This is a genomic window from Prauserella sediminis, from assembly GCF_014195435.1.
Lineage (GTDB): Bacteria > Actinomycetota > Actinomycetes > Mycobacteriales > Pseudonocardiaceae > Prauserella > Prauserella salsuginis.
Genome location: NZ_JACIBS010000001.1, coordinates 115,343 through 346,028, shown reverse-complemented (window position 1 = coordinate 346,028; position 230,686 = coordinate 115,343). Strand labels below are relative to the sequence as shown.

Annotated in this window: 217 protein-coding genes, 2 tRNA genes and 3 pseudogenes (1 of these 222 only partly in view); 126 read left to right on the top strand and 96 right to left on the bottom strand. The window is 70.7% G+C overall.

Annotated elements, in window-relative coordinates; all coding sequences use genetic code 11:
• The first annotated feature begins 40 nt into the window (after positions 1-40).
• Positions 41-1,402, top strand: coding sequence for an allantoinase AllB (allB, locus tag FB384_RS01580; RefSeq protein WP_183778475.1), 1,362 nt, complete (start codon positions 41-43; stop codon positions 1,400-1,402).
• A gap of 265 nt (positions 1,403-1,667) precedes the next feature.
• Here the strand turns inward: allB and FB384_RS01575 are convergent, their stop codons facing one another.
• Together FB384_RS01575 and FB384_RS01570 are read right to left on the bottom strand one after the other, a co-directional pair.
• On the bottom strand, positions 1,668-2,312 hold the full coding sequence (locus FB384_RS01575) for a (2Fe-2S)-binding protein (protein ID WP_183778474.1): 645 nt from the start codon (positions 2,310-2,312) through the stop codon (positions 1,668-1,670).
• A gap of 85 nt (positions 2,313-2,397) precedes the next feature.
• Positions 2,398-3,234: a putative RNA methyltransferase gene (locus tag FB384_RS01570; protein ID WP_221212851.1), complete on the bottom strand. Its 837-nt coding sequence runs from the start codon at positions 3,232-3,234 to the stop codon at positions 2,398-2,400.
• Positions 3,235-3,449: 215 nt separating this feature from the next.
• Between FB384_RS01570 and FB384_RS01565 the strand changes: the two genes are divergently transcribed.
• From FB384_RS01565 to FB384_RS01540, 6 genes are all read left to right on the top strand, one after another.
• Entirely contained in the window at positions 3,450-4,748 is a 1,299-nt protein-coding gene (locus FB384_RS01565) for an ammonium transporter (RefSeq protein WP_183778470.1), read from the top strand.
• Entirely contained in the window at positions 4,745-5,083 is a 339-nt protein-coding gene (locus FB384_RS01560; RefSeq protein ID WP_183778469.1) for a P-II family nitrogen regulator, read from the top strand. Before FB384_RS01565 ends, FB384_RS01560 begins: the two co-directional genes overlap by 4 nt.
• A gap of 9 nt (positions 5,084-5,092) precedes the next feature.
• Positions 5,093-7,465 (top strand): [protein-PII] uridylyltransferase, encoded by a 2,373-nt coding sequence (locus FB384_RS01555; RefSeq protein WP_183778467.1) that lies wholly within the window; start codon positions 5,093-5,095, stop codon positions 7,463-7,465.
• A gap of 554 nt (positions 7,466-8,019) precedes the next feature.
• Positions 8,020-9,561: a signal recognition particle protein gene (ffh, locus tag FB384_RS01550; protein ID WP_183778465.1), complete on the top strand. Its 1,542-nt coding sequence runs from the start codon at positions 8,020-8,022 to the stop codon at positions 9,559-9,561.
• A 6-nt stretch (positions 9,562-9,567) separates the two neighbouring features.
• Entirely contained in the window at positions 9,568-10,632 is a 1,065-nt protein-coding gene (locus FB384_RS01545) for an amidohydrolase family protein (protein WP_183778463.1), read from the top strand.
• Between the two features lie 82 nt (positions 10,633-10,714).
• Entirely contained in the window at positions 10,715-11,479 is a 765-nt protein-coding gene (locus FB384_RS01540; protein ID WP_183778456.1) for a CPBP family intramembrane glutamic endopeptidase, read from the top strand.
• 4 nt (positions 11,480-11,483) lie between these two features.
• Here the strand turns inward: FB384_RS01540 and FB384_RS01535 are convergent, their stop codons facing one another.
• Positions 11,484-12,251: a sulfite exporter TauE/SafE family protein gene (locus tag FB384_RS01535; RefSeq protein WP_183778454.1), complete on the bottom strand. Its 768-nt coding sequence runs from the start codon at positions 12,249-12,251 to the stop codon at positions 11,484-11,486.
• A gap of 279 nt (positions 12,252-12,530) precedes the next feature.
• On the opposite strand from FB384_RS01535, the gene rpsP reads away from it, so the two are divergent.
• From rpsP to FB384_RS26655, 13 genes are all read left to right on the top strand, one after another.
• A complete protein-coding gene (gene rpsP, locus FB384_RS01530) occupies positions 12,531-13,016 on the top strand; it encodes a 30S ribosomal protein S16 (protein WP_183778452.1) in 486 nt (161 codons plus the stop codon).
• Positions 13,013-13,252: an RNA-binding protein gene (locus FB384_RS01525; protein WP_183778450.1), complete on the top strand. Its 240-nt coding sequence runs from the start codon at positions 13,013-13,015 to the stop codon at positions 13,250-13,252. Before rpsP ends, FB384_RS01525 begins: the two co-directional genes overlap by 4 nt.
• An 11-nt stretch (positions 13,253-13,263) precedes the next feature.
• Complete coding sequence (rimM, locus tag FB384_RS01520; protein ID WP_183778448.1) at positions 13,264-13,833, top strand: ribosome maturation factor RimM; 570 nt, start codon at positions 13,264-13,266, stop codon at positions 13,831-13,833.
• A gap of 64 nt (positions 13,834-13,897) precedes the next feature.
• A complete protein-coding gene (trmD, locus tag FB384_RS01515; protein ID WP_183778446.1) occupies positions 13,898-14,674 on the top strand; it encodes a tRNA (guanosine(37)-N1)-methyltransferase TrmD in 777 nt (258 codons plus the stop codon).
• A 174-nt stretch (positions 14,675-14,848) separates the two neighbouring features.
• The gene (gene rplS / locus FB384_RS01510) at positions 14,849-15,205 is read left to right on the top strand and encodes a 50S ribosomal protein L19 (RefSeq protein ID WP_183778444.1); all 357 of its coding nucleotides are present in this window, start codon (positions 14,849-14,851) and stop codon (positions 15,203-15,205) included.
• Positions 15,206-15,247: 42 nt separating this feature from the next.
• Positions 15,248-16,225 (top strand): signal peptidase I, encoded by a 978-nt coding sequence (gene lepB / locus FB384_RS01505; RefSeq protein WP_183778442.1) that lies wholly within the window; start codon positions 15,248-15,250, stop codon positions 16,223-16,225.
• Between the two features lie 146 nt (positions 16,226-16,371).
• The gene (locus FB384_RS01500) at positions 16,372-17,091 is read left to right on the top strand and encodes a ribonuclease HII (protein WP_183778440.1); all 720 of its coding nucleotides are present in this window, start codon (positions 16,372-16,374) and stop codon (positions 17,089-17,091) included.
• Between the two features lie 97 nt (positions 17,092-17,188).
• Positions 17,189-17,515 (top strand): DUF2469 domain-containing protein, encoded by a 327-nt coding sequence (locus FB384_RS01495; protein WP_183778438.1) that lies wholly within the window; start codon positions 17,189-17,191, stop codon positions 17,513-17,515.
• A gap of 217 nt (positions 17,516-17,732) precedes the next feature.
• Positions 17,733-18,134: a YraN family protein gene (locus FB384_RS01490; RefSeq protein ID WP_183784787.1), complete on the top strand. Its 402-nt coding sequence runs from the start codon at positions 17,733-17,735 to the stop codon at positions 18,132-18,134.
• Entirely contained in the window at positions 18,134-19,645 is a 1,512-nt protein-coding gene (locus FB384_RS01485) for a YifB family Mg chelatase-like AAA ATPase (RefSeq protein ID WP_183778436.1), read from the top strand. The genes FB384_RS01490 and FB384_RS01485 overlap by 1 nt, the downstream gene beginning before the upstream one ends.
• Complete coding sequence (gene dprA / locus FB384_RS01480) at positions 19,642-20,886, top strand: DNA-processing protein DprA (protein ID WP_183778434.1); 1,245 nt, start codon at positions 19,642-19,644, stop codon at positions 20,884-20,886. Before FB384_RS01485 ends, dprA begins: the two co-directional genes overlap by 4 nt.
• A gap of 127 nt (positions 20,887-21,013) precedes the next feature.
• On the top strand, positions 21,014-22,072 hold the full coding sequence (locus FB384_RS01475) for a tyrosine recombinase XerC (RefSeq protein ID WP_407676086.1): 1,059 nt from the start codon (positions 21,014-21,016) through the stop codon (positions 22,070-22,072).
• Between the two features lie 268 nt (positions 22,073-22,340).
• A complete protein-coding gene (locus tag FB384_RS26655; protein ID WP_456319893.1) occupies positions 22,341-23,213 on the top strand; it encodes a FliA/WhiG family RNA polymerase sigma factor in 873 nt (290 codons plus the stop codon).
• Positions 23,214-23,218: 5 nt separating this feature from the next.
• Here FB384_RS26655 and FB384_RS01465 read toward each other — a convergent pair whose 3' ends face one another.
• On the bottom strand, positions 23,219-23,836 hold the full coding sequence (locus tag FB384_RS01465) for a M23 family metallopeptidase (RefSeq protein WP_323985088.1): 618 nt from the start codon (positions 23,834-23,836) through the stop codon (positions 23,219-23,221).
• 553 nt (positions 23,837-24,389) lie between these two features.
• On the opposite strand from FB384_RS01465, the gene rpsB reads away from it, so the two are divergent.
• The 5 genes from rpsB (at position 24,390) to FB384_RS01440 (ending at position 28,495) form a co-directional block, all read left to right on the top strand.
• Positions 24,390-25,199 (top strand): 30S ribosomal protein S2, encoded by an 810-nt coding sequence (rpsB, locus tag FB384_RS01460; protein ID WP_183778421.1) that lies wholly within the window; start codon positions 24,390-24,392, stop codon positions 25,197-25,199.
• A gap of 51 nt (positions 25,200-25,250) precedes the next feature.
• The gene (tsf, locus tag FB384_RS01455; protein ID WP_183778419.1) at positions 25,251-26,075 is read left to right on the top strand and encodes a translation elongation factor Ts; all 825 of its coding nucleotides are present in this window, start codon (positions 25,251-25,253) and stop codon (positions 26,073-26,075) included.
• A gap of 115 nt (positions 26,076-26,190) precedes the next feature.
• Complete coding sequence (pyrH, locus tag FB384_RS01450) at positions 26,191-26,946, top strand: UMP kinase (protein WP_183778417.1); 756 nt, start codon at positions 26,191-26,193, stop codon at positions 26,944-26,946.
• Positions 26,943-27,500, top strand: a complete 558-nt coding sequence (frr, locus tag FB384_RS01445) for a ribosome recycling factor (RefSeq protein WP_183778415.1) — start codon at positions 26,943-26,945, stop codon at positions 27,498-27,500. Before pyrH ends, frr begins: the two co-directional genes overlap by 4 nt.
• Complete coding sequence (locus FB384_RS01440) at positions 27,500-28,495, top strand: phosphatidate cytidylyltransferase (RefSeq protein WP_183778413.1); 996 nt, start codon at positions 27,500-27,502, stop codon at positions 28,493-28,495. Before frr ends, FB384_RS01440 begins: the two co-directional genes overlap by 1 nt.
• A gap of 55 nt (positions 28,496-28,550) precedes the next feature.
• Here the strand turns inward: FB384_RS01440 and FB384_RS01435 are convergent, their stop codons facing one another.
• A complete protein-coding gene (locus tag FB384_RS01435; RefSeq protein WP_183778411.1) occupies positions 28,551-29,390 on the bottom strand; it encodes a VOC family protein in 840 nt (279 codons plus the stop codon).
• A gap of 87 nt (positions 29,391-29,477) precedes the next feature.
• Here FB384_RS01435 and FB384_RS01430 point away from each other — a divergent pair, with 87 nt between their 5' ends.
• Positions 29,478-30,260, top strand: a complete 783-nt coding sequence (locus FB384_RS01430) for a class I SAM-dependent methyltransferase (RefSeq protein ID WP_183778409.1) — start codon at positions 29,478-29,480, stop codon at positions 30,258-30,260.
• Here the strand turns inward: FB384_RS01430 and FB384_RS01425 are convergent.
• Positions 30,221-30,826 (bottom strand): PadR family transcriptional regulator, encoded by a 606-nt coding sequence (locus FB384_RS01425; protein ID WP_183778407.1) that lies wholly within the window; start codon positions 30,824-30,826, stop codon positions 30,221-30,223. The genes FB384_RS01430 and FB384_RS01425 overlap by 40 nt on opposite strands.
• A 97-nt stretch (positions 30,827-30,923) precedes the next feature.
• Here FB384_RS01425 and rlmN point away from each other — a divergent pair, with 97 nt between their 5' ends.
• A complete protein-coding gene (gene rlmN, locus FB384_RS01420) occupies positions 30,924-32,030 on the top strand; it encodes a 23S rRNA (adenine(2503)-C(2))-methyltransferase RlmN (protein ID WP_183778405.1) in 1,107 nt (368 codons plus the stop codon).
• 16 nt (positions 32,031-32,046) lie between these two features.
• Here rlmN and FB384_RS01415 read toward each other — a convergent pair whose 3' ends face one another.
• Together FB384_RS01415 and FB384_RS01410 are read right to left on the bottom strand one after the other, a co-directional pair.
• Complete coding sequence (locus FB384_RS01415) at positions 32,047-32,745, bottom strand: FadR/GntR family transcriptional regulator (RefSeq protein WP_183778403.1); 699 nt, start codon at positions 32,743-32,745, stop codon at positions 32,047-32,049.
• A 100-nt stretch (positions 32,746-32,845) separates the two neighbouring features.
• Positions 32,846-33,880 (bottom strand): enoyl-CoA hydratase/isomerase family protein, encoded by a 1,035-nt coding sequence (locus tag FB384_RS01410; RefSeq protein ID WP_183778401.1) that lies wholly within the window; start codon positions 33,878-33,880, stop codon positions 32,846-32,848.
• Between the two features lie 117 nt (positions 33,881-33,997).
• Here FB384_RS01410 and FB384_RS01405 point away from each other — a divergent pair, with 117 nt between their 5' ends.
• The 7 genes from FB384_RS01405 (at position 33,998) to FB384_RS01375 (ending at position 41,590) form a co-directional block, all read left to right on the top strand.
• On the top strand, positions 33,998-34,417 hold the full coding sequence (locus FB384_RS01405; RefSeq protein WP_183778399.1) for a cobalamin B12-binding domain-containing protein: 420 nt from the start codon (positions 33,998-34,000) through the stop codon (positions 34,415-34,417).
• Positions 34,417-35,820 carry a phenylacetate--CoA ligase family protein gene (locus FB384_RS01400; RefSeq protein ID WP_183778396.1) on the top strand — a complete coding sequence of 468 codons (1,404 nt, stop codon included), beginning with the start codon at positions 34,417-34,419 and terminating at the stop codon, positions 35,818-35,820. Before FB384_RS01405 ends, FB384_RS01400 begins: the two co-directional genes overlap by 1 nt.
• Entirely contained in the window at positions 35,817-36,752 is a 936-nt protein-coding gene (gene meaB, locus FB384_RS01395; RefSeq protein ID WP_183778394.1) for a methylmalonyl Co-A mutase-associated GTPase MeaB, read from the top strand. The genes FB384_RS01400 and meaB overlap by 4 nt, the downstream gene beginning before the upstream one ends.
• A gap of 35 nt (positions 36,753-36,787) precedes the next feature.
• Positions 36,788-38,491: a methylmalonyl-CoA mutase family protein gene (locus FB384_RS01390; RefSeq protein ID WP_183778392.1), complete on the top strand. Its 1,704-nt coding sequence runs from the start codon at positions 36,788-36,790 to the stop codon at positions 38,489-38,491.
• A gap of 53 nt (positions 38,492-38,544) precedes the next feature.
• Positions 38,545-40,215: an L-lactate permease gene (locus FB384_RS01385; protein WP_183778390.1), complete on the top strand. Its 1,671-nt coding sequence runs from the start codon at positions 38,545-38,547 to the stop codon at positions 40,213-40,215.
• Positions 40,212-40,658: a hypothetical protein gene (locus tag FB384_RS01380; RefSeq protein ID WP_183778388.1), complete on the top strand. Its 447-nt coding sequence runs from the start codon at positions 40,212-40,214 to the stop codon at positions 40,656-40,658. The genes FB384_RS01385 and FB384_RS01380 overlap by 4 nt, the downstream gene beginning before the upstream one ends.
• 203 nt (positions 40,659-40,861) lie before the next feature.
• Positions 40,862-41,590 carry a FadR/GntR family transcriptional regulator gene (locus FB384_RS01375; protein WP_183778386.1) on the top strand — a complete coding sequence of 243 codons (729 nt, stop codon included), beginning with the start codon at positions 40,862-40,864 and terminating at the stop codon, positions 41,588-41,590.
• Between the two features lie 118 nt (positions 41,591-41,708).
• Here FB384_RS01375 and catA read toward each other — a convergent pair whose 3' ends face one another.
• Genes catA through FB384_RS01360 form a run of 3 tightly spaced genes read right to left on the bottom strand, consistent with a single transcriptional unit; the run spans position 41,709 to position 44,659 of the window.
• A complete protein-coding gene (gene catA / locus FB384_RS01370; RefSeq protein ID WP_183778384.1) occupies positions 41,709-42,575 on the bottom strand; it encodes a catechol 1,2-dioxygenase in 867 nt (288 codons plus the stop codon).
• 45 nt (positions 42,576-42,620) lie between these two features.
• A complete protein-coding gene (locus tag FB384_RS01365; protein WP_183778382.1) occupies positions 42,621-43,724 on the bottom strand; it encodes a mandelate racemase/muconate lactonizing enzyme family protein in 1,104 nt (367 codons plus the stop codon).
• A complete protein-coding gene (locus FB384_RS01360; protein WP_183778380.1) occupies positions 43,721-44,659 on the bottom strand; it encodes a LysR family transcriptional regulator in 939 nt (312 codons plus the stop codon). The genes FB384_RS01365 and FB384_RS01360 overlap by 4 nt, the downstream gene beginning before the upstream one ends.
• A gap of 234 nt (positions 44,660-44,893) precedes the next feature.
• On the opposite strand from FB384_RS01360, the gene benA reads away from it, so the two are divergent.
• From benA to FB384_RS01335, 5 genes are all read left to right on the top strand, one after another.
• On the top strand, positions 44,894-46,261 hold the full coding sequence (gene benA / locus FB384_RS01355) for a benzoate 1,2-dioxygenase large subunit (protein WP_183778378.1): 1,368 nt from the start codon (positions 44,894-44,896) through the stop codon (positions 46,259-46,261).
• 41 nt (positions 46,262-46,302) lie between these two features.
• The gene (gene benB, locus FB384_RS01350; RefSeq protein ID WP_183778376.1) at positions 46,303-46,848 is read left to right on the top strand and encodes a benzoate 1,2-dioxygenase small subunit; all 546 of its coding nucleotides are present in this window, start codon (positions 46,303-46,305) and stop codon (positions 46,846-46,848) included.
• Positions 46,849-47,182: 334 nt separating this feature from the next.
• The gene (benC, locus tag FB384_RS01345) at positions 47,183-49,957 is read left to right on the top strand and encodes a benzoate 1,2-dioxygenase electron transfer component BenC (RefSeq protein WP_183778374.1); all 2,775 of its coding nucleotides are present in this window, start codon (positions 47,183-47,185) and stop codon (positions 49,955-49,957) included.
• 195 nt (positions 49,958-50,152) lie between these two features.
• Positions 50,153-51,475, top strand: a complete 1,323-nt coding sequence (locus FB384_RS01340) for an MFS transporter (protein ID WP_183778372.1) — start codon at positions 50,153-50,155, stop codon at positions 51,473-51,475.
• A 298-nt stretch (positions 51,476-51,773) separates the two neighbouring features.
• A complete protein-coding gene (locus FB384_RS01335; protein ID WP_183778370.1) occupies positions 51,774-54,542 on the top strand; it encodes a helix-turn-helix transcriptional regulator in 2,769 nt (922 codons plus the stop codon).
• 273 nt (positions 54,543-54,815) lie between these two features.
• Here FB384_RS01335 and FB384_RS01330 read toward each other — a convergent pair whose 3' ends face one another.
• Both FB384_RS01330 and FB384_RS01325 read right to left on the bottom strand, forming a co-directional pair.
• On the bottom strand, positions 54,816-55,151 hold the full coding sequence (locus FB384_RS01330; RefSeq protein ID WP_183778368.1) for a cupin domain-containing protein: 336 nt from the start codon (positions 55,149-55,151) through the stop codon (positions 54,816-54,818).
• A 452-nt stretch (positions 55,152-55,603) separates the two neighbouring features.
• Positions 55,604-55,885: a DUF2631 domain-containing protein gene (locus FB384_RS01325; RefSeq protein ID WP_183778366.1), complete on the bottom strand. Its 282-nt coding sequence runs from the start codon at positions 55,883-55,885 to the stop codon at positions 55,604-55,606.
• Between the two features lie 93 nt (positions 55,886-55,978).
• Between FB384_RS01325 and dxr the strand changes: the two genes are divergently transcribed.
• From dxr to FB384_RS01270, 11 genes are all read left to right on the top strand, one after another.
• The gene (gene dxr, locus FB384_RS01320) at positions 55,979-57,199 is read left to right on the top strand and encodes a 1-deoxy-D-xylulose-5-phosphate reductoisomerase (protein WP_258937420.1); all 1,221 of its coding nucleotides are present in this window, start codon (positions 55,979-55,981) and stop codon (positions 57,197-57,199) included.
• 3 nt (positions 57,200-57,202) lie between these two features.
• Complete coding sequence (locus FB384_RS01315; RefSeq protein ID WP_183778362.1) at positions 57,203-58,426, top strand: M50 family metallopeptidase; 1,224 nt, start codon at positions 57,203-57,205, stop codon at positions 58,424-58,426.
• A 404-nt stretch (positions 58,427-58,830) separates the two neighbouring features.
• Complete coding sequence (gene ispG / locus FB384_RS01310) at positions 58,831-59,982, top strand: flavodoxin-dependent (E)-4-hydroxy-3-methylbut-2-enyl-diphosphate synthase (protein WP_183778360.1); 1,152 nt, start codon at positions 58,831-58,833, stop codon at positions 59,980-59,982.
• 213 nt (positions 59,983-60,195) lie between these two features.
• Complete coding sequence (locus tag FB384_RS01305; protein ID WP_323985087.1) at positions 60,196-60,969, top strand: helix-turn-helix domain-containing protein; 774 nt, start codon at positions 60,196-60,198, stop codon at positions 60,967-60,969.
• Positions 60,966-61,412: a VOC family protein gene (locus tag FB384_RS01300; RefSeq protein WP_183778355.1), complete on the top strand. Its 447-nt coding sequence runs from the start codon at positions 60,966-60,968 to the stop codon at positions 61,410-61,412. The genes FB384_RS01305 and FB384_RS01300 overlap by 4 nt, the downstream gene beginning before the upstream one ends.
• Positions 61,413-61,492: 80 nt before the next feature.
• Positions 61,493-62,344: a GNAT family N-acetyltransferase gene (locus FB384_RS01295; RefSeq protein WP_183778348.1), complete on the top strand. Its 852-nt coding sequence runs from the start codon at positions 61,493-61,495 to the stop codon at positions 62,342-62,344.
• A gap of 3 nt (positions 62,345-62,347) precedes the next feature.
• Positions 62,348-64,162: a penicillin-binding transpeptidase domain-containing protein gene (locus FB384_RS01290; RefSeq protein WP_183778346.1), complete on the top strand. Its 1,815-nt coding sequence runs from the start codon at positions 62,348-62,350 to the stop codon at positions 64,160-64,162.
• A 145-nt stretch (positions 64,163-64,307) separates the two neighbouring features.
• Positions 64,308-65,165 (top strand): type I methionyl aminopeptidase, encoded by an 858-nt coding sequence (gene map / locus FB384_RS01285; protein WP_183778344.1) that lies wholly within the window; start codon positions 64,308-64,310, stop codon positions 65,163-65,165.
• Between the two features lie 331 nt (positions 65,166-65,496).
• Positions 65,497-66,291, top strand: coding sequence for a 3-hydroxybutyrate dehydrogenase (locus FB384_RS01280; RefSeq protein ID WP_183778342.1), 795 nt, complete (start codon positions 65,497-65,499; stop codon positions 66,289-66,291).
• Between the two features lie 55 nt (positions 66,292-66,346).
• Positions 66,347-67,750 (top strand): MFS transporter, encoded by a 1,404-nt coding sequence (locus FB384_RS01275; RefSeq protein ID WP_183778340.1) that lies wholly within the window; start codon positions 66,347-66,349, stop codon positions 67,748-67,750.
• The gene (locus tag FB384_RS01270; protein ID WP_183778338.1) at positions 67,747-69,573 is read left to right on the top strand and encodes a helix-turn-helix domain-containing protein; all 1,827 of its coding nucleotides are present in this window, start codon (positions 67,747-67,749) and stop codon (positions 69,571-69,573) included. Before FB384_RS01275 ends, FB384_RS01270 begins: the two co-directional genes overlap by 4 nt.
• 140 nt (positions 69,574-69,713) lie before the next feature.
• On the opposite strand, the gene FB384_RS01265 is transcribed toward FB384_RS01270, so the two are convergent.
• Positions 69,714-70,391: a FadR/GntR family transcriptional regulator gene (locus tag FB384_RS01265; protein ID WP_183778336.1), complete on the bottom strand. Its 678-nt coding sequence runs from the start codon at positions 70,389-70,391 to the stop codon at positions 69,714-69,716.
• A gap of 100 nt (positions 70,392-70,491) precedes the next feature.
• Here FB384_RS01265 and FB384_RS01260 point away from each other — a divergent pair, with 100 nt between their 5' ends.
• A complete protein-coding gene (locus FB384_RS01260; RefSeq protein WP_372497688.1) occupies positions 70,492-71,778 on the top strand; it encodes an MFS transporter in 1,287 nt (428 codons plus the stop codon).
• Positions 71,779-71,949: 171 nt separating this feature from the next.
• Here FB384_RS01260 and FB384_RS01255 read toward each other — a convergent pair whose 3' ends face one another.
• Positions 71,950-73,350 (bottom strand): mycothione reductase, encoded by a 1,401-nt coding sequence (locus FB384_RS01255; RefSeq protein WP_183778335.1) that lies wholly within the window; start codon positions 73,348-73,350, stop codon positions 71,950-71,952.
• Between the two features lie 105 nt (positions 73,351-73,455).
• On the opposite strand from FB384_RS01255, the gene FB384_RS01250 reads away from it, so the two are divergent.
• Positions 73,456-74,859 (top strand): CobW family GTP-binding protein, encoded by a 1,404-nt coding sequence (locus tag FB384_RS01250; protein ID WP_183778334.1) that lies wholly within the window; start codon positions 73,456-73,458, stop codon positions 74,857-74,859.
• A gap of 433 nt (positions 74,860-75,292) precedes the next feature.
• Here FB384_RS01250 and FB384_RS01245 read toward each other — a convergent pair whose 3' ends face one another.
• Positions 75,293-76,786 (bottom strand): cobyric acid synthase, encoded by a 1,494-nt coding sequence (locus FB384_RS01245; protein ID WP_183778333.1) that lies wholly within the window; start codon positions 76,784-76,786, stop codon positions 75,293-75,295.
• A 107-nt stretch (positions 76,787-76,893) separates the two neighbouring features.
• Between FB384_RS01245 and FB384_RS01240 the strand changes: the two genes are divergently transcribed.
• The 4 genes from FB384_RS01240 to FB384_RS01225 all read left to right on the top strand — a co-directional run bounded on the left by FB384_RS01240 (position 76,894) and on the right by FB384_RS01225 (position 79,778).
• Positions 76,894-77,706, top strand: a complete 813-nt coding sequence (locus FB384_RS01240) for a serine protease (protein WP_183784781.1) — start codon at positions 76,894-76,896, stop codon at positions 77,704-77,706.
• Between the two features lie 74 nt (positions 77,707-77,780).
• Positions 77,781-78,215: a GNAT family N-acetyltransferase gene (locus FB384_RS01235; protein ID WP_183778332.1), complete on the top strand. Its 435-nt coding sequence runs from the start codon at positions 77,781-77,783 to the stop codon at positions 78,213-78,215.
• 314 nt (positions 78,216-78,529) lie between these two features.
• Positions 78,530-78,817: a hypothetical protein gene (locus tag FB384_RS01230; RefSeq protein ID WP_183778331.1), complete on the top strand. Its 288-nt coding sequence runs from the start codon at positions 78,530-78,532 to the stop codon at positions 78,815-78,817.
• Between the two features lie 115 nt (positions 78,818-78,932).
• Complete coding sequence (locus FB384_RS01225) at positions 78,933-79,778, top strand: alpha/beta fold hydrolase (protein ID WP_183778329.1); 846 nt, start codon at positions 78,933-78,935, stop codon at positions 79,776-79,778.
• On the opposite strand, the gene FB384_RS01220 is transcribed toward FB384_RS01225, so the two are convergent.
• Positions 79,753-80,631 (bottom strand): phosphotransferase, encoded by an 879-nt coding sequence (locus FB384_RS01220; RefSeq protein ID WP_183778327.1) that lies wholly within the window; start codon positions 80,629-80,631, stop codon positions 79,753-79,755. The genes FB384_RS01225 and FB384_RS01220 overlap by 26 nt on opposite strands.
• Positions 80,632-80,752: 121 nt before the next feature.
• On the opposite strand from FB384_RS01220, the gene ctaD reads away from it, so the two are divergent.
• The 4 genes from ctaD to FB384_RS01200 all read left to right on the top strand — a co-directional run bounded on the left by ctaD (position 80,753) and on the right by FB384_RS01200 (position 85,343).
• Positions 80,753-82,537 carry an aa3-type cytochrome oxidase subunit I gene (gene ctaD / locus FB384_RS01215; protein WP_183778326.1) on the top strand — a complete coding sequence of 595 codons (1,785 nt, stop codon included), beginning with the start codon at positions 80,753-80,755 and terminating at the stop codon, positions 82,535-82,537.
• A 2-nt stretch (positions 82,538-82,539) separates the two neighbouring features.
• Complete coding sequence (serB, locus tag FB384_RS01210; protein WP_183784779.1) at positions 82,540-83,769, top strand: phosphoserine phosphatase SerB; 1,230 nt, start codon at positions 82,540-82,542, stop codon at positions 83,767-83,769.
• Positions 83,766-84,527, top strand: coding sequence for an aminoacyl-tRNA hydrolase (locus tag FB384_RS01205; RefSeq protein ID WP_183778324.1), 762 nt, complete (start codon positions 83,766-83,768; stop codon positions 84,525-84,527). The genes serB and FB384_RS01205 overlap by 4 nt, the downstream gene beginning before the upstream one ends.
• 186 nt (positions 84,528-84,713) lie before the next feature.
• Positions 84,714-85,343 carry a class I SAM-dependent methyltransferase gene (locus FB384_RS01200; protein WP_183778322.1) on the top strand — a complete coding sequence of 210 codons (630 nt, stop codon included), beginning with the start codon at positions 84,714-84,716 and terminating at the stop codon, positions 85,341-85,343.
• A gap of 9 nt (positions 85,344-85,352) precedes the next feature.
• Here the strand turns inward: FB384_RS01200 and FB384_RS01195 are convergent, their stop codons facing one another.
• Both FB384_RS01195 and FB384_RS01190 read right to left on the bottom strand, forming a co-directional pair.
• Positions 85,353-85,700: a hypothetical protein gene (locus tag FB384_RS01195; protein WP_258937428.1), complete on the bottom strand. Its 348-nt coding sequence runs from the start codon at positions 85,698-85,700 to the stop codon at positions 85,353-85,355.
• 29 nt (positions 85,701-85,729) lie between these two features.
• Positions 85,730-87,832 (bottom strand): ATP-dependent DNA helicase, encoded by a 2,103-nt coding sequence (locus FB384_RS01190; protein WP_407676055.1) that lies wholly within the window; start codon positions 87,830-87,832, stop codon positions 85,730-85,732.
• A gap of 179 nt (positions 87,833-88,011) precedes the next feature.
• Between FB384_RS01190 and FB384_RS01185 the strand changes: the two genes are divergently transcribed.
• A complete protein-coding gene (locus FB384_RS01185; protein WP_183778317.1) occupies positions 88,012-88,830 on the top strand; it encodes a hypothetical protein in 819 nt (272 codons plus the stop codon).
• Here the strand turns inward: FB384_RS01185 and FB384_RS01180 are convergent.
• From FB384_RS01180 to FB384_RS01170, 3 genes are read right to left on the bottom strand one after another with little or no spacing between them, the layout of a single operon-like run.
• Entirely contained in the window at positions 88,818-89,771 is a 954-nt protein-coding gene (locus FB384_RS01180; protein ID WP_183778315.1) for a sugar kinase, read from the bottom strand. The two genes, FB384_RS01185 and FB384_RS01180, sit on opposite strands and share 13 nt — an antisense overlap.
• A complete protein-coding gene (locus FB384_RS01175) occupies positions 89,768-90,340 on the bottom strand; it encodes a nicotinamidase (protein WP_183778313.1) in 573 nt (190 codons plus the stop codon). Before FB384_RS01175 ends, FB384_RS01180 begins: the two co-directional genes overlap by 4 nt.
• Positions 90,341-90,357: 17 nt before the next feature.
• The gene (locus FB384_RS01170; RefSeq protein WP_183778311.1) at positions 90,358-91,647 is read right to left on the bottom strand and encodes a nicotinate phosphoribosyltransferase; all 1,290 of its coding nucleotides are present in this window, start codon (positions 91,645-91,647) and stop codon (positions 90,358-90,360) included.
• Between the two features lie 237 nt (positions 91,648-91,884).
• On the opposite strand from FB384_RS01170, the gene clpS reads away from it, so the two are divergent.
• From clpS to FB384_RS01140, 6 genes are all read left to right on the top strand, one after another.
• A complete protein-coding gene (gene clpS / locus FB384_RS01165) occupies positions 91,885-92,169 on the top strand; it encodes an ATP-dependent Clp protease adapter ClpS (RefSeq protein ID WP_183655273.1) in 285 nt (94 codons plus the stop codon).
• Positions 92,166-92,723, top strand: coding sequence for a DUF2017 domain-containing protein (locus FB384_RS01160; RefSeq protein WP_183778309.1), 558 nt, complete (start codon positions 92,166-92,168; stop codon positions 92,721-92,723). The genes clpS and FB384_RS01160 overlap by 4 nt, the downstream gene beginning before the upstream one ends.
• 25 nt (positions 92,724-92,748) lie before the next feature.
• Positions 92,749-93,780, top strand: coding sequence for a P1 family peptidase (locus FB384_RS01155; RefSeq protein WP_183778307.1), 1,032 nt, complete (start codon positions 92,749-92,751; stop codon positions 93,778-93,780).
• A 176-nt stretch (positions 93,781-93,956) separates the two neighbouring features.
• A complete protein-coding gene (locus FB384_RS01150) occupies positions 93,957-94,469 on the top strand; it encodes a M67 family metallopeptidase (protein WP_308216672.1) in 513 nt (170 codons plus the stop codon).
• 92 nt (positions 94,470-94,561) lie between these two features.
• Positions 94,562-94,840: a MoaD/ThiS family protein gene (locus FB384_RS01145; RefSeq protein WP_183778305.1), complete on the top strand. Its 279-nt coding sequence runs from the start codon at positions 94,562-94,564 to the stop codon at positions 94,838-94,840.
• 2 nt (positions 94,841-94,842) lie between these two features.
• Positions 94,843-95,793, top strand: coding sequence for a PLP-dependent cysteine synthase family protein (locus FB384_RS01140; protein ID WP_183778303.1), 951 nt, complete (start codon positions 94,843-94,845; stop codon positions 95,791-95,793).
• A gap of 105 nt (positions 95,794-95,898) precedes the next feature.
• On the opposite strand, the gene FB384_RS01135 is transcribed toward FB384_RS01140, so the two are convergent.
• Positions 95,899-96,525 (bottom strand): nucleoside/nucleotide kinase family protein, encoded by a 627-nt coding sequence (locus FB384_RS01135; RefSeq protein ID WP_323985086.1) that lies wholly within the window; start codon positions 96,523-96,525, stop codon positions 95,899-95,901.
• Positions 96,526-96,771: 246 nt separating this feature from the next.
• On the opposite strand from FB384_RS01135, the gene FB384_RS01130 reads away from it, so the two are divergent.
• The 5 genes from FB384_RS01130 to rdgB all read left to right on the top strand — a co-directional run bounded on the left by FB384_RS01130 (position 96,772) and on the right by rdgB (position 100,566).
• Positions 96,772-97,437 carry a rhomboid family intramembrane serine protease gene (locus tag FB384_RS01130; protein WP_183784773.1) on the top strand — a complete coding sequence of 222 codons (666 nt, stop codon included), beginning with the start codon at positions 96,772-96,774 and terminating at the stop codon, positions 97,435-97,437.
• Positions 97,438-97,447: 10 nt separating this feature from the next.
• Positions 97,448-98,230, top strand: coding sequence for a glutamate racemase (gene murI / locus FB384_RS01125; protein ID WP_183778299.1), 783 nt, complete (start codon positions 97,448-97,450; stop codon positions 98,228-98,230).
• A 97-nt stretch (positions 98,231-98,327) separates the two neighbouring features.
• Positions 98,328-99,098, top strand: a complete 771-nt coding sequence (locus FB384_RS01120; protein ID WP_183778297.1) for an MBL fold metallo-hydrolase — start codon at positions 98,328-98,330, stop codon at positions 99,096-99,098.
• A 74-nt stretch (positions 99,099-99,172) separates the two neighbouring features.
• On the top strand, positions 99,173-99,955 hold the full coding sequence (gene rph, locus FB384_RS01115; RefSeq protein WP_183778296.1) for a ribonuclease PH: 783 nt from the start codon (positions 99,173-99,175) through the stop codon (positions 99,953-99,955).
• Entirely contained in the window at positions 99,952-100,566 is a 615-nt protein-coding gene (rdgB, locus tag FB384_RS01110; RefSeq protein ID WP_183778295.1) for an RdgB/HAM1 family non-canonical purine NTP pyrophosphatase, read from the top strand. Before rph ends, rdgB begins: the two co-directional genes overlap by 4 nt.
• Positions 100,567-100,716: 150 nt before the next feature.
• On the opposite strand, the gene bcp is transcribed toward rdgB, so the two are convergent.
• The 7 genes from bcp to FB384_RS01075 all read right to left on the bottom strand — a co-directional run bounded on the left by bcp (position 100,717) and on the right by FB384_RS01075 (position 104,376).
• Positions 100,717-101,196 (bottom strand): thioredoxin-dependent thiol peroxidase, encoded by a 480-nt coding sequence (gene bcp, locus FB384_RS01105; RefSeq protein ID WP_183778294.1) that lies wholly within the window; start codon positions 101,194-101,196, stop codon positions 100,717-100,719.
• 41 nt (positions 101,197-101,237) lie between these two features.
• The gene (locus FB384_RS01100; RefSeq protein WP_183778293.1) at positions 101,238-101,792 is read right to left on the bottom strand and encodes a hypothetical protein; all 555 of its coding nucleotides are present in this window, start codon (positions 101,790-101,792) and stop codon (positions 101,238-101,240) included.
• 316 nt (positions 101,793-102,108) lie between these two features.
• Positions 102,109-102,285, bottom strand: coding sequence for a hypothetical protein (locus tag FB384_RS01095; protein ID WP_183655237.1), 177 nt, complete (start codon positions 102,283-102,285; stop codon positions 102,109-102,111).
• Between the two features lie 169 nt (positions 102,286-102,454).
• Complete coding sequence (locus tag FB384_RS01090) at positions 102,455-102,880, bottom strand: DMT family transporter (protein ID WP_183778292.1); 426 nt, start codon at positions 102,878-102,880, stop codon at positions 102,455-102,457.
• 75 nt (positions 102,881-102,955) lie between these two features.
• Positions 102,956-103,276 (bottom strand): DMT family transporter, encoded by a 321-nt coding sequence (locus FB384_RS01085; RefSeq protein WP_183778291.1) that lies wholly within the window; start codon positions 103,274-103,276, stop codon positions 102,956-102,958.
• 24 nt (positions 103,277-103,300) lie between these two features.
• A complete protein-coding gene (locus tag FB384_RS01080) occupies positions 103,301-103,783 on the bottom strand; it encodes a deaminase (protein WP_221212602.1) in 483 nt (160 codons plus the stop codon).
• The gene (locus FB384_RS01075) at positions 103,780-104,376 is read right to left on the bottom strand and encodes a DsbA family oxidoreductase (RefSeq protein WP_183778290.1); all 597 of its coding nucleotides are present in this window, start codon (positions 104,374-104,376) and stop codon (positions 103,780-103,782) included. The genes FB384_RS01080 and FB384_RS01075 overlap by 4 nt, the downstream gene beginning before the upstream one ends.
• Before the next feature lie 122 nt (positions 104,377-104,498).
• Between FB384_RS01075 and FB384_RS01070 the strand changes: the two genes are divergently transcribed.
• The gene (locus tag FB384_RS01070) at positions 104,499-104,861 is read left to right on the top strand and encodes a MerR family transcriptional regulator (RefSeq protein ID WP_183778288.1); all 363 of its coding nucleotides are present in this window, start codon (positions 104,499-104,501) and stop codon (positions 104,859-104,861) included.
• A gap of 30 nt (positions 104,862-104,891) precedes the next feature.
• Here FB384_RS01070 and FB384_RS01065 read toward each other — a convergent pair whose 3' ends face one another.
• From FB384_RS01065 to FB384_RS01045, 5 genes are all read right to left on the bottom strand, one after another.
• The gene (locus FB384_RS01065; RefSeq protein ID WP_183778286.1) at positions 104,892-105,371 is read right to left on the bottom strand and encodes a nucleoside deaminase; all 480 of its coding nucleotides are present in this window, start codon (positions 105,369-105,371) and stop codon (positions 104,892-104,894) included.
• A 38-nt stretch (positions 105,372-105,409) separates the two neighbouring features.
• Positions 105,410-106,171: an SDR family NAD(P)-dependent oxidoreductase gene (locus FB384_RS01060; RefSeq protein WP_183778284.1), complete on the bottom strand. Its 762-nt coding sequence runs from the start codon at positions 106,169-106,171 to the stop codon at positions 105,410-105,412.
• Positions 106,164-106,583: a nuclear transport factor 2 family protein gene (locus FB384_RS01055; RefSeq protein WP_183778282.1), complete on the bottom strand. Its 420-nt coding sequence runs from the start codon at positions 106,581-106,583 to the stop codon at positions 106,164-106,166. Before FB384_RS01055 ends, FB384_RS01060 begins: the two co-directional genes overlap by 8 nt.
• On the bottom strand, positions 106,580-107,908 hold the full coding sequence (locus FB384_RS01050; protein WP_183778280.1) for an MFS transporter: 1,329 nt from the start codon (positions 107,906-107,908) through the stop codon (positions 106,580-106,582). The genes FB384_RS01055 and FB384_RS01050 overlap by 4 nt, the downstream gene beginning before the upstream one ends.
• Before the next feature lie 147 nt (positions 107,909-108,055).
• Positions 108,056-108,970 (bottom strand): LysR family transcriptional regulator, encoded by a 915-nt coding sequence (locus FB384_RS01045; protein WP_323985085.1) that lies wholly within the window; start codon positions 108,968-108,970, stop codon positions 108,056-108,058.
• Positions 108,971-109,097: 127 nt separating this feature from the next.
• Here FB384_RS01045 and FB384_RS01040 point away from each other — a divergent pair, with 127 nt between their 5' ends.
• Positions 109,098-110,150, top strand: a complete 1,053-nt coding sequence (locus FB384_RS01040) for a DMT family transporter (protein ID WP_183778278.1) — start codon at positions 109,098-109,100, stop codon at positions 110,148-110,150.
• Here FB384_RS01040 and FB384_RS01035 read toward each other — a convergent pair.
• The 5 genes from FB384_RS01035 to FB384_RS01015 form a co-directional block, all read right to left on the bottom strand.
• On the bottom strand, positions 110,125-110,301 hold the full coding sequence (locus tag FB384_RS01035; RefSeq protein ID WP_183778276.1) for a helix-turn-helix transcriptional regulator: 177 nt from the start codon (positions 110,299-110,301) through the stop codon (positions 110,125-110,127). The genes FB384_RS01040 and FB384_RS01035 overlap by 26 nt on opposite strands.
• Before the next feature lie 26 nt (positions 110,302-110,327).
• Positions 110,328-110,738 (bottom strand): hypothetical protein, encoded by a 411-nt coding sequence (locus FB384_RS01030; protein WP_183778274.1) that lies wholly within the window; start codon positions 110,736-110,738, stop codon positions 110,328-110,330.
• A gap of 168 nt (positions 110,739-110,906) precedes the next feature.
• Positions 110,907-112,115, bottom strand: coding sequence for an NlpC/P60 family protein (locus FB384_RS01025; RefSeq protein ID WP_183778272.1), 1,209 nt, complete (start codon positions 112,113-112,115; stop codon positions 110,907-110,909).
• A 34-nt stretch (positions 112,116-112,149) separates the two neighbouring features.
• A complete protein-coding gene (locus tag FB384_RS01020) occupies positions 112,150-112,464 on the bottom strand; it encodes a hypothetical protein (protein WP_183778270.1) in 315 nt (104 codons plus the stop codon).
• 333 nt (positions 112,465-112,797) lie between these two features.
• Complete coding sequence (locus FB384_RS01015; RefSeq protein WP_183778268.1) at positions 112,798-113,505, bottom strand: TetR/AcrR family transcriptional regulator; 708 nt, start codon at positions 113,503-113,505, stop codon at positions 112,798-112,800.
• A 94-nt stretch (positions 113,506-113,599) separates the two neighbouring features.
• Between FB384_RS01015 and FB384_RS01010 the strand changes: the two genes are divergently transcribed.
• Complete coding sequence (locus FB384_RS01010; protein ID WP_183778266.1) at positions 113,600-115,207, top strand: FAD-dependent oxidoreductase; 1,608 nt, start codon at positions 113,600-113,602, stop codon at positions 115,205-115,207.
• On the opposite strand, the gene FB384_RS27415 is transcribed toward FB384_RS01010, so the two are convergent.
• From FB384_RS27415 to FB384_RS00990, 5 genes are all read right to left on the bottom strand, one after another.
• Positions 115,140-115,373: an Imm1 family immunity protein gene (locus FB384_RS27415; RefSeq protein ID WP_407676085.1), complete on the bottom strand. Its 234-nt coding sequence runs from the start codon at positions 115,371-115,373 to the stop codon at positions 115,140-115,142. The two genes, FB384_RS01010 and FB384_RS27415, sit on opposite strands and share 68 nt — an antisense overlap.
• A 116-nt stretch (positions 115,374-115,489) precedes the next feature.
• Entirely contained in the window at positions 115,490-115,654 is a 165-nt protein-coding gene (locus tag FB384_RS01005) for a hypothetical protein (protein WP_183778264.1), read from the bottom strand.
• Between the two features lie 392 nt (positions 115,655-116,046).
• Positions 116,047-117,468, bottom strand: a complete 1,422-nt coding sequence (locus tag FB384_RS01000; protein WP_183778262.1) for an FAD-binding oxidoreductase — start codon at positions 117,466-117,468, stop codon at positions 116,047-116,049.
• A 70-nt stretch (positions 117,469-117,538) separates the two neighbouring features.
• Positions 117,539-120,622 (bottom strand): ATP-binding protein, encoded by a 3,084-nt coding sequence (locus FB384_RS00995; RefSeq protein ID WP_183778259.1) that lies wholly within the window; start codon positions 120,620-120,622, stop codon positions 117,539-117,541.
• Between the two features lie 474 nt (positions 120,623-121,096).
• A tRNA-Leu gene (locus FB384_RS00990) sits at positions 121,097-121,170 on the bottom strand.
• A gap of 118 nt (positions 121,171-121,288) precedes the next feature.
• Here FB384_RS00990 and FB384_RS00985 point away from each other — a divergent pair.
• Positions 121,289-121,510 (top strand): DUF3618 domain-containing protein, encoded by a 222-nt coding sequence (locus FB384_RS00985; RefSeq protein ID WP_183778257.1) that lies wholly within the window; start codon positions 121,289-121,291, stop codon positions 121,508-121,510.
• A gap of 210 nt (positions 121,511-121,720) precedes the next feature.
• Here FB384_RS00985 and FB384_RS26645 read toward each other — a convergent pair whose 3' ends face one another.
• The gene (locus FB384_RS26645; protein WP_228725939.1) at positions 121,721-122,446 is read right to left on the bottom strand and encodes a hypothetical protein; all 726 of its coding nucleotides are present in this window, start codon (positions 122,444-122,446) and stop codon (positions 121,721-121,723) included.
• Positions 122,447-122,691: 245 nt separating this feature from the next.
• Entirely contained in the window at positions 122,692-123,285 is a 594-nt protein-coding gene (locus FB384_RS00975; protein WP_183784767.1) for a TetR/AcrR family transcriptional regulator, read from the bottom strand.
• 162 nt (positions 123,286-123,447) lie between these two features.
• Here FB384_RS00975 and FB384_RS00970 point away from each other — a divergent pair, with 162 nt between their 5' ends.
• Positions 123,448-124,917, top strand: a complete 1,470-nt coding sequence (locus tag FB384_RS00970) for a flavin-containing monooxygenase (RefSeq protein ID WP_183778255.1) — start codon at positions 123,448-123,450, stop codon at positions 124,915-124,917.
• Positions 124,918-125,077: 160 nt separating this feature from the next.
• On the opposite strand, the gene FB384_RS00965 is transcribed toward FB384_RS00970, so the two are convergent.
• From FB384_RS00965 to FB384_RS00950, 4 genes are all read right to left on the bottom strand, one after another.
• Positions 125,078-125,581 carry a helix-turn-helix domain-containing protein gene (locus FB384_RS00965; protein ID WP_183784766.1) on the bottom strand — a complete coding sequence of 168 codons (504 nt, stop codon included), beginning with the start codon at positions 125,579-125,581 and terminating at the stop codon, positions 125,078-125,080.
• Positions 125,582-125,796: 215 nt separating this feature from the next.
• A complete protein-coding gene (locus FB384_RS00960) occupies positions 125,797-127,260 on the bottom strand; it encodes an LCP family protein (RefSeq protein WP_228725938.1) in 1,464 nt (487 codons plus the stop codon).
• 656 nt (positions 127,261-127,916) lie between these two features.
• On the bottom strand, positions 127,917-130,046 hold the full coding sequence (locus FB384_RS00955) for a phospholipase A2 (RefSeq protein WP_323985084.1): 2,130 nt from the start codon (positions 130,044-130,046) through the stop codon (positions 127,917-127,919).
• A 273-nt stretch (positions 130,047-130,319) separates the two neighbouring features.
• Positions 130,320-131,525, bottom strand: a complete 1,206-nt coding sequence (locus FB384_RS00950; RefSeq protein ID WP_323985083.1) for a GGDEF domain-containing protein — start codon at positions 131,523-131,525, stop codon at positions 130,320-130,322.
• A 1,160-nt stretch (positions 131,526-132,685) separates the two neighbouring features.
• On the opposite strand from FB384_RS00950, the gene FB384_RS00945 reads away from it, so the two are divergent.
• On the top strand, positions 132,686-133,576 hold the full coding sequence (locus FB384_RS00945; protein ID WP_183778251.1) for an SDR family NAD(P)-dependent oxidoreductase: 891 nt from the start codon (positions 132,686-132,688) through the stop codon (positions 133,574-133,576).
• Positions 133,577-133,636: 60 nt separating this feature from the next.
• Here FB384_RS00945 and FB384_RS00940 read toward each other — a convergent pair whose 3' ends face one another.
• Positions 133,637-135,505 (bottom strand): AMP-dependent synthetase/ligase, encoded by a 1,869-nt coding sequence (locus tag FB384_RS00940; RefSeq protein WP_183778249.1) that lies wholly within the window; start codon positions 135,503-135,505, stop codon positions 133,637-133,639.
• Between the two features lie 143 nt (positions 135,506-135,648).
• On the opposite strand from FB384_RS00940, the gene FB384_RS00935 reads away from it, so the two are divergent.
• From FB384_RS00935 to FB384_RS00910, 6 genes are read left to right on the top strand one after another with little or no spacing between them, the layout of a single operon-like run.
• Positions 135,649-136,455 carry an SDR family oxidoreductase gene (locus FB384_RS00935; protein ID WP_183778247.1) on the top strand — a complete coding sequence of 269 codons (807 nt, stop codon included), beginning with the start codon at positions 135,649-135,651 and terminating at the stop codon, positions 136,453-136,455.
• The gene (locus tag FB384_RS00930) at positions 136,448-137,359 is read left to right on the top strand and encodes an SDR family oxidoreductase (RefSeq protein WP_183778245.1); all 912 of its coding nucleotides are present in this window, start codon (positions 136,448-136,450) and stop codon (positions 137,357-137,359) included. The genes FB384_RS00935 and FB384_RS00930 overlap by 8 nt, the downstream gene beginning before the upstream one ends.
• Complete coding sequence (locus tag FB384_RS00925) at positions 137,359-138,108, top strand: enoyl-CoA hydratase family protein (protein ID WP_183778243.1); 750 nt, start codon at positions 137,359-137,361, stop codon at positions 138,106-138,108. The genes FB384_RS00930 and FB384_RS00925 overlap by 1 nt, the downstream gene beginning before the upstream one ends.
• Complete coding sequence (locus FB384_RS00920; protein WP_183778242.1) at positions 138,108-138,974, top strand: CoA transferase subunit A; 867 nt, start codon at positions 138,108-138,110, stop codon at positions 138,972-138,974. Before FB384_RS00925 ends, FB384_RS00920 begins: the two co-directional genes overlap by 1 nt.
• Entirely contained in the window at positions 138,971-139,705 is a 735-nt protein-coding gene (locus FB384_RS00915; protein ID WP_183778241.1) for a CoA-transferase subunit beta, read from the top strand. The genes FB384_RS00920 and FB384_RS00915 overlap by 4 nt, the downstream gene beginning before the upstream one ends.
• The gene (locus tag FB384_RS00910) at positions 139,702-140,793 is read left to right on the top strand and encodes an NAD(P)H-dependent flavin oxidoreductase (RefSeq protein WP_221212600.1); all 1,092 of its coding nucleotides are present in this window, start codon (positions 139,702-139,704) and stop codon (positions 140,791-140,793) included. Before FB384_RS00915 ends, FB384_RS00910 begins: the two co-directional genes overlap by 4 nt.
• A 177-nt stretch (positions 140,794-140,970) precedes the next feature.
• On the opposite strand, the gene FB384_RS00905 is transcribed toward FB384_RS00910, so the two are convergent.
• Positions 140,971-142,146 carry an aminotransferase class I/II-fold pyridoxal phosphate-dependent enzyme gene (locus FB384_RS00905; RefSeq protein ID WP_258937441.1) on the bottom strand — a complete coding sequence of 392 codons (1,176 nt, stop codon included), beginning with the start codon at positions 142,144-142,146 and terminating at the stop codon, positions 140,971-140,973.
• Between the two features lie 72 nt (positions 142,147-142,218).
• Here FB384_RS00905 and FB384_RS00900 point away from each other — a divergent pair, with 72 nt between their 5' ends.
• Positions 142,219-142,926 (top strand): PIG-L deacetylase family protein, encoded by a 708-nt coding sequence (locus FB384_RS00900; protein WP_183784758.1) that lies wholly within the window; start codon positions 142,219-142,221, stop codon positions 142,924-142,926.
• 165 nt (positions 142,927-143,091) lie between these two features.
• Here FB384_RS00900 and FB384_RS00895 read toward each other — a convergent pair whose 3' ends face one another.
• The gene (locus tag FB384_RS00895) at positions 143,092-144,498 is read right to left on the bottom strand and encodes a DEAD/DEAH box helicase (protein WP_258937443.1); all 1,407 of its coding nucleotides are present in this window, start codon (positions 144,496-144,498) and stop codon (positions 143,092-143,094) included.
• Between the two features lie 285 nt (positions 144,499-144,783).
• Between FB384_RS00895 and FB384_RS00890 the strand changes: the two genes are divergently transcribed.
• Entirely contained in the window at positions 144,784-145,914 is a 1,131-nt protein-coding gene (locus FB384_RS00890) for an NAD(P)/FAD-dependent oxidoreductase (RefSeq protein ID WP_183778239.1), read from the top strand.
• Between the two features lie 21 nt (positions 145,915-145,935).
• On the opposite strand, the gene yaaA is transcribed toward FB384_RS00890, so the two are convergent.
• Complete coding sequence (gene yaaA, locus FB384_RS00885; protein WP_183778238.1) at positions 145,936-146,676, bottom strand: peroxide stress protein YaaA; 741 nt, start codon at positions 146,674-146,676, stop codon at positions 145,936-145,938.
• 113 nt (positions 146,677-146,789) lie between these two features.
• Between yaaA and FB384_RS00880 the strand changes: the two genes are divergently transcribed.
• The gene (locus tag FB384_RS00880; RefSeq protein WP_183778237.1) at positions 146,790-148,538 is read left to right on the top strand and encodes a proline--tRNA ligase; all 1,749 of its coding nucleotides are present in this window, start codon (positions 146,790-146,792) and stop codon (positions 148,536-148,538) included.
• Positions 148,539-148,567: 29 nt separating this feature from the next.
• A complete protein-coding gene (locus FB384_RS00875) occupies positions 148,568-149,734 on the top strand; it encodes a hypothetical protein (RefSeq protein ID WP_183778236.1) in 1,167 nt (388 codons plus the stop codon).
• Between the two features lie 40 nt (positions 149,735-149,774).
• Here FB384_RS00875 and FB384_RS00870 read toward each other — a convergent pair whose 3' ends face one another.
• A complete protein-coding gene (locus FB384_RS00870) occupies positions 149,775-150,473 on the bottom strand; it encodes an HAD family hydrolase (protein ID WP_258937446.1) in 699 nt (232 codons plus the stop codon).
• A 108-nt stretch (positions 150,474-150,581) separates the two neighbouring features.
• Here FB384_RS00870 and FB384_RS00865 point away from each other — a divergent pair.
• Positions 150,582-151,649: pseudogene (locus tag FB384_RS00865) on the top strand (ABC transporter permease); the annotation flags it as partial.
• On the opposite strand, the gene FB384_RS00860 reads toward FB384_RS00865, so the two are convergent.
• Positions 151,593-152,009 (bottom strand): YjbQ family protein, encoded by a 417-nt coding sequence (locus FB384_RS00860; RefSeq protein ID WP_183778233.1) that lies wholly within the window; start codon positions 152,007-152,009, stop codon positions 151,593-151,595. The pseudogene FB384_RS00865 and the gene FB384_RS00860 sit on opposite strands and share 57 nt — an antisense overlap.
• 157 nt (positions 152,010-152,166) lie before the next feature.
• Between FB384_RS00860 and FB384_RS00855 the strand changes: the two genes are divergently transcribed.
• The 4 genes from FB384_RS00855 (at position 152,167) to FB384_RS27610 (ending at position 156,108) form a co-directional block, all read left to right on the top strand.
• Entirely contained in the window at positions 152,167-153,291 is a 1,125-nt protein-coding gene (locus FB384_RS00855; protein WP_183778231.1) for an NAD(P) transhydrogenase subunit alpha, read from the top strand.
• The gene (locus FB384_RS00850; RefSeq protein ID WP_183778228.1) at positions 153,292-153,624 is read left to right on the top strand and encodes an NAD(P) transhydrogenase subunit alpha; all 333 of its coding nucleotides are present in this window, start codon (positions 153,292-153,294) and stop codon (positions 153,622-153,624) included. It begins immediately after the preceding gene.
• Positions 153,621-155,012 carry an NAD(P)(+) transhydrogenase (Re/Si-specific) subunit beta gene (locus tag FB384_RS00845; RefSeq protein ID WP_183778226.1) on the top strand — a complete coding sequence of 464 codons (1,392 nt, stop codon included), beginning with the start codon at positions 153,621-153,623 and terminating at the stop codon, positions 155,010-155,012. The genes FB384_RS00850 and FB384_RS00845 overlap by 4 nt, the downstream gene beginning before the upstream one ends.
• Positions 155,013-155,343: 331 nt before the next feature.
• Positions 155,344-156,108, top strand: a complete 765-nt coding sequence (locus FB384_RS27610) for a hypothetical protein (protein WP_183785745.1) — start codon at positions 155,344-155,346, stop codon at positions 156,106-156,108.
• 32 nt (positions 156,109-156,140) lie between these two features.
• Here FB384_RS27610 and FB384_RS27605 read toward each other — a convergent pair.
• Positions 156,141-156,194: pseudogene (locus FB384_RS27605) on the bottom strand (hypothetical protein); the annotation flags it as partial.
• Between the two features lie 193 nt (positions 156,195-156,387).
• Here FB384_RS27605 and FB384_RS00830 point away from each other — a divergent pair.
• Positions 156,388-157,794, top strand: coding sequence for a dihydrolipoyl dehydrogenase family protein (locus FB384_RS00830; RefSeq protein WP_183778224.1), 1,407 nt, complete (start codon positions 156,388-156,390; stop codon positions 157,792-157,794).
• A 21-nt stretch (positions 157,795-157,815) separates the two neighbouring features.
• Here FB384_RS00830 and FB384_RS00825 read toward each other — a convergent pair whose 3' ends face one another.
• A complete protein-coding gene (locus tag FB384_RS00825) occupies positions 157,816-160,146 on the bottom strand; it encodes a hypothetical protein (protein ID WP_183778222.1) in 2,331 nt (776 codons plus the stop codon).
• Between the two features lie 233 nt (positions 160,147-160,379).
• Between FB384_RS00825 and FB384_RS00820 the strand changes: the two genes are divergently transcribed.
• Positions 160,380-160,871, top strand: a complete 492-nt coding sequence (locus FB384_RS00820) for a DUF3145 domain-containing protein (RefSeq protein ID WP_183778220.1) — start codon at positions 160,380-160,382, stop codon at positions 160,869-160,871.
• A gap of 126 nt (positions 160,872-160,997) precedes the next feature.
• Positions 160,998-161,591 carry a hypothetical protein gene (locus FB384_RS00815; RefSeq protein WP_323985081.1) on the top strand — a complete coding sequence of 198 codons (594 nt, stop codon included), beginning with the start codon at positions 160,998-161,000 and terminating at the stop codon, positions 161,589-161,591.
• An 81-nt stretch (positions 161,592-161,672) separates the two neighbouring features.
• Here FB384_RS00815 and FB384_RS00810 read toward each other — a convergent pair whose 3' ends face one another.
• The 7 genes from FB384_RS00810 to FB384_RS00780 form a co-directional block, all read right to left on the bottom strand.
• Positions 161,673-162,920: a beta-ketoacyl-[acyl-carrier-protein] synthase family protein gene (locus tag FB384_RS00810; protein WP_183778218.1), complete on the bottom strand. Its 1,248-nt coding sequence runs from the start codon at positions 162,918-162,920 to the stop codon at positions 161,673-161,675.
• Between the two features lie 35 nt (positions 162,921-162,955).
• Positions 162,956-163,201, bottom strand: coding sequence for an acyl carrier protein (locus FB384_RS00805; protein WP_183655120.1), 246 nt, complete (start codon positions 163,199-163,201; stop codon positions 162,956-162,958).
• Between the two features lie 83 nt (positions 163,202-163,284).
• Positions 163,285-164,259, bottom strand: a complete 975-nt coding sequence (locus tag FB384_RS00800; protein ID WP_183778216.1) for a beta-ketoacyl-ACP synthase III — start codon at positions 164,257-164,259, stop codon at positions 163,285-163,287.
• On the bottom strand, positions 164,256-165,161 hold the full coding sequence (locus tag FB384_RS00795) for an ACP S-malonyltransferase (protein WP_183778214.1): 906 nt from the start codon (positions 165,159-165,161) through the stop codon (positions 164,256-164,258). Before FB384_RS00795 ends, FB384_RS00800 begins: the two co-directional genes overlap by 4 nt.
• Before the next feature lie 202 nt (positions 165,162-165,363).
• Positions 165,364-166,545, bottom strand: a complete 1,182-nt coding sequence (locus FB384_RS00790) for a PucR family transcriptional regulator (RefSeq protein ID WP_183784753.1) — start codon at positions 166,543-166,545, stop codon at positions 165,364-165,366.
• A gap of 759 nt (positions 166,546-167,304) precedes the next feature.
• Positions 167,305-170,112 carry a pyruvate dehydrogenase (acetyl-transferring), homodimeric type gene (aceE, locus tag FB384_RS00785; protein WP_183778212.1) on the bottom strand — a complete coding sequence of 936 codons (2,808 nt, stop codon included), beginning with the start codon at positions 170,110-170,112 and terminating at the stop codon, positions 167,305-167,307.
• Positions 170,113-170,163: 51 nt separating this feature from the next.
• Positions 170,164-170,319 carry a hypothetical protein gene (locus tag FB384_RS00780; protein WP_183778210.1) on the bottom strand — a complete coding sequence of 52 codons (156 nt, stop codon included), beginning with the start codon at positions 170,317-170,319 and terminating at the stop codon, positions 170,164-170,166.
• 339 nt (positions 170,320-170,658) lie between these two features.
• Between FB384_RS00780 and FB384_RS00775 the strand changes: the two genes are divergently transcribed.
• From FB384_RS00775 to FB384_RS00765, 3 genes are all read left to right on the top strand, one after another.
• Positions 170,659-171,084: a DUF3052 domain-containing protein gene (locus tag FB384_RS00775; protein ID WP_183778208.1), complete on the top strand. Its 426-nt coding sequence runs from the start codon at positions 170,659-170,661 to the stop codon at positions 171,082-171,084.
• A gap of 125 nt (positions 171,085-171,209) precedes the next feature.
• Complete coding sequence (locus FB384_RS00770) at positions 171,210-171,671, top strand: peroxiredoxin (protein WP_183778206.1); 462 nt, start codon at positions 171,210-171,212, stop codon at positions 171,669-171,671.
• A gap of 45 nt (positions 171,672-171,716) precedes the next feature.
• Positions 171,717-171,791 (top strand) — tRNA-Val (locus tag FB384_RS00765).
• 111 nt (positions 171,792-171,902) lie between these two features.
• Here the strand turns inward: FB384_RS00765 and FB384_RS00760 are convergent.
• The 5 genes from FB384_RS00760 to FB384_RS00740 all read right to left on the bottom strand — a co-directional run bounded on the left by FB384_RS00760 (position 171,903) and on the right by FB384_RS00740 (position 175,972).
• Positions 171,903-172,289 (bottom strand): Imm1 family immunity protein, encoded by a 387-nt coding sequence (locus FB384_RS00760; RefSeq protein ID WP_183778204.1) that lies wholly within the window; start codon positions 172,287-172,289, stop codon positions 171,903-171,905.
• A 146-nt stretch (positions 172,290-172,435) separates the two neighbouring features.
• Positions 172,436-173,407 (bottom strand): GlxA family transcriptional regulator, encoded by a 972-nt coding sequence (locus FB384_RS27240; RefSeq protein ID WP_323985080.1) that lies wholly within the window; start codon positions 173,405-173,407, stop codon positions 172,436-172,438.
• Between the two features lie 21 nt (positions 173,408-173,428).
• The gene (locus FB384_RS00750; RefSeq protein WP_183778201.1) at positions 173,429-174,028 is read right to left on the bottom strand and encodes a cysteine hydrolase family protein; all 600 of its coding nucleotides are present in this window, start codon (positions 174,026-174,028) and stop codon (positions 173,429-173,431) included.
• 187 nt (positions 174,029-174,215) lie between these two features.
• Positions 174,216-175,040, bottom strand: a complete 825-nt coding sequence (locus FB384_RS00745) for an ABC transporter permease (RefSeq protein WP_183778199.1) — start codon at positions 175,038-175,040, stop codon at positions 174,216-174,218.
• Positions 175,037-175,972: an ATP-binding cassette domain-containing protein gene (locus FB384_RS00740; RefSeq protein WP_183778197.1), complete on the bottom strand. Its 936-nt coding sequence runs from the start codon at positions 175,970-175,972 to the stop codon at positions 175,037-175,039. The genes FB384_RS00745 and FB384_RS00740 overlap by 4 nt, the downstream gene beginning before the upstream one ends.
• A gap of 77 nt (positions 175,973-176,049) precedes the next feature.
• Between FB384_RS00740 and FB384_RS00735 the strand changes: the two genes are divergently transcribed.
• Entirely contained in the window at positions 176,050-176,844 is a 795-nt protein-coding gene (locus FB384_RS00735; RefSeq protein ID WP_183778195.1) for a TetR/AcrR family transcriptional regulator, read from the top strand.
• 160 nt (positions 176,845-177,004) lie between these two features.
• The gene (locus FB384_RS00730) at positions 177,005-177,940 is read left to right on the top strand and encodes a neutral zinc metallopeptidase (protein WP_183778193.1); all 936 of its coding nucleotides are present in this window, start codon (positions 177,005-177,007) and stop codon (positions 177,938-177,940) included.
• A 16-nt stretch (positions 177,941-177,956) separates the two neighbouring features.
• Here the strand turns inward: FB384_RS00730 and FB384_RS00725 are convergent, their stop codons facing one another.
• Complete coding sequence (locus FB384_RS00725) at positions 177,957-178,841, bottom strand: PP2C family protein-serine/threonine phosphatase (RefSeq protein WP_183778191.1); 885 nt, start codon at positions 178,839-178,841, stop codon at positions 177,957-177,959.
• A 294-nt stretch (positions 178,842-179,135) separates the two neighbouring features.
• On the opposite strand from FB384_RS00725, the gene dnaE reads away from it, so the two are divergent.
• Positions 179,136-182,702, top strand: coding sequence for a DNA polymerase III subunit alpha (gene dnaE / locus FB384_RS00720; RefSeq protein WP_183778189.1), 3,567 nt, complete (start codon positions 179,136-179,138; stop codon positions 182,700-182,702).
• 203 nt (positions 182,703-182,905) lie between these two features.
• Entirely contained in the window at positions 182,906-184,318 is a 1,413-nt protein-coding gene (locus tag FB384_RS00715; RefSeq protein ID WP_183784749.1) for an MFS transporter, read from the top strand.
• Here the strand turns inward: FB384_RS00715 and FB384_RS00710 are convergent.
• From FB384_RS00710 to FB384_RS00690, 5 genes and pseudogenes are all read right to left on the bottom strand, one after another.
• Positions 184,311-185,057: an SIR2 family NAD-dependent protein deacylase gene (locus tag FB384_RS00710; RefSeq protein WP_183778188.1), complete on the bottom strand. Its 747-nt coding sequence runs from the start codon at positions 185,055-185,057 to the stop codon at positions 184,311-184,313. The genes FB384_RS00715 and FB384_RS00710 overlap by 8 nt on opposite strands.
• Before the next feature lie 266 nt (positions 185,058-185,323).
• Positions 185,324-185,950: pseudogene (locus FB384_RS00705) on the bottom strand (DedA family protein); the annotation flags it as partial.
• A 120-nt stretch (positions 185,951-186,070) separates the two neighbouring features.
• Complete coding sequence (gene lipA, locus FB384_RS00700; RefSeq protein WP_183778187.1) at positions 186,071-187,084, bottom strand: lipoyl synthase; 1,014 nt, start codon at positions 187,082-187,084, stop codon at positions 186,071-186,073.
• 37 nt (positions 187,085-187,121) lie between these two features.
• Entirely contained in the window at positions 187,122-188,075 is a 954-nt protein-coding gene (locus FB384_RS00695) for an oxidoreductase (protein ID WP_183778186.1), read from the bottom strand.
• Between the two features lie 367 nt (positions 188,076-188,442).
• Positions 188,443-188,979 carry a hypothetical protein gene (locus FB384_RS00690; RefSeq protein ID WP_183778185.1) on the bottom strand — a complete coding sequence of 179 codons (537 nt, stop codon included), beginning with the start codon at positions 188,977-188,979 and terminating at the stop codon, positions 188,443-188,445.
• A 153-nt stretch (positions 188,980-189,132) separates the two neighbouring features.
• On the opposite strand from FB384_RS00690, the gene FB384_RS00685 reads away from it, so the two are divergent.
• Both FB384_RS00685 and FB384_RS00680 read left to right on the top strand, forming a co-directional pair.
• The gene (locus FB384_RS00685; RefSeq protein WP_183778184.1) at positions 189,133-189,735 is read left to right on the top strand and encodes a TetR/AcrR family transcriptional regulator; all 603 of its coding nucleotides are present in this window, start codon (positions 189,133-189,135) and stop codon (positions 189,733-189,735) included.
• A 403-nt stretch (positions 189,736-190,138) separates the two neighbouring features.
• Complete coding sequence (locus tag FB384_RS00680; RefSeq protein WP_183778183.1) at positions 190,139-191,071, top strand: LLM class F420-dependent oxidoreductase; 933 nt, start codon at positions 190,139-190,141, stop codon at positions 191,069-191,071.
• Positions 191,072-191,159: 88 nt separating this feature from the next.
• Here the strand turns inward: FB384_RS00680 and lipB are convergent, their stop codons facing one another.
• The 5 genes from lipB to lpdA all read right to left on the bottom strand — a co-directional run bounded on the left by lipB (position 191,160) and on the right by lpdA (position 197,083).
• On the bottom strand, positions 191,160-191,903 hold the full coding sequence (lipB, locus tag FB384_RS00675) for a lipoyl(octanoyl) transferase LipB (RefSeq protein ID WP_183778182.1): 744 nt from the start codon (positions 191,901-191,903) through the stop codon (positions 191,160-191,162).
• Positions 191,900-192,577 carry a phosphatase PAP2 family protein gene (locus FB384_RS00670; RefSeq protein ID WP_183778179.1) on the bottom strand — a complete coding sequence of 226 codons (678 nt, stop codon included), beginning with the start codon at positions 192,575-192,577 and terminating at the stop codon, positions 191,900-191,902. Before FB384_RS00670 ends, lipB begins: the two co-directional genes overlap by 4 nt.
• A 12-nt stretch (positions 192,578-192,589) precedes the next feature.
• Positions 192,590-193,477, bottom strand: a complete 888-nt coding sequence (locus FB384_RS00665; protein ID WP_183778177.1) for a TIGR01777 family oxidoreductase — start codon at positions 193,475-193,477, stop codon at positions 192,590-192,592.
• Positions 193,478-193,824: 347 nt separating this feature from the next.
• Entirely contained in the window at positions 193,825-195,651 is a 1,827-nt protein-coding gene (gene sucB / locus FB384_RS00660) for a 2-oxoglutarate dehydrogenase, E2 component, dihydrolipoamide succinyltransferase (protein ID WP_183778175.1), read from the bottom strand.
• A 58-nt stretch (positions 195,652-195,709) separates the two neighbouring features.
• The gene (gene lpdA / locus FB384_RS00655; RefSeq protein WP_183778173.1) at positions 195,710-197,083 is read right to left on the bottom strand and encodes a dihydrolipoyl dehydrogenase; all 1,374 of its coding nucleotides are present in this window, start codon (positions 197,081-197,083) and stop codon (positions 195,710-195,712) included.
• Positions 197,084-197,333: 250 nt separating this feature from the next.
• Between lpdA and FB384_RS00650 the strand changes: the two genes are divergently transcribed.
• Both FB384_RS00650 and FB384_RS00645 read left to right on the top strand, forming a co-directional pair.
• Positions 197,334-197,705: an oxidoreductase gene (locus FB384_RS00650; protein ID WP_183784747.1), complete on the top strand. Its 372-nt coding sequence runs from the start codon at positions 197,334-197,336 to the stop codon at positions 197,703-197,705.
• A gap of 441 nt (positions 197,706-198,146) precedes the next feature.
• On the top strand, positions 198,147-199,523 hold the full coding sequence (locus FB384_RS00645; RefSeq protein ID WP_323985079.1) for an alkaline phosphatase D family protein: 1,377 nt from the start codon (positions 198,147-198,149) through the stop codon (positions 199,521-199,523).
• 92 nt (positions 199,524-199,615) lie between these two features.
• Here FB384_RS00645 and FB384_RS00640 read toward each other — a convergent pair whose 3' ends face one another.
• The 4 genes from FB384_RS00640 to FB384_RS00625 all read right to left on the bottom strand — a co-directional run bounded on the left by FB384_RS00640 (position 199,616) and on the right by FB384_RS00625 (position 202,838).
• The gene (locus FB384_RS00640) at positions 199,616-200,002 is read right to left on the bottom strand and encodes a type II toxin-antitoxin system death-on-curing family toxin (RefSeq protein WP_183778171.1); all 387 of its coding nucleotides are present in this window, start codon (positions 200,000-200,002) and stop codon (positions 199,616-199,618) included.
• Entirely contained in the window at positions 200,003-200,203 is a 201-nt protein-coding gene (locus FB384_RS00635; RefSeq protein WP_183778169.1) for a hypothetical protein, read from the bottom strand.
• Positions 200,204-200,279: 76 nt separating this feature from the next.
• Complete coding sequence (locus FB384_RS00630) at positions 200,280-201,293, bottom strand: SMI1/KNR4 family protein (RefSeq protein ID WP_183778167.1); 1,014 nt, start codon at positions 201,291-201,293, stop codon at positions 200,280-200,282.
• Between the two features lie 51 nt (positions 201,294-201,344).
• Entirely contained in the window at positions 201,345-202,838 is a 1,494-nt protein-coding gene (locus FB384_RS00625) for a leucyl aminopeptidase (protein ID WP_183778165.1), read from the bottom strand.
• A gap of 110 nt (positions 202,839-202,948) precedes the next feature.
• Between FB384_RS00625 and FB384_RS00620 the strand changes: the two genes are divergently transcribed.
• Entirely contained in the window at positions 202,949-204,025 is a 1,077-nt protein-coding gene (locus FB384_RS00620) for a hypothetical protein (RefSeq protein ID WP_183778163.1), read from the top strand.
• Between the two features lie 11 nt (positions 204,026-204,036).
• Here the strand turns inward: FB384_RS00620 and FB384_RS00615 are convergent, their stop codons facing one another.
• On the bottom strand, positions 204,037-204,396 hold the full coding sequence (locus tag FB384_RS00615; RefSeq protein ID WP_183778161.1) for a hypothetical protein: 360 nt from the start codon (positions 204,394-204,396) through the stop codon (positions 204,037-204,039).
• A gap of 60 nt (positions 204,397-204,456) precedes the next feature.
• Here FB384_RS00615 and FB384_RS00610 point away from each other — a divergent pair, with 60 nt between their 5' ends.
• On the top strand, positions 204,457-205,560 hold the full coding sequence (locus tag FB384_RS00610) for a branched-chain amino acid aminotransferase (RefSeq protein WP_183778159.1): 1,104 nt from the start codon (positions 204,457-204,459) through the stop codon (positions 205,558-205,560).
• A gap of 255 nt (positions 205,561-205,815) precedes the next feature.
• Here FB384_RS00610 and cobT read toward each other — a convergent pair whose 3' ends face one another.
• Genes cobT through FB384_RS00595 form a run of 3 tightly spaced genes read right to left on the bottom strand, consistent with a single transcriptional unit; the run spans position 205,816 to position 208,084 of the window.
• The gene (gene cobT, locus FB384_RS00605; RefSeq protein ID WP_183778157.1) at positions 205,816-206,850 is read right to left on the bottom strand and encodes a nicotinate-nucleotide--dimethylbenzimidazole phosphoribosyltransferase; all 1,035 of its coding nucleotides are present in this window, start codon (positions 206,848-206,850) and stop codon (positions 205,816-205,818) included.
• A 4-nt stretch (positions 206,851-206,854) separates the two neighbouring features.
• The gene (locus FB384_RS00600) at positions 206,855-207,814 is read right to left on the bottom strand and encodes a sugar-binding transcriptional regulator (protein ID WP_183778155.1); all 960 of its coding nucleotides are present in this window, start codon (positions 207,812-207,814) and stop codon (positions 206,855-206,857) included.
• 3 nt (positions 207,815-207,817) lie between these two features.
• Complete coding sequence (locus tag FB384_RS00595) at positions 207,818-208,084, bottom strand: HPr family phosphocarrier protein (RefSeq protein WP_183778153.1); 267 nt, start codon at positions 208,082-208,084, stop codon at positions 207,818-207,820.
• Positions 208,085-208,341: 257 nt separating this feature from the next.
• On the opposite strand from FB384_RS00595, the gene srlA reads away from it, so the two are divergent.
• The 10 genes from srlA (at position 208,342) to FB384_RS00545 (ending at position 217,209) form a co-directional block, all read left to right on the top strand.
• Positions 208,342-208,992, top strand: a complete 651-nt coding sequence (srlA, locus tag FB384_RS00590) for a PTS glucitol/sorbitol transporter subunit IIC (RefSeq protein WP_228725936.1) — start codon at positions 208,342-208,344, stop codon at positions 208,990-208,992.
• Positions 208,989-210,101, top strand: coding sequence for a PTS glucitol/sorbitol transporter subunit IIB (locus tag FB384_RS00585; RefSeq protein WP_183778151.1), 1,113 nt, complete (start codon positions 208,989-208,991; stop codon positions 210,099-210,101). The genes srlA and FB384_RS00585 overlap by 4 nt, the downstream gene beginning before the upstream one ends.
• Positions 210,102-210,134: 33 nt before the next feature.
• Entirely contained in the window at positions 210,135-210,509 is a 375-nt protein-coding gene (locus tag FB384_RS00580) for a PTS glucitol/sorbitol transporter subunit IIA (protein ID WP_183778149.1), read from the top strand.
• Positions 210,506-210,901 (top strand): transcriptional regulator GutM, encoded by a 396-nt coding sequence (locus FB384_RS00575; RefSeq protein ID WP_183778147.1) that lies wholly within the window; start codon positions 210,506-210,508, stop codon positions 210,899-210,901. Before FB384_RS00580 ends, FB384_RS00575 begins: the two co-directional genes overlap by 4 nt.
• A 387-nt stretch (positions 210,902-211,288) precedes the next feature.
• Positions 211,289-212,590: an NAD(P)H-dependent oxidoreductase gene (locus FB384_RS00570; protein ID WP_183778145.1), complete on the top strand. Its 1,302-nt coding sequence runs from the start codon at positions 211,289-211,291 to the stop codon at positions 212,588-212,590.
• Positions 212,587-213,618: a thiamine pyrophosphate-dependent dehydrogenase E1 component subunit alpha gene (locus FB384_RS00565; RefSeq protein WP_323985078.1), complete on the top strand. Its 1,032-nt coding sequence runs from the start codon at positions 212,587-212,589 to the stop codon at positions 213,616-213,618. Before FB384_RS00570 ends, FB384_RS00565 begins: the two co-directional genes overlap by 4 nt.
• Positions 213,615-214,685: an alpha-ketoacid dehydrogenase subunit beta gene (locus tag FB384_RS00560; protein ID WP_183778143.1), complete on the top strand. Its 1,071-nt coding sequence runs from the start codon at positions 213,615-213,617 to the stop codon at positions 214,683-214,685. The genes FB384_RS00565 and FB384_RS00560 overlap by 4 nt, the downstream gene beginning before the upstream one ends.
• The gene (locus tag FB384_RS00555; protein ID WP_183778141.1) at positions 214,679-216,049 is read left to right on the top strand and encodes a dihydrolipoamide acetyltransferase family protein; all 1,371 of its coding nucleotides are present in this window, start codon (positions 214,679-214,681) and stop codon (positions 216,047-216,049) included. The genes FB384_RS00560 and FB384_RS00555 overlap by 7 nt, the downstream gene beginning before the upstream one ends.
• A 12-nt stretch (positions 216,050-216,061) precedes the next feature.
• Positions 216,062-216,829 (top strand): IspD/TarI family cytidylyltransferase, encoded by a 768-nt coding sequence (locus FB384_RS00550; protein WP_183778139.1) that lies wholly within the window; start codon positions 216,062-216,064, stop codon positions 216,827-216,829.
• A gap of 20 nt (positions 216,830-216,849) precedes the next feature.
• Positions 216,850-217,209 (top strand): hypothetical protein, encoded by a 360-nt coding sequence (locus FB384_RS00545; RefSeq protein ID WP_183778137.1) that lies wholly within the window; start codon positions 216,850-216,852, stop codon positions 217,207-217,209.
• 180 nt (positions 217,210-217,389) lie between these two features.
• Here the strand turns inward: FB384_RS00545 and FB384_RS00540 are convergent, their stop codons facing one another.
• Entirely contained in the window at positions 217,390-218,388 is a 999-nt protein-coding gene (locus FB384_RS00540) for an aldo/keto reductase family protein (RefSeq protein WP_183778135.1), read from the bottom strand.
• A gap of 209 nt (positions 218,389-218,597) precedes the next feature.
• Positions 218,598-219,269: a DUF3043 domain-containing protein gene (locus FB384_RS00535; protein WP_183778133.1), complete on the bottom strand. Its 672-nt coding sequence runs from the start codon at positions 219,267-219,269 to the stop codon at positions 218,598-218,600.
• Between the two features lie 195 nt (positions 219,270-219,464).
• On the opposite strand from FB384_RS00535, the gene FB384_RS00530 reads away from it, so the two are divergent.
• A complete protein-coding gene (locus tag FB384_RS00530) occupies positions 219,465-219,836 on the top strand; it encodes a HesB/IscA family protein (protein ID WP_183778131.1) in 372 nt (123 codons plus the stop codon).
• Between the two features lie 677 nt (positions 219,837-220,513).
• Here FB384_RS00530 and FB384_RS00525 read toward each other — a convergent pair.
• Complete coding sequence (locus tag FB384_RS00525) at positions 220,514-221,515, bottom strand: DUF2510 domain-containing protein (RefSeq protein WP_183778129.1); 1,002 nt, start codon at positions 221,513-221,515, stop codon at positions 220,514-220,516.
• Positions 221,516-221,781: 266 nt separating this feature from the next.
• Positions 221,782-223,710: an asparagine synthase (glutamine-hydrolyzing) gene (asnB, locus tag FB384_RS00520; protein ID WP_183778127.1), complete on the bottom strand. Its 1,929-nt coding sequence runs from the start codon at positions 223,708-223,710 to the stop codon at positions 221,782-221,784.
• 260 nt (positions 223,711-223,970) lie between these two features.
• Here asnB and ctaC point away from each other — a divergent pair, with 260 nt between their 5' ends.
• Both ctaC and FB384_RS00510 read left to right on the top strand, forming a co-directional pair.
• The gene (gene ctaC, locus FB384_RS00515) at positions 223,971-224,939 is read left to right on the top strand and encodes an aa3-type cytochrome oxidase subunit II (RefSeq protein WP_183778125.1); all 969 of its coding nucleotides are present in this window, start codon (positions 223,971-223,973) and stop codon (positions 224,937-224,939) included.
• Between the two features lie 128 nt (positions 224,940-225,067).
• On the top strand, positions 225,068-225,487 hold the full coding sequence (locus FB384_RS00510) for a cytochrome c oxidase subunit 4 (RefSeq protein ID WP_183778123.1): 420 nt from the start codon (positions 225,068-225,070) through the stop codon (positions 225,485-225,487).
• A 158-nt stretch (positions 225,488-225,645) separates the two neighbouring features.
• On the opposite strand, the gene trpD is transcribed toward FB384_RS00510, so the two are convergent.
• Positions 225,646-226,689, bottom strand: coding sequence for an anthranilate phosphoribosyltransferase (gene trpD / locus FB384_RS00505; RefSeq protein WP_183778121.1), 1,044 nt, complete (start codon positions 226,687-226,689; stop codon positions 225,646-225,648).
• Between the two features lie 8 nt (positions 226,690-226,697).
• A complete protein-coding gene (locus FB384_RS00500) occupies positions 226,698-227,108 on the bottom strand; it encodes a response regulator (protein ID WP_183778119.1) in 411 nt (136 codons plus the stop codon).
• 161 nt (positions 227,109-227,269) lie between these two features.
• On the opposite strand from FB384_RS00500, the gene ctaE reads away from it, so the two are divergent.
• The 4 genes from ctaE to qcrB form a co-directional block, all read left to right on the top strand.
• Positions 227,270-227,899 (top strand): aa3-type cytochrome oxidase subunit III, encoded by a 630-nt coding sequence (gene ctaE, locus FB384_RS00495; protein WP_183778117.1) that lies wholly within the window; start codon positions 227,270-227,272, stop codon positions 227,897-227,899.
• A gap of 66 nt (positions 227,900-227,965) precedes the next feature.
• A complete protein-coding gene (gene qcrC / locus FB384_RS00490; protein WP_183778115.1) occupies positions 227,966-228,793 on the top strand; it encodes a cytochrome bc1 complex diheme cytochrome c subunit in 828 nt (275 codons plus the stop codon).
• Positions 228,794-228,795: 2 nt separating this feature from the next.
• Positions 228,796-229,941, top strand: a complete 1,146-nt coding sequence (qcrA, locus tag FB384_RS00485; protein ID WP_183778113.1) for a cytochrome bc1 complex Rieske iron-sulfur subunit — start codon at positions 228,796-228,798, stop codon at positions 229,939-229,941.
• Positions 229,938-230,686, top strand: the start of a protein-coding gene (gene qcrB, locus FB384_RS00480) for a cytochrome bc1 complex cytochrome b subunit (protein ID WP_183778111.1). 928 nt of this gene lie beyond the right edge of the window; only the first 749 of its 1,677 coding nucleotides appear in the window; the start codon lies at positions 229,938-229,940; the stop codon falls past the right edge of the window. The genes qcrA and qcrB overlap by 4 nt, the downstream gene beginning before the upstream one ends.

Here is a 230,686-nt window from a genome sequence, read left to right as displayed (position 1 = left end):
TGCTTGGCTGCACGTGGTCTTTCGGTGAGGAGGTGCGGGTATGGACCTGGTGTTCCACGCGGCACGTGCGGTGACGCCCGACGGCGAACGGTCGTGCAGTGTCGGCGTGTCCGACGGGCGTATCGCGGCGGTCGACGACTACGGCGCGCTGTCCGGTGATCGCGTGGTCGAGCTGCGGGAGGACGAGGTCCTGCTCCCCGGACTGGTCGACACACACGTGCACGTCAACGACCCCGGCCGCAGCGACTGGGAGGGCTTCGACACGGCCACCCGCGCGGCGGCCGCCGGGGGCGTCACCACGATCGTCGACATGCCGCTCAACTGCCTGCCGCCGACCGTGGACGTGGCCTCCCTCGACGTCAAACGCCGTGCGGCCGAGGGGCGCATCGCCGTCGACGTCGGGTTCTGGGGCGGCGCCGTCCCCGGCAACCGCGGCGAGCTGCGGCCGCTGCACGACGCGGGCGTGTTCGGGTTCAAGTGCTTCCTGTTGCACTCGGGCGTCGACGAGTTCGCCCCGCTCGACGAGACCGGACTCGAGGAGGCGATGCGCGAACTGGCCGAGTTCGACGGCCTGCTGATCGTGCACGCCGAGGACGCCGACACCATCGAAGGGGCGCCCGCCGCGCACGGCCGCGCCTACACCGACTTCCTCGGCTCACGCCCGAGCGCCGCCGAGAACACGGCGATCGCCCGCGTGCTCGACCTCGCCCGCCGTACGGGCGCGCGCGTGCACATCCTGCACCTGGCGGCGGGCGACGCGGTGCCGTTGGTCGCCCAGGCCCGCGCCGACGGGGTGCGCGTCACCGCCGAAACCTGCCCGCACTATCTGAGTTTCGTCGCCGAGGAGATCCGCGACGGCGCCACCGAGTTCAAGTGCTGCCCGCCGATCCGCGAAGCGGGCAACCGGGAAGAGCTGTGGCGGGCGCTGGGCGACGGCGTGATCGATTGCGTCGTGACCGACCATTCACCGTGCACCCCGGAGCTGAAACGGTTCGACACGGGCGACTTCGGCGATGCCTGGGGCGGCATCGCCGGCCTGCAGGTGGGACTGCCCGCCGTGTGGACCGGGGCGCGGTCGCGGGGATTCACCCTCGACGACGTCGTGCGGTGGATGGCGCAGCGGCCCGCCGAGCAGGTCGGACTGGCCAGCAAGGGACGCATCGCCGTCGGATGCGATGCGGACTTCGCGGTGTTCGCACCCGACGAGGCGTTCGTCGTCGACCGGACACGGCTGCGGCACCGCAACCCGGTGAGCGCCTATCACGAGCGGGCGCTGGCCGGAGTGGTGCGCGCGAGCTGGCTGCGCGGCCGGGAGATCAACCTCGAGCACGGGGCCGAGCCGTTCGGCGAGTTCCTGAGCAGGGAGGAATCCGCTGTGCCCGTCCGGAGTGGACAGCACTGACCGGCACATCCGTGCACGCGATCCTCACCCGGCCTCAGCCGAGCAGGGAGCGCAGGCGAACGCCCCCAAGGTCACCTTGGGGGCGTTCAACGCAGCCACGCGTCAGCGTGTCCTTGAGGGGCGGTGGCCGGGCGGCGGGTGGGAGCCCCTGTTCTTCCCTTGATCAAGGTGTGCCCTGCGGGGCGCTGTGTGCCTTGCGGGGCGCTGTGGGGTGCTGCGGGTCGCTGTGGCGCGCCTGCCTACCCGTCGGGTCTCGCGCCCGGCCTCAGCCGAGCAGGGAGCGCAGCCGCCGGGTGCGTTCCTCGGGGGTCTGCTTCGGACAGCTGGCGCACTTCTGGCCGCCGGGGATGTCGTAGATCAGGCAGCATGAGGTTCGCCGCACCACCGGAGTCCCGCCGACCTCGGTGAACAGCGGCCGGGGCATCGGCGCGCCCGCGGCGACGATCCCGTCACCGAGCTCGCCAGCCAGCCGCATCGCCTCCCCGGCCCTGTCCGTGCGCGACCCCGCCCAGAGCAGCCGGTTCCCGATCGAATCGGCCGCGATCGCCCACAACGAGCGTGACGTGGCCCCGCTGACCTCCGCGATCGCCTCGACGGCCGCACCCAGCGCCCGCGCGAACGCCTCCGCGAGCCGATCGAACTCGCCGTGGAAGGCCCGCACCGACCGGGAGTCGAGGATCCGGCCATCGTGGTGGACCTGCAGCATCACGGCTTCCAGCGACGGATCCGCCGCCGTTCCGGTGTGGACCAGTGACTCCAGCGCAGGCGCCACGAGCATCGACGACGCCGAGTACCACCGGATCGTGCCGAGCACCCGGTCACCAGCCGCGCCGTAGAGTCCCGCCGCACGCCGCAGGTCCTCTCGCAGCCAGTCGCGGTCGGCCAGCACGCTCGCCGCCAGCTCGCTCACATGTTCCTCCCACGTCGCAGGTCGGCGGTCGTCGCGGCCCTACCGTTGCCCGACGGTACGCGCGGGCTCCGTCCGTTCCTCCGCCTCATCCGCTTCGTCGCAGCACCGACACGTCGAACTCGACGGTGACCGTCGTGGCGCCGGTCAGCGCGTCGAGCTTCTCACCGAGGCCGTCGCGATGGAGGTGGTGGGCGTTCGGCCCCATGAGCACGAGCCTGCGGACCTCGTCGGCGTCGAACTCGGCGGTGTGCCGCACCGTCTCCACCCCGGCGAGCTCGAAGTGCCCGGCCAGCGACTCGGCGACCCGGTCGGTCTTGTCGCCCGCGATGTCGAGTAGCCCCAGCTCGGTGACCAGCTCGCGCAGATGGCCCGCGCCGGGCGTCGCCACGGCGAGCAGGCCTCCGGGGCGCAGTACGCGGTGGAACTCGACGGGGTTGCGCGGTGCGAAGACGTCGAGGACGACGTCGGCGACGGCGTCGGCCACCGGCCACGGCTCCCACAGGTTCCACACCACGGCGCCGATCCGCGGATGTGCCTTCGCCGCACGCCGCAGGGCGGGCGCCGACACGTCGAGCGCCAGCCCCCACGCGGACTCGGTGGCCTCGAGCACCGCGGCGAGGTAGTAGCCCGTGCCCGCCCCCGCGTCGACGACGAACTCCGGATCCCCTGCCGACCGGGCGATGCGCGCGAGCAGGTCCGCGAGCGGTGCGTACCGGCCCGTCGCGAGGAAATCCGCGCGGGCGGCGACCATCTCGCTCGTGTCGGCGGTGCCGGCGTCGACACCCGCGCGGAGCAGGTTGACGTAGCCCTGCTTGGCGATGTCGAACGAGTGGCCACGTCCGCAGCGCAGCGACCGCCCCTCCGGATGCAGCTGCTCCGAGCACACCGAGCAGCGCAACGCGCCCACGACGGCGGGCGGCAACGAGCGCGGGTCGTTCCGAGTGGTCACGGACCATATTCGACCACGACGTTTCGCAACCGGACGTATCCGGCCCGGTGGGCGGAAACGCAGAAGTAACAATCCCGACGAACCGCTTCACGCACCCGAAACGTCCTGAGCCATTCGGCGCAACACGGCTTCCCGATGCTGTCCCGCAATCGCGAGTTCGGCTGCCTGCTCTCTTAAGGAGGAGACGCGTGGAAGGGAATACCGCCTGGTTGCTCACCAGTGCTGCGCTGGTGCTGCTCATGACGCCGGGGTTGGCGTTCTTCTACGGCGGCATGGTCCGCTCGAAGAGCGTTCTGAACATGCTGATGATGTGTTTCGGCTCGATGGGCCTCATCGGCGTGCTGTGGGTCGTCTACGGCTACTCGATGGCCTACGGCGGCACGGTCGGCGGGGTCGTCGGCAACCCGTTCGAGATGCTCGGGCTCTCCGGCCTGATGACGCCGGAGGGAGACCCGACAGCGGGCACGGTCGACGTCGCGTTCCAGGCGATGTTCGCGATCATCACGGTCGCACTGATCGCCGGTGCTGTCGCAGACCGCATGAAGTTCGGCGCCTGGATGCTGTTCGGCGGCCTGTGGGCCACGCTCGTCTACTTCCCGGTGGCGCACTGGGTGTGGGGTTCGGGCGGCTGGATCGACGAGCTGGGCGCACTGGACTTCGCGGGGGGCACCGCGGTGCACACCAACGCGGGTGCCGCCGCACTCGGGCTCGTGCTGGTACTCGGCAAGCGTGCCGGCTGGCCGAAGGAACCGATGAAGCCGCACAACCTGCCGTACGTGATGCTCGGCGCCGGCCTGCTGTGGTTCGGCTGGTTCGGCTTCAACGCCGGTTCGGCCTACGCCGCCGACGGTGTCGCGGGCATCGCCTTCATCAACACCGTGACCGCGACCGCTGCCGCGATGCTCGGCTGGCTGCTGCTCGAGCGAATCCGGGACGGCAAGCCCACCAGCCTCGGCGCCGCGTCCGGTGTCGTGGCGGGCCTGGTCGCCATCACGCCGGCCTGTGCCTACGTCGACACGTGGGGCGCGCTGGCCATCGGCACGATCGCCGGTGTCGTCTGCGCGGCCGCCGTCGGCCTCAAGTACCGCTTCGGCTACGACGACTCGCTGGACGTCGTCGGGGTGCACCTCGTCGGCGGCCTGATCGGCACGATCATGCTCGGTTTCGTGGCCACTGCGAGCGTGGTCCCGGACGGTGAGGGTGTCGACGGCCTGTTCTACGGCGGTAGCGTCGACCTGCTGGGCAAGCAGGTGCTGTCGGTGGTCGTCGTGATGATCTACTCCGGGGTCGTCGCCGCGATCCTCGGTGCCGTCGTCAAGGCCGTCACGGGTGGCCGGGTCTCGACCGAGGACGAGGTCGCGGGTATCGACGAGGCCGAGCACGCCGAGTCGGCCTACGACGTCGCAGGCGGTCGCGGTGGCCGTCCGACATCGGCCGGCGGCGGTATGGCGAGCTCGGCCAAGAAGCTGGAGGAGACCAACTCATGAAGCTGATCACCGCCGTCATCAAGCCCTTCACCCTCGACGACGTCCGCTCCGCGCTGGAACAGCTCGGCGTGCTCGGCATGACCGTCAGCGAGGTCCAGGGCTACGGCAGGCAGAAGGGCCACACCGAGGTCTACCGCGGCGCCGAGTACGCCGTCGACTTCGTGGCCAAGTTGAAGGTCGAGGTCGTGACCGACGACGCCAATGTGGACAAGGTCATCGACGCGGTGGCCGCCGCGGCCCACACCGGCAAGATCGGTGACGGGAAGGTGTGGGTCACCTCGGTCGACACCGTCGTGCGGGTCCGCACCGGTGAACGCGGCGCGGATGCCCTCTAGGCGCGCGCGGTGGTCGCAGGGGGACTCGTCGAGGCGGTCGACAGACTGCTGGAAGGCAGGCACGGCAGGCTCGGTGCCGCGGCACTGCGCGCCGCGCTGGTCGACCTGTACGAGTTCTGGCTGAACAAGGCCGCCGCGGCGGCCGGCGCCGACGTCACCGGTTCGCTACCGGACGGCGTTGCGCTGGTCGCCGTCGGCGGTCTCGGCCGAAGGGAGCTCGTGCCCTTCTCCGATCTCGACCTCGTGCTGCTCCACAATGGACATCCGGAGATCGGCGAGATAGCGGATGCGCTCTGGTATCCGCTGTGGGACGCGCGCATCGGCCTGGACCACTCGGTGCGTACTCCCGCCGAGGCGCTGAAGGTCGCCTCGGAGGATCTGCGTACGGCGACGGGACTGCTGGACGGCAGGTTCGTCGCCGGCGATGCCGCACTGGCGTCCCGGCTCGTGGTCGCCGCTCGTGACCAGTGGCGGCGCACCGCGAGGAAACGCGTTCCGGAGCTCGTCGCCGCCACCCTGGATCGCTGGCAGCGCAGCGGGGAGATCGCCCAGTCATCCGAACCCGACCTCAAACACGGCCGCGGCGGCCTGCGGGACCTGGGACTGCTGGATGCGTTCGCCGTCGCCCAGGTGGCCGACCGGCCCGGGGAGGAACTCACGGCCGCCCGTGAACTGCTGCTCGACGTGCGGACGGAACTGCGCCGCACGGTGCGCCGCGGCCGGGACGTGCTCGGGGCCGAGGACGCGGCCGTGGTCGCGTCGGAACTCGACTTCGGCGACCGGTTCGCCCTGGCCCGCAGGCTGTCCGGGGCGGGAAGGGCGGTCGCGTACGCCGTCGACGTCGCACTCAGGGCGGCCGACCCGCCGAAAGGCAGGTTCGGCAGGAAACCACCGCGCACGCCGTGCGGCGACGGCGTCGTGCTGCACGGCGACGAGGTGGCACTGGCGCGCGACGCCGTGCCCGCGCGGGATCCCGGACTGCTGCTGCGCGTCGGGGCCGCGTCGGCGCGGACCGGCACCCCGATCGCGCACGGCACGTTGCGCACGCTCGCCGATACGGCGCCCGAACTGCGGGCGCCGTGGCCCGAACCGGCCCGCAGGGCGCTGACGGAACTACTCGGCGCCGGCGCCGGGCTCGTCGACGCCGTCGAAGCCCTCGACCGGACCGGGCTGTGGGCACGGCTGCTGCCCGAATGGGGAGCGGTCCGCGACCTGCCGCCGCGGGAACCGGTGCACGCGTGGACCGTCGACCGGCATCTGGTGCAGGCGTGTGTCGAGGCCGCAGGGCTGACCGACACGGTGGCGCGGCCCGACCTGCTGTTGCTCGGGGCGTTGCTGCACGACATCGGCAAAGGGCGGGAGGCCGACCACTCCGAACTCGGCGCGGAGCTCGCCAAGCACGTGGCCGTCCGTATCGGACTGTCCGAACGGGATACCGAGCTCCTCGTCGGCATGGTCAGGCACCACCTGCTGTTGCCGGACACCGCCACACGCCGCGACATCAGCGAACCGGAGACGGTCGAACGTGTCGCCAAGACCATCGACGGCGACCCCGTGCTGCTCGAACTGCTGCACGCGCTGGCGAAGGCCGACTCGCTGGCGACCGGTCCCGGCGTGTGGACCCACTGGAAGGCGGGCCTGGTGGCGGAACTGGTCAGCCGCACCCGCGCCCTGCTCACCGGCAGGCCCCTGCCCGAACCGGAGGCCGTCGACGCGGCGCAGCGCGAGCTGGTCGCCGAGGCGGTCCGCACCGGCAGGGGACAGGTCATCGTGGCCCCGGACCGCAGACAGGACAGGACCGCCACGGTCGTGTTCGCCGTTCCCGCTGGCGCCGAGCTGCTCACTCCGGCGGCGGGCGTGCTCGCGCTCAATTCCCTCGAGGTGCACACCGCGACGCTGCACACCGTGCCACCGGACGGACGCGAACCGGGCGACCGTGAGGCCGGTACGCACGAGAGCGGCAGGGTCGGCGTGTTCACCGCGTCGCCGCGCTTCGGCACGCCGCCCGATCCGGCGCTACTGCGCGACCAGTTCGCACGCGCGGTCGCCGGTGGGCTGGCGCTGGCGGAGAAGCTCGCCGAGAAGGAGCGGGCCTACGCGGGTGCTGCGACCGGACCCGTGTCGCCCAGGGTGCTGTGGTTCGACGACGAGACGGCCGGCCCCGAGACGGTCGTGGTCGAGCTGCGCGCCATGGACCGCATCGCCCTCCTGCACCGCGTCGCGGGCGCGCTGCGGCGCTGCGACGCCGAGGTGCGCTGGGCGAAGGCCGAGACTCTCGGCAACCGGGTGGTCGACGCGTTCGCCGTCACGCCGCGGACCGGCACGCGCGACACGGGCTGGCGCGAGCGCATCGAGCAGGCCCTCCTCATGGCGGCCGGCTGACGGCGGGCGATCATCGCCCGGCTGTCGAGGCCGCCCCGCCTGCGCAGGCTGCGCAGTGCCGCCGCGCAGGGCTGCTCCGCGCGTTCCTGCCACCGGCCGTGCAGGACTGCTCCGCTGTTCGGGGGCGGCGCAGCCCGGGCGTCGCGCGCGTCCGGGACGAGCCGCGCGCGACCGGCCGTGCGAGTCCGAGCGCGGGAACCCCGGGAAACCCTCACACGGCAGGGCGCGCTCACCCAGCACCGGTTGAGTAGCTCTACTCAGCCCGATTCCGGTGTCTTCACGCTGCCGCGTACCCCCGTGCGGGCCGCATGCTGGGAACCAGCTCGGGCACATCGGTTCTCCAGCGGTGCGGTTCGCCTGGTGCTGGGGGTCTGGCGAACAGGCCGACCAGGGAGCCGAGTGCCCGAGAAGAGACGCCGCCCGGCCGGGCGAGGGGGATCTGTGGGGGACAGACCGGCCGGGCGGCCCCTCGACCATCGGCGGCCAGTACCCTGGGAGGTCGTCGGCGCAGTGAGCCGGCGCCAGGAACCACGAACTGCTGGAGCGTGCACCCCGTGTTCGACACCCTCTCGGATCGGCTCACCTCGGTCCTGCAGAACCTCCGCGGCAAGGGCAAGCTCTCCGACGCCGACATCGACGCCACGGCCCGCGAGATCCGCATCGCGCTGCTCGAGGCCGACGTCGCGCTGCCCGTGGTGCGGGAGTTCATCAAGCACGTCAAGGAGCGCGCGAAGGGCGCCGAGGTCTCCGAGGCGCTGAATCCGGCGCAACAGGTCATCAAGATCGTCAACGAGGAGCTCGTCGGCATCCTCGGCGGCGAGACGCGGCGGGTGAACCTCGCGAAGACCCCGCCGACCGTGATCATGCTCGCCGGTCTGCAGGGTTCCGGTAAGACGACGCTCGCGGGCAAGCTGGCGACGTGGCTGAAGAAGCAGGGGCACGCGCCGATGCTGGTGGCCTGCGACCTGCAGCGCCCGAACGCCGTGACGCAGCTGCAGGTGGTCGGTGAGCGCGCGGGTGTGACGACCTACGCCCCCGAGCCGGGCAACGGCGTGGGCGACCCGGTCGACGTCGCCAAGCGCAGCATCGAAGAGGCACGCCACGCGCAGCACGATGTGGTCGTGGTCGACACGGCCGGCCGGCTCGGTGTCGACGAAGAGCTGATGCAGCAGGCCGCCGACATCCGCGACGCGGTCCAGCCGGACGAGACGCTGTTCGTCGTCGACGCGATGATCGGTCAGGACGCGGTGACGACCGCCGAGGCGTTCCGCGACGGCGTCGGGTTCACCGGTGTCGTGCTGACCAAGCTCGACGGCGACGCCCGCGGTGGTGCGGCACTGTCGGTGCGGCAGGTGACCGGCGAGCCCATCCTGTTCGCCTCCAACGGGGAGAAGCTCGAGGACTTCGACGTCTTCCACCCCGACCGCATGGCCAGCCGTATCCTCGGCATGGGCGACATGCTCACCCTGATCGAGCAGGCGGAGCAGGCGTTCGACCAGGAGAAGGCCGAGCAGGCGGCATCCAAGCTGGGGACCGGCGACATGACGCTCGAGGACTTCCTCGAGCAGATGCAGGCCGTCCGCAAGATGGGGCCGATCGGCAATCTGCTGGGCATGCTGCCCGGTGCCGGGCAGATGAAGGACCAGCTGTCGCAGGTCGACGACTCGCAGATCGACCGGCTGCAGGCGATCATCCGCGGTATGACGCCCGCGGAGCGGGAGAACCCGAAGATCATCAACGCGTCCCGGCGGCAGCGCATCGCCAACGGTTCCGGTGTCGCGGTGCGTGAGGTCAACGACCTCGTCAACCGCTTCTACGAGGCCCGCAAGATGATGCAGCAGATGGCGGGCAAATTCGGCTTCGGCGGTGGCGGCGGCAGCGCCACGAAGAAGCAGAAGAAGGGGCGCAAGAACAAGAAGGGCAAGAACAAGGGGCAGCAGAAGCAGAAGATGCCCGGTGGCTTCCCCGGGATGCCGCCCGGTGGCATGCCCAGCGGTGGGGGCGGCATGCCCGACATGTCGCAGCTCGGCGGCGGGCTCAACGATCTGCCCCCCGGGTTCGATCCGTCGAAGCTGAAGCTGCCGAAGAACAAGTAGCCGCCCATGTTCCACATTCGCGGTGTCGTGCTGCCCGACGGACGGCAGCAGGACCTCTGGATCGACGGTGACCGGATCTCGCTGACGCCGGTGGAGGGCGCGCGCACGCTCGACGGTGCGTTCGTGCTGCCCGGGCTGGTCGACGCGCACTGCCATCCCGGCATCGGCGTCGACGGCCCGGTCACGCTCGACGAGGCCGCGGCGCAGGCCGAGACCGACCGTGACGCCGGGACCCTGCTCATCCGTGACTGCGGGGTGCCCATCGACACCCGTCCGCTGCAGCGGCGCGACGACCTGCCGCGGATCATCCGCAGCGGGAAGCACATCTCGCTGCCCAAGCGCTACATCCCGAATCTCGGTCTCGACCTCGAACACCCGGAGCAACTGCCGGATGCCGTGACCGAGCAGGCGCTCGCCGGCGACGGCTGGGTGAAGCTCGTGGGCGACTGGATCGACCGCAGCGTCGGGGACCTCGCGCCGCTGTGGCCGGACGACGTCCTGGCCGACGCCGTGAAGGCCGCCCACGACGCCGGCGCGCGCGTGACGGCGCACGTGTTCGGCGAGGCGGCGTTGCCGGGGCTCATCGACGCGGGGATCGACTGCCTCGAGCACGGCACCGGCCTCGACCGTGAACTCCTCGACCGGATGGCGGCACAGGGCACCGCCCTCGTGCCCACGCTGATCAACATCGAGAACTTCCCCGGAATCGCCGACCAGGCGGGCAAGTACCCGACGTACGCGGCCCACATGCGGGCACTGCACGCGGGTGTCGGCGACATGATCGGCGAGGCGATCGACGCCGGCGTCGACATCTACGCGGGCACCGACGCGGGTGGCATGGTCGCCCACGGCAAGTTGCCCGACGAGGTGTCCGCCCTGCACCGCGCGGGAATGCCGGCGGAGCAGGCGCTGGGTGCGGCGTCATGGGCGGCCCGCGCGTGGCTCGGCTACGACGGCATCGCCGACGGGAGGCCGGCCGACCTGGTGGTGTTCGACGCCGACCCGCGTGACGACCTCGACGTCCTTCGCAGCCCCCGGCACATCCTGCTCCGGGGACGACTCGTCGGCTGACGGCTGCCGGGCGGTCGTAACGACGCGGGCACGCACAGTAGGCTCGCGACGATTTGTCGGCCGAACACGGGGGAGGCCCAGCGTGGCGGTACCGAATCCGGGGGAGCCGGCGGCCGGCGACCCGAGTCCCGCGAGTCTGCCACGGCCACGCTGGGGCTTCGGTGCCTTCCTGCTCGTCGAGGCCGTGCTGCTGGCCTCGGCCGCCCTGATCGGCGCCATCCTGCACAGCGGCGGCGGGGACATGTCGGTGCGCAACGTGCTCATCGGCACGATGCTGCCCACGGTCATCGCGGCGGGCACGGCGCTGGTCATCACGAAGGTCCGCGGCAACGGCCCGCTGGCCGACCTCAACCTGTCCTGGTCCGCCGGCGACGTGAAGCTCGGCATCAAGCTGGGCGCCGTGGGGCTGGTCGTGACCAGCGTCGGCGCGTGGATCTGGACCGGGATCGTCGGCGAACGCAACGCCCAGTCCGCGATCAGTGCGCTCGTCGAGGGCCAGCCGATGTCGGTGCAGGCCGCCATCGTGATGTTCCTGTACCTGTGGCTGCTCGGGCCGATCTGCGAGGAGATCATCTACCGTGGCCTGCTCTGGAGCGCCACGGAACGACTGGAATGGCGCAAGGAGAAATGGGGCAGGCTCGCGGCGTTCGGCCTGTCGACCGCCGTGTTCGCCGTGAGCCACCTCGAACCGCTGCGCACGACGTTGCTGCTGGTCATCTCGATCCCCATCGGCCTGGCGCGCCTGATCACCGGACGGCTGCTCGGCAGCATCGTGGCCCATCAGATGAACAACTTCCTGCCCGCCGTGGCCATCCTGCTGACGGCGCTGGGGATCGTCGAGGTGTGACCCGCTACAGGGTCTGGACCAGCAGATGGGCCGCGAGCCCGAGGCCCGCCAGCGCGATCGCGATGCGCAGCGGACGTTCCGGCAACTTCCGCACGACCATGGGTCCCAGCCATGCGCCGACGAACGATCCTGCGGCCAGCGCGATCGCGGCGGTCCAGTCGACCGGGGCGAGGATCGCGAACGCGACGGCGGCCGTGGCGTTCGCGGCGCCCGTGGCGATGTTCTTGAGCGCGTTGGCCACGGGCAGCCGGTCCGGCAGCGAGATCGACAGCACCGCGAGCATCATGATGCCCGCGCCGGCACCGAAGTAGCCCGAGTAGATGGTGACCGCGACGAACGACGCCGCGAAACCGGTTCCGGGGGAGCGCTGCCGGCCTTTCCGCGCGGCGCGCACGTCGGCGGCCTGCCGCAGCCGGTCGCGCAGCAGGAGCAGCACCGAGCCGAGCGCGATGAGCCACGGCACGACCAGTTCGAACGTGTCGCCCGGGGTCGTCAGCAGCAGCGCGGCACCGACGGAACCACCACCGACAGCCGCGGCGACGATCTTGGCGAGCCTGCGTCCCTGGCCGCGGAGTTCGCGGCGCGACCCACCCGCCGCACCGAGGGTCGTCGCCAGCATCGCGACGGTGTTGGTCATGTTCGCCGTCAACGGCGGCAGGCCCGCGGCGAGCAGCGCCGGATAGCTGAACAGCGATGCCAGGCCCGCCACCGACGACGCCAGGCCCGCCGCCACGCCCGCTCCGGTGAGCAGTGCCACCGCCGTGACGTCCACCTGCGATCCTTTCGTCGTCGGCCCGTGCGGCGGGCGGCCGGCGCGCACTGCGGTGCCGGGCCCGCCACCGCAGTGTTCTCCGGGGCCGCTGGGGCCGGGGAGGGGAGCCCGTCGCAGGTGACGTACCTCGCTCTGGCAAAATGGTGGCTTGCCCGCTCCGAACGGGCCCTCTCACCGTGTCGGAGCGATACACAGACCTGCGGGCATCGCCGATCCGCTCCCCACTCGGGGGTGGTGCCTCGAACCGAGCAAGCGAACACGACAGGAGTACCCACACCCGTGGCCGTCAAGATCAAGCTGCAGCGCCTGGGCAAGATCCGTGCGCCGTACTACCGCATCATCGTCGCGGACGCGCGTACCCGGCGGGATGGCAAGGCCATCGAGACGATCGGCAAGTACCACCCGAAGGAAGAGCCGAGCTTCATCGAGGTGAACTCGGAGCGTGCGCAGTACTGGCTGGGCGTCGGCGCGCTGCCGACCGAGCCGGTGCAGCGCATCCTCGAGGTCACCGGCGACTGGCAGAAGCACAAGGGCCTGCCCGGTGCCGAGGGCACGCTGAAGCCGCAGCCGGAGAAGAAGACCAAGCAGGAGATCTTCAACGAGGCGCTCGCCGCCGCGAACGAAGAGCCGTCCGTCGCGGCCGTCACCCCGAAGAAGAAGGGTGGCAACAAGAAGGCCGACAAGGCGGAGAGCCCTGCCGAGGAGACCGCCGAGGCAGCTGAGTCCACCGAGGCCGAGGGCGAGAAGAAGGCCGACGAGGCGTGAGCTTCCTCGCCGACTCGCTCGAGCACCTGGTCCGCGGCATCGTCGACAATCCCGACGATGTCCGCGTGGACCTGGTCACCAACCGTCGTGGTCGCACACTCGAGGTCCACGTCCACCCGGACGATCTCGGCAAGGTGATCGGCCGTAGCGGCCGTACCGCGACGTCGCTGCGCACCGTGATGAACTCCGTCGGCGGCAAGGGTATCCGCGTCGACGTGATCGACACCGATCGCTGACGGGATTCGCCGTGGAGGTCGTGGTCGGCCGGGTCGCGAAAGCGCACGGCATTCGCGGTGAGCTCGCCGTGGACGTGCGCACCGATTCGCCGGACGAGCGTTTCGCCGAAGGTGCGGTTCTCACCGGTAAGTCCCGTAACGGTGGCACGACACGACTCACCGTGGCAGCCGCCCGCTGGCACAGCGGGCGGCTGCTGCTGCGTTTCGAGGAAGTTCCGGACCGCACCGCGGCGGAACGGCAGCGCGGTCTGTTGCTGCTCGCGGAGGCAGGTGAACTACCGCCGATCGACGATCCCGACGAGTTCTACGACCACGAACTCGAAGGACTGCGTGCGGAGCTGACCGACGGCACCGTCGTCGGCACTGTGCGCGAGATCGTCCATTCCCCAGGGGGAGAGCTGCTGTCGCTCGACCGTGACGGGGCCGAGGCACTCGTGCCGTTCGTGCGGGAGATCGTGCCCGAGGTCGACATCGACGGTGGCCGCGTCGTCCTCGACCCGCCCGAAGGGCTCCTGGACGACGGCGGCGAGACCGCCGGTGCGCCCGACGACGCGGCCGGTCCGGACGAACCGGCCCGATGACGCTCGCCCCGGGCCACGTCCCCGCGGCCGATCCAGCCCACGAACGTCCCCGAAAGCTGCCGCAGTGAAACTCGACGTCGTCACCATCTTTCCCGAGTACCTGCAGCCGCTGCGTGCCGCGCTGTTGGGCAGGGCGATCGATCGCGGCCTGATCGAGATCGGCGTGCACGACCTGCGGGACTGGACCTACGACGTACACCGGGCCGTCGACGACGCGCCATACGGCGGTGGCCCCGGCATGGTGATGAAACCGCAGGTCTGGGGTGAGGCGCTCGACGCCGTGTGCACCGAGCGTTCGCGGCTGGTCGTGCCGACACCCGCGGGCAGGCCGTTCACACAGGCGATGGCGAGGGAGTACGCCGAACAGGAACACCTCGTCTTCGCCTGCGGCCGCTACGAGGGCATCGATCAGCGCGTGTTCGACGACGCGGCGCGGCGGATGCCCGTCGACGAGGTGTCCATCGGCGACTACGTCCTGGTCGGCGGTGAAGCGGCGGTGCTGGTCATGGTCGAGGCGGTCGTGCGGCTCCTGCCCGGTGTACTGGGCAACCCCGTCTCGGCCGAACAGGACTCGTTCTCCGACGGCCTGCTCGAAGGCCCCAGCTTCACGCGACCCGAGGTGTGGCGTGACCTGGCCGTGCCGGACGTGCTGCGCTCCGGCAACCACGCGCGCATCGACCGGTGGCGTCGTGACCAGGCCCTCGAACGCACGTTTCACCGCCGGCCGGACCTGCTCGACCGCCTGGCCGGCGAGCTCGACGACCACGATCGTGCGGTTCTCGACCGGCTCCGCGACGACGACGGCGGATCCGACGGTGCCGGGGCGGCCGACCAGGCATGACTCCGCCTGCCGGCGGCCCCGTGTCCGGCGCGAACACCCCACATGCCATACTTGACCAGTTGGCGCGACGTGTGAACACGCGCTGCCGAGAACTCCTGGGCCGCCTGCCGTGAGGCCGGTGCGTGCCCGGACATGTCAAGCCACATTGCCACAAGGACGAGGACGGACCTGAAGATGAACACCCTGGACGCGCTGGACGCTCAGTCGCTGCGTTCCGACATCCCCTACTTCCGCCCGGGCGACACGCTCAAGGTTCACGTCCGCGTCATCGAGGGCAACCGCGAGCGGAACCAGGTCTTCGAGGGCGTCGTGATCGCCCGCCAGGGCGGCGGCATCCGCGAGACGTTCACTGTCCGCAAGATGTCGTTCGGCATCGGTGTGGAGCGCACGTTCCCGGTGCACTCGCCGAACATCGCGAAGATCGAGGTTGCCAAGAAGGGTGACGTCCGCCGGGCGAAGCTCTACTACCTGCGCAACCTGCGCGGCAAGGCGGCCAAGATCAAGGAGCGTCGCGAGACCTCCGCTTCCTGAGCATTGTGGAGCTTGCCGTAGCCTGACGCCGTGGTCGAGCCTGTGCCTTCAAACGCCCCCCAGGATGAGCCGGAGCAGCCGGACGACGAGCGGAACAACCCGTTCGAGACGCCCGCAGACGGAGTCGGATCGTCCGAGGACAGCGGCGGGAAGGCACAGGCCGCCGGCGGTGCCCATGGCCAGTCCCGGAGCCGTCGCAAAGGCAAGTCGAAGAAGCAGCGGTCGTTCTGGAAAGAACTGCCGATCCTGATCGGCATCGCGCTCGTACTCGCGTTCGTCATCCAGCAGTTCTTCGCTCGGGTCTACATGATCCCGTCGGGCTCGATGGAGCAGACGCTGCACGGCTGTCCCGGCTGTACGCCCGACCGGATCCTGGTCGACAAACTCGTCTACGACTTCGCCGATCCCGACCCCGGGGAAGTCGTCGTGTTCCGCGGTCCCGAGGCCTGGGTCGGTCCGGGACTCGCCGACGACGGCGGCAATGCCGTGGCCGACTTCTTCCAGATGGTCGGTTCCGCGTTCGGCCTCGCTCCGCCCGATGAGCGCGACTTCGTCAAACGGGTCATCGCGACCGGCGGGCAGACCGTCGAATGCTGCGACGACCAGAATCGGGTCCTCGTGGACGGTCAGCCGCTCGACGAGCCGTACCTGCATCTCGCCGGTGGCCGGCCGCAGGCCTCCTTCGACGAGGTGACCGTGCCCGAAGGATACGTCTGGGTCATGGGTGACAACCGGAACAACTCGGCCGACTCGCGTTATCACAACGACGGCGGCGGCGCGTCCGGTGCAGTGCCCGTGGACAACATCATCGGCAAGGCGCGGCTGATCGTGCTGCCGCCGTCGCGGTGGGGGATCATCCACGGCGAGAATCCGCAGGAGCAGCAGGTGGGCGCCATGAGTGCGCCGACCTGGCAACAGGGCCTCCCGCTGGCCGCCGGTGCGTTGGCAGCGTGGCCGGTACTCGCGACGGGACGCCGGGTCGGCGCCGCCGTGGGTGGAGCGTCGCGACGCGACCGCTGACCTCCGGGTGAGAGCTGGAGCCTGCCGTGCCCACACCGTCGAACCGTTCCCCGGCATCGTCGAATCCGGCCGTGAACCGGCCGCGGCGACGGTCGTCGTTGTCATCCGCCGGCCCGAGGCCTCCGCGCGCGATCATCCGCGGCGCGATGCCGTGGGCATTGCAGGGTGCGCTGGACCGTCGCGGACTGGGTCCGGTGGCCGGGGTCGACGAGGCGGGCCGTGGTGCCTGTGCCGGTCCGCTGGTGGTCGCCGCGTGCGTGCTGCGCCCCGGCGACGCGTCCCGGCTGCCGGAACTCACCGATTCGAAACTGCTGACGGCAGCGGCCAGGGAACGCGTGTACGAGCGGGTCGTCCGGCGCGCCGTCTCCTACACGGTCGTCGTCGTGCCGCCCGACGAGGTGGACGCCCGTGGCATCCACGTCACCAACATCGAAGGCATGCGCCGCGCGGTGACCCGGCTGGAGGTCGCGCCGGGCTATGTGCTGATCGACGGGTTCCGTGTGCCGGGGCTGCCCGCACCGAGCATTCCCGTGATCAAGGGCGATCGCGTGGCGGCATGTGTGGCGGCGGCGTCGGTGCTGGCCAAGGTCACCCGCGACCGGATCATGGCCGATCTGCACGCCGAGTATCCGCAGTACGGGTTCGACGTGCACAAGGGCTACACGACGGCGGACCACGGGCGGGCGCTGACGGACCACGGACCGTGCGCGGCGCACCGCTGGTCGTACACGAACGTCGCCGTTGCGGCGCAGGAACACGACCTGCAGCCGCCGCACCCGGTGATGCTGACCGCGGCTGCGCTGCAGGCGAAGCCGGCGCCCGCCATCGACAACCAGGAAGCGCTGTTCGACGTTCCCGCCGGGTGAGGTGGAAAACGGCGGCGCCCGAGTCCTCTCCAGCCGTGGCTTCGGGTGTCACAATGGTTGTTCGCCACCGACCGGCTGTAAGGCTTGCGAGGAGCAGATGAGCGCAGAGGATCTCGAGAAGTACGAGACCGAGATGGAACTGTCGCTGTACCGGGAGTACCGCGACATCGTCGGGCAGTTCTCGTACGTCGTGGAGACCGAGCGGCGGTTCTACCTGGCCAACTCCGTCGACGTGCAGGTGCGTGACAGCGGCGGCGAGGTGTACTTCGAGGTGCGCATGTCGGACGCGTGGGTGTGGGACATGTACCGCCCGGCCCGCTTCGTCAAGAGCGTCCGGGTGATCACCTTCAAGGACGTCAACGTCGAAGAGCTGGAGAAGCCCGAGCTACGGCTGCCGGAGGAGGGCGGCCCGTTCGGCGGCTGACGTGCGGTCCGCCGCACCTTCGGCAGGTGCCGGCGACGTAGCACAGACCCCCGACAACACCGGAGTGCCGCAGCCCTCGGCGGACGGGTTGTCCACAGCACCCGGGTTGTCCACAACTTCGCAGAATCCCCCTGCCGCGGAGCCGGTCAGCCGGTGATCGTGGGTTCGAGGGCCGGTGAGTGCCGGCCGCGGACCTTGGGGGTGAACGCGAGTGAGTATCACGTTGCGCGGCCGGGGGAACGACAGTTCCCGGGCACGCGGCAGACGATCCCACCTCGACCTCGGCCGCAGGGGCGAAGACCTGGCGGCGCGGTATCTGACCGAACGCGGCCTGGTCGTGCTGAGCCGCAACTGGCGATGCCGGGAGGGTGAGCTCGACATCGTCGCGACCGACCGGTCCACCCTCGTCGTGTGCGAGGTCAAAACCCGGTCCGGGCACCGTTTCGGAGACCCGGCGGAGGCCGTCACCGACGACAAACAGGCACGGATCCGCAGGGTCACGTCGCGGTGGCTGTCGGAGTTCCAGGTGGGCTGGTGCCCGATCCGGTTCGATGTGCTCTCCGTGGACTGCACGCCGGGTGGCGAGCCGACGGTGCGGCACATCGTGGGGGCGTTCTGATGCCGCTCGCACGCGCCTGGTCGGTCGCCCTGATCGGCATCGACGGGCGGCCGGTGGAGATCGAGGCGGACATCGGTGCCGGACTACCCGGGACGAAACTCGTCGGCCTGCCGGACGCGGGCCTGCGGGAGGCCAAGGACCGGGTGCGGGCTGCGGTCCGCAACAGTGGTCAGCGTTGGCCCGACAGCAACGTGACACTGGGTCTGTCGCCTGCGGATCTGCCGAAGGACGGCTCCGGCTACGACCTGGGGATCGCCGCGGCCGTGCTCGCGGCGTCCGGCGCGGTGCCCGCTCCGAAGCTGGTGGACACGATCCTGCTGGGGGAACTGGCGCTCGACGGCAGGGTCCGGCCGGTGCGCGGCGTGCTGCCGGCACTGCTGGCAGCGCGGAAGTCCGGGTACCAGCGGGCGGTGGTGGCACCCGAATCGCTCGCCGAAGGGTCATTGGTCGGCGGAATCGACGTACTGGCTGCCGGGCGCCTCGGTGAGCTCATCGCCTGGCTGTGCGACGAGGACGGGCTGGACCGCGCCGAACCGGACCACGGCCGCGCCCAGCCGGAACACCCGGACCTGGCCGACGTCGCCGGACAACCCGAGGCCCGCTGGGCCCTCGAAGTCGCGGCGGCGGGCGGGCACAACCTGCTGATGACCGGCCCACCGGGGGTCGGCAAGACGATGCTGGCCACGCGCCTGCCGGGGCTGCTGCCCGCGCTCGGGGACGACGAAGCGCTCGAGGTCACCGCGGTGCACTCGGTCGACGGCTCTTTGGAACCCGACTCGCCGCTGGTGCGGGTGCCACCGTTCGTCGCGCCCCACCATTCGATCTCGGTCGCCGCGCTGATCGGCGGCGGCACCGGTATCGCCACGCCCGGTGTGATCAGCAAGGCGCATCGCGGGGTGCTCTTCCTCGACGAGGCTGCGGAGTACGGCGGCGAACGCCTCGACGCGCTGCGCACCGTGCTGGAGGAGGGTGAGGTGCGGATCGCCCGCTCGCGTGGCTCGGTCCGCTATCCGGCGCGATTCCAGCTGGTGCTGGCCACGAACACCTGCCCGTGCGCGCCCCCGCAGGAAACGGAGTGCCGGTGCAGCCCGGCGGCGCGGCGGCGGTATCTGGCGAAGCTGTCCGGTCCGTTGCTCGACCGGGTCGATCTGCGGGTGCGGATGCGCCCGGTGACCTCGATGAACATGGCGGGCGGCGAGTCGGCCGAGCCGACCGGGCGCGTTCGGGAACGTGTCGTCGCGGCGCGTGAGCGTGCGGCGAAGCGATGGTCGGACCACGGCTGGCAGACCAACGCCGAGGTGCCGGGCCCGGCGCTGCGCCGCGAGTTCGCCCTCCCGCCGGAGGCGACCCGACTGCTCGACCGCGGGTTGAGCCGGGGTGCCATCACCGCCCGCGGAGCCGACAGGTGCCTCCGCATCGCGTGGACGTTGTCGGACTTGGCGGAGGCCGACGAGCCGACCGCCGACCATGTCGCAGCCGCTCTCGAGTTCCGGGATCGGAGGGCGGCATGAACGCCGAAGGCGACGCCGGAACCGGTCCCCGGGCGGAGGCGGCTGCCGACGCCGTGCACCGCGCCCGCGCGTACCTGCTCGGTGCCGCCGAGCCGCCCGCCCCTGCGCTCGCTGCGTTCGTCGCAGGACACGGCCCGATGGAAGCGGCCGAGCGGGTCCGCCGCGGTGACGTGCCCGAGCGGGTCGCGCAGGAGACCGAGGCGCGGCGCGACACGGACAGGTCGGAGAGGGACCTCGCCAGGGCTGCCGAAGCGGGCTACCGGCTGCTGACCCCGGAGGACGACGAGTGGCCCGCGTGGCCGCTGTTGTCACTCGAGGTGGCTACCGGCCGTGGGGCGGACGGTGTCGCGCCGCCGCTCGGCCTGTGGGTCAGGGGAACGGCACGGCTCGACGAGTCCGTGGATGGTGCGGTGGCGGTGGTCGGGGCGCGAGCCGCCACCGAGTACGGCGAGTACACCGCGGCGGAACTCGCGCACGGACTCGTGGCCGAGGGCGTGGCGGTCTTCTCCGGTGCGGCCTACGGCATCGACGGTGCCGCCCATCGTGGCGCGCTGGCCGCCGGTGGTCCGACCGTGGCGGTGCTGGGCTGCGGACTCGATGCCGGTTACCCGGCGGGGCATGTCGGACTGCTCAATCGGATCGCCGACCGGGGTGCGGTGATCAGCGAATATCCTCCGGGTGCACCGCCGGCGCGCCACCGATTCCTCGTCCGGAACCGGCTGCTCGCGGCGCTCACCGCTGGAACGGTCGTCGTCGAGGCCGGCCGGCGGAGCGGTGCCCGCAACACGTCGTCGACGGCCGGAGTGCTCGGCAAGGTCGTCATGGCGGTTCCGGGGCCGGTCGGTTCCGCGACGTCGGTCGGCTGTCACGAGCTGATCCGCGAGGCGTACGCGACGTTGGTGGGATCGGTCTCCGACGTGCTCAGCACCGTCGGACGACTGGGGGACCACGGAGGCGAGGTGACCGCGCCGCGGCCTCGAAGGCCGACCGACGAACTCGGCCCACAGGCCCTGCGCGTGCACGAGGCGCTGGGCAGACGGCGGGGCCTGTCGCCGGAAGCCGTGGCCGAGGAATCGGGTGTACCGCTCGCTCGCGTGCGCGCGTTGTTGCCGGAACTGGAACTGTCCGGGCTCGCTGAGCGCTGCGAGACCGGCTGGAGACTCGCCGCCGGTGTCCCCGATCGAGTGATTTCGCCCGGTAGTGGGACGGGAACGGGCGAGAACCGCCCGCGTACCGGCTGATTGCAGCTTGATCATCGAGGTGTGGCGATGCTTGACCCCGTTCGTGGCGTGGCCCAGCGTCGGCGGCATGAGTTCTTCGACAGCGCGCGGGCGGCGGTCCGCGGGCACCGCAGGTCGCCGCGCGGACCTGCGCCGGTTGCGCCAGCGGCTGCCGGTGCGCGCCGCAACCGTCGTCGATGACTACGAGCGGCACCTGGCGTCCGAACGAGGGCTGTCGGAGCACACGGTTCGCGCCTATGTCGGTGACGTCGTGTCGATGCTGGCGTTCCTCCACGGACTCGACGGTGCCGGGGAAACCGGGGAAGCCGAATCCGACGGTGCGGATTCCGGCGAGGTCGACCCCGGCGACGGCAGGTCGGCCGGCGCAGGCTCCGGTGAGCCCGGCGGGCCCGGTGAGCCCGGTGAGCCCGGCGGGCCCGGTGGGCTCGACATCGGGGTGCTGCGTGCCTGGCTGGCGCAACAGCGCGGCGAAGGCCACAGCCGCACCACACTCGCGCGGCGGGCGGCCTCGGCGAGGACGTTCACCGCGTGGGCCGCGGACCGCGGACTGCTGGCGGTCGATCCGGGGCTCCGGCTGGCTGCTCCGAAGGCACACCGCAGGTTGCCCGGGGTGTTGCGGCAGGAACAGGCCTCCGACGTCATGGGTGCGTCCGCAACGGGGGCGCAACAGGAGGATCCGGTCGCCCTGCGTGATTACGCACTCCTGGAGATGCTGTACGCGACGGGAATGCGGGTGGCCGAACTGTGCGCCGTCGACGTGGACGACGCCGACCTCGACAGCAGGCTCGTGCGGGTGTTCGGCAAGGGATCGAAGGAACGGATGGTTCCGTTCGGGTTGCCCGCCGAACGGGCGCTGCGGTCGTGGCTCGACGCGGGTCGCGGCGCGCTGGTCACCGCGTCGTCGGGCGCTGCGCTGTTCCTCGGCGCCCGGGGCGGGCGGATCGACCAGAGGACTGTGCGGCGCGTCGTGCACGACGCCGTAGAGTCGGTGCCCGGCGCGGCGGGCATGGGCCCGCACGGGCTGCGGCACACGGCGGCGACGCACCTGCTCGAAGGGGGAGCGGATCTGCGAAGCGTTCAGGAACTGCTCGGTCACGCTACGCTGTCCACGACGCAGCTCTACACGCACGTGACCGTCGAGCGGCTGAAGGCGATTCATGACCGAACCCACCCCCGTGCCCAATGACACCGGTGGAGTTTCGGCCCATACGGTCGCGAGCAGGGCGGGTGAGACCGTGACATCCACTCGTGAACCCGCCGACGCGCCCACCGCGGAGCCGCCCGTCGGTGACGCAGCACCCGCCAGCTACGGAGCACCCGGAACGGACGGGGTACCCGGCGCCGACGCAGCGTCGGGCGCCGACGCAACGGCCGGCACGGACGCAGCGGCCGGCACGGACGCCCCGGTCGCCGTCGACGCCACCGGCACCGATGCAGCCGCTGCCGCTGCCGCCGTGACGGACACCCCGGTGGCCGGGGTCGACCGGGCCGACGGGGACGCGCCGGCCAGTGGCCCTGCTCGCCCCCTACCGGCCGACGCGAACGGCTCCGGCGGTGGCCGGGCCGAAGCGGATGCCGCGATCAAGGCGTTGTGGCACGAGTTCGCCACCGAGCCGTCGCAGCGCGTGCGTGATCGCCTCGTGCTGCACTACGCGCCGCTGGTCAAGTACGTCGCCGGCCGAGTGGGCACGGGACTGCCCACCCACGTCGACGTCGCGGACCTGATCCAGTCGGGCATCTTCGGGCTCGTCGACGCGATCGAGAAGTTCGACCCGGACCGCGGGCTGCGGTTCGAGACCTACGCGATGCAGCGCATCCGCGGCGCGATCCTCGACGACCTGCGGTCGCAGGATTGGGTCCCACGCGTCGTCCGCAGCCGTGCCCGCGAGGTGGAACGCACACTCGAGCGGCTCGGAGCGCGGCTCGGCCGGACGCCGACGGACGCCGAGGTCGCCGCCGAACTGGGCATCTCACTGGGCGAACTGCACGATCTCTACGGGCAGTTGCGGCTCACCAGCGTCGTCGCGCTCGAGACGCTCGTCGCGGCAGGCCGGGACAGCGAATCGGTCGTCGAATCGCTGCCCGACGACGAGGCGGTCGACCCCGCGGCCGTGCTCGTCGACCGCGACAACCGCAAGCAGCTCGCCGACGCCATCGCTCAGCTCAACGAGCGGGACCGCATCGTCGTCAGCCTCTACTACTTCGAGAGCCTGACGCTCGCCGAGATCGGCAAGGTCCTCGGCGTGACCGAATCGCGGGTCAGCCAGCTGCACACGCGGGCGGTTCTGCGGCTGCGCGCGAAACTCCAGGAGCAGTCCGGGACCTGAGACGGTCAGCCGGGCCACGGCTTCAGCCGCAGCGGGCCCGCTGCGGGCACGACGGTGAGTGGGTCCAGGTACCGTTCGCCGCGCCGCAACCCCCAGTGCAGGCATGCCGCGCGGTCACAACCGTCGTGGCCGCGGGTGACCGTGCCGATGCGTCGACCCGCCTCCACCCGCTCTCCCTCGGCGACCTGCACCGACAGTGGTTCGTACGTCGTGCGCAGGCCACCGGGGTGTTCGATCGACACGACGCCCCTGCCCGCGAGGTCACCGGCGTGGACGATCCGCCCGGCGGCGGCCGCCGACACCGGTTTCCCGGGTTCGGCGGCCAGGTCGACACCCCGATGGCCGGGGCCGTACTCGCTGTCCGGGGGATCGAACGGCCGCACCACCTCCGGTTGCGGAGTCAACGGCCAGGTGAACGTCACCTCGGCATGCGGCTCGCCCGTGGCACGCAAGGACCGCACGGCGGCTGTCTCGGCACCTGCGACCTCGGCACCTGCGATCTCGGTCCCGGCCGTCCCTCCCGCCCCGGACCGCGGGCCCGGTGCGGCGGTGATGTCCGGCGGGACGAGCGCCGTGACGGCGGTGACAACGGTGACGACGGCGGTGACGACCGCGACCGCCACTGCGACGCCGCTGGTGACGGTCGCGGCCCCGGCGCCGCGGAGCTGTCCCGGAGAGGGTGCCGCCGGCGTACGGACCGCGATGACGGTACGTGCCCGCCGCCGCGGCCCGTTCCGGCCACGTCCGGCTGCGCACGAGCGGCGTGGCGGAACCGCGGGCGGTCGCGCGATCGAACGGAACCTCATCTGCCCAGCGTCCCGCTGCGAATGCCGGCGGTGGTCGTGCGCTGCGAATCTGTGGATGGCCGACGTCGATGTGGACAACTCGTGGCGGCCGGGCCTCCGGGTCGAGCGCCGATGGCCGGGCGGCGTACACTACTTGGCGCAGTCTGTGTTCACACAGGCTGACTTCGCGTGCACGTGCGTGCCCCGCCAGCGGTTTCGGCCGTCACGGGGCGACGGTGCCCGGCGGTCTCCCGGACCGAGGAACGACCCGGGAGTCCGGACGCCGGCACGGCACCAGGGCGGCCACCGACCCCGGTGGACCGCGACAACCGGCCCCGCGCGCCGGACGAGACGTCCGGTGCGCCTAGACAGAAGAGGTGCGAATCAGGCCATGGCCGTCGTCACCATGAAGCAGCTGCTCGATTCCGGCGTGCACTTCGGGCACCAGACCCGCCGCTGGAATCCGAAGATGAAGCGCTACATCCTCACCGAGCGCAACGGCATCTACATCATCGACCTGCAGCAGACGCTGAGCTACATCGACCGCGCGTTCGAGTTCGTCAAGGAGACGGTCGCGCACGGCGGCACGATCCTGTTCGTCGGCACGAAGAAGCAGGCGCAGGAGGCCATCGCGACGGAGGCCCAGCGTGTGGGCATGCCGTTCGTGAACCAGCGCTGGCTCGGCGGCATGCTGACCAACTTCCAGACCGTGCACCGTCGTCTTCAGCGGCTCAAGGAGCTGGAGTCGATGGAGCAGACCGGCGGCTTCCAGGGGCTGAACAAGCGCGAGATCCTCACGCTCACCCGTGAGAAGGACAAGCTGGAGAGGACTCTCGGCGGTATCCGCGACATGTCCAGGGTGCCGAGCGCCATCTGGATCGTGGACACCAAGAAGGAGCACATCGCCGTCGGCGAGGCGCGCAAGCTCAACATCCCGGTCGTGGCGATCCTCGACACGAACTGCGACCCGGACGAGGTCGACTACCCGATCCCGGGCAACGACGACGCGATCCGCTCGGCCGCCCTGCTGACCAAGGTCGTCGCCGAGGCCGCCGCCGCGGGCCTGATGGCTCGTTCCGGTCGCAACGGTGCCGCCCCCGAGGGTGAGGACAAGCCCGAGGCCGCTGCCGAGCCGCTTCCCGAGTGGGAGCAGGAGCTGCTCGCCGGCTCCGAGGCCGCCGGGCAGAGCACCGCTTCCTGATCCCGTACCGACACCACCTGCGCATCCAGCGACAGAGAACGGAAACGCACGATGGCGAACTACACCGCGGCAGACGTCAAGCGCCTCCGCGAACTCACCGGCTCCGGCATGATGGACTGCAAGAAAGCGCTGGAGGAGAGCGAAGGCGACTTCGACAAGGCCGTTGAAATCCTGCGCATCAAGGGCGCCAAGGATGTCGGCAAGCGGGCCGAGCGGTCGACCGCAGAGGGCCTGGTGGCCGGCGCCGGCGGTGCCCTGATCGAGCTGAACTCCGAGACCGACTTCGTCGCGAAGAACGAGGAGTTCCAGCAGCTGGCCGACAAGCTCGTCGAGGTCGCCCAGCAGCAGAAGACCGACGACGTCGAGAAGTTCAAGGCCGCAGAGGTCGACGGCAAGTCCGTCGCCGAGGTCGTCCAGGAGCTCTCGGCGAAGCTCGGTGAGAAGCTCGAGGTCCGCCGGGTCACGTACTTCGACGGCAACGTCGAGACGTACCTGCACCGTCGCGGCTCCGGGCTGCCGCCCGCGGTCGGCGTGCTCATCGAGTACACCGGCGAGGGCGAGGCGGCCGCCGAGGCCGCCCGCGGCGCGGCGCTGCAGGTCGCGGCGCTGAAGGCGCAGTACCTGACGCGTGACGAGGTGCCGTCCGACGTCGTCGACAACGAGCGTCGGATCGCCGAGTCGACCGCCCGCGAGGAGGGCAAGCCGGAGCAGGCCTTGCCGAAGATCATCGAGGGCAAGGTCAACGCGTACTACAAGGACAACGTGCTGCTGGAGCAGCCGTCGGTCACGGACAACAAGAAGACCGTGAAGGCGCTGCTCGACGAGGCCGGGGTCACCGTGACGCGGTTCGCCCGCTTCGAGGTCGGCCAGGCCTGAGTCCGCTCGCACGCATGTGCCCCGTCTCCCGCCAGGCCGGAGGCGGGGCACATGTGCGAGACCCACATCGATACCCCTCCGATCGCCGCCCGTAGACGCTGAAGGGACCCCGGACATGACCGAAGGACAGACCGACCGGCCCGGACGCGGATACCGGAGAGTCCTGCTGAAGCTCGGTGGCGAGATGTTCGGCGGTGGCTCCGTCGGCGTCGACCCGGACGTGGTCCACTCGGTCGCCGTGCAGATCGCCGAGGTCGTGCGTGACGGCGCGCAGATCGCGGTCGTCATCGGCGGCGGCAACTTCTTCCGCGGTGCGGAGTTGTCGACACGTGGACTCGACCGTGACCGCGCCGACTACATGGCGATGCTCGGCACCGTGATGAACTCGCTGGCGTTGCAGGACTTCCTCGAGAAGGAAGGCGTGCCGACGCGCGTGCAGACCGCCATCACGATGGGGCAGGTCGCCGAGCCGTACATTCCGCGCCGGGCGGAGCGTCACCTGGAGAAGGGTCGCGTGGTCATCTTCGGCGCGGGCACCGGCATGCCCTACTTCTCCACCGACACCGCCGCGGCCCAGCGTGCGCTGGAGATCGGCTGCGACGCCGTGCTGATGGCGAAGGCCGTCGACGGTGTGTTCACCGCCGACCCCCGGGTGGATGCGAGTGCCAAGCTGTACGACGAGATCACCCACCGCGAGGTGCTCGAGCGCGGCCTCAAGGTGGCCGACACGACGGCGTTCAGCCTGTGCATGGACAACAACATGCCGATCATCGTTTTCAATCTCCTCACCGAGGGCAACATCGCGCGCGCGGTCAGCGGTGAGAGGATCGGAACACTGGTCAGTACACCGACGAACCTGGAGCAGCCGTGATCGACGAGACACTCTTCGACGCAGAAGAGAAGATGGAAAAGGCGGTGTCCCACGCCAAGGAGGAGCTGTCGTCGGTGCGCACCGGCAGGGCGAGCCCGGCGATGTTCTCCCGTATCACGGTCGAGTACTACGGCGCGCCGACTCCGCTGAACCAGATGGCCAGCATCAACATCCCCGAGGCGCGCATGGCCGTCGTCAAGCCGTACGACGCGTCGCAGCTCGCGGCCATCGAGAAGGCCATTCGGGACTCCGACCTGGGCGTGAACCCGACCAACGACGGCCACATCATCCGCGTCGTCTTCCCGCAGCTCACCGAGGAGCGGCGCAAGGAGATGGTCAAGGTCGCCAAGCAGAAGGGCGAGGAGGCCCGTGTCTCCGTCCGCGGGGTGCGCCGCAAGGCGAAGGACGAGCTCGATCGCATCGGCAAGGACGGCGAGGCCGGTGAGGACGAGGTCAACCGCGCGGAGAAGGAGCTGCAGAACCTCACGGACAAGTACGTGGCGCAGGTCGAGGAGCTCGTCAAGCACAAGGAATCCGAGCTGCTCGAGGTCTGATGCCGAACGTGACCGACGACCGGGAGCGGCGCTCCGGTGCTGCCGATCCTGGCCGGCGTCCGGACGAGAGCGACGACGCCGCAGTGTCCGAGCCGGGTGATCGACCGGGCCGGCCCGCCACACCGGGCGAGCCGTCCGGCCCGTCGTCGGCTTCCGACGAGCCGGTGCATCAGCCCGAGAAGAAGGGGAAGGCCGGGCGGAACCTGCCCGCCGCGATCGGCGTGGGCGTGCTGCTCGGCGGCGCGATCCTGACGTCGCTGTTCACGGTCCGGTACCTGTTCATCGGGATCGTCGCGATCGCGATCGCGATCGGCACGGTCGAACTGAGCAGGGCGTTCCGCAAGGCGGCCGACATCCGCATCGCGATGACACCGGTGCTAGTCGGCGGCCAGGCGATGATCTGGCTGGCCTGGCCGTTCGGCCGGGAAGGCGCGTTGACGGCGTTCGTCCTGACGGTGCTGGTGTGCCTGCTGTGGCGGTTGCCCGGCGGTGCGGACGGCTACGTGCGGGACGTGGGGTCGTCGGTGTTCGCGGCGGCGTATCTGCCGCTGTTCGCCTCGTTCGCGGCGATGCTGGTGCCGCCGGACGACGGGGTGGGCCGGGTCATTTCGTTCATGGTCGTCGTGGTCGCCTCCGACACCGGTGGGTATGTGGCCGGGGTGCTGCGTGGCAGGCATCCGATGGCGCCGTCGATCAGCCCGAAGAAGACCTGGGAAGGTTTCGCCGGTTCACTCGTCGCGGGCATCGCCGCGGGTTCGCTGGCGCTGGCACTGCTCGTCGACGGTCACGCCTGGCAGGGCGTGCTGTTCGGGATCGCGATCGTGCTGACCGCGACGCTCGGCGACCTCATGGAGTCGTTGATCAAGCGCGATCTCGGCATCAAGGACATGGGGAATCTGCTGCCGGGCCACGGCGGGCTGATGGACCGCCTCGATTCGCTGCTGCCGTCGGCGCTCGCGTCGTGGCTGCTGCTCAGCGCTTTCGTCCCGGCCTGACGTCTCGTCGGCCGCGCCTTGTGGGGCTGGGCTGACAGGGGAGGCCCGTCACGGGTCAGTCGTCGTAGGGATCGTCGACCTCGGCGCGGCCGATACCCAGGTCCACGGGACAGCTGTGATCGACCACGGAGAACACGGCGCCGCCGGGGTCGGCGAGCACGGCGATCCGGCCGAACGGGGTGTCGAACGGTGGGGTGATCACCGACCCGCCGAGCATCAGGCTCTGCCCGGCCACCGCATCGGTGCCGCGGTGCGGGTCGACCTGCAGGTAGACCATCCAGTGGGGGCTGTAACCGGCCTGTTCGGGCGGCAGGACGTACCGGTAGATGACGGGTTCGGCGCCGAGCCGCCATTCGAGGTAGTCGATGCCGTCGGTGCCGATCTGCTGGCTGGTGTAGCCGAAGAGCTTGTCGTAGAAGTCGTCGGCGCGCGCGGCGTCGTGGGTGCCCAGGTCGGCGCTGCTGAAGCTGCCGGGCAGGGTCCTGGCGAACGTCCAGCTGTCGGTGATTTGCCAGAACACGACGGGTGCGCCGCTCGGGTCGAGTGCGTGCACGATGGCGCCGCGGTCGGGGATGTCGACGGGTCCGAGGGTGACGACGCCGCCGAGGTGCTGCACCCATTCCGCGGTGGCGGCGGCGTTGGTGACGGCCAGATGCGGCACCCACCCGGTCGGCTGGTTCCGGCCCACCTGGTACATGCCGCCGACTTCCCAGCCGTCGAGTGTCGCGATGTTGTAGCGGTGGTTGACGGTCGCGGGGTCCCGTTTGACGGCGAAGGTCCAGCCGAACAGTTCCTCGTAGTAGGCCCGTGCCGCGGATTCGTCGGGGGTGGCGAGCTCGATCCAGCACGGCGTGCCGGCGGCCAGGAATGCGGTGGGTTCGTTCGTGTCTGACATGGTCCCGAGACCCTTCGCCGCCGTCGTCCTCGAGCTGAAGCGTAAGTGATCTTACGCCCGGGGAAGCGACGTCGATACGCTGTGTGCGTGAACCGGCTCCTGCGCAAGACAGAGGTCTACCCCAGCCCGAACATCTGGTATCACACCGGCACATACGAGCTGGAGAACCGGGTGCAGGACGCCGACGACGCGATCTGGGCCGAGCTGCGTGACAGGGTGCCGTGGACCGGCAGGGATGTCGTCGACGTCGGGTGCGGGGACGGTTTCCACCTTCCTCGGCTGGCGGCGGATGCACGGTCGGTGCTGGGCGTCGAGCCGCACGCTCCGCTGGTGCGGAAGGCGCGCCGGCGCATGGCCGCGTCGTCGAACGTCACGGTGGTGCGTGGCCGTGCACAGCGCATTCCGGTGCCCGACCGGTCCGCGGACCTCGTGCACGCCCGCACCGCGTACTTCTTCGGGCCCGGCTGCGAGCCGGGACTGCGGGAGGCGGAGCGGGTGCTCCGGCCCGGCGGGGCGCTGGTGATCGTGGACCTCGACACCCGGCACGCGCCGTACGGCGACTGGATGCGCGAGGACCTGCCGCACTACGAACCCGACGCCGTCGATGGGTTCTTCGCCGACGCCGGGTTCGCGTGCACACGGGTGGAGACGCGCTGGGTCTTTCCCGACCGGGAGGCCGTGGCGGCTGTGCTGGGCATCGAGTTCAGTCCGCGGGTCGCCCGGCGCGCCGTGGGGGAGACCCTGGGCCGCCGCGCCGGCGCGGGCGGGCCGTTCGAGCTGCCGGTCGGCTACCGGGTGCTGGTGCGCCACAAGCCGGCCGGTCTCGTGATTCACCCTTCCGTCGACGGGGCTTCGCCGAGGATGCCGTAGAGCGTGCGGCGGGCCTCGTCGAGCGCGTCGGTCGCACGGGCACGTTGGTCGCTGGAGGCGACCTGCGAGACCTGTTTGATCGCGACCATCAGTGAGCCTGCCGCCGCGCGGAGCCGGAGCTCGTTGGGGTCGGCGTCCTGGGTGAAGTGCTCCCACGGCGGTGTCCCGATCTTCTCCGCGGCGGCGCGGCCGTCGTCGGTGAGCTGGAACAGGCGCTTGCCGCCCTCCTCGTCGCCCTGGACGAGGCCTTCGTCGGCCAGCAGCTGGAGCGTGGGGTAGATGGAGCCGGGGCTCGGCTTCCAGAACCCGCCGCTGCGCTGGCTGATCTCGCCGATGATCTCGTAGCCGTGCCGCGGCTGTTCGGCCAGCAGCGTCAGGATGGCCGACCGCACGTCACCGCGCTTGCCGCGCCTGCCGGGGCCGCCGTGTCCGCGGCGGGGTCCACCCCGCCTGCCCGGGCCGAACTCGTGCCCGAACTCGTCGTCGAACGGGCCGCCGCGTGGGCCGAAGGCCGGGCGTCCGTGATGGTCGTCCGGTGTCATGAATCCGTTGAGTCGTCTTCTCATGGTTGTCGTTCCTTTCACGATTGTTTCCGACAGGTCGACGATATATCGGAAACAGTCGCCGCGCAACATGTCGACATGTGGGACCATGGCGAGTGCTATGACTGCTCTTCCCCTCGTTTTCGACGCGCCACGCCGCGGCCTGCCCGCGCGGCACCTCGCCGACCTCACGCTGGACGAGCGTGCCGAGGCCGTCGCCGAGCTCGGCGAGAAACCGTTCCGCGCCAAACAGCTCTCGCATCACTACTTCTCGCGGTTGACCGTCGATCCCGAGGAGATGACCGACATCCCGGCGGCGTCCCGGCAGAAGCTGGTCGACGACCTGATGCCGGAGCTGCTCACCGAGGTGCGTGCGCTCGACTGCGATGACGGCGAGACCCGCAAGATGCTGTGGCGGGCGCACGACGGGACGACTCTGGAGAGCGTGCTCATGCGCTATCCGGACCGGGCCACGCTGTGCATCTCCAGTCAGGCGGGGTGTGGGATGGCGTGCCCGTTCTGCGCCACCGGCCAGGGTGGGCTCGACCGCAACCTGTCGACCGCGGAGATCGTGGACCAGGTGCGCTCGGCCGCCGCGGTGATGCGGGACGGCACGATGCCGGGCGGCGAGGGCCGGCTGTCGAACATCGTCTTCATGGGCATGGGGGAGCCGCTCGCCAACTACAAGCGGGTCGTCGCCGCGGTTCGACGGATCACCGAACCCGCGCCCGCGGGCCTCGGCATTTCGCAGCGTTCGGTGACCGTCTCGACAGTCGGCCTCGCGCCCGCGATCCGCAAGCTCGCGGACGAGCGCATGCAGGTACGGCTCGCCGTGTCGCTGCACACGCCGGACGACGAGTTGCGCGACACGCTCGTGCCGGTCAACAACCGCTGGGCGATCGACGAGGTGCTCGAGGCGGCGCGCTACTACGCCGACACCTCCGGTCGTCGCGTGTCGATCGAGTACGCGCTGATCCGTGACATGAACGACCAGCCGTGGCGCGCGGACCTGCTGGCGAAGCGCCTGCGCAAGCACCTCGGCCACCTGGTGCACGTCAACGTCATCCCGCTGAACCCCACGCCGGGCTCGAAGTGGGATGCCTCGCCGAAGGACGTGGAACGCGAGTTCGTCCGCCGCGTCAACGACGGCGGCGTCCCCTGCACCGTGCGTGACACCCGTGGCCAGGAGATCGCCGCCGCCTGCGGCCAGCTGGCCGCGGAGGGCTGACGGCCCGACTGCGGGATCAGCCTGCGCGCAGGTCGTAGAAGCGGCCGATGTGCACGGTCACCGCTTGCGACGCGCGCTGTGGGTCGCCTTGTTCGACGGCGCACAGGATGTCGTGATGCTCCTCGGCGAGTCGGGCCGCGGTGTACGGCCAGCGCAGCATTCGCCCGTACCCGGAGTGCATCTCGCTCTGGACCGCGTCGCCGAGTGAGGTGAGCAGGAGCGTCGCCAGGTCGTTGTGGCCGGCGCGAGCCAGGCAGGTGTGGAACGCCCGGTCGAGCTCGCCGAAGTGATGGATGTCGATGTCACGCTGGGACATCGCCTCGACGATGCCGTGCAGCGGGTCGAGATCTTCGGGGGTGGCGTCGGTCGCCGCACGTGCCGCGACGGTGCTTTCGAGCTCGAGGCGGATGGACATCAGGTCGTTCGTGTCGAAGCCGGACAGGCTCATGTGGACCCGGACGAGCCTGTCGACCGAGGCGCCGCTGTGCTCGCTCAGGACATGACGTTCGTCCGAGTAGTGCAGGACCCGCATCGATTCGAGAATCGCCAGGGCGTGGCGGACCTCGGGCAGTGTGGCGTCGAGACGCCGTGCCAGGTCCCGCTCGTGGGGTAGGCGATCCCCTGCCTCGAGTCGGTCGGCGGCGATCACGTCCTGGATGGCGGTGACGACCTTGCGGCGCGGTTGCAGGTAGCGAACGTTGTCCGGCTCGTCCATCGAAAAGTCGCCTCCTCGACAGCGTTGTCGGAACGCGAGCGTAGCTTGATAGTGGTACGACCACAATCGAGGACTGTCGGCAGATTCCACAGGCGCCGGATCACAGCACCAGGTCGTCATCCAGTGGTTGGAAGAAGCGATCCACGTCGGCGTCCGTGACGGCCGTCAGATCGGCGGGGTCCCATTTCGGTGTGCGGTCCTTGTCGATCACCGCGGCGCGGATGCCCTCGGCCAGATCGGGGTGGAGCAGGAATCGGCTGCACACACGGTAGTCCTGCCGTAAGCATTGGCCGATCCCGCTGTGCGTATGGGCCATCTCCATGGCCCGGAGCGTCACCTTGAGCGCCGTCGGAGCGCCTGCGCTGATCGCGTCGAGGGCGTCGACTGCCGTGGGCTCGGTGCGCCGGCTGAGGCGTTGCAGGATTCCTTCCACGTCCCGCGTCCCGTAGCAGTCGTCGATCCATGCCCGATGTGTCGGGAGTGCGGGCCGCGGCTTCACGGCGTACTCGGCCCCGACGGCGGTCGGCGGGCATCCGGCGGCGAGGTCTGCGACCAGCGGTGACAGCGACGACGACGCGACGACGTGGTCGGCGAGTCCGCAGTACACCGCGTCGTGTGCGTCGACGCGCTGTCCGGTCAGTGCGAGGTGGACGCCGATCCGGCCGGGCGCGCGGGACAGCAGCAGAGTACCGGCGACGTCGGGCGCGAGGCCGATCGCCACTTCCGGCATCGCCAGTGCGGCTCGATCACTCACGATCCGCACGCTCGCGTGGCAGCCGATTCCCATGCCGCCGCCGAGTGTCAGGCCGTTCATCAGTGTCACCACCGGCTTCGGATAGTGGGCGATGCGCGCATCCAGCCGGTACTCCTCCCGCCACAGCAGCCGTGCCCGTTCGCGGTGGCCGTGTGCCGCGTCGTGTACCGCCACGATGTCACCGCCCGCGCAGAAGGTCCGGTCGTCGGAGGAGTCGATCACGATCGCGTCGACGTCGGTGTCGCGTTCCCACCGCGTCAGTGCGTCGAGCATCCGCCGGATCATCGTGAGATCCAGTGCGTTGCGTGAGGTCGGACGGTCGAGAGTGATGCGTCCGACGGCTCCGTCGCGGCGGCAGGCGACCCCGTCCGGGTGGGTCATGACATCTCCTTCGTGGATTGCTCCACAGGTGGCCGCCTCGAGATTAGGCCTTGCCTCGCTGTCTGGCCAGTCCTATGGTCTGACCACATCGCTGTCGTACCAAAACTCGGAGTTGAGATGGACACACGCGAGGAGCCGATCAGAGTGATGCTCGCCAAGATCGGCCTCGACGGACATGACCGCGGCGTGAAGGTCGTCGCCCGGACGTTGCGTGACGCGGGGATGGAGGTGATCTACACCGGGCTGCACCGCAGCCCCGAACAGGTACTCGATGCCGCGGTTCAGGAGGACGTCGACGTGTTGGGTGTGAGCCTGCTGTCCGGCGCCCACATGCCGATCTTCACGCGCATCTTCCAGTTGATCGACGAGATGCCCGAACGGCCGCGGTTCGCGATCATCGCCGGCGGCGTGATGCCCGACGAGGACGTCGACGCGCTCACTGCGATGGGCGTGTCCGCGGTGCTCGGGCAGGACACCGCCCCCGACACGATCGTCGAGCGCATCCGTGACGTGAGCGCTCCGGTGCGGGAGGCGTGATGGAACAGTGGAGCTGGCCGCCGCGCTACGACGAGTCGTACCAGCCCGACCCCGCGGAGCGCTTCTGGTTCCCGCGCAGGGAGACCATGCCCGCGGAGCAGCGGGACGAGGCGATTCTGGCCCGTATTCGCCAGGTCATGGAGTACGCCTGGGAGAACGCTCCCTTCTACCGCCGGAAATGGGACGAAGCGGGAATCCATCCCTCGTCGATCAAGAGCCTGGCCGACTTCGAGAAGGTTCCCGTGGTGCGCAAGGAGGAACTGCGCGCCGACCAGGCGGAGAACGAACCGTTCGGCAGTTACCTCGCCGTGCCCACGTCCGAGGTCAAGCACGTCAACGGCACGTCGGGGACGACGGGACGTCCCACGGCGTTCGGGATCAGCGAGCGTGACTGGCGCAGCGTCGCCAACGCGCACGCCCGTGTCATGTGGGCCATGGGCATCCGCCCGGACGACACCGTGCTCGTGGCTTCGCCGTTGAGTCTGTACTGGGGTTCATGGGGTGCCTACATCGGTGCCGAACGGCTGGGTGCGCGGGTGTTCCCGTTCGGTGCAGGCACCGCGGGACAGACCGCGCGGACGGTGCGATGGATGCGGCAGATGGGTGTGACCGTCTTCTACGGCACACCGTCGTATGCGCTGCACCTGGCTGAGGTGGCTCGCGACGACGGCCTCGACCCGGCGTCGCTCGGGCTGCGAAAGCTGTTCTTCTCCGGTGAACCGGGGGCGAGTGTGCCGTCGATCCGTTCGCGCATCGCCGAGGCGTTCGGCGCGCAGGTCTACGACTCGGGAAGTATGGCCGAGGTCAGCCCGTGGATGCACCTCGGCGCCGACAGCGACGAGCCGGGCGTGCTGTGCTGGCAGGACCTCGTCTACACCGAGGTGTGCGATCCCACCGGTCTGCACCGCGTCGACTACGGGTCCGAGGGAACGCCGGTGTACACGACGCTCGAGCGCACCAGCCAGCCGATGATCCGCCTGCTGTCGGGAGACCTCACACGGTGGGAGGCGCCCTCGGCCGACCGCGGGCGCACGTACCCGTTCCTGCCGCGCGGCATCTACGGCCGGATCGACGACATGTTCACCGTCCGGGGCGAGAACGTCTACCCGAGTGCTATCGACGACGTCGTCATGGCGGCTCAGGGCTACGGCGGTGAGCACCGCATTGTGATCAGCCGGGAGTCCACGATGGACTCACTCGCCGTGCAGGTGGAGTACGAGGACGCGATGGCGTCGTCACTGGAGTCCTGGGCTGCCGGGATCGCCGACCGCCTGCGCACGGTACTCGGGGTCGGCGCGAAGGTGGTTCCGGTACGGCAGCAGACGTTCGATCGCACCGAGTTCAAGGCCCGCCGTGTGGTCGACGACCGTGACCTGCTGCGTCGCTTGGAAGGCGCATCATGACGGCTCCGAAGGAGATCGTCGACGCCGTGCTGGAGGGGCGGAACCAGGCGGTCGCGCGCATGCTGACCTTCGTCGAACGCCGTAGCGACGGTGTCGACGACGCGCTCGCCGTGCTGCACCGTGCTGCGGGCAGCGCGCACGTGCTGGGGCTGACGGGACCGCCGGGCAGTGGCAAGAGCACGCTCGTGTCCGCGCTCGCCCGCCACTACCGGAGTCAGGACAGAACGGTCGGGGTGCTGGCCGTGGATCCGTCCAGCGTGTTCAGTGGGGGAGCGATCCTCGGCGATCGCATCCGAATGAGCGATCACGGTGACGACGCAGGCGTGTTCATTCGTTCGGTCGCCACCCGAGGTGCGCTCGGCGGGTTGTCGCGCGCCTGCCTCGACGCGATCACCGTGCTGGACGCGGCCGGCACGGATGTGGTCATCCTCGAGACCGTCGGCGTCGGTCAGGCGGAAGTGGACGTCATCAGTGCGGCGCAGACGGTCGCGGTGGTGAGCGTGCCGGGCATGGGCGACGACGTGCAGGCGATCAAGGCCGGTCTGCTGGAAGTCGCGGACGTGCACGTGGTCAACAAGGCGGACCGTGACGGTGCGTCCCGCACCGTGGCGGAACTGCGGGAGATGCTGCGGCTCTCGCACCGCACCGCGGGCCAGTGGAACGTGCCGATCCACCAGACGGTGGCGGCGAACGGGGACGGCGTTGCCGACCTGGCAGCCGTGTTCGCGGCCCATCTCGACTGGATGACCGAGCACGGTGAACGCGAACGCCGCGCCCGTCGCAACGCCGCGACCCGCATTCGCTGGGTCGCCGAGGAGCTCGTACTCGACGAACTGCGGCCGGGGGTGGCCGCGTTCGATCACGCGCTGGACGAAGTGACCGCCCATCGCACCGATCCGCTCTCCGCGGCTCGGCAGCTGGTCGGCCGGTGATGACCGGCCCTGCCATGGACCTCTGGAGGATTCTCATGACCGATGACAGCCGTTACCGGCTCGCCGCCCCGGGACTCGCCGAGGCCGCGGCCGGCGACCTCGCCTCGTGGGAGAACGATGAGCTCGCCGGGTTTCTCGCCCGGCGGCCCGAGTCCCGCGACGAGTACCGCACCGGCAGCGGACTGCCGGTCGAGCGCGTATACACGCCCGCCCACGTCGACGGTGATTGGCACGACGTCGGCCTTCCGGGCCGCTATCCGTTCACTCGCGGGCCGTATCCGACGATGTACCGCGGCCGCACGTGGACGATGCGCCAGATCGCGGGTTTCGGGCAGGCGGAGGAGACCAACGAGCGGTTCCGGTACCTGATCGCACAGGGACAGACCGGGCTGTCGATCGACTTCGACATGCCCACCCTCATGGGCCTGGACAGCGACGACGCGATGAGTCTCGGCGAGGTCGGCCGGGAGGGCGTCGCCATCGACACGCTGCCGGACATGGAGGCGTTGTTCGACGATATCGACCTGGAGCAGATCAGTGTCTCGATGACGATCAACCCGTCGGCCTGGATTCTGCTGGCGATGTACGTCGCCGTTGCCGAGGAGCGTGGCTACGACCTCGACAAGCTGTCGGGAACCATCCAGAACGACATCCTCAAGGAGTACGTCGCACAGAAGGAATGGATCTTCCCCGTCGAACCCAGTATGCGGATCGTGCGGGACACGATCGGCTACTGCGCTGAGAACATGGCGCGCTACAACCCGGTGAACATCAGCGGCTATCACATCAGCGAGGCCGGTGCGAACGCACAGCAGGAGATCGCCTTCACCATGGCGATCACCAAGGCGTACGTAGCCGATGCCCTGGCGACCGGACTCGACGTCGACGCGTTCGCTCCGCGGCTGTCCTTCTTCTTCGTCAGCCAGGCGGACCTGTTCGAGGAAGTGGCGAAATTCCGTGCGGTGCGGCGGTTCTATGCGCGCATGATGAAGGAGACGTTCGGCGCGAAGGATCCGGCGTCCATGCGGTTGCGCTTCCATGCGCAGACTGCGGCCGCGACCCTGACGAAACCGCAGCCGATGAACAATATCGTCCGCACGGCGCTCCAAGCGCTGTCGGCGGTGCTCGGGGGTGCGCAGTCGCTGCACACCAACGGACTGGACGAGGCGTACACCATCCCGAGCGAACAGGCGATGAAGATCGCGCTGCGTACCCAGCAGATCATCGCCGACGAGACCGGGGTGGCCAGCGTGATCGACCCGTTGGGCGGTTCCTACTACGTCGAGCGCCTGACCGACCGGCTGGAGGAGGGCATCGCCGACTACTTCACGAAGATCGAGGAGCTCGGCGGCGTGGTCGCGGCGATCGAACAGGGCTTTTTCCAGCGTGAGATCTCGGACAGCGCCTACGAGTTCGCGCGTCGTAAAGCGTCCGGCGATCGGCCGGTCATCGGCGTGAACAAGCACGTCGATGCGGGCGGGGCCGAGAAGATCGAGACGCACGAACTCGACCCGGAATCGGAGGCCCGGCAGATCTCGCGGCTCAAACAGGTTCGGGACGTCCGGGATCCGGAGCGCGCCAAATCCGCGATGGAGCAGCTGCTCAGCGTGGCGGCCGATCCGTCGGCGAACCTGATGCCGGCGACGATCGAGGCCGTGAAGGCGCATCTTTCGATGGGCGAGATCACCGGTGCACTGCGCGACGTGTTCGGCACCTACACGGAGACTCCCGTGTTCTGACCCAGCTCAGCTCCACCGTCCCCTCTCAACGTCGAGAGTCGCCGGAGGTCGTCATGTACCAACAGGTTCCCGATCCGCTGTGGGGCAGTCTGGGATGGTCCGCGCTCGTCGCGGCACTTCCGCTGCTGACCCTGTTCGTGTTGCTGGGCGTGTTCCGAATGCGCGCGTGGCTCGCATCCCTGATCGGGCTAGGACTGTCCATTATGGTCGCCGTGGCGGCGTACGGGATGCCGCCCTTCACCGCCGTGAACTCGGCGCTCGAAGGTGCGGCGTTCGGTCTGTTCCCTGCGCTGTGGATCGTGGTGAACGCGATCTGGATCTACCAGATGACACGGGTGTCGGGACACTTCGACGTCTTGCGGCGCGCCTTCGCGCGCATCAGCGACGACCAGCGAGTGCAGGGAATCATCATCGCGTTCTCGTTCGGAGCGTTGCTCGAGGCGTTGGCGGGGTTCGGGGCCCCGGTCGCGATCTGTTCCGTGATGTTGGTGGCCGTCGGGCTCAAACCGGTCAAGGCCGCGACCGTCGCGTTGATCGCCAACACGGCGCCGGTGGCCTACGGTGCTGTGGCGCTGCCGGTGATCACGTTGGCGAAGGTCACCGGCTTGCCCCTGGACGACCTGTCGGCGATGACGGGGCGGCAGGTGCCGGTGCTGGCGCTGATCGTGCCGCTCGTGCTGGTCGTCGTGCTCGACGGCAAGCGCGGGTTACGGGAGACATGGCGCGAGGCACTGGTGTGTGGTGCGGTTTTCGCCATCGCGCAGTACCTCATGGCGAACTACGGCGCGGTGCAGCTGACCGACATCGTCGCGGCGCTCGCGTCCGCGGCCGCAGTGCTTCTGGTCGTGCGGATGCGTGACCGGCCCGCGGCCGAACCGATGGCGGACACGGGAGGGACCGCGTCCGTCGACGATGCCGGTGCCGGACCGGTGGGCGGCGGGGCCGTCACCACTGTGGAGACCGCCGTGGAACTGCCCGACACACGTCTCGAGCGACTGCGGTCGTTCGCGCCGTACGCAATGATCATCGTGCTGTTCTCGGTGGCTGCCGTACCGGTGGTCGCGGATCTGCTCGATCACACGACCGTTGCATTCGACTGGCCCGGCCTCCATGTCGTCGACTCCGAGGGGCAGCCACTCAGCCTCGCCGAGTACAAGTTCGACTGGCTGGCCAGCAGCGGGACGGTGTTGTTCGTCGCAGGTCTTCTGTCGATTCCGATGCTCGGGGTGTCGCTGCGTCAATCGGCGCGCGCGTTCGGGGATACCGTGCTGCAGCTCCGCACTGCAGGTGTGACGGTCATGGCGGTGCTCGCGCTCGCGTACGTGATGAACATGTCGGGTCAGACCGCGACGCTCGGTCTGTTGCTGGCAGGGGCAGGCGGCGCATTCGCGTTCCTGTCGCCGTTGCTCGGTTGGTTCGGCACCGCTGTGACCGGATCCGACACGTCGGCCAATTCGCTCTTCGGCGCATTGCAGGTCAGCGCCGCATCTGGCGCCGGACTCGACCCCGTCCTTATGGCCTCGGCCAATACCAGTGGTGGCGTGCTGGGCAAGATGGTGAGCCCGCAGAATCTCGCCATCGGTGCCAGTGCGGTCGGCCTCGCGGGGCGGGAGGGCGAACTGTTCCGGAAGGTGCTGGCGGCATCGGCGCTGTTCGTGCCGTTGATGTGCATTCTCGTCTACCTGCAGTCCACCCCGGTGCTCTCGTGGATGGTGCCGTCGTGACGGCCGCGAGGGATGCCGTCGACGAGGCGAACGCGACACTCGGTGCGGCACTGTCGACGATGGACGTGCCCGCCGATCTCGAGGTGGTACTGGGCGGGATCCAGCTGGAGCTGCTTCGGCTCGGTGACGCGCTCGACGGTGACGGCGAGGCGCCGTCGAGCGCGCGGATTCGGCGGGTACTGGCCGAGAATCCGCTCCCACCGGAGCTGCCTCCCGGGTTCAGTGTGTCGGCCGGCTTCAACTCGGCGGTCGGGCTGATCAAGCTGGCGCGCATGACCACGGTGCGGGCATCACGGACGGTGACCGGCGGAGCGGCCGAGTATCTGAGCGTTCTCGCCGACCTGTTGCTCGCGTCGGCTGCCCGCATCGACCGGGAAGAGCAGCGCCAGGTGCCGTTGGGAGTCTGTGGGGGTGTGGTCGGACCAACAGAGTGGTCACATTGACAGACCCATGCTGTTCTGATTACCTCGAGTGACAGATCGCGGAGTTGAGGAATTCCGGTGAGAACCCGGACCGGTCGCGCCACTGTGATCGGGGCGCCGCGCGGCGGCCCCGGAGGCAGACCCTCCCTCCGTGCCCGTCCTTGATTGGGTCGCTCGAACCCAGAGGGAGGCACCACGATGATGTTCAGCACCGGGAGCCGATCGTGACCAGCGACGCGGCGTGGGAGCCGGTCCGTCGGGTCCGTACTCATGAGCAGGTACTGGCCCAGATCCAGCAGAAGATCCTCGACGGCACCCTGAGCGCGGGCGAACGCTTGCCGAGTGAGCGTGAGCTGGTGAACATGCTCGGAGTCAGCCGGACCAGCGTGCGCGAGGCGTTACGTGCGCTCGAGGCCATGGGCATCGTCGAGTCGCGCACGGGCTCGGGACAGGACGCGGGCTCGGTCATCACCGCCACATCCACTCCTGCGATGACGAACCTGCTGCGGCTGCACATTGCACTAGCCAGGATCAGTCTGTCCGACCTGGTCGACACCCGGGTCGAACTCGAGCGCAGCGCGGCCCGTGGGGCCGCGTCCGTCCGCACCGACGACGACCTGCGTCACCTCGTGGAGCTGCTGGACCAGATGCGCTCCACCGACTCCGATCCGTACCAGTTCAACACGCTGGACACGGAATTCCATGTGAGCATCGCCCGGATCTCCGGCAATGCGTTGGCCGTCGATCTGATGCAGGCCCTGCGCGGTGCCGTCGAACACGAGATGGCCGAGACGTTCGCGCAGCTGGAGGACTGGCGTGCGGCTGCCGACGGCCTCGTCGACGAGCACGAGGCGATCTACCGCGCGATCGAGAAGGGCAGCGGGGAACTGGCCGCGAACCTGGTCGCCGACCACATCACGACTTTCTACCGGGACCGCATCGCCGGGCGGTGAACGTGCGCGGCAGCGAACAGGTCGTCGGTCTCGACCGCGCGAGTGGGTGTGTTCGGCGACGCGGTTCGGCCTCCGGTGCCTTCGGGTGCCGGAGGCCGAACCGCGTCGGGAACCGACGTCAGGCCTCGACCGGGTCGAGTACGAAGCCGTAGTCGACCGTGGCAGAACCGTCGCCTGCCGGCTTCGGGTCGAGGATGAGCTCCGGCTTCACGGCCGAGGCGATGTCGTCGTCGTTGTGCTCGTCGCCGGGGAAGTACAGCTGCGCGGTCAGCAGCTCGTGGCCCGGCGCGGAGACCTTCACATGGAGGTGGGCCGGCCGCCAGGCGTGCCAGCCCGCGGCGGCGATCAGCTTGCCGCAGGAGCCGTCCGTCGGGATCTGGTACGGCGCGGGCTGGATCGTGGTGATCTCGAACCGGCCGCCCTCGCCCACGGAGAACGTGCCGCGCAGGTTCCACTGCGGTTGGCTCGGCTCGAACTGGCTGTAGTAGCCGTCGTTGTCGGCGTGCCACACCTCGACCTTGGCGCCTTCCAGCGGCGTGCCGTCGGTGGCGGTGACCGTGCCGGTCCAGGTCAGGTTCGTGCCCTGCTCGTCCTCGCGCATCGGGATCGTGCCGACACCGTTCTCGGCGCACTCGGGAGCGTCCGGGACGTAGTACGGCCCCTCGATCGTGCCCTTGCTGCCCTCACGGTGCTCGGTGGCCACCTCCTCGACGACGTGCTCGACCCACACGTCGAGGAACAGCGGCCACTCGCCGTCCTCTCCGACCTGGATCAGCCACGCCTTGAGCGCGTTGTACTCGTCGTAGGTGACCTTCTCCTCGCGGATCGTGTCGTGGATCGCCGTCAGCACCCGCTTGGCGAGCCTGTCGACCCGCGCCGGCGGGACGTCCTTGACGGCCTCGTATGGGTTCTTGTCGCTGGTGAAGTGCGCGGTGGCGTTGGCGCCGGCGGCCGCGGCGGTGGGTTCGGCGGGAACGGTGGTCATGGGATCCTCCTTGATTCCAGTGTCGGGAGCTCCTGCGGCCGGGACTCAGACGTCCTGCCGGTAGTGGGCGAGTTTGTCGGGGTCGATCTCGACGCCGAGGCCCGTGCCGGGCCGGATGGCGAGTTCGCCGCCGGAGATCTGCAGTGGTTCGGTGAGCAGGTCGTCGCTCATGTCCAGGAAGTTCGACAACTCACCGGCTCGCCGCGCGGTGAGTTCGAACGCCGCGCCGAACGCGACCGTGCACATCGACCCGAGCTGGCCGTCGATCTGGTTGCCCATCACGACTTCGAGGCCCAGCCCTTCGGCCAGGTGGTGGGTCCGCTGCGCGAGCGTGAACCCACTGCGCGCCACCTTGATGTTGATCGCGGTGGCCGAGCCGCCCAGGATCTCGCGGGTGACGTCGGCGGCGGTGACCGCGGACTCGTCGGCGATGAACGGAACGTCCAATCTGGACACGAGCCAGCGCCGGCCCAGCACGTCGTCGGCAGGGGAGAGCTCCTCGGCGAACAGCAGGTCCAGATCGGACATCTGCTGCATGGCCTTGGCCGACTCCGCCGCGGTCCACCCGCGGTTGCCGTCGACGTACAACTCGACGTCCTCGCCGAGATGTTCGCGCAGCGCCCGCACCACGGCGGTGTCGAGCGACACGGGACGCCTCCCGACCTTCACCTTGAACGTCGTGATGCCGTAGTCCTCGCGCATGCGCTCGGCCTCGGCCACCATCGCCGCAGGTTCGTCGAATCCGAGCATGTGCGAGACACGCATCCGGTCGGTATACCCGCCGAGCAGTTCGCTCACGCCGACGTCGAGACTGCGCCCGAGCGCGTCCCAGACGGCCATGTCGATCGCCGCCTTCGCCGCCGGATTGCCGACGGTGCGGTGCATCCGCGCGTGCATCGTCTCGCGCTCGAGCAGGCTCAGCCCGGTCAGCTGCGGCGCGAAGATCTGGTCGATCACGGCGATGATGCCGGTCTGAGTCTCGCCGTAGGTGAACGGCCGGGGTGGGGCCTCGGCGACCCCGACGACGCCGTCGTCGGTGTGCACCCGCACCAGCACGTGCTCGGCCGCGTGCACCTCGCCGGAGGCGAACTTCAGCGGCTTGCGGTACGGGATGGCGAACGGGATCGCCTCGATCTGCGTGATCTTCATGGACTTCCCTCGGGATTCGGGGCATCGGCGGTGGTGGCCGTGGGGACGGTGCCGGGGGAGGTGAGGGCGGGTTCGAGCACGTCGACGACCGAGCGCACCAGCGCGGAGTCGTTGCCTGTGTGCCAGGCGAGTGCGAGTTCGACGCTGCCCGCATCGGTGAGATCGCGGAACACGACGCCTTCGAGCGGCAGGGCGCGCGCCGACGTCGGCACCATCGCGATGCCGAGCCCGCCCGCGACCAGGGACAACAGCACCGCCGTACCCGCGGCCTGGTGCTCGCGCTGCGGCGTGAATCCCGCGGCCTCACAGCTGCGGGTCACGGCGTCGTTGACCACGGAATCCTTGCTCGCGTACCCGATGAACCCCTCGGTGCGCAGGTCCGGTGTCGCCACGACGGGTTCGTGGGCGAGCCGGTGATCGGCGGGAACGGCGAGGATCAGCGGTTCGGACTCCACGACGCGCAGCTCGATGTGCTCGCCGTGGGCCGGCGGGCGCAGGATGCCGAGGTCGAGATCGCCCGACCGGAGCAGATCGCATTGGGCGGGGGTGAGCAGGTCGGCGTTGACGTCGAGCGCCACCTCGGGCAGGTCACGTTTCAGCGTCCGCGCGATCCGGGGCAGGTGCGAGAACGCGGCCGTGCCCGTGAACCCCATGCGCAGCAGGCCGAGCCTGCCCCCGGCGATCTGCCGCACGCCGTGCACGCTGTCCGCCAGCGTGTCGAGCACCCGCTGCGCCTCCGCGAGGAAGAACTCTCCCGCCGGGGTCAGGCTGACCTGGCGGGTGGTGCGGGCGAACAGTGTCGCGCCCAGCTCCGCCTCCAGCTGGCGGATCGCATGGGACAGCGCGGGCTGGGCCAGCCGCAGCCGCTCGGCGGCACGGCCGAAGTGGCAGGTTTCGGCCACCGCGACGAAATAGCGCAGATGGCGAAGCTCCATGCCGCGCCTCCTTCCTGCTGACCCGGCCCGTCACCTGCGAACTGGGCCGATTCACCACGGTAAGGAGCGGCATTCATCTATGACAAGGACTTGTTTGCGCATGATTGATAAACACAGGCGATCAATATCCCCCTGGGTCAGGACTGGGCATTTGCCTTGTTTGCCCCCGTTAACGGCGCTGTCACAGTCGGAACACCCCGCCGACTCAGAGCCGAACGGCTTCAGGAGGACTCAATGACCGAGACCCTTGACCACGTGTCGGACGTTCTCGCCGACGCCGTCGTCGAAGACCGCGAAGCCGGTGTGTACCGCGCCAACCGGCGGATCTTCACCGACGAGGAGATCTTCGAACTCGAGATGAAGCACATCTTCGAGGGCAACTGGATCTACCTCGCCCACGACAGCCAACTGCCCAACCCCGGTGACTACTTCACCACCTACATCGGCCGGCAGCCCGTCGTGATCACCCGCGACAAGCAGGGCGAACTGCACTGCCTCATCAACGCGTGCGCACACCGCGGCGCGATGCTCTGCCGACGCAAGACCGACAACCGCACCACGCTGACCTGCCCGTTCCACGGCTGGACGTTCCGCAACGACGGCAAGCTCCTCAAGGTCAAGGACCCGGACGGCGCCGGCTACCCCGAGTCCTTCGACCAGAACGGCTCACACGACCTCACCAAGGTCGCCCGCTTCGAGTCCTACCGCGGCTTCCTCTTCGGCAGCCTCAACCCCGACGTGCTTCCGTTGACCGAGCACCTCGGCGACACCACGAAGATCATCGACATGCTCGTGGACCAGTCGCCCGAAGGCCTCGAGGTCCTCCGCGGTGCCTCCACCTACACCTTCGACGGCAACTGGAAGGTTCAGGCCGAGAACGGCGCCGACGGCTACCACGTCACCGCCACCCACTGGAACTACGCCGCCACCACCTCCCGCCGCAACACCGGGGAGTCGAAGAACGAGACCAAGACCCTCGACGCCGGCAGCTGGGGCAAGTCCGGCGGCGGCTACTGGTCCTACCCCAACGGCCACCTGTGCCTGTGGACCTGGGCCGGAAACCCCCAGGACCGTCCACTGTGGCCGCGAATGGACGAACTCAAGGAGAAGTTCGGCGACGCCAAGGGCGAGTTCATGGTCAAGGGGTCCCGCAACCTCTGCCTCTACCCGAACGTCTACCTGATGGACCAGTTCTCCACCCAGATCCGCCACTTCCGTCCCATCGCGCCGGACAAGACCGAAGTCACCATCTACTGCATCGCGCCCAAGGGTGAAAGCGACGAATCGCGCGCCTGGCGCATCCGCCAGTACGAGGACTTCTTCAACGCCAGCGGCATGGCCACCCCCGACGACCTCGAAGAGTTCCGCTCCTGCCAGCTCACCTTCCGCGCCACCGCCGCGCCCTGGAACGACATGAGCCGCGGCGCGGAGCACTGGTTGGGCGGTCCCGACGAGGTCGCCACCGCACTCGACATGCCGGGCGTCATCTCGGCAGGGCAGCGCAACGAGGACGAAGGGCTCTACCCCGTGCAGCACGGCTACTGGGCCGAAACCATGCGCGCCGCCGTCGAAAAGGAAGCATCCGGCGACAGCGACGCCTGAGGTTCCCCGACGCCCGACCAGCCACGAGGAGGCCTTCCGACATGACTGCCACCACCGACACCACCACCGACAGTGCCGACGTCGGTGCGCGCACCAAACACATCACCCAGAACGACATCGAACAATTCCTCTACCGCGAAGCCCGCTATCTCGACGACCGTGAATTCGAGAAATGGCTCGAATGCTACGCCGACGACGTCGTCTACTGGATGCCCTGCTGGGACGACAACGACAAACTCACCGAAAACCCCCAGCGGGAACTGTCGCTCATCTACTACCCCAACAAGGGTGGCCTCGAAGACCGCGTGTTCCGCATTCGCACCGAACGCTCAAGTGCGACCTCCATTCCGGAACCACGCACCAGCCACAACATCAGCAACGTCGAAGTCATCGAACGCCGCGGCGACCTCGTCGACATCAGATTCAACTGGCACACGATGTACTTCCGCTACAACACCGTGGACCCCTACTACGGAACCTCGTTCTACACGATCGACTTCTCCGGCGAATCACCACTCATCCGCCGCAAGACGGTCATCCTCAAGAACGATTACATCCACCACGTCGTCGACATCTACCACATTTAATGATTGTCCGTGGTTGCGTTGCTTGACGGTGCCAGTGGCGGAACCTGAGCGTGTTTCTGGCTCCGGGGTCACCTCCTCATGAATGTCCAATTCACCACGTCGGAGCTGTCCTCGCCAGAAACACGCTCAGAACCCGCGGCGGTGCCGGCGGGCGAGCGTGGACAGTCCGTAGACGGGCCGCGCCCGAATGGGCGAGCGAGGGTCCCGCTGTGCGGGCTGCGGGCGCGCTGACGCCTGCCGTGTACGTGGTTTCCGGCCGTATCGCTTGACGACCCTCCGAGAGGGCAGGCAGCGCTGATCGGGCGCCGGGTCGAGTTTTTTCCTAGGAGCTGTTGTGAGTCACCAAGTAGCGCTGTCCTTCGAGGACGGTGTCACCCGCTTCATCACGTGCGAGCCGGACCAGACCGTCGCCGACGCCTCCTACCGGCAGCGGATCAACATCCCGCTCGACTGTCGTGACGGCGCCTGCGGCACCTGCAAAGCGTTCTGCGAATCCGGCGACTTCAATGGCGGCGACTACCTCGACGACGCCCTCACCGACGGCGAAGCCGCGCAAGGCTACGTGCTGCCCTGCAGCATGACCCCAAAGTCCGACCTCGTCCTCCGCATCGCCACCACGTCCGAGGTCGCCAAAACCCAGGCCGGCACGTTCGAAGCCACCGTCACCGGCCTCGACCGGCTCTCGCCCACGACCGTCGCGCTCACTCTCGACACCCCACAGCGCGACGACCTCGCCTTCCTCCCCGGGCAGTACGTCAACATCGCCGTGCCCGGCACCGACGAGACCCGCAGCTACTCGTTCAGCAACGGGCCCGACGAGAAATCCCTGACGTTCCTGATGAAGCTCGCCCCCGGCGGCGTCATGTCGGACTACCTCACCGACCGCGCCGCTGTCGGTGACCGGCTCACCGTCACCGGTCCCCACGGCAGCTTCTTCCTCCGCGAAACCGACCGGCCCGTCCTGCTGCTCGCAGGCGGCACCGGCCTCGCACCGATCCTGTCCATCCTGCGCACCATGGCCGCCACCGGATCGAGGCGTCCCGTGCACCTCATCTACGGCGCCAGCACCGACGACGACGTCGTCGAACTCGGCACCATCGCCGAGCTCGCCGCCCAACTGCCCCAACTGACCTGGGACTATGTCGTCGCCGACCCGGCGAGCACCGCGCCCAACCAGGGCTACGTCATGAGCCTGATCCGGGACGAGCACCTCTACGGCGGCGACGTCGCCGTCTACCTGTGCGGCCCGCCGCCCATGGTCGAGGCCGTTCGCACCCACTTCACCGAACGCGGCATCGAACCCACCGGCATCTACTACGAGAAGTTCGCCGTCGCAGCCGCGCCCGAGACCACTGACACCGCCGACGGCGACACCGGCGTCGGCGACGGGCACGACCCGACCGCACCGGAGGCAACCATGGACAGCGCCGTCCTCGCCCTCGAACCGGAACCACTCCTCGAAGCTGTCCACCTCGGCGCCGGCGAGGGCCGCCGCATCGCGGGTCAGGACACCTTCCCCGGCACCACCGCCGAACCGGTCGGAGCAGGCGTCGCCACGGCCCCGGCCGCAGCCGACGAGGCCGACACCATGCGTGCCATCGCCCGTCAGCCCATCTGGCCGAGCGGCGGAGGGCAGCCGCTCGACCGCGACCCCGGCGAGGACCTCCTGCCCGCAGGCACCGCCCGCGCCATCGCCGGGCAGGAGATGCACGCGGCCGACGACACGATCGCTCCCGTCGCCGCACCGGCGTCCGCCGCGCCCGTGGCCGTCGCGTCCGCCCCCGCCGTCACGACCGCCACCACCGCGCCGGCGGCTCCGGTCACGGCCACGGCGGACGGCTACGAGATCGGCGAGGAGCACCCCTCGGTGCACGAGTCTGACGCCGTGTTCGACGCGCGGCAGGCACTCGAACTCGGCGCCGTCGAACTCACCATCGGCAGGCTCACCTCGCAGCAGGTGTCCGGATTCCGGCTGCTGGCAGAGGCGACCGTGCCCTACGTGGACGGTGACCGGTTCGTCGACGCAGCCGCGTACACCGAGACCAACGCGGCCTTCCACGACTACCTGTTCACCCTGACCGGCAACGACCACCTGCTCCAGGCCTACCGCGCCCTCGGCGTCAAAGGCCACATGGACGAGGTGCTGCGCGACGCCACGTGGTGCGATCCCCGCTGCACACAGGACCACCTCGACATCGTCGAGGCGTTCGAGGCCGGCGACCGGCAGGCCGCCCGCTCGCTCGTCGCCGAGCACGCCGCGCGGTCGAAGGCCACCACCCGGCGTGCCATGAAGGACGCCCAGCACGCCAAGCGGCCCGCGTTCGTCTCGCCCGGCCGGTTCGACGGCAAGGTCGTGGTCGTCACGGGCTCCGCCCAGGGCATCGGCGAACGTGCGGCCAGGCGGATCGGCGCCGAAGGCGGACAGGTCGTCCTGGCCGACCGTTCCGACCTCGTCACCGGCGTCGCCGACGACCTCGTCACGGCAGGCGGCCAGGCACACGCCGTGCTCGCCGACCTGGAAACCTACGAGGGCGCGCAGTCGGTGGTCACCGCGGCGCTGGAGAAGTTCGGCCGCATCGACGTGCTGATCAACAACGTCGGCGGCGCGATGTGGTTCAAGCCCTACACCGAGTTCACCGCCGAGCAGATCCAGGCCGAGATCAACCGCTCGCTCATGACGACCCTGTGGTCGTGCCGGGCCGCGCTGCCGGAGATGGTGCGCCAGGGTGGGGGAACGGTCGTCAACGTCTCGTCGGTGGCCCGCCGCGGCATCCACCGCATCCCGTACTCGGCGGCCAAGGGCGGGATCAACGCGATCACCGAGTCGCTGGCCATGGAGTACGCCGACGCCGGCATCCGTGTCGTCGCCACCGCGCCGGGTGGCACCGAGGCACCGCCACGCCGGATCCCTCGCGGCGGCGACGCCCCGCAGACCGACCAGGAGAAGGCCTGGTTCCAGGCCCACATCGACCAGACCGTCGACTCCTCGCTGTTGAAGCGCTACGGCACCCTCGACGAACAGGCCGCCGTCATCGCCTTCCTCGCCTCGGACGAGGCCGCCTACGTCACCGGCACCGTCGTGCCCGTCGCAGGCGGCGACCAGGGCTGACCTTCCGCGGCGGCGGCCGGCACGGCCTCCGCCGCGGAAGGGTCACTGGGCCGGCCGGGCGATCCCCGCCGTACCCGCAGCCGAACCCGTATTCCCGCCGTTCACGCCCGCCACAGCGGGCCGACGCGGCCCGGCGTCGCGCCACGCGGCGCACCGCAGTGATCGACATCCCCTTCCTCTCCCCGGGAGCTCAGAATGTCCGACTCCGACGCAACGAAGCGCCGGCGCACCGTCTTCTGGGTGGTCGCCCTGTCCGCGATCTCCCTGGTCTTCGACGGCTACGACCTGGTCGTGTACGGCACGGTCCTGCCCATCCTGCTCGACGACCCCAGCCATCTCGGCGCGATCAGCCCGCAGCAGGGCGGGGCGCTCGGCAGCTACGCCCTCATCGGCGTGCTGGTCGGCGCTCTCGCCGCCGGCACGTTCGGCGACCTCGTCGGCCGCCGCCGGATCATGCTGCTCAACCTCGCGTGGTTCTCACTGGGCATGGCGTTCACCGCCATGACGACCAGCGTCATGCTGTTCGGCATCGGCCGGTTCTTCACGGGCATCGGCGTGGGCGCACTCGTCGGTACCGTCGGCGCGATCGTCGCCGAGTTCGCCCCGACCCACCAGCGCAACCGCCTCAACGCGATCGTCTACAGCGGGATCCCCGCCGGCGGCGTGCTCGCCTCCCTGCTGGCGCTGGCACTGACCGACGTCATCGGCTGGCGGGGTCTGTTCTGGATCGGCGCGGTGCCGATCGTCACCGTGCTGCCGCTCGCGCTGATGAAGCTGCCCGAATCGGCGCAGTGGCTTGCGTCGCGGGGCAGGCACGAACAGGCGCGAGCCGTGGCCGATCGCACCGGCATGCAGCTGCTCCCGGAGACCGGCTCCACCGGTGGGCGGGTCGGATTCCCCGCGCTGGCCACCCGCGCACTCGCGTGGCCGACCATGCTGCTCGGCACGATGAGCTTCGCCGGACTGCTGCTGACCTACGGGCTCAACACGTGGCTGCCGGAGATCATGGGTGCCAGCGGCTACGGCGAGAGCTACTCGCTGGCGTTCCTGCTCGTGCTCAACGGCGGCGCGATCGTCGGCGGTCTGCTCGCCTCCGCGTGGGCGGACCGGACGGGCGCGAAACGCGTCGTCAGCACGACGTTCGTGCTGGCCGCGATCACGCTGGCGCTGCTGCCACTGGACCTGCCGCTGGTCGTGCTCCTGCTGGCCGTGGCCGTGGCGGGTACCGGCACGATCGGCACCCAGGTGCTCATCTACGGCCTCGTGTCGAACTACTACCCGACGCGGGCCCGCGGCGCCGGTGTCGCGTGGTGCGCCGGATTCGGCAGACTCGGCGGCATCGGCGGACCGGTCATCGGTGGTCTGCTCGTCGGTGCCGGTCTCGGTGGGATGGCGGCGTTCTACATCTTCGCCGGCATCGCTCTCCTCGCCGCGCTCGTGACGATGCTGGTTCCCCGTCCCGCCCACGAGACGGCGCACGAGGCCACGGCCCAGGTGGGCCAGCCCGAGCCGGTCTGAGGGCGCAGCGACCTGCGAGGCCGCGGCGGTCCGGCCGCGGCCTCGCAGCGTTGCGGAGATGGTCGGCGTGACGGGTGGTGGTTCCGTGTCCAGAGGCGCCGTATCCAGGGGCGCCGTGTCCAGAGGCGCTGTATCCAGAGGCGCCGTGTCCAGGGGCGCCGCCTCCCACAGCGCTGTGTTCGATGGTGCCGTGGCCGGGGGAGCGGCGGCCCGTGACGCCGCGTCGCGGGGCGTACGGCGGCGCGGAGCACCGGATCGGCGAACCGGTGCCGGGCCTTCCGGGCGATACAGTGCGAGCGTGAGCGACGAGGCCGCAGCCCTGATCGGCAGGGACCGCGCGCTGAGCACCCTCGAACGGGCTCTCGGCAGGGCCGCCGCGGCCGAACCCGGATTCGCGGTCGTCACCGGCGGTGCGGGTACCGGCAAGACGGCCCTGCTCGCGGCGCTCGCCGCCCGGCACACGGGACCGGTGCACCGCGCTGCGGGCGTGTCGTGGGAGACGGAACGCGCGTTCGGCGTCGCCGGCCAGCTCGTCCGCGGCCTCGGCAGTCCTTCCGGCATTCCCGACGTGGCCGCCCGCATCGCAGCACTCGCCGACCCCGACCCCGATGCCGGTGATGCCCGGCGTCCCGGAACCGTGGCCGGCGAGCCGGGACGTGACGACCCGATCGCAGCCGGGAACCCCGGCGAGGACGGTCCCGCGACGCTGCTGCTCGTCGACGACGCGCAGTGGGCCGACGAGGAGTCCCTGCGGGCACTGGTCTCCGCGGTGCGGTACCACTCGACGGCGAGGCTGCTGGTGGTCGCCGCGACGCGCACCACCGACCGGGACGTGCTGCGCCAGGCGACGACGACGGTCGTGCACCTGCCCGCTCTCGACGTCCGCGAGGTGGCCGATCTCGCCGCGGCTCACGGCATCGTGCTGTCACGGGCCATGGCCGAACAGCTGGCCCGGCACACGTCCGGCGTCCCGGCGCACGTCGTCGAGCTGCTCACGGAGGTGCCGGCGGACACGTGGCGCCGTTTCGACCCGCACCTGCCCGCACCCGCCGCGGTCGTCCGGCGCGTGGCCGCCGCTCGGGAGCGCTGTTCCGCGCAGGCCCGCAGGCTCATCGACGCCGCGGCGGTGCTCGGACAGGGCGCCGCGGTCCGTGACGTCGCGCTGCTGGCGGGGCTCGGCGACGGCCCGGGCGGCCTGCTCGACGTCGCCGACGAGGCCTGTGCCAGTGGTCTCGTGCGCACCGGGCCGCGCGGACTCACCGAGCTCGGTCCCGCCGACCCCATGGTGCGTGCGGCCGTGCTGGCGACGCTGGGGCACGCGGCGGCAGCGGAACTGCGCACGCGGGCCGCCGAGCTCGTCGACGATCCGGTGCAGCAGACGCGGTTGCTCGTCGCGGCCACGCCCGTTCCTGACGCGGCGCTCGCCGACAGGCTCGACGCGCTGGCCGCCGACCACGCCGAGGAAGGCGCGTGGGGTGTCGCCGCGTCCCTGCTGAGCGACGCGGGCAGGCTCACCGAGGACCGACTCGTCCGCGAACGCCGTATGACACGTGCCGTCGACGCGCTGATCGGGGCGGGGGACGCCCTGGGAGCGGGCGCGCTCGTCCCCGAGGTCGAGGGGCTGCGGGAGACCCCGCTGCGCAACGCCGTGCTGGGGTATCTCGCCGTCGTGCGGGGCAGGCCGGCCGAGGCGCAGGCGCGGCTCGACCGGGCGTGGCGCCTCGTCAACTCCGACCGCGAACCGGGCGTCGCCGCGGTGATCGCCCAGCGATACGTGCTGCACTGCCTGTGCCGGTGCCACGCCGAGGACCTCGTGACCTGGGCCGACCGGGCGATCGCCTTGGCGGGCGAGCACGATCCGACCACGGTGGAGGCGGCGGCCATCCGAGGTCTCGGCCTCGCGGGAACCGGCCGGGGCGACGAGGCGGCCGCGGCCTACTCCGAGCTGGCCGACCTCGTGCCCTCGGGAGCGCAGTGGCAGCGGATCGTGATGGGACGCGGTTGGCTGGGGCTCGGCCGCGACGCGCTCGACGACGCGCGAACCGACCTGGAACTCGGCGTCCCGACGACCGTCCTGGGCGGGTCGACCCGCGTGTCGTTGTGGGCGCGCGGGTGGCTGGCGCGGACGCAGTTCCTCACCGGTGAGTGGGACGAGGCGCTGCGCACGGTGCACGCCGCGCAGGACGTGCTCGACCGCAGCGGTATCGCCGTCACCGGGCCGCTGCTGCACTGGTCGGCGGTCGCCGTGCACGCGCTGCGTGGTGAATGGGATGCCGTCGAGGCGATGATGCAGCGCGTCGACGCCGGGCCGCGCGATTACGAGATCATGCAGGTGCCCTCATACCTGGCGCACGCACTGGTGGCCGAGGTGAAGGCCGACCCCGCGGGCGTGCTGCGGGCGTTGCGGCCGTTGACGAAGCCGTGGGCGCGCAGTTCGGTCGACGACGAACCGGGCCGCTGGCCGTGGGCCGACATGTACGCGCACGCGCTCGTCGCCGCGGGCCGCGTCGACGAGGCCGACACGTTCCTCCTCCCGCACGAACAGCGTGCGGCGGAACGCGGGCCCGCATCGGCGCGGGCCCGGCTGCGCGCTGCCCGCGGCAGGATCGCCGCCGCCCGCGGCGACCTCGGCGCGGCGCGCACCGCGTTGGGCGAAGCCCTCGAACTGCTCGAAGGACTGCCCCTGCGCTACGACCGCGCCCGCACCGAATTCGTCCACGGCCAGGTGCTGCGGCGGGCGGGCAAACGCAAGGAGGCCGACGAGGCGTTCACGGCGGCCCGCGAGGTGTTCGCCGCGCTCGGTGCGGTGACCTACGTCGAGCGCTGCGACCGCGAGACCAAGGCGGGCGGCGTGCGCGCGCCGCGCACCGAGCGGGACCCCGGTGAGCTGACCCCGCAGGAACAGGCCGTCTCACGGCTCGTGGCGCAGGGCATGACCAACCGGGAGGTGGCCGCCGAGCTGTATCTGTCGACGAAGACGGTGCAGTTCCACCTCACTCGCGTGTACGGCAAGCTCGGAGTCCGCTCCCGGTCGGAACTGGCCGCCCGGCTCGGCGGCACGGAGTGACCGGCCTGCGCGGCGAAGGCCATCGATGTAGCCACGCAGCGCGGTGCTCTCCCTGCGCCGTTCTTCCGTGTGGCGTCCTCACCCCAGGCAGACGTTCGCTGCCCGGCGTGGTGACCGCCGCGCAAGCAGCGTTGTGACCGCAGGGCAGTGTTGTTCAGCGCAGCGCAGTGTTGCCGGCGCAGCGCAGTGTTTGTCGGCGCGGGGCAGTGTTGCCGGCGCGGCGCAGTGACCGCCGTGCAGTGCACGCAGTGTTGTCGGCGCGGGGCGGCGTCGTCAGCGCAGGGCGACGGTCAGCAGCACGACAGTGTCGGTGAGGGCGTCCAGGCTGTGCCGTTCGGGCGGCACCGGCAGGAGGTCGCCGGCCTCGACGGACCATTCGCGGTCGGCGGTGTGCAACCGGGCGCGGCCGACGAGGACCTGCAGCGTCGCGGCCGGTGGTGCGTCGTGCTTGCCCAGTTGCGCGCCCTCGGCCAGCGCGATGACCGTTGCCCGCTGGGACGGGCCGGAGGCGATGGTCCGGGCAGCGCGCCGGGAATCGTGCTCGCGTGCGGTGCCGAGCAGCTCGTGGGCCAGGTCGGTGAGCGGGGTCTGCTCTTGAGTGGTGGTCATGTCGCCGGCCTCCGCCTACGCGCGGCCGTCACCGCGTCGATCGTGGCCTTGCCGTCCGAGCGCTTGTTCGCCATGTCCCGCCGCCTCCGTACGAGTCAGGTGGTCCGACGACCTCACCCGGTCATTGTCGGTCGAGTGCCGCCCCGACGCCACGTGGCGAGGGCAGAGCTGGTCTCGCCGCTCGGACGAGACCGCCCGCATCGCTCGCGTGCCCTGTCCGCTGATCGGTTCCGCGATCCGGGGGAGCCGACGACTCGCACGTGGCCTCGTGCGTGATCCGTCGAGCGCAGCGACAGGACCCGACACGACGGTGACAACGACGACGGTGACAACGCGGGACACGCGCCCGGACGCAGCCGCGCGGCGGCGCGTCCATGAGGGTGCGCCGATGAGGAGGAGTGGTCGCCGGCCGACGTCACTCCGGGTGCGTCATGCCGGCCGCGGGGTCCTGCTCAGTTCCGGCGCCAGGCCGTGCGGCGGCGCTTGAGGTCGTAGACCAGACCGAGAGCGATGGCGATGGCCGTGCCGACCAGCCAGACGTTCTCGGTGTTGTTCTCGTGGTTGCCGATCAGCATGATCAGCAGCGCGAACACGGTGAACCAGCCGGCGCCCTGCGTGGCCTTGGGGAACCCGCCGTGCCAGCCCCACTCGGCGGACGGCTCCTCGTGGGGGTCGACCCCGTTCGAGTAACTCACCTCGTTGTCGGTGCGCTTCTCGACCGCGTTGCCAGCCACGTTCGCTCCTCACGTGCTCGGACTCGTGCTCGTCAGGCATGATCCCACATGCCTGCCGTCACGCCGCGGTCAGGAGTCCGAGAGAATGGCCACGTGACCTACCCACGCAGCGTCCTCGTCCTCGGTTCCACCGGGTCGATCGGCACCCAGGCACTCGACATCGCCGGGCGCAATCCGCAGCTGTTCCGGGTGGCCGGCATCGCCGCGGGCGGCTCCGATCCGAAGGTGCTGGCCGCGCAGGCCATCGAACACGGCGTGAACTCGGTGGCGATCACGCGGGCCACGTCCGTCGAAGATCTGCAGCTCGCGCTGTACGCCGAGGCGCAGCGGCGCGGTTACGCCCGCGGCGAGTTCGCGCTGCCGCGGATCTTCGCGGGCGCCGACGCCGTGACCGAGCTCATCGACGCCGAGCGGGTCGACGTCGTGCTCAACGGTCTGCCCGGCTCGCAGGGGCTGCGGCCGACGCTCGCCGCCATCGACACGGGCGCCTCGCTGGCGCTGGCCAACAAGGAGTCACTGATCGCGGGCGGTCCGCTCGTGCTCGGTGCCGCCGCCCCCGGGCAGCTCGTGCCCGTCGACTCCGAGCACTCGGCACTCGCGCAGGCCCTGCGCAGCGGGCGGGCCGACGAGGTCGACCGGCTCGTGCTCACCGCGTCCGGCGGCCCGTTCCGCGGGCGCAGCAGGGCGGAGATGGCCGACGTCACGGTCGACGACGCCATGGCGCATCCCACGTGGGCGATGGGCCCGCTCATCACGATCAACTCGGCGACGCTCGTCAACAAGGGGCTCGAACTGATCGAGGCGCACCTGCTGTTCGACATCCCGTGCGAGCGCATCGACGTGACGGTGCACCCGCAGTCGATCGTGCACTCGATGGTCACGTTCACCGACGGTTCGACGATCGCCCAGGCCAGCCCGCCCGACATGCGCCTGCCCATCGCGCTGGCGCTGCACTGGCCGGACCGGGTGCCCGGCGCGGCCAGTCCCTGCAGGTGGGACACCGCTGCGCAGTGGACGTTCGAGCCGCTGGACGGTGAGGCGTTCCCCGCGGTGGAGCTGGCCCGCGAGGCCGGTGCCGCGGGCGGCTGCCTGCCGGCCGTGTTCAACGCCGCCAACGAGGAACTGGTGGGAGCCTTCCTGGCCGGCAACGCCGGTTTCACGTCCATCGTGGACACTGTGAGTGCGGTGGTCGCCGCAGCCGACGAATGGCGCCGCGAACCCGCGGGCGTCGACGACGTCTTCGCCGCAGAGGAGTGGGCACGTGCGCGTGCCCGCGAGGTCGGGGGACCGATGATCGGTAACGGAGGAAAGTAGCGGGTGCTCGTCTACATCCTGGGGGTCGTGCTCTTCGCGCTCGGCATCTGCATCTCGGTGGCGTTGCACGAGGCGGGCCACATGATCGCCGCCAAGTCGTTCGGGATGAAGGTCCGGCGCTACTTCGTCGGCTTCGGCCCGACGGTGTTCTCGTTCCGCCGCGGCGAGACCGAGTACGGCCTGAAGTGGCTGCCCTTCGGCGGGTTCTGCGACATCGCCGGCATGACCGCGCTCGACGAGGTCACCGACGACGAGCGGCCACGCGCGATGTACCGGTTCAAGACGTGGAAGCGCACCGTCGTCATGGCCGCCGGGTCGTTCACCCACTTCGTGCTGGGCTTCGTCGTGCTGTACCTGATGGCGGTCACGATGGGCCTGCCGAACCTGTTCGGCACGCCGGAGATCTCGCAGGTCTCGTCGTGCGTCCAGGACGCGCGCACCAACCAGCAGTACACGAACCCGACCTGTGAGCCGGGAGCGCCCGCACCCGCCCGCGACGGCGGCATCCGGCAGGGCGACGTGATCGTCTCCGTGAACGGGCAGGAGACCCCCACCTACAACGACGTCGTGGCCGAGGTACAGAACCTGTCCGGCCCCGCCGACTTCCGAGTCGAGCGTGGCGGCGAGGTCATTCCGCTGACCGTCGACGTGGAGAAGGTCACACGGCCGGTCTCCGACCCGGAGAATCCCGAGGCCACCCGGCTCGTCGACATCGGGTCGATCGGCGTGACGTTCACCAACCGCTGGGAGTACGGCGCCGCGGGCGCGGTCGGCGGCACGGCTGCGTTCACGGGCGACCTCGTGGTCGAGACGTGGAACCGGCTGCTCCAGCTGCCCGAGCGCGTGCCGGCGGTCGTCGAGTCGATCTTCGGCGCGGAACGGGACCCGAACACGCCGATCAGCGTCGTCGGGGCCAGCCGCATCGGCGGCGAGGCCGCTCAGGAAGGCCTGTGGGAGCTGTTCTTCTTCCTGCTGGCCAGCCTCAACTTCTTCGTCGGCATCTTCAACCTGCTGCCGTTGCTGCCGCTCGACGGCGGTCACATCGCGGTGACCTGGTACGAGCGTGTCCGCGACTGGCTGCGCAAACTCCGTGGCAAGGCGGCGGCCGGGCCGGTGGACTACACGAAGCTCAACGCCGTGACGATGGTCATCGTCGTCATCGGCGGTGCGTTCGTGCTGCTGACCATCACCGCCGACGTGGTCAACCCGATCCGCATCACCGAATAGGTCCGTCCGGGCGCATCGTCGCCTGTGCCCCGAAGATGACCTTCGGGGCACGAGCACGGCCACGCGTGGGCGTGTCCGTGAGGGCCGGTGGCCGGGCCGACGGGAAGGCGCCACTGATCTTCCCTTGATCATGGTCGCTCGGTGGGGGTTGCCGAGGCGGGATGAACCGGCGCGGGCGCGCGCGGGCCGACTGCACGCGGCCCGCCGGGTTCGCGTGCCGGGCGGGCCGCGAACCGGCGGGGCACGGCGTCATGGTGTGCCCCGCGGCAGAGGTTACGGCCGGGCGGGGACCACACGAAGCTCGACGCCGTGACGATGGTCATTGTCGTCATCGGCGGCGCGTGGCCGATTCGCGCGCGAGTATCGTGGGAGCGAACGCGTTCGCCGACTTTGCAGAGGAATCGATGACCGTCGACCTTGGTCTGCCCGGCACACCACCCCCCGTACTGGCCGAACGGCGTAAGACCCGGCAACTGCAGGTCGGACCCGTCGGCGTCGGCAGTGACCACCCGATCTCGGTGCAGTCGATGACCACGACGAACACCGCGGACATCAACTCCACGCTGCAGCAGATCGCCGAGCTGACCGCCTCGGGCTGCGACATCGTGCGCGTGGCGTGCCCGAGCGCCGACGACGCCGAGGCGCTGCCCGCGATCGCGCAGAAGTCGAAGATCCCGGTGATCGCCGACATCCACTTCCAGCCGAAGTACGTCTTCGCTGCGATCGAGGCCGGTTGTGCGGGTGTGCGCGTGAACCCGGGCAACATCCGTAAGTTCGACGACCAGGTCAAGGAGATTGCCCGCGCCGCGAAGGACCACGGCACGCCGATCCGCATCGGCGTCAACGCCGGCTCGCTCGACAAGCGGCTGTTGGAGAAGCACGGCAAGGCCACGCCGGAGGCGCTCGCCGAGTCCGCGCTGTGGGAGGCGTCGCTGTTCGCCGAGCACGACTTCCACGACCTGAAGATCTCGGTCAAGCACAACGACCCGGTCGTGATGGTGCGCGCCTACGAGATCCTCGCCGAACAGTGCGACTACCCGCTGCACCTCGGCGTCACCGAGGCCGGACCGGCGTTCCAGGGCACGATCAAGTCCGCCGTGGCGTTCGGCGCGCTGCTGCGGCAGGGCATCGGCGACACGATCCGGGTCTCGCTGTCGGCGCCGCCGGTCGAGGAGATCAAGGTCGGCACGCAGATCCTGCAGTCGCTCAACCTGCGCCCGCGCAAACTCGAGATCGTCTCGTGCCCGTCGTGCGGCCGTGCGCAGGTCGACGTCTACAAGCTCGCCGACGAGGTCACCGCGGGCTTGGAGGGCATGGAGGTGCCGCTTCGGGTGGCCGTCATGGGGTGTGTCGTCAACGGCCCCGGTGAGGCGCGCGAGGCGGACCTCGGCGTCGCCTCCGGCAACGGCAAGGGGCAGATCTTCGTCAAGGGTGAGGTCATCAAGACCGTGCCTGAGGCGCAGATCGTCGAGACCCTCATCGAGGAGGCCATGCGCATCGCCGAGGAGAACGGTGACGTCGACGGTTCGGGGGAACCGGTCGTCACGGTGGGCTGACGTCGCGGCCCGCCGCGGCGGGCGCCTTCCCCGCGGCGCTGGTGACCGTCGCCCGCTTCTGCCACGCTCGGCGGTGTGGGAGACGGATGGGCCGTTGCGCGACCGCGGCCACGGCTTCGGCCGTGGGTGGCGCGGTACGTCGGCTACCGGTCCGCCACTGCGCCGTCCGCCATCACGCCGGCCGGCGTTGCGCCGTCCGGCTCGGAAACCGGTGTGACGGTCGGCCGGCGAGCGGATGGGGCCGTCCATCGAGGCCTGCCGAGCGGACACCTGACCCTCAACATCAGTCTGGGCGAGCCGGTCCGCATCGTGGGTATGCCGCGCGGCGACCAGGCGCCCGGCGAGTTCCGTGCACTGCTCGGCGGACTGCACACCGCGCCGGTGCTCATCGCGCGCAGCGGCACCGAATACGGGATGGAGCTGGCGCTCGAACCCTCGGGTGCGGCCGCGATACTGGGCGTGCCCGCCGCCGAACTCACCGGCCACGTCGTCGACCTGGCCGACCTGGGCGGTGACGACTTCGCCGTGCTGCCAGAGCGGCTCGCGGAGGCGCCGGGCTGGCCGAGCCGGTTCGCGATCCTCGACGACGTGCTGAGCGCGCGAGTCAACGAGGACGCGAACGGCTCTGCGACGGACGTCGCGTGGGCATGGCGGCGGATCCACAGCTCCGGCGGAACCGTCCGGGTGGAGGCGCTCGCCCGCGAGGCAGGGTGGAGCAGGCGCCACTTCGGTGAGCGCTTCCGACGTGAGATCGGGCTGACTCCCAAGCAGGCCGCGAGGGTCGTCCGATTCGAACGTGCCGTGGGGTTGCTGAAGGCGGGCGGTGGCCTCGCCGAGACGGCGGCGCTGTGCGGGTTCTCCGACCAGCCGCACCTGACCACGGAATGGCGGGCGCTCGCAGGCTGCGCGCCGACGGCGTGGCTGGCCGACGAGCTCCCGTTTCTCCAAGACCCGCTCACCGCTCCGGTCCCAGACTCGGAGCCATGACGGATACGACGACCGACACCACGACCGACCCGGCCACGTCCGGTCACGCCCTGCCCAAACCGGGCGTGTGGCCGGGCGTGCTCTACGACGACATCGCCGCGGCCCGCGGGTTCCTCACCGGCGTACTCGGGTTCACCGAGGCGCTGATCGTGCCCGACGAGAACGGCGCGGTCGTACACGGCGAGCTCCGCTGGCCGGAGGGCGGCGGGGTCATGGTCGGCTCCCGCAGGCCCGACGCGCACGGCGGGACGGGGACCCTCGAGCGGGCGCCGCAGTGGATCTACGTCGTGACGGCCGACCCCGACGCCGTGTACGAGCGTGCGCGGGCCGGGGGCGCGACGGTCGAGCAGGAACCGCACGACACCGACTACGGATCCCGCAACGTCGCGATCGCCGACCCCGAGGGCACCGTCTGGGTCTTCGGCACCTATCCGGGCGCCTGACACCGGCGCGCCCCGCAGGGGATACGCCCACCGGGGTGGTCGTTCCCCGTTACGGGGTGTTCTCTGGCAGGCTGGGCGATGTGTTGCGGGTTGCTGGCGCGCGGCTGCTCGATGACAGGGACTATCCGGCCGTCCGGGCCGCGCTCGGCGCGAACCCGGTGGCGAGCTGCATGGTGTCCGCGCGCGTCGAGATTGCGGGCGTGGACCCGTGGCGCCTCGGCGGTGAGTTGTGGGGCTCCGACGGGCGCGAGACGAAGGGCGCGCTCGACGGACTGTGCTTCGCTGGGCCGAACATGATCCCGCTTTCCGGTGGCAGTGCCGCCATCCGGTCGTTCGCGGACCGTGCGCTGCGTCGATCGCGGCGCTGTTCCTCCGTGGTCGGACCGTCCGAGCAGGTGCTGGGCCTGTGGGACGAGCTCGCCGTGGACTGGGGGCCGGCTCGCGAGGTCCGCGCGGAACAGCCGCTGATGGCGCTCGACCGCAACCCGGACGTGCTGCCCGACCGGCTCGTGCGGCCCGTGCGACCGGACGAACTGGAACGCTACTTACCCGCGGCCGTCGCGATGTTCACCGAGGAGGTCGGGATCGACCCGCGTGCCGGCGACGGAGGTGCCGGGTACCGGGCCCGGGTGGCGGAGCTGATCGCGAGCGGGCGTGCGTTCGCCCGGTTCGAGGACGGCGAGGTCGTGTTCAAGGCCGAGATCGGCGCACTGTCCCAGCACGTCGGCCAGATCCAGGGCGTCTGGGTGCATCCGGACCGCCGCGGTGAAGGCCTCGGCGCCGCGGGCACGGCTGCGCTCGCGTCCCGTCTGGTCAAAGGGATGGGGCGGGTCGCGAGTCTGTACGTCAACTCGTTCAACACACCGGCGCTCGCGTCGTACCGCAAGATCGGATTCCGGCAGGTCGGCAGTTTCGCGACGGTGCTGTTCTGATCCATGGCGAAACGTGCTGCTATCGCTTTCGTGCTGACGGCTGTGCTGACCGTGTCCGGTTGCAGCGTGTTCGGCGGCAGCGAGGCCGAGAACGTCCTCGACGAGTTCCTCACCACGTGGCAGGAGAACGCGCTCGGTGAGGCGGCGGCGCTGACCGACGCTCCGGGCACGGCCCGTGAGACGTTGGCCGGAACTCGGGACGCGCTCGGCGAACCGACTCTGTCGACCGAGATGGGCGAGGTCACCGAAACCGCGGACGGCGAGCGTGCGGACGCCCGCTACACTCTCACCTGGAAGCTCGGCGATCGGCGCACCTGGCGCTACGAGGCACAGGCCGAACTACGCTCGACCGACGACGGCTGGAAGGTCCACTTCGCGCCCACCGTCGTGCATCCGGATCTCGGTGCACAGCAGAGCCTGTCGCTCGTCACCGACACCCCCGCACCCGCACCCGTGCTCGACCGGAACGGTGCCGCGCTGCTGAAGACCGACACCGTCATCGGCGTCATGCTCGACCGCAAGGCCGCCGGCGACCGGCTCGACGAGGTCGCCGGCACGCTGGCCGACACGGTGTCGCAGTTCGACGAGCGCATCACCAAACGCTCCATTCTCGACGGCGCCCGCGACACGGAGGACGGGCAGGGCTACCTCGTCGTCAGCCTGCGATCGGCCGACTATCAACAGGTCAAGCCGCAGATCTACGAGCTTCCGGGGGTGCGGTTCACCAGCAGGGAACGGCTGCTGTCGGCCGAACGAGGTCTCGGCGACACGATCCTGCCGATGATCCGGAACCACGTGTCCGACCGCGTGGCGGGCAAGGACGGCTGGCGGATCGCCGTCAACGACAGCGCCGGTGCGGAGGTGCGCGAACTGCACTCGGTGGAGGCGAAACCGGCGTCGGCCGTGCACTCGACGTTGAGCCTGCCCGTCCAGCAGGCCGCCGAGCGTGCGCTGCAGAAGGTCGACGGGCCTGCGGCGATCGTGGCCGTCCGCCCGTCGAACGGTGACCTGCTGGCGGTCGCCCAGAACGAGGCCGCCGACGACCAGGGTGCGATCGCACTGACCGGCCGGTATCCACCCGGCTCGACACTGAAGATGGCCACTGCCGCCGCTGCGCTCGACGCCGGTGAAACCCGGCCGAACGCGACGGTGGCGTGCCCGGCGACAACCACGATCGGCCACCGGCTCATCCCGAACGAGAACCGATTCGACCTGGGCCGAGTGCCGCTGCACACGGCATTCGCCGAGTCGTGCAACACGACGTTCTCCCAGCTGGCGGCGACGTTGCCCGCCGACGCGCTCACCGAAGCCGCGCGGTCCATGGGAATCGGCGCCGACTTCGTCATACCCGGGATCACGACGATCACCGGGGCTGTGCCGGCATCCGACGACCGAGTGCACCGCGCCGAGAACGGCATCGGCCAGGGCAAGACCCTGGCGAGTCCGTTCGGGGTGGCACTGGCCGCCGCGACGGTCGATGCCGGCGAGATGCCCACACCCGGGCTCGTCCGCGGCGACCGCACCAAGGCGAGTAAGACGGGCGAACCGCTGCCCGGCAACGTGCTGCGGCCGCTGCGGCGGATGATGCGCGAAGTCGTCACCGACGGCACCGCGACCGCGTTGCGGGACCTACCCGGCGTGCACGGCAAAACCGGAACCGCCCAGTACGGCGACGGCAACGACGCCCACGGCTGGTTCGCCGGCTACGGCGACGCCGGACCGCTCGACGACGTCGCGTTCGCGACACTGCTCACCGGCGCGGGCTCGTCGAAACCCGCCGTCGACGTCACCCGCGACTTCCTGTCCGGCCTGCGGTGAGGCCGGACGCCGCGCTGCCGCGCGACTAGGCCCACCCGTCGCCCGGCCGCCACCCCCCAACGCCGCGCTGCCGCGCGACTAGGCCCACCCGTCTCCCGGCCGCCACCCCCCAACGCCGCGCTGCCGCGCGACTAGACTTCTGGGTATGCCCGCTCGTGCTCCGCTGAAGCCCGGCGTCCAGACACCGCGCCGTGAGGTCCCGCCGTCGATCACCCGTCCCGAATATGTCGACAAACCCGCCCCGAAGCGGGACGACAGCGGTGCGGTCCGCACCCCCGAGACCATCGAGGCGATGCGGGTGGCCAGCAAGATCGCGGCTCAGGCGTTGCAGGAGGGTGGCAAGGCGGTCAAGCCCGGCAACACCACCGACGACGTCGACAAGGTCGTGCACGAGTTCCTGATGGACCACGGCGCCTACCCGTCGACCCTCGGCTACCGGGGTTTCCCCAAGTCGTGCTGCACCTCCATGAACGAGGTCATCTGTCACGGAATCCCGGACTCGACGGTCATCGAGGACGGCGACATCTGCAACATCGACGTCACGGCCTACATCGGCGGCGTGCACGGTGACACCAACGCCACATTCCTGGCAGGCGACGTCGACGAGGAGGCCCGCCTTCTCGTCGAGCGCACCGAGGAGGCGTTGAAGCGCGCGATCAAGGCCGTCCGGCCGGGCAGGCAGCTCAACGTCATCGGCCGTGTCATCGAGGTCTACGCCAAGCGGTTCGACTACGGCGTCGTGCGCGACTTCACCGGCCACGGTGTCGGCCCGGCGTTCCACACCGAGCCGACGGTGCTGCACTACGAGGAGCCGAACGTCACCACGCTCATCGAGGAGGGCATGACCTTCACGATCGAGCCGATGATCACCCTGGGCACGATCGACTACGACGTGTGGGACGACGACTGGACGGTCACCACCAAGGACAAGAAGTGGACCGCCCAGTTCGAGCACACGCTCGTGGTGAACGCCGACGGCGCGGAGATCCTCACCCTGCCCTGAATCCGCGGACCGGCGGAAGTCCGGGCGCAGCCGCCCCGTCGAGGGCGGCAGCTTGCGGGGGACTGTCACGTCGCCGAGTTCGGCCACCCGCGGCCGGCCGGCCAGCCTTCCGCCGCTGAGTAGGACCAGGGGAACGGCGCCGTGGCGAGGCGGGCCGTCGTCGAATCCGGACCCCATTGCCGGGTCCCATTGCTGGGGCCCGTCTCATCGCGCCGCGGATTGCCACGTCGTGTGATCAGCCGTGAATGTCGCCGGCATACACTGCACACCCGCGAGGTGTATGGCGTGACCACATAGCAGCGGCGGGGTGTTCCACTTATGGTCGACACCTGTGACCACGACCACTCCCATTGCCGCCGGAGCGGCGGCCACGTCGCCGTACCCGCCGCTGCACGGGCGCAGCGTGCTCGTCACGGGTGGTGCGGGCGGCATAGGCCGTGCCTGCGTCCGCGCGTTCGCGGAAGCGGGCGCGTCGGTACATCTCGTCGACGTCGACGAGCAGGCCGCCGCCGCGGCCGCGGACGACAGCGGGGCCCAGGCGCATACCGCCGACCTCACCGACCCCGCCGCGATCGACGGGCTTCCCTGCGACGTCGACATCCTCGTCAACAACGCGGGAATCCAGCACGTCGCGCCCATCCCGGATTTCCCACCCGAGATGTTCCGCACCATCCAGAGCCTCATGGTCACGGCGCCGTTCTTGCTGCTGCGCCGCGTGTTGCCGGGCATGTATGAACGCGGCTGGGGCCGCATCGTCAACATCTCGAGCGTGCACGGCCTCCGCGCCAGCCCGAACAAGTCCGCCTATGTGGCGGCGAAACACGCGCTCGAAGGACTCAGCAAGGTCACCGCGCTCGAAGCGGCAGCCCACGGGGTGACCAGCAACTGCATCGACCCCGGCTACGTGCGCACACCCCTGGTCGCCGGTCAGATCGCCGACCAGGCCCGCACCCGCGGCATCGGCGAGGACGCCGTCACCGACGACGTCTTCCTCGCCCGCACGGCGGTGAAACGCCTCATCGAACCGGAGGAGGTCGCCGCCGTCGCGATGTGGCTGTGCGGTGATCACGCGGCCTACCTCACCGGCGCGTCGATCCCGGTCGACGGCGGCTGGACCGCCGCCTGAGGCGGCCCGCAGACTCCCCACCCGTCCCCGCACACACAACGAAGTGGTGATCGAGATGACAGATCCGACGTCCGGGCCGACCCCCGGCGCCGCCGAGTCCGGAGAGCAGCCGAAACGGACCTCCATCGTCCGCGTCGTCAGCGCGAGCATGATCGGAACCACCGTCGAGTGGTACGACTTCTTCCTCTACGGCTCGGCCGCCGCGCTCGTGTTCAACAAGCTGTTCTTTCCCGACTACGACCCGCTGGTCGGCGTCATGCTGGCGTTCGCCACCTACGCCATCGGCTTCGTGGCCCGCCCGCTCGGCGGGCTCGTGTTCGGTCACTTCGGCGACAAGCTCGGCCGCAAGAAGCTGCTCGTGCTGAGTCTGCTGCTCATGGGTGTCGCCACGTTCCTCATGGGTCTGTTGCCCACCTACGCGACCATCGGTATCGCGGCGCCACTGCTGTTGATCTTCCTGCGGCTGGTGCAGGGTTTCGCGGTCGGCGGCGAATGGGGCGGCGCCGTGCTGATCGTCTCCGAACACGGCGATGCGAAGCGGCGCGGGTTCTGGGCCTCGTGGCCGCAGGCCGGCGTTCCGGCCGGCAACCTGCTCGCCACCGCGGTGCTGGCGATACTGGCCGCCGTGCAGAGTGACGCGGCGTTCGAGGCCTGGGGCTGGCGGATCCCGTTCCTGCTTTCGGGCGTGCTCGTGGGAATCGGCCTCTGGATCCGGCTCGCGGTCGAGGAATCACCGGTGTTCGTCGAGGCGGTCAAGAAGGCGGGCGACAACCCGGCGCCCGAGAAGGCGCCGATCCTGACGGTCCTGCGGTACAACTGGCGCCAGGTGCTCATCGCCATGGGCGCGCGCTTCGGCGAGAACGCCTCGTACTACGTGATCACCGCGTTCGTGCTCACGTACCTCACCACGCATCTGGAGCTCCCCAAATCCCTCGGCCTCAACGCCGTGCTGATCGGTTCGGCCGTGCACTTCGCGGTGATCCCGTTCTGGGGCTGGCTCTCCGATGTCGTGGGCCGCCGTGCCGTGTACCTGTTCGGGGCGATCGGCATGGGCGTGTGGGCGTTCGTGTTCTTCGCGCTCCTCGACACTGCATCGCCGCTGGGCACCATCGTGGCGGTCACGGTCGGGTTGGTCCTGCACGGCGCCATGTACAGCCCGCAGGCCGCGTTCTTCTCCGAGCTGTTCGGCACGAAGGTGCGCTACTCGGGCGCGTCGATCGGATACCAGCTCGCCTCGATCGCCGCGGGCGGGCTCGCACCGCTCATCGCGACGGCGCTGCTCAGCAGCACCGGCGCCAGCCTGGCGATCTCGCTGTACGTCGCCGCGACCTGCGCGATCACGATCGTCGCGGTGTACCTGGCCAAGGAGACCAGGGGCCGCTCGCTGGTCGACGAGGACGGAGCCGATGACGCCGGCGAGACCCGTCCGGCCGACACCGGTGCGACGATCGAGCGGTGACCGACGGCGCTGCCCGACTCCTGCGACTGCTGGCCGACGGCGCTTCGGCGGAGGACCTCGCCCGGGCCGACACCGGGGAGACCGACGACGAAGCGCTGCGGCTGGCGTTGACGATCCGGCGCACTCTCGACGCCCACACGCGGCGCGAGACCGAGCTGGCCGCGCTGTTCGACACGGCCAGTGACCTCGCGCGGTTGCGGGACCTGGACGCCGTGCTGCGGTCGATCGTCCACCGGGCGCGCATGCTGCTGCGGGTCGACATGTCGTATCTGAGTCTCAACGACGAGGAATCCGACAACACCTACATGCGCGTCACGGACGGCTCCGCGTCGGCGCTGTTCCAGCAGGTGCGTCTCGGGATGGGGGAAGGTCTCGGCGGGCTGGTCGCGCAGACGGTGCGGCCCTACGCCACGTCGAACTACCCGGCCGACGACCGGTTCCGCCACACCGGGTCGATCGACAAGGCCGTGCGTGACGAGGGTCTGATCGCCATCCTCGGCGTCCCGCTGGCACTCGGCGACCGCGTCATCGGCGTGCTCTACGCCTCGGACCGCAGGCCACGGACGTTCACGCCGGACGAGGTCGCGCTGCTGTCGTCGCTGGCCGATCACGCCGCGATCGCGATCGACAACGCCCGTCTCATCGAGTCCAGCGCCGCGGCGCTGGACGAGCTGGGCCAGGCCAACGAGACGATCCGCGCGCATCACGAATCGCTCGCGCGGGCGCAGGACGCCCACGACCGGCTGGCGGAGCTCGTGCTCGGGGGCGCGGACGTCCAGCGCGTCGCCGAGGCCGTCGCGGCGGTGCTCGACGGTGGCATCGTCGTGCACGACCCCGATGGGGTGCGGCTGGCGTGCGCGGGCGCGGAGCCTGCCGACCTGAGTCCGTACGCGTTGGCGGCCTCGCGTGCCTCGGGTCGCGCCGTCGCCGATGCCGGCGACTGGGTGTGCGCGGTCATGGCAGGACCGCAACTGCTCGGCAGCATCACGCTCACCGGAAGGCCCGACCTGGGCGATGCGGATCGGCGGCTGTTCGAACGGGCGGGCATGGTGACGGCGCTGCTGCTGTTGCTGCGCTCGTCGGCTGCCGAGGCCGAGGACCGGGTGCGCGGTGAGCTGCTCACCGACCTGCTCAGCGTCCCCGAGCGGGACCCCGCGACCCTGCTGGAACGCGGACGCAGGCTCGGCGTGGATCTGAACGAACCGCATGCCGTGCTGCTGCTGCACGCCGACGGCGAGGCGGGCCTCACGCGCGCTCGGCTGGCCTCGGTCGCAGCCCGCTACGGCGTGCTCGCCGGTGTGCACGCCGACCGGGTGGTGCTGTTGATCGGAAGCGAACGGCCGGGAGAGGTGGCGCGTACGGTCGCCGCGGACCTCACGCGGCAGCTCCACGGTCCGGTCACGGTCGGTGCGGCCGGTCCGGCAAGCGGGCCCGCGCAGATCGCCGAGGCACACGCCGAGGCCGCCCGCTGTCTGCGCGGGCTGCTCTCACTGGGCAGGCAGGGAACCGGCGCGGATGCGGCGGACCTCGGATTCGTCGGACTGCTGCTCGGGGACAGGGCGAACGTGCCCGACTTCGTGCGCGCCACGCTCGGACCGGTACTCGACTACGACGCCGAGCGCGGTACGGACCTGGTCAACACCCTGTCCGCCTATTTCGCCTGCAACGGCAGTCTGACGCGCGCCAAGGACCGGCTGCACGTCCACGTCAACACCGTGGCGCAGCGGCTCGAACGCGTGTCCTCGCTGCTCGGCGACGACTGGCAGGAGCCGGAGCGCGCGCTCGAACTCCAGCTCGCGCTGCGGCTGCATCGGCTCGGCTGACCACGCGGTCGTCACCGCCGCAACACGGCCGCCGGGAACCCAGTCGCGCGGCCGTGAGGGGTGGCGGTCGGGTGGAGGGGAGAGCAATACGGGCCGGGAACCGCGCCCCGGGGTCGTCGGTGCGTCGTCCGCCGGTGCGTTCAGCTCAGGTTGCTGTGTGCGTCGAGCTCGTCGAAGAAGGCGCACACCTCGGTGGCCGCGCGGTCGGCGTCCCTGGCGACGAGTGCGGCGAGCAGGCCGCGGTGGCCTTCCTCCTTGGGGTGGGGGAGGCCGAGCCTGGTCATCGCCGCGACGCTGGCGACGACCACTTCGGTCAGTCCGCGGTACAGCTCGGTGAGCACGGAGTTGTGCGCCGCTTCGACAGCCGCCTGGTGGAACGCGGCGTCGATGCGGACGTAGTCGTCCATGTCGCGGTCGGCCCATGCGCGGTCGCGGCCGTCGAGCAGCTCGCGTAGCCGGGCGAGGTCGTCGTCGGTGCGTGCCAGGGCGGCTAGGCGGGCACCCTCGACTTCGAGGGGTTTGCGTACCTGGAGCACTTCGCGCAGTTCGGTGCCCGCGAGTTTGCGGATCGCGCCGGACACCTCGCTCGTGGCGCGCACGTAGGTCCCGTCGCCCTGCCGGACGTCGAGCAGGCCGCTGTGCGCCAGTGCGCGGACCGCCTCGCGCACCGTGTTGCGTCCCACGCCGAGGTCGGCCGCCAGCGACGCCTCGGTGGGGATGCGTTCACCGAGTGGCCATTCACCGCTGCGGATCGCCTCACTCAGCTGGCCGATCACCTGGTCGACCAGCCCGGAGCGCTGGGGTGCGGACAGTGGCACGGGCGGCACCTCCTTCGGGATCGGCCATTCTGCCGAACGCCGATCACACCATGAAAGGTTGGTTCGCCCGGTCATCCTACCTTTTGTTAGCGTCGTGGGTATGGCGAGCAGTTCCATGGAGTCCCGTACCGCGGGCCCCGGCACCACGGCTGCCGACGCGGAGGAACCCGACGCCGCGGCGACACCGGCCGCAGCGGGGCGCGGGCGATCCCGGTGGCATGGCGCGGTGGGTGCCGGGGCCGGTCTGCTCGCCGTGGCGGTGGTGCTCGCCGCGATGAACCTCCGGCCGGCCGTGACCTCCGTGGGCGCCATCCTCGACGAGATGACCCGCGCCCTCGGTGCGAGCGGGTCGTGGGCCGGCGCGCTGACGACGATGCCCGGGCTGTGTTTCGCACTCGCCGGCTTCGGGGCGCCCTGGCTGGCGCGCCGGATCGGACTGTCCGCCGCCGTCGCCACGGCACTGGCGGTGCTCACCTGCGGACTGCTGCTGCGCATCGTCGACGGTCCGCTCGTGGTGCTGGCGGGAACGTTCGTGGCCAGCGCGGGTATCGCACTCGCCAACGTCCTGATCCCCGTCGTCATCAGGACCTCGTTCGCCGCCCGAGTGGGCCTGATGACCGGGATCTACACGGCGGCGCTGCAGACCGGTGGCGCGCTGGGGTCCTCGTTCACGCCACCACTGACGGAACTCACCGGCGGCTGGCGAGGCGGTCTCGGTGGTTGGGCGGTGCTCGCCGTCGTCGCGCTGGTGCTGTGGTTCGCCGCGACCCGCGGCGGCGGCCTCAGCGCATCACACGCGGCGCAGTCGGCAGAGCCCCGGCGATCGCTGCTGCGCAACCGGCTCGCATGGATCGTCACCGGCTTCTTCGGCACACAGGCGTGCTTCGCCTACATCATGATGGGCTGGATGCCGCAGGTGCTCATCGACGCCGGGGTGAGCCGGACCAGCGCGGGACTGCTGATGGGGCTGGTGTCGCTGCTGGGCCTGCCGGTCAGTTTCTTCGTCCCGCCACTGGTCGTCGCCCGCGGCGGCCTCGGCTTCTGGTCGGTCGGGCTCGGACTGCTCGGCATCACCGGACTGACCGGCCTGCTGCTGGCCCCCGCCGCCGCGCCGCTGCTGTGGTCCATCCTCATCGGACTCGGCATGGCGGTGTTCTCCCTCGCCATCACCGCGATCACGCTGCGCGGCCGGACCGGCACCGACACCGCGTCGCTGTCCGGCATGGCACAGGGACTCGGCTACCTGCTGGGCGCGCTCGGCCCGTTCGCCTTCGGTGTGCTGCACGACCTCACCGGCGGCTGGACGGTGCCGCTGACGATGGTGCTCGTCGTCGTGACCGCCCAGCTCGCCTTCGGCTGGTACGCGGGCAAACCGCGATACGTCTAGCGGCCGCCTGTACAAGGGCGGCGAGACCCGCGCGGGGCATGATCAGGGAAGACTCGTGGCGCCCTCCCGTCGGCCCGGCCACCAGCCCCTCACGGACACGCCGATGCGTGGTTGTGCGCGTGCCCCAAGGTGCCCTTGTGCGCCTCGGGGGCACTGAACCGGGGCGCGCCGTCAGTCGAGCGGCAGGTTCAGCAGCGCGTTCTCGATCAGTTCCGGCATGGCCGGGTGGATCCAGTACTGGCCGCGGGCCATGCTGCGCGCGTCCAGGTCGAAGCTCATCGCCTGGATCAGCGGCTGGATCAGCGTCGGCGCCTGCGGGCCGATGATGTGCGCGCCGAGCAGCTTCCCGGTCGACGGATCGGCGAGCAGCTTGGCGAAGTGCGCCTCGTCCTCCATCGCCCAGCCGTAGGCGATGCCGCCGTAGTCCTGGGTCGCCGTCACGTACGCCACGCCCTGGGCCGCGGCGTCCCGTTCCGTCAGCCCCACCGAGGCGATCTGCGGTGAGCCGAACACCGCGTGCGGCACGAACCGGTGGTCGGCCGCCACGGCGGAATCCTCGACTCCCAGGTCGTGCAGCAGGTTGTGCTGCACCACGCGCGCCTCGTGGTTGGCCACGTGCTTGAGTTCGGCGGGGGAGCTGATGTCGCCCAGCGCGTAGATCCCGTCGACGGCCGTGCGCTGGTACTCGTCGACCTCGACGTGCCCCGACGGTGTCACGGCGACGCCGGTCGTCCCGACGTTCAGCAGGTCCGCGTTCGACCGCCTGCCGGTGGCCACCAGCAACAGATCACCGTCGACCGTCTCGTGTCCGCCCGGACCGTCGAGATCCAGCGCGATCCCCGTCTCCGTGCGGCGGGCGCGGGTCGTGGTGCGGTTGAGGCGCAGGTCGATCCGCTGTGCGGCGAGCTCGGTGTAGCGGCGGCTGACGTCCTCGTCCTCGGCGCGCAGCATCGCCCCGGAACGGGCGATCAGCGTGACCTCGACGCCGAACGCCGAGAACACGTGCGCGAACTCGGCCGCGACGAACCCGCTGCCGAGGATGACCAGCCGTCGCGGCAGCTCGTCGATCCGCATGACCGTGTCCGACGTGTGGAAGCCGGTCTCGGCCAGGCCCGGAACGTCGGGAGCGACCGCCCGGCCGCCCGCCGCGAGCACGAAACGGTCGGCGGTGATCGTCTCCGGCCCGTCGGCCAGCTCGACGGTCAGCTCCTTGTGCCCGGTGAACCGGCCCTCGCCTTCGTAGACGGTGACGTTCGCGTTGTCGTCGTGTTCGATGCGGTACTCGCGGCCGCCCGCGGCGATCGCGTCGATACGCCCGAAGATGCGGTCACGGATGTCGCGCCAGCGCACCCCGTCCAGCGTCTCGTCGACCCCCAGTCGTGCCGCCGCCGCCGGCGTCGCGGCGAGGTCCGCGGGGTGGACGAACATCTTCGTCGGGATGCAGCCCACGTTCAGGCACGTGCCGCCGAAGACGCCCTTCTCGACGATGGCGACCTTCCGGTCGGCGAAACGCTGGTCGAGGATCGAGTTCCCCGAGCCGGTCCCGATGATGACGATGTCGTAGTGCGGCACGTCGGTACCCTCTCAGGCCGTGGGTTTGCCGGTCTGTCCGCCTACCTCAACCCGTCCAGACGCCCGAGTGTTCCCAGGAGGTCGACACGTGGCTGGGAGGCAAGCATGACTGCGAGCGGTCAGCAGCGGCGTCGCGGTGCTGCGGGCCGTGGCGCGGCCCGCCGGGTGCCGGTCGTGATCCTGGCCGGCTTCCTCGGCGCAGGGAAGACGACGCTGCTCAACCACCTGCTCGCGGGCGCACGCGGCACGCGCATCGGCGTCGTCGTCAACGACTTCGGCAGCGTGAACGTCGACGCGCTGAGCGTGGCGGGCCAGGTGGACTCGATGGTCTCCCTCGAGAACGGGTGCCTGTGCTGCGCCGTCGACGCGAGCGGACTGGACCGGATGCTGTCGGTGCTCACCGACCCGGCGGCGGAGCTGGACCTCGTCGTCGTGGAGGCGAGCGGTCTCGCCGAACCGCGCAGCCTCGTGCGGCTCGTACTCGCCAGCGAGGACCCGTACGTCGAGTACGGCGGCCTGGTCGAGCTCGTCGACGCCGCCGAGTTCCCCGCACTGCGCGAGCGGCATCCCGAGCTGGCCGACCAGGTGGCGATGGCCGACCTCGTCGTGCTCAACAAGGTCGACCGCGCCGCCGACGGCGTCGCGGACCTGGTCCGCGAACTGGCGGGCCCGACGCCGGTGCTGCCCGCCGAGTTCGGGCGGATCGACCCGGAGCTGCTGTTCGACCGCGTCACCGCCGCGCCGGACGACGGCCCGCGCCAGCTCACGTTCGACGACCTGCGGCTCGCCGAGGCCGACGCGGACGACCACGATGATCACTCCACGCACGCACACGCCGTCTACGACACCGTCACCGTCGAGACCGGCCCACTGCATCCGCGCCGGTTCGCCGCGTTCCTCGAGGCCCGGCCCGCCGGGCTGTATCGGATGAAGGGCACCGTGACCGTCGGTGTGCCCGCCCGTCGCGAGGGGTACGAGGTGCACACCGTCGGGGCGTACGTGCGCGCTGAGCGGGTGGCGCGGCCCGGCGACCGGGGGAGCAGGCTGGTGCTCATCGGTGCCGGAGTGGACGCCGAGGGGCTGCGCGCCGAGGTGGAGAAGTGTTCGACGGCCGTCGCCGGCGAGGCCGTCGAACAGGATCTGTTGCCGCTGCTGCGGTACGTCGCCGATCCGTCCAGGGACGCGGGTGACGCCGGAGAGGACGTGGACGCAGGGGGAGTGGACGGCGATACGGCCGACGGCCTCGACGTCGCCGACCCTGCGGCTGACATCACCGATCCTGTGGTCGCTGCGGAGTTCACGGCCGCCGACGCCGTGGCCCGGGACGACGCCGTTGCCGGGGACGACGCAGTGGCCTGGGACGACGACATGGCCCGGGACGACGACATGGCCCGGGACGACGACATGGTTGCGGACGACGACGCCGAGCCGGAGCCGACCGGCTGCGTCGCTCATCCCGAGGCGTTCGACACGCTGGTCGCCCCGGAGGATTTCGATCCCGAGCGGTAGGTGAGACCTGTCCCGCCGCCGGTTCGCCGGGCGCACCACCACGGCCGGACGGCCTCCGCAACCCGCACCTGCGCGCTGCCGTGTTGTTGTGTCGGCGAGGTGGCGGTCGGGCGCCGAGCGTGCGCAACACGGTCCGGTACCTGGTGGCACGGCCCCGGAAATGCAGTCGCACGGGGTGTGCCGGGGACGGCGCCCGGGTTACGGGCGCAACCCCGCTTCCCCGAAGCGGCAACCGAGGCCGCGGGAACACAACATGGGCCCTGGAATCCGCAACACGGCCCCCTGAACCCGCAACACGGCCCCCTGAACCCGCAACACGGCCCCCTGAACCCGCAACACGGGCCCCTGAAAGCGCAACACGGCCCGGTGGGTGCACCGACGGGGCAGAGGCACAGAGGCACAGAGGGTTAGAGAGGGGCAGAGGGTCGGAGGGTCAGCTCTTCGTGAGTGTCAGGGTCGGCAGGTCGGCAGGGACGCCCTCGGTGATCAGCTTCTCGAGGGCGGCGGTGTCCACGTTGTCGTCGATCGCGTCGGCCAGGCCGTCGAGCATCGCCTCGCGCCGTTCGGCGAAACCGGGCGCGTCGGCGGGCACCCAGTCCACTCCGGACTGACGGGCGGCCTCGGCGAGCCACGCCCTGCGGAACGCGTCGTTCTCGAACACGCCGTGCCACATCGTGCCCCACACCGCATCGGTGCGGAGCCCGTCCAGGAACGGTTCCGCGGCGTGTCCGGGATCGTGGCCGGCGACGCCGTGATGGATCTCGTAGCCGCGCACGTCGTGTCCCCGCCACGACGTCGACGGTGTGGCGAGCGTCTTGTCCGCGCTGAAGGTCACCGACATCGGCAGCAGGCCGAGTCCGGTGGCACCGGCGTCGGAGGATTCGATGCCGTCGGTGATCGCCCCGCCGAGCATCTGGTAGCCGCCGCAGATGCCGAGCACCGGCCTGCCCGTCTCGGCGCGGTGGCGGACGGCGTCGTCGAGCCCTCGCTGCCGCAACCACGCCAGGTCATCCACAGTGGACCGAGTGCCGGGCAGGACGGCGATGTCGGCGGCGGCGACCACGTCCGGGTCGGCAGTGACGGTCACGTCGACGCCCGGTTCGGCCGCCAGCGGGTCGAGATCGGTGGCGTTGGACACGCGGGGAAACCGCACCGCCGCCACGCGCAGGGTCGCGCCCGCCCCGCGCCGGTGCCCGTCCCAGCCCGCGATGGCGAGCGCGTCCTCCGAGTCGAGCCACACATCGGGGAGCCAGGGCAGCACGCCGAGCACGGGACGCCCGGTCAGTTCGGTGACCGACCGCAGCCCCGGTTCGAGCAGCGCGGCGTCGCCGCGGAACTTGTTCACCAGGAACGCCGCGAGATGTGCCTGGTCGGACTCGTCCACGATGCCGACCGTGCCGGCCAGCGCCGCGAGCAACCCGCCCCGGTCGACATCGCCGACCAGCAGCACCGGCAGGTCGGCCGCGCGGGCCAGGCCCATGTTCACGTAGTCGCCGTCGCGCAGGTTCGTCTCCGCGGGGCTGCCCGCGCCCTCGCAGACGACGACGTCGAACCGCTCGCGCAGCTCGTCCAGCGCGGCGAAGGCGGCGTCCGCCAGTTCCCGGCGGCCGTGAGCCCAGTCACCCGCATGGAGGTCGCCCCAGGGCGTGCCGCGCAGCACGACGTGACTGCGCCGGTCACCGCCCGGCTTGAGGAGTACGGGGTTCATCGCGGACTCGGGCTCGGCGCCCGCGGCGACGGCCTGCAGCCACTGGGCCCTGCCGATCTCCGCGCCGTCGGCGCAGACCATCGAGTTGTTCGACATGTTCTGCGCCTTGAACGGCGCCACTCGCACGCCGCGGCGCGCGAGCCAGCGGCACACGCCGGCGGCCACTGTGGACTTGCCGGCGTCGGATGTCGTTCCTGCGATCAAGAGGCCACCACGCACGCCCGTACGGTAGTCCACCCGATCCAGCGACCCCGGATTCGGGCATGTGGGCCGTAGCCTGGGCCGGACTCGATCAGCAGACCTACGAGGGGACCGCTATGCCCGTGATGCCCGCATCGCCGCGTTCCGGCGGTGTCCGTCCGGCCCGCCGCAGCTCGTCCGTGCTCGCCGCGCTCGCGCTGACGGCCCTGACGAGCGCCGCGCTGGTGCCGGCGACGGCGAGCGCCGCGGAACCGTACGTCGTGGGCGGCGAGGAGACGTCCGTGACCGACCACTCCTACGCCGTGTACCTCGTCGACGACGACGGTAGGCAGTTCTGCGGCGGTACGCTCACGTCGTCACGGAAGGTGGTCACCGCGGCACACTGCGCCGACGCACTGCCAGCCGACGAGCTCGGCGTCGTCGCGGGTAGGCAGGACACACGCACCGACCGTGGCATCGAAGCCGGTGTCCGCGACGTGTGGATCGAGCCGAGCTATCAGAACCCCGTGTCGGGCGGAGACATCGCCGTGCTCTCGCTCGACCGCACCGTGCCGTACCGCACCGCGAAGGTCGCCGACTCCTCCGACTCGGAGAAGTACAGCGCCGGCACCGAGGCGACGGTCCTCGGCTGGGGCAGGGTGGACGAATCGGGCGAGCGGTCGCACACCCTGCGTTCGGCCGACGTTCCCGTCGTCGCCGACGACACGTGCTCGCAGGCCTACGACGAGTACGACCCTGAGTCGATGGTCTGCGCCGGTTATCCGGACGGCGGCACGGACGCCTGTCAGGGCGATTCGGGCGGTCCGCTGATGGTCGGCGACACGCTCATCGGCGTGGTGTCGTGGGGCGAGGGCTGCGCCAGGCCGGGTAAGCCGGGGGTCTACACCCGTGTCTCGACGTTCGAACCGCAGCTCGGGGGTCAGGGCGTCGACTCCTGACCGTCGCCGGGCCGGCACTGCGGAGCTCCGCGGTGCCGGCGTGGGTTTTGGCACGGCCGTGTCACACTGGTCGGGTGACCGACCTGGTGGCTCGCCGCGGCCCGGATCTGACGGCCGCCGAACTGTACGACCTGCTCCGGCTACGCGTGGACGTGTTCGTCGTGGAGCAGAACTGCCCCTACGGCGAGATCGACGGCCTGGATCTACTGCCGACGACATGGCATCTGTGGGCGCCCGGCGACGCGGGAGCCGCCGGTTGCCTGCGGGTGCTGGCCGAACCGGGCGGCGTCGCCCGAGTCGGCCGGGTGGTGACGGCCCCGTCCGCGCGGGGCACCGGCCTCGGTGCGCGGCTCATGGACGCGGCGGTCCAGTACATCGGCGATGTGGAGTCGGTGCTCAACGCCCAGACCTACGCGCAGGGCTTCTACGCGCGGTTCGGCTACGAACCCGAGGGTGAGGAGTTCGACGAGGACGGCATTCCCCACATCGCCATGCGCCGGAAGGCGTGACCGGCGCGGCGCCGGACGGTCTGGCCCATTGGCCCAGCGCCGGAAAGCTTGCTGAGAACCCAGCGCCGGGAGGCTTGCTCACAGGCCCAGCGCCGGAAGGCTTGCTGAGAGGTCCACCGCCGGGAGCTCGTTCATAGACCGAGCGCTGGACGCTTGCTGATGACAGAGCGCGGGTCTACCGAGCGGTCCAGTGTTCGGATTTCTGCGTTGCCCCGGCGGGCCGGATGCGGAACACGCGGTGCTGGATGCAGAACACGCGGTGCTGGATGCAGAACACGCGAGGGATGTGCTGCGGGCTTCGGTACCGTGGATGAATGCCTCGACGTCATCGCCGATCGCGGGACGAGCGTCCGCGTCCCGCCGTGAGCGGGTGGGCGCGATCCGAGTCCGCCGAGGACGGTGACTGGCTCGTGCGCACCGTGCCGGGCGCGCAGGCGACGAAGATGTACCGCTGCCCGGGGTGTGATCACGAGATCCGGCCCGGCGTCCCGCACGTCGTGGCGTGGCCCGCCGATGAGACTGGTTCGGTGGTCGATCGCAGGCACTGGCACAACGGCTGTTGGCAGGCGCGCGGTCGCCGCGGCCCGACCCGCCGTCGCTGAGCCCGACCGCCGCTGAGCCCGACTCGCCGTCGCTGAGCACGTCCCGCCGACGACCGGACGCGCCGAGCGATCGCCGCCTCGCCGAGGTGGCGGGTGATCGGGAACAATCGCCGCCATGGCGGACCTTCCCCTCGTACTCCTGCACGCGTACCCGCTCGACGCGCGGATGTGGAACGCCGTCCGCGGCCAGTTGTCGGCCCGCACCCGCGTGATCACGCCCGATCAGCGCGGTATGGGCCGCAGTCCCTTCCCGGACGCCTCGTCCTCGAACGGCGACTCGCCCGCCTCGGCCACGACCGCTTCGAACGGAGCCGTCTCCGGCGCGGTCGCCTCGGGGAGCGCCGGCCAGCCGGACCGGGAGCCGAATCTCAACGACGCGGCCCGCGACGTCGTGGCGCTGCTCGACCGGCTCGAGATCGACCGGGTGGTGCTCGGCGGCTGCTCGATGGGCGGGTACCTGACCATGGCTGTGCTGCGGGCGGCACCCGAGCGGGTCGGCGGGCTCGTGCTCATCGACACGAAGGCCGAGGCCGACACCGATGAGGCGCGCGCGAACCGGTTGTCGGTCGCGGACCGGGCCGAAGCCGAGGGCATCACGGGCTGGCTCGCCGACGCGACGGTGCCCGCACTGCTGTCCGACTCCACTCGCGAGCGGCAGCCCGAGGTCGAGGCGCTCGTCCGCGAACTCGTCGACTCGCAGCAGCCCTCGGGAGTCGCCTGGGCCCAGCGCGCCATGGCCGCGCGGCCGGACTCCACCGACACCCTCCGCGCCGCGGACGTCCCCGCGCTGGTGCTCGTGGGGGAGCGGGACGGGCTCACGCCGCCGGACGCCGCCAGGGCGATGGCCGACGTGCTGCCCGCCGCGCGACTCGAAACGATCCCGGAGGCCGGTCACCTCACACCGCTCGAGGCGCCCGAGGCCGTGGCCAAGGCGATCACCGACTGGTATCCGGCGGGGTGAGGTACGCGGCGAGCGCCTCGCGTGCCCGCCGCCGCTCCTGACTGCCGGTGGGCGAGCCGCGCGCCAGCAGCATCCGCCAGCAGACGCCGTACAACCTGCGCAGCGCGATGAACGGCGCCAGCGCGTCGGAGTCGGGGGCGTCCGGGTAGGCGGCCACCGCGGCGGCGCCGTCGAGCAGACTCGTCCGCCGCAGTACGGCCAGATCCCACGCGACCGGGCCGAACCAGGTGTCCTCGAAGTCGGTCCACAGCAGGCCCCGTGGTGTGGTGAGCAGGTTGCCGGGGTGCGCATCGCCGTGGAGCGCCTGACCGTGAAGTGCCTGATTCCGCCCCGGCGCTTCCGCCGCTGCACGCGCGAGCCGGTCGAGGTCGGTCCGCAGACCGTCCGGTACGTCGTCGCCCAGGAGGTGCAGCAGCTGCCGCGCCTCGGCCACGGGGCCGTCGGACGGCAGGTCACCGGGGTAACCGCGGGCTGCCGCATGGACCTGCTCGAGGGTGTAGGCCACCTCGGCGGGCGCCGGTACCGCCGACCGATCGTGACGGACATAACGCCAGAACGTCACCGCATCCCCACCCGCGCCGTGCGGGCCCGGCGGCGGGTCCGACGACGGTGGCACCACGGGCGCACCGGCCCGCGCGAGGAACCCGGCGAGCCGGACCTCCCTGGCGAGTGCCGCACCAGGATCGGACCGCAGTGACGCCGTCGCACCGGGCGTCCGTGCGACCACGTCACCCAGTCTGACCAGGAGATTCGATCCCGAGGCGAGTATCTCCGGCTCGTCGGTGCGCACCCCGAACCGGCGGGCCGTGTCCAGGACGGCGGCAAGTCGAGGGGGCACCGATCGGGCACTCATGACGTGATGTTCGCAGCCGCGGGAACCATCGAAACTCGCGACGGCTACGATCTGTCGTAGCCAACGTGGGTCCCCGCCCGTGGCGCAGCAAGGATCGGGGTTCGAAGTGCAGGAGGCAGGAGTGACGGCCGTAGCCCCCCAGCCGATCGCGAAGCGCCCATACCCGGCGCAGAAGTCGGCAAAGGGTTCGTACCTGCTGAGTATGTTCCGGACGACGGATCACAAGCAGATCGGCATCATGTACATCGTCACCTGCTTCGCCTTCTTCATGATCGGCGGAGCGATGGCGATGCTGATCCGTACCGAGCTTGCTCAGCCGGGTCAGCAGTTCCTGTCTCAGGAGCAGTACAACCAGCTGTTCACCATGCACGGCACGGTGATGCTGCTGTTCTACGCGACGCCGATCGTGTTCGGCTTCGCGAACTTCATCCTGCCGCTGCAGATCGGCTCGCCCGACGTCGCGTTCCCGCGGCTGAACGCCTTCTCGTACTGGCTGTTCACGTTCGGCGGTCTGATCGCGCTCGCGGGCTTCATGACCCCGGGCGGCGCCGCCGACTTCGGCTGGTTCGCCTACACCCCGCTGTCCGACGCGATCCACTCGCCGGGCGTGGGTGCCGACCTCTGGATCTCCGGCCTGGTCGTCAGTGGTCTGGGCACGATCCTCGGTGCGGTCAACATGATCACCACGGTCGTCTGCCTGCGTGCTCCGGGCATGACGATGTGGCGGATGCCGATCTTCACCTGGAACATCCTGGTCACCAGCATCCTGGTGCTGATCGCGTTCCCGATCCTGACCGCCGCGCTGATGGGCCTGCTGGCCGACCGCGCGATCGGTGCGCACGTGTTCGACCCCGCCAACGGCGGTGTGATCCTGTGGCAGCACCTGTTCTGGTTCTTCGGCCACCCCGAGGTGTACATCGTCGCGCTGCCGTTCTTCGGCATCGTCTCCGAGATCTTCCCGGTGTTCAGCCGTAAGCCGATCTTCGGCTACAAGGGCCTCGTGCTGGCGACCCTGGCGATCGCCGCCCTGTCGGTGGCCGTGTGGGCGCACCACATGTACGCGACGGGTTCGGTGCTGCTGCCGTTCTTCGCCTTCATGACCTTCCTGATCGCGGTGCCGACCGGTGTGAAGTTCTTCAACTGGATCGGCACGATGTGGAAGGGCCGCATCACGTTCGAGTCGCCGATGCTGTTCTCCGTCGGCTTCCTCGTCACGTTCCTCTTCGGAGGTCTGACCGGTGTCCTGCTGGCGGCGCCCGCCATCGACTTCCACGTGTCGGACAGCTACTTCGTCGTCGCGCACTTCCACTATGTGCTCTACGGCACCATCGTGTTCGCCACATTCGCCGGCATCTACTTCTGGTTCCCGAAGATGACCGGCCGGATGATGGACGAGAAGCTGGCCAAGCTGCACTTCTGGCTGACGTTCCTCGGCTTCCACGGCACGTTCCTCGTCCAGCACTGGCTGGGTGCCGAGGGCATGCCGCGCCGGTACGCCGACTATCTCGCCTCCGACGGCTTCACCACACTCAACTCGATCTCTACGATCGGTGCCTACGTGCTCGGTGCCTCGACGCTGCCGTTCATCTGGAACGTCTTCAAGAGCTACCGGTTCGGTGAGCTCGTCGATGTGGACGACCCGTGGGGCTACGGCAACTCGCTGGAGTGGGCGACGTCCTGCCCGCCGCCGCGGCACAACTTCACCGAGCTGCCGCGGATCCGTTCCGAGCGGCCGGCGTTCGAGCTGCACTACCCGCACATGATCGAGCGGCTCCACTCCGAGGGCCACATCTCGTTCACCGGCAGGCAGATCGACAACCCGCATGCCAAGGAGGCGCCGTCCCAGGTCGCCACCAGGACGGTCATGCCGGGCGACCACGATAAGGACAACGCGAGCGAACAGTGAGTATTACCAGCACCCCAGTCCTGATCACCGCGACCGGACCGGACAAGCCGGGCGTATCGTCCGTCCTGTTCGCCGCTCTCACCGCACACGGCGTCGAAGTCCACGACGTCGAGCAGGTGGTCATCCGCGGACGATTGGTACTGGGGGTGCTGGTCGCTGTCGACAGCGATCCGGAAGCCCTCCAGGAAGCCGTCGAACAGGCCATGGCGACGGTCGCGATGTCGGTCGACGTCAAGATCGGTGACGAGATCGGCACCGAGCCGTTCGCGCAAGGCAGGCAGGATTCGACACACGTCCTGACGCTGCTCGGCCGCCCGCTCACGGCGCAGTCGATCTACGCGGTCGCGGGCAAGCTCGCCTCCGTCCACGCCAACATCGACGCCATCCGGAGCATCGCCGACTACCCGGTGACGGGCCTCGAGGTCGAGCTGTCGGTCGAGAAGGACACCCCGGAGGCGGACGCCGAGCTGCGCTCGATCCTCGCCGACTTCGCCAACCGCGGCGGGCTGGACGTGTCCATCCAGCGCTCCGGGCTGTCGCGGCGGGCGAAGCGGCTCGTCGTGTTCGACGTCGACTCCACCCTCATCCAGGGCGAGGTCATCGAGATGCTCGCCGCGCACGTCGGGGTCGAGCCGCAGGTGCGGGAGATCACCGAGGCCGCGATGCGCGGTGAGATCAACTTCACCGAGTCGCTCGAACGTCGTGTGGCCCTGCTCGAAGGGCTGCCGGAGACGGCGATGGACGAGGTGGCCGACGCGATCGAGCTCACCCCGGGTGCCCGCACCACGATCCGCACGCTCAAGCGCCTCGGTTTCCAGTGCGGCGTCGTGTCCGGCGGTTTCATGCGGATCATCGACCGTCTCGTGGACGACCTGGGGCTGGACTTCGCTGCGGCGAACGAGCTCGAGGTCGTCGACGGCAAGCTCACCGGCCGGGTCGTCGGCGAGATCGTCGACCGTCCGGGCAAGGCGAAGGCGCTGAACCGGTTCGCCGACGAGTTCGGCATCCCCGTCCAGCAGTGCGTCGCCGTCGGTGACGGTGCGAACGACATCGACATGCTGTCCGCAGCGGGCATGGGGATCGCGTTCAACGCCAAGCCCGCGCTGCGTGAGGTCGCCGACGCCGCACTGTCGTACCCGTACCTGGACGCGATCCTGTTCATGCTCGGCGTGACGCGCACCGAGGTCGAGGCCGCCGACGCGGCCGACGGCCTCGCGCTCGCTCGGCCGTGACCGGGCTGCTCGCCCCACTCGCGGCGCGCTACGCGTCCTGGCTCGACCTGCCCGCGGCCGACACGGCCGTCGTCGAGACCGACCCCGCCGAGGTGCGGGCCATGCCGGTGATCCTCCGCATGGAGAAGGCGTCCCCTCCCGCGCGCACGCCGCTGCTGGAGGCGGCGGCGACCGCCGCGCTGGCCGTGTGCCTCGACGAGCGGTGCGCACCCGGTGGCCCGTGGCACGAACCGATGCGCGACTGGCTGGCCGGCCACATCCGCAAGGTCTCGCGCCGGGCCAGGGGCGCGCACTGGGACGCGGTGCAGCAGTTGCCCGGCATCACGACCGACGTCGACGGCGCACAGGTACGAGCGCTGCTGCCCGGACGCGTCACGGGCGTGCCCAAGGAAGTCTCGCGGCTGCAGGTGTCCGGCACGGACCTGCCCGCCGACGAACCCGGCCCTGCGCCCGACGACCGCCCGCTGCTGCTGTTGAACCCGGACGTTCCGATGACCGCCGGCAAGGCGGCGGCCCAGGTCGGGCACGCCACGATGCTGTTGGCTGCCGTGCTCGGCGACGCGGAACGCGAACGCTGGCGGGACGGCGGCTTCCGCTGCGCCGTGCGCACGGCCACGCCGGCCCAGTGGGCCGAACTCGCCCCGGGGGATCCGGCCGAGACGTGGCGGGACCGCGGCGTGATCGCCGTGCGCGATGCGGGCTTCACCGAGATCGCCCCGGGCACGATCACCGTGCTCGCCACCCGGCGAGGTCTCTGACCCGACACCCACCTTTCGGGATCAACCCCGCCCGCCCAGCCTCCGGGGCCGCGTCGCTCGACGCCGGGCGTCTCCGGCCGGCCGCTGGCCGACGCGTCCGTCACGGCCCTGTTGCCGGTTCGGCAACGGAACTCGCCGTGGTGGCAGCCGCCGTGGCAGGGTGCGAACCGGAGGTGATCGGCGGCGATGGACGGGACGTTCGACCGCGACTTCTGGGAGCGGCGCTGGGATCAGGTGGTGCGGGAACATCCGGATGCGATCGCGCGTCGCCCGCCCAACGCGCACCTGCTCGCCGAGGCAGGCGACCTGCGCCCTGGGGCCGCGCTGGACGCGGGCTGCGGCCACGGCGGCGAGGCCGTGTGGCTGGCGTCGACAGGATGGCGGGTCACGGCCGTCGACTTCTCGCCGACTGCGCTCGACGCAGGTCGGGCGATGGCGGCCGGGTTGGGCGCCGACGTCGCGGAGCGGATCGACTGGGAGGAAGCCGACCTCGGGACGTGGAGCCCGCCGCCGGGCCGGTACGACCTCGTGACGAGCCTGTACGTGCACATCGACGGTTCGGTGGGCGAGTTCGTCACGCGGCTCGCCGGCGGCGTCGCGCCCGGCGGCACCCTGCTGCTGGTCGGCCACCGCCCGGTGGATCCGGAGACCGGTGCCGACACCCCGGCGGCCGGACAGGTCCAGGTGTCGGTCGACGAGACGACCGCCGCGCTCGACGCTCTCGGCGGCTGGCGTATCGAGGTGGCCGAGCAGCGCAGGCGCGCGGCCGAGGGCAGCGGCGTCGACGCCGTCGTCCGTGCCCTCGCGCCAGGGTGACGGGACGGCTCAGGCCGAGTTCTCGCCCGCTTTCCACACGACGTAAGCCTGGTCGGCGTCGGTGGTCATCGCCTCGACGAAGGTCTCGTGGTCGAACCCGGGCAGCGTCTGCAACCGCTCGATGAGCGCGTCCGCGGCCGGGTCACCGCTCGGCACGGCGGTGCCGGTGCCGTCGGCCGCCGCGAGCATCAGGAAGACGTCCTCGTCCGACAGTCCCTCGGGGATCACACGGACGACCACGGCTGCGAGGTCGTCCCAGTCGACCCGCTCCTCGGAGCCGTCGGCGAGCTGCCGCCGGACACCGGTGTCGTCGACACTGACGGCGCGGGAATGGGCGGTGGAGGAATCGGGGGACACGAACTCTCCCTTGGGCTCGGGGGTGGCGTTCACCGTAACGCGGTGGACGTGCTGGACCTTCCCGGGGCGGCGGCGTCGAGCCGCGTGAGCGCGTCACGCGCAACGGCGGGATCCTGCGTTGGCCAGAACGGCGGAATCGAGGCGCGCAGAAAGCCGCCGTAGCGCGCGGTCGCGAGCCGCGAGTCGAGCACGGCGACGACGCCGCGGTCGTTGGACGACCGGTGCAGCCGGCCCGCGCCCTGGGCGAGCAGCAGCGCCGCGTGCGTGGCCGCGACCGTGAGGAATCCGTTGCCGCCCTTGGCCTCGATCGCGCGCTGCCTGGCCGAGGCCACCGGGTCGTCGGGCCGGGGGAACGGCAGTCGGTCGACGATCACCAGCTGCAGCGACGGCCCTGGCACGTCGACCCCCTGCCACAGCGACAACGTCCCGAACAGGCACGTCCGCGGCTCCTCGGCGAACTGCGCCACGAGGGTCGACGTCGAGTCGTCGCCCTGGCACAGGATCTCGTAGGGGAGGCGTTCGCGGAGCTCCTCCGCGGCCCGCTTGGCGGCGCGCATCGACGAGAACAAGCCCAGCGTCCGCCCGCCCGCGGCCTCGACGAGCGAGGCGATCTCGTCGAGCGTGGCGTCGCCGAGGCCGTCGCGGCCCGGCGGCGGGAGGTGCTTGGCGACGTACAGGATGCCGTTGCGGCCGTAGTCGAACGGCGAACCGACGTCCAGTCCGCTCCACCGGAGGCCGTCGTCGGCGTCGTCGGCAGGGGCGGGCTTGTCGGTGGCGGTGCCGTCGTCGACGGGTACGGGCGTCGGTTCCGGGGGCAGCCCCCACTGGCGGGCGAGCGTGTCGAACCGGCCGCCGAGCGCGAGGGTCGCCGACGTCAGCACGGTGGTCGAGCGGGCGAACACGCGCTCGCGCAGCAGTCCTCCCACGGCAAGCGGCGCGACGTGCAGCGACGGCGGCCGCGGCGACGAGGAGTACGTGTCGTTGGAGATCCACACGACGTCTGGCCGGTTCGCCTGGTCGGCGTCGAACGCGTCGACCAGCCGCACGGCGGTGTCGTGGATCTCCTCGACGGCCGACCGTGCCAGTTTGCGCGCCGTGGCCTCCTCGACGTCCTCCTTCCGCTCGCTGCCCAGTGCCGTCAGGCACGCGTGCGCGGCGTCGCGCACCACGGTGACCGCGCCGCCCAGCGCCTGCGGCAGCGTGTCGAGCCGTCCCGCGGGCAGGTCGTCGAGCACGAGTGCCAGGCCCTCGCCGGCTTCGAGGAGCCGGTCGGAGGTGTCGGCGTCGATGATGCGGCCGCAGCGCCGCGTGGCCGCCGAGACGGCCGACGCGGTCAGCTCGGCCGTGGCCGCCGACGTGACCCGGTCGACCAGCTCGTGTGCCTCGTCGATGACGACGAGGTCGTGTTCGGGCAGCACCCGCTGCTCCTGGAGCGCGTCGATGGCCAGCAGCGCGTGGTTGGTCACGACGACGTCGACCCGGCCCGCGTCGGCGCGCGCTTTCTCGGCGAAGCAGTCGTCGCCGACGGGGCAGCGCGCGGCCCCGAGGCATTCGCGGGCACTCACCGACACCTGCCGCCACGCCTGCTCCGACACCCCGGGCACGAGCTCGGTGCGGTCGCCGGTCTCGGTCTCCGAGGACCACTCGTGCAGCCGTTTCAGCTCGCGGCCGATGCGCGAGACGGTGAACGCGTCGAACAGGCCGCTGTCCTCGGGTTCCTCGGGGGCGCCGGAATGCACGCGGTGCATGCACAGGTAGTTGCGCCTGCCCTTGAGGATCGCGAACGTCGGTTCACGCCCGAGTGGCTTCTTCAGTGCTTTCGCCAGCCGCGGGAGGTCACGGTCGACGAGCTGGTTCTGCAACGCGATCGTCGCCGTCGACACGACGACCGTGGTGTGCTGTTCGACGGCGTACCTGATCGCGGGCACGAGGTAGGCCAGCGACTTGCCCGTGCCGGTGCCCGCCTGCACGGCGAGGTGTTCGCCGGTGCGGATCGCCCGCGCGACGGCCTCGGCCATGCGCACCTGTCCGTCGCGCTCGGTGCCGCCGACCGCTTCGACGGCGTCGGTGAGCAGCTCACGGACGCCGGGCAGCGCGCGGGTCTTCTGCAGGGTGCTGATCTCGGCGGGCACGGAGCGCAACCTTACCGATGGAGACCGACGGTCGGCGCGACCGATGCTGTCGGGCACGCGCTGTCGGGAACGACCGCGCGGTCACACGGCCGGGTGGTCTGGGCCGGGCCGGGTCAGGCTCGGGTGTGCGGCTGCCGATGTCGGGGATGCGCCAGTCACGATTCGGGAGGACGTCACACATGACACGCATGCGCACCGCACGCCGGGCCGGTCGACTGTCGGCGGTGGGGCTCGCCTCACTGGCGCTGACCGCTGCGCTCGCAGTCCCCGCCCAGGCCGACCGCGGCGGCGCCGCGCACACCGGATCCCAGTCCGGCGAGGGCGCGGCCACTGAAACCCAGGGCCTGAAGGCCGGAAGCGCCGCGACAGGGGAGGCCGACACCGGCGATGCCGCGACGCAGGCGGTCACGGCTCACGACGACTGGGCGCCGACGGCCACCGGCACGGTCGGCATGGTCGACGTGGTGCAGGACGGCACCGACGTGCGCGTCGGCCCGATCGCGGCATGCCACGTCGACGGGGAGGCCTCCGGCAGCACGCCGGGCCTCACGGTCGGTGAGGACGGCGAACTGGCCGCCTACGGCCGGGGTGAGACGTCCTGCGAGCGCTCCGAGGGTCGGGCGCAGGCTGAGGTGTCGGGGAATCGGTTCGCCACGTCCGTGCTGGAGCAGTACGGCGGCCCGAAGATCCGCGTGCGCTCCTACTCGGCGTCCTGCCACACGACCGACAACGGCAGCGCCTCGTCGATGTGGCTCTCCGGGGTGACCGGGTTCTCCGTTCCCGAGGAGATCCCGCCGAACCACGAGGTGCTGATCCCCGGCGAGACCGAGAACGACCCGCCGATGGCGCGCATCGTGCTCAACGAGTTCACCGCACCCGAGCCGCCGGACGGCAGCCTGGCCATGTCGGCGATGCGGATCGAGCTGTTCCCCGAAGGCGGCCCGGTCACCGGCGACATCCGCGTCGGCTCGTCCCGCTGCGCCCCCTACGGCGACTGACGCGCGAGCCGGTGCTGGCGCGGCAGGTCCACCAGATCGCCGCGTTCCGGCAGGCTGTCGGCGCCGCCGGGCACGGTCATCGCGGCCGCCCGGCACGCCGCGGCGGTCCGGACGCGCCGGTCGGCGGGTTCGCCTGCCAGCAGGTCGGCGAGATACCCCGCGACGAACGCCTCGTCCGCGGCATCGGGATCGACCTCGTGCACGGGGTAGGACGGCACGTCGTAGCGGGCGCCCGCGATCTCGGCGACCGCGCCGCGCGGGCCCTGCATCACGATCACGTCGTCCGGGCCGAGTGCGGCCAGGTCCGCGACCAGGGAGTCGGCGTCACCGTCGAACCCGAGCAGCCTGGCCTCGTCGGTGCGGGCGAACACGATGTCGGCGTGGGAGACGAGGTCCAGCAGCGTGTCGCGGGCGTCCTCGGGATGCCACAGCGCGGGCCGGTGGTCGAGTGACAGCGACACGGGCACACCCGCCTCGCCCGCGATCTCGGCCGCGGCGAACGTGGCGTCGTCGGCCGTCTCCGACAACGCCGCCGTTGCGCCCGACAGGTGCAGCACGCCCGCGCCGGCGATGAGGTCCTCGCGCAGGTCCTCCGGCGCGATGCGGGTGCCCGCACTGCCGGTTCGGTAGAAGGCCGACCGGTTGGCATCACGGGAGCGGAAATCCCGCAGTACCAGCCCGGTGGGCGAATGTGCGTCCGTGACGGCCGCGGACGTGTCGACGCCTTCCTCGCGCAACCGGGTCAGCACGAGCGCACCGGGCTCGTCGGCGCCGATCCGGCCCGCCCACGCCGCGCGGGCACCGAGCCGGGACACGCCCACGGCCACGGTCGCCTCGGTGCCGGCGATGCCGACGTCGACGGATGTCGCGTGCCGGAGTTTGCCCGTCGAGGTGCGGAAGGACGCCAGCGCCTCGCCGAACGTCACCAGGCCTGGGCTCACGCGCCGACCCGGGGAGTGCCGACGATCTCGACATCGGCGTCGACGAAGTCGGTCAGCGCCCGTTCGGTCGTCTCCACCGCGACGCCCGCGGTCAGATCCGCCAGCACGCGTACCGGGAACCCGGCGCCCGCGGCGTCGAGCGCCGTGGCGCGGACGCAGTGGTCCGTCGCGATGCCCACGACGTCGATGGCCGTGACCCCTCGCGAGCGCAACCAGTGCTCGAGCGTCTCACCGGTGTCGGTGGCCGACTCGAATCCCGAGTAGCCGTCGCTGTACTGGCCTTTCGAGAACACGGCTTGGATCGGGCCGACGTCGAGCGCGGGGTGGAAGCTCGCACCGGGTGTGCCCGCCTCGCAGTGCCGGGGCCAGGAGGTCACGAAATCCGGCTCGTCACTGAAATGCGCGCCCGGGTCGATGTGGAAGTCGCGGGTGGCCGCGACGCAGTCGTACTCGCCGCGGCGCAGCAGTTCCGACACGGCGCCTGCGACGGCCGTGCCGCCCGCGACGGCGAGCGCACCGCCCTCGCAGAAGTCGTTCTGTACGTCCACGACGATCAACGCGGTACTCATGATCGCCTCCCGCCTTCTCAGATGAATGTCGTCGGAATGGCAGGCTCGCCGCCGGAGAGCTTGAGACCTTCCCACGGCAGGCTCACCATGCCGCGGCGCAGTCGGGTGCGCGCGTCTTCCAGTGTGGGCAGTCCACCAGCGGGTTTGCCGGCCCGCATCAGCGGGATCGGCACGACCCGGTCGTGCTCACCGAGCTCGGGTGGCGTATCCGCAGGGTGCACCACCTCTTCCAGTGCCGTGCCGGTCGCCTTGTGCCTGCGCACCGCAGACTTCCGGCCTCCACGGGAGGCCTTGTCCTCGCTGCGCTTGGCGACCGGGCGCCCGTCCACGTCGACGAGTTTGTACACCATTCCGGCGGTCGGCGCGCCCGATCCGGTCACAACGGACGTACCGACACCGTAGGCGTCGACCGGTTCGGCACGCAGCGCGGCGATCGCGTGCTCGTCCAGATCGCCGGACACCATGATCCGCGTGTCCTTGGCTCCGAGGTCGTCGAGCTGCTCGCGGGCCTTGCGCGCGAGCACGCCCACGTCGCCGGAGTCGATGCGGATCGCACCGAGTTCCGGCCCCGCCACGCGCACGGCCGTGTCGATCCCCGTGGTGATGTCGTAGGTGTCGACGAGCAGCGTCGTGTCCGGTCCGGCCTTGGCGACCTGCGAACGGAACGCGGCCTCCTCGCTGTCGTGCAGCAGGATGTACGCGTGCGCCGTGGTGCCGCGCGTGGGGATGCCGTAGCGCCTGCCCGCCTCGAGGTTCGACGTCGTCGCGAAGCCCGCCAGGTACGCGGCCCTCGCGGCCGCGACGGCGGCCAGCTCGTGGGTTCGGCGTCCGCCCATCTCGATGATCGGCCTGCCCGACGCGGCGGCCGACATGCGCGCGGCCGCCGACGCGATCGCCGAGTCGTGGTTGAGAATGGACAGGATCAGTGTTTCCAGCACGACCGCCTCGGCGAAACTGCCGCGCACCGTGAGCAGCGGCGAACCGGGGAAGTACAGCTCGCCCTCTGGGTAGCCGTCGACGTCGCCCGAGAAGCGGTAGTCCGCCAGCCACGACAGCGTCGCCGAGTCGACCACGGCGGTCTCCTCGAGCTGCGTCAGCTCGGCGTCGGTGAACCGGAAGTCCGCGATCGCGTCGAGCACCCGGCCCGTGCCCGCCACGACGCCGTACCGCCTGCCGCCGGGAAGCCTGCGTGCGAAGACCTCGAACACGCACTCGCGGTCGGCGGATCCGTCGGCCAGTGCGCTGCCGAGCATGGTCAGTTCGTAGTGGTCGGTCAGCAGTGCCGTGCTGGGGCCGATCTGTTCCATGCGGAAGAACCTATCCGCGAGCGGGTGGGCCGCACAGTCGTGGGTGCCGGCCGCGGGCAGGCCGTCCCTCGTCGGCGTGTCGACGAGGGACGGTGGCCGGGCTGGGAGAGATGCCCCGAAGGGCACCTTGTGGCATTCACCGCCCCGAAGGTGCCCTTCGGGGCAGCAGACACGGGTGACAAGGGACTTGCGGGGTTCCGGGCAGGGCGTTAGAGGGGGCGTGCCAACATGGAGGACATGACGACGCCGGTCGAGGCCGAACAGACACTCGGCGAGGACACCAGCGCCGGGGACCAGCCGTGGCAGACGATCGTGTGGAACGACCCGGTCAACTTGATGTCGTACGTGACGTACGTCTTCCAGAAGCTGTTCGGGTACAGCCGCGACCATGCCACGAAACTGATGCTCGACGTCCACCACAAGGGTCGGGCGATCGTCACGTCGGGCAGCAAGGAGAAGGTCGAGGGCGACGTCGCGAAACTGCACGCGGCGGGCCTGTGGGCCACGATGGAGCAGACGTGAAGGGTTGGCGGCGCAAGGGCGGCCGTGTGCTCGGCGGATTCGAGCAACAGGAGGCGGCCGTGCTGCGGGGCCTGGTCAGCCAGGTCGACGACATGCTCCGCGCTCGCGCGGAGGAGGCGCCGCAGGACGAACTGGCGGAGCTGACCGGCATCAAGACCGGCCCGTCGGAGGGCCCGGACGACCCGGTGCTCGGGCGGCTCCTGCCTGACTTCCACAAGCTCGACCCCGATCAGCCCGCGCAGGAGGACATCGACTCGGCGTCGGCGCTGCGTTCCTTGCACGAGCCGCAGGTGCTCGACGCCAAGCTCGGTGTGGCCGCCGAACTGCTGAACACGCTCCCGCCCGAGGGCGGCAACATCAAGCTCACCTACGAGCAGGCCGACGCCTGGGTGTCGGCCCTCAACGACGTCCGCCTGGCCCTGGGCACGGCGCTCGACGTGAACGACGACATGCCCGAGGAGCTGCCGGAGGACGATCCGCGTTCCTCGCATCTGGGCATCTACCACTGGCTGACCTGGGTACAGGAAAGCCTGGTGCAGGCGCTCACCGAGTAGGGCGACGAGGGAGCAGGAGGCCGCGATGCCGGGTGAGTTCAACGCGATCACGGACGTGCCCGGCGTGCTCGTCGGCCATCACCACCGTCTCGGGCGCGGCTGGGCGACGGGGGCGACCGCGGTGCTCGTGCCGGGACAGGCCGTCGGCGCGGTCGACCAGCGGGGCGGCGCGCCGGGCACCCGCGAGACCGACCTGCTGGCACCCGAGAACCTGGTGCAGCGGGTCGACGCGATCTGCCTTTCCGGCGGCAGCGCCTACGGACTCGCCGCCGCCGACGGTGTCGTCCGCTGGCTCGGTGAGCGGCAGCGCGGCTTCCCCGTGGGCACCCGCCCGTTCGAGGTGGTGCCGATCGTGCCCGCCGCCGTCGTGTTCGACCTGCCCCGGAGCGACTGGGGCAACCGCCCCGACGCGACCTTCGGTTACGCGGCGTGCGAGGCGGCCACGGCGGGGCCGGTCGCGCAGGGCACGGTCGGTGCCGGGACGGGCGCGCAGGTCGGGTCGCTGAAGGGCGGCGTCGGTACCGCGAGCGAGCGGGTCGGGGAGTTCACGGTCGGTGTGCTGGCCGTGGTCAACGCCGCCGGCGAGGCGGTGCGCACGGGCACCGGCGAGCCGCTGGCAGCCGACCACGCGGAGCCGGGCGAGTTCGGCGTCGCGCGGTGGCCGCGCCGCGCCGTCGACCTCGGCGGACGGGCCGAGCGCAAGGACCTCAACACCACCATCGGCGTGGTCGCCACCGACGCGGAGCTGTCGAAGGCCGAGGCGCGCAGGCTCGCCGTCGCCGCGCAGGACGGGCTTGCCCGTGCGGTGCGGCCCGCGCACACGATGTACGACGGCGACACGGTGTTCGCGCTCGCCACGGGCGCGCGGCCGTTGACCGAGCGGGCAGGCAGGCTCGGCGGAGAGCACGAGGCACGCCGCGCCGCGGCATTGGACGGGCTGTGCTCGGCGGCCGCCCGGGTGTTCACCCGGGCCATGATCCACGGTGTGCTGCACGCCACCTCCGCCGCCGGGTTGCAGGCCTACCGCGATCTCTGGCCCGAGGCTTTCGAGGACTGACGGCCACCGCACGTGGCGGTGCGGGCTGTGGTGCACGCGGCGGCACGGGCGGGCCGAGACGGCTCGGCGGCCGGGGAGTGCTGGTCAGGCATGGTTCGGCAGCCCGGGGGAGGGATGGGCCACAGCAGCCGTCTCACACTGTGAACACGCTTTGTTCAGCCAGTAAGATAGGGGACGTGCTTCGGATCCGCCGTGACCATGTCGACGCGATCGTCGCCCACGCCCGTCGCGATCACCCCGACGAGGCCTGTGGGGTCATCGCGGGACCCGACGATGGCAGCGACACCCCAGAGCGCTACATCCCCATGGTCAACGCGGCGCGCTCGCCGACGTTCTACGAATTCGACTCGGGCGACCTGCTGAAGCTGTACCGCGAGATGGCCGCGAACGACGAGACACCCGTCGTGATCTACCACTCGCACACCGCCACCGAGGCCTACCCTTCGCGGACCGACATCTCGTTCGCCTCGGAACCCTTCGCGCACTACGTGCTCGTGTCGACCCGGGAGGACGACGTCGCGGACTTCCGGTCGTACCGGATCGTCGAGGGCGAGGTCACCGAGGAGCCGGTGCAGATCGTCGGGGAGGCAGGCGCCGAGAGCCCGTCGATCCGGCTCAACCCGGACGTCACGCCCGTCGAGTCGTACATGTTCGCCAACACCGGCAGCGACGACGTCCCCGACGCCTGATCGCTCCCCGGCGTAGCCCGGGTCACACGCGGAATTTTCCCGCGTGCTCAAACGTCTGTCCTCATCGACAAGCCATTCTGCGGAGGTAACCCATGGCCGTGACCGTGTCCATCCCGACGATCCTGCGTACGCACACCGACGGCGAGAAGTCCGTCGAGGCGTCCGGCAAGACTGTCGCCCAGGTGATCGACGACATCGAGTCGCGTCACGGCGGCCTGAAGGACCGTCTGGTCAAGGACGAGAAACTGCACCGGTTCGTCAACGTCTACGTCAACGACGAGGACGTCCGGTTCGTCGGAGGCCTCGAGGCCGAGGTCACCGACGGGGACACCGTGACGATCCTGCCCGCCGTCGCCGGCGGTATGCGCTGATCATGGCCCGCTACGAGTCCTTGATCGACACGCTGGGTGGCACGCCGCTCGTCGGTTTGCCGCGTCTGTCGCCGTCGGACGACGTCCGGCTGTGGGCAAAGCTCGAAGACCGTAACCCGACCGGGTCGATCAAGGACCGTCCGGCGCTCAAGATGATCGAGGAGGCCGAGAAGGACGGTTCGCTCCGGCCCGGCGCCACGATCCTCGAGCCCACGTCGGGCAACACCGGCATCTCGCTGGCCATGGCCGCCAAGCTGAAGGGCTACGGTCTGGTCTGCGTCATGCCGGAGAACACGTCCGCCGAGCGCAAGCAGCTGTTGCAGGCCTACGGCGCGCGGATCATCTTCTCCGAGGCCGCGGGCGGGTCGAACGAGGCCGTCCGCAAGGCCAAGGAGCTCGCGAAGCTCAACTCGGACTGGGTGATGCTGTACCAGTACGGCAACCCGGCCAACATCGCCGCCCACTACGAGGGCACCGGCCCTGAGCTGCTGGCGGACCTGCCGACGATCACGCACTTCGTCGGCGGCCTCGGCACCACGGGCACGCTCGTCGGTGTCGGGCGGTACATGCAGGAGGCCAAGCCCGAGGTCCAGATCGTCGCCGCCGAACCGCGGTACGGCGAGCTGGTCTACGGCCTGCGCAACCTCGACGACGGTTTCGTCCCCGAGCTGTACGACCCGGACGTGCTGAGCGGCAGGTACTCCGTCGGCGCGTACGACGCGCTGCGGCGCACCCGCCAGCTGCTCGAACAGGAGGGCATCTTCGCGGGCATCTCGACCGGTGCCGTGTTGCACGCGGCGCTGGGCATGGCCGAGAAGGCGATCGCCAGGGGCCAGTCGGCCGACATCGCGTTCGTCGTGGCCGACGCGGGCTGGAAGTACCTGTCGACCGGTGCCTACGCCGGTTCGCTCGACGAGGCCGCCGAACGTCTCGACGGCCAGCTCTGGGCGTAGCGACGGTCGCGCACGGCCCTGTTTCGACACGACTGCGGTCCCGCCGGGTTTCCGGTGGGACCGCAGTCGTTTTCGGGCCTCGACGCTTTCAGCCCTCGACGGACGTCAGTCCTTGACGGCCGGGTTCCGCGGGCGGTCCATGCGCACGACGACGTCCGCGGTGTCGGTGGGGGAGACCTCGCGTTCATACCGTTCGTAGGCCGGCAGCGCCCAGCGGCCGTCTGCGGGTGTGTTGCGGTTCAGCGCCGCCGGTGACAGCCACAGGTGGACGGAGAGGTCGAAGTCCAGTCCCCGGCCGAGCAGCAGTTCCCCGTCGACGAGCACGACCGCACCGCGGGACAGCGTCGCGCGCGGCAGCCGGTAGGCCCGGTCGGCCTCGGCGTCCCACAGCGCCGGCAGGACCTCGCCCGTGCCGCCGGGCCGCAGTGGGTCGAGCACCTCGCGGCGCAGTGCTCCCACGTCGAGCCAGTCCTCGTACCGCGTGTCGGGGTCGTGGCGGCCGCGTTCGAACCGCAGCGATGCCGGTCGCAGGAAGTCCCACGCGGACACGCGCAGCACCTCGCGTCCCGCGATACGCAGCGGGTCGACGAGTGCGTCGGCGAGCTCGGCCGGGTCGCTGGCGCCCGCCGCCCCGTCGAACGCGACGACCGGGTTTCGGTCGGCGGGCCAGGACCCGATCCGTTCGGCGAGTTCGGTCACGAGGCGATCGAACGAGATGGGCCGGAAACGCACGCCGGCGATCGTACGGACCAGGGCGCCGGCAGGTGTCGTCATGGCTGCGGTCGCCAGGTCGTGGTGGGCGGAGGGCGGGAGCAACACGGGCGCCGAATGCGGAACACGCGTGTCCGGGCGCAGAACACGCGGTGCCGGGTGCAGAACACGCGGTGCCGAGTGCAGAACACGCGCGGTCGGGGGTGGACTTCAGGGTCATCACCGAGGCCCGGCAGGGGTGCGGAGCCGTAATCTGGACCCGTGAGTATGCAGCCCGTTCCCACGCCCGGTGCCGGTGAGGCCAAGCAGGCGCGCCCGCCCGTCAAGCGGATCCTGCCGCCGAAACCCCTCGCGGCCGGCATCGTCGCGGCGGCCTTCACCGTCGTGCTGTACGTGATCGAGCTGATCGACGTCATCCTGCCCGCGAGTCTCGACGACGGCGGCATCGTCGCGCGGTCGCTCGGCGGGCTCGACGGCATCGCGTGGGCCCCGCTGCTGCACGACGGCTGGGGGCATCTGCTGGCCAACACCGTGCCGGTGCTGGTCTTCGCGTTCCTCGCGATGGCGGGCGGCATCGGCCAGTGGGTGATGGTGACGGCGACGATCTGGCTGGTCGGCGGCGTCGGCGTGTGGCTGACTGCTCCGCCCGGCGTGATCACTGTCGGCGCGTCGGGACTCGCGTTCGGCTGGCTCGCGTTCCTGCTGGTGCGGGGCGTGTTCAACCGGAGCGTCGCGCAGCTCGCCGTCGCGGCGGTGCTGCTGGCGATCTGGGGCGGCATGCTGTGGGGCGTGTTGCCCGGCCAGGCCGGCATCTCCTGGCAGGGCCACCTGTTCGGCGCCCTCGGCGGCGTGCTGGCCGCCTGGCTGGGCGCGAAGGCGGACCGGGCGGCGAGCCGGAAGACGGCGGGCGGCGTCGGTCCGGCGGCGGGATAACCTTCAGTACGTGAGCGCCCCGATCGGAATCTTCGACTCCGGCGTCGGCGGGCTGACCGTCGCCCGCGCCATCGCCGACCAGTTGCCCGCCGAGAGCCTGCGCTACGTCGGGGACACCGCGCACGCCCCGTACGGCCCGCTGCCCATCGCGCGCGCCCGTGAACTGGCGCTGCAGGCCCTGGACGGGCTCGTCGACGACGGGGTGAAGGCGCTGGTGATCGCCTGCAACACGGCTTCGTCGGCCTGTCTGCGGGACGCCCGCGAGCGCTACGACATCCCGGTCGTCGAGGTCGTGCTGCCGGCGGTGCGCCGCGCGGTCGCCACGACCCGCAACGGCCGCGTCGGCATGATCGGCACCGAGGGGACCGTCCGGTCACGCGCCTACGACGACGCGTTCGCCGCCGCCCACGACGTGCGGCTGACCAGCGTGGCCTGCCCGCGGTTCGTCGACTTCGTCGAGCGGGGCGTCACGTCGGGACGGCAGGTGCTCGGGCTGGCGCAGGGGTATCTCGAACCGCTCGCGCGCGACGGCGTCGACACGCTGATCCTCGGCTGCACGCACTATCCGTTGCTGACGGGCGTGCTGCAGCTGGCGATGGGTCCGGAGGTCACGCTCGTGTCCAGCGCCGAGGAGACGGCCAAGGACGTCGTGCGCGTGCTCACCGAACGCGACCTGCTGGCCGAGTCGGGGCAGGAGCCCCGGCACGTCTTCCACGCCACCGGCGATCAGGAACGGTTCACCCGGCTGGCCGGCCGGTTCATGGGGTTCGGCCCCGCGCTGACGGTCGCCTGAACGGGGCGCGGCGCGCCCGTGCCGGCCGCCACCCGCGGCGTGCTCGCCGCCACGTAGTGCAGGCATCCGGCGATCCGGCTGTGGCAAGGTACGACCCGTGCGACTCTCGATCCTCGGTTGCTCGGGCAGCATTCCCGGGCCGAACAGCGCGGCATCCGGCTACGTCGTCGAGGCCGACGGTTTCGTGCTCGGTCTCGAACTGGGCAACGGCACCCTGGCGCAGCTGCAGGCCGTGCGGGATCCGTTCGACCTGGACGCACTGGTGCTGTCGCACCTGCACCCGGACCACTGCGCCGACGTGAGCGCACTGACGGTGCTGCGCCGCTACCACCCCGCGCCGCCGTACGACCCGGCACAGCGCCGCCTCCCGGTGCACGCGCCCGCGCAGGCGCCCGTGCGGCTGGCCAACGCGTTCGCCGCCGACGAGGACGAGCGCAGCGACGCGGACCTGTCGGACGTCTACGACTTCCACTCCCTGGAGGACGGCACGCGGCACCTCGGCCCGTTCGAGGTGGTGACCGTGCCGATGCACCATCCGACGCCCGCGTTCGGCGTCCGGTTGTCCCATGGCGGGCGCACGCTCGCCTACACGGGCGACACGGGGCCGTGCGACGAACTGGACACGCTCGCGGACGGTGCCGACGTGCTGCTGGCGGAGGCGTCGTGGACCGACGCGCCGGATCGGCCGGCAGGGGTGCACCTGTCCGGCAGGCAGGCGGGCGAGCTGGCCGCGCGCGCCGGGGCCGGCAGGTTGCTGCTCACCCACATCGCACCGTGGACCGACGCCGCCGCCGTGCTCGCCGAGGCGCGGGCGGCGTTCGGCGGTGAGGTCGACGTGGTGACCCAGGGTGAGGTCTACGAGGTCTAGCGCGGGCCGCGGATCTCAACCGGGGCGGCCCGTCGGGGCGAAACCGGGGTGGGCCGGGTTGTAGGGTCGGCCCCGTGGTGCGAAAAGACGGCAGGAACGACGACCAGCTCCGCGAGGTACGGATCACCCGCGGTTTTCAGCAGTGGCCCGCGGGGTCGGTGCTGATCGAGTTCGGCGACACGAAGGTGCTGTGCGCGGCGAGCGTCACCGAGGGCGTGCCGCGATGGCGGGCGGGATCCGGGCTCGGCTGGGTCACGGCCGAGTACGCGATGCTGCCGTCCGCGACACACGACCGCAGCAGCCGCGAGTCGGTGAAGGGCAAGATCGGCGGCCGTACCCATGAGATCAGCAGGCTCATCGGCCGGTCGTTGCGTTCGTGCATCGACCTGGCGGCGCTCGGCGAGAACACGATCCAGCTCGACTGCGACGTCATCCAGGCCGACGGTGGCACGCGCACGGCCGCGATCACCGGCGCTTACATCGCGCTGGCCGACGCCATCACGTGGCTCGACGCGGCGGGCAAGCTCGCCGATCCGAAACCGCTGTCGGCCACGGTGTCCGCGATCAGCGTCGGCGTGGTCGACGGGCGGGTGCGGCTCGACCTGCCCTACGAGGAGGACTCGCGGGCCGAGGTCGACATGAACGTCGTGGCCACGGACACGGGCACGCTCATCGAGGTTCAGGGCACCGGCGAGGGCGCCACCTTCACACGGTCCACATTGGACAAGATGCTGGATCTGGCGCAGGCCGGGTGTGCCGAGCTCGCGCGCAAGCAGTCGGAGGCGCTGGCCGACCCGTATCCCGGCACGCTGCCCGAACCCGCGCCCGCGGACAAGAAGTCGAAGGGCTCCAAGTGACGACGCGGATCCTGCTCGCCACGCGGAACGCGGGAAAGCTCGACGAACTGCGGCGCATCGTCGTCAAGCGCGGCCTCGGTGACGTGCGGGTGCTCGGGCTGTCCGATGTGGAGGACTTCCCGGAGGCGCCGGAGACCGGTGCGACGTTCGAGGAGAACGCGGTCGCCAAGGCGCACGACGCGGCGAAGGCGACCGGGCTGCCGGCGATCGCCGACGATTCCGGCCTGAGCATCGATGCGCTGGGCGGCATGCCCGGCGTGCTGTCGGCCCGCTGGTCCGGGCGGCACGGCGACGACGAGGCGAACCTGCGGCTCGTGCTCGGCCAGCTGCAGGACGTGCCGGACGAGCGCAGGAGCGGTGGATTCGTGTCAGCGGCCGCGTTCGTCGTTCCCGACGGCAAGGAGATGGTGGTGCGCGGCGAGTGGCGTGGCACGATCATCCGCGAACCGCGCGGCACCAACGGTTTCGGCTACGACCCGATCTTCGTTCCGGACGGCGAGACACGGACGGCCGCCCAGCTCCAGCCGGCCGAGAAGGACGCCGCGTCGCACCGGGGCAAGGCGCTGCGCTCGCTGCTGCCGCACCTGCAGGAGTACGTCGAAGCCCTGTGAGCCACGTGGGCGCCGGCACCGACGCGGGCAACGCCGCGCCGGTGCCGGGCGCGCTCCACCGGGAGTCGACCGGCGGGCCCGGGCCGTGATGCGGTCGCCGTCGAGGGGCTTTCCGCCGAGCCCGGCCACTCGCGGTTCGGCCGGGCGCGCTCAGCCGTCGAGTTTGAGTTCCTTGAGCAGGCGGGCCACGTGGCCCGTGGCGCGGACGTTGTACATCGCCTTGACGATCACGCCGTCACCGTCGATCACGAACGTCGAGCGGATCACGCCCTGCACGATCTTGCCGTAGTTCTTCTTCTCGCCGTATGCGCCGTACGCGGTGAGCACCGTCTTGTCGGGGTCCGACAGCAGCGGGAACGGCAGCCCCTCGTTCTCGGCGAAGGTGGCGAGCTTGCCCGGCTTGTCCGGCGAGATGCCCAATACCTGGTAACCGGAGTCGCCGAGCAGGGCCAGGTTGTCGCGGAAGTCGCACGCCTGCGTGGTGCAGCCCGGCGTGCTCGCGCGCGGGTAGAAGTACACGACGACGGGGCCGCCGCGGAAGCTCGCGAGGGAGACGTCGTTTCCCTCGCTGTCGGGCAGGGTGAAATCGGGTGCCTTGTCGCCGGGTTCCAGTCTCGTCTGCTCGGTCATGCTCGCAGCGTATCCGGAGTGGGCGCGGGCGTGGCCGGGCGTCACACCTGACCGTGGTAGATCGCCTCGTCCGCCCCGGACGTGTCCGGGCACACGGTGAGTTCGAGGGACCCGCGGTGGGCGGGCACGGCGAAGGCGTAGGGCAGTTCGATGCGGTCACCGGCGGGCAGGTCGCGTTCGGCGTCGACGATGCCGGTGTAGCCCTGCGTGGGGTCGACGACCTGCGGGGTGCGTTCGTCGCCGGAGGTTGCGCGCACGGACAGTTGCGAGAGCCGGTAGGCCTTGTCCGTCTCGTTGCGCACCGTGAGCGTGAACGCTGCGGCCCGGTCCGCGTCGGGGAAGGCCGAGTCGCTGGGGGTGAACGTTTTCGGTTCGGACACGTTGACGATCAGGCCGGAGCCGAATCGGTAGTCGCCGCCGAACAGCACGGCCGGCCGGGCGGGCGTCTCGTGGGCGCTCGTCTGGGAGGCGGCTGCCCGGCTGGTGGTGCCGGGGGGAACGGCTGCGCCGCCCTCGGGAGCCGTGGGCTCGGCACCGCAGCCGGTGAGCGCCAGGAGGAGCGCGCAGACGGCCAGTGCCGGCCTGCCCTTTCGCACTGCTGTCGCTCCTGTTCCGCCTGCCGGTGTCCCGCACCGCCGGCCTGTCGTCGCTGCGGGCTGCCGCAGGCCTCACCGGCCTGTGCGGTGTCCGCACCGGGCGCCGGGTGACGCCCGGGACCACTGTGCGTGCGCCTGGCAGGTGGTGCCACCCGCACGGCGCGGTTGAGGCGTTCCTGGTTCTGGGCTGTGTCCTGCCCGTGATCCGCGAATGTCGTGGGTCACACGGTCGGGTACCGCCGAATGGTGCAGCCCGGTGCGTTGCCGCGCCGGGCATCGGGACTGCTCCGGGAGCACGGCGCGGCTGCGACGCCTGTCAGAGCGCGAAGGCGAACAGGAGGATGAACACGGCGACCGTCACCAGCCACGCGACGATGAGCCAGCCCCAGTCGCGCCACGGGTCGACGACGCGGTTGTCCTCGCCGGGTACGTACACGCCGCGCAGTTCGAACCAGTCGGCGAGACGTCCCGGCCAGCTGAGCGGGTTCCGCACGGGAAGGTCACCTCCTGTCCTGTCGACGACGGTGTCGTGACCGTACTGCACGCACGTGGCCGCCGGGCACCGCCGCGGGTGTTCGCATCGCGCCCGCGGCGGCACCCGGCCGGGCCCGGTCCGCCCGGCGCGGCGGTCCAATGCTCCTGGCCCGGCTTCTTCCGTCCTCTCAGGTCGTGGTCGCGGGCTGCTTCCCCGGTTCCGGCCTGTCCGCGAGTTTCAGCCACACGAGGCCGACGATGATCACGGCGAGCCAGCCGGCCTTCGCGAGGGTCAGGCTCTCGTCGAAGAAGACCGGCCCCAGCGCCGCCGCTCCCACGGCACCGGTGCCCGCCCACACGGCGTAGCCGATGCCGACGTCGATCGTGCGCAGGGCGTGGCTGAGTGCGAACAGGGTCAGCAGGAAGAAGACGACGGCGACGGCCGACCAGGACGGCACGGTGAATCCTTCACTGCCGCCGACGGCGAGCGCGTAGCCTACCTCGAACGCACCCGCGAGCAGGAGGACGAGCCAGGCCCGGCCTCGCCGGTTGACCGGCGCCGCCGCAGTCGGTGCGGTGGGGTGGGGAGCGGCGGAATCAGGGGTGGAGGTCATGGTGGTTCCCTTCTCGAATGGCGGGCCTGGAGTGCGGGCCTGGAGTGCGGGCCCGGTTAGTGGTCGGTGCCGGCGTCAGACGGCTCCGCTGAGTTGAAGGCCGGCGACGCCGACGATGACGACGGCGATGCCCAGCAGCTTGCGGCCGCGCAGTGACTGTCCGAAAAGGACTACTCCGAGGATGACGATGCCGACGCCCGCGGCCGACGTCCAGATCGCGTAGCCGACGCCGACGTCGAACGTGAGCAGCGCGAGGCTCAGGAAGTACGTGGCGATGCCACCGCTGAGCAGCGTCGCCGCGGTCCAGCCCGGGCGGGTGAAGCCGTGTGCCTGACTCGCCGAGAGGGCCACGGCGATCTCGAAGACGATGGCGACGGCGAGAAACAGCCAGTTCATGATGGTTCCTTCGATCGGGGCGGTTCAGTGGTCGGTTCGATGGAGCGCGCGGTAGCGGGCGAACGGCGCGAGCGAGCCCGCCACGAGGAGGGGCCGTGCGGTTCTCGCCAGCGGCAGGCGGTCGGTGCCCGCCGCGGCGTAGCCGTCGCGGTAGTCGAAACCCCACGCGGCGGCGGTCTCGGCGGCGACGGCGAAGCGCACCGCGGCGATGCCGCGCTCGGCGGCGACGTCGTAGCAGAGAGCGCACGGTTCGCCCGTCGCCAGCAACGTCGCGCCCGCGACGGGAGGGCCGTCGGGGGTGGCCATCGCCGTGCGGATCGCGACGATCTCGGCGTGCGCGGTCGGATCCGCGGTCTCCCGGACCCGGTTGACGCCCGCGGCCGAGATGCGACCGTCGTCGGCGACGAGGACGCCGACGAACGGCAGGCCGCCCGCATCGACGTGCCGCGTGCCGAACTCCACCGCGCGCTCCATGGCGGCGTACAGCACCGCCGGATCGGCACTCATGCGGCGACCACCTCGTCGAATGCCCGGTGGAGCGCGTTCTCGGTGACGACGCCTTCGAGGCGGCGCCCGCCGACGAACACCGTGGGCACGACCGTGATGCCGAGTCGTTCCGCCTCGGCGAGCGCGTCCCGGTGGCGCCGGGCGTAGGAGGGGTCGTCGAGTGCCGCGGTGAACCCGGCCGGGTCGAGGCCCACGTCCTGTGCCAGCCGGACCAGGACGCCGCGGTCGCCGATGTCGAGGTCGTCCCGGAAGAACGCCGTCAGCACCCGCCGGTGGTAGGCGTTCGCAACGCCGCGGTCCGAGGCGTAGCGGAAGCCGCGGAACGCGAGTTCGGTGCGGGGCTGCGGCGAGACGGTCGGCAGCGCCATGGGCACACCGAGCCTGCGTGCCATCGGATACACGGTGCTGGTCCACACGCCCGGCAGGTACGGGTCCTCCGGGCGCAGCGTCCGGGCCGGATAGGGGCGCAGTTCGTGCGGATGATGCTCGATCTCGACGTCGGTCCGGCCCGCGGCGGCGCGCGCCACCAGCTCGTCGGTGATGAGGCAGAACGGGCAGACGTAGTCGGACCAGATGTGGACGTGGACGGTCACGGACAACCTCCGATGTCGTGTCGTCACCACCCGTGGTGGTGGGGGCGAACCGATCGTGGAAGTTGACACCGGTGTGAAGTGCAAGACTGGGTTGCAGACGGCGGCCGTTACCGGGAGGTGTCATGCGTATCGGCGAGCTGGCCGACGCCAGCGGGGTCAGCACCCGTTCACTGCGGTACTACGAGCAACAGGGCTTGATCGAGGCACGGCGTACCGCGGGCGGGTGGCGGGACTTCGACGAGTCCATGGTCGAGCGGGTCGTGATGATCCAGCACCTGTTCGCCGCCGGGCTGTGCAGCGGCACCGTCAACCAGCTGCTGCCGTGTCTGCAGGCTCCGCCGGACGAGCGCAACGGGGTCATGGAACGGCTGCTCGCCGAGGAGGTCGCCAGGCTGGAGGACAAGCGGCGCGACATCGACAGGGAACTGGACACCCTGCAGGCGCTGCGCCAGGACACCGCCCTGAATCCGGATCAGACCCCGTAGTGGGTGGTGGCCGCGTGCGGCGGGCCGCTCTCAGGACGTGCGGTGCCTGCGCACGTGCAGGGCGCGGACCTGCTCGGCCAGTTCCGGTACGGGCCCGTCGACGTCGGTGTCGGGGACGATCTCGCCGATCGGCAGCGGGCGCACCCGCGCCGCCGGGGTGCCCAGTTCGGTGAGCCACGCGGTCAGCTGCTGTGACGAGGACGCGTACACGATGCGCCCCAGCCCGACCCAGCCGTGCGCCGCCGAGCACATCGGGCAGTGCTCGCCGGAGGTGTAGACCGTCGCGGCCGCACGTTGTTCCGGAGTCAGCTGCTCGGCGGCCCAGCGCGCGATCGCGAATTCCGGATGCCGGGTGTGATCGCCGCCCGAGACGTGGTTGTGGTCCTCGAACACCCTCGTCCCGTCCCCGGTGACCAGCACCGAACCGAACGGCTCGTCACCGGCGTCCAGTGCCTCGGCCGCGAGTTCGACGCAGCGCCGCAGGTGCTCCAGATCCGTTTCGTCCACCATGGCGGGCAGTCTCGCGCACTCGCCGCACGCTCGCCAGATCAGCCCGCGACGCCCTGGACGCTCCACCCGCCGTCGATCGGGACGACCGTGCCGGTGATGTACGAGGCGAGCGGAGTGCCCAGGAAGAACGCGAGCTCGGCGACTTCGGCTGGCAGGCCGAACCGGTCCATCGGCACGCGCGCGAGGAACTCCTGCTCGTCGATCACGCCCCGCCGGAGGAACTCCGCCGACAGCTCGGTCTTGATCGGCCCTGGTGCGATGCCGTTGACCCGGATTCCGCGGGACGCCCATTCGGCGGCGAGCCCGCGGATCAGGCCCGCGACGCCTGCCTTGGCGGCACCGTAGGCCGTGCGGCGGGGAAACCCGCGCATGCCGTTGATCGACGACATCAGCACCAGCGCGCCACCCGACGGCATGCGGGCCGCGGCCTGTTGGGCGCCGACCATGGCGCCCGTCAGGTGCACCCGGAGCAGGCGATCCCAGTCCTCGGCCGCGTAGTCCAGCGAGTCACCGGCCTTGGCGTGACCGGCGTTGGCGACGAACGTGCCGAGCCCGCTCGGCGTCGCGGCCGCCCGCTCGCAGGCGTCGGCGAGGTCGTCGGCCGATGCCGCGTCCCCGGTGATCGCCACATGACCACGGCCGGGCCAGCCGGCCACGGCCGCGCCGAGACGGTCGCCGTCCAGATCGACCCCGACGACGGGATGTCCGGCATCGGCGAAGCGTGCGGCGATGGCGGCACCGATGCCCTGCGCGGCACCTGTCACGACGACGGCCGGTGCCGGACGTCGGGCCTCAGCCATCGCGGGGTTCCATGCCGAACGTCTGCTGCACATCGATGCGTTTGCGGGCGATGCGCCACCCGTCACCGTCCGGCACCAGCAGGTCGTCGTACTCGCCGAAGACGGCGATCGCGTCGTCGGCGGTTCGCGAGACGGCCTGGAAGTACGCGGTGACGGCGAGACCGTCGCCGCGTGGCCGGACGAGCACGTTGGTGATCATGTGCTTGCTCCACACGGTCGGCCCGGCGAACACGGAGCGGTAGAAGGCGAGGACGGTGTCGCGGCCCTCGCGCAGCCCGTCGACGCGTTCGAAGGCGACGTCCGCGGTGAACACCTCGGCGAGTGCGGTGTCGTCGCGAGTGTCGACGGCGCGGGCGTAACGGTGCAGGGTCGTGCGTGCCGCCTCGCTGTCGGCGGCGGTGGCGGTGGTCATGCGGTTCCTCCTCGTACGGGCTCGGGTTCCGTGGCGGTGCCGAGCGGGGCACCGTCGAGATGGCGGCGGGGAAGCAGCAGCACGAGGCCGATGCCGATCGCCGCGGGGATCAGGAAGACGTAGAAGCTCCACTGCACGGGCAGGTCCGCGGCGGCGATCAGCCCGCCGAGTATCGGCCCGACGATCCCGCCGAGACGGGCGACGGTCATGATCGATCCGAGGGCGGTGGCGCGGATCGCGGCGGGGAACCACGTGGCGATGAAGCCGTTGAGGATCACCGCCGTGCCGTTGGCGCCGACGCCGGCCAGCGCCACGGCCGCGTACAGCACAGGGGTCGGCGGTGCGAGGCTCATCGTGACCAGCGACAGCACACCGATGCCGAAACCCCAGGCGGCGACCGTGCGCGCGCCGATGCGGTCGGCGAACCACGACATCACGGTGGCGCCGGCGATCGCGCCGAGGCTCATCGTGGCGAGGAAACTCAGCGCCGAGCCGAGCGGATATCCCGCCGAACGCATGATCGCGGGCAGCCACGTACTCAGGCCGTAGATGAACAACTGTCCGATGAGGGTGGCCAGCGCGAACACGACGGCGGTGGTGAGCAGTGGCCTGCGGAGCAGGTCGCGCAGGCTCGCGCGGGGCTCCGTCGCGGTGCCGGGCCGCGCGCGTTCCGGAAGGCCGTAGCGGTCGGCGACCGCGCGGGCCTGCTCGTGTTTTCCCTTGCTGTGGAGGAAATCGGCGGATTCGGGAAGTCTGACGTAGGCGACGGGGACCAGCAGCACGAGCGGGAGCACGCCGATGGCGAACATGGGCCGGAAGCCCCACTGCTCGATCACGACGAGGCCGATGAGGGACGCGGCGATCGTGCCGACCGAGAATCCCGAACTCACCAGTGCGTTGAACAGGTTGCGGCGACCACGCGGCGCGAATTCTGCCGTGAGCGCCAGCGCGGTGGGCAGCAGTCCGCCCAGGCCGATGCCCGAGGCGAACCGGAACAGTCCGAACAGGCCCGGATCGGGGGCGAGTGCGCACGCCCCCATGAACACCGAGAACCAGGTCATGCTCGCGATCAGCATCCGTCTGCGGCCGAGCAGGTCCGTGGCCAGCCCGCAGATCAGCGTGCCGACGAGCATGCCCATGAACGCGTAGCTCGCGATCATGCCCGCCTGAGCTTCGTCGAGCTGCCACGGTTCGTACTCGAGCAGGGCCGGGATCGTCGTCGCGTACACCGAGAGGTCGTAGCCGTCGAAAATCACCGCACAGCAACAGATGACGGCGACGAGCGTCCCGCTTCCGGCGCGTGGGGGAGTGGTCGGTCCGGCCACGTGGGATCCTCCTCGACCTCGACGTAGTTCGGCCAGGGCTCAGCGCCCTCCCGGTGGATCATGTCGATGATGACCATAAATGTCTACGGCGTGGACCGGCGGTCGGATCCGGTACCCAGCAGCTGCGAGCCGGCGAGGCCTGCGGATTCAGGGAGTTGCGTGGTCGAGCTGGGCCGCGTCGGCGAGCGCGTCGAGGCAGGCGCTGACAGCCGGTCGTGGCTGGGAATCGGCCGTGACGGCGTACAGCGTGCGGCGCGGTGAGGGATCGTCGAGCCGCAGGGCGCGGACGTCGTAACCGGAGGCCACGGCCAGCGACATCGCGGGCATGAGCGCGGTGGCCCCGAGACGGGTGACGAGCGAGAACTGCGTGGCGTATCCGGTGACGTAGTGCCGCACGTCCGGTTCGACCCCGCGCTCGCGCAGCGTGTGGCACAGCCAGGCGTGCGCGCGCGAACCCGCAGTCCACGACACCCAGCTGTCCCTGGCCACGTCCTGTGCGTTGATCGTGTCCGCAGCGGCGCGCGGATCTCCGGCGGACAGCATGACGCGCGCGGTGTCGTCGCGCAGCGCCCGCCACGTGGTGTGCGGGAGGCGGGTGAGCGGCATGTTGTCCCAGCTCTCGACGACCGCGATGTCGAGCTGGCCGTTGACGAGCATCGGCAGGCTCTTCTCCGGTTCGGCCTCCACCACGGCGGGCTCGACGGCGGGATGGCCGGTCACGAGCGTGGTGAGCGCCTCGGTGACGAACACGTACACCCCGGTCGGGATCGTGCCCACCCGCACCGGCCCGGTGATGCTGCCGGACAGTGCGTCGATCCGCGTGCGTGCCCGGGTCAGCTCGTCGAGTGCGGCCTCCGCGGACTCGGCGAGCACCTTGCCCGCGGGGGTGAGCTTCACCGTGCGGCCGTGCGGCACGAGCAGCCGGACACCCGCATCACGTTCCAGTTTGGACAGTTGCTGGGACACGGCCGACGGCGTCAGGTGCAGCGTCTCGGCCGCGGCGGCGACTGAACCGTGTCGGTCGACGGCGTGCAGCGCCTGGAGGCGTTCGATGCGGAACACATAAGCAACGATACGGGTTCACTGCGCCGGCCACGCTGTGACGCGATCGTCTCATCACGATTCGTGACGGGTACTCGTCAGTTTTCATCGCTGGTGTCCATGCCGGTGCGCAGGTCTGATGGATGTCGTGACCGATACCGCCACGCCTGCCGCCGTCCGCCTCCCCGCTCCCGACTCCGTTGTCGCTCCGGCTCCGCGTTCGACCACGCCCGCCGCGAATGGTTCGACCACGCCCGCCGCGGGTGGCGCGGCGCCGTCGTCGCCGGGTTTCCTCGACCGCCTCGACCCGCGACTCGTCGCCGTGGCCGGGGCGCTGACGATCGGCACGACGCCGCTGTTCGTCGCGCTGGCCGACGCCTCCAGTGCGACGGTGACGTTCTTCCGCTGCCTGCTGGCCGTGCCGCTGCTGCTGGTGCTGGGTCTGCGCGCGGGCGTCCGGTGGCGGTTCCGTCCGCGGCACGCGCTCGCCGGGCTGTTCCTCGGTCTGGACATGGTGCTGTGGTCGGAGTCGATCGGCGCGGTGGGTGCGGGAGTCGCGACGGTCATGGTCAACATTCAGGTCGTGCTCGTTCCGTTGGCATCCCTGGTGCTGTTCCGGGAACGCGTGCGCACGGCGTTCTGGGTGGCGGTGCCGCCTGCGCTCGGCGGGGTGGCGCTGGCCGCCGGTATCGGTGACGCGCACGCCTTCGGCGACGCACCGGTCTACGGCGCGGTGACGGGCCTGCTCGCTGGCGTCGCCTACGCCGGTTACCTGCTGGTGCTGCGCCGCGCCGACGAGCCCGGCTCGCAGGTCACGATGCTGACCACCGTCAACGGTGCGGGCGCCCTCGTGGCCCTGGCCGCCGGTATCGTGACGGGCACCCTCGACCTCGTCCCGTCGCCGTCGTCGTTCGGCTGGATCGCGGTGCTGGCCGTGACGGGACAGATTCTGGGCTGGATGCTGGTCGGCTCGGCGATCCGCAGACTGCCCGGCGCACTCGGTGCGACGCTGCTGTTGATCCAGCCGGTGGCCGCGGTCGTGCTCGCCGTCGTGTTCCTGGGGGAGACGCCGTCGTCGCTGCAGCTGCTCGGATGCGGGCTGGTCGTCGCAGCCGTGGTCGCCGTGACGAGGACGACGTCCACGCCGGCGGCGCGCCAAGCAGGCCGCGGGCGGATCAGGCCCCGTTCTCGTCGGGCGTGAAGATGTCCTCGATGGGGCGGTCGAACGTGCGCGCGATCCGGAAGGCCAGCGGCAGACTCGGGTCGAACCGGCCCTTCTCGATCGAGACCACCGTCTGGCGCGACACGCCCAGCAGCTCGGCGAGGTGTGCCTGCGACCACGCCTGCTCCACCGCGTCACCCCGCGGGTGTGCGAGTGTCAGACCCCGAACAACGCGCGCGGAGCGTCGTGCCGGTCCGACCAGGGCAGCCACGCGACGTCGGTCGGGCCGATGGCGCACTCGGTCACGCGCCAGGCCCGCGGATCGTTGTCGGTGATCGTGGGATCGGCCTTCTCCAGCAGCGCCATGTACGCGTCGGACATCACGCCGTCGGCGCGGCGAGCCTCGAAGACGGTGTCGGTGTAGTTCGGCGGCCCACCGTCCGCTCCGCGCATCGTCCCTTGCAGGAACACCCACGACCCGATGCGGTTGAGGCGTTCCACCTCCACCCGGAGCCGGTCGCCGACGGAGTTGCGAAGTGGTGCGGTGGCGGCCTGCAGTACCGCTTCCCCGGCAGGATCACCGGGGCTCAGTGACTGCGGGGCGGGTTGCGCGGGCGGGTTCTGCATGGAGCTACCTCCCAGAGAACAGGGCAGCGGTTCGGCCGAGTACAACGACCGCGTCGTCACGTCGACGTCGGACGCTGCGGGTCGGCCGGCCCGGCCCGGGTGATGTTACAGCGTCGAGTGGGTACGGGACGGGACGTTGACCTACCGGGCGACGGTGGGCCTCGCCGATCAGGTCGGCGGGGTGAGCACCTCGACCAGGCCACCGCCGCCGCCCATGCTGACCTGTTGCGAACCGTCGGGGTTGATGTTGTTGGAGCCGATGAACTGGCCGTCGCCCGCGTAGAGCACGACGTGCCCGCCTCCGTTCGAGACCACCACGTCGCCGGGTTTCGCCTCGGACAACGGCACCGACTGCCAGCCGTCCGCCTTGAGGTTGGCCGAGAGCTGGTCGACCGAGGCACTGGCCTGGCTCTTGTCGATCAGCCCGGCGGCCTCGAGGGTGCCGGACACGAAGTTCGCGCAGTTGACGTTGTTGGGCACCCACGACTCCATCGCGGGCAGCTCGCCGCTGCTTTTGAGGTCGCTGGCGTTACGGCCGAGGAACTGTTCGGCGATCTTGGCCGGGTTGTCGCCGCGCGCGTCGATCGGCTTGGCGGGCTTGCCGTCGCCCTGGACCGCGGCGACGGCGCCACCACCACCGGAATCCCCGCCCCCGACGGGGCCGCCTCCGCCGACGGCGGGAGCGTTGCCGCCGCTCGTCGACACGGGGCTGGGGCTGGCGCTGGAGGTCGTGGTCTGGCTGGAATCGGCCGGAAGCAGCTCCACGAAGCCGCTGTCGATCTCGATGCCGAGGGGCTTGAGGAGTTCGTCGATCTGGTTCTCGGCCGTCTCCAAGGCCTGCTCGATCTCGTCCTTCTTGCCGCTGGCGTCCTTCTCGTTGAGTTCCCGGAGCCGGGCGATGTCGGCCGCCGCGGACTCGATCTCGTTCTCGTCGTCGGAGCTGTTCTTCCGCTGCCGGGCCGCGCCGATCAGCTTGCGATTCTCCGCGTCCTTGTCGTTGGCCTCCTCGGCCAGCTGCTCGACCTTCTTCTTGACGTTCTCCAGGATCTCGGACACGCGCTGGAGGATGTTCTTGGCGGCCTCGGCCTTGTCACTGACCTTGTAGCTGGCCTTGCTCAGCTGGTCGAGATGATCGGCGACGGCGTCGGCGTCCTTGCCCTCCCAGCCGCGCAGCACGTCGTCGCGGAAGATCTTGAGATCGTTCCCGAGTTCGTTGGAGCTGGTCGCGGCGCCGTTGGCCTTGTTCGCCTGGTCGTTGACGGCCGACGCGTCGAGCTTCTTGGCCTGCTGGGCGTGCGTGTCGACGGCGTCCATCGACTTCGGACGGTCGAGTGACGGGTCGTCGAGCGTGTCCGACTGCTGTCCTGCGGTGGTCATCGGCAAATCCCCTGGTTCCGTGTCCTCGATCCGATCAAGCCAGCTCGGGGTCGTTGCCCCTGAAGGTGTGCACGCCCTCGTCCTCGTCGGTCCGCATGCGCTCGGCGGCGCTGCTCAGCGCCTGGGACGCGGCGTCGACGAGGTTCGCGGCGGCACTCAGCTCGGAGTTCACGCCGTTGTAGAAGTGCTGCATCGTCTTGCCCGCGCTCGCCGCATTGTTCAGATCACCGAAGGCCCCACCGGGGTTGCCGTCGCCCAGATCGGTGCTCGCCTTGCTGAAGTTGTCCTTGAGCCGGCCGACCTTCGAGGCCAGCTCGGCGATGTGATCCGGATCGAATTGGCGGCTCATGTGTGACCTCTCCCCATGATGATGTCCGCGCCGTGCCGACGCCGGTGTGAACCACCGCGCAGGCCGGTGGGCTCATCCCCACATGCGCGCACGTTGTTCCCGAAAACGAGACGGCTTGATGGTACCGACGCACACGGGCCGGTACCGGTTCCATCACGCAATGCGGCGGATCTTCACCACCGGGCAGCGGGTGGGAGCGCTCCGGGTGCGGGCACGGTCGCCGCGTCCGCGGGGTGTGCCGGGACCGTGCGGAACCCGGCGACGGTGGGGCGGCGATGGCACCCGGCCGGTGGCGTTCGCGCGACGGCGATCATCGGCGAGGGCAGTGCGGGTTCATGGACGGACGTCGGCGTGGGCGGCCAGTCCGGCGATGAACACGTCCAGGGCGAACTCGAAGTGGTCCGGTTCGGTGCCGTGGAGCATGGCGTGGTTCATCGCCTTGAGGTTCGGCAGCTGGTCGGCGGGCAGTGATTGCAGGTAGTCGCCGATCTGTCCGAGCCGCCGGTGCGCCTCGTCCGACTGCCCGCTGGGCGACTGCCACAGGCTCGCCTCGTAGGCGTACGCCGTGACGTGGAGCGCCAGCATGTCACCGGCTGCGGCGATGCGGTCGTCGGGGATCCCGGAACATCGCAGGATTCCGAGCATTCCGTCCATCGCGACGAGGATCCCCGGGGTAGTGGGGATCAGCGTCTCCATCGCGATCTGCGCGATGCCGGGGGTTTCGGTCAGTACCCGCGCTTGCTCCAGGCAGAGCTGTTTGAGCTGGGTGCGCCAGTTCTGAGGGTCCGGTTCCGGCGTCTCGACGACGCGCATCGCGGCGTCCAGCATCAGCTCGTGCAGCTCCCGCTTGTCCTGGACGTGCGCATACAGCGAGCCGGGTCCCGTGTCGAGCTCGTGGGCGATGCGGCGCATCGTCACGGCATCCGGTCCTTCGGCGGACAGCACGGACAGCGCGGTGTCCACGATCGTCTCGGTGGTCAGCTGCCGGCGTGGCGTGCGCGTGGCGCGCCGCCACGGCGGAGGGGGCAGGGGCGCGTTCACGCAGCCACCCTAGGGGCGATCCCCGATTGACGCGAACACCGTCCGTTCGTAGAACGGTGTTCGTAGAACGAACAGCGTTCGACAGGAGGGGTGGATGAGAACCGAGGAGAGCGTTCCCGTGCTGGTCGTCGGAGCCGGATTGGCTGGTGCCTCAGCGGCGATGTTCCTGGGGTTGCACGGCATACCCGCGCTGGTGGTGGAACGGCATCCGGCCACGTCGAATCAGCCGAAGGCGCGCGGACAGTCGTGGCACACGATGGAGGCACTGCGCATCGCGGGCGTGGCCGAGCGGGTGAGCGAGGCGGGCTACGACCTGAGTGTCGGTATGCCGATCGTGATCGCCGAGAGCGTCGCAGGCCGCACCCTGCACGAGATCGTCGGCGAACAGCCGCCGGACTGGTCGCACCTCACGCCCGTGACCATGGCGATGGCCAGTCAGGAGAAGGTGGAGCCGATCCTGCTGGACCGGGCGCGCGAGCTCGGCACGCAGGTACGGTTCGGCACCGAGGTGCTCCGCCTCGACCAGGACGGGGACGGCGTCCGCGCCCGCGTGCGGGACTCCTCGGGCGAGTACACGGTGGCCGCGCAGTACGTCGTCGCCGCGGACGGCTGGCGAAGTCCGATCCGGCAGGCCCTCGGTGTCGGAACCCACGGCAGGGGCGCGCTCGGGCACTCGGTGATGGTGCAGTTCAGGGCCGAGCTCGACGAGCTAGTGCAGGGGCGGGATTTCGCGCTGTTCTACCTGCAGGGCAACCCGGGCGGGAACGTTTTCGTGAGTACCGACGAGCCCGGCCGGTGGGTGATGGGTTTCGACTACGACCCGGACACCGGTGACCGTCCGGAGTCCTACACCGACGCGGAACTCGTCGACAGGGTCCGCGCGGTGGTGGGCGTCGACGACCTGGACGTCACGATCGTCGACCGGGTCGGGACCGGACTGGCACACCGGGTCGCGGACACCTTCACCGCAGGGCGGGTGCATCTCGTCGGGGATGCCGCGCACACGATGCCGCCGCACGGCGGGCAGGGCGGCAACACGGCCGTCATGGACGGGTTCTACCTCGCATGGAAGCTCGCCGCCGTGCTGCAGGGGTGGGCGGGCCCCGGCCTGCTGGACAGTCACGACACCGAACGCCGCCCCTACGGCGACCTCATCGCCGGGCAGCAGTACGCGAACATGATCGTTCGTTCCGCGCCGGACAAAGCCGACGGGACGGAGGATCCGCTCGTGCCGCCCGAGCAGCAACTGCTCGGGTACCGCTGTCCCGGCGGCGCGATCGCGGCCGAGCCCGCCGACGACGGCGGGCTGCTCGAGGATCCCGCGCAGCCCACCGGGCGCCCCGGCTCCCATGCCCCGCACGTGTGGCTGCGGGACGGCGTGCCCGCCCTCGACGTCTTCGGCCGTGGATTCGTCCTGCTCACCGCGTCGCCGGCATGGGCGGAGGCGGCCGAACGCGTGGCCGACGACCTGGCGGTGCCGCTCCGGGCGCAGTTGCTGGACGAGGGGGAGTGGCTCACCGCCTACGGCATCGGGGCGGCGGGTGCGTCCCTGGTCCGCCCCGACCGGTTCATCGCGTGGCGGGCGACGGGTGTGGGCAGTGCCGCCGAGCTCTCGGCCGCGCTGTGCACCGTGCTCAGCCGGGACGACGGCGGGTCCGTTCGGTCGAGTGGGCCCGGTGGGACTCGAACCCACACCGGCTAGGACAGGGGTTGGCACCGGGCGTGGCCGCGACCCACGGCAGCGTAGCGGTCGGCCGCTGCCCGATCGTCAGGTATTCGCGGGCGGCGCGGCGCACATCGACGATCGGCATCTCGACGCGCCGGGCGGGGGCTCGGTGTCGTTGTCGTGGTGGAAGTACAGCGGCGATGACAACGCCCGCACCGGCACTGCAACCCCGGCGACCGAGCGCAACCCGTCACGCCCCGAACGTCGATTGCCAAGACCGATCACCACGCCGTAGTGCTCACCCCAGCGACGACTCGTTCACAACAACAGGCTCCACGCCGCGAACACCAGCCCCACGGCTATCGCCAGAGCCAGAGCCGAGAACCCCAGGGTCAGGAACCACAGGAACCCCAGGAAGTCGGTGTACCGGTTGCGCATTGCCCACGCCTCCACTGTCGGGACGCCCAGAACCGGGTCGGACATCCATTGTCCGCCTGAGCTGCGCTCGGCACTACGCGAAGTGGACAACCCCCGATGACGCGCCCGCGCACACGGACGTGACCCGATGACACGACACCCTCGTCACCGGCCCACCGCGTGCCGGCAGGACCAGGTGGGTCCGGTGACACGGCGCGATGCCGGTCGACACTCGTCCGGCGCTCCCGGTCGCGGATCGGGTTTCGCCCTTCGGTAGACGTGGCGACCGGATCGTCGTAGGCGAGCAGGCGTGGCAACCGGGCCAGCCGTTGGGACACAGCCGGACCGGTACCGGTTCCCTCACGCGATGCGGCGGATCTTCACCACCGGGCAGCGGGATCGCTGCGGTGCGGGCACGGTCGCGGCCTGGAGAGGTGGTGACCGTGCCCGCGCTCCGGTCAGGGCGCCGAGGGGTGGATGTTCTGGTTGACGTGGAAGAGGTTATCCGGGTCGTACCGCTGCTTGATCCGGCTCAGCCGGTCGTAATTGCCCAGGTAGGAAGCCTGGACACGGTCCTGATCCTCGTCCATCAGGAAGTTGACGTAGGCACCGCCCGCCGAAGTGGGGTGCAGTGCGGACCAGTAGTCCTTCGTCCACGCCGTGATCGCGGGTGCGTTGGCCGCATCGGGGTCGACGCCGACGATCACTCCCGCCCACCCGCCGTTCCGGTACGCGAATGCCGTCGCGTCGGCGGGTACGCGGCTCGCCGCACCGTCGATGGGGTAGAGGTGCATCGTCGAATGGCCGGTGGGGAGTCGGTTGCCGAACTCCACATGGACGTCGATCGCCTCGTCGGAGATCTCGTCGAAGAAGTCGGCTCGCCAGTACCACTGGAGACCGGCGGGGTAGAGCCCGTCGAACGCCGTCTGGAGTGCGGTGAAAGGCATGTCGTGCAGACCGACGAGCAGTGGTGAGCCGAAGCTCCGCACGGGTTCGAGTACCTCGTCGAGGCGATCGTGCGGGCCGGTGTAGCACCAGATGATGCCGCAGGACTTTCTACCCCAGAGCTGCTCGGGGAACGGTGGTGCCGGCGGGATGGTCAGCAACCCGATCCACCCGTTGAGCTCCTCGGGCAGGGAGGGCAGCACCTCGCGGTACCAACGCATGACCTCAGGCGTGTCGGCGATGTCGTAGAGCACCGGGCCACCGTGGACGATGCCGTTCTCGCCGATCGGGTGGCACTGGAACGTGAAGGACGTGACGACGCCGAAGTTCCCGCCACCGCCGCGCAACGCCCAGAACAGGTCGCTGTGGGAGTCCTCGCTGGCGGTCACGAACCGGCCGTCGGCCAGTACGACGTCGGCCGCCAGCAGATTGTCGACGGTGAGCCCGTATCGCCGGGTCAGGTAGCCGACACCACCGCCGAGGGTCAGGCCGCCCACACCGGTCGATCCGATGAAACCGGAGGGCGCCGCCATGCCGAATCCGACGGTGGCATGGTCGACGTCGGCCCAGGTACAGCCGCCGTCCACCCGGACGGTGCGGTGTTCGGGGTCGACCGTCGTGCTGCGCATCGGTGACAGGTCGATGACGAGGGCGTCGTCCCAGGTGCCCAATCCTCCCGCGTTGTGGCCACCGCCCCGGATCGCGATCTCGATGCCGTGCTCACGCGCGAACCGCACGCAATGCCGCACGTCGGTGACGTCCCTGCACTGGGCGACCGCTGCAGGAAACCGGTCGATCATGGCGTTGTAGACCTGCCGTGCACCGTCGTAGCCGGGCTCGTCGGGCGTGAGCAACGTTCCGCGCAGCAAAGCCGCGAGTTCGTCGAAGTGCGCGCCCGCCGGCGGTGCCGTGGTGGGGCCGAGGGTTGTACTCATGGGTGAACCTTCCAGGTGTGGCGCGGCGGTGATGCCGTGCCACAACCGAACCTAGGAGGCTCGCGTTCGCTCAGCGTTCGCCGTTCCGGCGCAGGTCGGCGAGGTCGCGTTCGCAACGGTTCAGCAGTGTGACGCTGCCGTGCCGGCGTGCGAGACCGACCGCGGTGACGAGCCGCTCGGACGCCCGTAGCTCGGTGTCGAAAGCCGCGCGTTCGCGCATCAGCTCCGGGACGTACCAGCGTTCCTGACGGGAGTTCGCCATGACCAACGCGGCGTCGAGCGTGGCGGCCGCGTCGTGGTCGTCGGTCAGCGTGCCCGCGAGCAGTGCGAGCCAGTACGGCATCCGGGCGAAGGCGTTCTGGGCCTTGAGGTTGTCGATCCCGGTGCGGATTCGCGCGGTCCCGGCCGCCCCTCCGATCGACCAGCCCTCGAGAACCAGGCCCCATTCGCGGTAGTAGGCGAAGTCGTAGCGGACGCAGAGCTCGCGAAGCTCCTCGACGACCGGGTCGAGGCGTTGCCGGTCGCCGAGGAGTTGCGCGGTGATGCCGGCGAAGGCCAGCGCGACGGCGAGGGAGTACGGGTGGCCCGATGTCCGCGCATCGGCGATCGATTCGGCGCAGCGGCGCGCAGCCTCGTCGGGACGACCGAGCAGCCACGCGCCGTGAGCCGACCAGGCGCGGGCGTGCACGCTGGCGCGAGTGCCGACCGTGAGGGTTGTCGTACCGGCCGACCGCAGCGCGGTGTCGAAGTGCTCGACCGCGGCGTGCGGACGGCCGAGATGCAGCAGCGAGCCCGCGACCGAGAAATGCGCCTGACCGAGCTGGCGGTCGTGCGGGGTGAGCAGAGTCAGCATCCGTTCGGCGAGTTCGTGCGCCTGCCGGGTACGGCCTTGGACGTAGTACGAGGCCCACAGGCCGCCCATGCCGTTGAGGAGCGCCTCGGTGTCGCCGAGCCGATCCGCGAGCGCCATCACACGGTGGAAGGTCTGCTCCAGCTCCGGCGCCGAGTAACCCGACATCGCGTTGATCGTCGGTGCCAGCGCTTCGAGACAGCGGAGTTCCTGCTCGTCCCGCTGACGCCCCTGCGGACGCTGTCCGAGCAGCGCCAGTGTCTGGTTGTGATGACGCGCCGACTCGGCATGCGCGAACACAGCCGCCGCGACCTCGGCGGCGCGGCGGTAGTAGGTCAGCGCCCGTTCGGTGTTGCCCGCGCGGCGGTACTGCTCAGCGAGCGCGGCGGCCACGTCGTCGGTGCGCCCGCGATACAGCAGCTCGATGCCCTGTGCGAGCCGCCGGTGCAGGAGCCACCGGTGTGGTGGACTCACCGCGGCATAGGCGGCGTCGCGGAGCAGGTCGTGCGAGAAGTCGTAGCCGTTGTCGAGCTCGCGCACGATGCGGCGCCGCCAGAGTTCGTCAAGGCCCCGCACCACGGAGTCGGTGTCCAGATCGCTGGCCTCGGCCAACAGGGGCAAGGTGAAGTCGTGGCCGAGCGCCGCGGCCAGGCTTGCGACGTCGCGAGCAGCAGGTGTCATCTGGTCGAGACGTCTGCGGAGGACGGCGGTGAGGTCGGCCCGCTCGCCGGTGCCGGCACCGGCGAGCTCCAGCGACGAACGGCAGGCCTCGACGACGTAGAGGGGGAAACCGCCGGTGGCCCCGTGCAGCAGGGCCGACTCCGAAACGGTCAGCGGCCGCCCCGTGAGTGATTCCGCGAGCTCGGCGCTGTGGTTACGGTCGAAGGGGCCGAGGGTCAGCTCGGTGAGCGTGCCTGACTCGCGCAACCGGGTGCACCAGTGGGAGACCGGGCGATTGTCGTGGTCCTCGCGCACGGTGACGGCGAGCATCAGTGGTGCTTCACGTGCCCTGTTCAGCAGGAACGTGAGGAAGTCGAGGGTTTCCTCGCCACACCACTGCAGGTTGTCCAGCACCAGCAGTGTCGGCCGCGCGACGGCGAGCAGTGACCGCGCGAGACCGTCGAAGAAGCGGTGCCGCTGCCACGCGTCAGCCATGGTGCGGTGCGGAGCCGTCGAGTCGGGCGGCGGTGCGCGGTGGCGTGCCGGGACGAGGCGATCCACCTCGTCCCGCCAAACCTCTGCCAGGCGTTCGGTCGCGGAGCGGATGAGCGGGTCGCGGAGCCAGTCGGCCACCGGAGCCAGCGAGATCCGGCCGGAGGTGTCGAAGCACTGCGCGGTTGCCACGACGCCGCCCGAACGTCTCACGATGTCGGCCAGTTCGGCGACAAGGCGCGTCTTGCCGACACCTGGCACGCCCCGTACCACCGCGACCTGGGCCTGCGCGGTGCTTGCTTCGTGCCACAGCGCGTGCAGCGCAGCCAGGTCGTGGAAACGTCCGACGATCCGGGTGTCTGCCGGCCCTGCCCTGGCGGTCCCTGCCCCACTCGTGCCGTGGCCTTGTTCTCCGTCGTCCGGGGATTCGTCACGCAGCAGCCGAGTGAAGACCGCTGTGGTCGCCGGGGCCGGCGCGACGTCCAGTTCGCGTTCCAGCAGGGAAGCGCAGTGGTGGTAGGTGCTGACCGCGCCTGCCCTGTCGTCGAGCGCGGCCTGGAGCTCCATCAGCGTGCGGTGTCCGGATTCTTCGAGCGGCCGCAGCCGGATCCGACGGCGGGCTGCTTCGACCGCCAGTTCGTCGCGTCCGGTGCGCCGAGCGGTGGTGCAGACCAGGTCGCACAGCTCGACGCACGTGCGCTCCAGCCGCTCCCGCATCTCGAGAACCCAGTCGTCGTACGAGCCGGGCAGGAGGTCACCGCCGTAGGCAGCCAGGGAAGCTCCGCTGTGCCGGGCCAGGTCCGCGACATCGCCCGCTGCGATCGCGGCGGTGGCCTCCTGCTGGAACGTGCGCAGATCGACCCGGCAGGTCTCGGTGTCCTGCCAGCACAGGTCGGTTGAGGTCGTCACCAAGGACTCGTCGTCGGCGAGTACCCGGCGCAGGTGGTGCAGCTCCCTGCGTAGGTTCGTCAGCGCCTGTGCGTCCGAGGAGTCCGGCCAGAACAGCGCGGCGATGTGCTGGCGAGGCTGCGGGACTCCCGCGTGAGCGGCGAGGAACGCGACCAGTGTGACGACGCGCGCCGACCGGTTGACCGAGCGGCCGGTCGCAGCATCGGTGATCGCCTGCTCACCCATAAGGGAGACGATGAGCATAGGGCGGCTCCTCGTGGCGACCGTCGCGGTCCGATGACCGGGACGGCAGTTCGGCGTGGATGCGCACCTGCGGCCGCTTTGCTGCGCGGGAGGGCGAGTCCGGACGGCGGCGCGAGACCTGCCGGTTCGGCCGGGCCCGGCTGTCGGAGGCGAGCGGTCACGTGGTCGTGACGAACCGCGCCCCGCGCCCTGGTGACGGTGATTGGGGCCGGTCAGTCGCTGGCGGAGGACCCAGGCAGCGGGCCTCGCTGTCGTCGCAGGTGGCGTGCTGCCGGACGCATCGGTGGGGCAGCCGCGAGCGGGCCGGCCGATGGAGCCGAATCCGCAGGTGGAGGGTCGGACCGTACGGACCCGGTGGCCGGCGTGTCGGTCATGACGGAGCCCCCTCTCGATGGTGGGCACCTAACCGTCACGGTACGCCGTTCGTCGTGGTCGCACTGCTCACCGGCCGGCAGGGCATGTGCGTCCGTCGAGTGGGCCCGGTGGGACTCGAACCCACACTGGCTAGGACCTAAACCTAGTGCCTCTGCCGATTGGGCTACGGGCCCGACGGGGGAGTAGCTTAACGGTCCCGGTCACGTTCGGCGTGGCCTGTGCGCCCTCGGGGTGCATCGTGATCTACCGTGACACCCTGCGCGCAATGCATGCATTCAGCGAGGAGGACACGTGGCTCGCAACCCGGACGCCATCGAACGCGAGATCGAGCGGTCTCGCACGGCACTGGCCGGCACGATCGATCAGCTCGCGGTGAGGGCCAACCCGCAGCGGCTCGCCGACAACGCCAAGACGAGCGTCCAGGCCAAACTCGAAGAGCCGAAGGTGAAGTTCCCGCTGATCGGCGCCGGCGCGCTGATCGCGGTGCTGCTGGTGCGCAAACTGATCCGCTGACACTCCGCCGTCACCCGGGCGCCGCCGGCGCCCGGGCCACTGAGGCCTCCCCGGCCGCTGACGGCCGGGGCGCCGACACCTGGGGTACTGATACCTGGGTTACCGACACTGGGTCGCTGACACACAGCACGCCGACGGCCGCGCATCGGGCGCGGGACCGTCGGCGTGCTGGTTTCGAGTGCCGGTCCTGGTGGGGCGAGTTCGCTCCGGTCAGCTGGCGGCCGAGCTGGTGGCCGTCGCGTAGGTCGCCTCGTCCGACTCGTCGTCGGAGTCCGCGGCGGCGTCCGGGCTCTTGGTGATCTCCTTGCGCGGGACGCCACTGCCGGGCACGCTGCCCTGCGCGGTCGCGCCGTTGGCGGAACTCGTCGAGCTGTCCGGTTCGGCCGCCGCCTCGTCGTCCTCCGCGGTTGCCGACTCCGCTACGGCGGCCTCGCCGTCCTCGGCGGCGACCTCCTCGGACTCGGTTTCGGCGGCCGTGGTTTCGGCGGCGTCGGCCGTGGCTTCGCCGGACTCCGTGGCCTCGCCGGACTCCGCGACGTCGCCCTCGGCGCTTTCGGTCTCGTCGCTGTCCGGCTCGCCGGTCGCCGCCTCGGCCGTGGACGCGGTGTCGTCGTCCTCGGTATCAGCGGTGCCAGTGGTGTCAGCGGACTCGGCGGTGTCGGCGGACTCGGCCTGGTCGGCGGTCTCGGCACGCGAGAGTCGTGCCGTCATGTACGCCGAGGTGAACTCGAACGCGCTGCCGTTGAGCAGATGCACGACAGTCGGGTCGTCCTCGCCCCCGGTCCTCGGTGCGATCTTCTCGATGAGCTGATCCGCACGGTCGCGCGCGGCGATGATGCCCGGAGCCTTGTCGGTCAGCTCCTGACCGTCGCCGGCCACCGTGACCGTGTAGTCGTCCTCGTCGCGCACGTACACCGCAGTGATCGGCTGCGCCACTGTCCTCACCCCTCTCCCAACGGCAGGTCTCACTGTGCAGGACGCCCCCGCCGTCGTCCTATGACGCCGATTCGTTGACCACACGATCGAGTGGCAACCCGGCGCCGTTCTGGAATTGTGTAACGAACAGGTGCCCACAGCAATACGAGCCGGTGTCGGGAATTACGCAGGGTGAGAACGGTCTCAGTGTCGGAGTCGGGATCGTCACGGAGCGCCACGGTGTGAGCGGAGCCGGTGAATTTCCATCAACGGCCGGCGATTTGCGCGAGTCCGCCCCATAGCAGGTTGACGGCGTATTCGGCGACGATCTCGGGGGTGAGGTCGTCGCGTTGTTCGGACCAGATCGCCAGCCGTTCACATCCGCCGACGACGAATTCCGCAGCCGCCTGGAGTAGTCCCGACTCCTCGGCGAACCGTGCTGTCTCGGGGTCTGTGAAATCACCCATAAGTGTGGCGATGAGGTCGGTCTGCTGTTGCCGGGTCGTCTCGAGTTCCTCGGAGGCCGTGCCGACCAGGCTCGCCTCGTGGCGTACGAGCAGCCACGCCTGCTTGCGATCGCGGATGAAACCGAAGAACGCGCGCAGTCCTTGCCGCAACGCCTCCTCGCCGGTGGGGGAGTTCGCGACGGCCTGTTCGGTGACGCGTCGCAGCTCGGCACGTGCCTCGCGGATACATGCGACGAGCAGGCCCTCCTTCGAGTGGAAGTACTCGTAGAGCATCGGCTTCGACACACCGACGCGTTCCGCGATCTCGTCCATCGAGGCCGCGGTGTAGCCGCGCTCGGCGAACACGGCCTCGGCGACCTGGATCATCTGCCGCTCGCGCTGCGCACGGGGCATGCGCTTGCGGGGCTTGCCCTGGCCCGGCCCGGTCGCGGCCTCGGTGGTGTCGGGGGCTTTCGCCGTAGAACTCACAGCCCTATGCTACCGGAAGTAACCTACTTCGAGTAAGGTGGACTCGCGGTAACAGGCAACGGGAGCAGACAGCGGCTGGAGGCACGCATGGGCAACCGCATCGAGGCGGGCGTCATCATCGTCGGGACCGGGTTCTCCGGCATGGGGATGGCGATCAAGCTCCGCCAGGAGGGGCGCGAGGACTTCGTGGTCATCGAGAAGGCCGACGAGGTGGGCGGCACCTGGCGCGACAACACCTATCCCGGCTGCGCCTGCGACATCCAGTCGCACATGTACTCGTTCTCGTTCGAGCAGAACCCCGACTGGTCGCGGGCGTTCTCCCGGCAGCCGGAGATCCAGGACTACCTGCGCGCCACCGCCAGGAAGTACGACCTCTACCGCTCGATCCACTTCGGCCAGGAACTGACCGGCGCTCGGTGGGACGAGGAGACCCGTCGCTGGTACGTGAGCACCGCGCGCGGCGACGAGTTCGTCGGCAAGCACCTGGTCGCCGGTGTCGGCGCCCTGCACATCCCGCAGATCCCCGAACTGCGCGGCGCCGAGAAATTCCAGGGGCCCGCGTTCCACTCCGCGCAGTGGGACCACGACGTCGACCTGCGAGGCAAGAAGGTCGCGGTAGTCGGTACCGGGGCGAGCGCGGTGCAGTTCGTGCCGCAGATCGCCAAGGAGGTCGACCGGCTGACGCTGTTCCAGCGGACGCCGCCGTGGATCATGCCGAAGCCCGACCGCAAGATGCCCGGCTGGGTCCGCACGCTGTTCGCGCGCGTTCCCGGTGTCCAGCGGCTCTACCGCAGCGCCATCTACTGGATGCTCGAGATGCGTGCCGTCGGGTTCAACGGCGACCCGAGGATCATGAAGCTCGCCCAGAAGGTGGCCGAGCGGCACGTCAAGAAGCAGGTCCGCGACCCCGAACTGCGGGAGAAGGTCACACCCGACTACGTGATGGGCTGCAAGCGCGTGCTCATCTCCAACGACTACTACCCGGCGCTGGAGCGCGACAACGTCGACGTCGTCACCGACGGGGTCGCCGAGGTGACCGAGAACAGCGTCATCGACTCGGCGGGTGTCGAGCATGAGGCGGACGTGATCATCTACGGCACCGGTTTCCATGTGACCGACGCGTTCGACCACCTGAACATCGTGGGCGTCGGGGGGCAGGATCTGGGCAAGCTCTGGGCGACCGAGGGGATGCAGACCCACAAGGGCATCACGGTCGCGGGTTTCCCGAACCTGTTCTTCCTGCTGGGCCCGAACACCGGGCTGGGGCACAACTCGGTCGTGTTCATGATCGAGCAGCAGATCCGCTACATCGCCGAGGCCATCGAGTACACCGAGCGCAAGGAGGCCGAGGCGATCGAGGTGCGGCCCGAGGTGCAGGACAAATTCAACACCGACATCCAGCGCAAACTCGAAGGTGGCATCTGGAGCCGCGGTGGCTGCACCAGCTGGTACCTCGACTCGCAGGGCGTCAACCGCACCGTCTGGCCGGGTTTCACCTGGCGGTACTGGATGCAGACCCGCAAGCTCGACCCGAGCGACTACACGTTGACGAAGTGACGTCCCCGCGAGCGTGAGCATCCGACCGGGCTCTTGCGGCGCGGGTGCAGCCGACCCGGGTGCAGGTGACCCGGGCGCAGACGACGCGTAGCGGCCGGGTGACGGGACCTCCCGTCACCCGGCCGTTCGCATTTCGGCGGGCGCCCGGACGGTCCGCGGCTCAGGTGCGGCCGCCGCCGGTGTCGGTCCGTTCACCTGTGCCGGGGTTCGACGACAGCTCGGCGAGTTTGGCCAGCAGTTGCGCCGTGGGCATCCGGCACAGCTCGGCCATGCGCTCCACCGCGGAGCGGTCGAGCTGGATCTCCGGCGTGTTCGACTGTTTCAGCCGGTCCTCGGCCCAGCGCCGCAGTGGTGCCAGCCCGGGGCTGTCATCGGCCACGACGCCGGCGAGGTTCACCCTGACCTGTCCGGGATCGTCGCCGAACACGCGGCGGTGCACCCGTGCGAGCAGGTCTTGCGGCGGTTCCCCCAATGCCATGCACAGCTCGACCAGGCGCACCACGGAACAGTGCCGGGTGCCCAGTTCGTAGGTGGCGAGTGTCTGCAGGGAGATGTCGCTCTGCAGCCGCTCGTTCAGTTCTTTCCTCGTCCAACCGCGCTGCCTTCTGAGTTTGCGCAGTTCTTCCCCCAGGACGCGCTGGAAGGCGTCCGCGTCGATCAGCACTCCTCGTCCCCTGCCCGCATCATCTGCCGGGTGCCCCGGCGCTGCGTCCTTCACCCGAGTGAAAGTGCGGAGGAGCGTCGTGCTGACGCGACTCTGCGAAAAAGTTTCGCTCTCCTGCTCAACTTAGTCCGTGTGGGTGATCGCATTCCTCCGAACGGGCTCACCCCGTGTAAATGGGTCTCACCTGTGTGACTCGGCGTGTGTTCGGCCGGATATCAGTTCACGCAGGTGACGCCGTCGGCGCTGATCGGCTCGTCCCCGGGCTGCTGCTGGCTCGGCTCGGGCTGTGCCTGCGCCCGCAGTCCCGACGGCGCGCCACCCGGAGCACTGCCCGGCGCCGCACCGCCGCCCGAGTTGGCCGGAGCCTCGTAGTCCGGGCCGAGCAGCACCTGGACCTGACCCGTCGGCACCGAGGCGTTCGTCTCCACCGAGACGTCGCCGAGCGTCTCGGCAACCTTCTCGCCCGTCGCCTTCTCACCCTCGGCGGCCTGTACGACCGTCGTGGTGCGGGGATCGGTGTTGCCGACCTCGCCCTGGCCGAATCCGGCCGAGGTCAGGGTCTCCGACACGCTCCCGGCCAGGCCGGTGATGTCCGAGCCGTTGAGCACGTCGACCGTGATCTTCGACGGTTCGGGCGCCGGTTTCGACGACTCGTCCGAGTTCTTCTGTCCAGCCAGTTCACGCACGTACGACTGCACCTGCGCCGGATCGACCTGGACGGCCTGGCCGTCGGACGGGGTTTCGTACTCGGGGTTGGCGACCGGGATCGTCGTGAACTCGATGTTGCCCGCCGACAGTCCCTGCAGCTGCTGGGCGAACCCGAGCAGATCCCAGCCCTTGTTGACCACGACCGACTTCTGCACGGAATCGATGAGGCCGTTGAGCTTCGCCGGGTCCGCGAGCGTGCCCGCGGAGACCACCTTCCTGGCCAGTCCGGCCATGAAGACCTGCTGACGCACGACACGGTCGAGGTCGCCGCGCAGCAGGCCGTGCCGCTGCCGGACGAACGCCAGCGCCTGGTGGCCGGAGATCGTCTGCCTGCCCGCGTCGAACTTCGCACCCGAGTACGGGTCGTCGACCGGCTGGTTGAGGCACACCTCGACGCCGCCGATGGCCTTGGTGATGTCGTGGAAGCCCAGCAGGTTGATCGACGCGTAGTTGTCGATCGACGCGCCGGTGACGCCTTCGACCGTCTCGATCAGCTTCTTGGCGCCCGCCTGGTTGCTGCGGACCTCGAGGTCGGACTCGTCGGAGACGCCCTCGGCCTGCAACTGCTGTCGCGCATCCGACTTCGCCCTGGCGTACGCGGAGTTGATCTTGTGTTTGCCGTAGCCGGGGATGTCGACGTACGAGTCCCGCGGCAGCGACATCGCGGTGGCTTTGCTGCCGTCGTTGGGGATCCGCACGAAGATGAGTGTGTCGGTGTTCAGCTCACCGTCTGCGACCCCGGCGTTGAGCTTGGCCAGCATCTTCTTCGGCAACGGGTTGCCCTGCGCGTCCGTACGGCTGTCCATCCCGACCAGCAGGATGTCGCGCGCCCCGTCCGCGGGTTTCGGCCCGTCGTCGATCACATCGGCCATCGTCAGGCCGTTCACCAGGCCCTGCATCGCGGCCCACGCGTACCCGGTGAGCGACATGACCAGCAGCGACACGATCGCCAGCGCGACCTTCGGCGCCATGAGCCCGCGACGCCGGTTCGGCGGCACGGGCCGGCCGTTTCGGGGCCGGTCGCCACCCTTCCCCGGCGGCGGGGTGCGCGACCCCGTGGCCGACGACGCTGCGGGCGGCCGCTGCCTGCCCGGTGGGGGAGGGCGGCGCTGGGAGCTTTCAGCGGGGCCACCGCGCGCTGCCTGCGGCGGAGGCGGCCCCTGTCGCCGCGGGGGCTGTTCCGGCCTGCCGGCCGGGTGCTCCGGTCCCGCGGGCCGCGGCGGGTTCCCCGGCCCCTGTGGTCCGCGGGGCCCCGGCTGTCCCGGACCGTGCGGGCCGCCACGGGCACCGTCGGCGCCGCGCTGCCACGGCCGCTGCGGACCGTGCCCCTGAGACGGGTTCCGCGGTGGTTCGTTCACGCCGACGGCTCCCTTTCTCGACTCGTACGGGGCGCAGGTTGCGCGCTCGGTCTGCGGGCCCGCGGTGGGGCTCGCGTGCCGGGGTTCCGGTACCGGCTACCCGCAGAGCCGGACGACGACCGGAATCCGGCCCTTCCGTGGGACGCGGCGGTGCGACCGTAGGTTGTTCGTAGCCTGGCATATCGGGGCCCCGTTGTGGCCCAGGACACGACATGCCAGCCGGGGTGCGCCCGGAACGCGGCCGGTGTCGGGTTTCGGGCAACCCCGGGTCAACGTCCGGCCGGTCCACCCGCCGGGGTTCGCCACAACGACCGCAGTGGCCGCGACGCCCGGCGCGCGGCCCACACGGTAGCCACGACTGCGGCGACGGCGAGCACCCCGGTCCCGGCGTAGACGACCACGCCCACGGTGAACACGCCGTGTCCGGCCGTCGCCGACAGCAGCGGCGGGACGCAGGCCAGCGCGGTGAGCAGCCACGTGCGAGGGGAGTGGCTGTCGCCGGTGCGGACGGTGTGGAGCAGCGACATCCCCAGCAGCAGGTGGACCAGGCTCTGGACCGGGTCCAGCGGCAGCTCCGGCAGCAACGGTGTGTCGCCGAACGCGCGGAAGCTGGACAGCGCGAACCCGAAGACACCGATCGTGGCGTAGCCGACCCCGGCGGCCGTGGCGGTGTGGGCGAGCAGTCGTTCCAGGCGGGCCGTGGGCAACTGTGCCGGTGCGGTGGGTGGCCGGTGGGCGGCGTGGCGCTCGAACCACCAGAACACGGCGAGTGCGGGCACGGCCAACATGGCGACGGCCAGGCTCACCCGGAGACTGCCGGACGGCAGCAGGTCCGGCAGATATACGGCAGCGACCAGCAGGATCATGCCGGACAGGTACAGCAGGTACAGGCTCATGGGTGCCCGCGCGGCGTGCCCGGCGGCCAGCCGCAGCCGGGGCCACCGTGCCAGCGCCGCGAACGGGGTGCGTGCCAGCCGCAGCACGCTCAGCTGCACCAGGCCGAGCAGGAGCACCGGCACGACCGGCCCCGCCAGCGGTGGCGGGCCGTCGGAGGTACCGAGGACCGTCGCGGGGACGAGTCCCTGCCACGCGCCCGCGGCGAGCAGACCCGTTCCGAGGACGGCCGTGACAGCGGCAGGCCAGAGCGAGCGGAGCCGCCCCGCCGCGTGCACGAGCGCGAGCTGTTGCGCGATGAGGGCCATGACCAGGGCGGCGAGGCCTGCCAGCACCGGAGTGCCCGTGCGCTCGGCGGCCAGCACCAACCCGCCGAGCGCGGCGACGAGGGCGACCGTCGTCACCGCGCTCGCCCTGCGGTGCAGCAAGTGCATCACCGGTGCCGCCACGGCCGTGAGGACGTAGACACCGAGCAGCCACAGCGGATGCAGTGCGATGCGCACCGCGACCTCGACGGTCGACGACGGCACCGCCATCAGTTCGAGCGCCGTCGGGACGGCGAACGCGACCAGCGCGAACACCAGCGCCATCCGCAACAGCCAGCTCGTGCGATGCGCCAGGTACTCGCGGTAGCCGCCGCCCGCGCTCCGGACACCGAGCCAGTCGGCAAGATTCGCGTGCCCGCCCGCGAAGAAGAACACGAACGCGAACTGGGTGAGCCAGGTCGCCGGCCACAGCCATTCCTCGTCGGCGCCGGCCCACCCGGCCAGTGCCACGGCCGATTCGCCGAACACGATCGCGCCGATCGCGACGACCCCCAGCAGGGTCCACCGATTCGCCGGTGCCGTGGGCCGGGGCGGTGCGGTCACGACGCGCGGGTGCGCCCGGCGGCTTCTCCGCCACGTCCGCAGCCGGAAGGCCAGCAGCAGGCCGATCGCGGCGACCCCGGCCAGCAGCGGTCCGATCGGTTCACCGGTGGGCGGGCCCCAGCGCTGGTGCCACGAGTTGACGTCCAGGCCCGCCGCGTACAGCGAGGCGACGGTGTGACAGGCGCGTTCGGAGCCGCGCGGGTTGTCCTCGCAGGTGGTGTGCATGTCGTCGGCCAGCCGCTGGTCGAGAGCGTCACGCAACGCCGGGTCGAGCGGGTGGCCCTTGGTGTCCGCGTAGCGCAGCAGGTCGTAGCCGAGGTCGTGTGCCCGGCACGCCGTGTCGAAACTCCAGCGCGTGCCGTCGTCGCCCCAGGGGGCCGAGCATCCACCGTCGATGTGCACCGATCGCACGGTGCCGTCCCGCGCGGTCTCCTCGCCGGCTGCCGCACCCGTGACTACGTTGAAGTCCGCGGGGAGCAGCTCGTGGGCCTGGCCGGCCGTCCGCGGATCGAGCAGAGCGTGCGCCGCCTGCTGCGCCATGGCCACGTCGCCGTGGGGCTGACCCGCCTCGGTCGGCGGCGCGGACCGGGAGGCGAGGAAGCCGAACCCGACGACCACGACGAGCAGGAGCAGCACGCGACCGGTCGTGCCCAGACCATGCCCGAGACCGCGCCGCCCGCGCCGGCCGCGCGGTGGTGGCGCGGCCGGCGCCGGCGACGCCGGCGCGTCGGCGGAATCGGTGGTCGTCGGGTGGGCCATCGCCGTCCAGGGTGGCAGCGTCGGTGTGAAGCGGATATCCGGGTAACCCCCGAAAGTGGGGCGAGTCGGTGACGCCGCCCACCCGATTTCGTCACCCGGCGCAGGCTTGCGGAGCGCGACACCACCGGACGAGTGGACCACCCCGGCGGGTCACCCGTCCGCCGGCTCCGCCAGGTACACGGCGTCCCGGCCGGTCTCCTTCGCGGTGTAGACCGCCGCGTCGGCCGCCTGGGTGAGCCCGGTGAGCGTCGTCGCGTGATCCGGATACACGGCGATGCCGACCGACGCCGTCGGCCCGGCGATCGTGACGTGTGACCCGCGCTTGTCGGTCGTGTCGATGTGCAGGTCGGCGATGGTCGCGCGGATGCGTTCGGCGGCGTGCCGTGCCGCGTCGGCATCGGTGTCGGGGAGCAGCAGCAGGAACTCCTCCCCGCCGAATCGGCCGACGATGTCCGCGGGCCTGGTGGCCTCGCGCAACACGTCCGCCACCCGCGCGAGGACGTCGTCGCCAGCGGGGTGGCCGTAGGTGTCGTTGATCTCCTTGAAGTGGTCGAGGTCGATCATCAGCACCGCGAGGGTGCCGTCGGCACGGCGGATCCGGCTGAGCGCCCGCCCCGCGGCGTCGGACCAGCCGCGCATGTTCCGCAGCCCGGTCTTCGGGTCGCTCGCGGCGTCGGCCTGCAGTTGTTCGATCTCGGCGAGCCGGTTGAACACCACCGCCACCGCGGTCATGATCAGCACAGCGGGCGGCAGAGTGACCAGCAGCACCGCGGTGACGGCGCCCAGCCCGGTGGCGATCGCCTCGAGCAGGTTGTCGGCGGGGCTGCCCAGCACCGCGCGCGGTGTCGGCGCCGGTCCGCTGAGGGCGATGGCACCGCCGACGTAGACCAGCTGCACTCCCTCGTAGACCGCGGCGGCGAGCAGGATCAGCGCGAACTCGCGCAGCGAGGCGGCCGGGGTGAGCGCATCCCAGTCGGCGGGACCGAGTGCGCCGTGCAGCGTCGCTGCCAGTGTGGCCGCGAAACAGTGCGCCACCGTCGAGAACACGAAGTTGTGTGCGGGACGGCGCGCGATGAGCCAGCGCTGGGCGCGTACGGCGACGATCAGCGCCACGGTCAGTGTCACGGGCAGCACCAGCACCGCAGGGAACACCCACACCGCGTTGAGGTCGATCAGTACCGACCGCATCCGGCTGCGACGGCGCTCCTCCTGCCGCCGTGTCAGCTGGATGTGGACGGTCGCACCCGCGAAGAGCAGTGCGAGGCGGAACCAGTCCGTCACCGTCGGCGTGTCGGCCGACGCTGCCGCGAGCACGACCCCGGCGACCGCTAGGAGCTCGGCGACGACGACGAACACGATGAACCACGGCGGCCGCCGCCACAGTGCCCACCCGGCCGGACTGCGCGGTCCGGGGACGTGGCCACCCGTGGCTCGGCCCGTACGGCGCCCGCGCCGGGCCGGGTTCCGGCCGGCGGGTCCCTCCGCCGTGGTGCCGTCGGGTGCGGCGCCGGCGGCAGGGGTGTGGGAGGCGGCGTCGGGGGAAGCAGCGTCGTCGCGGGGAGGCGTGGCGTCGGGGGGAGGCGTGGCCGATGCGCCGCCCTCCGATGTGGCGGCACGGAACGCATCGCCTGCCGGCCCATCGCGCGCCGTGGCGGCGGAGGGGTGAGAGGGAAGCCTGGCATGCCGCTCGCGCCGCACGGGTACCTCCCTGTCGTCCTCGTCGCGGTCGTCCTGGTCGCCGGATCGGTCACCGCTCGCACCGGGCCGCGATGGCGCGCCCGCATGCCGGTGCCGGGTCTGCGGATACCCGCCAGTCCGGCCCTTCTCGCACGTCCCGCCGAACACGTTGGGTGTTCGGCGGTGACGGCTTCGTGACAGTGGATCATGGCGGTGCCCGGTGTGTCCGGGTACGGAGCGGCCGAGGGGGAGAGATCACCGATAAGGGGACGGCCGGCTCGCTCGAACGCGGTGCTCCGACCGGGGCCCGAGGGCCGGATTCCCTGGTGACGGGGCATGGCGCGGACTAGGATGACACCCACACGGTGCGGGCGGACCGTTCGCCCGGCTCGCCGCCCGGGGAGGTGAGGGGAGGTTCCGTGATGCGCGACCGTGACTTCTGACCTGTGATCTCCGACCGGCCGACAGGTGGGTCCCGACGTGTGCGGTGACGAGGGCGCTCCCGTTCGTCGGCCCGCTGCTCGCACGCCGTCTTGCGCCCGCGGCCGTCCGGTCGGTCGACGTCGCAGAGATGTCGCCGCGCCGGAGTGACCGGCCGCGCTGTTCGGCTCCCCGCGCTGTTCCGTTCTCGCGCTGTTCGGCTCCACTGTTCGGTTCCGCTGTTCCTCGGCGCCGATCGGTCGCTGTGCGCTCGGCGCACCTACCCGTCCGTCCGCCGAATGGCAGGCATGTGCTGCGCCATCGGAGGGAAAGACTGGGAGCGACCGCTGCTGTGGGTAGAGCCACGTCTGTGTGGAGCCCAGCGCGGTCGGACCGGGTGCGGACTGCGGGAGGTCGACATGGACGGGTTACTCGGCGGGAAGGCCGTCGTCGTCACCGGTGCCGGGCGAGGACTGGGAGAGGCGTTCGCGGTGCATGCCGCGCGCGCCGGGGCCGGTGTGGTCGTCAACGACGTGGATGCCGGTGCCGCCGAGGCCGTGGCCGCGAACATCCGTGACCACGGCGGCCGTGCCGTCGCGAGCGTCAACGACGTGTCCGACGCCGACGGGGCGGCCGCGGTCGTGGCGACGTGTGTCGACGAGTTCGGCGCCGTCGACGGCCTCGTCAACAACGCGGCGGTGAACCACGAGGCGCTGCCGTGGGACGACGAGCCGGCCCGGGTGCGCACGCTGATCGAGACCAACGTGCTCGGCGTGACGTTCACCGGCATGGCCGCGGCACGCGCCATGGTCGACGCGGGACGCGGCGGGTCGATCGTCAACATCAGTTCCGGCGCGTCCCTCGGGCAGCGCAAACTCGGCGCCTACGCCGCGAGCAAGGGTGCGGTCGCCTCGCTGACCTACTCGTGGGCCCTCGATATGGAGGACGAGGGCATCCGCGTCAACGCCGTGTGCCCGCTCGCGCACACCCGCATGGTGTGGACGTCCGAACGAGCGCTGCGCGGCTGCCCGCCGGACCGCACGCCCAGCCGCATCGCACCGGTCGTGCTCTACCTGCTCGGCGACGGCTCGGCCGGCATCACCGGCCAGCTGGTGCGCTGCAACGGGCCGCAACTGCACATCGTCGGCCAGCCGTACCTGAAGGCGCCGATCCTCGAACGCGACGTGTGGGACACCGAAGGCGTGCAGCGTGCGTTCGAGGAGGTCTTCGGTGGGCACCTCGAGCCCTACGGCCTGGAGAAGCGGATCCCGCCGCGGCTGCGCAAATGGCTCAGCGTCACCAGTGCCTGACCGGCCGGCACGGCGTCCCGGGACCGCAGCGGAGGCGGACCGGGACGCCTGCGCGGCCGATCACGCGCCGTACAGCGACTCGATGTCGTCGCGGTAGCGCTCGTTGATCACGCGGCGCTTGAGCTTCAGCGTCGGCGTCAGCTCGCCGCTCTCGGGCGTCCACGACCGTGACAGGACGCGGTACTGCTTGACCTGTTCCACTCGCGCGAGCCGTTCGTTCGCGGCGGTGACGGCCTGCTCGATCTCGGCCTTGATCTGTGGTTCGGCCGCGAGCGTCGCCGGCTCGGTCGCCTCGATGCCGCGCGCGGCCGCCCATGCCGGTGCGATCTCGTCGTCGAGCACGATCAGCGCGCTGATGTACGGCCGGTCGTCGCCGATCGCGATCGCCTGCCCGATCAACGGGTGTTCCTTGAGCAGGCTCTCGATCCGCGAGGGCGCGATGTTCTTGCCGCCCGCGGTGATGATCAGCTCCTTCTTGCGGTCGGTGATCGTGACGTACCCGTCCTCGTCGATCGTGCCGATGTCGCCGGTCGCGAACCAGCCGTCGTCGTCGGTCACGTCCTCGATCGTGCCGTCGGCCTGCAGGTAGCCGAGGAACACGATCGGCCCGCGCACGAGCAGCTCGCCGTCGTCGGCCACGTGCACCTCGATGCCGGGCAGCGGTTTGCCGACCGTGCCGGCGCGGAAGGCCTCCGCCGTGTTGGCGGTGACGGCGCCCGTGGTCTCGGACAGGCCCCAGACCTCGTGGATCTCCACGCCCAGGCCGGCGATGAAGTAGAGCACCTCGACCGGCAGCGCCGCGGCGCCGCTCGAGGCGAGGAACAGCCGGTCCAGGCCCAGCATGCTGCGGACGGGTGCGAGTACCGTCTCGTCGGTCTCCGCGATGCGCTGGGCAAGTTCCGCGGGCACGGGCTCGCCTGCGCTGCGGAGTTTGTAGCCCTGCTGCAACAACTCGTTGGCCTGGATCAGCGCGGTCTGCTTCTCCTCGGGCAGTCCGGCGAGCATGTTCTTGAGTCCTGCGACCATCTTCTCCCAGACGCGTGGGACGCCGAAGAACTGCTGGGGATGAACCCGGCCGAGCGCGGTGACGACACCTGCGGGGTCGGCGAGGGTATGTACGTGGCCCGCGTTGACCGTCGGCAGATAGATCGACAACACGCGCTCGGCGATGTGCGCGAGCGGCAGGTACGAGATGTTCGTCAGGTGCGGCGGGTTCTCGTGGACCTCGCGCAGTGCCACTGCCTGGTGGAGCGCGTTGCGGTGGGACAGCACCACGCCTTTCGGCATCCCCGTCGTGCCTGAGGTGTAGATCATCGACAGCGGGTCGTCGGGCCGGACGTCGGCCACGGTGCGGTCGAACGTGTCGGGGTCGGCCGCGTGCGCGGCCGCACCCTGGGCGTGGACCTCGTTGAAGGCGACGAACCGGTCGTCGTCGGTGGGAACGGTGTCGGTGTCCATCACGACCACGCGGTTCAGTGCGGGCAGTGAGTCCAGTACCGGTCGCCAGCGGGCCAGTTCGTCGGCGCCCCCGAGGACGGCGACCGGTGCCGCACTGTGCTCGGCGACGTAGGCGATCTGCTCGCTGCTCAGCGTCGAATAGGCCGTGCACGGGATCGCGCCGAGGCAGGCCGCGGCCAGGTCGGCGACGATGTGCTCAGGCCTGCTGGGCGCCATGATCAGCATGCGCTGCCCGGACCGCAGCCCGAGGTCGGCCAGTCCGCGTGCCACCGCGGCGACCTCGTCGAGCAGGTCGGACCAGGTCAGCGTCGGCGCCCCCTCGACGTCGAGTGACGTGAGGGCGGGCAGGTCTGTGAACTCGCGCGCGTTGCGTTGCAGCAGCGCGGGAATCGTGTCGGTGCCGGGATCGGCGGTGACGAGCTGCGCCTCTGCTGCGGTGTCGGTGGGGCGATCCGCGGACGGTGCGGCCATGGGGACTCCCGGGTTCTGGTCGGCGCTGACGAGAGTTCCCACCCTATGTGCTCGGTGTCACCCCGGAAAGTCCGTACGCAGCATCCTTGTCGCGAATAGAAACATGTTCTAGTTTTGTTCTCACACGAGGAACGGAGGTGTTCGTGGCGACCCGAGAGCTCTCGTACGACGGGGCGGTCGTGCTCGTAACCGGCGGAGCTCGCGGAGTCGGTGCGGGAATCTCCGACGTGTTCCGTGAACTCGGCGCACAGGTTGTCGTTTGCGGGCGGACGGCTCCCGAGGGAGGCGGTGCCGATTTCGTGTCGTGCGACGTGCGCGACCCCGCGCAGATCGCGGCGATGATGGAACAGGTTCTCGAGCGCTGGGGCAGGCTGGACGTCGTCGTCAACAACGCGGGGGGAGCGCCGCACGCCGACGCCGGCACCGCGTCCCCCCGCTTCCACGACAAGATCGTGCAGCTCAACCTCCTCGCGCCGCTGCACGTCGCGCAGCAGGCCAACGAGGTGATGCAGCGGCAGGACGGCGGCGGGTCGATCGTCATGGTCGGCAGCGTCAGCGGCCGGCGCTCCTCGCCCGGCACCGCCGCCTACGGCGCCGCCAAGGCGGGAATCGACAACCTGACGGCCAGCCTCGCCGTCGAATGGGCGCCGAAGGTGCGGGTCAACGCCCTGGCCGTCGGCATGGTGCGTACCGAGCAGACGCACCTGCACTACGGCGGAGCCGACGGCGTCGCCGCCGTCGGCGCGACGGTGCCGCTCGGCCGGCTCGCCGAGCCCGCCGAGATCGGGCGGTGCGCGGCGTTCCTCGCCTCACCGCTCGCCTCCTACGTCACCGGTGCATCCCTGCTCGTCCACGGCGGCGGGGAGCGCCCCGCCTTCCTCGCCGCGGCCGAGGCGGACGGAGCCGGTGTCCCAGACCGCGAGATTCGACGGGAGAACGCACATGGGTAACGGGCTGTGCCGCGACCGGGTCGTCATCGTGACCGGCGCCGGCCGCGGCATCGGACGGGCGCACGCGCTCGCGTTCGCCGACGCGGGCGCGCGGGTGGTGGTCAACGACGTCGGCGTGGCACTCGACGGCGCGCGCACCGGGGAGGGACCCGCCGCGGACGTGGTCGCCGAGATCGCCGACCGCGGCGGGACGGCACGGGCCAGCACCCACGACGTCGCCGACTTCGACGCCGCGAAGGCACTCGTCGACGAGACCGTGACCCACTTCGGCCGTCTCGACGTGCTCGTCAACAACGCCGGTGTGGTGCGGGACCGCATGCTCGTCAACCTCGGCGCGGACGAGTGGGACGCCGTGATGCGGGTGCACCTGCGAGGGCACTTCGCGACGCTGCGCCACGCCGGTGCGTACTGGCGGGCGGAGGCGAAGGCCGGCCGTACACCGGACGCGCGGGTGATCAACACGAGTTCCGGTGCGGGACTGCTCGGCAGCGTCGGGCAGGCGAACTACTCCGCGGCGAAAGCCGGCATCGCAGGACTGACCGTCGTGGCGGCGGCCGAACTCGCCCGGTACGGGGTGACCGTCAACGCGATCGCACCGTCGGCGCGCACGCGCATGACCGAGGACGTCTTCGCCGACATGATGGCGCGCCCGGACGGCGGATTCGACGCCATGGCACCGGAGAACGTCTCGCCACTGGTCGTGTGGCTGGCCAGCGCGGAGTCGGCGGACGTGACCGGGCGCGTGTTCGAAGTGGAGGGCGGCAAGGTCTCGGTGGCCCAGTCGTGGCGCCGCGGGCCGGAGGTCGACAAGGGAGCGCGCTGGGAACCGGCCGAACTGGGCCCGGTCGTGGCCGACCTGCTGGCGAAGGCGCCGGCCCCGGAACCTGTCTACGGAGTGGGCTGATGACTGTCACGAGGAAACGCGTCGACGAGCACATCGAGGTCGTCACGGTCGACGCGCCGCCGGTCAACGCGCTGACGGTCGCGGGGTGGTTCGACCTGGCCGACGCCGTGCGCGCGGCGGGCGCCGACCCCGGCGTGCACGTCGTCGTGCTGCGGGCCGAGGGCCGCGGCTTCAACGCGGGTGTCGACATCAAGGAGATCCAGGCGAGCAGCGGATACGAGGCGCTGGTCGGCGCGAACCGGGGCTGCTACGCGGCGTTCGGCGCCGTCTACGACTGCGCGGTGCCGGTGATCGCCGCGGTCCACGGGCACTGCCTCGGTGGCGGTATCGGGCTGGTCGGCAACGCCGACGTCGTCGTGGCCTCCGACGACGCCAGCTTCGGCGTGCCGGAGGTGGAACGCGGTGCACTCGGCGCGGCGACGCACCTGGCCAGGCTCGTGCCGCCGCATCTGATGCGGACGCTGTACTTCACCGCGCGCACGGTCACCGCGGCCGAGCTGCAGGGATTCGGTTCGGTGTACCGGGTCGTGCCGGGCTCCGAACTGGACGAGGCCGCACTGGACGTGGCGCGCTCGATCGCCGCGAAGGACACGCGGGTCATCCGCGCGGCGAAGGAGGCACTCAACGGCATCGACCCGCAGGACGTGCACCGCAGTTACCGGTTCGAACAGGGCTTCACGTTCGAGCTCAACCTGCTCGGCGCCTCGGACGAGGCCCGGCAGTCGTTCCTTGACGAGAAGGGGTCGTGATGGGCGACAAACGCACCACCGTCGACGACGCGGTCGCCGAGCTGCGCGACGGCATGACCATCGGCATCGGCGGCTGGGGCTCCCGCCGCAAGCCGATGGCCGCGGTACGCGCGATCCTGCGCAGCCCGGTGAAGGACCTGACCGTCGTCTCCTACGGCGGGCCCGATGTGGGACTGCTGTGCGCCGCGGGGAAGGTGCGGCGCGTCGTGTTCGGATTCGTGACGCTCGACTCGATCCCGTTCGACCCCCACTTCGGCCGCGCGCGGGAGAACGGTGACGTCGAGGTCACCGAGTACGACGAGGGCATGTTCGGACTGGCGCTGCAGGCCGCGGCCCAACGACTGCCGTTCCTGCCGACACGGGCCGGACTGGGTTCCGACGTGCCACGGCTGTCCCCGCAGCTGCGGACGGTGCGCTCGCCGTACGACGACGGGGAGGAGCTGCTGGCCGTTCCTGCGCAGCCGCTCGACGTCGCGTTCGTGCACCTGAACCGGGCCGACGCGCGGGGCAACGCCCAGTACCTCGGCCCGGACCCGTACTTCGACGACCTGTTCTGCCTCGCCGCACAGCGGCGTTTCGTGTCGGCCGAACGGGTCGTGTCCACGGCGGAGCTGACCGAGGCCGGGGCGGTGCAGTCGCTGCTGCTCAACAGGTCCGCTGTGGACGGTGTGATCGAAGCGCCGGGCGGCGCGCATTTCACCACCGCGGCGCCGGATTACGGCAGGGACGAACAGTTCCAGAAGCACTATGTCGACTCTGCGAAGGATCCCGAACGCTGGCCGTCGTTCGTGGATCGGTTCCTGTCCGGCGACGAGGCCGGTTACCAGGCAGCGGTCGACAGGTTCGCAGCGGAGGCGGTCGCATGAACGACGTGACGAGGGCCGAGATCGCCGTGGTGGCGGTCGCCGAACTGTTCCGAGGGGACGGCGAGATCGTGGCGAGCCCGATGGGCACCGTCCCGTCGCTGGGCGCGAAGCTCGCGCGGGCGACGTTCGAACCGGATCTGCTGCTGTCGGACGGACAGGCGTACCTGGTCGACGGTGACGGAACGGTCGAAGGGTGGCAGCCCTTCCGGCGGATGCTCGACACGATCGTGCCGCACGGCAGGCGGCACGTCGTGATGGGAGCCAATCAGATCGACCGGTTCGGCAACCAGAACATCTCCGCGATCGGCGAGCACGGCCGTCCCGCGAAACAACTGCTCGGCGTGCGCGGTGCACCGGGCAACACGGTCAACCACCGCACCAGCTACTGGGTACCGCGGCACGGCACGCGGGTCTTCGTGGAGTCGGTCGACGTCGTGGCCGGCGTCGGCTACGACAACGTGGCGAAGGCGGGCGCGGCCGCGCAGCGGTTCCACGACGTGCACCGGGTGGTGACGAACCTCGGCGTGTTCGACTTCGGCGGACCGGACCACGCCATGCGCGCGGTATCCCTGCACCCCGGCGTGAGCGAGGCCGAGGTGGGGGAGGCGACGTCGTTCCCCGTCGACTGCGCGGCGGCCGGCACCACCCGCACGCCCACGGACGGGGAACTGCAGCTGATCCGCGAGGTCCTCGATCCGCAGGGCGTGCGGGAGAAGGAAGTGCCGTCATGACGGCCGATACCGGCGCGGTGGCCACAGTGGACACTGCGTTCACGCGCCTGGCCGGTGTCCGGCATCCGATCGTCCAGACCGGGATGGGCTGGGTCGCCGGCTCACGCCTCGTCGGAGCGACAGCCGAGGCGGGCGGACTCGGCATCCTCGCGTCGGCGACGATGACCTACGACGAGCTGGCGGCCGCGATCACCGAGACGAAACGGCGTACGGACCGGCCGTTCGGCGTGAATCTGCGGGCCGACGCCGAGGACGCCGACCGCCGCGTCGACCTGCTGATCTCGGAAGGCGTGCGCGTGGCGTCGTTCGCACTGGCCCCGCGCAGGGAGCAGATCGCGAAGCTCAAGGACCACGGCATCGTCGTACTGCCGTCGGTGGGAGCGGTGCGGCACGCGGAGAAGGTCGCGTCATGGGGCGCCGACGCCGTGGTGGTGCAGGGCGGTGAGGGCGGCGGGCACACCGGGTCGGTGGCGACGACGGTGCTGCTGCCGTCCGTGGTGGACGCGGTCGACATCCCGGTCGTCGCCGCAGGCGGGTTCTTCGACGGACGTGGTCTCGCCGCCGCGCTGTCCTACGGCGCCGCGGGAATCGCCATGGGCACCCGATTCCTGCTCACCACCGACAGCACGGTGCCGGCGGAGGTCAAGCGTCACTACCTGGAGCGGGACGTCTCCGGCACCGTCGTGACCACCCGGGTCGACGGCATGCCGCACCGCGTGCTGCGCACCGACCTCGTCGAGCACCTCGAGTCGTCGGGCCGGTTCACCGGCGTCGTCAGGGCGTTGCGCAACGCCGTGCGGTTCCGTGCGCTGACGGGGCTGTCGCCGGTCGCCATGGTGCGGGAAGGGCTGGCGATGAAGCGCGGCAACGATCTGACGTGGAGCCAGGTGCTGATGGCGGCCAACACGCCGATGCTGCTGCGTGCCGGACTGGTCGAGGGCCGCACCGACACGGGCGTGCTCGCCTCGGGACAGGTCGTGGGCGCGGTCGACGACCTGCCCACGGTGGCCGAGCTGATTGACGGCATCGTCGCCGACGCGGCCGCCGTGCTGCAGGCGAACGCCGGCCTCGTCGTCCGCTCCACCTGACGCGCGACTGCGCCCACCGCGTGTCCTGCACTCAGAACGCCGAGTTCTGCACTCGGTACCTGGAGCTCTGCGCCCAGTACCGTGAGTTCTGCACTCGTACGGCACCCGGCCACACCGCGCCGGTGTGCCGACGCGCGGCAAGGTCCTCGCGCCGAGACCCCGCGCGGCGGGGCGCCCTCAGGAACGCGGAGCGGTTTCGGCGATGACCTTGACCGCGGTGTCCACGTCGGACTCCGAAAGGCCGGCGCGGGCGGTCAGTCGGAGTCGAGTCACCCCGTCGGGGGCGACCGGCGGGCACACGCGTCCCACGTGCACGCCGTGCTCGGCGCACGCGTCGGCCCACGAGGCGGCGGCGGGCGCGCTGGGCGCGGGCAGCGACACGATGGCCGCGGCGGGCAGGCTCGTCCGCAGTCCCGCCGCGCGCAGGCCCTGCGCGAGCGACATGGCGCCGTCGACGGCGGTGCCCGGCAGCTCCGGTTCCTCCCGCAGCGCGGCGAGTGCGGCCAGCGCGGCAGCGGCGTTGCCCGGTGCAGGTGCCGCGTCGTAGCCGTAGGCGCGGGCGACGTCGATGACCTGCCGGATCGCCCGGCGCGGCCCGAGGACCGCCCCGCCCTGCACGCCGAGGGCGCCACCGAGCGACAGGGTCGTCACCACGTCGGGTGCCGAGGACAGACCGGCGTCGTACACGGCACCCCGGCCGCCCTCACCCAGCACGCCGAACCCGTGAGCATCGTCGACCAGCAGCGCCGCACCGTGGTTGCGGCACGTCTCGACGAGCGCGCCGAGGTCGGCCGCGTCCCCGTCGACGGCGAACACCGATTCGGTCACCGCGAGCGCCCGCGGTTTGCGCCGTGTCGACAGGGCGTGGGCGACCGCGTCCGGGTCGAGGTGGGCGACCGCCGCGATGTCGCCGCGAGCGAGGCGGCAGCCGTCGACCAGCGCGGGCTGGACGCATTTGTCGCTGACGATCGCCGATTCCGCGCCCGACAGCGCGGTGACGGCCGCCAGGTTCGCGGTGTAGGCCGAGGGGAACACGGCCGCGGCCTGCGCTCCGACGAACCGGGCGAGCTCGTGCGCGAGTTCGGCGTGCAGCTCGAGCGCGCCGCCGAGCAGCGGCGTTCCGGCGGCGCCCGCGCCCCACTTGAGTGCGGCTGCGGCCGTGGCGCCTGCGACGCGCTTGTCCCGCGCCAGCCCCAGGTAGTCGTCCCCGGAGAGATCGATCTCGCCGGGGGTGGGCGTGGCGCCGCGCTGCCGTGGCCTGCGCGTGAGACCGGAATCGCTCCGGCTGGCTGCTTCGGCGTCGAGCCAGTCGAAAACCTCGTCGGGCGGAAGAGCTGGACCGGGTGCGTTCACGGGTGGCAGTGTCGCACCAGACCGACGACCAGAGGGGAGCGAGGGGTGGCCGACAGCGCGGAACTGGAGATCATGCCCGGTGATTGGAATCGGGCACTGGCCGTCGTGGCTCATCCGGACGATCTCGAGTACGGCGGCGCCGGCGCGGTCGCACGGTGGACCCGGGAGGGCAAGTCGGTGGTCTACACCCTCGCCACGCGTGGCGAGGCGGGAATCGACGGCATGGCGCCCGAGGAGTCGGCGGTCGTGCGCGAGCGCGAGCAGATCGCCGCGGCACGGGTGGTGGGTGTCGACACGGTGGAGTTCCTCGACCACGCCGACGGCGTCATCGAATACGGCCTGCCGCTGCGCAGGGACATCGCCGCGGCGATCCGCAGGCACCGGCCGGAGCTGGTGATCATGACGAACCACCGCGACACGTGGCCGGGCGGGCCGTGGCTGAACATGGCCGATCACCGCAACGTCGGGCTCGCGACATTGGACGCCGTGCGGGACGCGGCGAACCGCTGGGTCTTCCGCGAACTCATCGACGACGGCCTCGAACCGTGGGACGGGGTGCGCTGGGTCGCAGCCGTCGCATCACCGCAGGCCACGCACGCCGTCGACATCACCGACACGTTGGACCTGGCGGTGGACTCGCTGCGCGAGCATCGCGCCTACCTCGACGGGCTCGGTGACGCCTCGATGGCCGACCCGAGCTTCCTGCGCGAGGCCGCCGCCGAAGCGGGTGTCCGTTTCGGCGGCGTGCCTGCGTGCGAATTCGAACTGTTCCCGATGTAGCGCCCTCCAAGGACACCCTGGTCGCGGCGTTCTGGCGCTGCCGAGAACGCAGCGAAGGGCACCGGCGGGGCGTTCTCGGCAGCCCGGCCACCACCCCTTACGGGCACGCTGACGCGTGGCTGTGTTCGATGCCCCAAGGTGCCCTTCGCGGCAACCGGGATCGGGTCAGGCGTCGATCGGCCTGCGGGGCCTGCGGCCGCCGCCACGCCGCGGACCGCCCTGGCCGCCGCGACCCTGGCCGCCACCGCGACCCTGGCCGCCACGGTCGCCGGGACGGCCACCGTTCCTGCCGCCGGGGCGACCGCCGCCGGGCCGCCCACCGCCCGAACGGCGCTGCTCCTGCTGCGGCTGCTTGTCGACCAGCGCGACACCGCTGGGCCTGCGCGCACCGGTGATGCGCGTCAGCTCGCCGTCGCCCGGCGTGACGAGCAGCGACTTCGGCTTGACGCCCGCCTTGTCGGTGAGCCGCAGCGTCTGCCTGCGCTGGTCCCGCGTGATCAGCGTGACCACCGTGCCCGATGCGCCCGCCCGGGCGGTCCGCCCTGCGCGGTGCAGGTAGTCCTTGTGGTCCGCGGGCGGGTCGACGTGCAGCACGAGGCTGACGTCGTCGACGTGGATGCCGCGCGCGGCGACGTCCGTCGCGACCAGCACCGTGGTGCGGCCGTCCTTGAAATCGGCGAGCACGCGGTTGCGCTGCCCCTGGGTCTTGCCGCCGTGCAGCGCGCCCGCGGGCACACCCTGGGAGCGCAGCTTCGTGGTGAGGCGGTCGACGTGGTGCTTGGTCCGCACGAACATGATCGTGCGGCCTTCACGGGCGCCGATCTCGGTGATCACGGGCATCTTGTCCGACTGCGCGAGCTGCAGCAGGTAGTGGTCCATGTTCGTCACCGACGCCGTCACGGGCGCGACCGAGTGCGTCACGGGGTCGTGCAGGTAGCGCTGGACGAGTTTGGACACGTCACCGTCGAGGGTGGCGGAGAACAGCAGCCGCTGGCCGTCGGCCGGCGTGAGGTCGAGGATCTCGCGCACCTGGGGCAGGAAGCCCATATCGGCCATCTGGTCGGCCTCGTCGAGCGCGACGTAGCCGATCTCGTCGAGGGCGCACGTGCCCTGGCGGACGTGGTCCGAGAGCCGGCCCGGGGTGGCGATGAGCAGGTCGACGCCGCGGGACAGCGCGTCGGCCTGCCGGTTGAAGGCCATGCCGCCGACCGCGGTGCGGCACCACAGGCCCAGCGTCTTGGCCAGCGGGATCAGGACCTCGGCGACCTGCATGGCCAGTTCGCGCGTGGGCACGAGCACCAGCGCGCGGGGCTTCTTCGGGCGGGCCTTGCCGCCTTCGAGGCGGGCCAGCAGCGCGAGGCCGAAGGCGAGGGTCTTGCCGGAGCCGGTCTGCGCCCTGCCGAGGACGTCGTGGCCGGCGAGGGCGTCGGGCAGCGAAGCCGCCTGGATGGCGAATGCGTCGGTCATGCCGTCGGCCTCCAGCGCGCGCACCAGCGGGCGCGGCAGCGGCAGGTCGGCGAACGGGACGGACGCGGTGGACGTGGATGCGGACGTGGACAGGTTTGTGCTCACACAGGCCTCTCGGACGTGGCACGTCGCAGGGAGGCCCGGGAGAGTCGCACGTCGGTGGTGCGGTGGGCGTTCACAAGGACGAACCCGGCGCGCCGGAATCTGGTGCCGTCTCCGGCCGATGTGGCGCGCCAAATGGATGGGAAATCGGATCGCCGTGTGAAGGAGCCCTTCGGCTCACGGCGCTCCAGGCACTCTACCCCAACCGGGGCCGCCCCGTCAGCCGAGGTCGTGGTGACGGACAGCACCGACGATCCTGTTCCGGCCGCGGCACGGCATAGTGGCCGCATGCGCATCGTGATCATCGGATCGGGCATCGCAGGCGCGGGCACCGCATGGCAGCTGGCGCGACGGGGTGCCGACGTCGTGGTGGTGGATGCCGACCACGCGGGACGGGCAACGGCCGCCGGCGCCGGGATCGTCTCGCCGTGGAACTCCCGGACCCTCGAGAGCGAGGAGCTCGCCTTCCACGCGGAGGGCGCCGCGTACTACCGGACGCTGGTCGACGACCTGGCGGCCGAGGGCGCGGGGGAGACGTCGTTCGCGATCGTCGGCGGGCTCGTCGTGTCGCCGGACGAGACGTGGCTGCGTGAATTCCACGGACGGGCGCTCGAGCGGGCGCGGCGCTGGCCCGAGATGGGCGAGGTGAGCTTGCTCGACCCGGCCGGTGTCGCCGAGCGCATGCCGCTGTTGGCTCCCGACCTCGGCGCGGTGCACATCGCGGGCGGAGGACGGATCGACGGCCGGACGCTCCGCGAGACTTTCCTCGCCGCGGCCGCTGCCCGGGGAGCGCGGCTGCGCAGCGGTACGGCCGAACTCGAGGTCCGCTCCGGCCGCGTCGTCGGGGTGCGGGTGGCCGGTGACGTGGTCGAGGCCGACGGCGTGGTGCTGGCCGCGGGCGCGTGGACCGCGTCGCTGGCCGCGTCCCTGGGTGTGACGCTCCCGGTGGAACCGCAGCGCGGCCAGATCAGCCACTTCGGGGTCGGGGGTCCCGGCGACGAGCCCGGCACCGCGTCCTGGCCCGTGGTCTCGCCGGTCGGATCCGGTCACTACATGCTCGCGTTCCCCGACTCGCGGGTCGTCGCGGGCGCGACACGCGAGACCGGTTCGGGTTTCGACCACCGCGTGACGGCCGAGGGGCAGCGCGAGGTGCTCTCGGAGGCGCTGGCCGTCGCGCCCGGTCTCGCCGACGCGACGCTGCTGGAAACGCGCGTGGGCTTCCGTCCCGTCACGCCCGACGGCAGGCCCGTCATCGGTGCGCTCGAGGCGCACCCCGAGGTGACCGTGCTGACCGGTTTCGGCGCGGGCGGGCTGACGATCGGGCCGAACGCGGCGCGCCTGGCCGCGGCCGCCGCACTCGGGGAGCGGCCGGACATCCCGGAGTTGTTCCGCCCCGAGCGGTTCGACGGCGCCGCGTGAGTGCCCGGCGGGGGTGGGCGATCAGTGGTCGGTGACGAGGACGAGGTCGGTCTCGCCCGCGCGCTCCATGGTCATCCCGGCCTTCTCCGCGACGGCCACGACCTTGTCCACAGTGGACGGTTCGGTGCGGCTCGTCGCCAGTGCGGCGGCGAGCCGGCCCTTGTAGGCCTTGTTGTGGTGACTGACGGTCTTGCGCTTGCCGGACGCGTCCTCGGTGACCACGCGCACCGTGACGGCGCCGGGGATCCGTGCCAGCGCCGCGTACGCACCCGAGCGCAGGTCCACGATCAGCTCGTCGGACTGCAGCATCGGCTCCAGCGCCGGGCGCCACACCGACCGCAGAGCCGCGAACCCGGGCAATGAGCTGCCGCCGGAGAGTCGGTAGGCCGGGATCGGGTCGCCCGCGCGGACGACACCGAACAGTGCCGACGCCACGGCGAGCCGGTCGTCGGCCCGGCCGGCTTCGGCACCGGTGAAGGAACCGGCGTCCAGCGCGTCGTAGAGCACGCCGGTGTAGCGCCGCAGTGCAGGCATCGTCGGCGACGTCCACAGCGCCGCGTTCCGCTCCACCTCACCCGCCTGCCGCTCGGAGAGCCCGAGTGCGGCCAGGCTCGCGGGCACGTCGGCGGCCAGTTCGACGAGTGCGTCGGCCAGCTTGCGCCGCACCGGGTTCAGTTCGGGCAGCGACAGCGCGTCCAGGTCGAGCGGGGCGCCGTCACCGCCTGCGGCCTTGGTCTCGGAAGGGGGCAACAGAACGAGCACGCCGTCCGAGGGTAGTGCCGCCCCGGCAGCGCTCCGATAACCGGTTGTCCCGGCCCGCGGCGCGCCGACTACCCTTCGTCCATCACCGCTTTCCGTCTCCCTAGGAGCACACCGTGATCACCAGGATGTCGTCGTTGTTCCTGCGCACGCTGCGTGAGGACCCGGCGGACGCCGAGGTGCCCAGCCACCGGTTGCTGGTGCGCGCAGGCTACGTCCGCCGTGCCGCTCCGGGCGGCTATTCCTGGCTGCCGCTCGGCCTGCGCGTACTGCGCAACATCGAGCGGGTCGTGCGTGAGGAGATGGACGCCATCGGCGCGCAGGAGATCCAGTTCCCCGCGCTGCTGCCGAAGGAGCCCTACGAGGTGACCGGCCGGTGGAGCGAGTACGGCGACACGCTGTTCCGCATCAAGGACCGCAAAGGCGCCGACTACCTGCTCGGGCCGACGCACGAGGAGCTGTTCACGCTCACCGTGAAGGGCGAGTACAGCTCGTACAAGGACTACCCGGTGATGCTGTACCAGGTGCAGACGAAATACCGGGACGAGGCGCGGCCCCGCGCGGGCGTGCTGCGCGGGCGCGAGTTCGTCATGAAGGACTCGTACTCGTTCGACCTCGACGACGAGGGGCTCGAGGCGTCGTACCAGAAACACCGCGCCGCCTACGTCAAGATCTTCGACCGGCTCGGGCTCGATTACGTGATCGTCGCGGCCACGTCGGGTGCCATGGGCGGTTCGGCGTCGGAGGAGTTCCTGGCGACCGCCGAGTCCGGTGAGGACACCTACGTCCGCAGCACCGACTCCGGCTACGCGGCCAACGTCGAGGCCGTCGTGACGCCCGCGCCGCCCGCGCGCTCGCTCGAGGGGCTGCCCGAGGCTCAGGTGCACCACACGCCCGACACACCGACGATCGAGACACTCGTCGACTTCCTCAACGGCGCAGGCCTCGGCCGCGAGTTCACCGCCGCGGACACGCTCAAGAACGTGCTGGTCAAGACGCGCATGCCCGGTACGAAGGAGTGGACCCTCCTCGGCATCGGCGTGCCCGGTGACCGCGAGGTCGACATGAAGCGCCTCGAGGCCGCGCTGGAGCCCGCCGAGGTCGCGTTGGTCGAGGAGGCCGACTTCACGGCGAATCCGTTCCTGGTCAAGGGCTACATCGGGCCGGGAGCACTGCAGGCGAACGGCGTCCGCTACCTCGTCGACCCGCGCATCGTCACGGGAACCGCGTGGGTCACGGGTGCGGACAAGGCCGACCACCACGTCGTCGACCTCGTGTGCGGTCGCGACTTCACCCCGGACGGCACCGTCGAAGCCGCCGAGGTGCGCGAAGGCGACGCCTCGCCCGACGGCAACGGCACGCTCGTCGCGGCGCGCGGCATCGAGATCGGCCACATCTTCCAGCTCGGCCGCAAGTACGCCGACGCGTTTGAACTCGACGCGCTCGGCCCCGACTCGAAGCCCGTGCGCATCACGATGGGTTCGTACGGCGTCGGCGTCTCGCGGCTGGTCGCGGCGATCGCCGAGCAGCACCACGACGAGCTCGGCCTGGTGTGGCCGCGTGCGGTGTCGCCCGCGGACGTGCACCTCGTCGTCGCGGGCAAGGACGACAGCGTGTTCGAGGGCGGCGAGCGCATCGCGGCCGAGTTGTCGCAGCGCGGCGTGTCGGTGCTCTTCGACGACCGCACCGTCTCGCCGGGCGTGAAGTTCGCCGACGCGGAACTCATCGGCGTGCCGACGATCGTCGTCGTGGGCAAGGGCCTCGCGAAGGGCGTGGTCGAGGTGAAGGACCGCGCCACCGGCGAGCGCACCGAGGTGGACGCCGACGCCGTCGTCGACCACCTTACGGGCCTCGTGCACGGCTGACCCGCCGGTGAACTGGGGGAGGGACACCGGTGATCTTCGGTCGCAGGAAGCGTGACGAGACGTCGGCGCGTTACGGCTACGAGGACAAGGCCGCGCTGAAGGGCGTCGGCGGTTACGAGCCCGCCGACCCGGGTGACGCGTACCGGCCGCAGTCGTCACCCACGCCCGATCCCACCGCCCACCATCCGGCGGTGCACCGCCCGGCCACGCCGTACCCGGCGACGGACGGGCAGGGGACGCAAAACTCGGCAACCCAGGACCCGGCAACGCAGAATCCGGCGACCTGGAATCCGGCAGCGCCGGGCACCACGCCCCAGAACACCGCACCCCACGGTCCGGCGACCCAGCCGCAGTCGGCACCGGGTGAGCCGGGCCAGCAGGCCCCGCCGCAGGGCTCTGGCGGTCAGGTGCCGCCGCCCCGGGTGAAGACGTCGAGCACCAAGCGCCGCGGCGGCGGCTGGGCGTTCGTGCTCGTGGTGGCGCTCGTCTACGGCCTGCCGCAGTTGCTCGGTGTGTTCGACGGCGACGACGACACGAGCGCCGACCCGGACCCGGTCGAGTCGACCTCCGAGTACACCCCGCCGCCGGTCACGCGGGTCAGCGTGCCGCCCGCGGTCGACGGGTGGCAGTCGGTGGCCGGTGGCGACGGCGCCTACGCCTACGACGTCCCGCCGGAATGGCAGCCCGAACAGGGGGTCGTGCACGGCTGGGAGCCCGGCGGCGGCTATGACGACCGGTTCTCGCTGTCGACGTCGGCGTTCGCGGGCAAGGAGTGCGACGACGCGACGCATGCCGGCGGCGCCGGTGTCACCAGCTACGACCGGCCGGTCGACGCTGCGGCCCGGCCGCTCGTCGAGGAGGTGTCGGCGCGGGCCTACGCCGCCGACGGCGGTGCGAAGCCCCAGGTGCGCGTGGCTGCCGAGGACGCGGGCCGGTTCACCGGCGGGGAGAGTGGGCGGACGCGGTCGCTGATCGCCGAGGTGACGCCCGCCGAGCCCGGAGGCTGCGTGCCGGAGCGTGCCGTCGTGGGCACCAGGGCCGTCGAGGCCGCCGAGGGCGACGGCACCGTGGTGGCGCTCGTCGTCTACGCCGACGCGCAGCTCGTGTCCGAGGAGGACGTCCGGCGGATCCTCGACAGTTTCCGCGGGGTTCCGGAGTCCGACCGCAGCACGGTGACGGTCACGCCGACCGGCTGACCGCACTCCGGGCGCCGCAGGCGGGGTGCGTGCGCACCGTCTATCCCAGGATGGCCGCCAGTGCGGCGTCCGTGTCCCCGAGGTCGGGCAGGACGGCGTGGGCTCCGGACACGCGCAGTGCGTCCATGTCGTGCCTGCCCGTCGCGACGGCCACGGCGACGGCGTCGCACGCGAGCGCGGCTGCGACGTCGTTGGGGGTGTCGCCGATGACGACGACCTGCTTCGGGGCGCGGCCGTGTTTGGCGGCGGCGAGTTCGACGGCCTTCGCGACGAGTTCGGGGCGGTGGGCCGACAGCGAGCCGTAGCCGCCGATCTCGAAGTCCAGGTGCGGGTGCAGGCCGAACGCGCTCAGCTTGTGGCGGGCGATCGCGGGCAGGTTGCCGGTCACCAGCGACTGCACCACGCCGTCGGTTCCGGTCAGCCGGGTCAGCACGTCGGTGACGCCGGGCAGGACCGTTCCGCGGGCGCGCAGGTCGTCGGCCGGATCGGTGGCGAGTGCGGTGAGTTCCTGCCACAGCCGGTTGACCAGGTCGGGTGTCGGTTCGACCCCGTGCGCGGTGAGCAGCTCGGTTGTGATCGCGAGCTCGGTCCGGCCGGGAAACGGCGGCATCCGTTCGAGGGTGATGCCCGCGACCGTCGCGAGCGCTTTCCGGTACCAGTCGCCGCCGCTGCCGGACAGGTCGACGAGCGTGAGGTCGATGTCCCAGAGCACGAGGTGATCGGGCTGGCTGAGGGTCACGCGGCACACGGTATCGGACCGCTTTTCAACAAGCGTTGACATCTTCCCCGGGGGCGTGTGTACCTTGAATTCAACAGTCGACGAATTTTTCGGGTAAGGGAGATCGCCATGTCGGAGACCGGGACGCGGGCGCGCACGCTCGTCGTGGGCACGGCGGTGGCGGGCGCGCTGGTCGCGATCGTGCTGGGATTCCTCACTTTCGGCGCGCAGGTGAGCGCGCAGCCGCATCGGCTCCCGGTGGCCGTGGCCGTGCCGGGGGACGCTCCGCCACCCCTTCACGCGGCCGCCGAACGCGTCGCCGCGACCGGTGGGGAAGCGCTGGAGTGGCGGGTCGTCGATCCCGCCGACGGCCGCGCGCTGCTCGTCGACCAGGACGTCTACGGCGTGCTTGAACTCGGGGTCGGCCGCGACGGGCTCACGATCACCGCGGTGACGTCCGGCACCGTCAACCCGGCGGGAACGCAGATCGCCGGGCAGGCCGTCGCCACAGCGGGGCAGCGGATCGCCGGTGCCCTCGGCGAGACGGCGGTGTCGCCGCCGGTGCGCACGGAGACCATCCACGACACTGGCCCGGCCGGACGGACGGCACCGCTCGGCATCAGCGCGCTCGCGTGGGTCGGCGGACTGGCCGGCTCGGCGCTGCTGGCGGTGCAGGTGCGCCGCGGCCGGTTGCGTCCGGGAACCGGTGCACGGTGCGCGCACCTGGCACTCACCGGAGCGCTCCTGACCGGCGTCCTCGCCGGATTCCTGGCGCTGTGGAACTCGTCGTGGGACCTCGGCTGGCCGGTGCTGGGCTTCCTCGCCCTGACCGCGACCGCCTTCGTCGCGGTGCAGGGCGCGCTGTTGCGGTGGCTCGGGTTGCCTGCGATGGCCGTGCTCGGGCCGCTCTACCTGCTGGCACCCTCGGTCGCCTCGCAGGTGCCGGAGACGCTCGAACCGGCCTACCGAGTGCTGTTGTGGTCCTGGACGCCGCTGCGATTCCCCGCCGAGGGGCTGCGCAGTCTGCTCGCCGAATCACCGGGTACGGACCAGGTCATCGTCGCGGTCTGGGTGCTCGGCGCGATGCTCGTGGTCGGCGTAGGCGCGCTGTTGTGGCCGCGGCGGAACACGGAGCGGGGTTCAGCCGGCGAGGAAGCTGAACCGGACGCGGCGGACGGCGTTGTCGATGTTGGTGTCGACGAGACAGACCGACTGCCACGTGCCCAGGGCGAGAGCCCCGCCGAGCACCGGCACGGTCGCGTACGGCGGTAGGAACGCGGGCAGCACGTGGTCACGGCCGTGGCCGTGACTGCCGTGGCGGTGCCGCCACCGGTCGTCGCGGGGCAGCAGCTCGTCGAGGGCGGCGAGCAGGTCGTCGTCGCTGCCCGCGCCGGTTTCGAGGACTGCCAGTCCGGCGGTCGCGTGCGGTACCCACACGTGCAGCAGGCCGTCCTCGGCCCCGCCCGGCACATCCGCGAGGAAGCGTTCCACCTCGCGTGTCAGGTCGGCCACCACCGCACTGCCTCCGGTGCGGATCTCGATCTCGGTGGAGTGCATGCCCCCACCGTACGCAGCGCGGGCGAGATCCGCGGAGACGATCACCTGCCAGCTTGCGCTTCTACGCCACGCCTCCACGGCACACAAGAGGTGATCTCCGTTACATCATGGTCCATGATGGTGATCGACAGGTTCCTCGACGAGGAGGACGTGCAAGGTGGCAGGACCGCTGACGGTCGGTGTCGTGGCCGAGACGGCGCCGGGGGAACGACGGGTCGCACTGGTGCCGAAACTTGCCGAGCGCCTGGCAGGCCGGGGGCTGCGGGTCGTGATCGAACCGGGGGCGGGCAGCAGGGCGGGGCTGCCCGACGAGCTGTACACCGCCGCCGGTGCGGAGCTCGGGGCCGGGGCCTCCGGCGGTGACGCGGCCGATCCCCGTCGCAGCGACATCGTGCTCACCGTGACGCCACCGTCCGAGGAGGACATCGCGCGGCTCACGGCCGGCACCGTCCTCATCGGATTCCTCGACCCGCTCGGCGCCCCCGAACGGGTCCAGGCCCTCGACAGCGCCGGGATCGTCGCGCTGGCCGTCGAGTCGATCCCGCGGATCTCACGGGCACAGGCGATGGACGCGCTGTCGTCGCAGGCGAACGTCTCCGGGTATCGAGCCGCGCTGCTCGCGGCCCAGCTCGCGCCCCGGTTCTTCCCCATGCTCACGACAGCCGCAGGCACGGTGCCGCCAGCGACGGTGCTCGTGCTCGGCGCGGGCGTCGCCGGGCTGCAGGCACTCGCGACGGCGAAACGGCTCGGCGCACAGGCGACCGGCTACGACGTGCGTCCCGAGGTCGCCGAACAGGTGCGGTCGGTGGGTGCGCAGTGGCTGGACCTGGGCATCGAGGCGATCGGCGACGGCGGCTACGCCCGCGAACTCACCGACGACGAACGCGCCGAGCAGCAGCGCAGGCTCACCGAGGCCATCAGCGGCTTCGACGTCGTGATCACCACGGCGCTCGTGCCCGGCCGCACGGCGCCGACCCTCGTCACCGCCGACGCCGTGCGGGGGATGCGGCCCGGCAGCGTCGTCGTCGACCTGGCAGGGGCGACCGGCGGCAACTGCGAGCTGACCCAGCCCGGCGAGGACGTCGACGTCGGCGGCGTGACGATCAGCTCGCCGCTCAACCTGCCCGCCGGGATGCCGTTGCACGCCAGTGAGTTGTACGCACGCAACCTCGTCGAACTGATCGAACTGCTCGTGGACTCCGAGGGCCGGTTCGCGATCGATCCGGCCGACGAGATCGTCGCCGGCGCCTGTGTCGCCGGCAGGCCGGAGGAGGTGGCGTAGGTGCCGATCGAAAGCATCGCGATCCTGGTGCTCGCCGGATTCGTGGGCTACACCGTGATCTCCAAGGTGCCCAACACACTGCACACCCCACTGATGTCGGGGACGAACGCCATCCACGGCATCGTGCTGCTCGGCGGGCTCATCGTGCTCGGCCACGGCGTCGACGGGGTACTGAACAAGATCCTGCTGGTCGTGGCCATCGCCTTCGGGATGATCAACGTGGTGGGCGGATTCCTCGTCACCGACCGCATGCTCGGCATGTTCAAGCAACGGCCCGGCGGGCAACGGTCCGGCGGACGCGGTGCCGGCGGGCGTGAGGGGGGCGAGCAGTGACCACGCTCGTCTCCGTGCTCTACATCGTCGCGTTCGTCCTGTTCATCTACGGCCTCATGGGGATGACGGGGCCGCGCACCGCGGTCCGGGGCAACTGGATCGCGGCGGCCGGCATGGCGATCGCGGTCGTCGCGACACTGCTGCTGCCCGGCATGGGCAACTGGCTGCTCATCGCGCTCGGACTCGGTATCGGGGCGGTGATCGGCGTGCCCGCGGCCCGACGGGTGAAGATGACCGCGATGCCGCAGATGGTGGCCCTGTTCAACGGTGTCGGCGGCGGCGCGGTGGCGCTGATCGCGTGGGTGGAGTTCCGCGTGACCACCGGCTACGAGGACGAACCGCTGTACGTGGCGATCGCGTCGCTGTTCGCGGCGATCGTCGGCTCGGTGTCGTTCTGGGGCTCCGGTGTCGCGTTCGGCAAATTGCAGGAGATCCTTCCCGGCAGGCCGGTGACGCTGGGACGGTTGCAGCAGCCGCTGAACATCGTCCTGCTGGCGGCCTCCGTCGCGTTCGCCGTGATCATCGCCTCGGGCGGGCGGTCCGAATGGTTGATCATCGGCGTGCTGGTCGCCGCGGGCCTGATCGGTGTCATGGTGGTGCTGCCGATCGGCGGTGCCGACATGCCGGTGGTGATCTCGCTGCTCAACGCGTTCACCGGGCTGTCGGCCGCGGCGATGGGCCTCGCGCTGGACAACACGGCACTGATCGTCGCCGGCATGATCGTCGGCGCGTCCGGGTCGATCCTCACGAACCTCATGGCGCAGGCCATGAACCGCTCCATCCCGGCGATCCTCGCCGGCGGGTTCGGCGGGGCCGCTCCGGGTGGTGCGGCGACCGTGAGCGGCGCCGGGGGTCGCCCCGTGCGCAGCACCAGTACGGCCGACGCCGCGATCCAGCTCGCCTACGCCGGTCGCGTCATGGTCGTGCCCGGCTACGGGCTGGCGGTCGCCCAGGCGCAGCACGCCGTCCGTGAGATGGCCGACCTGCTGGAGGCCAAGGGCATCGACGTGGCCTACGCCGTGCACCCCGTCGCCGGGCGTATGCCGGGGCACATGAACGTGCTGCTGGCCGAGGCCGATGTGCCGTACGAGGCGCTGAAGGAGATGGACGAGAGCAACTCGGCGTTCCCGCAGGTGGACGTGTCGCTCGTGATCGGCGCGAACGACGTGACCAATCCGGCCGCACAGTCCGATCCGAGTTCCCCGATCTACGGCATGCCGATCCTCAACGTCACGTCGAGCCGGTCGGTGATCGTGCTGAAACGCTCCATGGGTTCCGGGTTCGCGGGCATCGACAACGCCCTGTTCACCGACGAGAAGACGGCCATGCTGTTCGGCGACGCCAAGGAATCCGTCGGCGGCATCGTCGAAGAGCTGAAGGCGTTGTGAGCCGGTACGGTCATGTGTGCGGCCCGAAACCGGTGAGTGCCGGCACGGTGAGCGACCGGTGAAGGGCCCGGTATGAACGCCCGCCGCGAACGGCTCGGTGTTGACGGCCCGCCGCGAACAGCCTGCCGCGCACAGCCCGTTGTGAACAGCCCGTTGTGAACAGTCGAGTGCCGGTGGGTGGCCGGGAGCTCAGTGGGCGGCCGAGAACGTGACCTGCGGGATCGGCGGCTTCGGGCGTGCCTTCCCGGTGGAATGCTCCGGGGCGGACTGCGGCTCCGGGGAGGACTGCGACCCCGCCGTGGCTTGCGGTTCCGCGGCCGGCTGAGGAGCGGTGGGCTTCTCGGGCGCGGTCTTCGTGGCTGCGGTCTTCGTGGCTGTGGTTTTCGCTGTGGTGGTTTTCGTCGTGGCCGGGCCCTGCTTGGCGGTGGAGGTCGTCGCGGCGGTCGAGCCTGTCGTGACCGCCGATGTCTTCTTGACCGCCGAGTTTTTCTTGGCGGCCGACGTCTTCTTGGCTGTCGCGGTCTTCTTGGTTCTCGACGTCGTGGTGCCCGCCGAGTCCTCGCCGGTGGTCGGGGTCGTCGCCGCGGTCGTGGTTTCCGGGGCGGTCGTGGTCGTCGCGGCGCGCTTCCTCGTGGTGGTCTTCGCGGCACCGCGCGCGGTCGAACCGGATTTCGCCGCGCCGGTCTTGGCCGCGCCGGTCTTGGCCGCGCCGGATTTCGCCGCGCCGGCCTTCGTGGCTGCGGTCTTGGCCGCCGAAGCCTTCGAGGTGGTGGCCTTCGAGGTGGTGGTCTTGCGCGCCGTCTTCGGTGTCGTCGCCGTGGTTGCGCCGGGCGAGTCCGTGGCGGTCGTCGTCGCGGCTGCGGACTTGCTCGTGGCGGCCTTGCTCGCGGCGGTCTTCTTCGCGGTGGCCTTGGTCTCGGTCGTCTTCTTCGCGGTGGTGTTCTTCTCGGCGGTCTTCTTCGTAGCCGGTTGCGTGGCGGCGGCCCGTTTCGAAACCGTCTTCGTCCCCGGCGCCGCGGCTGTGCCGGAGGAGCGGGAAGTGATCATCCGGCGGGGACTCTTGCGCCCGCCGGTGCGGCGTCCGCTGTCGGCGTAGCGGGTGAGGGTGGTGCGCAGAATCTCGGCGTTGGCCGTGGCCAGGTCGATCTCGTAGTGAACGCCATCGAGCGCGAACCGCACCATCTCGTGGGCGGGTTCGCCACTGATGTCGTCGAGCACCTCGACCGCCGTGTTCCGTGCCACCAACGTCCTCCGCGTTTTCGTGTGTGCGCGGGCGTTCCCGCCGTCCCGTGGGCTGTCGGCCCGCGTTGTCCGCTCCCTGGCGAGGGTAGTTGCCGGGTTGCGGGGGAGTGCGCGGTGGTGTGCGCTCGACGGTATGGCACAGCATGCGTATGACGTCGTGGTCATCGGAGCCGGTCCGGTCGGGGAGAACGCGGCCGCCCGTGCCGTGGGTGGCGGTCTGACCGTTGCCCTCGTCGATCACGAACGGTTCGGCGGGGAGTGTTCGTACTGGGCGTGTATCCCGAGTAAGGCGTTGTTGCGACCGGGAAATCTGCTCGCGGCGGTGCGGCGCATGCCGGGGGTCGACCACGACGGCGGGCTCGACCCGGCCGCGGTGTTCGCCCGCCGTGATGCGTTCACCAACGGCGGGGACGACAGTGCACAGGTCGACTGGGTCCGCAGTGCGGGTATCGAGCCGGTACGCGGGCACGCGCGGATCACCGGGGAGCGGGAGGTGACCGTCGGTGGTGACGTGTTCCACGCGCGGCAGGCCGTGATCGTGTGCACCGGCAGTGTGGTGCGGATGCCGTCGGTTGCGGGACTCGAGCAACTGCCCGCCGAGTTGGTGTGGACGTCGCGGGATGCGACCACGGCGTCGGCCGTGCCGAAGCGGCTGGCGGTGCTGGGTGGTGGTGTGGTCGGTACGGAGATGGCGCAGGCGTGGGCGCAGCTGGGCGCCGAGGTGCACCTGCTGATGACCGGACCGCGACCGCTGCCCGCCTACCCTGAGTTCGCCGGGGACGCGGTCGCCGACGGGCTCCGTTCCGCCGGTGTCCGGCTGTATCCGGACACCACAGCCGAACAGGTGTCCGAAGTGGATGGCGCAGACGTGGGTGCCGTGCGGATCGCGCACAAGGGTGATGTCGTCGACGCCGACCGGCTGTTGATCGCCACGGGCCGCAAGCCTGCGACGGCGGAGCTCGGACTCGACGCCGTGGGACTGGAACCGGGCGATCCGATGCCGGTCGACGACAACGGTCTCGTGTCCGGAGTGGACGGCGGCTGGCTGTACGCCGCCGGTGACGTCACCGGCCGTGCTCCGCTGACGCACCAGGGCAAGTACCAGGCACGCATCGTCGGCGACGTCGTGGCTGCGGCGGCCCGCGGGGACACCGTGTACCGGTCGCCGTGGAGCTCCCACACCACGACCGCCGACCACCACGCGGTGCCGCAGGTGGTGTTCACCGACCCCGAGGTGGCCTCGGTCGGCGTGCGCGAGCCCGCGGGAGCGGGACAGCGGGCCGTGGAACTGGACATCGCGGTCGCGGGATCCGCGCTCCACGCCGACGACTACGCGGGCCGGTTGCGCGCGATCGTCGACACGCGGCGGGACGTGCTTCTCGGCATGACGTTCGTCGGCCCCGACACCGCCGAGCTGTTGCACGGCGCCACGATCGCCATTGTCGGCGAGGTGCCGCTGCACCGGCTGTGGCACGCCGTGCCGGCATTCCCGACCATCAGCGAGGTCTGGCTCCGGTTGCTGGAGGAGTACGGCCTGTGACGGGGCCGCGGGTCGGCGCGTTCAGTCGTTGAGCTTCACCAGGCCGAGCGCGGCCTCGGCGGCTTCGGCGACCTCGGATGAGTCGTCCGAGGCGCGGTCCCGCGGTGACGCCAGCACGAGCCGCACCGTGGACCCTTCGAGATCGCTGACGTAGGCGGCGCCCGACCAGTCCGGTGCGGGCGGCGTCCACCGGCCGGATGCGGTCGCGAGGTCACGGATCGTGCCGGTGCCCGGGGTGTCGGCGACCTGGAGGAATCGCTGCGCCGCCTGCTCGTCGGGGAAGGTGAGGGCGGCCACCGAGACGGCTACGTCGGTGCCACCGACCGTGGTGTCGAAACTGCCACGGCGCAGTTCCGTGCATCCGCCGTCGGCCAGTGCCACGCTCAGGTCGCCCACCGCATGCGCTGCGCACTCCTCGGTGAGCTGTGCCGCGCGCTGAGTGAACTCCAACCCGCCCGCACGCATGCGGATCGGCTGGTGCTCCTCGTCCCCGCCGCCCATGACGCTGAACGTGATGATCACGACGAGGGCCACGACGAACACGGCACCGGCTGTGATCCACCGCCACGTCCGCGCCGACAATCGCCGCCACCAGGGCTGCCGCGCCGCGCCGACCCGCATCGGCGCCCCTCCGGCGGGAGCACCCGCGGCGGGCGCGGCCCGCGACCCCCGGTTCGCACCGGGCCGGGTGGTTCCGGTCTGCGTGGCCGCCGACTGTGTGGCTGCTGACTGTGTGGCTGCGGGCGGTCCGGACGGTTGAGCCTGCATGCCCGCCTGGGGCGGGTGCCCGGTCGGGGGCGCCGCCATCGGGAAAGGGGCGGAGCCGGCGGTCCGCGCACCGGGCTGTGTCCCCGGTGCCGCCGCGGCCTGACGGCCGGCCGCCTGTTGCGCGTCGGCGGGCGGAGCCGGTGCCGCCCGCCCGGGCGTGGCGGGCTGTGTGGGCGGCACCGTGGCGGGCGCGCTCGCCGCGGTCGGGGCGGCGGTGGTCGACGCCGTGGCCGGCGCGCCGCCGCCCGTGGCGGTCGGAGCCGTGGTGCTCGGGCTCGGGGCCGTGGTGCTGGGGGTCGGGGCCGCGGAGCTGGGGGTCGCGCTGCTCGGAGTCGTCGGGTTCGAAGTCGTCGGGTTCGAAGTCGGAGCGTTGGGACCTGGAGCGTTGGGACCCGGAGCGTTGGGAGCTGTGTCGAGTGGGGTCGGAGCGCTTCCGCTGGTGGCCTCCACAGTCGTGGTGCCGGGCGCTGGGCTACCGGAAGCTGAGGCACCGGAAGCTGAGGCACCGGAAGGTGCGGTGTCGGGGGGCGTGGCCGTGGTGGTCGGAGCAGCGGTGGTCGATGCCGTGGTGGTCGACGCCGCGGTGGTCGACGCCGCGGTGCCGGTTCCGGACGAGTCGGGGTGCGGCGGGTTGTCGAGGGCTTCGGTGTCGGCGTCGTCGGTCAGCGGGTCGGAGTCGTCGGCCGGGGAGCCCGGGGAGCCCGGAGCGTCGGGTCTCGCATCCGGAGTCGGGGTGGTGCCGGACCGCGGAGCCGGGGACGGGGCCGGAGCCAGGGTGCCGGCACTTCCGTCCTGCCCGTGATCCCCCTGTCCGCCCGTCGCAGGTGCGGCCACACCGGCCACACCGGCCACACCGGCGGCGCCGGGCCACGCGGTGGCAGGCGAGGCTGCGGCAGGCCACGCTGCGGCAGGCGAGGCTGTGGCAGGCGAGGCTGTGGCAGGCGGTGTCGTGGCAGCCGAGGTCGTGGGGGCGAAACCCTCACCGGCGAGAGTGTCGTCGTCGAACTCGGTGTCGGGGGACAGTGCGGCGACGACGGCACGCGCCTGCTCGACCGTGAGCGGCTGCGGTGCGAAGGACAGGGAGACGATCGAGGCCAGCAGGCTCGTCGAGGTCGGATACACGATGCGGACCGGGCCGGAGAGTTCGTCGGCCGGCTGTTCGACGTGCTCGACGAACGGTCCCACGGCGATGATCGTCCCGACCGCGGTGCCGGGGGAGCCGACTGCCGTCCGGACTCGCTCCGCCACCCGGTCGGACACCGCCAGCGCCTCGGCGGAGGGGTTCCCCGCGTCCGAACCGGAGTCGTCGTCGCTGCGGGTGAGTGGCCAGTCGTCGGCCTTCCACACGCCGCGCAACGGCGCTTCCAGTCTGATGGCCGGATCGGGCAGGTCGACGCCGACGACGACCACGACGCCATGACCTGTGATGATCACCGCGTCGACCGGGGTGTCGGTCCCCGGAGGTTGCACACCGACCAAGCCGACTCCGCCGACCCTGTCGTCGCCGCGTCCGAGGGAGGTCAGCGCCGCACGGATGTCCGGCGAGATCTGCGCGGGACGGGTCGAGAACCGGACGAGTCGCACCCCTCATGCCTCCCTGCGCCTGGCGAACTGGCATCGGGAATCTACCGGCTCGCCGGGTGGGACGGGTCCACCTGGCCCAGGTCGAGGTGTGAACTGTGGGGTCCGTGTGGCGCAATGGGCTCCTGCGGTGCAAAATGTGCGAGAGAAAACTGAAGCGGTGTTCATGCACTGGGCTCGGCGGGTTCGCGAGGTCGTAGGGGAAGACGCCCCTCGTCGAACAGCGGAGGTCAGCAGTGAGCACACGTGGCGTTGTGTACGTCCACTCGTCGCCGTCTGCGGTGTGTCCGCACGTCGAGTGGGCGATTTCAGGCACGCTCAGCACGCGTGCCGAGTTGCGCTGGACTGCGCAGCCTGCGGCACCCGGCCAGCTGCGCGCGGAATGCGAGTGGCGCGGTCCGGCGGGGATCGCGGGTAAGCTGGCCGGCGCGCTCAAGGCGTGGCCGATGGTCCGGTTCGAGATCACCGAGGAACCCAGTCCGGGCGTCGATGGTCAACGGTTCTGTCACGTGCCCGGCCTGGGCCTGTGGCACGCGCGTACCAGTGCCAACGGCGACATCGTGGTGCCCGAGGACCAGCTGCGCAGCCTGGTCGCCAAGAGCCGCGCCTCCGAGCAGCTCGCGCACAAGATCGACGAATTGCTCGGGGCGGGCTGGGACGAGGCGCTCGAACCGTTCCGGCACGCCGGGGACGGGGCGCCGGTGACGTGGCTGCACCAGGTCGGCTGATCGGTCGGACGGCCGGTCCGGTCGGCTGAGGGCGTTCGCCCGGGCGCGCCGCGGGCTCACGGGCCGGTGCGGCGTGGTCGGCCGTTCGCCGGGCACGAGGTGCCGTGAGAGCAGTAGTCTGGACCGGTGCCGACCACGTCTCTACCGCACCGGCGCTGGCTGGTGCCGGTGCTCGTCGCGGTCGTGGCGCTGACTGTCGGGGGCGGACTCGTCGCACGGGAGGTGTACCAGTCGCCGTCCCGGACGTCGCGGCCCGCGGCCCCGGCGACTTCCGCCGCACCGAACTCGGTGGAACCGGCCGATCAGCCCGGCCCCACGCGAGTGCAGCTCACGAGCGATGCGGCCGCCCATCCGGACGCCAAGGTCGTGCGTGGTGTGCTGCAGAACTATTTCGACGCCATCAACCGGCGTGACTACGACCTGTGGGTCACGACGGTCGTCGCCGAACGCGCCGCGCTGCAGAGCGAACAGGAGTGGCGGGAGAACTACCGCAGCACCCAGGACGGCAGTATCCGGGTGTATCGGATCGAAGCCGCACCCGACGACGGGCTGACGGCGCTGCTCGGCTTCACAAGCGTGCAGGACGCCGCGGACGCGCCGGATGATCTGCAGTCCGACTGCATCCGCTGGCGCCTGGCGTTCCCGCTCACAAAGGCGGAAGGGGATTGGCGGATCGGCACGGTCCCGCCGGGGACGGTGCCGGAACAATCCCGCTGCTGACGCGGGCGCGCTGTCGGCTCGGACCAGCAATCCTCCGGACAACTGGCCCGAGCCGACAGTCGGTGTTCAGACCATCGCCGTTCAGGCTGTGGTGAACAGCAGCGCGGTGTTGTGGCCGCCGAAGCCGAACGAGTTGCTGATCGCCGCCGACAGTTCCACCTTGCGCGGTTCGCCGGCGACGACGTCGAGCTCCACCTTCGGGTCGAGCTCGCCGAGGTTGAGGGTCGCCGGCACGATGCCGTGGTAGATCGACAGCAGCGTGGCGATGCCTTCGACCGCGCCCGCACCGCCGACCAGGTGGCCGAGCGCGCTCTTCGGCGCGGTCACCACCGGATGGTCGCCGAGCGCCGCACGGATGGCTGCGGCCTCGCCGACGTCGCCGACCACCGTCGACGTCGCGTGCGCGTTGACGTGCCCCACGTCGCGGGCGGTGATGCCGGCGTGCTCGATGGCCTCGCGCATCGCCGCGATCTGGCCGATGCCGTCCGGGTGGTTGCCCGTGATGTGGTAGGCGTCCGACGTGATGCCGGTGCCGGCGACCTTGCCGTACACGCGCGCTCCGCGCGCTTCGGCGTGGGCCGCGCTCTCCAGCACCACGACGCCCGCACCCTCGCCGAGCACGAACCCGTCGCGGTCGACGTCGAACGGCCGTGAGGCGTGTTCCGGGTCGTCGTTGCGGGTCGACACGGTGCGCGCCTGTGCGAACCCCGCGATCGTGATCGGGTGGATGCACGCCTCGGCGCCACCGGCGACCACCACGTCGGCCTTGCCGGAGCGGATCATGTCGAAGGCCTTCGCGATACCTTCCGCGCCCGACGCGCACGCCGACGCGGGCGAATGCACGCCGGCACGGGCCCGGAGCTCGATGCCGACATGAGCGGCGGGCCCGTTCGGCATCAGCATCGGCACGGTCAGCGGCGACACCTTCCGCATGCCGTGCTGTTCGAGGTTGTCGTCCTGCTCGAGCAGCGTCACCGGACCGCCGATGCCGGTCCCGATCGACACGCCGAGCCGTTCCGGTTCGACGTCCTCGCCGTCGTCGGACGGCAGGGCGAACCCTGCGTCCTCCCAGGCCTGCCACGCCGCGATGAGCGCGACCTGCTCACAGCGATCGAGCCGCCGGGCCCGCACGCGCGGGATCTTCTCGGTCGGCTCCTCGGCGAGGGTGGCGCCGATGCGGACCGGGAGATCGTAGGTCTCCGCCCAGTCCGTCTCGAGGGCGCGAACGCCGCTGCGCCCGGCGAGCAGACCGTCCCAAGTGGACGTCACATCCGGTCCGAGCGGCGTGGTCGCACCGATACCGGTGATCACGACGTCGGTGTTGCTCATGTGGGGTCTCCCCGAGGTAGCCGGCCGAGTGGCGTTTACTTGGAGTTGGCGGCGACGTAGTCCACGGCGTCGCCGACCGTCTTCAGGTTCGCGAGTTCGTCGTCCGGGATCTTCACGCCGAAACGGTCCTCGGCCTGCACGGCGATCTCGACCATGGACAGCGAGTCGATGTCGAGGTCGTCCACGAACGACTTCTCGGCGGTCACGTCGTCCTTGGCGACACCGGCGACCTCCTCGACGATCTCGGCGAGTCCGGTCAGCAGCTCCGTCTTGTCAGCCACTTTGGTGTTCCTTTCGTTGCTTGTGGATAGATGGTCGGGACGAACACTAACGGACCAGGCCGCTTCGTCGTCCGCGTTTCGGGTTAAGGGCAGATGAGGACCTGTCCCGCATACGACAGACCGGCGCCGAAACCGACGGCCAGTACGACGTCGCCCGACGAGACGGTGCCCGCCGCGCGCATGTGGTCGAGCGCGAGGGGGATCGACGCCGACGAGGTGTTGCCGGAGTAGCGGATGTCGTCGGCGACCACCATGTCATCGCGCGCCCCCTGGGCCCGCAGCCGCTTGGCGATCGACTCGACGATGCGCAGGTTGGCCTGATGCGGGATCAGCACGTCCACATCGGATAGCGCGAGGCCCGCACGCTCGACGGCCTCCGTCGCGACGGGGGCGATCTGCGTGGTCGCCCAGCGGAACACCGACTGTCCCTCCTGGAACAGGTACTTGTGTTCGCGCATGTAGATCATGTCGACCTGGTCGCCCGCGCTGCCCCACGACACCGGTCCGATGCCCGGTTCGTCCGACGGTCCGACCAGCGCCGCACCCGCACCGTCGGCGAAGATGATCGCCGTCGAGCGGTCGGCCGGGTCGACGACGTCGGTGAGCTTCTCGGCGCCGATGACCAGGACCTTGCCTGCCGAACCGCCGCGGATCAGGTCGGAGGCGAGCGCCAGCCCGTAGCAGAACCCGGCGCACGCGGCGTTGATGTCGAACGCGCCGGCACCCGCGATCCCGATCCGGTCGGCTACCTGAGCGGCCGCGTTGGGGATGGGGGAGGGCATCGTGCAGTTCGGCAGGATGACCGTGTCGACCTCGGAGGGGTCCGTGCCCGCGTCGGCGAGCGCCTTCGCTCCCGCGGTGACGGCCATGTCGACCAGTCGCTCGTCCTCGCTCGCGAAGCGGCGTTCCACGATGCCGACGCGCTCGCGGATCCACTGGTCGCTGGTGTCCATGTGCTGCGCGAGCTCGTCGTTGGTCACCGCCCGGTCGGGCTGCGTGCTGCCGATGCCGAGTACGCGGGTCGCGGCGGGTCCCTGCCGGAGGGTCAGCGCGCTCATGCGGCGGGGTCCACGTCGTCGATATCACCGGGCTTCTTGAGTGCGACCGTGGAGGTGACGGTGCCCTTGAGTTCGCGGCGGACGAGACCGCTCAGCGTCCCCGCGGGCGGCAGTTCCGCGGTGGCGGTTACGCCGAGGCCGGTGAGGCCCTGCATCGTCAGGTCCCACCGCACCGGTTTCGTGACCTGCGCGACGAGGCGGTCCAGGTACTCGGCGCCGTCGATGACGACGGCGCCGTCGGCGTTCGACAGCAGCGGCCGGGTGGGGTCGGCGGGGGAGAGGCTCGCGACGTGCTCCCGCAGCGTCTCCTCGGCCGGGGCCATGTACCGGGTGTGGAACGCGCCGGCCACCTGCAGCGGGCGCACCTTCGTGCCCGCCATCGGCTCGGCGACGATCGCCTCGATCGCCTCGGCCGAGCCGGACGCCACGATCTGGCCCGCCCCGTTGCGGTTGGCCGCTGCGAGGTCGTGGTCGGCCAGCCAGGCGACGACCTCGTCCGGGTCGCCCAGCATGACGGCCGCCATGCTGGTGGGCTCGAGCGCGCAGGCCTTGGCCATCGCGGCGCCGCGTGCGGCCGCCAGCGCGACGGCCTCCTCCGCGGGGAACACACCGGCGATCGCGGCGGCGGCCAGCTCACCCACCGAGTGGCCGGCCACGGGCGCGTCGGAGGGTGTCTCGGGCAGGTACTCGGCGGCCAGCAGCGAGGCGGCCACGGTCAGCGGCTGGGTGATCGCGGTGTCGCGGATCTCCTCGGCGCCGGCCTCGGTGCCGAGGTGGACGAGGTCGAGGCCTGTCCTCTCGGACCACTCCTGTAGCCGCCGGCGGGCACCGTCGAGTTCGAGCCAGTCGTTGAGCATGCCAGGGGATTGCGCACCCTGGCCCGGGCATAGCAGCGCGATCACGTCACCAGACAACACGCTGGCGGGTCGGTGCGGGGATGCCGACGCTTCACGAACTCGGGCCGCCTCGGTTGTGGGAAGCCTACAAACGTTTTCTGCGTCCGCCGTTGTCCTGCGAGATCACCTTGTCGGTTCTGCGCAGTTCGATCGTGGTCCGGGGCATGATCGTGATCGTTGTCACGGCACCCGGCGGGACGGTGGGCGGTCACCACTGGCTGCGGGCACCGGCGAGCCTGCTCGCGGCCAGCGCCACGCGCAATACGAGTGCATCCCGAGGATCGGCGGCGTTGCGGCCGGTCAGTTCGGCGGCCTTGCGCAGCCGGTAGCGCACCGTGTTCGGGTGCACGAACAGCTGGCGGGCGCACATCTCGAGGACACCGCCGGTCTCCAGATATCCCTCGACGGTGGCCAGCAGCGCGGGGCCCGCCTCCTCCAGTGGCTTGGCGATCTCGTCGACGAGCCGCCGTTCCGCGGACGGGTCACCCGCGAGGGCGCGTTCGGGCAGCAGGTCGACCGAGCGCACCGGACGCGGCGCGCCGGGCCACGCGACGACCGCGCGCATGGCCGACAGGGCTTCGGCGGCGCTGGCGTGTGCCTCGCCCAGGCCTGCGACCGTCGGTCCCGCGACGATCGGCCCGTCGCCGAACGCCGCCGCCAGGGTGTCCAACAGGGCGCCGTCGCGGGCCTGCTCGTCGTCCGCGCCGCCCGCCACCACGACGAGCCGGGTGCCCTGTACCCCCAGCAGGACGGGACAACCGGCGCGCGCGGCCCGGCTGCGCACTTCGAACACGACGGTCGGTGGATCGTCCGACGGCGACGTGCCGACCATCACCGTCGCACTGGCCGCGGGGTCCCAGCCGAGCGCGGCAGCGCGTGAGAGCACCGACTCCTCGGCGTCGCCGCGCACGATGCCGTCGACGACGAGCGCCTCCAGGCGGGCGTCCCACGCGCCCCGGGCCTCCGCGGCCGCGGCGTAGGAGCTCGCGGCGGCGAACGCCACCTCGCGGCCGTAGCGCAGGATGCCTTCGACGAGCGCGGCGTTCTCCGCCTCGTCCGCGGCGAAATCGGGCAGCTGCTGTTCGAAGACCTCGATCGCCAGCCGTACCAGCCCGACGGTCTGGCGCAGGCTGATCCAGCGCGAGAGGTCGCGCGGGGCGGCGCGGAACGCTTCGGTCGTCAGTTCCAGGGCGTGTTCGGGGTCCCGTAGCCAGCGGACGAACCCCGCAGCGCCGGTCTGGGTGATGAGCAGGACGCTGGCGCGCTGGTCGGCGGGCAGCCTGCTGAACCAGGACAGCCGCTCCTCCATGGCGGCGACGCTGGCCTTGGCGAGGCTGCCCGAGGCGCGCTCCAGCTCGCGCAGCGTCCGGGCCGACAGCCGGTTCGGCATCCCCGTGATGCCTGGTTCCGGATCGGGCGACGACGCCGGGGTCGCGTCGGCCGGAGTCGCGTCGGTCGGGGTCGGGTTCGCCGGGGTCGGGGACTTGGCGCGTGAGGCTTTTCCGGCCTTCGCGGGTGTCGGCCCCGTCGAGGCCTTGGGGGTGGTCGGGGACGCCGTTCTCGCGCCCCTGTTCGACCGGGTGCGCCGGGGATCGTCGGAGGTCATTTGCCTGCGATCGTACGTCGCCCGCGGTCGGAGCGGCCACGGCGGAGCGGCACCCGCCGAGCCGGTCGCGCCCGCAGGGGCGGCCACGGCGGAGCGGTCGCGCCCCTCGGGGTCGCCGGGCACCGGTCGGCGTGGTGGCCCCGGCCGGCCCTGCGGTGCGGCGACCCCGGTGTGCTCTGCGAAACCGGCAGACCCTGCGACCCTGCGAAACCGGCAGGCCCGCGAAACCGGCAGACCCTGCAAATCCGGTAGACCCGCGAAACCGGCAGACCCTGCAAATCCGGCAGACCATGCAAATCCGGCGGGCCCGCGAAACCTGCAGATCATGCGAAACCGCCCGATGCGGCGATGAATCGCTGCATCGGGCGGTTTCGTTCTCCCCGGTCCCCACCGGTGATTCCACTATGGACCGGCGAGATCGTTGCTGGCCAGGGGCCTCACTCGTTCGTGGAACGACCTCACGCGAACGGCGAAACCGCCCGCGCGATGGCCTCACTTTCAGTGGTGGGCGTCATCCTTTTCGTCCGGAAACTCCTGCGGAGATCAGGCCACACCGGAGTCGGACGTCTGCGGTCCGGCCGCGCCGACGTCGTCGATCCGATACTGCTGTGCCGCACGGGACACCGTGGCCTGGTCGACCGCGCCCTGCTTCGCCAACGCCGTGAGCACGCCGACTGTGATCGACTCGGCGTCGACCAGGAAGTGGCGGCGCGCCGCCGGGCGCGTGTCGGAGAAGCCGAAGCCGTCGGTACCGAGCGTGAGCATGTCGCCGGGCACCCACGGGCGGATCAGGTCCGGCACCGCCCGCATCCAGTCGGACACCGCCACGAACGGACCGTCCGCGCCCTGCAGCGCCTCGGTCACGTACGGCACACCCGGCGTCTCGCCCGGGTTCAGGAAGTTGTCCCGGTCCACGTCCACGGCGTCGCGGCGCAGCTCCGTCCACGACGTGGCCGACCACACCGCGGCGCGCACGCCCCACTCGTCGAGCAGCATCTGCTGCGCCCGCAGCGCGTCGGGCATCGTCACGCCGGAGACCAGGATCTGCGCCTCCGGACCGTTGCCCGCCGGTGCCTCGGCGTAGCGGTACAGGCCCTTGAGCAGGCCGTCCACGTCGAGCCCCTCCGGCTCGGCCGGCTGCTGGTACGGCTCGTTGTAGATGGTGAGGTAGTAGAAGACGTTCTCGCCGTTGCCGTCGGGGCCGGTCTCGCCGTACATGCGGCGCAGGCCGTCCTTGACGATGTGGGCGATCTCGAACGACCACGCGGGGTCGTACGTCACCGCGGCCGGGTTCGTGGCCGACAGCAGGATGGAGTGGCCGTCGGCGTGCTGCAGGCCCTCACCCGTGAGGGTGGTGCGGCCCGCGGTGGCGCCCAGCACGAAGCCGCGCGCCATCTGGTCGGCCGCGGCGTACAGGCCGTCGCCGGTGCGCTGGAACCCGAACATCGAGTAGAAGATGTAGATCGGGATCATCGGCTCGCCGTGCGTGGCGTAGGACGTGCCGATCGCCGTGAACGACGCCGTGGAGCCCGCCTCGTTGATGCCCTCGTGCAGCAGCTGACCCTGCTCGGACTCCTTGTAGGCCAGCATCAGCTGCGCGTCGACCGAGGTGTAGGTCTGCCCGTGCGGGTTGTAGATCTTGTTCGTGGGGAACATCGAGTCGAGGCCGAAGGTGCGCGCCTCATCAGGGATGATCGGCACGATGCGCTGGCCGAGCTCGGCGTCCTTGGCCAGCTCGCGCACGAGCCGGACGAACGCCATCGTCGTGGCGACCTCCTGTTTGCCCGACCCCTTCCGGATCGTGTCGTAGACCTTGTCGCCAGGCAGCGTGAGCGGCTTGGCGCGGGCGGGACGGCGCTCCGGCACGTAACCGCCGAGGGTCTTGCGGCGGCCCTGCATGTACTCGATCTCGGGCGAGTTCTCACCCGGGTGGTAGTACGGCGGCAGTTTCGGGTCGCGCTCGAGTTCCTCGTCGCTGATCGGGATGCGCTGGGCGTCCCGGAACGTCTTGAGGTCGTCGAGGGTCAGCTTCTTCATCTGGTGCGTGGCGTTGCGGCCCTCGAACGCCGGGCCCAGGCCGTAGCCCTTGATCGTGTGGGCGAGGATCACGGTCGGCTGGCCGTGGTGCTCCATCGCCGCCTTGTAGGCCGCGTACACCTTGCGGTAGTCGTGCCCGCCGCGCTTGAGGTTCCAGATGTCGGCGTCGGAGAGGTCCTTGACGAGGTCCTTCGTGCGCGGGTCGCGGCCGAAGAAGTGCTCGCGGACGTAGGCGCCGTCGTTGGCCTTGTACGTCTGGAAGTCACCGTCAGGGGTGACGTTCATGAGGTTGACCAGCGCGCCGTCGCGGTCGCCGTGCAGCAGCGCGTCCCACTCGCGGCCCCAGACGACCTTGATGACGTTCCAGCCCGCACCGCGGAAGTAGGCCTCCAGCTCCTGGATGATCTTGCCGTTGCCGCGGACCGGACCGTCGAGGCGCTGCAGGTTGCAGTTGATGACGAAGGTCAGGTTGTCGAGGCCCTCGCCCGCGGCGACGTGGATGAGGCCGCGTGATTCCGGCTCGTCCATCTCGCCGTCGCCGAGGAACGCCCACACGTGCTGGTCGCTGGTGTCCTTGATGCCGCGGGCGTGCAGGTAGCGGTTGAATCGCGCCTGGTAGACGGCGTTCATCGGGCCGAGGCCCATCGACACCGTCGGGTACTCCCAGAACTCGGGCATCAGCCGCGGGTGCGGGTACGACGGCAGGCCGCCGCCCTCACCTGCGTGGGAGAACTCCTGGCGGAAGCCGTCCATCTGGTCGGCGGTGAGCCTGCCTTCGAGGAAGGCGCGGGCGTAGATGCCGGGGGAGGCGTGGCCCTGGATGAAGACGTGGTCACCGCCGCCCGAGTGGTCCTTGCCCCGGAAGAAGTGGTTGAAGCCCACCTCGTACAACGCCGCCGACGAGGCGTACGTGGAGATGTGCCCGCCCACGCCGACGCCGGGGCGTTGCGCCCGGTGCACCATGACGGCCGCGTTCCACCGGATGTAGGCGCGGTAGCGGCGCTCGAGCTCCTCGTCGCCGGGGAACCACGGCTCGTTCTCGGTGGGGATGCTGTTGACGTAGTCCGTCTCGGTGAGCGGAGCGACGCCGACGTTGCGCTCCCGTGCCCGTTCCAGTACCCGCAGCAGCAGGTACCGGGCGCGCTGCATGCCGCCGGTGGCCAGCGCTGCGTCGAAGGAGTCGAGCCATTCGCCCGTCTCCTCCGGGTCGATGTCGGGCAGGTGTGCCGCCAGGCCGTTGCGGATCACGTGGACGCGCGCCGGGTTGCCCTGGCCGGTGTCGTCGCGCCCGGCCTTGTCGTTCTGCGGGGCCAAGGGGTCTCCTCGCCAGTCGTCGCTGTTGTTTCCAGCTTCTCGTCACTGTTGTCACTGCGGTTGTTCGGGACGCGCCTCGTCCGAGGTCCGGCCGCCGGATGCGCGCGGGTGTTCGGCGCGGTCCGGCGAGCCGGGCACGGATTCGGTGCGGTGACCCGGTGTGGGCCGTTCGAGGGACATGGTCGTCGCATCCACGAGCCTTGTCATCGCTACTCGGCGGTAACGCTGACGCGGCGGTTTCCCGGTCATCGGCCCCGGTCAGTCCCCTGTCGGGGACCGGTGAGCCCACCCTAGACCCGCCGCGCTCGCGGCGTGTGTCGAGTCGGTTCCATGCCTCTTCTACGCGCGCGCGTGCGCGCGCGTCAACTCCGGGTTCCGGCAGGACTGCGGCCGCGCCGGCGTGCGATGCTGGGCACAGGCGACGGGCCAGATCCGGTGTGGACGGTTGCATCGGAGCCGCGCTCAGTGTTCGCTTGACCCAACCGTGTAAGCAGTGCGGCCGGAATCCGCCGGTCGCGCATCGTCGTTCGTTGGAGGATTGAAGTCGTGGTCGCCGCGGGAGACGCTGATCAGCACAGCGTCGCCGAGAGGCTTGGCATCAAGCCGGACATGGTGGTCCAGGAGATCGGCTGGGACGAGGACGTCGACGACGACCTGCGCGCGGCCATCGAGGAGCACACCGGTGCGGAACTGCTCGACGAGGATGCGGACGAGGTGATCGACGTGGTTCTGCTGTGGTGGCGGGACGGCGACGGCGACCTCGGCGACGCCCTCGTCGACGCCAGGGCGCCCCTCGACGACGAGGGCGTCGTGTGGGTGCTGACCCCGAAGACCGGGGAGGCGGGTCACGTCGAGCCCAGCGAGATCGCGGAGGCCGTGCCGACCGTGGGCCTGTCGCAGACCTCCAACCTGTCGGTCGGGGACGGCTGGACGGCGACGCGGCTCGTGCCGCGGTCCACGTCCCGTCGCTGAGATCATCCGCCGTAGATCACCGGCGCCCGCTGTGGCCCTGTCGGGTCGCGTTAGGGTGGACGGGCACATGCGGCCGCGCCGGGTCTCGGCGGGCCGGACGAGCACGCGCGCGAGAGGAATCTCCTATGGCGGTCGAGGTCGGTTCGCAGGCCCCGGACTTCACGCTGAACGACTACAACAAGCAGGAAGTCACCCTGTCGTCGTTCCGCGGGGACAAGCCGGTACTGCTGGTCTTCTACCCGTTCGCGTTCAGCGGCATCTGCCAGGGTGAGCTCTGCCAGCTCCGTGACGAGTTCGCCGACTACGACAACGAGGGCGTGCAGGTTCTCGGCGTCTCGGTGGACACCCCGTTCTCGCTCAAGGCGTGGGCCGAGCAGCAGGGCTACCAGTTCCCGCTGCTGTCGGACTTCTGGCCGCACGGCGAGGTCGCCACGAAGTACGGCGTGTTCAACGACCAGGCCGGTCTCGCGGTGCGCGGTACCTTCCTGATCGACAAGGAAGGCGTCGTCAAGTACGCCGAGGTGAACCAGCCCGGCGAGCCGCGTGACCAGGAGGCCTGGAAGAAGGCCGTCTCGGAGCTCGGCTGACGAGGTTGTCGGGTGGCCGGTGCCGCAGGCGCCGCCACCCGTGACGGGCGCATAGCTCAGCGGAAGAGCACCTGCCTTACAAGCAGGGGGTCGCTGGTTCGAACCCAGCTGTGCCCACCATATTTGACCAGCGGAAACGCTGATTCGGGGCTGCGTTTGCTGCGTGCACGAACGCACCGCGACTCGATAACTTCGCCCCATGCGTGACAACGGGAGTCGTTGATCCCGTTGTCACGACCGGTCTTCGGCCCACTGTATGCAGGTCGGCCGCTGACCGGTTACGACGAACTCGCCTACGACGCGGTGCATCGTCTCGACGGGCGCCTCGGCGCCTGCCTCCTGCGGGTGGTGGTGGCCGTCCCACGTGAAGTAGTCGATCGGCTCGGTGTTCACGCCATCGGCGGGAACGAGCATGGTGTCCCAGTCGGCCCACACGAGGCATCCGCGGTCGCCGCGGATGCCCACGATGAGCATCCGGTCGTCGGCGCGAGGTCGAACCGCACGCCCGCGTCGTCGGGCCGGGCGATGTCCGGCCTGGGCCATGACGCGCAGCAGCTCGTTTGTGTCGTCGACGGTGGCGACGTCGTAGCAAGCCTGTGGTGTGAGCGCGGACGTCATGCGGTCCCCCGTGGGTCTGCGTGAACGGCTGGCCGGTCTGTCGCGCCGTGCACGGTCAGGGTGTGCCCGGTCGGAAGGCAGCGCGGCAGCACCGCGCGGCAGCTGAGGGAACCGGCGACACCTTCGGGGCCTGCCGGAATCGCTCCTCACGCGTGCGGAGGTGCGTCCGCGACCGTTGCCGTGTCGTCGCCGTGCGCCGCCTGCGTGCGGATGCGGCGCAGCATGCGGGCATCGGCGAACCCGACCGCGTGGGCGGCGGCCTCTGCGGTCGCCCCCTGATTGAGCAGGTGGTCGGCGCGTTCCAGCCGGAGCGCGTGCTGGTATCGCAGCGGCGTCAACCCGGTGGCGCGTACGAACAGCCTGGTCACCGTGCGCTGGCTGCAGCGCGCCGCCTCGGCGAGGGTGGCCAGCGGGAGCGACTCGGTGAACCGCGCGTCGATCACGTCCTCCACCCGGTGCACCGCATCGTCGAGATGCCCGCGGTGCCGCAGCATCACGCTCTCCTGGTGCTGATCGCCGTTCCTGCGGGCGTAGACGACCATCTCGCGCGCCACCCGCGCCGCGACGCCGGGACCCTCCCGGGTCGCGAGCAGGTGCAGCGCCAGGTCGATACCGCTCGCGACGCCCGCCGACGTCACGACCCGCCCGTCGGTCACGAACAGCACGTCCCGCACCACGCGGGCAGTCGGGTAACGCCGCGCGAGCTCGTCCTGCAACTCGTGGTGCGTCGTGCAGCGGCGCCCGTCGAGCAGCCCCGCACGCCCGAGCGCGTCGGCTCCGGAACACACGCTCGCGACCGTGCCGCCGCCGCCGTGGTGCCGCCGCAGCCGTTCGGCCGTCTCCGGGTGCACCGCAGGCCAGCCGGGTGGCCGGCCGATGCGCGATCCCGGCACCACGACGAGGTCCCCGGCGTCGAGGCCGGGCCACGCGGTCTCGGCCCGCAACGGCAAGCCCTGGGCGCTGTGGACGTCCCCGCCGTCGTCGCGGGACCAGGCGGGCTGGGCCACGTAGTGCAACGCGTGGTCGCAGCCGAGCTCGGCTGCGGTGGAGAACACCTGCGCCGGTCCCGCGAGGTCCAGCAGGTGCAGCTGCGGCAGGAGCACGAACACGACACGCACGATCCGGTCAGCCTACGCCGGTCAGCCCGGACCGGTCACCTCGGCGACGCTGCGGATCGTGGCGAACCGTCCGGACAACGCGTACTCGGTGCGCGCGATGATCTCGCCGGTCTGCAGGGTGCGCGGGTCGGCGAGGAGCTCGCCGACCGAGCGCCCTGCTGGAGCGTCGCGGTGCGCGACCGGATTGGTCGCCGTGGCGTCTGTGACGAAGTCGACGTCGTAGCCCAGGTCGGCAGCGATCCGCGCGGTCGTCTCACAGCATTGCTCGGTCCGGATGCCGCACACCGCGAGCTCCCGCACTCCCAGGCGGGTCAGGATCCGATCGAGACCGGTCGTGGTGAACGCGTTGTGTGCCGTCTTGGTCAACACCGGCTCGTCCCCGGCCGGTGTCAGGTCCGCCATCGGACGGACGTGCCCGCTCGAAGGGTCGAAGACGTTGCCGGTCCCCGGTTCGGTGTGCAGCACCCACACGACCTGGTCCCCCTCGGCCCTCGCGTGCTCGACCAGCGTGGACACGGGCGCGACGATGTCGGGATTCGAGATCGTCGGCCACAGCTCGTGCCGCCGGAACGACTCCTGCACGTCGACGACCAACAGCGCGCGATTCCCGGATCCGTTCATGCCTGCGAGTCTGGTGCGGCCCGCGTCACGGCGGAAGGCACGATCAGGCCGGTCGGGTGCACGATCCGGTCAGCCTCACCGCCGCGAACGCGGCATGGCGGCATCGACGCTGTGGCATCGACGGAGTGGCATTGCCGCTGTGGCATCGACGGAGTGGCATTGCCGCTTTGGCACGCCGTGGCCGGTGTCAGCGGGCGATCTTCCTGGGGAAGAGCACGGCGGCGAGCCACACCGCGACGGCGATGAACCCACCGCACCAGAGGAGGCCGATCCACCATTCGTCGCCCGGATTCCCGCCGCTGAGCAGGACGCGGGAGGCGTCGATGATCGGCGTCATCGGTTGATGACCCGCGAAGCCCTGCAACCATCCGGGCATCGTCTCCACCGGCGCGAAACCCGAGGAGACGTAGGGCAGGAACAGCAGCACGAAGCCGTAGCCGCTCGCGGCCTCCGCCGACCCGGCCACCATGCCCAACACGGCGAAGACCACGGTGATCACCAGGATCCACAGCGCCATGAGCCCGACCGCGCCCGCGAACTCGGCGATACCCGCCTCGGTGCGGAACCCCAGGCCGAAGGCGATGGCCAGCACCACTCCGGTGGCCAGCAGATTGCGCACCATCGACGCCGCGGTGTGCCCCAGCAGCACCGTCACCGCGGGGAACGGCATCGTGCGCAGCCGGTTCATGAACCCGGTCGTCATGTCGTTGGAGACGACGACGGCGGTGTACGACGCGCCGAAACCGGCGGCCGTGAGGGCGACGGCGGGCAGTACGTACGCCAGGTAGTCGCTGCGGTCGCCGCCCTGCCCCGCGGCGATGGACTCGCCGAAGATGAACACGAAGATCAGCATGAGCATCACCGGGAGCAGGATCGCCATCAGCAGCGACTCGGTGTCCCGGAACGAGTGCTTCAGGCTGCGGCCGGTGAACACGCGCAGCCCGGTCAACGCTCCGGCGCCGTTGCCGGGGGACGCGGCCTGCACCTCTCTCGGTGGTGTCGTCGTGGTCATGCCGCCACCTCTTCCCGGTCCGCGTCTTTCTGATCTGGGGCGCCGGCCTGTTCGCCGGTGAGTTCGAGAAACACCTCGTCGAGGGTGGGGCGGCGGACGGTCACGTCCACGTCGGGCCGAGTGCGCGCGACGGTGTCGAGGTGGCGGGCGACGTCGATCGCCGACCCGCGGGTGGGGATCTCCTCGAGGATGTGGCCCGCGTCGTCGTGGAGCTGGATGGTCGACCCGCCGATCCGGCCTTTCAGCTGCGCCGCGGTGCCGTCGGCGACGATGTTGCCTTCGTGGAGCACCACGATGCGCTCCGCGAGCGCGTCCGCCTCTTCGAGGTACTGCGTGGTGAGGAAGACCGAGGCCCCGGAATCGGCCAGTGCGGTGATCTCGTCCCAGAGGGCCTGCCTGCTCCGTGTGTCCAGCCCGGTCGTGGGCTCGTCCAGGAAGATCAGCTGCGGGTGTGCGATCAGTCCGGCCGCGATGTCCAACTTGCGGCGCATGCCGCCGGAGTAGGTCGCGACGCGTGCGTGCGCTGCCGTGCTCAGTTCGAACCGCTCCAGCAGGTCGTCGGCGCGTCGCTGGGCATCGCGGCGGGAGAGCCCGAAGAGCTGGCCCATCATGAGCATGTTCTCGGTGCCGCTGAGCTTCTCGTCCACGGCTGCGTACTGCCCGGTCAGCGAGATGAGGCCCTGGAGGGTTTTCCGGTCCCGCCGCGGGTCAAGGCCGAGCACCCGGACCTCGCCCGAGTCGTAGGGGAGGAGGGTCGAGAGGATGTTGACCAGGGTCGTCTTGCCCGAGCCGTTGGGGCCGAGCAGGGCGTGGACGCCGGGCGGCAGCGTCAGGTCCAGGTCGGTCAGCACGCGGTGCCGGCCGTAGCTCTTCGACAGCCCCCTGATCCGGAGGAGTGGCGTATCGGTGTACGCCGGATCTGTGTATGCCATACACCGAGTATGTCATACACTGTTTATTACGTACACTCGTGGCGGCCGGTGGTATCGGTGATGAGAAGATGCGCGGCATGGTCGAACCCACCGAGACCGGACTGCCGCGACCCGTCACCGTCGCCTGGGGTATGCAGGAGGTGCCCCAACGCGGCCCGAACCGCGGACTGAGTCACGAACGGATCGTGGCCGCCGCCATCGAGATCGCCGACACCGAAGGGCTGGCCGCGGTCACCATGCAGGCGGTGGCGAAGTCGCTCGGGTTCACGACGATGTCGCTCTACCGGTACGTCTCCGGCAAGGACGAACTGCTGCGCCTGATGCAGGACGCCGCACTCGCCGTGCCGGAGCAGGTCACCCTGCCCGGCGACTGGCGTGAGGCGCTCCGGGCCTGGGCCGGTCTCGTGCGTGACGGCTTCCGCGGCCACCCGTGGGTACTGGGAATTCCCCGCGGTCAGATCTCGGTGCTGATGCCGAACAGCGTGCGCGTGGCCGATCTGGGCCTCGCCGCGCTGCGGGAGCTGCCGCTCGACGACGAGGAGAAGGTCGGCGTCATCCTGATGGTGTCCCAGCACGTGACGTCCACTGTGGAGCTGGAACTGAGCCTCGCCGACGAGGGCACCGTGGCGGTGTCGCGGGAGGGCCTGGACCTGCTCGGCGAGGTCATCACGCCGGAGCGGTTCCCGCACCTGGCGCCCGTGCTGCAGGCGGGCCACTTCCTGGACACCGAACCCGCAGCCACCTCGAGGGAAGGCGCCGAGGTCGACCACGGACTCGACGCCGACTACGGCTACGGCCTGGATCTGATCATCGCGGGCCTCGAACAGCGGGTGCGCGACGTCTCGTCCGGCGCGGCCGACGACGACGTCTGAACGTCGGCCCTGACGGTCACCGCGGCGACCGGTCCCGGGGTGAGGCCGCCGCATCGGGCGCGGCCGCTGCGCATGGACCGGACAACCGCGCGCGACGGGTTACGCTCGACGGCGCCCCGGCCGTTTCCCCCGACGGCCTCACCCCGACCCGAGGTTGTCCGTGGACCCCGACGACACCAGCACCGGACGCGCCGGTGCGGACCACCCCGAGCCCGCATCCGCGCGCGGTACGCGGTCGCGCTGGCTGCCCGTGGCGATCGCGGTGGCGGCGGCCCTGCTGATGCTGGCCGCCGTGGTCGTCGTCAGCGACCTCGCCGCGGGTGACGGCGACACGGCGTCGGACATCACGCCCGCTGCCGATCCGAGCGCTCCGGACTCGGCTGCGACCGCGCTGCGCGACAGCGGGGCGCAACTGGCCACCGTCGACTGCGACCCCGCCGACCTGCGACAGGGCCGCGACGCCGCCCGTGCCTACTACCGCGACGTGCTCGACTGTCTCGACCGCGCGTGGCGGCCGGTGCTCGATCGCATGGGGGTCGAGCACCGGCCTGCGTCCGTCGACGTCGCCGACGTCCGCACGACCGAATGCGGCGAACTGCCGCCCGCCGACCGTGCGCTCGGCCTGTACTGCGACGCCGACCACACGATCCATCTGCCGTACTCCCGGCTGGCCACGGCCGTCGGCGGCACGGACGAGCCCGCGTTCCTCGCCACGCTCGCGCACGAATACGGCCACCACATTCAGGCGCTCACCGGTGTGTTCACCGAGGCGGGCAATGCGATGTCCGATGTGGGCGCGGCGGCGGAGAGCGAAGTGGGCAGGCGGTTCGAACTGCAGGCGACCTGCTTCGCGGGTCTGTTCCTCGACGCCGCGCGCGACACCGGGTTGGGGGATCCGAGCCGCGGTCCCGAGGTCGCCGTGCAGGACTTCGCCGATTGGAGTGGCGTCGAGAGCCACGGCGGTGCCCGCCTGCAACAGCAGTGGGCCTCCACCGGATTCACCGGCGACTCGGTCGCCGCGTGCGACACCTGGAGCGCCCGCGCCGCCGACATCGGCGGCGCGGGGGAGCGGAGTGGTGCGCCCGCGTCACCGTGAGCGCACGTGCGGGCCGTCAGTCCGACTCGGTTGCGGTTCCGCCGCCCGCGCCGGCCGTGTCGGTGTCATCCGTGCTGCCGGTGTCAGCCGTGTCGGCGTCGCCGGTGTCATCGCTGGCGTCGGCCGCGTCCTCGTCGCCGGTCGACCCGTCGCCGGCAGCCGGGTCGGCCACGTGCACCACGACGCACGTGATGTTGTCCGGACCGCCCGCCTCGTTGGCCAGTTCGATGAGTGTCGCCACGGTGTCGGCAGGCTCGTCGGTCGAGCCCAGGACCGCGCCGATCTCCTGGATGGACACGACGTCGGTGAGCCCGTCGGAGCACAGCAGGTACCGGTCACCCGGTTGCGCCTCGTGCATCTCGAGGTCCGGCTCGGCCGCCTGGCCCGCCAGTAGCGCCTTGATCAGCACCGACCTGCCGGGGTGTACGGCCGCGCTCTCCTCGTCGAGCTTGCCCTCGTCGACGAGTGACTGGACGAGCGTGTGGTCGCGGCTCAGCTGCGTCAGCTCGGCGCCCCGCAGCCGGTAGGCACGCGAGTCCCCGATGTGCCCGAGCGCGAACTCGCGGCCCAGCCACAGCATGACGGTGAGCGTGGTGCCCATGCCGGAGAGTTCGGGGTCGGCGCCGACCCGCTCGTCGAGCACGCTGGAGGCCTGCGTGAACACGGCGGCCAGTTCTTCGAGCGGGTTCAGGTCACCGTTCTCGGCGAGCCGGGTGTCGAGCTCGCCGACGGCGTCGACCGCGATCGCGCTGGCGACCTCGCCCGCCGCGTGCCCGCCCATGCCGTCGGCCACGGCGACCAGGTGCGCGGTCGCCAGCGCCGAGTCCTCGTTCCCGCTCCGCCGTTGGCCGACGTCGGAGCCTGTTGCGCACCTCAGCTCGAGCGCCTCGTCACGTGTCATGTCTGCAGTGAACCATCACCGCCGCGCGCGTGTGACGGTGGCACGGGAAGAACGGGGCATTTCGCGCACATCACCCTGACCTCGTGGGGTGAATGATCGCGTTCGGCCGCCGGATCGGTGCGTATCGTGATCGACTCGGTGGCATTCCGTGGTGGCTCCGACAGGTGGTGCGAATCGCACTCGACGGGCGTCCGGGATGTCGTCGCGTGAGCCCGACGGCGGCCCATTAGGGTGGGCACTTCACCGAGTTTCGCGGGCCCGCGCACGCGCGCGGTCGAAGGGGAGGTTTCGCCGGTGTCCACGGATTCCTTCGTCCACCTGCACGTGCACACCGAGTACTCCATGCTCGATGGTGCGGCGAAGATGGCTCCGCTGTTCCAGGAGGCCTCGCGGCTCCAGATGCCGGCCGTCGGGATGACCGACCACGGCAACATGTACGGCGCCGACGAGTTCTACCAACAGGCGAAGCAGGCGGGCATCAAGCCGATCATCGGCATCGAGGCCTACATCGCGCCGGAGAGCCGTTTCCACAAGAAGCCCGTCTTCTGGGGGCAGAGCAACCAGCGCGGCGCCGACGAGTCCGGTGAGGGCGGTGACGTCTCCGGTGGTGGTGCCTACACCCACATGACGATGCTCGCCCAGAACGCGACGGGGCTGCGGAACCTGTTCAAGCTGTCGTCGCTGGCGAGCATGCAGGGCTACTACCGCAAGCCCCGCATGGACCGCGAGCTGATCGCCGAGAACGCCGAGGGCATCATCGCCACCACCGGCTGTCCTTCCGGTGAGGTGCAGACGCGGCTGCGGCTCGGCCAGCCGGAGAAGGCCTTGGAGGCCGCGGCCGACTACCGGGACATCTTCGGCAAGGAGAACTTCTTCCTCGAGTTGATGGACCACGGCCTGGCCATCGAACGTTCGGTGCGCGAGGGCCTGCTGAAGATCGGCAAGGAACTCGGGCTGCAGCCTCTCGCCACCAACGACTCGCACTACGTCACCAAGGACCAGGCCGACGCGCACTCGGCGCTGCTGTGCGTGCAGTCCGGCAAGACGCTGTCCGACCCCAACCGGTTCCAGTTCAACGGCGACGGCTACTTCCTCAAGTCGGCCGAGGAGATGCGCGAGTACTGGGACTCCGAGGTGCCCGGCGCGGCCGACGCGACGTTGATGATCGCCGAGCGTGTGGAGTCCTATGAGGACGTCTACGCGCACAAGGACCGGATGCCGCGGTTCGAGGTGCCGGAAAGCTACAACGAGTCGAGCTGGCTGCACCACGAGGTCATGCGCGGTCTCGAATGGCGTTTCCCCGAGGGCGTTCCGGACGGCTACGAGGAACGCGCCGAGATGGAGCTCGGCGTCATCGCGCAGAAGGGTTTCCCCGCCTACTTCCTCGTCGTCGCCGACCTCTGCAACTACGCCCGCAGCGTCGGCATCCGCGTCGGCCCCGGTCGTGGCAGCGCGGCGGGCGCGCTCGTCGCCTACGCACTCGGTATCACCAACCTGGACCCACTGCCGCAAAACCTGCTGTTCGAGCGGTTCCTCAACCCCGAGCGCGAGTCGATGCCCGACATCGACATCGACTTCGACGACCGCAGGCGCGGCGAGATGGTCCGTTACGCGACCGAGAAGTACGGCGCCGACAAGGTCGCGCAGGTCATCACGTTCGGCACGATCAAGACGAAGGCCGCGATCAAGGACGCCGCCCGCGTCCATTACGGCCAGCCGGGCTTCTCGATCGCCGACCGGATCTCGAAGGCCCTGCCGCCGCCGATCATGGCCAAGGACATCCCGCTGGCCGGCATCGTCGACCCGGAGCACGAGCGTTACGGCGAGGCCGCCGAGGTGCGCTCGCTGATCGAGAGCGACCAGGAGGTCTCGACGATCTTCGAGACCGCCCGGGGGCTCGAAGGCCTGATCCGCAACGCGGGTGTGCACGCGTGCGCGGTCATCATGTCCAGCGAGCCGCTGGTCGACACGATCCCGCTGTGGCAGCGCGACGACGGTGCGGTCATCACGGGCTGGGACTACCCGTCCTGTGAGGCCATCGGCCTGTTGAAGATGGACTTCCTGGGGTTGCGCAACCTCACGGTCATCGGCGACGCCATCGACAACATCAAGGTCAACCGCGGCGAGGAGATCGACCTCGACCGGCTGGGCATGGACGATCCGGAGTCGTACAAGCTGCTGGGCCGCGGTGACACCCTCGGCGTGTTCCAGCTCGACGGCGGCGCCATGCGCGATCTGCTGCGCCGGATGCAGCCCACGGGCTTCGACGACATCGTCGCCGTGCTCGCGCTGTACCGGCCGGGTCCGATGGGTGTGAACGCCCACAACGACTACGCCGACCGCAAGAACGGGCGGCAGGAGATCACCCCGATCCACCCTGAGCTCGAAGAGCCCCTGAAGGAGATCCTGGCCTCGACCTACGGCCTGATCGTCTATCAGGAGCAGATCATGCAGATCGCTCAGAAGGTCGCCGGTTACTCCATGGGCCGAGCGGACGTGCTGCGCCGGGCGATGGGTAAGAAGAAGAAGGAGGTCCTCGAGAAGGAGTTCGAGGGCTTCCACGCCGGCATGCGCGACCAGGGCTTCTCCGACGAGGCCATCCAGGCGCTGTGGGACACGATCCTCCCGTTCGCCGGGTACGCGTTCAACAAGTCGCACGCCGCCGGGTACGGCCTGGTCTCGTACTGGACGGCCTACCTCAAGGCGAACTACCCGGCCGAGTACATGGCCGCGCTGCTGACGTCGGTGGGCGACAACAAGGACAAGTCGGCGGTCTACCTGTCGGAATGCCGCAGGCTCGGCATCAAGGTGCTGCCGCCGGACGTCAACGAGTCGGGTCCGCGATTCACGGCCGTCGGCGACGACATCCGCTTCGGCATGGGCGCGGTGCGCAACGTCGGCGGCAACGTCGTCGACTCGATCATCAAGACCCGTGAGGAGAAGGGCAAGTACTCCTCGTTCACCGACTTCCTCGACAAGTCGGAGCTCGTGGCGTGCAACAAGCGCGTCCTCGAGTCGCTGATCAAGGCGGGCGGGTTCGACTCGCTCGGCAACACGCGGCTGTCGATGGTGCAGGTGCACGAGGACGCGGTCGAAGCGGTCGTCCCGCTGAAGCGCCAGGAGGCGATGGGACAGTTCGACCTGTTCGGCGCGGGAGCGCCGGACGAGGGCGCAGAGGCCGCCGCATCGTCCTCGCCGCTGGCGCACCTGAAGTTCGACGACGAGGAGTATCCGCGAAAGCAGAAGCTCGCCTACGAACGGGAGATGCTCGGCCTGTATGTGTCGGGCCACCCGCTGGACGGCGCCGAGCGGATCCTGCGCAAACACGCGAAGAAGCCCATCGCGGCGATCCTCGCCGACCCGCCGAAGGAAGGCGAGATCGAGATCGCAGGCCTGCTGACCTCGGTCGAGCGGCGCGTCAACAAAAAGGGTGAACCGTGGGCGATCTGCACCGTCGAGGACATGGACGCCTCGCTCGAGGTGCTGTTCTTCCCGAAGTCGTACGCGATCTTCGCCGCCGACCTGGTGGAGGACAACGCGGTCGTCGTCAAGGGACGCGTCAACTGGCGTGAGGACAAGATGTCGGTGTTCGGCGGCGGTCTCGTGCCGCTGGACCTGTCCGACATCGCCGCGGGCGACGAGGAACCGCCGCTGATGCTCGTCGCCTCGGCCGAGAAGCTGGACCAGAGCGTGGTCGTCGAGCTCAAGCAGACGCTCAAAGCGCATCCGGGGGAGACGCCGGTGCGGCTGAAGCTGGTCGGCAAACGCGAGACGCTGTTCGCGCTGTACGACTATCCGGTGAAGGTCAGTTCGATGCTGATGGGCGAGCTCAAGGGCATCCCGGGCATCATGGCCGGCTGACGTCCGGGCGGCCGCCCCAAGGGCACCTTGGGGGCGTTCGACGCCCCGGAACCTCCCTCGACCAAGCTCCGCCACGGTGGCCGGCTGACGCCGGCGCTCGCGATCGCCGCCGCGCCCGCCTGACGTCGGGGTCCTACCGTGGCGATGTGAGCGAAACCGACGTAGCCACACCGGATCCGCGACGCTGGCGGGCCCTCGCCGTCATGCTGACCGCCGGGTTCATGTCGTTGCTCGACGTCAGCATCGTCAACGTCGCATTGCCGTCCATCCAGGACGCTCTGGACGCGACCGTCGCGGGCACGCAGTGGGTCGTGTCCGGCTACGCGCTGACGTTCGGGCTGGTGCTCGTCACGGGCGGCCGACTGGGCGACGAGCTCGGCAGAAGGCGGATGTTCCTCTTCGCACTGTCGGCGTTCGTCGTCACCAGCGGCATCGCGGGCGCCAGCTCGAGCGAGGGCATGCTGATCGCGGCGCGGTTGGCCCAGGGTGTCGCCGCCGGCATGCTCGCGCCGCAGAACACGGGACTGATCCAGGAACTGTTCCACGGCGCCGAACGGGGCAGGGCGTTCGGCATGTTCGGCGCTACCGTCGGCCTTTCCACGGCCGTCGGCCCGGTGCTGGGCGGGCTGATCATCGCGGCGTTCGGCGACGACGGCTGGCGCTGGGTGTTCTACGTCAACCTGCCGATCGGCCTGGTCGCGCTGGCGTTGGCGGCACGGTGGGTGCCGAAGCGGGAACCCGCACGCCGCGGTGTGGTCTCGCAGCTGGACATCCCCGGCATCGTGCTGCTCGGCCTGGCGGTCCTCGGGGTGCTGTTGCCGCTCGTGCAGTCGGAGCACGGCGGACTGACCTCGCTGTGGTGGATGTTCCCGTTGGCCGGAGTGTTCGCATGGCTGTTCGTGGCCTGGGAACGCGCGGTCGTGCGGCGCGGCCGGATGCCGGTGCTGCACCCACGGCTGTACACGAGCACGCCCGGCTATGCCCTCGGTGCGACGGTCGGTGCGACGTACTTCTGCGGGTTCGGCGGTATGTGGCTGGTGTTCGCGATGTTCTTCCAGCAGGGACTCGGCTACTCGCCGTTGGAGTCGGGACTGCTGGTGACACCGTTCGCGCTCGGCTCCGCCGTGTCGTCGGCGCTCGCCGGCCGTGCGGTCGCCCGATGGGGCAGGCGGGTGACGCTCACCGGGCTCGGCCTCGTGGTGATCGGCGTCGGGCTCGTCGCCGTGTTGGTGCCACTCGTGCCGGACGCCGCGGTCGGCTACGCGGTCGCGGCGCCGCTGCTGCTCGGCGGCATCGGCGGCGGCATGGTGATCGCGCCGAACACGACGCTGACCCTGGACCGCGTGCCGACGAACATGGCCGGCGTGGCCGGGGCCGCACTGCAGACGGGGCAGCGGCTCGGCACGGCGCTCGGCGTGGCCGTGCTCGGTGCCGTGTTCCACGCGGGCGTGACGGGCGGCGAGGGCTACCGCACCGGCCTGGCGATGGCCATGCTGTGCACGGTCGGGTTCACGCTCGTGGCGATGACCATGGCGCTGTTCGACGCGCGGCGGCATCCGCAGCGCAGGCTCGCCGGCCAGCAGGCTCCGGCCTCGCGCGAGGGCCCGCTCACGTGAGCTGCGGCAGCACCTCGGCCAGCGGCTCGCGCAGCACCACGTCCGCGAGGTCGTCGTACGGAGTGGGCGAGGCGTTGCAGATGATCACCGATGCGCCGGTGCCCACGGCGATGTCGACCAGCCCGGCCGCCGGATGCACGGTCAGTGACGTCCCCGCGGCCACCAGCACGTCGCAGGAGATCGCGGCGACGCGGGCGCGGTCGAGCACGTCGGCGTCGAGCGCCTGACCGAACGAGATGGTGGCGGATTTGAGGATCCCGCCGCACACGGTGCACGGCGGATCGTCCACACCGGAGCGCACCCGGTCGAGCACACCTGCCATGTCCCGCCGATCGCCGCAGCCGAGACATTCGGTGTGGAACATCGTGCCGTGCAGTTCGATGACCGTTTCCGGATCCGAGCCGGCCCGCTGGTGCAGTTCGTCGATGTTCTGCGTGATGATCGCGGTGAGCGCACCGCCGCGTTGCAGAGCGACGAAGGCGTCATGGGCCGGATTGGGCTTCGCCTGCCACGCCGGGTGGCCGAGCCGGGCCTGCCAGGCGCGCCTGCGGACGTCGGCGCTGGCGAGATAGTCCTGCAGGTTCGACAGCTTCTCGGCCTCGGGGTCCCGTGTCCACAGTCCGTTCGGGCCGCGGAAGTCGGGGATACCGGAATCGGTCGATATCCCGGCGCCGGTGAGCGCTGTGATGCGGCTCGCACCGGTGACCAGGTCGCGAGCGCGCCGGAGGTCGGCGTTCATGCGTTCCATGATGCGCCCGGCCGTCGTCGAGTCGGCAGGGCGGGCACCGGACCGTCTCAGCCCGGGGAGGTCGACGGCCGGTCGTCGGGATCCGCTCCGGTGGCCGGTGTGGCCGCACCATCGGCAGGGGAGGCGAGGGCACCCTCGCCGTCGGCCGTGACGGCGGTGGCGGCGGTGGCGGACCCATCGGTGGTGATGGCACCGTCGGCGGTCACGGCCGTGGCGGCACCGTCGGTGGTGATGGCACCGTCGGCGGTGACCGCGCTGTCGGCAGGGGCCATCGCCGTCATCGCCTTCTTGCGCTTGTACCGCAGCAGCGCGAACACGGCGACCGCCGCGAGGACGCCCACCACGATCATGCCGCCGGTACTCATGGCGTCCTCGACCTGCTTGGCCGCTTCACCGAGCGCCGCACCCAGCGCGATGTGCAGGGCGGACCAGCACGTGGCCCCCGCGACCGCGGCAGGCAGGAACTTGTGGAACGGCAGTCCGGACGTGCCGGACGCGGCCGGCGTCAGCGTGCGCACGACGGGGAAGAACCGGGCGAAGAACACCGCCCATGCGCCGCGGCGCTGGAGGATGCCGGTGGCCTTGTCCCACGCGTCGACGCCGTATTTCTGGATCAGCTTCGTCTCGCGCAGCTTCGGCCCGAAGCGCCTGCCGATCGTGTAGCCGATCGAGTCGCCGATGCCCGCGCAGATCGTCACGACGATCCACAGAATGAGGAACCGCGGCACCGTGGTGGCGGTTGTGGCCGCGATCAGCAGTCCCGACTCTCCCGGCGCGAGGAACCCAAGGCCGATCGTGCATTCGAGCAGCACGAGCAGACCGGTCGCCCCCACCAGCGCCGGTTGCGGCAGGCTCTGCAGCCAGTTCAGTAAGTCGGTGACCACTGTTTACCCCTGTTCGTCATCCCCACCAGACGCGGCCGCCGAAACAGGTCGCCGCGTGTGCGAGACGACACTATCGGTCGGCGCGCACACGCGGCGTCAGGGATCACCCGGAAGTCCGGGTCAGGACGAGGACTCGCGGGCCAGCACGCTGCTGGCCTCCTGAGCCGCGGGCGCTTCCGCAGCCAGGTGCTGCAGGTTCTCGGAGAGCTCCTCGCCGCGGTGCGCCTTGGTCTTCGCGTAGAGCTTGCCGGCGCGGTACGACGAGCGCACGAGCGGACCCGCCATGACCCCGGGGAATCCGATCTCCTCGGCGGCCTTGGTGTGCTCGACGAATTCCTCCGGCTTGACCCAGCGGTCGACCGGGTGGTGGCGCGGCGAGGGGCGCAGGTACTGCGTGATCGTGAGGATCTCGCAGCCCGCGTCGAACAGGTCCTGCATCGCGGGCGCGACCTCGTCAGGCGTCTCGCCCATGCCGAGGATCAGGTTCGACTTGGTCACCAGCCCGGCCTTGCGGGCCTCGGTGATGACCTGCAGCGAACGCTCGTAGCGGAACCCGGGCCGGATGCGCTTGAAGATGCGCGGCACGGTCTCCGTGTTGTGGGCGAGCACCTGCGGCTCCGAGCTGAACACCTCGGCCAGCTGGTCGGGATTGGCGTTGAAGTCCGGGATCAGCACCTCGACGCCGGTGCCCGGGTTGAGCTGGTGGATCTGGCGGACCGTCTCGGCGTACAGCCACGCGCCGCCGTCCTCGAGGTCGTCCCGGGCGACGCCGGTGACCGTCGAGTAGCGCAGGCCCATCGCCTGCACGCTCTCGGCGACGCGGCGCGGCTCGTCGGTGTCGAGCTCGGCGGGCTTACCGGTGTCGATCTGGCAGAAGTCGCACCGGCGCGTGCACTGGTCACCGCCGATGAGGAAGGTGGCCTCGCGGTCCTCCCAGCACTCGTAGATGTTGGGACAGCCCGCCTCTTCGCACACGGTGTTCAGACCTTCGCGGCGGACGAGTCCCTTGAGTTCGGTGAACTCGGGCCCCATCCGGGCTCGGGTCTTGATCCACGACGGCTTTCTCTCGATCGGGGTCTGGCTGTTGCGCACCTCGAGACGCAGCAGCTTCCGACCCTCCGGCAACGCAGTCACGGCCCCCACCCTACGCGCCCGCGCGGAGCCGACAAGGTCATGCCGGGTCGGGCGTGACCCCCGTCAACTCGGCCGTGAGTTCCCACAACGCGGTACCGGCTGCCTGGTCGGTGGCCGTGGCGAGCGGGCGGACCGTGCCGGGACGGCCGCGCATCTGGCCGGGACCGAGCGGGCCGAAGTAATCGCCGCCGGAGACGCCCGGTGCGGTCGCGGCGTAGAGCTGCGGTGCGGCTCCCTGCTCGGTGTTCTGCGCCAGGAGTAGCCCGCCGAGCCGTCCGCCGACGTTCATCACGGTGCGGAGCACGCCGTTGCGCTGCGCCCGCGCCATGGCCGGTGCCAGGCCGGTGTCGCTGTAGCCGGGGTGAGCGGCGACGCTCACGACGTCGTCGCCCGCGGCGCGCAGCCTCCGGTCGAGTTCCAGCGCGAACGCCTGGTTGGCCAGCTTGGACTGGCCGTAGGCCGCCACCGGGTTGTAGCGACGGTGTTCGAAGTGAGGGTCGGCGGTGTCGATGCGTCCCGCGCGGGCGGCGAGGCTGGAGACCGTGACGACGCGTGCGTGCTGGCGCGCGCGCAGTGCGGGCAGGAGCAGCCACGTCAGCGCGGCGTGGCCCAGGTGGTTGGTGCCGAACTGGAGCTCGAACCCGTCGCGGGTCGTCTCGTGGGGCGGGGCCATCACGCCCGCGTTGTTGACGAGGATGTCGAGACCGTCCCCGGTGCGGTCGCGGACGTCGGCGGCTGCCCTGCGGACGGAGGCCAGGTCGGCGAGGTCGAGTTCCACCAGCTGCGGCTCGGTCGCCGCGCCTGCCGCGATCGTCGCGAGGGCCTGCTTGCCGCGTTCGGGGGAGCGGCAGGCGAGCAGCACGGTGGCGCCCCGTGCGGCCAGCACCCGGGCGGTGTGCAGGCCGAGGCCCGAGTTCGCGCCGGTGACCAGCACCGTCCTGCCGCTCTGGTTCGGGATGTCGGTTTCGGTCCAGATGTCCGTGCGCGCCATGGCGACAACCTACCGGTGAGTAGCGAGGACGCGCCAGCTGAGCTGCCGTGCCGCCACGGTTGACGCGCAGCCACGGTTTCGCGTGGTGAGCTTCGTGGAGTCGGCCGCTCGGCCGAGCTCGATCGGAACGATGGGCCGAGCCGGAGATGTGGCCGCATGCCGGCTGTCGCCGTGTCGGGCCTGCGGGCATGCGTAAGGCCAGGGTCCCGGTAACGCTCCGGGCGGCACCTGGCCTTGCGGCTCGCCCGACACCGCGTGATGTCGAACTCCCGGCCGGGAGTCCACAGCGTTGGCCCGCCGCGGTGCATCGCCCGGATCGGTGTTCGGGTCGGTGCTCGGACTCGGATGCCGGACTCGGATGCCGGGCTCAGCCGGCCGGGGCGAGCTTGCGGAGGAGCTGGCCGACCGGGTTGCGGGGCGCGGCATGGTCGGACGCACGGGTGCGCATGAGCCCGACGAGGGTGTTGCCGACCTGCGTGACCTCGTCGGTGGGTTCGCCGGGTTCGGCGAGTCCTGCCGTGATGGCCAGCATGCGCAGCTGCGCCTCGTGGGCACGGCGCAGTGGCGGATGGTCGTCCAGGTGTGCGTCCAGCACGGCGCGCAGGGTCGCGTGGTCGGAGCACGTCTTGCGCCATGCGCGCGACACGGCGTCGACATGGTCCGCGTCGCGGCCGCCCGGCAGGTCCGCGGAGTCCTCGGGGCCGCCGACCTCGGTGCGCAGTCGCCCGCTGAGTGCCTGCTGCCAGCGATAGTGCAGGGCGAGCAGCACCTTCTCCTCGGTGCCGAACTCTTCGGTCGCTCCCGGGATCTCGGCGATCGACAGTGGCGCCTCGGGATTGCGCCGGGCGCGGCGCACGACGGTGTCGAGGATGTCGCGTCGTCTGTAGTAGTCGTTCCAGCTCATGGGATCCCCCTGTTGCGTGGTTTACGCGACTCTGGGTCGGGACACGTGGTCATACCGCGGGTTTGCGGCATACCGTGGGTATGGAGCCGACAGCACGAACATACCACCGGTATGGCGGTGGGAAACCCGAGTACAGTTGTGAGCGTGGTGACAATGCGGTCCAGGCGTGACGATTACTCGGAATCGACGCGAGCTGCCCTGGTCAAGAGTGCCGTCAGGCTGTTCACGGAACGCGGCTACGCGGGCACGTCGCTCGACGAGATCGCGAAGCGCGCGCGTGTGACGAAAGGCGCGCTGTACCACCATTTCAGCGGCAAACAAGCGGTGTTCGAGGCCGCGTTCGACGAGGTCGAAAGCGACGTCAAAGGGCGGCTGGAGAAGATTCTGAGCGGGCCGGAACCGCCGTGGGACCGCGCACTGAACGGGCTGCGCGAGTTCATCGGCAGCTGCCTCGACCCGGCCTACCAGCGGCTCGCGTTGCAGGAGGCACCGGTCGTCATGGGCTGGGCGCGCTGGCGCGAGGCCGAGGACCGCTACAGCTTCGGGCTCATCAAACAGGCGCTGCAGGACCTCATCGATGCGGGCGAGGTGCTCGCCGTGCCCGTCGAGGTGACGTCCCGGCTGCTGTTCGGCGCACTGTGCAGCGCAGCCACCGAGATCGCCCACTCCACCGACCAGCGCAAGGTCGGTGACGAGATCGAGGACGTGGTCGTGCGGCTGCTGAACCAGGTGCGCAGACCTGCCGCCGACGCATGACCGGCCGGCGCGAAGGGGACCGCGCCGAGGGGCAGGCCGGGGACCGCGCCGAGGACCGTGCCGAGGACGCTGCCGCGCGGTAGCGCGTCGTCGGGGCGGTGGTTGGGCGACGGGCGAGTGCAGAACTTACGGTACTGAGTGATTCAACGTACTGAGTGATTCAACGTACTGAGTGATTCAACGTACTGAGTGACTCACGGTACTGAGTGATTCACGGTACTGCGTGCAGATCTCGTGATGCTGAACGCAGAACTCGCGGTGTTGCGTCCAGAACTCGATGCGGCGGCCCGCCCGTCTCCCGCCGCCGCCCAAAGGGACGCGCTGCACGCGACCTCTTAGGCCCGCCCGTCTCCCGCCTCCGCCCAAGCGGACGCGCTGCGCGCGACCTTCTAGTCTCGTGACCGTGGAACTCAGGATCTTCACCGAACCCCAGCAAGGCGCCGACTACGAGGACCTCCTCCGGGTCGCGAAGGCGACCGAGGACAACGGCTTCGGCGCGTTCTTCCGCTCCGACCACTACCTGAAGATGGGTGACGCGTCCGGCCTCCCGGGGCCGACCGACGCGTGGCTCACGCTCGCAGGTCTCGCCCGTGAGACCTCGACCATCCGGCTGGGCACGCTCGTCACTGCGGCGACGTTCCGGCATCCCTCCGTGCTGGCGATCTCCGTGGCGCAGGCCGACCGCATGTCCGGCGGCCGCATCGACTTCGGTTTCGGCTCCGGCTGGTACGCCGACGAGCACACCGCCTACGGCATCGACCTGCCGCCCACGAAGACACTGTTCGACCGCTACACCGAGCAGCTGGCTGTCATCACCGGCCTGTGGGACACACCCGAGGGGGAGACGTTCTCGTTCTCCGGCGACCACTACACGCTCGACGGCGCCCCCGGCCTGCCGAAGCCGGCGCAGCGACCGCACCCGCCGGTGATCCTCGGCGGCGGTGGCAAGAAGCGCACGCCCGCGCTCGCGGCGCGCTACGCCGACGAGTTCAACACCCCGTTCATGGACGCCGAGTCGGCGGCGGCGCAGTTCGAACGCGTCGACGTGGCCGCGAAGGAAGCCGGTCGCACCACGCCGGTCCGCCGGTCCGCCGCACTCGTCGTGGCCGTCGGACGCGACGAGGCCGAGATCTCCCGGCGTGCGAACGCCATCGGGCGCGAGGTGCCGGAACTGAAGCAGAACGGCCTCGCCGGCACACCCGCCGAGGTCGTCGACACGATCGGCCACTGGCGTGAGAAGACCGGCGTGTCGCGGCTGTACCTGCAGGTCCTCGACCTGTCGGACCTCGACCACCTCGAACTCATCGGCTCCGAGGTCGCCCGCCAGCTCGACTGAGCACCCGCGACGACGGGTGGGGTACCGGACTGCCCCCAGGGGCACTTTAGTTGCACTCAACGCAACCAAAGTGCCCTTGGGGGCATTCTCAGTTCTGGAGGGCGAACGTGACGCCGGGGGCGGACGGCTGCTGGCGGGGGAGCCAGCGGTCGTCGCTCACCGGCAACTCACCGTCGAGCGCCGCCATCACCGCATCGCGCGCGTACGGCAACGCCTCGGCGACCGGCACGTCACGGCCGAGCTCCTTCGACAGCGACGTCGTGCCCGCGTCGCTGATGCCGCACGGCACGATCCGGTCGAACGCGCTGAGGTCGGCGTTGCAGTTGAGCTCGAATCCGTGCATGGTCACCCCGCGCTGCACGCGGATGCCGATCGCGGCGATCTTGCGTTCCGGGCCGCGGTCGTCGGCCGGCAGCCACACGCCGCTGCGGCCGTCGACACGGCCCGTGTGCACACCGAAGGTCTCGCACACGTGGATGAGGGCCTCCTCGACCCGGCGGACGTACTGCACCACGTCGACCGGGTCGGCCAGCTTCACGAGCGGGTAGCCGACGAGCTGTCCCGGCCCGTGCCAGGTGATCCGGCCGCCGCGGTCGACGTCGATCACCGGCGTGCCGTCGGTCGGCCGGTCCTCGGGCTGGGTGCGTTTGCCCGCCGTGTACACCGACGGGTGCTGCAGCAGCAGCATCGTGTCCGGACCGGTTTCGTCGGCGCGGGCGTCGGCGTACTTGCGCTGCAGTTCCCACGCCTCGAGGTAGTCGATCGTGCCGATCTCCCGCACGTCGACCGGGTCGGAAGCGGTGCGGCAGGAAAGGTTCGCGTTCGCAGTCACGGAGCCGACTCTACTCCCGGCCTTCGTGGCGGGACCGGCGTCAGTCGCAGCGCCACCGTCGTCACCAGGCCGGCACCGGCGACGCCGACGACCGCGCCCACCGTGTCGGTCAGCCAGTGCACCTCCAGCACGATGCGGCTCGCCGCGCACACCGCGACGGCGACGCCGGCCGTGGCGGCAGCCCGGCGGCGCAGCTGCGGCGCCACCCACGCCGTCAGCAGCCAGACGGCGAACCCGGTCGCCGCCACCGAGGTGACGTGTCCGCTGGGAAAGGCCCAGTCCGGGAACTGCCGGGGCCGGTCGCGCGCGAACAGCGGTTTCGCCACGGCGCTGACCATGCGACATGCGCCGAGCACGACGAGGACACGTACCAGCAGGCCCGCGAGGTATGGATCGGACCGGCGGTACCGCAGCGCGGCCACGACGAGGGCGGCGGCCAGCAGGAGGGGCAGAACCGGGCCCAGCACCATGCCGACGACCGCCGCGACGTCACCGGCCGTGGTGCGCCACACGCCGTGCAGGCCTTCGGTCAGCGCGCGATCGACGCCCGTGCCGTCACGGGCGACGAGGCCGAGCGCGGTGAACAGCACCAGCAACGCGAGGCCGGTGCTCGTCAGCCGGGCACGGCCCGTCCCCGGGTGCGGCCTGCGCGTCGACGTGGGCGGTCCGGGCATGGCATCGGAACGTCATCGGGTGACTGCGGCCAGCGCCTGGTCGATGCGTGGGTGGCTGAACGTGAATCCCGCCTCGGGCAGTCGGGACGGCACGGCACGGGGGCCCGACAGCAGCATCTCGTCGGCCGCTTCGCCGAGCACGGTCCGCAGCGCGAAGCCCGGCACGCGCCACGGTGTCGGACGGCGAAGCGCCTCGCCCAGAGCTCGGGTGAACTCGGCGTTGGTGACCGGTTCGGGCGCGGTCAGGTTCACGGGGCCGGACACTCCGGCGCCGCGCAGCAGCCACTCCATCGCGGCGACGTGGTCGTCGAGCCCGATCCACGGGAAGTACTGCTTGCCGTCACCGAGCTTGCCACCGAGGCCCAGTCGGAACAGCGTGCGCAGCGGGGCCAGCAGTCCGCCGGTGGACGACAACACGGGGGACGTGCGCAGCAGCACGACGCGGGCGCCCGCGCGCACCGCCGGCTCGGTGGCGGACTCCCACTCGCGGCAGAGGTCGGCGAGAAAGCCGGATCCGGTCGGCGCGGTTTCGTCCACCTCGCGGTCGCCGGTGTCGCCGTAGACGTTGATCCCGGAGGCATTGAGCAGCACCGGAATCCCGTGACGGGCTACGGTCTCGGCGATGACCTCCGTGGGCTCGACACGGCTGTCGACGAGGTGCTGTTTCCGGGCGTCGCTCCAGCGGCTGGACGCCAGCGGCGCGCCGCACAGGTTCACCACGGCGTCGACACCGTCGAACGCGCCGTCGTCGATCCGTCCTGCGGGTGGCTCCCAGCCCCGTTCGTCGGCGGCCCGCGGGGTGCGCCGGACCAGCCGCAGCACGTCGTGTCCGGCCGTGCGCAGCCGCGTGACCAGCGCCCCGCCCAGCAGTCCGCTCGAACCCGCGACCATGACTCGCATAACGCCCCACCCTATCGGTGATGCGCCCCCGCCGCGCCGCTGTCGCTACGGACGGGCGTGGTCGAGGACGTCACGTCGTTCTCACCGCGCCGGCGTACCGGAGCCGCGCGGAATGCGCTCAACCCTCGACGTCGCATCATCCGGCGCGACGATGAATCGAGGGTCTGAACCCGATGGCGGCACCGGGTTCAGACCCTCGATTCGGTTACGGGCTCACGCCCGATTCTGCAGTTGTGCCCCGGCCGATTGGTGCTCCGACCGATTGGTGCTCCGACCGATTTGTGCACTGACCGATCGGTGCGTGCCCGATCGGGTTGTCCCCGGCGCGGCGCCGGGGACAACCGGTGTCAGAGGCCCAGCTCGTCCTCGAAGTTGCCGTCCTCGAGACGCTGCTTGATCGTCGTCACGAAGCGGCCCGCGTCGGCACCGTCGATCAGCCGGTGGTCGTAGGTCAGCGGCAGGTACGACATCGACCGCACGGCGATCGTGTCGTTGCCGTCCTCGTCGGCCACCACGACCGGGCGCTTGACGACCGCGCCGGTGCCGAGCATGCCCGACTGCGGCTGCACGATGATCGGCGTGTCGAACAGGGCACCGTTGCTGCCGATGTTCGTGATCGTGAACGTGCCACCGGTGAGCTCGTCCGGCGTGACCTTGTTGGTGCGCGCCCGCTCGGCCAGGTCCGCGATGCGGTGGGCCAGGCCGGACAGGCTCAGCTCACCGGCGTCGTGGATGACCACCGACAGCAGCCCACGCTCGGTGTCCACGGCGACGCCGAGGTTGATCGAGCCGTGGTAGGTGATCTCCTTCGTCTCCTCGTTGTAGGAGGCGTTGACGTTCGGGTGCTGCTTCAGCGCCTCGACCGTGGCCTTGGCGAAGAACGGCAGGAACGTCAGGTTCACACCTTCGCGCTCGCGGAACGCCGACTTGGCGCGCTGACGCAGCTTGGCGATCTTGCTGACGTCGACCTCGTGCACCTGCGTGAGCTGCGCCGAGACCTGCAGCGACTCCTTGGTCTTCTCCGCGGTGATCTGGCGGATCCGGTTGGCCTTCTGCACGGTGCCGCGCAGTGCGGCCTTCTCCGCGTCGGAGACCGGCGCCGCAGCGGCGGGCTTCGACGGTGCGGCCTGCGTCGCCGGGGCCGTCGATCCGGCCGGCGCGGCGGCCGGGGCCTGCTGCTGCTTCGCGTCGACGGCGGCGAGTACGTCCTGCTTGCGGATACGGCCGCCGACACCCGAACCGGTCAGGGTCGACAGGTCGATGCCGTGCTCGGCGGCGAGCTTGCGCACCAGCGGCGTCACGTACGGCGTGCCACCGCCGTCACCCTGTGCCGGAGCCGGTGCGGACTGCGCCGGCGCGGCGGGTGCCTGAGCCTGCTGGGCCGGAGCCTGCTGGGCGGGCGCCTGCTGGGCTGGGGCGCTCGGGGCCTGCTGTGCGGCAGGGGCGGGAGCCGCCTGCTGCGGTGCCGGGGCCGGTTCGGGCTCCGGCGCGGGCTCCGGCGTCGGCGTGGATGCGGGAGCCGGTGCGGACGGTGCCGCGTCGGCCGAGCCGATCACCGCGAGCTGACCGCCGACCTCGACGGTCGTGTCCTCGCCAGCCGAGATCTCCAACAGCGTGCCGGCGACCGGTGAGGGCACCTCGGTGTCGACCTTGTCCGTGGAGATCTCGAGCAGCGGCTCGTCCACCTCGACGGTGTCGCCGACCTGCTTGAGCCACCGGGTGACGGTGCCCTCGGTGACGCTCTCGCCCAGTTCGGGCAGGGTTACCGGGCTGCCGGATGCGGAGCCACCGGAAGCAGCCGCGGGCGCAGCGGCGGGTTCCGGGGCTGCCGCCGGAGCGGACTCGGCGGGTGCGGACTCGGCGGGTGCGGGCGACGCTGCGGGTGCCGACTCCGCGGGCGCGGCCGGCGCAGCGGGTGCCGACTCGCCGCCACCGGAGCCGTCGTCGACCAACGCCAGCTCGCCGCCGACCTCGACGGTGTCGTCCTCCTTGGCGATGATCTTCTGGACCGTACCTGCGACGGGCGAAGGGACCTCGGTGTCGACCTTGTCGGTGCTGATCTCCAGCAACGGCTCGTCGACCGCGACCGACTCACCCTCCTGCTTCAGCCACCGGGTGACAGTGCCCTCCGTGACGCTTTCCCCGAGCTCCGGCAATGTGACGGAGTACGCCATCGTTTGCTGACTCCCTTGGTTCGTTGTCGATGTTGGTCTTTGGGTGCGAGCCGGGGCGTCAGCCGTGGACGTGCAACGGCTTGCCCGCGAGTGCGAGATGTGCCTCGCCGAGCGCCTCGGACTGGGTCGGGTGGGCGTGGATCAGCGGAGCGACGTCCTCGGGGAAGGCCTCCCAGTTGTAGATCAGCTGCGCCTCGCCGATGAGTTCGCCGACGCGGTCGCCCACGAGGTGCAGCCCCACGACCGGTCCGTCCGGCGCCTTGACCAGCTTCACCGCGCCGGAGGTCTTGAGGATCTGGCTCTTGCCGTTGCCGCCGAGGTCGTAGGTGAACGCCTCGACCTCGGCGCCGTACTGCTCCTTGGCGGCGGCCTCGGTGAGGCCAACGGAGGCGACCTCGGGGTGCGAGTACGTCACCCGCGGGATGCCGTCCTCGTCGATCGGCGACGGGTTGAGTCCGGCGATCTCCTCGGCGACGAACACGCCCTGCTGGAAACCGCGGTGGGCCAGCTGCAGGCCCGGGACGATGTCGCCGACGGCGTAGACGTTCGGGTTGCTCGTGCGCAGGCGCTCGTCGGTGACGACGAACCCGCGGTCGAGCTGGACGCCCGCCTCCTCGTAGCCGTGGCCCGCGGTGTTGGGCCCGCGGCCGACGGCGACCAGCAGCACGTCGGCCTCGAGCGTCTCGCCGGACTCGAGGGTCACCGTGACGCCGCTGTCGTCCTGCTTGGCCTCGGTGAACTTCACGCCCGTCTTGTAGCCGATCTTGCGGCGGCGGAAGGCGCGCTCGAGCTGCTTGGAGGCGAACTCGTCCTCGTTGGGCACGAGCCGCGGCAGGGCCTCGACGATCGTCACGTCGGTGCCGAAGGACGCCCACACGCTGGCGAACTCGACGCCGATGACGCCGCCGCCCAGCACGATCGCCTTCTTCGGCACGTAGTCGAGCTGGAGGGCTTCCTCGCTGGCGATGATCCGCCCGCCGAGCTCCAGGCCCGGCAGCGTCTTCGAGTACGAACCGGTCGCCAGGATGATGTTCTTGCCGGTGTAGCGGGTGCCGTCGACCTCGACGGTGGTGCCGCCGACGTAGGTTCCCGAGCCTTCGACGAAGGTGACCTTGTGGGCCTTGGCCAGCCCCTGCAGACCCTTGTACAGCCGGGTGACGATGCCGTCCTTGTACTTGTGGACCCCGGCCATGTCGACGCCCTCGAGGGTGGTCTTCACGCCGAACTGCTCGCCTTCGCGGGCCGAATCGGCGACCTCGGCGGCGTGCAGCAGCGCCTTGGTCGGGATGCACCCTCGATGCAAGCAGGTGCCGCCCAGCTTGTCCTTCTCGATCAGCGTGACGGACATGCCCAGTTCGGCGGCCCGGAAGGCCGCGGCGTAACCGCCCGATCCGCCACCCAGGATCACCAGGTCGGCTTCAGCGTCGCTCACTTGTCCAACTCCCTCGCGCAGGTTTCCTCCGGCACCCGGTCGGCCCTGTGAACACTACGCGGCGCTGTGGCGCGTCGGCTGTCCACGCGGCCTCCCAGAGGGTGTCTGTGGTGTACGCACGCGCGCACGCGCGCGCTTGTCATGCCACATCCTGTCACTTCGTGCCTGGGAGGCGCGAAGTGTGGTCGGTGAGGCTGTCCCACGAGTTCGGAAATAAGGGACAATGATCGTCGGAGGCGAACCTGGAGAGGTGATCGACGTGGGGCTGTTCGACCGGCTGCGGAGCAAGCGCGGTGGGAAACAGCGGCCCGGGACGTTGCGTGGGGCGAGCGACGCCGACACGGCCCATCTGGACGCGTGGGCGTCGCAGCGGCGTGGGGTCGAGGCGTACGTGGAGCCCAGGACGAACGTCACCGAGACGACGGTCGTGCTGGTCGCGCACGACGGTGAGTGGACCCGCAGGCGTATCGGCAGTCTGGGGCAGGCGCAGGACTTCGGCAGCAAGCGCTCGATCCCGGTGTACGAGGTGGAACGCACCGGATATCCGCAGCGCATGCGCGACTACACGAAGCGCCAGAAGATCCTGGAGCGGCGCAGGCGAGAGGCCGAACGCGACGCGTGAGGCGCAACGCTCCGGTGCTCGGCGCGGCTGCCTGCGCGCCCGGACGGCAGGCCTGTTCGGCGGTGCTGTCCGGTGGTTCCTTGGGTGGTCTCTGTTCAGCGGTGCTGCCGGGTCGTGCTGTTCAGGGTGCTGTTCAGCGGGTCGCCCGATGCATTCCATACGAGCGACCGCGACCGGCCATTCCGTGATCAGGTCGGCCTGATGACTTGTCCCTCCGATCGGTGAACACGACGGAGGAGACGTCATGAACGGCTTCGATCGACGCAGGTTTCTGGGACTCGGCTTTCTGGGACTCGGCGGCGCGGCGGGCGCCGCACTGGCTGCGGGCGGGCTGGCGGCCGGAGCGACCTGGGCCTCCCCGGCGCAGCGCTCCCGGTTCACGAGCCACCCGTTCGCGCTCGGGGTCGCGTCCGGTGATCCGCTGCCCAGCGGGGTGGTGCTGTGGACACGCTGGCGCCCGAACCCCTCGCCGAGGACGGCTCCGGCGGGATGCGGGGTCGGGGCGCGGTGCCGGTCCGGTGGGAGGTCGCGGAGGACGAGCGTTTCTCCAGACGGGTCGCCCACGGCGTGGCCAACGCCACAGCGGAACTGGGTCACTCGGTCCACGTCGAGGTCGACACGCTGCGGCCGGACCGCGAGTACTTCTACCGGTTCCGGGCGGGCGGCGAGATCAGCCCCGTCGGGCGGACCCGCACAGCCCCCACGGCCGCCGCGAACCTCGACCGGCTGGCGTTCGCGTTCGTGTCCTGCCAGAACTATCCGGCCGGCTACTACACGGCACACCGCCACCTCGCCGACGAGGACCTGCGCGCGGTGGTGCACCTCGGCGACTACATCTACGAGGGCGGCGCGACCGGGAACATCGGCCGTGCGCACGCGCCCGCACACGAGGTCCACTCGCTGGCGGACTACCGCATCCGGCACGCCCAGTACCGGACCGACCCCGACCTGCAGCGGTCGCACGCGGCCTTCCCGTGGATCGTGACCTGGGACGACCACGAGGTCGAGAACAACTACGCGGACGAGATCTCCCAGCACGACGGCGTCGCCCCCGGCGACTTTCTCGTCCGCCGCGCCGCGGCCTACCAGGCCTACTACGAGCACCTGCCGTTGCGGCGCTCGTCGGTGCCGAAGGGCCCGGACATGCGGATCTACCGGCGGTTGCGGTTCGGCGCGCTGGCCGAGTTCAACGTGCTCGACGGCCGGCAGTACCGCAGCGACCAGGTCGACCGGAACTCGCCGGAGGCGCAGGATCCCGACCGCAGCATGCTCGGCGCGGAGCAGGAACGGTGGCTGCTCGACGGCCTCGGTTCCTCGACGGCGCGGTGGAACATCCTCGCCCAGCAGACGGTGATGGCCAGGGCCGACCGCGACCCCGGCGAGGGCCTGCGACTGCCGATGGACAACTGGAACGGCTACGAGCCGGCCCGGCAGCGCCTGTTCGACGGTGTCGTCGAACGGGGCGTCGAGAACATGGTCGTGATCACGGGCGACGCCCACTGCAGCATGGCCGCCGATCTGAAGCAGGACTTCGCCGATCCGGAGTCGCCCACGGTGGGTGCGGAGTTCCTCGGCACGTCGATCAGCTCGGGCGGCGACGGCGCCGACACGGACCGGCGTGGTGAGCAGTGGCTGGCCGCCAACCCGCACATGAAGTTCTACAACCAGCGGCGCGGCTACGTGCGCTGCACGGTCGACCGCGACAGTTACCGCGCCGACTACCGCGCGGTGCCGTACGTCACGCGGCGCGGCGCGCCGGTGAGCACGCTGGCCGGGTTCGTCGTCGAGAACGGCAGGCCAGGAGTTCAGGAGGTGTGAGAGGGCCGGCGGTGGTGTCGGAGGCGGCCGGCACCACCGTCAGACGCTCGCCTCCAGCAGGCGCAGGTGGTCCTCGAGTACCGAACGGATGCCTACGTCGCCAGAAATGCGCGGAGCCCTTCGGCGATCTCAGGGACATCGATCACGCCTTTCGCCGCCGAGGTCACGAGTTGTTCGGCGCTGTCGACGTCGATGGGATCCCGCAAGCGGTGTCCGTTGACCTCGAGGAACACCCAGGCTCCGGCCCAGGCGGCTCGCTTGTTGCCGTCGACGAGTGCGTGGTTGCGGACGAGCGAATGCAGGAGAGCGGCGGCTTTGGTGAGCAGGTCCGGGTAGGCGTCCTGGCCGAACACGGTCGCCGACGGCCGGGCCACGGAAGCGGACAGGAGCCCGAAATCGCGTACGTCGACCGCGGCGCCGGAGGCGTGATGAGTGGCTGTCAGGACGTCCTCGACATCGAGGTAGTAGACAGCCGGCACTTACTTGGCCAGCCGCTCGTTCAGCTCTTCGCTGATCCGTGCGACTCGTTGTGAGGCTTCGGCCACCAGGTGTTTCCGCGACGACACGACCGACACGACGGCGTCGTGTGCGACGGCCTTCAACGACCGGCCCTCCCGGTCCGCCGTCGCACGCAGGTCGGCCATCTCCTCGTCGGAGAACTGCAGGTTCAACGCGGGCATGCGTGAACGGTACCAAAATTGGTACCGGGGTGACACGTATGCATCGTGCGAGGCCGGACGGCTGCCGGCACCACCGTCAGACGCTCGCCTCCAGCAGGCGCAGGTGGTCCTCGAGAACCGAACGGAGGCCGGGGTGGACGCTGCGGCCGAACAGCTCGTCGTCCTCGGTGACCTCGCCGGACGGCCAGAGCGTCAACCCGGGCGGATCGCTGATCACGATGCCGGGGCCGGACGCACCCGTTTCCGCGCCGTGGCGGAGTTCGGCCACCCCGAGCAGCCGCGGGAACACGACGTCGGCGCGCAGGCCGTCGCAGATGCCGAGGAACGTGCGGAACTCCTCCGGCAGAGTCCGGCCGAGCCGGTTCTCGGCGTGGTCGATCGCGGCGACCGACGCGGGCGGCGGCACGGCGTCCGGTTCGCCCCGCAGCCGCATGATCGCGTCGATCAGCTCCTGCCAGTCGGCGTCGCGGGGCTCGCGACGATACCGCTGATCGAGAGCGGCGACGAGTGCGCCCGTGTAGCTCTGTGCCCACTCCGCGTCGACGGCCAGCTCCCCGGCAACCAGCAGCGTCGCGACATGCCGGCATGCCGCGAGGGTGGCGGCGTCCGGCTGCGGGATCTCCCTGGCGACATCGGTCCACCGGTGCAGCGCCTCACGGGCGGCGTCGGTGTCCCCGGCGGCAGCGGCCCGCTCCGCGTCGGCCGCGGCCTCACGTTGCCGCCTGCCCCGCGGAGGCAGCGCGTCCCGCTCACCGAGCACCTTCTCGTGCTCGGCCTGTTCGGCGTCCAGGTCGAGCGGTACGAGACCCTCGGCCCAGTCCGGCCGCCGGGATTCCTCCTCCGACAGGTCGTCGCGGGCGGCCAGCAGCATCGCCCACGCCCGCGCGGTGACGGCGGTGGCGGCGAGCCGGTCCACGCCGCGGCCGGTGGCGGTCGTCCAGTGCCGCACCAGCCGGTCCGACTCGCCGAGCGCACCCGCACACGCGAGCAGCAGCGCCTCGCGGGTGACGGTCGCGTCGACGGCGTCGTCGGTTCCCGTGAGCACCGTGCGGACCGATCCCTCTGGATGGTCGCCGCGGCCCGCCGTCACCCGCACGCCTCCTGCTGCTCGCGTGTTTCCGCTGCTCCGGCCCGTGACCGCTCAGCCGTTGTCGGCGATGTCGGCGAGCACAGCCGCGATGGTGCGGACCGGCACGCCTGTGCCGCCCTTGCCGGTGTAACCCCACGGCGAACCGGTGTTGTACGAGGGACCGGCGATGTCGATGTGCGCCCACGGCAGGTCGTCGGCGACGAACTCGCGCAGGAAGATGCCCGCCGCGAGCATGCCGCCCCAGCGCGCCCCCGTGACGTTCGCCAGGTCGGCCAGCTTCGAGTCCAGTTCGGACCGCAGCTCCTCCGGCAGCGGCATCGGCCAGGCGTTCTCACCGGAGGCCTGGCCCAGTTCGGCGACGCGGTCGCGGAACTCGTCCGAGCCCATCACGCCCGCGGTCCGGTTGCCCAGCGCGACGACCTGTGCGCCGGTGAGCGTCGACGTCTCGATCAGGTAGTCCGGCTCGTCCTCGGCCGCCCGCACGATCGCGTCGGCGAGCACCAGCCGGCCCTCGGCGTCGGTGTTGAGCACCTCGACCGTCTTGCCGCCGTACATGGTCAGCACGTCACCGGGCCGGTACGACGTGCCGGACGGCATGTTCTCCGCCAGCGGGATGTAGGCGGTGACCTCGAGCGGGAACTTCAGCTTCGCCGCCAGCAGCACCGACGACAGCACCGCGGCGGCCCCGGACATGTCCGAGGTCATGTTGTCCATGTTCGCCGCGGGCTTGAGCGAGATGCCGCCCGTGTCGAACGTGATGCCCTTTCCGACCAGCGCGATCTTCTTGCGAGCCTTGGCGCCCTTGTAGGTCACCTTGACCAGCCGCGGCGGGCGCGACGAGCCCGCGCCGACACCGAGGATGCCGCCGAAGCCCTTGCGCTTGAGCTGCTTCTCGTCGAGCACCTCGACGGCCACACCCGCGTCCTCGGCCAGCGCGCGCGCACGGTCGGCGAACGATGCGGGGAACAGGTCGTTCGGCGGGGTGTTGATGAAATCGCGGGCCGTGCAGACCGCCTCCGCGGTGGCCGTCGCGGCCTTCAGCGTGGCGCGGTGCTGCTTGGTGGTGCCCTCGGCGGGCGCGGCGACGTCCACGGTCTGCACCGGCTTGTCGCCCTTCTCGGACTTGTACTCGGTGAACGCGTAGGCACCGAGCGCGATGCCTTCCGTCGCGGCCTGCAGATCGACGGCCGACAGTGTCGTGAGCGCCCGCTTCGTGCCCGCCAGCGCGCGGCCCGCGGCGCCGGACGCGCGGCGCACCTGTTCGGCCGTCACCTCCGGCTGGCCGAGCCCGACCGCCAGCACCACGTCGGCCGCCAGCCTGCCGAGCGACGGCACCTTCACGACCTCCTCGGCCGCGCCGGTCGCCCCGAGCGTCGAGAGCACCTCGGCGAGTGTGCCGCCGTACGCCGCGTCCACGGCCTCGGCCCCGGGTGCCAGTTCGAGGCCGCCGGTGGCCTGCACGGTGCCGACCACGACGATCTGCGCGCGGGTCTTCGCCAGCGACGCCTCGGTCAGCTCGGTCAGGGCAAGTTTCGGAACGGCCACGCTCGGACTCCTCATCTCGGGTGTTCACTCGTCAGCCATGCTATTGACGCCTCCTGCGGCCGCCGGAGGTAGGTGTGCCGGTGACGGCGGACGAAGGCAGGTGAGCAGCGGTGTGGATCGCGCTGGGCGTGCTCGGCGGGCTCGCCGCGGCCGTGGCGGGAGCCGGCTGGTGGGCCCCGGTGGGCATGGCACTGGCCACGGTGTTCGTGGTGGTGGCCGAACCCGGTACGGCTCGCCTCGGCAGCTCGCGCAGCGGCGTGCCCGACGGCCGGGCTCCCGGCTACGGCGACTCCCGCGACGGCGACTCCCGCGACGGCGACGACGGGACCGAGCCGGGCGTCGAGCGCGGCGACGCCGTACCGGGCGGCAGGGCGGGAGCCGGGGTGATGGCCCGGCCGGGTCTCGCGCGACTCGTCGACGGCTTCGGCCGCGCGGCACGCCTGGCGATCGTGGTGCTGGCCGCCTCGACGTTCGCGGCCTACCTGGTGCCGGACCACCGGCCCGCCGCGGCCGTGCTGGTGGTGGCCGCGGTCGCGGTCGCCGACGTGGCGGGGGTCCGGCTCGACGCGTACTGGCGCCGTTGGGTGGGTGGCCTGCTGCTGCTCGCGGCCGCCGCCTTCGTGGCGGTGTGTCTCGGGGTGAGCCCGGCGCCGTCGCCGGTGGCCGAGCCGCTCGGCGGGGACACGCCGTGGGGCGTTCTCGGCGGGGTGCTGTCGGCCGCCGCGGTGTTCGTGCCCGTGCTGCGTGGCCGGTCGCGGCGCACGGTCGTGGTGGGTGCCGTCGCGGCGCTGGGCGTGGCGGCCGCCGCGCTGTACCAGCTCGGCCCGCTGCGGCTCGGCCTGTCGACCACGTCGCTGCGGGACACGTTCGCCGCGGCGGACGCCCAGGCACTCGCGCCTGCACTGGGCGCTGTCGTGACGCTCGCGTGCCTCCCGGCGGCACTCACCGCGTTCGGTGCGGCCAGTGAGCGCGCGCATCCGTCACGGATCACGGCCGTGGTCGTGCCCGCCGCGGTGGCCGCGATCCCGGCGGCTCTGCTGGCGCCGGCGGCGGCGGTGACGGTGGCGGCGATGCTGGCGCTCGCGGAGTTCGCCGCCCGCGCCGCAGCGGGTCCGCGAGGCCCCAGGCAGGTGGCCGTGGTCGTGACGGCCGTCCTGCTGTTCGGCGGGTTGCTGACCCGCCTGTGACCGGGACTCGGTCAGGTCATGGCGGCCGCGAGGCCGAGCAGTACGAGGGACGCCACGGCGAGACCGCCGAGCGACTTCGTCGGGAACCCCTCGCGCGGGAACACGTTGCCGCCGTGGACGCCCGCCAGCCACACGATGCCGAAGATCGCGCCGAAAATACCGATGATGGCGCCGAAGCCCCCGATCATCAGGTAGCCGATCAGGACCGCCATCCCGCCGGCGAACGTCAGCAGCGCGGCACCGGCGAGGGTGCCGAAGCCGCCGCCCGACGGCGATGGCTGCGCCTCCCCGCCCGTCGGCTGGGAGGTCGGCGGGTAGGGCGCGGACTGCGCCGCGTACGGGGTGCCCGGGTGCTGCGGATTCATGTTCACGCCCAGATGGTAACGACCGGGTATGGCGTTGTGGGGCCATCGGGGCGATATGCTCCGAGCATGACGACGACAACCCTGTTCACCCGTATTCCCAGCACGCACGCGACCTCCGCGGAGCGCGTAGCGGAGGTACTGGAGAATCCGGGTTTCGGCGTGCGGTTCACCGACCACATGGTCACCGTGAAGTGGAACGCCGAGCAGGGGTGGCACGACGCCGAGGTGCGCGAGTACGCGCCCTTGACGTTCGACCCGGCGACGCAGGTCCTGCACTACGGGCAGGCGATCTTCGAGGGTCTCAAGGCGTACCGCCAGCCCGACGGCACCATCGGCGCGTTCCGGCCCGATGCCAACGCGCAGCGATTCCGCGACTCCGCCCGCCGGCTCGCCATGCCGGAGCTGCCCGACGAACTGTTCCTGGGGTCGATCGCCGAACTCCTCGACATCGACAAGCGTTGGGTGCCGACGCGCCAGGGTGATGCCCTGTACCTGCGGCCGTTCATGATCGCCACCGGTGAGGGGCTGGGCGTGAACAGCCCGTCGGCCGAATACCTGTACCTGCTCATCGCCTCGCCGGCCGGGTCGTACTTCGCCGGCGGCGTCAAGCCCGTGACGGTGTGGCTCTCGACCGAGTACGTGCGGGCCGCGCCGGGCGGCACCGGTGAGGCCAAGTGCTCCGGTAACTATGCGGCTTCGTTCGTCGCGCAGGCGCAGGCCGTCGAACAGGGCTGCGACCAGGTGGTGTGGCTCGACGCGGCCGAGCACCGCTGGGTCGAGGAGATGGGCGGGATGAACCTGTTCTTCGTCTTCGGCTCGGGCAGCGATGCGACCGTGGTGACGCCCGAGCTGAGCGGATCCCTGCTGCCCGGCGTGACCCGCCGGTCGCTGCTGGAGCTGGCGGCCGACCGCGGCCTCCGGGTCGAGGAGCGGCGGATCTCCACCGAGGAGTGGGAGAGCGCTGCGAAGTCCGGGGAACTGACCGAGGTGTTCGCCTGCGGCACGGCCGCGGTGATCACTCCGGTGGGGCACGTCAAGCACGCCGACGGCGAGTTCACCGTCGGCAGCGGCGAGCCCGGCGAACTGACGATGGCGCTGCGCGAACAGCTCACCGGCATCCAGGAAGGCACCCGCACCGACGATCACGGCTGGGTGCACAAGTTCGACTGACCGCATCCCGGTGTCGGCCCGCGGACTGCTGCTTCCGCGGGCCGACACCGTGAGGCCGAGCCCACGCGTTGTTGAGGCCACACGTTCTGAGGCCGCGGTTCTGACGCCGCGGTTCCGGCGCTGAGAAGGTCCGGCGCTGAGGACCTGACGCTGCGGGTCCTGCACTGCGGGTCCGCCACTGCGGGTCCGGCGACCGCGCGGTGCGGACCCCGTACTCACGTTCGCGTGGTTGCGGCGGTCGCGCCGGGTGCCGGGTCAGGTGATGTCGGCGTCGGCGGGCAGTGCCGGCCGCTCGGCGACGTCGGTGAGTAGCCGTGCCGCGGAGGCGAGCATCGGCAGCACGGTCGCGGCCCCGGTGCCTGCGCCGAGCCGAAGGTTCAGGTCGAGTACCGGATCCAGGTCCAGGTGCTCCAGCGCGATCACCTGGGCGGGCTCGGCCGCGCGGTGAGCGGCCAGCCACCAGGACCGCGCGCCCGGCGCGATTTCCTCGGCCAGCAGTGCCGCCGCGGTCGAGGGCAGACCGTCCAGCACCACCGGGGTCCGCCGAGTGGCCGCCTGTGCCAGGAATCCGGTCATCGCGGCGAGATCCGCGCCGCCCGCGGTGCGCAGCAGTCCGAACGGGTCGCCGGTGACCGGCCGGCAGCGCCGCAGCGCATCCCGGACCGCGGTGGTCTTACGCATCCACGCCCGGTCGTCGATCCCCGAACCGCGTCCGACGACGGCGACGGGTTCGGTGTCGGTCAGTGCCGCGACCAGAGTGGCGGAGGGGGTCGTGACGCCCGCACCGAGCTCGGCGGCCACGAGGACGTCGGCACCCTCGTCGATCTCCGCGTCGGCCGCACGGATCCCGGCACGCACCGCGGCCTCGGTCTCCTCCTCGGTCAGCGCGTCCGCCGTGGCGATGGAAGAGGACCCGCTGCGTACGTGGTCCGGCCCGGAGCCGCCTGCCGTACCCACGTCGACCACCCGGATCCCGGCGCCCGCCACGTCGGCGAGGACGTTCAGCGGTGCCGAGCCGGTGTCGAGCGCGTCGAGCAGCGCCCGCGTCGTGCCGGGACCGCCGAGGGACACCCCCTCGGCGGTGACGCCGTGATCGGCGGCGAACACCACGACGCGCATCCGCCGCAGCGGCCGGGGCGGGGTCCGACCCTGGCACGCGGCGAGCCAGGCGCCGAGTCGTTCCATCCTGCCCAGCGAGCGCGGGGGTGACAGCAGCGCAGCGTGCCGCTGCAGCGCACCGGCGCGCGCGTTCTCGTCGGGGAGAGTGACGGGACCGAACTCGATGTTCACGAGCTCAAGCTACCGCGCCCCGTTCCGAGAGCAGCGCCCTGGCCAGTGAGCTGTCGCAGATCAGCACGTCGAGCACGGTGGTGTGCAGCGCTCCGAGGACGCCGTCGGCTTTCTCGGGTCCCGCCGCCACACCGGCGACCGTCGGGATCGCCGCCAGGTCGGCCAGCGATACCGCGAGCACCCGGTCGTCGGCGGGCCCGGTGACGGCCTTGCCCGCGGCGTCGAAGAACCGTGCGCAGACGTCGCCGACCGGCCCTGCGGCGTCGAACCCCGCCCGTTCCTCGGCGGACAGGCTCATGGCCGTCACCAACGACGCCGACGAGCCGCGGCCGACCCGGCCGACGCCCGCGAGCGCGACCTGCACCCGCCGGGCGGCGTCCAGGGTCGCCTGGACGCTCGGTTCGGCCAGGAGCACGTCCCTGCCCTCCTTCGAGGTCAGCAACGCGGGCGCGTGGAGGCGCTGGTATCTGCCGCCGAGCCTGCCCGCCAGGTCGCGGACCAGTTCCTCACCGCTGATAGCGGTGTCCACTACGGACAGTCCGCCGACCAGTGGCAGCACTTCGACGTCGAGTCCGCCTTCGTCCGGGATGGACTGTACGAGCGCCTGCAGGCCCGTGCCCCAGGAAACGCCGATCCGCTGTCCCGGTTGGACCGTGTCCAGCAGCCAGCGCGCGCCGAGGTCGCCCACGCGCTGCAGTGGCCGGTCGCCACTGTGGATCTCGGCGACACGGCAGTCGCGCAGTCCGAACCGCTCGGCCAGTTCCGCCTCGAGATCCATGTCGCGGCCCGTCGGGTCGTTGATCTCGATGCGCACGATGCCGTGTTCCCGTGCGGCCGTGAGCATCCGGGACACGCTGGAGCGACTGATGTTGAGCGTCTTGGCGACCTCGTGTTGCGAGCGGCCTTCCTCGTAGTACAGCCGCGCCGCTGCGACGAGCGACTGCTGGTCTCGGGGCGGTGGCATCGATCACGCGTCCAAATCGGACTCGAGCATGCGGGACAGTTCGGTGAGGGCATCGCCGGCGCCCTCGCCGTCGGTGCGCAGGACGACCTCTTCGCCGTGCCCGATGGCCAGGCTCAGTACCGACAACATGCTGCGAGCGTCCACGAGGTCGGAGCCCGGCCTGCCGATGCGGACGTCGCTGCCGCTGGCGGTCGCGGCTTTGACGAACTGACTCGCCGGCCTGGCGTGGAGTCCGACGGACGAGCCGACCTTGACGTGGATCTCCGGCATTGAGGTGCTCCCTTGCTTCCCGGTCCCGGTCGCCTCCGGGGCCTTGTCGACGGTTCGACGGCATGTTACACACATCACTGGCAAACGTGAACAAGGTTTGCACATATGTGCAGTCAGCGCAATGTGCAACGGGTGCGAACGAGAACGGGCAACGGACTCGGGGCACCGATCATGCAGGCGCCGGACCGGCCGGATGACGGCCGGGTCCGCACGTCTATCAGCGCATATCCGCCGGGGGCCGAGAAGGAGGCCAGGGAATGCAAGTGCTTGCTGTAATGGCGCAGCAGCAGCCGGCTCAGCCGGAGGGTGAGACGAGCGGGGGTGTGCTGGGTGTCTTCGAATGGCTGGGAACCCATTTCATCGGCCTGTTCGAGGAAGCGGGCTCGCAGTTCGTCGAGCTCGTGACCGGCATCCTGCCGACACTGATCGTGCTGCTCACGTTCATGTACGCGCTCACCACGTTCATCGGCGAGCAGCGCGTCACGCGTGCGGTCGAGTGGTGCGGCCGGTGGTGGATCACCCGCTACTCGGTCATGCCGATCCTCGCGCTGCTGATGCTGACGAACCCGATGGCCTACTCGTTCGGCCGGTTCCTGCCCGAGCGGTACAAGCCCGCGTTCTACGACTCCGCGGTGTCGTTCGTGCACCCGGTGACGACGTTCTTCCCGTACGCGAACGCCGGTGAGCTGTTCGTCTGGTTCGGCATCGCCAACGGCGTCACGCAGCTCGGCGAGTCCACGGTGCCGCTGGCGCTGCGGTACTTCCTCGTGGGCATCCTCGTGATCTTCATTCGCGGCATCATCACCGAGAAACTCACCGCGTTCATGATCAAGCGGACCGGCCGTAGCGAGGTCTTCGCCGATTTCGACCGGCAATTCGAGCAGGCGAAGGCGGGTGAGAAGGCATGACCGACCACGAGACGACGGCTGGGCAGGACACGACAGCGACCGATACGGAATCGTCCACGGTCTTCGTGCGCGCGGGCGCAGGTGGCTGGGGGCCCGGCCTGACACTGCGGGCGGACGAAACGCGCACGAAGGTCCTGTCGGTGACCGGCGGTGGGATCCACCCGGTGGCGCAGAAGATCGCCGACCTCACCGGGGCCGAAGCGGTGGACGGGTTCAACACGTCCGTGCCCGACGACGAGGTGGTGGCGGCCGTCATCAACTGCGGCGGCACCGCGCGCATCGGCGTCTACCCGCGCAAGGGCATCCCCACCGTGGACGTCTATCCGGGAGCTCCCGGCGGCCCGCTGGCGAAGTTCATCACCGAGGAACTGTTCGTCTCCGCGGTGGGGATGAACGAGATCGCCAGGTCCACATCGGACGGCGAAGTCGCGGCGGGGGGCGTTCCGAGCGCCGCCGAGAGCAGCGGCGCGTCGGGTGGTGCGGCGCCCGGCGGCGGCGTGCCGCCCCGGGATGACCGGCCGTCCGCGTCGGCGGTGGCGGCGACCCTGCCGGTCGGCGGCCCGGTGGGCAAGGCGTTCCACGCGGTGACGAACGTGTTCGTCGGATTCGGTTCCGCCGTGGGCACCTTCGTCAACACGATGCTGGCTGCGGGCAGGCAGACGGTCGACCTGACGCTGAAGACCATCCTGCCGTTCATGGCCTATGTGAGCCTGCTGCTCGGTATCGTCATGTACACGGGCGTGGCCGAGTGGATGGGCCGGGTGCTCTCGCCGATCGCGAGTAACCCGTTCGGCCTGCTCGCGATCAGTTTCGTGGTCGCGCTGCCGTTCCTGTCGCCGGTGCTCGGTCCGGGCGCCGCCATCGCGCAGGTGGTCGGCACCCTCATGGGCAGTCAGATCGCCATCGGTGCGCTGCCGGTGCAGTACGCGCTGCCGACGTTGTTCGCCATCAACGGGCAGGTGGGCTGCGACTTCGTGCCCGTCGGCCTGGCGCTCGGTGAGGCGAAACCGGAAACCGTGGCGGTCGGCACACCTGCCGTGCTGATCAGCCGCATGATCACGTCGCCACTTGCGGTCGTCATCGCGTGGGCCGCAAGCTTCGGTCTCTAGCGGGCCGGCGAGTTCGGGTTCGAGGAGGAACACATGAGCTTCTATTACGAGAGCACGGTCCTGCGTGCCGGGGACGAGGCCGCGGAGATGGTCGAAGGCGGCGTCGTCATCCTGTACGCCGACCCCATCCCGGACGCGCTGGAGAGCGTGAGCGTGGTGCACGGCCCCGCTACGGGCCCGGCGCGGGAGATCCGCACCGGCGACGTGTTCAGCATCGGTGACGAGGAGGTCGAGGTGACCGCGGTGGGGGACAGGGCCCACGAGAACCTGAGCACGCTCGGGCACATCGTCGTGTACCTGAACCCCGACGACGGTACCGAGCTGCTGCCGGGCGCCGTGCACGCCAAGGGCACGGTCTCGACGCCCGCAGCCGGTGCGCGGGTCGGGTTCCGGGGAGCGACGCCGTGACCTGGCAGGCCGTGGTGCTGATCCTCGGTGCGTTCGTGGTGGCGGGCGTGCTCAGCTACCGGCAGCACCTGGCGTACCAGAGCGCGGTCAACGCGCTCGCCGACGACGAGAACCGCAGCGGCATGCTCCTGGTCAGTGGGCGGGCGAAGGGCCGACTCCGCGGTGCGATCGTGCTGCTGGTGGTCGACCGCAAGCGGGGTGAGATCACGCGGGCGCAGGCGATGCAGGGAGCGTCGGTGTTCGCGCGGTTCACGGAGCGGACCGAGCTGAGGGGTCCGGTCGACGGTGCCGAGGAGCGGGCCGGATCGGCGGCACTCGCCAAGGCGGTGCGCGAGGCGATCGGCATGGCGGGACGACTCAACGCGGGCGGGCTGCGCTCGGCCCGAACCTGACCGCACCGCCGGCGATCCGGCGGACACACGACAAGCGCGGGCGGCCGCGTCTCCCGGCACGAACGGGAGGCGCGGCCGCCCGTGTGTGTGCCCACGGCCGCGGACCCGGACTGCGGCCCCGGGCCGAGGTGTGGGTCGACGCGACGACGGACGGTGGGGCGCGGCCGCGATGGCGTGGGCACGCGGCGCAGCGCACATCTGTGAGGCAGCGGCGCGAGTGCACATATGTGCGCATCTCTGAATCTTGTGTGCTGCAGATCTCCCGTGCTACCAAGGAAGAACCAAGGTGCACACCGTAATCACATATGTGCAAACGCGGCCGTGCAATGCGGAGGTGTGCACGTTCACCCGCATCAGGCGCGACGAAGCGGACCGGAGGAAACGCGGATGAGGTATGTCGATCGGCTGCGAGCACGGGAACGGGAACTGGGCCGTCCGGTCCGGGTAGGGCTCGTCGGTGCGGGGCAGATGGGGCTCGGGTTCGTGGTGCAGGCGAGCCGGATCGCCGGGATGGAGGTCGCCGCGATCGCCGACATCGCCCCCGATCGCGGCCGCCGCGCTTTCGCCGAAGCGGGGTGCGGGGACGCCGTGCTGAGCGGTGACCGCGCCGAGCTGTCGCGGATGATCGAGGCCGGCACGCCGGTCGTCACCGAGGACGCGACCGCGCTGACCGCGCTTCCGCTGGACGTACTCGTGGACGCGAGCGGCGTCCCCGAGGTCGGTGCCCAGGTGGCGTTCCACGGCCTGCTCGCGGGCCAGGACATCGCGATGCTGAACGTCGAGTGCGACGTGACCATCGGCTACCTGCTGAAGACCGTCGCCGAACGGACCGGCCGCGTGTACACGGTGTGCCGCGGCGACGAACCCGTCGAATGCAAGGCCCTCGCCGACTACGTGCGCGACATCGGGTTCGACGTCGTCTGCGCGGGCAAGGGCAAGAACAATCCGCTCCGCCCATCGGCCACGCCCGCGTCGCTGACCGAGGAGGCCGAGGCGAAGGGCATGAACCCGCACATGCTCGCCAGCTTCGTCGACGGCTCGAAGACGATGATCGAGATGGCGGCGCTCGCCAACGGCGTGGACCTGGCCGTGCCCTCCCGGGGCATGACCGGTCCGCACAGCACGGTCGAGGCACTGGCGGAGACGTTCCGGCCGGAGGCCGACGGCGGCGTGCTGCCCGGGGAGGGCATGGTGGACTACTGCACCGGCCCGGTCGCTCCCGGCGTGTTCGTCATCGGCCGCAGCGACCACCCCGCGGTCGTGTCCGAGATGGCCTACCTGGGCATGGGCAAGGGCCCCTACTACGCGTTCTACCGCCCGTACCACCTGGCGAGCGTCGAGGCGCCGCTGTCGGTCGCCGAGGCCGTGCTGGACCGCACGCCGAGTCTCGCCCCGGTCGCGTGGAACGCCGAGGTCCTCGCGGTCGCCAAGCGCGATCTCGCCGCGGGCGAGGCGATCGACGGTATCGGCGGGGAGACCGTGTACGGCATCACCGACCGGGCCACGGCGGTGCGCGACGACGGGCACCTTCCGCTCGGCCTCGTCGCGGGCGGCAGGGTGCTGCGTGACGTCCCGGAGGGCACGGTGCTGACGGCCGAGGACGTCGCCGTGGACGAGAGCACGACGATCGCCACGCTGCGGCGGCTGCAGGACCGGCTGCTCGCGGGCGAGGAGGTGACGGTCCGGTGACGCTGACAACCGAGGCGGGCCGGGCCAAACACGCCCTCACCACCATGTGGACGATCCGCCGCTTCGAGGAGGCGGTGGACGACATGTTCGCGCGCGGGCTCATGCACGGCACGATGCACCTGTCGATCGGCCAGGAGGCCGTGCCGACGGGCGCCTGCATGGCACTGTCCGAAGGCGACTACATCACCTCGACCCACCGCGGCCACGGACACTGCATCGCGAAGGGCGCGAAGCTGGACGCGATGATGGCCGAGCTGCTGGCCAAGGAGACCGGCTACTGCCGGGGCCGCGGCGGTTCGATGCACATCGCCGACGTCGCCACCGGAAACCTCGGCGCCAACGGCATCGTCGCGGGCGGCGTACCCATCGCCGCGGGTGCCGGCCTGGCGGTGCGCATGCGCGGGGGCTCGCAGGTCGTCGTGAGCTTCTTCGGCGACGGCGCGGTCAACGAGGGTGCCTGGCACGAAGGCGTCAACCTCGCCGCGATCTGGGACCTGCCCGTCGTGTTCGTGTGCGAGAACAACCGCTACGGGATGTCGATGTCGGTGGACCGGGCGTTCAACGTCGACACGCTCGCCGAACGCGCCCGCGGGTACGGCATTCCGGGTGTGACGGTGGACGGCAACGATCCGCAGGCCGTGCACGACGTCGTCGCCGAGGCCGTGCAGCGCGCCCGGTCGGGCGGCGGGCCGTCCTTCGTGGAGGCGCTGACGTACCGGTGGAAGGGGCATTCCAAGAGCGACAAGAACCTCTACCGCACCCGCGAGGAGATCGAGAGCTGGCGCGAACGCGACCCGATCGCGGCGTTCGAAGCGGTCGTCACCGGCGGAGGTGCGGCGGGATCGGCGTCGTCCGAAGTACCCACGCTGTCCGAATCGGACGTCGAGGAGTGTCGCACGCTCGCCCGCGACCGGGTGCGGGAGGCGATCCGCACGGCGACCGCCGCGCCGGACGCCGACGCCGCCACGTTGACCGACGCCGTGTACGCCCCGGCAGGGAAATCGATCGCCGGAGGAACCCGAGGATGACGACGACGAGCGAAACGGTGAACGGCGCCGCGGCGCCCGAGTCGGGACCGGTCACCGGTTCGGCGACCCCCGCGGCGGCCGAGCCGCGCACGCTGACCTACTCCGAGGCCGTACGTGAGGCGATGGCGCAGGCCATGGCGGCCGACGAGCGGGTGTTCCTGTTCGGCGAGGACGTCGGCACCTACGGCGGTGCGTTCGGCGTCAGCGGCGACCTGGTCCACCGGTTCGGCACCGAACGGGTGCGCGACACCCCGATCAGCGAACTCGGCATCGTCGGCGCCGCTGTCGGCGCCGGGCTGGCCGGCATGCGCCCGATCGTGGAGATCCAGTTCTCCGACTTCACGGCGCAGGCGATGGACCAGATCGCCAACCAGGCCGCGAAGATCCACTTCATGCTCGGCGGTGCCGCGACCGTGCCGATGGTGCTGCGGGCGCCCGGCGGTTCCGGAACCGGGGCGGCCGCCCAGCATTCGCAGAGTCTTGAGGCGTGGTTCGCCCACGTGCCGGGGCTGAAGGTGGTCATGCCGAGCACGGCCGCGGACGCGAAGGGCCTGCTGCTCAGCGCCATCGACGATCCGAACCCGGTGATCGTCCTCGAACACAAACTGCTCTACAAGCAGAGCGGTCCGGTGCCGGAGGAACCCGTGCGGGTGCCCCTGGGCGAGACGGCGGTCCGGCGCACCGGTGGGGACGTGACGATCGTGGCCACCGGCGTGATGGTGTCGCGCGCCCTGGAGGCGGCCGAGCGACTCGCCGCGGACGGCGTGTCGGCGAGCGTGCTGGACCCGCGCACGCTCCGTCCACTCGACGATCAGACCATTGTGGACAGTGTCGCCGCGACAGGGCGGGCACTGCTGGTACAGGAGGCTCCCAAGACCGGCGGGTTCATGTCCGAGATCGCGGCGAGGATCGTCGAGTCACCCGCGTTCGGCAGGTTGCAGGCGCCGGTGTCCCGGCTGTGCGGACTCGACGTGCCGATCCCGTACGCGCCGCAACTCGAACAGGCGGCCGTCCCGCAGGTCGACGACATCGTGGCGAAGGCGGGGGAGTTGGTGCGGCGATGGTGAACAAGCAGGTACCCCTGGTCATGCCGAAGATGTCGATGACCATGACCGAGGGCGTGTTCGTCGCGTGGCACAAGGCCGAGGGCGACGAGATTCGCCAGGGTGAGGTCGTCTGCGAGGTCACGACGGACAAGGTCGACATGGAGGTCGAGGCGACGGTCGACGGGGTGCTCGCCCGTCTCGTCGCCGCCCCCGAGGACGTCATCGCCGTCGGCGATCCCATCGCCTACGTCGAATCCGAGGCCGAGGACCTCCTGGACGGGCTGTTCGACGACCCCGAACCGGAACCCGAGCCCGGGGCTTCGCCATCTCCGGACGCCGAGCCCGCACCGGAGCCGGAGCCAGGACCGGAGCCAGGACCGGAGCCAGGACCGGAGTCAGAGTCAGAACCGGAGCCTGCGGGCGCCGCATCGGGTGCGCAGCCGTCCGAGTCGGCGACCCCGCCCGCGGCGACCCCGCCCGAGACGGTGCCGCCGGCGGCGAACACGGCTCCCGCAGTAGCAGGCGTCACCCCGGCGGCCGCGGGGGTCAACGGCGCCGCTGGAGCCGCGCCACCTCGCCCGCCCGCCGCAGTGCCCGCCGCGCGCCGGTTGGCGGCCGAACGGGGAGTGGACCTCGCGGCGCTCACCCCGACCGGCCCGTGGGACACGATCCGGGTGGCCGATCTGCCCGCCACGGAACCTCGGGCAGGCACGAAGCCACCGGAAGCACCCGCATCTCCGGCGGGTTCCCCGACCCGGAGACGGGACGGCCGCGCCGCGATCGCCCGCCGCATGACGGCGAGCACCGACGTGCCGCAGTTCGTGCTGTACCGAGACGTCGACCTCGACGAGGCGCAGCGTCGGCGCGACGGCGTGAGCTGGACGGTCGTGTTCACCCGCGTGCTCGCCGCCGCGCTGCGCAGGCATCCCGAGCTCAACGCCACCTGGACCGACGGCGGGGTGCAGCCCTGCGACCGGCTGTCCGTCGCGATCGCCGTCGACACCGAGCGGGGACTGCTCGCGCCGGTGCTGACCGATCCGGACTCCGGCGACCTGCCGACGCTGGCCCGGCGCATCGACGACGTCGTCACGCGGGCCAGGACGGGCAGGCTGGAACTGTCGGAGCTGTCGGCGACCGCGTCGAGCACGATGTCGAACCTCGGCGGCAGCGGCGTCGGCGGTTTCCAGGCCCTGCTGACTCCGCCGCAAGCGACCGCACTGGCCGTCGGCACGGTCGAACCCCGCGTGGTGCCGGTGCCGGGCGGGATCGGCACCCGGCTGCGGTGCACGCTCGGGCTCACCGTCGATCACCGGGTCGCCGACGGTGTCGCGGGCGCACGGCTGCTGGCGACGATCGGTGACTTGCTCGGCGGCCAACTCGGATGAGCCCGGTCTCGTATGATCTCCGCCGTGGCGGAACGGAGAACCCGGCGTGGCTCGGCGGGCCGGAGCCGCCGGGTTCCACCCGCGGCCGGCGTCGTGCTGGCCAGCGGGGCCGGGACGCGGGTCGGCGCGGAGATGAACAAGGTGTACCTGCCGTTGGCGGGGCGCAGACTGGTGTCGTGGTCGCTCGACGCGTTCGCGCGGGTCCCGGATATCGGTGTCCTCCTGCTGGTCACACGCCCGCAGGACAAGGACCTGGTGGACTGGGTGCTGGACCGCGAGGTCGACGCCCCGGTGGAGGTCGTCTACGGCGGCGAGACGCGGCAGGAGTCGGAGCTGCGCGCACTGCGCTGGCTGTCGAGCCGCATCGACGAGGGTTCGGTGGACACCGTCCTGATCCACGACGCCGCCCGGCCGCTGGTGAGTCCCGCCCTGATCGCGGGGGTGCTGCACGAAGCCCGCGAGCACGGCGGTGCGATCCCGGCACTGCCGGCGGGCGACCTGGTGGCCGTGGACGAGGCGGGTGCGCTCACCGGCGCAGAGCCGGCGTCGATCGTGCGTGCCCAGACGCCGCAGGGATTCCGTGCCGGGCCGCTGCTCGAGGTCTACGAACGTGCGGCGCGGGATGACTTCGTGGGTACCGACACGGCCTCGGTGATGGAACGGTTCTCCGAGCTTCCGGTGCGGTGGGTGCGCGGGGAACAGCAGAACTTCAAGATCACCTACCCGCACGATCTCGTGGTCGCCGAGCAGGTGCTGGCCGCGGCGGACTACCGGACGTGACGTCGACGAGGACGGAAGCGATGGGCGCGAAGGGAACGATCGAACACGCCACGCTCGCCTGCCACCGGTGCGGCCGCGAGACGCGGCACGAACTGGCCTACGCCGGGCGGCTGCTGGTGGTCACCACCTGCCTGACGTGCGGCACTTCCATCGAACGTGACGTCCGGCGCCGGTACCTGCAGGACCTGCGGCAACGGATGCTCAGCAAACCCGGCCGGATGGCCCGCAGACTGCGCAGGCACCCGGTGGGCTTCACCGGGTCGCTGCCGCGCACGGCCGCGCGCAAGCCCTGGCGGCTGCTGGACGAGGTGCGGCTCGTGTGGTCGGCTGCGGCCGACGCCCGCCGCCGTCACTCCGACGACGGCGGGCGCGACCGCTGAGGAGCTCGTCCCGGGGCTCAGCCCGTCCCGGGGCTCAGTGGGGCCGAGGGCGCGGTGGGTCCGAGGCCTCAGAGCACGTGGGGCCTCAGCACCGGGGCTCAGCCGCCCGTGGGACTCGGAGCGCCCAGGATTCACAGCGCCCAGGATTCACAGCGCCCAGGATTCACAGCGCCCGGGGATTCACAGCGATTCGGGGCTCTTCGTCTCGCGCGGGTCGGTGACCACGACGTCGCCGAGCGCGTCGTCGATGGCCGTCATCAGGTCGTCGTCCAGCGTCACGCCGACGGCCTTGACGTTCTCGTGCACCTGCTCCGGGCGGGACGCGCCGATGATCGCCGACGCGACGCCCGGGTTCTGCAGCACCCACGCCACCGCCAGCTGAGCCAGCGACAGGTCGGCCTGCTGCGCCAGCGGGGTGAGCTTCTCGACCCGCTCGAGCACCTCGTCACGCAGGAACTTCTGGACGGTGTTCGCACCGCCCTTCTCGTCGGTCGCGCGCGAGCCGGCGGGGAGGGGCTGACCCGGCTTGTACTTGCCGGTGAGCACGCCCTGCGCGATCGGCGACCACACGATCTGGCTCATGCCCTCCCGCTCGGAGGCGGGCACGACCTGGTCCTCGATGACGCGCCACAGCATGTTGTACTGCGGCTGGTTCGACACGAACGGGATCCTCAGCTCGCGGGCCAGTTCGGCACCGCGGGTGATCTGCTCGGCGGTCCACTCCGAGACGCCCACGTAGAGCACCTTGCCCTGCCGGACCAGGTCGGCGAAGGCCTGCATCGTCTCTTCGAGCGGCGTCGTGTGGTCGAACCGGTGTGCCTGGTACAGGTCCACGTAGTCGGTGTCGAGACGCTTCAGCGAGGCGTGCGCCGACTCCATGATGTGCTTGCGGCCCAGGCCCTTGTCGTTCGGGCCCTTCGGGCCGGTCGGCCAGAAGACCTTGGTGAAGATCTCCAGGCTCTCGCGGCGCTGCCCCTGCAGGCCGCGCCCGAGCACGGACTCGGCGGCCGTGTTCGCGTAGACGTCGGCGGTGTCGAAGGTCGTGATGCCGGCGTCCAGTGCCGCCTTGATGCAGGCGTGCGCCTGGTCCTCCTCCACCTGGGAACCGTGGGTGAGCCAGTTGCCGTACGAGATCTCACTGACATTGAGGCCGCTGCGGCCGAGACGTCGAAACTCCATGCCTGGAGCTTATGCAGTGGCGCGAAGCGCCTCCGGTTGGGTGGCGGAGGGAGACGGGCGGTCTCATCCCCGTAGTTCGCGTGGCTAACGACCCGGCGGTGTGGCGATCGAGACGTCTCGCGCACTGTGGTCCGGCACCGCGCCACTGTGGTCCCGCATCGCGCCGTGGAGGTCGTCACACGGCTGCGCGCCGTGGCAGGCTCACGTCGTTACGGGATCGGGTCGCCCGCCTTGAGCCGCGGCTTCGGCACCCGCAGCCGCCGCAGCTGGCTCGCGCGCACGAACGCGTACCAGCCGAGCGAGGCACCGCGGATCGTCTCGTTCGGGAAGCGCTCCCGTGCGGCCTTGGCCACCCGCCTGCCGTTGATGAAGCCCTCGACCAGCATGCCCAGCAGGAAGATCGTCGTGAACAGCGTGGCGTACTGCTGGATCGCCACGATCGGCACCAGCAGCGACAGGAACACCAGTACGGCCAGCGGCATGAACAGACCCAGGATGTTGCGCCGCGCGTCGATCAGGTCGCGCACGTACGCCTTCACCGGGCCACGGTCGCGGGGCAGCAGGTAGCGCTCGTCGCCGGCCATCATCTTCTCCCGGCGTTCCCGGGCGGCGGCGCGGCGCGCTTCCTTGTCCTCCTTGGTAACCGGATTCTGCTTCTTCAGCTCCCGGTTCCGGCGGATCGCCTCGCGCGTGGTGGTCGGCGGCGGTGCGACCGGGCCGCGGCGCTTGCCCTCGGCCTCGACACGCTTCGGTGTCGGCCTGCCCTTGCCCGGGGTGTAGCCCTTGGGCACGTCGGATTCGCCGGACTCGTCGACGTCGACCGCGGTCTCGGCGGCATCGGATTCGGACTTCCGGGCATTGTTGCGGCGCAGGAACCTCACGCTGCCAGGGTATTGCAGTGCTCACTGCCGTTGTTCAGGCGGTCGCCGGATGTGCCACCATGGCGACTGGGGAACAAGACGGCCGTCCTCATTGTTGCCTCCGGTGGAACACTGGAGTGAGCATGGGGAATGTCCGCTCCGTGAGGCGACTGCCGTGCGGAGATCGAGCCCCGGACAGCGACTTGAGGGAGTGCCATGACGACCGCTGAGCAGACCGGCAACAACGCCGCCGAGGAGGCCACCCACGGCGTCATCCTGACCGAGACCGCCGCCGGCAAGGCCAAGGCGCTGCTCGACCAGGAGGGCCGCGACGACATGCACCTGCGTATCGCGGTGCAGCCGGGCGGCTGTGCGGGCCTGCGCTACCAGCTCTTCTTCGACGAGCGTGAGCTCGACGGCGATCTGTACCGCGACTTCAACGGACTGCGCGTCGCGGTGGACCGGATGAGCGCTCCGTACGTCGAGGGTGCCCAGATCGACTTCGTCGACACGATCGAGAAGCAGGGCTTCACCATCGACAACCCGAACGCGGGCGGTTCCTGCGCCTGTGGCGACTCGTTCCACTGAGTCCCGCCCCGCCGTGGCGGGGACTGTGAACTGCGAAAACGGGCGTCGGTCTTCGTGACCGGCGCCCGTTTTCGCTGTCGTCGGCCCGGCCGAGCGTCGCCGACCGGTCCCGGGGACGGGGAGTGGGGCCGCGATCGCCGTTGACCGCGGCTCCGCAGAGCGTGCCTGGTGTCAGACGTACGCGTCCAGTCCTGAGACCTGAGCGTGACATGCCTCGTCCACATTCCACGGCCGAGCGGACGGGTACGGGCGCTGTCCGGGCACGTGCGGGCGGGGAATGTCGCGGCAGTCGGCGATGAGGTCGTCAAGGGATTCCGGCTCGGGCGAGCCCGGCGCGGTACGGAAGGCGGAGGTACGGGGGACGGATTCACGGTCGGCGCTGTTCATTGCGCCCGAACCTAGGCAGCCCTGCCGCCGGGCAACAGGCTTACCCATCGGTAGTGGGCTCGTACCGCCCGGTAGTCGCTCGGCAGGGTTACGCGCCGTCGCGATCCCGGCCGCTAGACCGGACTCCGTCGCCGATGCGGCCTCCGGTGGCAGCGACATACCAGCGCGGCGACGTACCAGCGCGGCGACATACCAGCGCGGCGACGTGCCAGCGCGGCGACGTACCGAGGCGGCGACGTGCCCGGTGGCAGGGACACACCCGGTGAGGGACAGCGACGCGGCCGGCGGTGTCAGAACAGAGACGCCTGCGTCTTCGAGAAGAACGCGTTGTCCACCGCAATGATGCCCGCCAGGATCATCGTGCCCAGCGGTTCGGCGAGCGGAGCGGGTCGCGTCAGGTTGTAGGCGTCCTCCCTGGAGAACATCGGCGGTTTGCGTTCACACTCGACGACCTGCTGCCCGCCCGCGTCGGTCAGGTTGAGGACGTTGTTCCGTATCCCGCCCACCTTCAACTGACCGATACGCATGCCGCCGGCGTACAGGCCCATCGTGATCCGGCCGACGAGCTTCTCGGACTCCACGTGGCCCAGGGGTGCACCGTTCGGCAGGGTGACGTCGAAGCGAGGCTTGGCCGCCGACTGGGCACGCAGCGCCCTGGCGATGTGGAAGTACGGCGTGCCGGAGGCGTCGAACAGTTCGAAATGCTGGGACAGGCCAGCGCCACCACCGTCGTCGCTGTAGGTACGGGCCTGTTTCGACGCGTCCGGGCTCACCTGGACGACGGCGCCGAGCAGGGCTCCGGACGGGTCGGTCACCGCATAGCTCGCCTGGACGAACATGCCGACGAACAGGCGCTTGTCCTGCACGATGTGCAGGGCCGGGGCGGTGTACACGGGACCCGCGCCCGGCTGCGCCTGCGCGCCCGGCTGTGGTGCGCCGGGTTGCGGCGCGGGGCCTGCCTGGTCCGGCTGCGCGACCGGGGCGGGGCCGTGAGACGGCTGCTGCGGTCCTCCTGGCTGCTGAGGTCCTGCCGGATTCTGCTGCGGGTACGGCGGCTGCGGTGCGCCCTGCGGGGCCTGCGGTGGGGGAGTGGGCTGCTGCGGTGACTGCTGGTGGGCCGAATACGGCTGGGCCGCGTGCTGCGGTGGCGGCACCGAACGCGGTGGCGGCTGGGGCGGGACCGGTTGTTGCGGGACCGGCTGCGTGTAGGGCGTCCACCGGTAGCCGTCCCACCAGCGCATGTAGCGGGCGTCGGTCTGGTCCGGGTACCACCCGGGCGGTGGCTGCGTCATGGCCGCACCTTAACCGCGGGCACGCGGCGGCGCCCTGTCGACAACCGGCCGTGACAACGGGTGGCCCGGCGCGGTGGAACGCCCGCGGAGTATCGACCCGGCACCCGGTGTGGTCCCGCCGCGGCGGGACCGACGCAGGCCTCGCCACCTCGCCCGGACGCGCCGCCCGGACCCCCGCCACGGCGTCCCGTCGAGAGGTCTCCACACAGCACCGCCCGGTGGCGCCCGCCGTGCGGGCACCACCGGGCGGCGGGCGGCGGAGGACGTCAGAGGTACACGGGGTACTGGGGTTCCGGGACGTCGACCTTGATGCGGTTCTCCATGAAGACGCCGTGCCAGATCATGAACACCAGCAGGGCCCAGAGCCGGCGACTGTGGTCGAGCGTGCCCGCACGGTGCTCGTCGAGCAGGGCGCGGACCGCCGCCTTGTCGAGCAGGTGGCCGGTCTGCGAGTCGGCGATGATGCCGCGGGCCCAGTCGTACATGTCGTTTCGCAGCCAGTGGCGGATCGGCACGGGGAAGCCGAGCTTGCGGCGGTTCAGCACGTGCGAGGGAACGATGCCGTCGAGCGCCCTGCGGAGCGCGAACTTCGTCGTCTCCTTGGTGATCTTCTGGTCGAGGGGAATGCCCGACGAGACGCGGAACACCTCGGAGTCGAGGAACGGCACGCGCAGTTCGAGCGAGTTGGCCATCGTCACCTTGTCCGCCTTGACGAGGATGTCGCCGCGCAGCCACGTGAACAGGTCGATGTGCTGCATCCGCGACACCGGGTCCCAGCCGCGGGACAGGTCGTACCAGCGGCCGGTGACGTCCTGGTGGCCGACGCCCTCGGCGAAGTTCGGCAGGACCTCGCGCAGCTGGTCGTCGCGGAACAGCCGGGCGTTGCCGTAGTAGCGCTCCTCGAGCGGCAGCGATCCGCGCCGCAACAGGTCCTTGCCGCGCGTGCCCTCGGGAATGGCCTTCGACACCTTTCCGGCGAGCCGCCGCAGCGCACCGGGCACCTTCTCGAACGGCGCCAGCGACAGCGGTTCGCGGTAGATCGTGTAACCGCCGAACAGCTCGTCGGAGCCCTCGCCGGAGAGCACGACCTTCACGTGTTTGCGCGCCTCGCGGGCGATGAACCACAGCGGCACGAGCGCAGGGTCGGCGACCGGGTCGTCGAGGTACCAGACGATCAGCGGCAGCGTCTCCATCATCTCCTGGGCGGAGACGGTGCGGACGACGTGCTTGACGCCGATCGCGGCCGCGGACTCGGCCGCGACGTCGACCTCCGAGTAACCCTCGCGCTCGAACCCGGTGGTGAAGGTGATCAGGTTCGGGTTGTGTTCCTTGGCCAGTGCGGCGATCGCGGTCGAATCGATGCCGCCCGACAGGAACGAGCCGACCGTCACGTCGGCGCGCATGTGCTTGGCCACCGAGTCGCGCATCACCTCGGCGATCTCCTCGTGCAGCGCCGCCGTCTGGGCGGGACCGGAGACCGGCTTGGTGCGGAACTCGGGGGAGAAGTAGCGGTCGGTGCGCAGTTCACCGCCGGGCGAGACGGTGAACGACGTGCCGGACTCGATGCGCCGCACGTTCCGGTGCAGCGACTCGGGCTCGGGCACGTACTGGAGGACGAGGTAGTGCTGCAGTGCCACCGGGTCGAGTTCGTCGGCCAGGCCGAGCGTGCCGGTCAGCGCGAGCAGGCTCTTCTTCTCGCTGGCGAAGGCCACACCGTTCGGGCCGGTCGAGACGAACAACGGCTTGATGCCGAACGGATCGCGCGCCCCGAAGACGACCTTCGCCTCGGAGTCCCAGATCAGGAACGCGAACATGCCGCGCAGTCGGCCGACGGCGGCAGGGCCGAGGTGGTGATAGGCGGCGACGATCGCCTCGGTGTCGCCTTCTGTGTCGAAGGTCGCACCGTGCTGTTCGGCGAGTTCGCTGCGCAGCTCGAGATAGTTGTAGATCTCACCGTTGAAGTTGATGGTGTAGCGCGTCGGATTCTCCGGCGGACCCCAGGTCAACGGCTGGTGCGAGTGGTCGACGTCGATGATCGCGAGGCGGTTGAAACCGAACACGATCTCGCCGTCGGCCCAGGTGTCGGTCTCGTCCGGGCCGCGATGCCGTTGGCAGCGCAGCGCCTCGCCCACGGCGGGACGTGCTGTCGCCGCGTCGTTCTCACTGGGACACACCAGTCCAAGCAGGCCGCACACGCCTCTTCACACACCTTTTTGCTCGTCGCGGGCTCGCCGAATCGGCTCGTCACGCGGCCCGCGGGCGTTGGTGCCGGGGCCGATCGCGCACCGGCCGTGACCCGGCCGTGAACCGATGCGGCGCTGGAGTCGCCAGTATGCCCGCAGTGTGTCCGCGGTAACGGCGGCGGGGGCACGGATACCCCTTGGGCGCCGATCCGGTTCACCTCGGCTAAAGTCCCCCTACGTCACGTAGTGATCGGGCGAGGAGGCATCGCGCAGTGGGCGTTCCAGAACGCACCCGGAACACACGCCGGGGCAAGGTCGCCAAGGTGACCATGCTCGCCGGGCTTGTCGCCGTCCTGGCGACGGGATGTTCCGGCGAGGAGGTCCTGCGGTTCGGGTGGCCGGAAGGTGTCACCCCCGAGGCCGACAGCATGCGGACCTTCTGGACCTGGTCCGTCATCGCCGCGCTCGTCGTCGGCGTCATCGTCTGGGGCCTGATGTTCTGGTCGATGATCTTCCACAGGAAGAAGCCTTCGGCTGCCGAGGTGGCAGGCGGGCAGGAAGCGCTCCCGCGGCAGTTCCAGTACAACGTGCCGCTCGAGCTGTTCTGCGTCGTCGTGCCCGTGATCATGGTGTGTGTGCTGTTCTTCTTCACCGCCACCACCGAGAGTCAGGTGCTGGCCGAGGAGGACGAGCCCGACGTGACGGTGGACGTCACGGCGTTCCAGTGGAACTGGGAGTTCGGCTACCCGGACGAGCAGCAGACCGAGGACGGCCAGACGATCTCCACGGTCGGCAGTTCCTCGGAGATCCCGCTGCTGGTGCTCCCGACCGACCGGACGATCCAGTACAACCTGCGGTCGACCGACGTCATCCACTCGTTCTGGGTTCCGGAGTTCAACTTCAAGCGGGACGTCATGCCGTTCCCGAAGAAGAACAACCAGGACAACACGTTCCAGAACACGATCGACAGTGAAGGCGCGTTCGTGGGCCGCTGCGCCGAGCTGTGCGGCACGTACCACGCGATGATGAACTTCGAGGTGCGGGCGCTGTCGCCGGATCTCTACGACCGGTACATCGAGCTGCGGGCCCAGACCAACACCCGGACCGGCCAGCCCAACACGGCCGCCGAGGCGCTGGAGGCGCTGCAGGACGAGGGCTGTGACGAGCAGCTGTGCAGCCCGAACGCGACCACGACGACACCGTTCGCCACCGACCGCACGCTGCGGACGGCCTCGGGCTGATCGCCTCCCGCCGGCGGACCGGGCGCGGGCCGATCCGCGTCGGTCCGCGCGGGCGGATATCGAAGTATCGGATCCATTCTCAGTACGCTGATCACGAACGCTGAGCTACCAGTAAGGACACAGGGCACATGAAGAACGAAGCCAGGCTGTTCGACATCGTCATGGTCTTCGCGTTCTTCGTGGCGGTCGTCTACGGGGTGATGACGGGCGTCATGACCGAGGACGGGGTCGAGCCGATCGGCACCGTCGCGCTGATTCTGACCGGCGGCCTCACGCTCCTGGTCGGCAGCTACATCCGGTTCGTCGGCCGCCGCATCCCGGATCGGCCGGAGGACAACGAGGAGGCCGAGGTCAGTGACGGCGCGGGCGAGCTCGGCTTCTTCAGCGCCGGCAGCTACTGGCCGGCCGGCCTCGCTGCCTTCGCGGCCCTGGCCGGCATCTCACTCGCGTTCATGCAGATCTGGCTGCTGATCTTCGCGATCATCGGCCTGCTGATCACGATCGGCGGGCTGGTGTTCGAGTACCACTCGGGGCCCAGTCACCACTGAGACCACCGAGGTCCCCGGCCACGACCGACGTCAAGGCCACGGCGGGCCGTCGCAGGTCCCGTCACAGAGGCCCTTGAGCCACCATCGCGAAGGCCCTGCCCTCCCGGCATCACCGGGGTGGCAGGGCCTTCGCGTGTGTTCGGCGGGCCGACCGGGCGTCAGCCCGCGGTCGTCGCCGAGAAGGCGATCCACCGCTGCAGCAGGTCCGCGGTCGCACTGGAGTCGAGAGCCTCGGCGGCACGCTCCAGGTGCGCGCTCAGATCGGCCGCGAGATCGCCGGAGAAACCGTGGTAGGCCGTGAGCGCGCCCGCGGCGTTCAGCAGCACGGCGTCCCGCACCGGCCCCGTTTTGCCGCTGACGAGCTCGTGGACGGCCCGGGCATTGATCTCCGGGGTCCCGCCCTTCAGATCCGCCTCGGTGGCGAGAGGGATCCCCAGAGCCTGCGGATCGATCGTCGTCTCGCGGATCGTGCCGCCGGTGATGATCCACGCCGTCGTCGTGGTCGTCGTGGTGATCTCATCGAGACCGTCGTCACCACGGACCAGCAGCACGTCGTGCCCGCGGTGGGCGTACACCTCGGCGAGCACCCGCGTCTTGTCCCGGTAGGCACAGCCGATGAGGCTCGCCGACGGCTGCGCCGGGTTGCTGAGCGGGCCGAGCATGTTGAACGTGGTCGGCACGCCCAGCTCACGCCGTGTCGCACCCGCGTACTTGAGTGCGGGGTGGAACGCGGGCGCGAAGCAGAACCCGATGCCGACCTCGGAGACGCACCGCAGCACGTCCTCCGGCGACATGGTGATCGCCACACCCATGGTCTCCAGCACATCCGCCGCACCCGACTTCGACGAGGCCGCCCGGCTGCCGTGCTTGACGACCGGAGCGCCCGTGGCGGCCACGACCAGCGACGACATCGTCGAGATGTTCACCGACCCCGCGCGGTCGCCGCCGGTGCCGACGATGTCGACGGCCGTGTAGTCGATGTCGAGCGTGCGCGCGTGCGCCAGCATGGCCGACGCCATACCGGAGATCTCCGCGGGAGTCTCACCCTTGGCCCTGAGGCCGACGGCGAACCCGCCGATCTGGGACGGGGTCGCGGCGTCGGTCATGATCTGGTCCATCGCCCACGCCGTCTCCTCCTCGGAGAGGTCGGCACGGTCGATGAGCCTGCCCAGAATCGAGGGCCAGGTCGGTGCGTCAGGCATGTGTGAGATCAACCCTGTATGGCGGTGAGGCGCTGCCTGCGCAGCACCTCGGCGATCGTTTCGGCGGCGGCGAGGGGATCCAGCGGGTGCACCAGGACGGCGTCCGCCTGTGACCAGGTCGCGAGCCACCGATCGTCGGCGCGCCGCACGGCCACGGCGATCGGCGGGCAGGCGGTGATCTCGTGTTTGAGCTGCCTGCACAGTCCGATGCCGCCCGTCGGCTGGGCCTCGCCGTCGAGAATAGCGAGGTCGACGGAGCCGGCGTCCATCTCGGCCAGTACGTCGGCGACCCCGGACGCCTCGACGTAGGTCACCGTGGGCAGGTCGGTAGCGGGCCTGCGCCCCACGGCGCCCATGATCGTGTCACGGACCTCGGGGCGGTGGCTGAACACGAGGATCCGCTGGGGGTGATCGGTCATCTGCCGTCCTCCATGTCAGGCGTTCGGGCGGCCTCGTTGCCGCCGCGCGTCGATGTTAACCGTCCCGAGCTCGCTCGACCCAGGCGATCACCAGGCGATCTCGAGGTTTCCACGACTCTCCGTAGGACCCGGGCTGCACGGCCGCGAGGCGAACAGACATAATGCGACTCGTGACAACGGCAGCTCCCAACATCAGCCAGCGAGTGCACTCGCTGAACCGGCCGAACATGGTCAGCGTCGGCACCATTGTTTGGCTGGCCAGCGAGCTCATGTTCTTCGCTGGGCTGTTCGCGATGTTCTTCACGGTCAAGGCGCAGAACGAGACGGGGCATTGGCCTCCGGTGAACGAAGCCACCGGAGAGCTGATCCACCTCGATATCGCGTACGCGCTGCCGTTCACGATCATCCTGGTGGCGTCTTCGTTCACCTGTCAGTTCGGCGTGTTCGCCGCCGAACGCGGTGACGTCTTCGGCCTGCGCCGCTGGTACCTGATCACGCTGATCATGGGCACGATCTTCGTGCTCGGGCAGGCCGGCGAGTACCTCACGCTGATCAGCGAGGGTGTGACGATCCCCTCGGGCGCCTACGGCACGGTCTTCTACATGACCACGGGCTTCCACGGCCTGCACGTCATCGGCGGTCTGATCGCGTTCGTCTACCTGCTCATCCGGACGAAGTTGAGCAAGTTCACACCGGCGCAGGCCACCTCGGCCATCGTCGTGTCGTACTACTGGCACTTCGTCGACATCGTGTGGATCGGCCTGTTCGCGGTGATCTACATCGTCCCCTGACGCATTGACCACTGTGATCCGTTCTCCCCAGTACGGCCGAACTGACAGCAAGGGTTGCCGCAGAAGATGACCTCCACGAAGAAGCCCGCAGCGGCGGGCGACCGGCGAGCGGGCCGCCGCTCGAAGTTCCGCAGGCGGGTCGCCGGATTCGCCGCGCTCGCGATGGCGCTGATCGGTGCGGGCGGCATGTACGCCGTGTTCGCGCCGGAGCCGCAGACCGCCGAGGCGCAGACGGATTCGGCCCAGCTGCGCAAGGGCGAGCAGATCTACAACAACACCTGCATCTCGTGCCACGGGTCGAACCTGCAGGGCGTCGAGGACAAGGGCCCGAGCCTCGTCGGCGTCGGCGAGGCCTCGGTGTACTTCCAGGTCTCCAGCGGCCGGATGCCGATGGTCCGGCAGGAGGCACAGGCCGCGCGGAAGCCCGCGAAGTACACGCCTGCCGAGATCGATGCGCTCGGTGCCTACATTCAGGCGCACGGTGGGGGACCGCAGAGCCCCGAGGGGCACGGCGAGCAGCTTCAGGGCGAGAACCCGGCACGCGGCGGTGAGCTGTTCCGGCTCAACTGCGCGTCGTGCCACAACTTCACCGGTCAGGGCGGTGCGCTCTCGTCCGGTAAGTACGCGCCCGAGCTCGCGCCCGCGAGCGAAGAAGAGATTTACACCGCGATGCAGAGCGGTCCGCAGAACATGCCGAAGTTCTCGGATCGGCAGCTCACGCCCGAGGAGAAGCAGGACATCGTCGCCTACGTGAAATCGGTCAGCGACGGCAACAACCAGCCGGGTGGTAACTCGCTGGGCGGCCTCGGGCCGGCTTCCGAAGGTGTCATCGCGTGGGTCGTGGGGATCGGCGCCCTGATCGGCGCTACCCTGTGGATTGGATCGAGGGCATAGGCATGAGTGGCAACGAGCCAGGACCCCGTCCTTCGGACGAGGAACTCGCGGCGATGAGCCGGGACGACCTCGTCAAGCTGGGTGGCCAGCTGGACGGTGTCGAGATCGTCGATTACCCGGACCCGTGGCCGGTCAAGGGGACCAAGGCCGAGAAGCGGGCCGAGCGCGCGGTGGCGCTGTGGTTCCTGGTCGCCGCGCTCGCCGGCCTGGCGTTCGTCGTGGCGCTCATCTGGTGGCCGTGGCAGTACGAGCCGCGCGGCAACGAGTCCGGGCACTTCTGGTACAGCCTGTACACCCCGGTGCTGGGCATCACGATGGGCATCTCGGTGCTGGCCATCGCGTTCGGTGCGCTGCTGTACGCGAAGAAGTTCATCCCGAACGAGACCGCGATCCAGCAGCGCAGCGACAACATGGGCGAGGGGTCGCCCGAGGTCGACCGGAAGACCATCGTCGCGCACCTGGCCGACGCCGGTGACGCATCGACCATCGGCCGGCGGTCGATGATCAAGCGCACGGCCGGTCTCGGTGTCGGTGCGCTGGGCCTCGGTGTGGTCGCGCTGCCGGTGGCGTCGTTCATCAAGGACCCGCACGCCAACGCCGACAACAAGGACGGCCTGGTCCACACGGGCTGGCAGAAGGAGCACCCGGACGAGGTCGTCTATCTGCGCCGCCACACCGGCGACGCGAACGAGGTCTCGCTCGTCCGTCCCGAGGAGCTCGACGCGGGTGGCATGGAGACGGTCTTCCCGTTCCGCGAGTCCGAGCGCGGTGACCACGAGGCGCTGCTGCACGCCGTCCGCCGGTCCGACAATCCGGTCATGTTGATCCGCCTGCGTCCCGAGGACGCCGCCAACGCGGTGAAGCGCAAGGGCCAGGAGGACTTCAACTACGGCGACTTCTACGCCTTCACCAAGATCTGCAGCCACGTCGGTTGCCCGACGTCGCTGTACGAGCAGCAGACCAACCGCATCCTGTGCCCGTGTCACCAGTCGCAGTTCGATGCGCTGAACTACGCCAAGCCGGTCTTCGGCCCGGCGACGCGTGCGCTGGCTCAGCTGCCGATCACGGTGCACACCGACGGTTACCTGATCGCCCGGCACGACTTCATCGAGCCGATCGGACCCGGTTTCTGGGAGCGCAAGTCATGAGCTCACTGACGACACCGACCAAGGGCTCCAGCGCTCTCGCGCAGCACGCCTCCGAGGCGGCGAACAACGCCGACCAGCGGTACATGCTGTCCAAGGGCCTGCGGCACCAGATGAACAAGGTCTTCCCGACGCACTGGTCGTTCCTGCTCGGGGAGATCGCGCTCTACAGCTTCATCATCGTCATCCTCTCGGGCGTCTACCTGACGCTGTTCTTCGACCCGTCGATGGCCGAGGTGGTCTACGAAGGGCCGTACGAGAACCTGCAGGGCATCGAGATGTCCCGCGCGATGGCGAGCACGCTCGAGATCTCGTTCGAGGTCAGGGGCGGACTGTTCGTGCGCCAGGTGCACCACTGGGCCGCGTTGATCTTCGTCGCGGCGATGGTCGTGCACATGCTCCGCGTGTTCTTCACCGGCGCGTTCCGCCGTCCTCGCGAGGCCAACTGGATCATCGGTGCGCTGCTGCTGATCCTGGGTGCGTTCGAAGGCTTCTTCGGCTACTCGCTGCCGGACGACCTGCTGTCCGGTACGGGTATCCGCGCGACGCTGTCCGGCATCGTGCTGTCGGTGCCGGTGGCCGGCACGTGGCTGCACTGGGCGCTGTTCGGTGGCGAGTTCCCGGGCACGGTGATCGTGCCGCGGATGTACACGCTGCACATCCTGCTCATCCCGGGCATCATGCTCGCGCTGGTCGCCGTGCACCTGGCGCTCGTGTGGTACCAGAAGCACACGCAGTTCCCCGGCAA

Coding starts and splice junctions, on each gene's coding strand:
- allB (WP_183778475.1), top strand. CDS start 41: ATGGACCTGGTGTTCCACGCGGCACGTGCGGTGACGCCCGACGGCGAA.
- FB384_RS01560 (WP_183778469.1), top strand. CDS start 4,745: ATGAAGCTGATCACCGCCGTCATCAAGCCCTTCACCCTCGACGACGTC.
- FB384_RS01545 (WP_183778463.1), top strand. CDS start 9,568: ATGTTCCACATTCGCGGTGTCGTGCTGCCCGACGGACGGCAGCAGGAC.
- rplS (WP_183778444.1), top strand. CDS start 14,849: ATGAACACCCTGGACGCGCTGGACGCTCAGTCGCTGCGTTCCGACATC.
- FB384_RS01500 (WP_183778440.1), top strand. CDS start 16,372: ATGCCGTGGGCATTGCAGGGTGCGCTGGACCGTCGCGGACTGGGTCCG.
- FB384_RS01495 (WP_183778438.1), top strand. CDS start 17,189: ATGAGCGCAGAGGATCTCGAGAAGTACGAGACCGAGATGGAACTGTCG.
- FB384_RS01485 (WP_183778436.1), top strand. CDS start 18,134: ATGCCGCTCGCACGCGCCTGGTCGGTCGCCCTGATCGGCATCGACGGG.
- dprA (WP_183778434.1), top strand. CDS start 19,642: ATGAACGCCGAAGGCGACGCCGGAACCGGTCCCCGGGCGGAGGCGGCT.
- rpsB (WP_183778421.1), top strand. CDS start 24,390: ATGGCCGTCGTCACCATGAAGCAGCTGCTCGATTCCGGCGTGCACTTC.
- tsf (WP_183778419.1), top strand. CDS start 25,251: ATGGCGAACTACACCGCGGCAGACGTCAAGCGCCTCCGCGAACTCACC.
- pyrH (WP_183778417.1), top strand. CDS start 26,191: ATGACCGAAGGACAGACCGACCGGCCCGGACGCGGATACCGGAGAGTC.
- FB384_RS01440 (WP_183778413.1), top strand. CDS start 27,500: ATGCCGAACGTGACCGACGACCGGGAGCGGCGCTCCGGTGCTGCCGAT.
- FB384_RS01435 (WP_183778411.1), bottom strand. CDS start 29,390: ATGTCAGACACGAACGAACCCACCGCATTCCTGGCCGCCGGCACGCCG.
- FB384_RS01425 (WP_183778407.1), bottom strand. CDS start 30,826: ATGAGAAGACGACTCAACGGATTCATGACACCGGACGACCATCACGGA.
- rlmN (WP_183778405.1), top strand. CDS start 30,924: ATGACTGCTCTTCCCCTCGTTTTCGACGCGCCACGCCGCGGCCTGCCC.
- FB384_RS01415 (WP_183778403.1), bottom strand. CDS start 32,745: ATGGACGAGCCGGACAACGTTCGCTACCTGCAACCGCGCCGCAAGGTC.
- FB384_RS01410 (WP_183778401.1), bottom strand. CDS start 33,880: ATGACCCACCCGGACGGGGTCGCCTGCCGCCGCGACGGAGCCGTCGGA.
- FB384_RS01405 (WP_183778399.1), top strand. CDS start 33,998: ATGGACACACGCGAGGAGCCGATCAGAGTGATGCTCGCCAAGATCGGC.
- FB384_RS01400 (WP_183778396.1), top strand. CDS start 34,417: ATGGAACAGTGGAGCTGGCCGCCGCGCTACGACGAGTCGTACCAGCCC.
- meaB (WP_183778394.1), top strand. CDS start 35,817: ATGACGGCTCCGAAGGAGATCGTCGACGCCGTGCTGGAGGGGCGGAAC.
- FB384_RS01390 (WP_183778392.1), top strand. CDS start 36,788: ATGACCGATGACAGCCGTTACCGGCTCGCCGCCCCGGGACTCGCCGAG.
- FB384_RS01385 (WP_183778390.1), top strand. CDS start 38,545: ATGTACCAACAGGTTCCCGATCCGCTGTGGGGCAGTCTGGGATGGTCC.
- catA (WP_183778384.1), bottom strand. CDS start 42,575: ATGACCACCGTTCCCGCCGAACCCACCGCCGCGGCCGCCGGCGCCAAC.
- FB384_RS01365 (WP_183778382.1), bottom strand. CDS start 43,724: ATGAAGATCACGCAGATCGAGGCGATCCCGTTCGCCATCCCGTACCGC.
- FB384_RS01360 (WP_183778380.1), bottom strand. CDS start 44,659: ATGGAGCTTCGCCATCTGCGCTATTTCGTCGCGGTGGCCGAAACCTGC.
- benA (WP_183778378.1), top strand. CDS start 44,894: ATGACCGAGACCCTTGACCACGTGTCGGACGTTCTCGCCGACGCCGTC.
- benB (WP_183778376.1), top strand. CDS start 46,303: ATGACTGCCACCACCGACACCACCACCGACAGTGCCGACGTCGGTGCG.
- FB384_RS01340 (WP_183778372.1), top strand. CDS start 50,153: ATGTCCGACTCCGACGCAACGAAGCGCCGGCGCACCGTCTTCTGGGTG.
- FB384_RS01330 (WP_183778368.1), bottom strand. CDS start 55,151: ATGACCACCACTCAAGAGCAGACCCCGCTCACCGACCTGGCCCACGAG.
- ispG (WP_183778360.1), top strand. CDS start 58,831: ATGACCGTCGACCTTGGTCTGCCCGGCACACCACCCCCCGTACTGGCC.
- FB384_RS01300 (WP_183778355.1), top strand. CDS start 60,966: ATGACGGATACGACGACCGACACCACGACCGACCCGGCCACGTCCGGT.
- FB384_RS01290 (WP_183778346.1), top strand. CDS start 62,348: ATGGCGAAACGTGCTGCTATCGCTTTCGTGCTGACGGCTGTGCTGACC.
- map (WP_183778344.1), top strand. CDS start 64,308: ATGCCCGCTCGTGCTCCGCTGAAGCCCGGCGTCCAGACACCGCGCCGT.
- FB384_RS01275 (WP_183778340.1), top strand. CDS start 66,347: ATGACAGATCCGACGTCCGGGCCGACCCCCGGCGCCGCCGAGTCCGGA.
- FB384_RS01260 (WP_372497688.1), top strand. CDS start 70,492: ATGGCGAGCAGTTCCATGGAGTCCCGTACCGCGGGCCCCGGCACCACG.
- FB384_RS01250 (WP_183778334.1), top strand. CDS start 73,456: ATGACTGCGAGCGGTCAGCAGCGGCGTCGCGGTGCTGCGGGCCGTGGC.
- FB384_RS01240 (WP_183784781.1), top strand. CDS start 76,894: ATGCCCGCATCGCCGCGTTCCGGCGGTGTCCGTCCGGCCCGCCGCAGC.
- FB384_RS01230 (WP_183778331.1), top strand. CDS start 78,530: ATGCCTCGACGTCATCGCCGATCGCGGGACGAGCGTCCGCGTCCCGCC.
- FB384_RS01225 (WP_183778329.1), top strand. CDS start 78,933: ATGGCGGACCTTCCCCTCGTACTCCTGCACGCGTACCCGCTCGACGCG.
- FB384_RS01220 (WP_183778327.1), bottom strand. CDS start 80,631: ATGAGTGCCCGATCGGTGCCCCCTCGACTTGCCGCCGTCCTGGACACG.
- FB384_RS01200 (WP_183778322.1), top strand. CDS start 84,714: ATGGACGGGACGTTCGACCGCGACTTCTGGGAGCGGCGCTGGGATCAG.
- FB384_RS01185 (WP_183778317.1), top strand. CDS start 88,012: ATGACACGCATGCGCACCGCACGCCGGGCCGGTCGACTGTCGGCGGTG.
- FB384_RS01175 (WP_183778313.1), bottom strand. CDS start 90,340: ATGAGTACCGCGTTGATCGTCGTGGACGTACAGAACGACTTCTGCGAG.
- FB384_RS01170 (WP_183778311.1), bottom strand. CDS start 91,647: ATGGAACAGATCGGCCCCAGCACGGCACTGCTGACCGACCACTACGAA.
- clpS (WP_183655273.1), top strand. CDS start 91,885: ATGACGACGCCGGTCGAGGCCGAACAGACACTCGGCGAGGACACCAGC.
- FB384_RS01155 (WP_183778307.1), top strand. CDS start 92,749: ATGCCGGGTGAGTTCAACGCGATCACGGACGTGCCCGGCGTGCTCGTC.
- FB384_RS01145 (WP_183778305.1), top strand. CDS start 94,562: ATGGCCGTGACCGTGTCCATCCCGACGATCCTGCGTACGCACACCGAC.
- FB384_RS01140 (WP_183778303.1), top strand. CDS start 94,843: ATGGCCCGCTACGAGTCCTTGATCGACACGCTGGGTGGCACGCCGCTC.
- FB384_RS01130 (WP_183784773.1), top strand. CDS start 96,772: ATGCAGCCCGTTCCCACGCCCGGTGCCGGTGAGGCCAAGCAGGCGCGC.
- bcp (WP_183778294.1), bottom strand. CDS start 101,196: ATGACCGAGCAGACGAGACTGGAACCCGGCGACAAGGCACCCGATTTC.
- FB384_RS01090 (WP_183778292.1), bottom strand. CDS start 102,880: ATGACCTCCACCCCTGATTCCGCCGCTCCCCACCCCACCGCACCGACT.
- FB384_RS01085 (WP_183778291.1), bottom strand. CDS start 103,276: ATGAACTGGCTGTTTCTCGCCGTCGCCATCGTCTTCGAGATCGCCGTG.
- FB384_RS01080 (WP_221212602.1), bottom strand. CDS start 103,783: ATGAGTGCCGATCCGGCGGTGCTGTACGCCGCCATGGAGCGCGCGGTG.
- FB384_RS01070 (WP_183778288.1), top strand. CDS start 104,499: ATGCGTATCGGCGAGCTGGCCGACGCCAGCGGGGTCAGCACCCGTTCA.
- FB384_RS01065 (WP_183778286.1), bottom strand. CDS start 105,371: ATGGTGGACGAAACGGATCTGGAGCACCTGCGGCGCTGCGTCGAACTC.
- FB384_RS01060 (WP_183778284.1), bottom strand. CDS start 106,171: ATGGCTGAGGCCCGACGTCCGGCACCGGCCGTCGTCGTGACAGGTGCC.
- FB384_RS01055 (WP_183778282.1), bottom strand. CDS start 106,583: ATGACCACCGCCACCGCCGCCGACAGCGAGGCGGCACGCACGACCCTG.
- FB384_RS01030 (WP_183778274.1), bottom strand. CDS start 110,738: ATGCAGAACCCGCCCGCGCAACCCGCCCCGCAGTCACTGAGCCCCGGT.
- FB384_RS01025 (WP_183778272.1), bottom strand. CDS start 112,115: ATGACCACCGCAGGACAGCAGTCGGACACGCTCGACGACCCGTCACTC.
- FB384_RS01020 (WP_183778270.1), bottom strand. CDS start 112,464: ATGAGCCGCCAATTCGATCCGGATCACATCGCCGAGCTGGCCTCGAAG.
- FB384_RS01010 (WP_183778266.1), top strand. CDS start 113,600: ATGAGAACCGAGGAGAGCGTTCCCGTGCTGGTCGTCGGAGCCGGATTG.
- FB384_RS01005 (WP_183778264.1), bottom strand. CDS start 115,654: ATGTCCGACCCGGTTCTGGGCGTCCCGACAGTGGAGGCGTGGGCAATG.
- FB384_RS01000 (WP_183778262.1), bottom strand. CDS start 117,468: ATGAGTACAACCCTCGGCCCCACCACGGCACCGCCGGCGGGCGCGCAC.
- FB384_RS00995 (WP_183778259.1), bottom strand. CDS start 120,622: ATGCTCATCGTCTCCCTTATGGGTGAGCAGGCGATCACCGATGCTGCG.
- FB384_RS00975 (WP_183784767.1), bottom strand. CDS start 123,285: ATGCCCCGTGCGCAGCGCGAGCGGCAGATGATCCAGGTCGCCGAGGCC.
- FB384_RS00970 (WP_183778255.1), top strand. CDS start 123,448: ATGGGCAACCGCATCGAGGCGGGCGTCATCATCGTCGGGACCGGGTTC.
- FB384_RS00960 (WP_228725938.1), bottom strand. CDS start 127,260: ATGGCGCCGAAGGTCGCGCTGGCGATCGTGTCGCTGCTGGTCATGTCG.
- FB384_RS00945 (WP_183778251.1), top strand. CDS start 132,686: ATGGACGGGTTACTCGGCGGGAAGGCCGTCGTCGTCACCGGTGCCGGG.
- FB384_RS00940 (WP_183778249.1), bottom strand. CDS start 135,505: ATGGCCGCACCGTCCGCGGATCGCCCCACCGACACCGCAGCAGAGGCG.
- FB384_RS00930 (WP_183778245.1), top strand. CDS start 136,448: ATGGGTAACGGGCTGTGCCGCGACCGGGTCGTCATCGTGACCGGCGCC.
- FB384_RS00925 (WP_183778243.1), top strand. CDS start 137,359: ATGACTGTCACGAGGAAACGCGTCGACGAGCACATCGAGGTCGTCACG.
- FB384_RS00920 (WP_183778242.1), top strand. CDS start 138,108: ATGGGCGACAAACGCACCACCGTCGACGACGCGGTCGCCGAGCTGCGC.
- FB384_RS00915 (WP_183778241.1), top strand. CDS start 138,971: ATGAACGACGTGACGAGGGCCGAGATCGCCGTGGTGGCGGTCGCCGAA.
- FB384_RS00910 (WP_221212600.1), top strand. CDS start 139,702: ATGACGGCCGATACCGGCGCGGTGGCCACAGTGGACACTGCGTTCACG.
- FB384_RS00900 (WP_183784758.1), top strand. CDS start 142,219: ATGCCCGGTGATTGGAATCGGGCACTGGCCGTCGTGGCTCATCCGGAC.
- FB384_RS00890 (WP_183778239.1), top strand. CDS start 144,784: ATGCGCATCGTGATCATCGGATCGGGCATCGCAGGCGCGGGCACCGCA.
- FB384_RS00860 (WP_183778233.1), bottom strand. CDS start 152,009: ATGCACTCCACCGAGATCGAGATCCGCACCGGAGGCAGTGCGGTGGTG.
- FB384_RS00830 (WP_183778224.1), top strand. CDS start 156,388: ATGGCACAGCATGCGTATGACGTCGTGGTCATCGGAGCCGGTCCGGTC.
- FB384_RS00810 (WP_183778218.1), bottom strand. CDS start 162,920: ATGAGCAACACCGACGTCGTGATCACCGGTATCGGTGCGACCACGCCG.
- FB384_RS00800 (WP_183778216.1), bottom strand. CDS start 164,259: ATGAGCGCGCTGACCCTCCGGCAGGGACCCGCCGCGACCCGCGTACTC.
- FB384_RS00790 (WP_183784753.1), bottom strand. CDS start 166,545: ATGCCGAACCGGCTGTCGGCCCGGACGCTGCGCGAGCTGGAGCGCGCC.
- FB384_RS00780 (WP_183778210.1), bottom strand. CDS start 170,319: ATGACAAGGCTCGTGGATGCGACGACCATGTCCCTCGAACGGCCCACA.
- FB384_RS00770 (WP_183778206.1), top strand. CDS start 171,210: ATGGCGGTCGAGGTCGGTTCGCAGGCCCCGGACTTCACGCTGAACGAC.
- FB384_RS00760 (WP_183778204.1), bottom strand. CDS start 172,289: ATGACGTCCGCGCTCACACCACAGGCTTGCTACGACGTCGCCACCGTC.
- FB384_RS00750 (WP_183778201.1), bottom strand. CDS start 174,028: ATGAACGGATCCGGGAATCGCGCGCTGTTGGTCGTCGACGTGCAGGAG.
- FB384_RS00745 (WP_183778199.1), bottom strand. CDS start 175,040: ATGACCACGACGACACCACCGAGAGAGGTGCAGGCCGCGTCCCCCGGC.
- FB384_RS00740 (WP_183778197.1), bottom strand. CDS start 175,972: ATGGCATACACAGATCCGGCGTACACCGATACGCCACTCCTCCGGATC.
- FB384_RS00735 (WP_183778195.1), top strand. CDS start 176,050: ATGGTCGAACCCACCGAGACCGGACTGCCGCGACCCGTCACCGTCGCC.
- FB384_RS00725 (WP_183778191.1), bottom strand. CDS start 178,841: ATGACACGTGACGAGGCGCTCGAGCTGAGGTGCGCAACAGGCTCCGAC.
- FB384_RS00715 (WP_183784749.1), top strand. CDS start 182,906: ATGCTGACCGCCGGGTTCATGTCGTTGCTCGACGTCAGCATCGTCAAC.
- FB384_RS00710 (WP_183778188.1), bottom strand. CDS start 185,057: ATGAACGCCGACCTCCGGCGCGCTCGCGACCTGGTCACCGGTGCGAGC.
- FB384_RS00695 (WP_183778186.1), bottom strand. CDS start 188,075: ATGGCGCGCACGGACATCTGGACCGAAACCGACATCCCGAACCAGAGC.
- FB384_RS00690 (WP_183778185.1), bottom strand. CDS start 188,979: ATGAGCTGGAACGACTACTACAGACGACGCGACATCCTCGACACCGTC.
- FB384_RS00685 (WP_183778184.1), top strand. CDS start 189,133: ATGCGGTCCAGGCGTGACGATTACTCGGAATCGACGCGAGCTGCCCTG.
- FB384_RS00670 (WP_183778179.1), bottom strand. CDS start 192,577: ATGCCCGGACCGCCCACGTCGACGCGCAGGCCGCACCCGGGGACGGGC.
- FB384_RS00665 (WP_183778177.1), bottom strand. CDS start 193,477: ATGCGAGTCATGGTCGCGGGTTCGAGCGGACTGCTGGGCGGGGCGCTG.
- sucB (WP_183778175.1), bottom strand. CDS start 195,651: ATGGCGTACTCCGTCACATTGCCGGAGCTCGGGGAAAGCGTCACGGAG.
- FB384_RS00635 (WP_183778169.1), bottom strand. CDS start 200,203: ATGCCCGCGTTGAACCTGCAGTTCTCCGACGAGGAGATGGCCGACCTG.
- FB384_RS00610 (WP_183778159.1), top strand. CDS start 204,457: ATGACGACGACAACCCTGTTCACCCGTATTCCCAGCACGCACGCGACC.
- FB384_RS00600 (WP_183778155.1), bottom strand. CDS start 207,814: ATGCCACCGCCCCGAGACCAGCAGTCGCTCGTCGCAGCGGCGCGGCTG.
- FB384_RS00595 (WP_183778153.1), bottom strand. CDS start 208,084: ATGCCGGAGATCCACGTCAAGGTCGGCTCGTCCGTCGGACTCCACGCC.
- srlA (WP_228725936.1), top strand. CDS start 208,342: ATGCAAGTGCTTGCTGTAATGGCGCAGCAGCAGCCGGCTCAGCCGGAG.
- FB384_RS00585 (WP_183778151.1), top strand. CDS start 208,989: ATGACCGACCACGAGACGACGGCTGGGCAGGACACGACAGCGACCGAT.
- FB384_RS00580 (WP_183778149.1), top strand. CDS start 210,135: ATGAGCTTCTATTACGAGAGCACGGTCCTGCGTGCCGGGGACGAGGCC.
- FB384_RS00570 (WP_183778145.1), top strand. CDS start 211,289: ATGAGGTATGTCGATCGGCTGCGAGCACGGGAACGGGAACTGGGCCGT.
- FB384_RS00560 (WP_183778143.1), top strand. CDS start 213,615: ATGACGACGACGAGCGAAACGGTGAACGGCGCCGCGGCGCCCGAGTCG.
- FB384_RS00555 (WP_183778141.1), top strand. CDS start 214,679: ATGGTGAACAAGCAGGTACCCCTGGTCATGCCGAAGATGTCGATGACC.
- FB384_RS00550 (WP_183778139.1), top strand. CDS start 216,062: ATGATCTCCGCCGTGGCGGAACGGAGAACCCGGCGTGGCTCGGCGGGC.
- FB384_RS00545 (WP_183778137.1), top strand. CDS start 216,850: ATGGGCGCGAAGGGAACGATCGAACACGCCACGCTCGCCTGCCACCGG.
- FB384_RS00540 (WP_183778135.1), bottom strand. CDS start 218,388: ATGGAGTTTCGACGTCTCGGCCGCAGCGGCCTCAATGTCAGTGAGATC.
- FB384_RS00530 (WP_183778131.1), top strand. CDS start 219,465: ATGACGACCGCTGAGCAGACCGGCAACAACGCCGCCGAGGAGGCCACC.
- FB384_RS00525 (WP_183778129.1), bottom strand. CDS start 221,515: ATGACGCAGCCACCGCCCGGGTGGTACCCGGACCAGACCGACGCCCGC.
- FB384_RS00510 (WP_183778123.1), top strand. CDS start 225,068: ATGAAGAACGAAGCCAGGCTGTTCGACATCGTCATGGTCTTCGCGTTC.
- trpD (WP_183778121.1), bottom strand. CDS start 226,689: ATGCCTGACGCACCGACCTGGCCCTCGATTCTGGGCAGGCTCATCGAC.
- FB384_RS00500 (WP_183778119.1), bottom strand. CDS start 227,108: ATGACCGATCACCCCCAGCGGATCCTCGTGTTCAGCCACCGCCCCGAG.
- ctaE (WP_183778117.1), top strand. CDS start 227,270: ATGCGACTCGTGACAACGGCAGCTCCCAACATCAGCCAGCGAGTGCAC.
- qcrC (WP_183778115.1), top strand. CDS start 227,966: ATGACCTCCACGAAGAAGCCCGCAGCGGCGGGCGACCGGCGAGCGGGC.
- qcrA (WP_183778113.1), top strand. CDS start 228,796: ATGAGTGGCAACGAGCCAGGACCCCGTCCTTCGGACGAGGAACTCGCG.